This is a genomic window from Enterococcus sp. R12 (genome assembly GCF_058135755.1).
Genome location: NZ_CM176874.1, coordinates 1,613,288 through 1,843,973 on the forward strand (window position 1 = coordinate 1,613,288; position 230,686 = coordinate 1,843,973).

General features: G+C 42.3%; 221 protein-coding genes (2 of these 221 cut by a window edge). 140 read left to right on the forward strand and 81 right to left on the reverse strand.

Features of this window, described 5'->3' with window-relative positions:
- The 13 genes from ACTW1R_RS07420 to ACTW1R_RS07480 all read left to right on the forward strand — a co-directional run.
- A protein-coding gene (locus tag ACTW1R_RS07420) for a transporter substrate-binding domain-containing protein (protein ID WP_271812978.1) crosses the window boundary here: on the forward strand, window positions 1–349 show its final stretch. Its footprint begins 497 nt before the window's first position; the window shows 349 of its 846 coding nt (coding positions 498–846); the start codon falls outside the window, past its left edge; the stop codon is at window positions 347–349.
- Window positions 350–371: 22 nt separating this feature from the next.
- Window positions 372–1,061: an amino acid ABC transporter permease gene (locus tag ACTW1R_RS07425; RefSeq protein WP_005225900.1), complete on the forward strand. Its 690-nt coding sequence runs from the start codon at window positions 372–374 to the stop codon at window positions 1,059–1,061.
- A gap of 16 nt (window positions 1,062–1,077) precedes the next feature.
- A complete protein-coding gene (locus ACTW1R_RS07430) occupies window positions 1,078–1,803 on the forward strand; it encodes an amino acid ABC transporter ATP-binding protein (RefSeq protein ID WP_270290314.1) in 726 nt (241 codons plus the stop codon).
- Window positions 1,804–2,162: 359 nt separating this feature from the next.
- Window positions 2,163–2,687: a YqeG family HAD IIIA-type phosphatase gene (locus ACTW1R_RS07435; protein ID WP_005225903.1), complete on the forward strand. Its 525-nt coding sequence runs from the start codon at window positions 2,163–2,165 to the stop codon at window positions 2,685–2,687.
- Between the two features lies 1 nt (window position 2,688).
- Window positions 2,689–3,807, forward strand: a complete 1,119-nt coding sequence (gene yqeH, locus ACTW1R_RS07440; RefSeq protein WP_010748089.1) for a ribosome biogenesis GTPase YqeH — start codon at window positions 2,689–2,691, stop codon at window positions 3,805–3,807.
- A 15-nt stretch (window positions 3,808–3,822) separates the two neighbouring features.
- Entirely contained in the window at window positions 3,823–4,134 is a 312-nt protein-coding gene (gene yhbY, locus ACTW1R_RS07445; protein ID WP_005225905.1) for a ribosome assembly RNA-binding protein YhbY, read from the forward strand.
- A 12-nt stretch (window positions 4,135–4,146) separates the two neighbouring features.
- Window positions 4,147–4,788, forward strand: coding sequence for a nicotinate-nucleotide adenylyltransferase (locus ACTW1R_RS07450; protein WP_005225906.1), 642 nt, complete (start codon window positions 4,147–4,149; stop codon window positions 4,786–4,788).
- Window positions 4,778–5,377 (forward strand): bis(5'-nucleosyl)-tetraphosphatase (symmetrical) YqeK, encoded by a 600-nt coding sequence (gene yqeK, locus ACTW1R_RS07455; RefSeq protein ID WP_005225907.1) that lies wholly within the window; start codon window positions 4,778–4,780, stop codon window positions 5,375–5,377. The genes ACTW1R_RS07450 and yqeK overlap by 11 nt, the downstream gene beginning before the upstream one ends.
- Window positions 5,378–5,388: 11 nt before the next feature.
- Window positions 5,389–5,730, forward strand: a complete 342-nt coding sequence (rsfS, locus tag ACTW1R_RS07460; protein WP_489927557.1) for a ribosome silencing factor — start codon at window positions 5,389–5,391, stop codon at window positions 5,728–5,730.
- Window positions 5,730–6,458 carry a class I SAM-dependent DNA methyltransferase gene (locus tag ACTW1R_RS07465; RefSeq protein WP_016610179.1) on the forward strand — a complete coding sequence of 243 codons (729 nt, stop codon included), beginning with the start codon at window positions 5,730–5,732 and terminating at the stop codon, window positions 6,456–6,458. The genes rsfS and ACTW1R_RS07465 overlap by 1 nt, the downstream gene beginning before the upstream one ends.
- A 27-nt stretch (window positions 6,459–6,485) precedes the next feature.
- The gene (locus tag ACTW1R_RS07470; RefSeq protein WP_270290316.1) at window positions 6,486–7,652 is read left to right on the forward strand and encodes a nucleotidyltransferase; all 1,167 of its coding nucleotides are present in this window, start codon (window positions 6,486–6,488) and stop codon (window positions 7,650–7,652) included.
- Window positions 7,653–7,731: 79 nt separating this feature from the next.
- Window positions 7,732–8,454: a YebC/PmpR family DNA-binding transcriptional regulator gene (locus ACTW1R_RS07475; RefSeq protein WP_167821795.1), complete on the forward strand. Its 723-nt coding sequence runs from the start codon at window positions 7,732–7,734 to the stop codon at window positions 8,452–8,454.
- Window positions 8,455–8,669: 215 nt separating this feature from the next.
- A complete protein-coding gene (locus ACTW1R_RS07480; RefSeq protein ID WP_005225912.1) occupies window positions 8,670–9,329 on the forward strand; it encodes a hypothetical protein in 660 nt (219 codons plus the stop codon).
- Between the two features lie 57 nt (window positions 9,330–9,386).
- On the opposite strand, the gene helD is transcribed toward ACTW1R_RS07480, so the two are convergent.
- Window positions 9,387–11,666, reverse strand: a complete 2,280-nt coding sequence (gene helD / locus ACTW1R_RS07485; RefSeq protein WP_325836164.1) for an RNA polymerase recycling motor HelD — start codon at window positions 11,664–11,666, stop codon at window positions 9,387–9,389.
- 140 nt (window positions 11,667–11,806) lie between these two features.
- Between helD and ACTW1R_RS07490 the strand changes: the two genes are divergently transcribed.
- From ACTW1R_RS07490 to rbfA, 12 genes are all read left to right on the forward strand, one after another.
- Window positions 11,807–12,679 carry an aminoglycoside 6-adenylyltransferase gene (locus ACTW1R_RS07490; protein ID WP_081116853.1) on the forward strand — a complete coding sequence of 291 codons (873 nt, stop codon included), beginning with the start codon at window positions 11,807–11,809 and terminating at the stop codon, window positions 12,677–12,679.
- Window positions 12,649–13,146, forward strand: a complete 498-nt coding sequence (locus ACTW1R_RS07495) for an ASCH domain-containing protein (RefSeq protein ID WP_167821797.1) — start codon at window positions 12,649–12,651, stop codon at window positions 13,144–13,146. The genes ACTW1R_RS07490 and ACTW1R_RS07495 overlap by 31 nt, the downstream gene beginning before the upstream one ends.
- Before the next feature lie 88 nt (window positions 13,147–13,234).
- Window positions 13,235–13,411, forward strand: coding sequence for a 2-hydroxymuconate tautomerase (gene thmT / locus ACTW1R_RS07500; RefSeq protein WP_005225916.1), 177 nt, complete (start codon window positions 13,235–13,237; stop codon window positions 13,409–13,411).
- 311 nt (window positions 13,412–13,722) lie between these two features.
- A complete protein-coding gene (gene thrS, locus ACTW1R_RS07505; protein ID WP_015509581.1) occupies window positions 13,723–15,663 on the forward strand; it encodes a threonine--tRNA ligase in 1,941 nt (646 codons plus the stop codon).
- 152 nt (window positions 15,664–15,815) lie between these two features.
- Complete coding sequence (locus tag ACTW1R_RS07510; RefSeq protein ID WP_034857985.1) at window positions 15,816–16,250, forward strand: DUF4234 domain-containing protein; 435 nt, start codon at window positions 15,816–15,818, stop codon at window positions 16,248–16,250.
- Window positions 16,247–16,588, forward strand: a complete 342-nt coding sequence (locus ACTW1R_RS07515) for a DUF2752 domain-containing protein (RefSeq protein WP_271813071.1) — start codon at window positions 16,247–16,249, stop codon at window positions 16,586–16,588. Before ACTW1R_RS07510 ends, ACTW1R_RS07515 begins: the two co-directional genes overlap by 4 nt.
- 207 nt (window positions 16,589–16,795) lie before the next feature.
- Window positions 16,796–17,269 carry a ribosome maturation factor RimP gene (gene rimP / locus ACTW1R_RS07520; RefSeq protein ID WP_005225920.1) on the forward strand — a complete coding sequence of 158 codons (474 nt, stop codon included), beginning with the start codon at window positions 16,796–16,798 and terminating at the stop codon, window positions 17,267–17,269.
- A gap of 21 nt (window positions 17,270–17,290) precedes the next feature.
- On the forward strand, window positions 17,291–18,505 hold the full coding sequence (gene nusA / locus ACTW1R_RS07525) for a transcription termination factor NusA (RefSeq protein WP_271812986.1): 1,215 nt from the start codon (window positions 17,291–17,293) through the stop codon (window positions 18,503–18,505).
- Between the two features lie 16 nt (window positions 18,506–18,521).
- The gene (gene rnpM, locus ACTW1R_RS07530) at window positions 18,522–18,818 is read left to right on the forward strand and encodes an RNase P modulator RnpM (protein WP_005225922.1); all 297 of its coding nucleotides are present in this window, start codon (window positions 18,522–18,524) and stop codon (window positions 18,816–18,818) included.
- Window positions 18,811–19,113, forward strand: coding sequence for a YlxQ-related RNA-binding protein (locus ACTW1R_RS07535; protein WP_015509584.1), 303 nt, complete (start codon window positions 18,811–18,813; stop codon window positions 19,111–19,113). The genes rnpM and ACTW1R_RS07535 overlap by 8 nt, the downstream gene beginning before the upstream one ends.
- Window positions 19,114–19,125: 12 nt before the next feature.
- Window positions 19,126–21,858 carry a translation initiation factor IF-2 gene (gene infB / locus ACTW1R_RS07540; protein ID WP_311904041.1) on the forward strand — a complete coding sequence of 911 codons (2,733 nt, stop codon included), beginning with the start codon at window positions 19,126–19,128 and terminating at the stop codon, window positions 21,856–21,858.
- A 33-nt stretch (window positions 21,859–21,891) separates the two neighbouring features.
- The gene (gene rbfA, locus ACTW1R_RS07545) at window positions 21,892–22,242 is read left to right on the forward strand and encodes a 30S ribosome-binding factor RbfA (protein ID WP_005225925.1); all 351 of its coding nucleotides are present in this window, start codon (window positions 21,892–21,894) and stop codon (window positions 22,240–22,242) included.
- 51 nt (window positions 22,243–22,293) lie between these two features.
- Here the strand turns inward: rbfA and ACTW1R_RS07550 are convergent, their stop codons facing one another.
- The gene (locus ACTW1R_RS07550; RefSeq protein WP_015509588.1) at window positions 22,294–22,872 is read right to left on the reverse strand and encodes a phosphatase PAP2 family protein; all 579 of its coding nucleotides are present in this window, start codon (window positions 22,870–22,872) and stop codon (window positions 22,294–22,296) included.
- A 122-nt stretch (window positions 22,873–22,994) separates the two neighbouring features.
- Here ACTW1R_RS07550 and truB point away from each other — a divergent pair, with 122 nt between their 5' ends.
- The 4 genes from truB to iadA all read left to right on the forward strand — a co-directional run bounded on the left by truB (window position 22,995) and on the right by iadA (window position 28,023).
- Window positions 22,995–23,921, forward strand: coding sequence for a tRNA pseudouridine(55) synthase TruB (gene truB, locus ACTW1R_RS07555; RefSeq protein ID WP_074536424.1), 927 nt, complete (start codon window positions 22,995–22,997; stop codon window positions 23,919–23,921).
- Between the two features lie 2 nt (window positions 23,922–23,923).
- Window positions 23,924–24,877, forward strand: a complete 954-nt coding sequence (gene ribF, locus ACTW1R_RS07560; protein WP_015509590.1) for a riboflavin biosynthesis protein RibF — start codon at window positions 23,924–23,926, stop codon at window positions 24,875–24,877.
- A 239-nt stretch (window positions 24,878–25,116) separates the two neighbouring features.
- A complete protein-coding gene (gene yfcC / locus ACTW1R_RS07565) occupies window positions 25,117–26,808 on the forward strand; it encodes a putative basic amino acid antiporter YfcC (RefSeq protein ID WP_170927566.1) in 1,692 nt (563 codons plus the stop codon).
- Window positions 26,809–26,838: 30 nt separating this feature from the next.
- A complete protein-coding gene (gene iadA, locus ACTW1R_RS07570; RefSeq protein WP_086338286.1) occupies window positions 26,839–28,023 on the forward strand; it encodes a beta-aspartyl-peptidase in 1,185 nt (394 codons plus the stop codon).
- Window positions 28,024–28,159: 136 nt separating this feature from the next.
- On the opposite strand, the gene ACTW1R_RS07575 is transcribed toward iadA, so the two are convergent.
- Complete coding sequence (locus ACTW1R_RS07575) at window positions 28,160–29,026, reverse strand: aldo/keto reductase (protein WP_086338285.1); 867 nt, start codon at window positions 29,024–29,026, stop codon at window positions 28,160–28,162.
- Between the two features lie 117 nt (window positions 29,027–29,143).
- Here ACTW1R_RS07575 and ACTW1R_RS07580 point away from each other — a divergent pair, with 117 nt between their 5' ends.
- The 11 genes from ACTW1R_RS07580 (at window position 29,144) to ACTW1R_RS07630 (ending at window position 41,366) form a co-directional block, all read left to right on the forward strand.
- Window positions 29,144–29,791, forward strand: a complete 648-nt coding sequence (locus tag ACTW1R_RS07580; RefSeq protein WP_015509594.1) for a hypothetical protein — start codon at window positions 29,144–29,146, stop codon at window positions 29,789–29,791.
- Between the two features lie 441 nt (window positions 29,792–30,232).
- A complete protein-coding gene (gene hemW / locus ACTW1R_RS07585) occupies window positions 30,233–31,423 on the forward strand; it encodes a radical SAM family heme chaperone HemW (protein ID WP_086295222.1) in 1,191 nt (396 codons plus the stop codon).
- A 182-nt stretch (window positions 31,424–31,605) separates the two neighbouring features.
- Entirely contained in the window at window positions 31,606–32,649 is a 1,044-nt protein-coding gene (gene hrcA, locus ACTW1R_RS07590; RefSeq protein ID WP_005225934.1) for a heat-inducible transcriptional repressor HrcA, read from the forward strand.
- Between the two features lie 38 nt (window positions 32,650–32,687).
- Entirely contained in the window at window positions 32,688–33,275 is a 588-nt protein-coding gene (gene grpE, locus ACTW1R_RS07595) for a nucleotide exchange factor GrpE (RefSeq protein WP_005225935.1), read from the forward strand.
- 52 nt (window positions 33,276–33,327) lie between these two features.
- On the forward strand, window positions 33,328–35,157 hold the full coding sequence (gene dnaK / locus ACTW1R_RS07600; RefSeq protein WP_005225936.1) for a molecular chaperone DnaK: 1,830 nt from the start codon (window positions 33,328–33,330) through the stop codon (window positions 35,155–35,157).
- 126 nt (window positions 35,158–35,283) lie between these two features.
- Window positions 35,284–36,453: a molecular chaperone DnaJ gene (gene dnaJ / locus ACTW1R_RS07605; protein WP_005225937.1), complete on the forward strand. Its 1,170-nt coding sequence runs from the start codon at window positions 35,284–35,286 to the stop codon at window positions 36,451–36,453.
- Between the two features lie 187 nt (window positions 36,454–36,640).
- Window positions 36,641–37,741 (forward strand): glycerol dehydrogenase, encoded by a 1,101-nt coding sequence (locus tag ACTW1R_RS07610; protein WP_034857973.1) that lies wholly within the window; start codon window positions 36,641–36,643, stop codon window positions 37,739–37,741.
- 409 nt (window positions 37,742–38,150) lie between these two features.
- Window positions 38,151–39,116 carry a PLP-dependent cysteine synthase family protein gene (locus ACTW1R_RS07615; RefSeq protein WP_060792077.1) on the forward strand — a complete coding sequence of 322 codons (966 nt, stop codon included), beginning with the start codon at window positions 38,151–38,153 and terminating at the stop codon, window positions 39,114–39,116.
- Window positions 39,106–40,251, forward strand: a complete 1,146-nt coding sequence (locus ACTW1R_RS07620) for a cystathionine gamma-synthase (RefSeq protein WP_270290367.1) — start codon at window positions 39,106–39,108, stop codon at window positions 40,249–40,251. Before ACTW1R_RS07615 ends, ACTW1R_RS07620 begins: the two co-directional genes overlap by 11 nt.
- A 2-nt stretch (window positions 40,252–40,253) precedes the next feature.
- Window positions 40,254–40,898 carry a class I SAM-dependent methyltransferase gene (locus ACTW1R_RS07625; protein ID WP_060792075.1) on the forward strand — a complete coding sequence of 215 codons (645 nt, stop codon included), beginning with the start codon at window positions 40,254–40,256 and terminating at the stop codon, window positions 40,896–40,898.
- 12 nt (window positions 40,899–40,910) lie between these two features.
- Window positions 40,911–41,366: an S-ribosylhomocysteine lyase gene (locus tag ACTW1R_RS07630; RefSeq protein WP_008382180.1), complete on the forward strand. Its 456-nt coding sequence runs from the start codon at window positions 40,911–40,913 to the stop codon at window positions 41,364–41,366.
- A gap of 94 nt (window positions 41,367–41,460) precedes the next feature.
- On the opposite strand, the gene ACTW1R_RS07635 is transcribed toward ACTW1R_RS07630, so the two are convergent.
- Together ACTW1R_RS07635 and ACTW1R_RS07640 are read right to left on the reverse strand one after the other, a co-directional pair.
- Entirely contained in the window at window positions 41,461–42,183 is a 723-nt protein-coding gene (locus ACTW1R_RS07635) for a Tat pathway signal sequence domain protein (RefSeq protein ID WP_489927550.1), read from the reverse strand.
- Between the two features lie 123 nt (window positions 42,184–42,306).
- On the reverse strand, window positions 42,307–42,846 hold the full coding sequence (locus ACTW1R_RS07640; protein ID WP_060792074.1) for a hypothetical protein: 540 nt from the start codon (window positions 42,844–42,846) through the stop codon (window positions 42,307–42,309).
- 388 nt (window positions 42,847–43,234) lie between these two features.
- On the opposite strand from ACTW1R_RS07640, the gene ACTW1R_RS07645 reads away from it, so the two are divergent.
- Window positions 43,235–43,474: a hypothetical protein gene (locus tag ACTW1R_RS07645; protein ID WP_060792073.1), complete on the forward strand. Its 240-nt coding sequence runs from the start codon at window positions 43,235–43,237 to the stop codon at window positions 43,472–43,474.
- Window positions 43,475–43,522: 48 nt separating this feature from the next.
- Here ACTW1R_RS07645 and ACTW1R_RS07650 read toward each other — a convergent pair whose 3' ends face one another.
- Both ACTW1R_RS07650 and ACTW1R_RS07655 read right to left on the reverse strand, forming a co-directional pair.
- Window positions 43,523–44,260, reverse strand: coding sequence for an amino acid ABC transporter ATP-binding protein (locus tag ACTW1R_RS07650; protein WP_005225946.1), 738 nt, complete (start codon window positions 44,258–44,260; stop codon window positions 43,523–43,525).
- A gap of 1 nt (window position 44,261) precedes the next feature.
- A complete protein-coding gene (locus tag ACTW1R_RS07655) occupies window positions 44,262–46,415 on the reverse strand; it encodes an amino acid ABC transporter substrate-binding protein/permease (RefSeq protein ID WP_010748161.1) in 2,154 nt (717 codons plus the stop codon).
- Window positions 46,416–46,685: 270 nt separating this feature from the next.
- Between ACTW1R_RS07655 and uvrB the strand changes: the two genes are divergently transcribed.
- From uvrB to whiA, 7 genes are all read left to right on the forward strand, one after another.
- Entirely contained in the window at window positions 46,686–48,677 is a 1,992-nt protein-coding gene (gene uvrB, locus ACTW1R_RS07660; RefSeq protein WP_010748162.1) for an excinuclease ABC subunit UvrB, read from the forward strand.
- Between the two features lie 13 nt (window positions 48,678–48,690).
- Window positions 48,691–51,507: an excinuclease ABC subunit UvrA gene (uvrA, locus tag ACTW1R_RS07665; protein WP_005225949.1), complete on the forward strand. Its 2,817-nt coding sequence runs from the start codon at window positions 48,691–48,693 to the stop codon at window positions 51,505–51,507.
- 308 nt (window positions 51,508–51,815) lie between these two features.
- Window positions 51,816–53,069, forward strand: coding sequence for a carboxylate--amine ligase (locus ACTW1R_RS07670; protein ID WP_016610145.1), 1,254 nt, complete (start codon window positions 51,816–51,818; stop codon window positions 53,067–53,069).
- A 3-nt stretch (window positions 53,070–53,072) separates the two neighbouring features.
- Complete coding sequence (locus tag ACTW1R_RS07675) at window positions 53,073–53,783, forward strand: amino acid racemase (RefSeq protein ID WP_489927551.1); 711 nt, start codon at window positions 53,073–53,075, stop codon at window positions 53,781–53,783.
- A 113-nt stretch (window positions 53,784–53,896) separates the two neighbouring features.
- Window positions 53,897–54,787, forward strand: a complete 891-nt coding sequence (rapZ, locus tag ACTW1R_RS07680; protein WP_005225952.1) for an RNase adapter RapZ — start codon at window positions 53,897–53,899, stop codon at window positions 54,785–54,787.
- Window positions 54,784–55,785, forward strand: a complete 1,002-nt coding sequence (locus tag ACTW1R_RS07685) for a gluconeogenesis factor YvcK family protein (RefSeq protein ID WP_010748165.1) — start codon at window positions 54,784–54,786, stop codon at window positions 55,783–55,785. Before rapZ ends, ACTW1R_RS07685 begins: the two co-directional genes overlap by 4 nt.
- An 18-nt stretch (window positions 55,786–55,803) precedes the next feature.
- Window positions 55,804–56,739 (forward strand): DNA-binding protein WhiA, encoded by a 936-nt coding sequence (whiA, locus tag ACTW1R_RS07690; protein ID WP_015509605.1) that lies wholly within the window; start codon window positions 55,804–55,806, stop codon window positions 56,737–56,739.
- A gap of 86 nt (window positions 56,740–56,825) precedes the next feature.
- Here whiA and ACTW1R_RS07695 read toward each other — a convergent pair whose 3' ends face one another.
- Complete coding sequence (locus tag ACTW1R_RS07695; protein WP_016610143.1) at window positions 56,826–57,341, reverse strand: DsbA family protein; 516 nt, start codon at window positions 57,339–57,341, stop codon at window positions 56,826–56,828.
- Window positions 57,342–57,568: 227 nt separating this feature from the next.
- Between ACTW1R_RS07695 and nifJ the strand changes: the two genes are divergently transcribed.
- From nifJ to glmM, 4 genes are all read left to right on the forward strand, one after another.
- Window positions 57,569–61,252 carry a pyruvate:ferredoxin (flavodoxin) oxidoreductase gene (nifJ, locus tag ACTW1R_RS07700; protein WP_271812996.1) on the forward strand — a complete coding sequence of 1,228 codons (3,684 nt, stop codon included), beginning with the start codon at window positions 57,569–57,571 and terminating at the stop codon, window positions 61,250–61,252.
- 268 nt (window positions 61,253–61,520) lie between these two features.
- The gene (cdaA, locus tag ACTW1R_RS07705; RefSeq protein WP_005235688.1) at window positions 61,521–62,402 is read left to right on the forward strand and encodes a diadenylate cyclase CdaA; all 882 of its coding nucleotides are present in this window, start codon (window positions 61,521–61,523) and stop codon (window positions 62,400–62,402) included.
- Window positions 62,399–63,490 (forward strand): CdaR family protein, encoded by a 1,092-nt coding sequence (locus ACTW1R_RS07710; RefSeq protein WP_005225958.1) that lies wholly within the window; start codon window positions 62,399–62,401, stop codon window positions 63,488–63,490. The genes cdaA and ACTW1R_RS07710 overlap by 4 nt, the downstream gene beginning before the upstream one ends.
- Before the next feature lie 39 nt (window positions 63,491–63,529).
- Window positions 63,530–64,885: a phosphoglucosamine mutase gene (gene glmM / locus ACTW1R_RS07715; protein ID WP_005225959.1), complete on the forward strand. Its 1,356-nt coding sequence runs from the start codon at window positions 63,530–63,532 to the stop codon at window positions 64,883–64,885.
- Between the two features lie 291 nt (window positions 64,886–65,176).
- Here glmM and glmS read toward each other — a convergent pair whose 3' ends face one another.
- The gene (gene glmS / locus ACTW1R_RS07720; protein ID WP_074934005.1) at window positions 65,177–66,988 is read right to left on the reverse strand and encodes a glutamine--fructose-6-phosphate transaminase (isomerizing); all 1,812 of its coding nucleotides are present in this window, start codon (window positions 66,986–66,988) and stop codon (window positions 65,177–65,179) included.
- Between the two features lie 445 nt (window positions 66,989–67,433).
- On the opposite strand from glmS, the gene ACTW1R_RS07725 reads away from it, so the two are divergent.
- The 8 genes from ACTW1R_RS07725 (at window position 67,434) to ACTW1R_RS07760 (ending at window position 75,186) form a co-directional block, all read left to right on the forward strand.
- A complete protein-coding gene (locus ACTW1R_RS07725; protein WP_005225961.1) occupies window positions 67,434–67,724 on the forward strand; it encodes a hypothetical protein in 291 nt (96 codons plus the stop codon).
- A gap of 31 nt (window positions 67,725–67,755) precedes the next feature.
- Window positions 67,756–68,787 (forward strand): signal peptide peptidase SppA, encoded by a 1,032-nt coding sequence (gene sppA / locus ACTW1R_RS07730; RefSeq protein WP_005225962.1) that lies wholly within the window; start codon window positions 67,756–67,758, stop codon window positions 68,785–68,787.
- A 2-nt stretch (window positions 68,788–68,789) separates the two neighbouring features.
- Window positions 68,790–69,620: an RDD family protein gene (locus ACTW1R_RS07735; RefSeq protein ID WP_167821808.1), complete on the forward strand. Its 831-nt coding sequence runs from the start codon at window positions 68,790–68,792 to the stop codon at window positions 69,618–69,620.
- A 37-nt stretch (window positions 69,621–69,657) separates the two neighbouring features.
- Entirely contained in the window at window positions 69,658–70,605 is a 948-nt protein-coding gene (locus ACTW1R_RS07740) for a hypothetical protein (protein ID WP_167821809.1), read from the forward strand.
- Window positions 70,606–70,724: 119 nt separating this feature from the next.
- A complete protein-coding gene (gene tig, locus ACTW1R_RS07745; protein ID WP_005225965.1) occupies window positions 70,725–72,008 on the forward strand; it encodes a trigger factor in 1,284 nt (427 codons plus the stop codon).
- A gap of 226 nt (window positions 72,009–72,234) precedes the next feature.
- The gene (gene clpX / locus ACTW1R_RS07750; RefSeq protein ID WP_010748174.1) at window positions 72,235–73,479 is read left to right on the forward strand and encodes an ATP-dependent Clp protease ATP-binding subunit ClpX; all 1,245 of its coding nucleotides are present in this window, start codon (window positions 72,235–72,237) and stop codon (window positions 73,477–73,479) included.
- A gap of 69 nt (window positions 73,480–73,548) precedes the next feature.
- Window positions 73,549–74,133: a ribosome biogenesis GTP-binding protein YihA/YsxC gene (gene yihA / locus ACTW1R_RS07755; protein WP_005225967.1), complete on the forward strand. Its 585-nt coding sequence runs from the start codon at window positions 73,549–73,551 to the stop codon at window positions 74,131–74,133.
- Window positions 74,134–74,304: 171 nt separating this feature from the next.
- Window positions 74,305–75,186 (forward strand): helix-turn-helix transcriptional regulator, encoded by an 882-nt coding sequence (locus ACTW1R_RS07760; protein WP_016610131.1) that lies wholly within the window; start codon window positions 74,305–74,307, stop codon window positions 75,184–75,186.
- Window positions 75,187–75,299: 113 nt separating this feature from the next.
- Here ACTW1R_RS07760 and ACTW1R_RS07765 read toward each other — a convergent pair whose 3' ends face one another.
- Complete coding sequence (locus ACTW1R_RS07765) at window positions 75,300–75,476, reverse strand: SPJ_0845 family protein (RefSeq protein WP_010748176.1); 177 nt, start codon at window positions 75,474–75,476, stop codon at window positions 75,300–75,302.
- Window positions 75,477–75,605: 129 nt separating this feature from the next.
- On the opposite strand from ACTW1R_RS07765, the gene ACTW1R_RS07770 reads away from it, so the two are divergent.
- The gene (locus ACTW1R_RS07770; protein ID WP_167821810.1) at window positions 75,606–76,937 is read left to right on the forward strand and encodes a hypothetical protein; all 1,332 of its coding nucleotides are present in this window, start codon (window positions 75,606–75,608) and stop codon (window positions 76,935–76,937) included.
- A 42-nt stretch (window positions 76,938–76,979) separates the two neighbouring features.
- Here the strand turns inward: ACTW1R_RS07770 and ACTW1R_RS07775 are convergent, their stop codons facing one another.
- Genes ACTW1R_RS07775 through ACTW1R_RS07785 form a run of 3 tightly spaced genes read right to left on the reverse strand, consistent with a single transcriptional unit; the run spans window position 76,980 to window position 80,588 of the window.
- A complete protein-coding gene (locus ACTW1R_RS07775; RefSeq protein WP_015509618.1) occupies window positions 76,980–78,905 on the reverse strand; it encodes a PTS fructose transporter subunit IIABC in 1,926 nt (641 codons plus the stop codon).
- A 13-nt stretch (window positions 78,906–78,918) separates the two neighbouring features.
- A complete protein-coding gene (gene pfkB / locus ACTW1R_RS07780) occupies window positions 78,919–79,836 on the reverse strand; it encodes a 1-phosphofructokinase (RefSeq protein WP_015509619.1) in 918 nt (305 codons plus the stop codon).
- Complete coding sequence (locus tag ACTW1R_RS07785) at window positions 79,833–80,588, reverse strand: DeoR/GlpR family DNA-binding transcription regulator (RefSeq protein ID WP_005225973.1); 756 nt, start codon at window positions 80,586–80,588, stop codon at window positions 79,833–79,835. The genes pfkB and ACTW1R_RS07785 overlap by 4 nt, the downstream gene beginning before the upstream one ends.
- A gap of 205 nt (window positions 80,589–80,793) precedes the next feature.
- Here ACTW1R_RS07785 and ACTW1R_RS07790 point away from each other — a divergent pair, with 205 nt between their 5' ends.
- From ACTW1R_RS07790 to coaE, 27 genes are all read left to right on the forward strand, one after another.
- Window positions 80,794–82,260 (forward strand): alpha-amylase, encoded by a 1,467-nt coding sequence (locus ACTW1R_RS07790; RefSeq protein ID WP_015509620.1) that lies wholly within the window; start codon window positions 80,794–80,796, stop codon window positions 82,258–82,260.
- Window positions 82,261–82,471: 211 nt separating this feature from the next.
- On the forward strand, window positions 82,472–84,715 hold the full coding sequence (gene pcrA / locus ACTW1R_RS07795; RefSeq protein ID WP_167821811.1) for a DNA helicase PcrA: 2,244 nt from the start codon (window positions 82,472–82,474) through the stop codon (window positions 84,713–84,715).
- Between the two features lie 13 nt (window positions 84,716–84,728).
- Window positions 84,729–86,759, forward strand: a complete 2,031-nt coding sequence (gene ligA / locus ACTW1R_RS07800) for an NAD-dependent DNA ligase LigA (RefSeq protein ID WP_271812998.1) — start codon at window positions 84,729–84,731, stop codon at window positions 86,757–86,759.
- Between the two features lie 215 nt (window positions 86,760–86,974).
- Entirely contained in the window at window positions 86,975–87,280 is a 306-nt protein-coding gene (gene gatC / locus ACTW1R_RS07805) for an Asp-tRNA(Asn)/Glu-tRNA(Gln) amidotransferase subunit GatC (protein ID WP_005225977.1), read from the forward strand.
- Window positions 87,280–88,752, forward strand: coding sequence for an Asp-tRNA(Asn)/Glu-tRNA(Gln) amidotransferase subunit GatA (gene gatA, locus ACTW1R_RS07810; RefSeq protein WP_010748184.1), 1,473 nt, complete (start codon window positions 87,280–87,282; stop codon window positions 88,750–88,752). The genes gatC and gatA overlap by 1 nt, the downstream gene beginning before the upstream one ends.
- Window positions 88,749–90,179, forward strand: coding sequence for an Asp-tRNA(Asn)/Glu-tRNA(Gln) amidotransferase subunit GatB (gene gatB / locus ACTW1R_RS07815; RefSeq protein ID WP_005225979.1), 1,431 nt, complete (start codon window positions 88,749–88,751; stop codon window positions 90,177–90,179). The genes gatA and gatB overlap by 4 nt, the downstream gene beginning before the upstream one ends.
- A gap of 10 nt (window positions 90,180–90,189) precedes the next feature.
- Entirely contained in the window at window positions 90,190–91,224 is a 1,035-nt protein-coding gene (locus ACTW1R_RS07820) for a diacylglycerol kinase (protein WP_010748185.1), read from the forward strand.
- Between the two features lie 370 nt (window positions 91,225–91,594).
- Window positions 91,595–91,894, forward strand: a complete 300-nt coding sequence (locus tag ACTW1R_RS07825) for an Fpa/YlaN family protein (protein ID WP_010748186.1) — start codon at window positions 91,595–91,597, stop codon at window positions 91,892–91,894.
- 2 nt (window positions 91,895–91,896) lie between these two features.
- A complete protein-coding gene (locus ACTW1R_RS07830) occupies window positions 91,897–93,060 on the forward strand; it encodes an FtsW/RodA/SpoVE family cell cycle protein (protein WP_005225982.1) in 1,164 nt (387 codons plus the stop codon).
- A 22-nt stretch (window positions 93,061–93,082) separates the two neighbouring features.
- Window positions 93,083–96,511 carry a pyruvate carboxylase gene (locus ACTW1R_RS07835; protein WP_074933985.1) on the forward strand — a complete coding sequence of 1,143 codons (3,429 nt, stop codon included), beginning with the start codon at window positions 93,083–93,085 and terminating at the stop codon, window positions 96,509–96,511.
- Window positions 96,512–96,526: 15 nt separating this feature from the next.
- Entirely contained in the window at window positions 96,527–97,657 is a 1,131-nt protein-coding gene (locus tag ACTW1R_RS07840; protein WP_010748189.1) for a CAP-associated domain-containing protein, read from the forward strand.
- Window positions 97,644–98,072 carry a YlbF/YmcA family competence regulator gene (locus ACTW1R_RS07845; protein WP_005225985.1) on the forward strand — a complete coding sequence of 143 codons (429 nt, stop codon included), beginning with the start codon at window positions 97,644–97,646 and terminating at the stop codon, window positions 98,070–98,072. Before ACTW1R_RS07840 ends, ACTW1R_RS07845 begins: the two co-directional genes overlap by 14 nt.
- On the forward strand, window positions 98,059–98,403 hold the full coding sequence (locus ACTW1R_RS07850; protein WP_005225986.1) for a YlbG family protein: 345 nt from the start codon (window positions 98,059–98,061) through the stop codon (window positions 98,401–98,403). The genes ACTW1R_RS07845 and ACTW1R_RS07850 overlap by 14 nt, the downstream gene beginning before the upstream one ends.
- A 100-nt stretch (window positions 98,404–98,503) precedes the next feature.
- Window positions 98,504–99,058: a 16S rRNA (guanine(966)-N(2))-methyltransferase RsmD gene (gene rsmD, locus ACTW1R_RS07855; RefSeq protein WP_167821813.1), complete on the forward strand. Its 555-nt coding sequence runs from the start codon at window positions 98,504–98,506 to the stop codon at window positions 99,056–99,058.
- A gap of 1 nt (window position 99,059) precedes the next feature.
- Window positions 99,060–99,554, forward strand: a complete 495-nt coding sequence (gene coaD, locus ACTW1R_RS07860) for a pantetheine-phosphate adenylyltransferase (RefSeq protein WP_005231326.1) — start codon at window positions 99,060–99,062, stop codon at window positions 99,552–99,554.
- Entirely contained in the window at window positions 99,544–100,596 is a 1,053-nt protein-coding gene (locus ACTW1R_RS07865) for a SepM family pheromone-processing serine protease (protein WP_271813000.1), read from the forward strand. Before coaD ends, ACTW1R_RS07865 begins: the two co-directional genes overlap by 11 nt.
- Before the next feature lie 92 nt (window positions 100,597–100,688).
- Window positions 100,689–101,102, forward strand: coding sequence for a DUF1149 family protein (locus tag ACTW1R_RS07870; protein ID WP_005225990.1), 414 nt, complete (start codon window positions 100,689–100,691; stop codon window positions 101,100–101,102).
- Between the two features lie 22 nt (window positions 101,103–101,124).
- Window positions 101,125–101,496, forward strand: a complete 372-nt coding sequence (locus tag ACTW1R_RS07875; protein WP_005225991.1) for a VOC family protein — start codon at window positions 101,125–101,127, stop codon at window positions 101,494–101,496.
- A gap of 165 nt (window positions 101,497–101,661) precedes the next feature.
- On the forward strand, window positions 101,662–102,396 hold the full coding sequence (locus ACTW1R_RS07880; protein WP_167821814.1) for a metallophosphoesterase family protein: 735 nt from the start codon (window positions 101,662–101,664) through the stop codon (window positions 102,394–102,396).
- Between the two features lie 137 nt (window positions 102,397–102,533).
- Window positions 102,534–104,720 (forward strand): Tex family protein, encoded by a 2,187-nt coding sequence (locus ACTW1R_RS07885; RefSeq protein ID WP_167821815.1) that lies wholly within the window; start codon window positions 102,534–102,536, stop codon window positions 104,718–104,720.
- A complete protein-coding gene (locus ACTW1R_RS07890) occupies window positions 104,717–105,181 on the forward strand; it encodes a SprT family protein (protein ID WP_005225994.1) in 465 nt (154 codons plus the stop codon). Before ACTW1R_RS07885 ends, ACTW1R_RS07890 begins: the two co-directional genes overlap by 4 nt.
- A 114-nt stretch (window positions 105,182–105,295) precedes the next feature.
- Window positions 105,296–106,630 carry a UDP-N-acetylmuramate--L-alanine ligase gene (murC, locus tag ACTW1R_RS07895; protein WP_167821816.1) on the forward strand — a complete coding sequence of 445 codons (1,335 nt, stop codon included), beginning with the start codon at window positions 105,296–105,298 and terminating at the stop codon, window positions 106,628–106,630.
- Between the two features lie 142 nt (window positions 106,631–106,772).
- On the forward strand, window positions 106,773–107,246 hold the full coding sequence (locus ACTW1R_RS07900; protein ID WP_005225996.1) for a MaoC family dehydratase: 474 nt from the start codon (window positions 106,773–106,775) through the stop codon (window positions 107,244–107,246).
- Window positions 107,239–107,931 carry a Bax inhibitor-1/YccA family protein gene (locus ACTW1R_RS07905; RefSeq protein WP_005235771.1) on the forward strand — a complete coding sequence of 231 codons (693 nt, stop codon included), beginning with the start codon at window positions 107,239–107,241 and terminating at the stop codon, window positions 107,929–107,931. The genes ACTW1R_RS07900 and ACTW1R_RS07905 overlap by 8 nt, the downstream gene beginning before the upstream one ends.
- 126 nt (window positions 107,932–108,057) lie before the next feature.
- Window positions 108,058–110,703 carry a DNA polymerase I gene (gene polA / locus ACTW1R_RS07910; protein ID WP_167821846.1) on the forward strand — a complete coding sequence of 882 codons (2,646 nt, stop codon included), beginning with the start codon at window positions 108,058–108,060 and terminating at the stop codon, window positions 110,701–110,703.
- A 15-nt stretch (window positions 110,704–110,718) separates the two neighbouring features.
- Entirely contained in the window at window positions 110,719–111,561 is an 843-nt protein-coding gene (mutM, locus tag ACTW1R_RS07915) for a DNA-formamidopyrimidine glycosylase (protein WP_489927552.1), read from the forward strand.
- Window positions 111,558–112,151 carry a dephospho-CoA kinase gene (coaE, locus tag ACTW1R_RS07920; protein WP_271813003.1) on the forward strand — a complete coding sequence of 198 codons (594 nt, stop codon included), beginning with the start codon at window positions 111,558–111,560 and terminating at the stop codon, window positions 112,149–112,151. Before mutM ends, coaE begins: the two co-directional genes overlap by 4 nt.
- Before the next feature lie 173 nt (window positions 112,152–112,324).
- Here the strand turns inward: coaE and ACTW1R_RS07925 are convergent, their stop codons facing one another.
- Window positions 112,325–113,104 (reverse strand): ABC transporter ATP-binding protein, encoded by a 780-nt coding sequence (locus ACTW1R_RS07925; protein WP_271813004.1) that lies wholly within the window; start codon window positions 113,102–113,104, stop codon window positions 112,325–112,327.
- Window positions 113,105–113,272: 168 nt separating this feature from the next.
- On the opposite strand from ACTW1R_RS07925, the gene ACTW1R_RS07930 reads away from it, so the two are divergent.
- The 12 genes from ACTW1R_RS07930 (at window position 113,273) to ACTW1R_RS07985 (ending at window position 123,502) form a co-directional block, all read left to right on the forward strand.
- A complete protein-coding gene (locus tag ACTW1R_RS07930) occupies window positions 113,273–113,611 on the forward strand; it encodes a hypothetical protein (RefSeq protein ID WP_016609515.1) in 339 nt (112 codons plus the stop codon).
- Window positions 113,612–113,859: 248 nt separating this feature from the next.
- On the forward strand, window positions 113,860–114,501 hold the full coding sequence (locus ACTW1R_RS07935) for a FusB/FusC family EF-G-binding protein (protein WP_167821849.1): 642 nt from the start codon (window positions 113,860–113,862) through the stop codon (window positions 114,499–114,501).
- A gap of 203 nt (window positions 114,502–114,704) precedes the next feature.
- On the forward strand, window positions 114,705–115,175 hold the full coding sequence (nrdR, locus tag ACTW1R_RS07940; RefSeq protein ID WP_005226004.1) for a transcriptional regulator NrdR: 471 nt from the start codon (window positions 114,705–114,707) through the stop codon (window positions 115,173–115,175).
- 13 nt (window positions 115,176–115,188) lie between these two features.
- Window positions 115,189–116,565 (forward strand): replication initiation and membrane attachment family protein, encoded by a 1,377-nt coding sequence (locus ACTW1R_RS07945; RefSeq protein WP_074535950.1) that lies wholly within the window; start codon window positions 115,189–115,191, stop codon window positions 116,563–116,565.
- Window positions 116,565–117,494 (forward strand): primosomal protein DnaI, encoded by a 930-nt coding sequence (gene dnaI, locus ACTW1R_RS07950; protein ID WP_005226006.1) that lies wholly within the window; start codon window positions 116,565–116,567, stop codon window positions 117,492–117,494. The genes ACTW1R_RS07945 and dnaI overlap by 1 nt, the downstream gene beginning before the upstream one ends.
- Before the next feature lie 23 nt (window positions 117,495–117,517).
- The gene (locus ACTW1R_RS07955) at window positions 117,518–117,979 is read left to right on the forward strand and encodes a hypothetical protein (protein ID WP_167821850.1); all 462 of its coding nucleotides are present in this window, start codon (window positions 117,518–117,520) and stop codon (window positions 117,977–117,979) included.
- Window positions 117,980–118,074: 95 nt separating this feature from the next.
- Window positions 118,075–118,770, forward strand: a complete 696-nt coding sequence (locus tag ACTW1R_RS07960; RefSeq protein ID WP_010748203.1) for a tRNA (adenine(22)-N(1))-methyltransferase — start codon at window positions 118,075–118,077, stop codon at window positions 118,768–118,770.
- Window positions 118,767–119,885: a Nif3-like dinuclear metal center hexameric protein gene (locus ACTW1R_RS07965; protein ID WP_325837577.1), complete on the forward strand. Its 1,119-nt coding sequence runs from the start codon at window positions 118,767–118,769 to the stop codon at window positions 119,883–119,885. Before ACTW1R_RS07960 ends, ACTW1R_RS07965 begins: the two co-directional genes overlap by 4 nt.
- A gap of 11 nt (window positions 119,886–119,896) precedes the next feature.
- Window positions 119,897–121,129 carry a peptidase T gene (pepT, locus tag ACTW1R_RS07970; RefSeq protein WP_005226010.1) on the forward strand — a complete coding sequence of 411 codons (1,233 nt, stop codon included), beginning with the start codon at window positions 119,897–119,899 and terminating at the stop codon, window positions 121,127–121,129.
- A 99-nt stretch (window positions 121,130–121,228) separates the two neighbouring features.
- The gene (locus ACTW1R_RS07975; RefSeq protein WP_010748206.1) at window positions 121,229–122,137 is read left to right on the forward strand and encodes a diacylglycerol/lipid kinase family protein; all 909 of its coding nucleotides are present in this window, start codon (window positions 121,229–121,231) and stop codon (window positions 122,135–122,137) included.
- Window positions 122,138–122,170: 33 nt separating this feature from the next.
- Window positions 122,171–122,443: a DUF1294 domain-containing protein gene (locus tag ACTW1R_RS07980; RefSeq protein ID WP_010748207.1), complete on the forward strand. Its 273-nt coding sequence runs from the start codon at window positions 122,171–122,173 to the stop codon at window positions 122,441–122,443.
- Window positions 122,444–122,470: 27 nt separating this feature from the next.
- Window positions 122,471–123,502 carry a lysylphosphatidylglycerol synthase transmembrane domain-containing protein gene (locus ACTW1R_RS07985; protein WP_005231344.1) on the forward strand — a complete coding sequence of 344 codons (1,032 nt, stop codon included), beginning with the start codon at window positions 122,471–122,473 and terminating at the stop codon, window positions 123,500–123,502.
- Window positions 123,503–123,540: 38 nt separating this feature from the next.
- On the opposite strand, the gene ACTW1R_RS07990 is transcribed toward ACTW1R_RS07985, so the two are convergent.
- Window positions 123,541–125,067, reverse strand: coding sequence for an ABC-F family ATP-binding cassette domain-containing protein (locus ACTW1R_RS07990; protein ID WP_034857779.1), 1,527 nt, complete (start codon window positions 125,065–125,067; stop codon window positions 123,541–123,543).
- A gap of 309 nt (window positions 125,068–125,376) precedes the next feature.
- Here ACTW1R_RS07990 and clpB point away from each other — a divergent pair, with 309 nt between their 5' ends.
- From clpB to lepB, 4 genes are all read left to right on the forward strand, one after another.
- Window positions 125,377–127,980 carry an ATP-dependent chaperone ClpB gene (gene clpB, locus ACTW1R_RS07995; RefSeq protein ID WP_005226015.1) on the forward strand — a complete coding sequence of 868 codons (2,604 nt, stop codon included), beginning with the start codon at window positions 125,377–125,379 and terminating at the stop codon, window positions 127,978–127,980.
- A gap of 167 nt (window positions 127,981–128,147) precedes the next feature.
- Complete coding sequence (locus ACTW1R_RS08000) at window positions 128,148–129,689, forward strand: ABC transporter permease/substrate-binding protein (RefSeq protein WP_010748212.1); 1,542 nt, start codon at window positions 128,148–128,150, stop codon at window positions 129,687–129,689.
- On the forward strand, window positions 129,686–130,639 hold the full coding sequence (locus tag ACTW1R_RS08005; protein ID WP_077454512.1) for an ABC transporter ATP-binding protein: 954 nt from the start codon (window positions 129,686–129,688) through the stop codon (window positions 130,637–130,639). Before ACTW1R_RS08000 ends, ACTW1R_RS08005 begins: the two co-directional genes overlap by 4 nt.
- Before the next feature lie 166 nt (window positions 130,640–130,805).
- Window positions 130,806–131,375 carry a signal peptidase I gene (gene lepB / locus ACTW1R_RS08010; protein WP_167821852.1) on the forward strand — a complete coding sequence of 190 codons (570 nt, stop codon included), beginning with the start codon at window positions 130,806–130,808 and terminating at the stop codon, window positions 131,373–131,375.
- Between the two features lie 61 nt (window positions 131,376–131,436).
- Here the strand turns inward: lepB and ACTW1R_RS08015 are convergent, their stop codons facing one another.
- From ACTW1R_RS08015 to ACTW1R_RS08030, 4 genes are all read right to left on the reverse strand, one after another.
- A complete protein-coding gene (locus tag ACTW1R_RS08015; RefSeq protein ID WP_005226019.1) occupies window positions 131,437–131,622 on the reverse strand; it encodes a hypothetical protein in 186 nt (61 codons plus the stop codon).
- A gap of 277 nt (window positions 131,623–131,899) precedes the next feature.
- Window positions 131,900–132,565 (reverse strand): DUF2238 domain-containing protein, encoded by a 666-nt coding sequence (locus ACTW1R_RS08020; RefSeq protein ID WP_167821853.1) that lies wholly within the window; start codon window positions 132,563–132,565, stop codon window positions 131,900–131,902.
- Entirely contained in the window at window positions 132,566–133,051 is a 486-nt protein-coding gene (locus tag ACTW1R_RS08025) for a nucleoside 2-deoxyribosyltransferase (protein WP_010748216.1), read from the reverse strand.
- A gap of 51 nt (window positions 133,052–133,102) precedes the next feature.
- Window positions 133,103–134,317 carry a GNAT family N-acetyltransferase gene (locus ACTW1R_RS08030; protein WP_005226022.1) on the reverse strand — a complete coding sequence of 405 codons (1,215 nt, stop codon included), beginning with the start codon at window positions 134,315–134,317 and terminating at the stop codon, window positions 133,103–133,105.
- Between the two features lie 145 nt (window positions 134,318–134,462).
- Here ACTW1R_RS08030 and lepA point away from each other — a divergent pair, with 145 nt between their 5' ends.
- The 3 genes from lepA (at window position 134,463) to ACTW1R_RS08045 (ending at window position 137,954) form a co-directional block, all read left to right on the forward strand.
- Window positions 134,463–136,298 (forward strand): translation elongation factor 4, encoded by a 1,836-nt coding sequence (gene lepA / locus ACTW1R_RS08035; protein ID WP_005226023.1) that lies wholly within the window; start codon window positions 134,463–134,465, stop codon window positions 136,296–136,298.
- A gap of 180 nt (window positions 136,299–136,478) precedes the next feature.
- Window positions 136,479–137,429: a zinc-binding dehydrogenase gene (locus ACTW1R_RS08040; protein WP_159161312.1), complete on the forward strand. Its 951-nt coding sequence runs from the start codon at window positions 136,479–136,481 to the stop codon at window positions 137,427–137,429.
- Window positions 137,430–137,702: 273 nt separating this feature from the next.
- A complete protein-coding gene (locus tag ACTW1R_RS08045; protein ID WP_159161313.1) occupies window positions 137,703–137,954 on the forward strand; it encodes a hypothetical protein in 252 nt (83 codons plus the stop codon).
- 213 nt (window positions 137,955–138,167) lie between these two features.
- Here the strand turns inward: ACTW1R_RS08045 and ACTW1R_RS08050 are convergent, their stop codons facing one another.
- Window positions 138,168–138,677, reverse strand: a complete 510-nt coding sequence (locus ACTW1R_RS08050) for an AAA family ATPase (RefSeq protein ID WP_118215236.1) — start codon at window positions 138,675–138,677, stop codon at window positions 138,168–138,170.
- A gap of 39 nt (window positions 138,678–138,716) precedes the next feature.
- Window positions 138,717–139,121, reverse strand: a complete 405-nt coding sequence (locus tag ACTW1R_RS08055; protein WP_086295313.1) for a hypothetical protein — start codon at window positions 139,119–139,121, stop codon at window positions 138,717–138,719.
- 406 nt (window positions 139,122–139,527) lie between these two features.
- On the opposite strand from ACTW1R_RS08055, the gene ACTW1R_RS08060 reads away from it, so the two are divergent.
- Entirely contained in the window at window positions 139,528–141,600 is a 2,073-nt protein-coding gene (locus tag ACTW1R_RS08060; RefSeq protein WP_236550378.1) for a glycosyl hydrolase 115 family protein, read from the forward strand.
- 84 nt (window positions 141,601–141,684) lie between these two features.
- On the opposite strand, the gene ACTW1R_RS08065 is transcribed toward ACTW1R_RS08060, so the two are convergent.
- Window positions 141,685–142,197 carry a GNAT family N-acetyltransferase gene (locus tag ACTW1R_RS08065; RefSeq protein ID WP_074933957.1) on the reverse strand — a complete coding sequence of 171 codons (513 nt, stop codon included), beginning with the start codon at window positions 142,195–142,197 and terminating at the stop codon, window positions 141,685–141,687.
- 492 nt (window positions 142,198–142,689) lie between these two features.
- On the opposite strand from ACTW1R_RS08065, the gene ACTW1R_RS08070 reads away from it, so the two are divergent.
- From ACTW1R_RS08070 to ACTW1R_RS08090, 5 genes are all read left to right on the forward strand, one after another.
- Window positions 142,690–144,267 (forward strand): ABC transporter substrate-binding protein, encoded by a 1,578-nt coding sequence (locus ACTW1R_RS08070; RefSeq protein ID WP_015509666.1) that lies wholly within the window; start codon window positions 142,690–142,692, stop codon window positions 144,265–144,267.
- Between the two features lie 61 nt (window positions 144,268–144,328).
- A complete protein-coding gene (locus ACTW1R_RS08075) occupies window positions 144,329–145,258 on the forward strand; it encodes an ABC transporter permease (protein WP_015509667.1) in 930 nt (309 codons plus the stop codon).
- 11 nt (window positions 145,259–145,269) lie between these two features.
- On the forward strand, window positions 145,270–146,166 hold the full coding sequence (locus ACTW1R_RS08080; RefSeq protein WP_159161314.1) for an ABC transporter permease: 897 nt from the start codon (window positions 145,270–145,272) through the stop codon (window positions 146,164–146,166).
- Window positions 146,167–146,172: 6 nt separating this feature from the next.
- Window positions 146,173–147,603: an ATP-binding cassette domain-containing protein gene (locus tag ACTW1R_RS08085; protein WP_271814888.1), complete on the forward strand. Its 1,431-nt coding sequence runs from the start codon at window positions 146,173–146,175 to the stop codon at window positions 147,601–147,603.
- Between the two features lie 103 nt (window positions 147,604–147,706).
- On the forward strand, window positions 147,707–148,648 hold the full coding sequence (locus tag ACTW1R_RS08090; protein ID WP_015509670.1) for an ABC transporter ATP-binding protein: 942 nt from the start codon (window positions 147,707–147,709) through the stop codon (window positions 148,646–148,648).
- Window positions 148,649–149,395: 747 nt separating this feature from the next.
- On the opposite strand, the gene ACTW1R_RS08095 is transcribed toward ACTW1R_RS08090, so the two are convergent.
- On the reverse strand, window positions 149,396–150,385 hold the full coding sequence (locus ACTW1R_RS08095) for an AraC family transcriptional regulator (RefSeq protein ID WP_159161316.1): 990 nt from the start codon (window positions 150,383–150,385) through the stop codon (window positions 149,396–149,398).
- A 176-nt stretch (window positions 150,386–150,561) separates the two neighbouring features.
- On the opposite strand from ACTW1R_RS08095, the gene ACTW1R_RS08100 reads away from it, so the two are divergent.
- From ACTW1R_RS08100 to ACTW1R_RS08115, 4 genes are all read left to right on the forward strand, one after another.
- The gene (locus ACTW1R_RS08100; RefSeq protein ID WP_159161317.1) at window positions 150,562–151,839 is read left to right on the forward strand and encodes a PTS sugar transporter subunit IIC; all 1,278 of its coding nucleotides are present in this window, start codon (window positions 150,562–150,564) and stop codon (window positions 151,837–151,839) included.
- Window positions 151,840–151,912: 73 nt separating this feature from the next.
- A complete protein-coding gene (locus tag ACTW1R_RS08105) occupies window positions 151,913–153,379 on the forward strand; it encodes a glycoside hydrolase family 43 protein (protein ID WP_167821856.1) in 1,467 nt (488 codons plus the stop codon).
- Window positions 153,372–155,615, forward strand: coding sequence for a beta-glucosidase BglX (gene bglX / locus ACTW1R_RS08110; RefSeq protein WP_271814904.1), 2,244 nt, complete (start codon window positions 153,372–153,374; stop codon window positions 155,613–155,615). The genes ACTW1R_RS08105 and bglX overlap by 8 nt, the downstream gene beginning before the upstream one ends.
- 302 nt (window positions 155,616–155,917) lie before the next feature.
- On the forward strand, window positions 155,918–156,622 hold the full coding sequence (locus ACTW1R_RS08115; protein WP_271814893.1) for a flavodoxin: 705 nt from the start codon (window positions 155,918–155,920) through the stop codon (window positions 156,620–156,622).
- A 211-nt stretch (window positions 156,623–156,833) separates the two neighbouring features.
- On the opposite strand, the gene ACTW1R_RS08120 is transcribed toward ACTW1R_RS08115, so the two are convergent.
- Complete coding sequence (locus tag ACTW1R_RS08120; protein WP_185939944.1) at window positions 156,834–157,022, reverse strand: hypothetical protein; 189 nt, start codon at window positions 157,020–157,022, stop codon at window positions 156,834–156,836.
- A 288-nt stretch (window positions 157,023–157,310) separates the two neighbouring features.
- On the opposite strand from ACTW1R_RS08120, the gene ACTW1R_RS08125 reads away from it, so the two are divergent.
- From ACTW1R_RS08125 to ACTW1R_RS08140, 4 genes are all read left to right on the forward strand, one after another.
- Window positions 157,311–158,192, forward strand: a complete 882-nt coding sequence (locus tag ACTW1R_RS08125) for a LysR family transcriptional regulator (protein ID WP_167821859.1) — start codon at window positions 157,311–157,313, stop codon at window positions 158,190–158,192.
- A 282-nt stretch (window positions 158,193–158,474) separates the two neighbouring features.
- Window positions 158,475–158,852, forward strand: a complete 378-nt coding sequence (locus tag ACTW1R_RS08130; protein WP_240935682.1) for a flavodoxin — start codon at window positions 158,475–158,477, stop codon at window positions 158,850–158,852.
- A gap of 39 nt (window positions 158,853–158,891) precedes the next feature.
- A complete protein-coding gene (locus ACTW1R_RS08135) occupies window positions 158,892–159,236 on the forward strand; it encodes a carboxymuconolactone decarboxylase family protein (RefSeq protein ID WP_060791909.1) in 345 nt (114 codons plus the stop codon).
- Window positions 159,237–159,656, forward strand: coding sequence for a cupin domain-containing protein (locus ACTW1R_RS08140; protein WP_016609368.1), 420 nt, complete (start codon window positions 159,237–159,239; stop codon window positions 159,654–159,656). It abuts the gene before it with no gap.
- Between the two features lie 213 nt (window positions 159,657–159,869).
- Here the strand turns inward: ACTW1R_RS08140 and ACTW1R_RS08145 are convergent, their stop codons facing one another.
- Window positions 159,870–160,724 (reverse strand): LysR family transcriptional regulator, encoded by an 855-nt coding sequence (locus ACTW1R_RS08145; protein ID WP_489927553.1) that lies wholly within the window; start codon window positions 160,722–160,724, stop codon window positions 159,870–159,872.
- Window positions 160,725–160,841: 117 nt separating this feature from the next.
- Between ACTW1R_RS08145 and ACTW1R_RS08150 the strand changes: the two genes are divergently transcribed.
- The 8 genes from ACTW1R_RS08150 to ACTW1R_RS08185 all read left to right on the forward strand — a co-directional run bounded on the left by ACTW1R_RS08150 (window position 160,842) and on the right by ACTW1R_RS08185 (window position 169,198).
- Window positions 160,842–161,756, forward strand: a complete 915-nt coding sequence (locus ACTW1R_RS08150) for an ACP S-malonyltransferase (RefSeq protein WP_271814900.1) — start codon at window positions 160,842–160,844, stop codon at window positions 161,754–161,756.
- Window positions 161,757–161,761: 5 nt separating this feature from the next.
- Window positions 161,762–163,408 carry a malonate decarboxylase subunit alpha gene (mdcA, locus tag ACTW1R_RS08155; RefSeq protein WP_489927554.1) on the forward strand — a complete coding sequence of 549 codons (1,647 nt, stop codon included), beginning with the start codon at window positions 161,762–161,764 and terminating at the stop codon, window positions 163,406–163,408.
- 25 nt (window positions 163,409–163,433) lie between these two features.
- Window positions 163,434–163,733, forward strand: coding sequence for a malonate decarboxylase subunit delta (locus ACTW1R_RS08160; protein ID WP_005226050.1), 300 nt, complete (start codon window positions 163,434–163,436; stop codon window positions 163,731–163,733).
- A complete protein-coding gene (mdcD, locus tag ACTW1R_RS08165) occupies window positions 163,723–165,405 on the forward strand; it encodes a biotin-independent malonate decarboxylase subunit beta (RefSeq protein WP_167821862.1) in 1,683 nt (560 codons plus the stop codon). The genes ACTW1R_RS08160 and mdcD overlap by 11 nt, the downstream gene beginning before the upstream one ends.
- Before the next feature lie 3 nt (window positions 165,406–165,408).
- A complete protein-coding gene (locus ACTW1R_RS08170; RefSeq protein ID WP_016620112.1) occupies window positions 165,409–166,002 on the forward strand; it encodes a malonate decarboxylase holo-ACP synthase in 594 nt (197 codons plus the stop codon).
- A gap of 24 nt (window positions 166,003–166,026) precedes the next feature.
- Window positions 166,027–167,112 carry an acyltransferase family protein gene (locus tag ACTW1R_RS08175; protein WP_167821863.1) on the forward strand — a complete coding sequence of 362 codons (1,086 nt, stop codon included), beginning with the start codon at window positions 166,027–166,029 and terminating at the stop codon, window positions 167,110–167,112.
- A 12-nt stretch (window positions 167,113–167,124) separates the two neighbouring features.
- Window positions 167,125–167,982 carry a triphosphoribosyl-dephospho-CoA synthase gene (locus tag ACTW1R_RS08180; protein ID WP_005231353.1) on the forward strand — a complete coding sequence of 286 codons (858 nt, stop codon included), beginning with the start codon at window positions 167,125–167,127 and terminating at the stop codon, window positions 167,980–167,982.
- A 172-nt stretch (window positions 167,983–168,154) separates the two neighbouring features.
- Window positions 168,155–169,198 carry an AI-2E family transporter gene (locus ACTW1R_RS08185; protein WP_005226055.1) on the forward strand — a complete coding sequence of 348 codons (1,044 nt, stop codon included), beginning with the start codon at window positions 168,155–168,157 and terminating at the stop codon, window positions 169,196–169,198.
- A gap of 71 nt (window positions 169,199–169,269) precedes the next feature.
- On the opposite strand, the gene ACTW1R_RS08190 is transcribed toward ACTW1R_RS08185, so the two are convergent.
- The 4 genes from ACTW1R_RS08190 to ACTW1R_RS08205 all read right to left on the reverse strand — a co-directional run bounded on the left by ACTW1R_RS08190 (window position 169,270) and on the right by ACTW1R_RS08205 (window position 172,162).
- Complete coding sequence (locus ACTW1R_RS08190; RefSeq protein WP_167821864.1) at window positions 169,270–169,746, reverse strand: GNAT family N-acetyltransferase; 477 nt, start codon at window positions 169,744–169,746, stop codon at window positions 169,270–169,272.
- A 177-nt stretch (window positions 169,747–169,923) separates the two neighbouring features.
- A complete protein-coding gene (locus ACTW1R_RS08195; protein WP_167821865.1) occupies window positions 169,924–170,148 on the reverse strand; it encodes a hypothetical protein in 225 nt (74 codons plus the stop codon).
- Window positions 170,149–170,306: 158 nt separating this feature from the next.
- A complete protein-coding gene (locus ACTW1R_RS08200) occupies window positions 170,307–171,272 on the reverse strand; it encodes a Gfo/Idh/MocA family protein (protein WP_167821866.1) in 966 nt (321 codons plus the stop codon).
- Window positions 171,269–172,162 carry a MurR/RpiR family transcriptional regulator gene (locus tag ACTW1R_RS08205; RefSeq protein WP_167821867.1) on the reverse strand — a complete coding sequence of 298 codons (894 nt, stop codon included), beginning with the start codon at window positions 172,160–172,162 and terminating at the stop codon, window positions 171,269–171,271. The genes ACTW1R_RS08200 and ACTW1R_RS08205 overlap by 4 nt, the downstream gene beginning before the upstream one ends.
- Before the next feature lie 204 nt (window positions 172,163–172,366).
- Between ACTW1R_RS08205 and ACTW1R_RS08210 the strand changes: the two genes are divergently transcribed.
- From ACTW1R_RS08210 to ACTW1R_RS08220, 3 genes are all read left to right on the forward strand, one after another.
- A complete protein-coding gene (locus tag ACTW1R_RS08210; RefSeq protein ID WP_005226060.1) occupies window positions 172,367–173,392 on the forward strand; it encodes a Gfo/Idh/MocA family oxidoreductase in 1,026 nt (341 codons plus the stop codon).
- Between the two features lie 114 nt (window positions 173,393–173,506).
- A complete protein-coding gene (locus ACTW1R_RS08215; RefSeq protein WP_167821913.1) occupies window positions 173,507–173,932 on the forward strand; it encodes a heme-binding protein in 426 nt (141 codons plus the stop codon).
- Complete coding sequence (locus ACTW1R_RS08220; protein WP_270290389.1) at window positions 173,929–174,906, forward strand: Gfo/Idh/MocA family protein; 978 nt, start codon at window positions 173,929–173,931, stop codon at window positions 174,904–174,906. Before ACTW1R_RS08215 ends, ACTW1R_RS08220 begins: the two co-directional genes overlap by 4 nt.
- Before the next feature lie 62 nt (window positions 174,907–174,968).
- Here the strand turns inward: ACTW1R_RS08220 and ACTW1R_RS08225 are convergent, their stop codons facing one another.
- The gene (locus ACTW1R_RS08225) at window positions 174,969–175,157 is read right to left on the reverse strand and encodes a hypothetical protein (protein ID WP_167821869.1); all 189 of its coding nucleotides are present in this window, start codon (window positions 175,155–175,157) and stop codon (window positions 174,969–174,971) included.
- A gap of 183 nt (window positions 175,158–175,340) precedes the next feature.
- On the opposite strand from ACTW1R_RS08225, the gene ACTW1R_RS08230 reads away from it, so the two are divergent.
- Window positions 175,341–176,666: a dihydrolipoyl dehydrogenase family protein gene (locus tag ACTW1R_RS08230; protein WP_167821870.1), complete on the forward strand. Its 1,326-nt coding sequence runs from the start codon at window positions 175,341–175,343 to the stop codon at window positions 176,664–176,666.
- 243 nt (window positions 176,667–176,909) lie between these two features.
- Here the strand turns inward: ACTW1R_RS08230 and ACTW1R_RS08235 are convergent, their stop codons facing one another.
- The 4 genes from ACTW1R_RS08235 to ACTW1R_RS08250 form a co-directional block, all read right to left on the reverse strand.
- Complete coding sequence (locus ACTW1R_RS08235; RefSeq protein ID WP_005235914.1) at window positions 176,910–177,077, reverse strand: hypothetical protein; 168 nt, start codon at window positions 177,075–177,077, stop codon at window positions 176,910–176,912.
- 308 nt (window positions 177,078–177,385) lie between these two features.
- Window positions 177,386–178,180 carry a hypothetical protein gene (locus ACTW1R_RS08240; protein ID WP_115232300.1) on the reverse strand — a complete coding sequence of 265 codons (795 nt, stop codon included), beginning with the start codon at window positions 178,178–178,180 and terminating at the stop codon, window positions 177,386–177,388.
- A complete protein-coding gene (locus ACTW1R_RS08245) occupies window positions 178,170–178,709 on the reverse strand; it encodes a sigma-70 family RNA polymerase sigma factor (RefSeq protein ID WP_051095336.1) in 540 nt (179 codons plus the stop codon). Before ACTW1R_RS08245 ends, ACTW1R_RS08240 begins: the two co-directional genes overlap by 11 nt.
- 61 nt (window positions 178,710–178,770) lie before the next feature.
- Complete coding sequence (locus ACTW1R_RS08250) at window positions 178,771–179,163, reverse strand: hypothetical protein (RefSeq protein WP_010748336.1); 393 nt, start codon at window positions 179,161–179,163, stop codon at window positions 178,771–178,773.
- Between the two features lie 162 nt (window positions 179,164–179,325).
- Here ACTW1R_RS08250 and ACTW1R_RS08255 point away from each other — a divergent pair, with 162 nt between their 5' ends.
- Complete coding sequence (locus tag ACTW1R_RS08255) at window positions 179,326–180,576, forward strand: glycosyltransferase (RefSeq protein ID WP_271813785.1); 1,251 nt, start codon at window positions 179,326–179,328, stop codon at window positions 180,574–180,576.
- 37 nt (window positions 180,577–180,613) lie between these two features.
- On the opposite strand, the gene ACTW1R_RS08260 is transcribed toward ACTW1R_RS08255, so the two are convergent.
- Window positions 180,614–181,099 (reverse strand): AmiS/UreI family transporter, encoded by a 486-nt coding sequence (locus tag ACTW1R_RS08260; RefSeq protein ID WP_271813787.1) that lies wholly within the window; start codon window positions 181,097–181,099, stop codon window positions 180,614–180,616.
- 340 nt (window positions 181,100–181,439) lie between these two features.
- On the opposite strand from ACTW1R_RS08260, the gene ACTW1R_RS08265 reads away from it, so the two are divergent.
- Window positions 181,440–181,718: a LexA family protein gene (locus ACTW1R_RS08265; protein ID WP_005226072.1), complete on the forward strand. Its 279-nt coding sequence runs from the start codon at window positions 181,440–181,442 to the stop codon at window positions 181,716–181,718.
- 34 nt (window positions 181,719–181,752) lie between these two features.
- On the opposite strand, the gene ACTW1R_RS08270 is transcribed toward ACTW1R_RS08265, so the two are convergent.
- Entirely contained in the window at window positions 181,753–182,739 is a 987-nt protein-coding gene (locus tag ACTW1R_RS08270) for a DNA/RNA non-specific endonuclease (protein ID WP_086338215.1), read from the reverse strand.
- 409 nt (window positions 182,740–183,148) lie between these two features.
- On the opposite strand from ACTW1R_RS08270, the gene mgtE reads away from it, so the two are divergent.
- Both mgtE and rsgA read left to right on the forward strand, forming a co-directional pair.
- On the forward strand, window positions 183,149–184,513 hold the full coding sequence (gene mgtE / locus ACTW1R_RS08275) for a magnesium transporter (RefSeq protein WP_010748340.1): 1,365 nt from the start codon (window positions 183,149–183,151) through the stop codon (window positions 184,511–184,513).
- Window positions 184,514–184,665: 152 nt separating this feature from the next.
- Window positions 184,666–185,607 carry a ribosome small subunit-dependent GTPase A gene (rsgA, locus tag ACTW1R_RS08280; RefSeq protein WP_142972996.1) on the forward strand — a complete coding sequence of 314 codons (942 nt, stop codon included), beginning with the start codon at window positions 184,666–184,668 and terminating at the stop codon, window positions 185,605–185,607.
- Between the two features lie 316 nt (window positions 185,608–185,923).
- Here rsgA and ACTW1R_RS08285 read toward each other — a convergent pair whose 3' ends face one another.
- The 4 genes from ACTW1R_RS08285 to ACTW1R_RS08300 form a co-directional block, all read right to left on the reverse strand.
- Window positions 185,924–186,277 carry a DUF2200 domain-containing protein gene (locus tag ACTW1R_RS08285; RefSeq protein WP_015509694.1) on the reverse strand — a complete coding sequence of 118 codons (354 nt, stop codon included), beginning with the start codon at window positions 186,275–186,277 and terminating at the stop codon, window positions 185,924–185,926.
- Between the two features lie 95 nt (window positions 186,278–186,372).
- On the reverse strand, window positions 186,373–186,660 hold the full coding sequence (locus ACTW1R_RS08290; protein ID WP_005226077.1) for a hypothetical protein: 288 nt from the start codon (window positions 186,658–186,660) through the stop codon (window positions 186,373–186,375).
- Window positions 186,657–186,935, reverse strand: coding sequence for a hypothetical protein (locus tag ACTW1R_RS08295; protein ID WP_489927256.1), 279 nt, complete (start codon window positions 186,933–186,935; stop codon window positions 186,657–186,659). The genes ACTW1R_RS08290 and ACTW1R_RS08295 overlap by 4 nt, the downstream gene beginning before the upstream one ends.
- A 36-nt stretch (window positions 186,936–186,971) precedes the next feature.
- Window positions 186,972–187,340: a hypothetical protein gene (locus tag ACTW1R_RS08300; RefSeq protein ID WP_271813792.1), complete on the reverse strand. Its 369-nt coding sequence runs from the start codon at window positions 187,338–187,340 to the stop codon at window positions 186,972–186,974.
- A 213-nt stretch (window positions 187,341–187,553) separates the two neighbouring features.
- On the opposite strand from ACTW1R_RS08300, the gene ACTW1R_RS08305 reads away from it, so the two are divergent.
- Window positions 187,554–187,940: a hypothetical protein gene (locus tag ACTW1R_RS08305; protein ID WP_144808685.1), complete on the forward strand. Its 387-nt coding sequence runs from the start codon at window positions 187,554–187,556 to the stop codon at window positions 187,938–187,940.
- A gap of 158 nt (window positions 187,941–188,098) precedes the next feature.
- Here the strand turns inward: ACTW1R_RS08305 and ACTW1R_RS08310 are convergent, their stop codons facing one another.
- From ACTW1R_RS08310 to ACTW1R_RS08425, 24 genes are all read right to left on the reverse strand, one after another.
- Complete coding sequence (locus ACTW1R_RS08310) at window positions 188,099–188,509, reverse strand: hypothetical protein (RefSeq protein WP_156236167.1); 411 nt, start codon at window positions 188,507–188,509, stop codon at window positions 188,099–188,101.
- Window positions 188,510–188,649: 140 nt separating this feature from the next.
- Window positions 188,650–189,207, reverse strand: a complete 558-nt coding sequence (locus ACTW1R_RS08315; protein WP_156236169.1) for a restriction endonuclease — start codon at window positions 189,205–189,207, stop codon at window positions 188,650–188,652.
- A gap of 935 nt (window positions 189,208–190,142) precedes the next feature.
- The gene (locus ACTW1R_RS08320) at window positions 190,143–190,991 is read right to left on the reverse strand and encodes a sce7725 family protein (protein ID WP_010748348.1); all 849 of its coding nucleotides are present in this window, start codon (window positions 190,989–190,991) and stop codon (window positions 190,143–190,145) included.
- A gap of 15 nt (window positions 190,992–191,006) precedes the next feature.
- Window positions 191,007–191,675 carry a hypothetical protein gene (locus tag ACTW1R_RS08325; protein WP_159161339.1) on the reverse strand — a complete coding sequence of 223 codons (669 nt, stop codon included), beginning with the start codon at window positions 191,673–191,675 and terminating at the stop codon, window positions 191,007–191,009.
- 87 nt (window positions 191,676–191,762) lie between these two features.
- The gene (locus tag ACTW1R_RS08330) at window positions 191,763–192,401 is read right to left on the reverse strand and encodes a hypothetical protein (protein WP_159161340.1); all 639 of its coding nucleotides are present in this window, start codon (window positions 192,399–192,401) and stop codon (window positions 191,763–191,765) included.
- A gap of 137 nt (window positions 192,402–192,538) precedes the next feature.
- Window positions 192,539–194,806, reverse strand: coding sequence for an AAA family ATPase (locus ACTW1R_RS08335; RefSeq protein ID WP_271813801.1), 2,268 nt, complete (start codon window positions 194,804–194,806; stop codon window positions 192,539–192,541).
- A gap of 18 nt (window positions 194,807–194,824) precedes the next feature.
- Window positions 194,825–195,304 carry a DUF6530 family protein gene (locus ACTW1R_RS08340; protein ID WP_005235941.1) on the reverse strand — a complete coding sequence of 160 codons (480 nt, stop codon included), beginning with the start codon at window positions 195,302–195,304 and terminating at the stop codon, window positions 194,825–194,827.
- Window positions 195,305–195,593: 289 nt separating this feature from the next.
- Window positions 195,594–195,851: a TfoX/Sxy family DNA transformation protein gene (locus tag ACTW1R_RS08345; protein WP_074933839.1), complete on the reverse strand. Its 258-nt coding sequence runs from the start codon at window positions 195,849–195,851 to the stop codon at window positions 195,594–195,596.
- Entirely contained in the window at window positions 195,844–196,386 is a 543-nt protein-coding gene (locus tag ACTW1R_RS08350; RefSeq protein WP_034868594.1) for a GNAT family N-acetyltransferase, read from the reverse strand. Before ACTW1R_RS08350 ends, ACTW1R_RS08345 begins: the two co-directional genes overlap by 8 nt.
- A 176-nt stretch (window positions 196,387–196,562) precedes the next feature.
- A complete protein-coding gene (locus tag ACTW1R_RS08355; RefSeq protein WP_005235946.1) occupies window positions 196,563–197,411 on the reverse strand; it encodes a DegV family protein in 849 nt (282 codons plus the stop codon).
- 93 nt (window positions 197,412–197,504) lie between these two features.
- Complete coding sequence (locus ACTW1R_RS08360; protein ID WP_086338205.1) at window positions 197,505–198,779, reverse strand: LCP family protein; 1,275 nt, start codon at window positions 198,777–198,779, stop codon at window positions 197,505–197,507.
- Window positions 198,780–198,896: 117 nt separating this feature from the next.
- A complete protein-coding gene (locus ACTW1R_RS08365) occupies window positions 198,897–199,367 on the reverse strand; it encodes a GNAT family N-acetyltransferase (RefSeq protein ID WP_115232320.1) in 471 nt (156 codons plus the stop codon).
- A complete protein-coding gene (gene pheA / locus ACTW1R_RS08370) occupies window positions 199,342–200,223 on the reverse strand; it encodes a prephenate dehydratase (RefSeq protein WP_159161342.1) in 882 nt (293 codons plus the stop codon). Before pheA ends, ACTW1R_RS08365 begins: the two co-directional genes overlap by 26 nt.
- A gap of 1 nt (window position 200,224) precedes the next feature.
- Window positions 200,225–200,731 carry a shikimate kinase gene (locus ACTW1R_RS08375; protein WP_159161343.1) on the reverse strand — a complete coding sequence of 169 codons (507 nt, stop codon included), beginning with the start codon at window positions 200,729–200,731 and terminating at the stop codon, window positions 200,225–200,227.
- Window positions 200,728–202,017 carry a 3-phosphoshikimate 1-carboxyvinyltransferase gene (gene aroA / locus ACTW1R_RS08380; RefSeq protein WP_489927257.1) on the reverse strand — a complete coding sequence of 430 codons (1,290 nt, stop codon included), beginning with the start codon at window positions 202,015–202,017 and terminating at the stop codon, window positions 200,728–200,730. Before aroA ends, ACTW1R_RS08375 begins: the two co-directional genes overlap by 4 nt.
- A 9-nt stretch (window positions 202,018–202,026) precedes the next feature.
- Window positions 202,027–203,109, reverse strand: coding sequence for a prephenate dehydrogenase (locus ACTW1R_RS08385; protein ID WP_231588414.1), 1,083 nt, complete (start codon window positions 203,107–203,109; stop codon window positions 202,027–202,029).
- A 44-nt stretch (window positions 203,110–203,153) separates the two neighbouring features.
- A complete protein-coding gene (gene aroC, locus ACTW1R_RS08390) occupies window positions 203,154–204,320 on the reverse strand; it encodes a chorismate synthase (RefSeq protein WP_005226098.1) in 1,167 nt (388 codons plus the stop codon).
- A 19-nt stretch (window positions 204,321–204,339) separates the two neighbouring features.
- The gene (gene aroB / locus ACTW1R_RS08395) at window positions 204,340–205,395 is read right to left on the reverse strand and encodes a 3-dehydroquinate synthase (RefSeq protein ID WP_015509713.1); all 1,056 of its coding nucleotides are present in this window, start codon (window positions 205,393–205,395) and stop codon (window positions 204,340–204,342) included.
- A 36-nt stretch (window positions 205,396–205,431) separates the two neighbouring features.
- Window positions 205,432–206,457, reverse strand: a complete 1,026-nt coding sequence (gene aroF / locus ACTW1R_RS08400; RefSeq protein WP_156236183.1) for a 3-deoxy-7-phosphoheptulonate synthase — start codon at window positions 206,455–206,457, stop codon at window positions 205,432–205,434.
- A gap of 39 nt (window positions 206,458–206,496) precedes the next feature.
- A complete protein-coding gene (locus tag ACTW1R_RS08405) occupies window positions 206,497–207,366 on the reverse strand; it encodes a shikimate dehydrogenase (RefSeq protein ID WP_015509715.1) in 870 nt (289 codons plus the stop codon).
- 412 nt (window positions 207,367–207,778) lie between these two features.
- The gene (locus tag ACTW1R_RS08410; protein WP_271813810.1) at window positions 207,779–208,537 is read right to left on the reverse strand and encodes an ABC transporter ATP-binding protein; all 759 of its coding nucleotides are present in this window, start codon (window positions 208,535–208,537) and stop codon (window positions 207,779–207,781) included.
- Window positions 208,537–209,421 carry an ABC transporter permease gene (locus ACTW1R_RS08415; RefSeq protein WP_010748362.1) on the reverse strand — a complete coding sequence of 295 codons (885 nt, stop codon included), beginning with the start codon at window positions 209,419–209,421 and terminating at the stop codon, window positions 208,537–208,539. Before ACTW1R_RS08415 ends, ACTW1R_RS08410 begins: the two co-directional genes overlap by 1 nt.
- A gap of 78 nt (window positions 209,422–209,499) precedes the next feature.
- On the reverse strand, window positions 209,500–210,552 hold the full coding sequence (gene trpX / locus ACTW1R_RS08420; RefSeq protein ID WP_156236185.1) for a tryptophan ABC transporter substrate-binding protein: 1,053 nt from the start codon (window positions 210,550–210,552) through the stop codon (window positions 209,500–209,502).
- 364 nt (window positions 210,553–210,916) lie between these two features.
- Window positions 210,917–211,504, reverse strand: a complete 588-nt coding sequence (locus ACTW1R_RS08425) for a hypothetical protein (protein ID WP_167821882.1) — start codon at window positions 211,502–211,504, stop codon at window positions 210,917–210,919.
- A gap of 126 nt (window positions 211,505–211,630) precedes the next feature.
- On the opposite strand from ACTW1R_RS08425, the gene ACTW1R_RS08430 reads away from it, so the two are divergent.
- Both ACTW1R_RS08430 and efbA read left to right on the forward strand, forming a co-directional pair.
- Window positions 211,631–212,029 carry a DUF1622 domain-containing protein gene (locus tag ACTW1R_RS08430; protein ID WP_010748365.1) on the forward strand — a complete coding sequence of 133 codons (399 nt, stop codon included), beginning with the start codon at window positions 211,631–211,633 and terminating at the stop codon, window positions 212,027–212,029.
- Between the two features lie 108 nt (window positions 212,030–212,137).
- Window positions 212,138–213,838: a fibronectin-binding protein EfbA gene (efbA, locus tag ACTW1R_RS08435; RefSeq protein WP_156236187.1), complete on the forward strand. Its 1,701-nt coding sequence runs from the start codon at window positions 212,138–212,140 to the stop codon at window positions 213,836–213,838.
- Window positions 213,839–214,088: 250 nt separating this feature from the next.
- Here efbA and ACTW1R_RS08440 read toward each other — a convergent pair whose 3' ends face one another.
- From ACTW1R_RS08440 to ACTW1R_RS08520, 17 genes are all read right to left on the reverse strand, one after another.
- Complete coding sequence (locus ACTW1R_RS08440; RefSeq protein ID WP_060791939.1) at window positions 214,089–214,577, reverse strand: pyridoxamine 5'-phosphate oxidase family protein; 489 nt, start codon at window positions 214,575–214,577, stop codon at window positions 214,089–214,091.
- 14 nt (window positions 214,578–214,591) lie between these two features.
- Complete coding sequence (locus tag ACTW1R_RS08445) at window positions 214,592–215,494, reverse strand: helix-turn-helix domain-containing protein (protein WP_489927258.1); 903 nt, start codon at window positions 215,492–215,494, stop codon at window positions 214,592–214,594.
- A gap of 309 nt (window positions 215,495–215,803) precedes the next feature.
- Complete coding sequence (locus ACTW1R_RS08450) at window positions 215,804–216,481, reverse strand: carbonic anhydrase family protein (RefSeq protein WP_034695625.1); 678 nt, start codon at window positions 216,479–216,481, stop codon at window positions 215,804–215,806.
- 157 nt (window positions 216,482–216,638) lie between these two features.
- Entirely contained in the window at window positions 216,639–217,274 is a 636-nt protein-coding gene (gene pyrE, locus ACTW1R_RS08455) for an orotate phosphoribosyltransferase (RefSeq protein ID WP_005226111.1), read from the reverse strand.
- On the reverse strand, window positions 217,271–217,990 hold the full coding sequence (gene pyrF / locus ACTW1R_RS08460; protein WP_156236191.1) for an orotidine-5'-phosphate decarboxylase: 720 nt from the start codon (window positions 217,988–217,990) through the stop codon (window positions 217,271–217,273). Before pyrF ends, pyrE begins: the two co-directional genes overlap by 4 nt.
- Window positions 217,990–218,913, reverse strand: coding sequence for a dihydroorotate dehydrogenase (locus ACTW1R_RS08465; protein ID WP_010748370.1), 924 nt, complete (start codon window positions 218,911–218,913; stop codon window positions 217,990–217,992). The genes pyrF and ACTW1R_RS08465 overlap by 1 nt, the downstream gene beginning before the upstream one ends.
- Window positions 218,913–219,689 carry a dihydroorotate dehydrogenase electron transfer subunit gene (locus ACTW1R_RS08470; protein ID WP_005226114.1) on the reverse strand — a complete coding sequence of 259 codons (777 nt, stop codon included), beginning with the start codon at window positions 219,687–219,689 and terminating at the stop codon, window positions 218,913–218,915. The genes ACTW1R_RS08465 and ACTW1R_RS08470 overlap by 1 nt, the downstream gene beginning before the upstream one ends.
- A gap of 21 nt (window positions 219,690–219,710) precedes the next feature.
- Window positions 219,711–222,896 carry a carbamoyl-phosphate synthase large subunit gene (gene carB, locus ACTW1R_RS08475; protein ID WP_118215192.1) on the reverse strand — a complete coding sequence of 1,062 codons (3,186 nt, stop codon included), beginning with the start codon at window positions 222,894–222,896 and terminating at the stop codon, window positions 219,711–219,713.
- 1 nt (window position 222,897) lies between these two features.
- A complete protein-coding gene (locus ACTW1R_RS08480) occupies window positions 222,898–223,977 on the reverse strand; it encodes a carbamoyl phosphate synthase small subunit (RefSeq protein WP_010748372.1) in 1,080 nt (359 codons plus the stop codon).
- A 1-nt stretch (window position 223,978) separates the two neighbouring features.
- Entirely contained in the window at window positions 223,979–225,262 is a 1,284-nt protein-coding gene (gene pyrC / locus ACTW1R_RS08485) for a dihydroorotase (protein WP_005226117.1), read from the reverse strand.
- A 36-nt stretch (window positions 225,263–225,298) separates the two neighbouring features.
- The gene (locus ACTW1R_RS08490; protein WP_005226118.1) at window positions 225,299–226,225 is read right to left on the reverse strand and encodes an aspartate carbamoyltransferase catalytic subunit; all 927 of its coding nucleotides are present in this window, start codon (window positions 226,223–226,225) and stop codon (window positions 225,299–225,301) included.
- A gap of 47 nt (window positions 226,226–226,272) precedes the next feature.
- Window positions 226,273–227,553: a solute carrier family 23 protein gene (locus tag ACTW1R_RS08495; RefSeq protein WP_005226119.1), complete on the reverse strand. Its 1,281-nt coding sequence runs from the start codon at window positions 227,551–227,553 to the stop codon at window positions 226,273–226,275.
- Window positions 227,554–227,572: 19 nt separating this feature from the next.
- Entirely contained in the window at window positions 227,573–228,109 is a 537-nt protein-coding gene (pyrR, locus tag ACTW1R_RS08500) for a bifunctional pyr operon transcriptional regulator/uracil phosphoribosyltransferase PyrR (protein WP_005231374.1), read from the reverse strand.
- A 243-nt stretch (window positions 228,110–228,352) separates the two neighbouring features.
- A complete protein-coding gene (locus ACTW1R_RS08505; protein ID WP_218213390.1) occupies window positions 228,353–229,261 on the reverse strand; it encodes an RluA family pseudouridine synthase in 909 nt (302 codons plus the stop codon).
- Window positions 229,245–229,730 (reverse strand): signal peptidase II, encoded by a 486-nt coding sequence (gene lspA / locus ACTW1R_RS08510; protein WP_005226122.1) that lies wholly within the window; start codon window positions 229,728–229,730, stop codon window positions 229,245–229,247. The genes ACTW1R_RS08505 and lspA overlap by 17 nt, the downstream gene beginning before the upstream one ends.
- Complete coding sequence (locus tag ACTW1R_RS08515; protein ID WP_156236199.1) at window positions 229,727–230,434, reverse strand: CBS domain-containing protein; 708 nt, start codon at window positions 230,432–230,434, stop codon at window positions 229,727–229,729. The genes lspA and ACTW1R_RS08515 overlap by 4 nt, the downstream gene beginning before the upstream one ends.
- Window positions 230,427–230,686 carry the 3' portion of a hypothetical protein gene (locus tag ACTW1R_RS08520; protein ID WP_010748376.1) on the reverse strand. The gene runs 148 nt beyond the window's last position, so only the last 260 of its 408 coding nucleotides appear in the window; its start codon lies off the right edge, out of view; it ends in the stop codon at window positions 230,427–230,429. Before ACTW1R_RS08520 ends, ACTW1R_RS08515 begins: the two co-directional genes overlap by 8 nt.

Here is a 230,686-nt window from a genome sequence, read left to right on the forward strand (position 1 = left end):
AGGCTCGATCCAAGAAATGATCGTTCAAGATCAATTAGCTGATTCGCAATTGGTTTCCATCGCCAAAGTTCCGAATCTAGTCAATGAATTGAAACAAGGCTCGATCGAAGGTTTGGTCCTTGAAAGTGCGGTTGCTGAATCGTATGTTGCACAAAATGATGACCTCGTGATCACTGATGTAGCATTAGAAGCATCTGAAGGCGATTCTTATGCAATTGCTTTACCTAAAGGGAGTACCGAATTACAAGAAGAACTAAACAGTATTTTGAAAGAATTGATTGAAGATGGTACAATCGATGAGTATGTACAAAAGAACACAGATCTAGCCAACGAAAATGCGGCGCAATAGATAGAACGGAGTAGACACAATTATGGATTTATCCTTTTTAGCGATATATTACCCTTATTTTCTTTCTGGTGTGGTGATCACCATCGTGATCTCTATCATCACCGTGATCTTTGGAACGATTCTAGGGGTGATTTTCGCCCTGATGAAATTATCAAAAGTGACGCCTTTGCGCTGGTTTGCTAATGCGTATATTGAAGTCATCCGCGGCACACCGATGCTGGTGCAGATATTGATCGCTTTTGGTCTTTTGCAAGGAATGTTTGCCTTGCCCACGGTCTCGATCGGCGTGTTGAGTCTTGATTTTGGGCGGCTATTTCCTGGGATCATTGCGCTCTCGCTTAATTCTGGGGCATATGTTGCTGAGATCGTCCGAGGGGGAATCAATGCCGTTGATTACGGTCAAACAGAAGCGGCGGGTTCTTTAGGGTTGCGGCCTTTTCAAACGATGCGTTATGTCGTATTGCCACAAGCACTACGCAACATTTTGCCGCCACTAGGCAATGAATTTATCGTTTTGATTAAGGATTCCTCTTTGCTTTCAACGATCGGCATCTACGAGCTGATGAACAGTGCGCAGATCGTTGTCACCAGTTCTTTCCAACCATTAACGCCTTTCTATGTGGCGGCGGTCATTTACTTCATCTTGACGTTTACGACTTCGCGACTATTGAGTTTATGGGAAAAGAAACTAGGCAAAGGCTATCGTCGTTAAAAGGAGAAGACAAGCTATGATGTTAGATATTCAAGATTTACACAAAACCTTTGGCAGCAATCAAGTGCTAAAAGGGATCACAACGACGATCGATCAAGGAGAAGTCGTAGTGGTGATTGGCCCATCTGGGTCAGGAAAAAGCACGTTTTTACGCTGTTTGAACCTATTAGAAGTACCGACAAGCGGAAAAATCTTTTTTGAAGGAACCGATATTACCGATCCAAAGAATGATTTGTATAAGATGCGTGAAAAAATGGGTATGGTCTTTCAAAATTTTAATCTTTTTCCGAATATGACGGTTTTAGAAAACATTACTTTGTCCCCGACGAAAGTCAGGAAGGTAGCAAAATCGGCGGCTGATCAGTTGGCAAAACAACTACTAAATGATGTTGGCTTACCAGACAAAGCAAAAGCCTATCCTCAAAGTCTTTCTGGTGGACAAATGCAACGAATCGCTATCGCACGTGCCTTGGCGATGGAACCAGACGTGATGCTCTTTGATGAACCGACTTCAGCGTTAGACCCAGAAATGGTTGGCGAAGTATTGTCCGTCATGCAGCGTTTGGCTCAGCAAGGAATGACGATGGTCATCGTCACTCATGAAATGGGCTTTGCGAAAGAAGTCGCGGATCGGATTTTATTTATGGATCAGGGAATCATTATGGAGGAAGGAACGCCAGAACAGATCTTTGATCATCCGAAAAATCCACGAACCATTGATTTTTTGAGTAAAGTATTGTAAACTGCGAGAAGTTCGCAGTTGTTAGTGATAAATTTGGACCTTTCCTAAGCATCCTTTCAGTAAAAGGATGCTTTTTTGACGGAAAAAAGACTACTTTAAAGAAGTGATAGGACAAACGGTTGTCTTGGCAGGTTCCTTTTTCAGTTCTTTTACAAGAAACCTGCAGAAACTGGCGCACTTGCTAGTATTCAAAAAGATTCTATTGTATAATTACAGGTTGAAGAGGTCTGATCTTGATAGAAACCATCTGCGTGATTGTAGGCAGATCGGACTGTTTCTTTTTAAGGATCGACAATTTGGATCGATGACTAGTCGCCGATTTTTAATACGTGAAGAAATCATGCAGCAAAGGAGATTTTATGTTTTCAAATTATAAACCGACTTGGATGGTCGATGCGATTTATAAAATCACCCCTAGCCAACTAAAGGCACAGGGGATCAAAGGGATTTTGACCGATCTTGATAATACCTTGATTGCTTGGAACAATCCTGACGGAACCGAAGAACTAAAAAACTGGCTACTGGAAATGAAAAATGCTGGGATACCGGTAGTTGTCGTTTCCAACAACAATAGTGAACGAGTGGCACGGGCAGTTGCGCCCTTTGGTTTAAAGTACGTACACCGCGCATTAAAACCCTTTTCAAGAGGGATCAAACAAGGCTATCAACAATTAGGCTTGAAAAAAGAAGAGGTCGTGATGATCGGCGATCAAATCATGACGGATGTACGAGGTGCCAATCGTGCCGGTGTTCGCAGTATTTTAGTGAAACCAGTGATCCCAACGGATTCTTGGAAAACCCAATTTAATCGAGCCGCAGAAAGAAAAATCATGAACTATTTATTGAAGCACAACCCAGAGTTAAAATGGCGTGGAGGAATTTAATATGACAGAAGGAATCGAAGAAATTCACTGTATCGGCTGCGGGGCAGTGATTCAGACAACGAACCCCAATGAATTGGGCTACACCCCGCAATCCGCATTAGAAAAAGGACTTGAATCAGGAGAAGTCTATTGTCAACGCTGCTTCCGTTTGCGCCATTACAATGAAATCCAAGATGTTTCCCTTACCGACGATGATTTTCTGCGTCTACTGAATGAAATCGGGGAAAAAGAAGCCTTGATCGTTAATGTCGTTGATATTTTCGATTTTAATGGTTCATTGATCCCAGGACTGCACCGCTTTGTCGGCAATAATCCTGTTTTATTAGTGGGCAACAAGGTGGATATTTTACCAAAATCTTTGAAAAAATCGAAGATGACCCAATGGATGAAGGAACGTGCTCATGAAGCTGGTTTAAGACCAGTGGATGTATTATTGACGAGTGCCAAGAAGCCAGGTGAAACGGAAGCTTTACTGCAAGCGATCGAAACGTATCGTGAAGGACGCGATGTCTATGTGGTGGGTGTGACGAATGTTGGAAAATCAACATTGATCAATCAAATCATCAAACAAACAGCGGGGATCAACGAATTGATCACGACTTCGCGTTTCCCAGGAACCACATTGGATAAAATCGAGATTCCCTTGGATGACGGACACTTCTTGATCGACACACCAGGAATCATTCATCGTCATCAAATGGCGCATTATTTAGGTAAAAAAGATCTAAAAATCGTGGCACCAGCCAAAGAGATCAAACCAAAGGTGTATCAGTTGAATCCAGAACAGACCTTGTTCTTAGGAGGACTTGCCCGATTTGATTTCATTCAAGGAGAACGCAGTTCATTTATTGCTTATGTAGCAAATGATGTGGCGATCCATCGGACCAAATTAACGAAAGCCGATGAGTTTTATGAGAAACATGTTGGTGGGCTGCTGCAGCCGCCGCGAGCAGATGAAGTGGCGGATTTTCCTGAACTCGTCCGTTTCGAATTTTCAATCAAAGAAAAAACCGATATCGTTTTTGCTGGACTTGGCTGGATCACGATCACCAAACCGTGTGTCATCGCTGGGTGGGCGCCAAAGGGTGTCGATGTGCTTAGACGTAAAGCATTAGTATAAGGAAGAAGGAAGAATATGGACTTACGAGGAAAACAAAAAAGATTTTTACGAAGTGAAGCGCACCATTTAAACCCGATTTTTCAAATCGGCAAAGGCGGCTTGAATGACGCGATGATGGCGCAAATTGAAGAAGCGCTAGAAAAACGAGAATTGATCAAAGTCTCATTGCTCCAAAATACTGATGAGGTTGCTGACGAAGCAGCTGAAACGATCCGTGAGAAAGTCGGCTGTGAAGTGGTACAGATCATCGGACGAGTGATCGTTTTATTCAAACCGTCAAGCAAAGAAAAATACCAAACGATTTCAAGCAAAGTTCGTTCAATTTAGGAGGGAGAAGGCATGCAAGGACAAACATTTGGAAAGGTACAAACGGTTTTAGAGACACAAACACAAGAACTTGTACCGAAAAAGCAAGTGGGCATTCTTGGTGGGAATTTTAATCCAGTACACTACGCACATCTGGTTATGGGTGAGCAAGTAGGGCAAGCATTAGGGCTGGATAAAGTTTATTTCATGCCTGAGTATTTACCGCCTCATGTTGATGAGAAAAAGACGATCCCAGCTGAGCACCGCTTGGCGATGTTGGAGTTGGCGATCGCCGATAATCCGCGATTTGCTGTAGAGACCATTGAGTTGGAACGAAAAGGTAAGAGTTATACGGTTGATACGATGCGGGAATTGACAGCTAAGAATCCAGATACCAATTATTATTTTATCATTGGCGGGGATATGGTGAACTATTTACCAAAATGGCATCAAATCGATGAGCTGATGGAATTGGTGACTTTTGTGGGGGTTCGTCGTCCAGAAGTGCCGATCGATAGCCCATACCCGATTATTTGGATCGATATCCCGCTAATGGATGTCAGCTCAACAACAATTCGTAAAAAAGTGCAACAAGGTTGTTCGGTTCGCTACTTATTGCCAGATAATGTGTTACACTATATTCAAGAAAAGGGGTTGTACTTGGATGAAGAGTGAACACTACACACAAGCAGAACGGGAACTTTTGATGCAAAAGGTCCAAATGCAGATGAGTCAAAAGCGCTTTGAGCATGTGTTAGGTGTCGAAAAAACGGCCGTTGCCCTTGCGGAAAAATATGGTGCTTCACCGGTCAAAGCCAGCATCGCCGCCTTGACGCATGATTATGCGAAAGAACGCAGCGATGAAGAATTTCAATTAGTCATTCGTAGAGACGGATTCGACTTGGATCTCTTGAACTGGAACAATGCCATCTGGCATGGACTTGTCGGTGCTGATTTCGTTCAACGAGAATTAGAAATCGATGACGAAGAAATCTTACAAGCGATCCGTTTGCACACCACCGGAGCTGCTAAGATGAGCCTGTTAGATAAAATCATCTATGTGGCAGATTATATCGAACCCGGACGTACGTTTCCTGGAGTCGTTGAAGCCAGAGAGATCGCAATGATTGACTTAGATGCCGCTGTTGCTTACGAAACGAAACATACCTTGCTTCATTTGATCGAAACAGAAGCAGTTATTTACCCAAAAACGATCGAAACCTACAATTTTTGGGTAGCCAAATATAGGAGGGAATTACCATAGATAGTCAGAAAATATTAGAAATTGCTGTAAAAGCCGCCGATTCAAAACATGCCGAAGATATTATGGCATTAGATGTGCGGGAAATCTCTTTGCTAGCAGATTACTTTGTGATCTGTTCAGGAAATAGCGAACGTCAAATCAATGCGATCATTGATGAAGTCATCGATAAAGAAGAAGAAAATCAAGTATCTGTTCGCCGTGTCGAAGGAAAAGATGGTGGAAAATGGGTCTTGATCGACTTAGGTGACGTGATCGTTCACGTATTCAGTGCCTCAGAACGTGTTTTTTACAACCTAGAAAAATTATGGTCTGATGCGCCGCTTGTGGATCTTAATGAATGGGTCGTGGCGTAATGGCTTACGAAACCTTCGCATTTGTCTATGACGAAGTAATGGATTCCAGTCTCTATAAAAAGTGGCTGGATTTTTCTTGTCGTCATTTAGGAAAAAGAAAACAGCTGTTAGAATTGGCTTGTGGAACTGGTGCGTTAGCCGTTGAGTTTGCCAAGGCTGGTTTTGACGTGACTGGGTTAGATCTTTCAGAAGAGATGCTGATGATCGCTAGTCAACGGGCTGAAAAAGAAGAGGCGGCTGTGCAATTTGTTGCGGGTGACATGCTGGATCTCGTAGATGTTGGCACCTATCAAGCAATTACCTGCTATTCTGACTCCCTTTGCTACATGGAAGACGAGCAAAGTGTGCAGCAAGTGTTTGATGGTGTTTACAGTTGTTTAGAAGAAGATGGCGTCTTTTTATTTGATGTACATTCCTTATATCAAATCGATGAAGTCTTTCCTGATTATAGCTATCATTACCAAACCGATGAATTTGCCTTTCTTTGGGAAAGCTATCAGGGCGAAAAAGACCATAGCATTGAACACTTCTTGACCTTTTTTGTTGCACAAGAGAATGGGTTGTTTGAACGCTTAGATGAGCTTCATCAAGAAAGAACCTATCCTCTTGAAAGCTATTTAAGAATGTTAGAAAATGCTGGTTTTGCCAATGTTGAATGCTATGCCGATTTTATCGATACGAAGCCAAATGAAAAAAGCCGTCGCTGGTTTTTTGTCTGCCATAAGTAACCGTTATGTAAAACAGGAGGGATGTCGATGAAGGCTTGCGGACTAGTCGTAGAATACAATCCTTTTCACCATGGACACCAATACCATGTGGAAAAAGCACGGCAAGTAACGAATGCTGATGTCGTCGTTGCGGTGATGAGTGGAAATTTTTTACAGCGTGGCGAACCAGCAATCATCGATAAATGGCAGCGAGCTCAAGCAGCACTACAACATGGTGTAGACTTGATCGTCGAATTGCCCCCCGCTTGGGCCGTCCACTCTGCTGATTTTTTTGCATCGGGAGCGATTAGGATTCTGCAGGATCTGCAATGTGAGTTGTTATGCTTTGGCACAGATACGAAACACCCCTTCGACTATGCCAAGTTTGCTCACTTTGAAAAAGAAAATCAACTAATGATCGATGACGCATTTCAACGCTTAGCTAGGCAAAATGCTACCTATAGTCAAAAAATGAGTGCGGTCCTCAGTGAGCTATATCCTGAGTACCATGCAGAAAAAGACCAGCCCAATCATCTGTTGGGTATGGCGTATGCACGGGAAGTGCTGCATTATGAAAAACCAATGCGCTTGGTCCCCATCCAACGCGTTGCGGCGTCTTATCATTCAGAACAATTCGATCATCCCACGATCGCCAGTGCAACAGCCATTCGCCAAGCAATCAAACAAGGTGCAGCTGTTGCGGATTTTGTTCCTGAAGCAACACAAAACTTTCTTTCACAAGCAACAGTCGATTGGGAAGCCTTTTGGCCGTATCTTCAATACCAGATCATCTCTGCCCCAATCGAAAAATTAGCTGCTATTTACCAGATGGAAGAAGGATTAGAATATCGACTAAAACAATATGTGACGGCGGCGGATTCATTTGCAGGTTTTATCAAGTTGTTAAAGACGAAACGTTATACCCAAACGCGGCTGCAGCGTCTTGCTTGTTATGTATTGTTCCAAGTGACAAAAGCTGAAATGAAGGAAGCCCAAGAACATCCCTTTATTCGAGTCTTAGGGTATACGAAGCAAGGGCAGCACTATTTAAAAGAGATCAAAAAAGAGCTGACCCTACCGCTGATCGCTAAATTCGGTAAGCAAGAAGCACAGCGCTATGGCTTGTCATTGCGGATCGATCAGATCTATCAGCAAGGGAATCCTCAAATCACAGAACAAAATTTTCGAAGAATTCCGCTTTTTATTGATAAATAAGTGAAAATTACTTCACAGAACGCCATTTGACAAGTATAATGAATAAGGATTTTTAAAAACAAGAAAGCGAAGTGAAATTATGGGTCGTAAATGGGCAAATATCGTAGCGAAAAAAACTGCTAAAGATGCAAACAATAGCCGAGTTTATGCAAAATTTGGAATCGAAATCTACGCAGCAGCAAAATCGGGTGATCCTGATCCTCACGCGAACCAAAAATTACGCTTTGTTATCGAACGTGCGAAAACCTACAATGTGCCAAAACACATTATTGACCGTGCGATTGAAAAAGCCAAAGGTTCTGGCGATGAACAATACTCAGAACTTCGATATGAAGGATTTGGACCAAATGGATCAATGGTGATCGTCGATACGTTGACAAATAACGTCAACCGTACCGCAGCCGATGTTCGGGCCGCTTTTGGTAAAAACGGCGGGAATATGGGTGTTTCAGGGGCCGTTGCTTATATGTTTGATAACACGGCACTCTTTGGCTTTGCCGGTGACGATGCAGATAAAATCTTAGAATACTTGATGGACAAAGAGATCGATGTTCGTGATGTCGTTGAAGAAGATGGACAAATCATCGTTCACGGTGAACCAAGTGACTTCCATGCCATTCAAGAAGCCTTGAAAGAAAAAGGAATCACTGAATTCTCAATTGCAGAAATGCAAATGATTCCTCAAAATGAAGTAACCTTGACGGGTGACGATCTAGAAAAATTCGAAAAAATGATCGATGTGTTAGAAGATCTTGAAGACGTACAAAACGTCTATCACAATGTGGCAGACGCGGAAGAATAAGTGTCACTTGGCAGCCTAGAGACAATCTGGCTGCCATTTTTTTAGTATGTTTTTTTATGTAGAAGCTTTATCGCTTATGCAAGAGAAATAATGAAGCGGTAGCGTTGCTCATTTACTGAAAATTCTTCTGTGTTGATCATCTTTTCAGTTGGTTTCTATACATTTTATGTGTTATGATTTACTACATAAGCAAACAAATCGTTAGGGGGGCAGACATGGAAGAAAAAATCGTTTTAGAGCCATTTAATCGAATCTTAAGTGGTTTTGAAAAGCTAGCAGAAGTGTCTGTATCGATTTCTGACTGCTCGGCTCTTTGTCGGAAATATCAAAAGTATGGGGTAGAAGGGTATCGTCTAGGTGATTATCGTGGCTCTTCTTATTTGAATCGTTATTTAAATGTCGTCGTTGATCGCGCACCCTTATTAATTTATAAAGAGCGATTCTTGATTCCATTAGTCTTTCGCATGTCGGAATACTCTGAACGGCTCTTTATCGATGAGTATCGAATGGAAGGGTTCTTCTTGCTGTTGGATTGGCTTTTAGAGCACCGACCAGAAAAAGCAATTATTGATTATAAACGAACGCGTGCTTTGCCTCATAGAAAAGAATTTGTCATCGACAGTTCCTATGTACTTTTTCGATTGACAGAAATTCTGGATGGCGCTGGCTTTCCTCTTAGTCGCTTTACGACGATTGAAGAATTTAGTGAGTGGAATCGTACCCATCGCTTGATCGATAACGGCAGCATTGGACGACATACAAAATTATTTGTTCCAGAAGATCCCGAACACGTTTCTGAGCTGCAAATGATTTTAACCATCGTAGGGATGCGCTATCCAGAAACCCGTTTATTTATTGGCGAGTTAAAAGGCTAAAAAAACATCACGATCGGCTTGTTTCCTTTGGGAACTCGCCGAAAGTGATGTTTTTTGTTATCCGATCGTTGATGCTTCTTGGAACTGATAAGTGGTAGGATCAGCTTTTGCCAGAAGCGGCAATTCCTCTTGGGTGAGGACGGTCAACTGATGCATCGCCCGTGTCGCCATTGTATAAAAAATCAATTGGTCTTGTTCAGTCACGAAAGTGGCACCTGGTGTCCAGACAAATACTTGGTCAAACTCTAGCCCTTTTGCTAAAAAGGCCGGGAAGATCATCACATTGCGTTTCATGAAGTCTTCTTCAGAGGTGATCAGCTGCACTTGTTCCTGCATTGTTTCTGCCAGCTGGGCATATAACTGCTGGCAATCCTTTGCGGTTTTACAAATGATCGCGGTGCGCCAACGCTGATTCTCAGCTGCGTCACGAATACTGGTTTCTAGGAAAGCCAGATTTTCAGTTGCAGTTCCTTTAACAATTGTTGGTACCGCCCCTTTACGAGCCGTCAATTCCACTTGATCACTGCCAACTAAAAATTGATTGGCGAAATCTGTGATTTCCTTAGTCGAACGATAGCTGGTTTTCAATTGATAACGTTTCACACTTTCGCGGGGGAATAATTCTGCTAATGCCCCGACGATCGTTTCATTGCCATACACTTTTTGATTCAAATCGCCGCATAGGGTGATGCCAGCCTTTGGATAAAGCTGACGCAGTAGAGCCACTTGTGCTGGTGGAAAATCCTGCATTTCATCGATAAAGATAAACCGAGCTTTTTCTTCGACGTGAACAGGATAAAGCTGTTTGATCAGTAAGAAAAACAAAACGGCGTCTTCTTGTTTGATCTGTCTTTGGCGCATGCCTTGTCGAATATCGGCAATACTTTGCTGCCAAGCCGCAGGCTCGATGCCAGTTTCTTTGACTGCAGCAGACTCAACCGATTGTAAAAAGTGTAAGTATTGCTTGGCTTGGTTGATAAACTGAAAGTTTTTCACTCCCCGCGTCAAGGAACGGAACTTCTTGCGGACGATCTGCTGTCTAAGTTTCTTCCGCAAACGGCGTTCGTTTTCTTCGCTGTATTCTTGATGAGGATCATTGGCAAATACTTGTTGCAATTGTTCTTCGGTCGCTTCTTTGACCCAGTCTTTTTTGGCTTCATCTTTTTCCAAGCCGCCGATTTTTTTTAATAATTTCGTTTGAAGCAGTTGGGTTCTTTGGTAAATCGGCAGTTCGTTATTGGTTTCTTGATACCAGCGGCGAATCTGTTCTTTTGTCAAATAGGTTTGCCCTTGGATTTTTAGATCACGGAACAAGGGACCGATCGGTGCAATCGAACGGACATAACGGTTGATTTTTTCCACCAAGAAAAGACTACTTTTGATTTTTTCAATGGCATCATCATCGCCGCTTAAAAAGGTTTCTTCTTGTTGGGTTTCTTTCGTCACTTCATAGCCAGTCAGAATCAATTGGATAAAGTGGTGGAAGGTTCTTGTGGGCACTTCACTTTCACCTAAAGAAGGCAGGACCATGGAAATATAGTCAGAAAACAAATGATTGGGTGAAAACAGCAAGACTTGTTTTTCGTCCAACCATTTGCGATTCCGATAAAGTAAAAAGGCGACCCGCTGCAACAAAGCAGAGGTTTTCCCACTTCCAGCAATTCCTTCGATCAGTAAGAATTTATTGGTGGTATCACGAATGATTTGATTCTGTGCTTTTTGGATCGTCGAAACGATGTTACGCATTTGAGAAGAAGAGGCTTCATCCAATATTTCCAACAAAAATTCGTCATTGATGATCTCCGAAGTATCGACCATCGACAAGATTTCACCATTTTGAATTTTAAATTGGCGTTTCAAAAGCAATTCTACCGTAAACCGATCAGTGTCTGTTTCGTAGAAGGTCTCACCAAGCTCTCCTTCATAATAAAGATTGGCGATCGGTGCGCGCCAGTCGATGACGATCGTTTCTTCATCTTTGTCTCGCAATGAAGCGATCCCCAAATAGAGGGTCTCGGTTTCTTGTTCTTCTTTGAAATCGATTCGAGCAAAATACGGATTGCCCGCCATCGTTGTTAAGGTTTTGACGCGTTTTTCTTGTGATTCTGCGGTTTGGTATTTTATCAGCAATTCTTGTTCATGCTGCTGGTACTCGATAACTGATTCATAAAAGGCTTCACTGTCGCCCCCGCGAATTTTCTTATCGGCGATTTCTTTTAATTGATCATCCATTTTAGCGGCTAACTCTTGTTTTTGCTGCGAAAGGATCGCTTGTTCTCTGTGGATCAGAGCAATGGTTTCATTGACATGTTGTTGTTCTTTTTGACGTTCGTTCACGAAGGATCCTCCTTAAAAAAATTGCGACATAAAATTATAGCATATTTTCCCTGCGAATGTCGTGGAAAAAAAGAAACTATGCTAATATTTATAAAAAGAGCTTAGGTGTTCAAAAACGAAACGAAAAAGAGGTGGAGACGGTGAGGGAAGAAGCAGAATTGCACCAATTGATCCTGTCTGTGGGGCAACGTGTTGGGGCACGTGCCATCGGTTTATCTGGTTCACGGACCGATCCACAGGCGCCAAAAGATTTTTTACAAGACTTTGATGTGGTTTACGTAATGGATGATATTCAGCCCTTGGTCGATGATCCTTCATGGTTAGAAGCCTTTGGACCGATCATGATCAGGCAAACACCGGAAGCTAGCACCATCTATCCGTCAAGTTTGGGCGGGTGTTTTACGTACTTGATGCATTTTTTAGACGGAGTAAGAATCGATCTCATGCTATGTCCTCTTGCACTGGTCGATCGTCTGGCTAACGAACCAGGCTTGCATCCGCTGCTTGATCCAGACCAAATACTAAGTTTTGCTAATCAAGCAAATCATTCGCATTACTGGATCAAGCGCCCGACCCAAGCCGCTTTTCAGGAACACTGCAACGAATTTTGGTGGGTAAGCACGTATGTCGTGAAAGGGCTGCTTCGAAAGCAGCTGATTTATGCTGCGGATCATTTATACACTATTTGTTGGCAAGAATTGTTATGGATTGAAGATTTGTTCGTTGCCCAAGCTCAGCAATTTCAGGTGAGTACAGGGAAAAATCATAAATACCTACAGTCGTTTCTAACGGAAAAGGAGTGGCGGGAATTGACCTCATTGCTTGATTTTTCCACGATCACTGCCTGCGGTCAGTCCCTCTTGAAGATGCAAAAACGTTTTGATGGCCAAGCAAAGAACATCAGCGAGAAATTAGGGCTGGCCTATGATTGGCAAGAAGCTGAGAATGTCCAAACATATACGAAGTATTGGAGTGAAAAAAATTGGCAGATGAAACCAGAGAATCAAAAATAAAAGACTGTCAGATTCAGGCGTTTTGGCAGCGGTTTTTAAAAGCAAATCCAAGAAATCAATCTCCTTTGACCTATGAAGATGCTTGGTCCTTTGGTGATACACCACAAATGGCCGATGAACTGGCAGCACTGGTTTTAGCTGGCGAAAAGACGGCAACGACATCTGCCGCTGCGCTCTATGAAATCGAGCAAGAAGCATTGCCGCAATCAGGAACCTATAGTGTCCTTTTAAATGGGTCGGATGTACCAAAAGCTGTTCTTTACTTAGAGTCAGTGTCGATCGTGCCTTTTGATGAGGTGACAGCAGACTTTGCCTTTTTAGAAGGGGAAGGAGATCGCACTTTGGCTTATTGGCGCCGTGTTCATGAAGCTTTTTTTCGACGAGCTTATGCCTCAGCGGGGTTGTCTTTTCACGATCAAATGCTGTGTGTTTGCGAAAAGTTTTGTGTCGTTTATCAGGAAGAATAAAGTCATGGTTTTCTTTGGAAACCAAGGTAATAGTTTTTGTCTTTTTGAAAAAGGTGTATAATCAAAAGCAAACAAAGGAGGAAGTCGTATGCCATTTATCCATGTCGAACTAGTTGAAGGACGTTCGCAAGAGCAACTGACGAATATGATGAAAGAAATCACTGAGGCGGTCCATAAAAATACAGGCGCCCCTAAAGAGCATATCCATGTTATCATCAATGAAATGAAGCAAGGAACCTATGCTGTGAATGGCGATTGGAAATAATTCTCTTGCTTTTTTATCAAGAGAGTGGTTTAATTGAGCCATAATCGATCAATAAAAAAGACACCTGAATTTGAGAGTCTTCGATAAGAGAGGGAAATCTTGGCTGAAAATTTCCTAGAAGAAAACCAAAGGATGACCACTTTTTTAAGACCTCTGTTGAAACGGAGGCGGTTGAACCGTTATCTCATGAAGAGGAAAACAGACTTTTTCTGTTTTTGAAGAATAGGTGGAACCACGAGTGATCGTCCTAGTATCGTAACCGATACTAGGACTTTTTTTATTGATTGAAATCATCAAAGGAGGACATTCATATGTCATTATTTATTACATTTCCTGATGGCGCAAAAAAAGAATTTGCTGTTGGGGTAACAACCAAAGAGATTGCTGAAAGTATCTCGAAAAGTCTTGCAAAGAAAGCCTTAGCTGGAAAAGTCAATGGACAACTGATCGATCTTTCACGTCCGATCGAAGAAGATGCAACGATTGAGATCGTGACACCCGATCATGAAGACGCCTTAGGCTTACTTCGTCATTCGACAGCTCATTTAATGGCTCAAGCTATGCGCAGACTCTATCCATCGATCCATTTTGGGGTAGGACCTGCAATTGATTCTGGTTTTTACTATGACACAGACAATGGGGAAAACCCAGTAACTGCAGAAGATCTGCCAGCAATCGAAGCAGAGATGATGAAGATCATCAAAGAAAATCTGCCAATCGAACGCCGCGTGTTAACAAAAGAAGAAGCGTTGACCCTTTTTGCCGAAGATCCATACAAAGTAGAGTTGATCACTGAATTACCAGATGATGAAACGATTACTGCCTATCAGCAAGGTGAATTTGTCGATCTTTGCCGCGGTCCTCACGTCCCATCAACTGGTCGTATCCAAGTGTACAAATTGTTATCAGTGGCAGGTGCTTACTGGCGTGGAAGCTCTGACAACCAGATGATGCAACGGGTATACGGAACAGCCTTTTTCGATAAAAAAGACTTGAAGGAATTTATCCGTTTACGGGAAGAAGCAAAAGAACGCGATCATCGCAAATTAGGAAAAGAATTAGAATTGTTCATGTTATCACCTGAAGTCGGCGCTGGTTTGCCTTTCTGGCTGCCAAAAGGAGCTACGATCCGTCGTACGATCGAACGGTATATCGTGGACAAAGAAATCAGCTTAGGGTACCAACATGTGTATACACCAATCATGGCAAACGTGGATCTATACAAAACCTCAGGGCACTGGGATCATTACCATGAAGACATGTTCCCGCCAATGGATATGGGGGATGGGGAAATGTTAGTATTGCGACCAATGAACTGTCCGCATCATATGATGGTTTATAAAAATGACATTCATTCGTATCGTGAGCTACCGATTCGGATCGCTGAATTAGGCATGATGCACCGCTATGAAAAATCAGGGGCATTATCTGGATTGCAACGGGTTCGGGAAATGACTTTAAACGATGGGCATACATTCGTCCGTCCGGATCAAATCAAAGAAGAATTCAAACGGACACTTGATTTAATGATCGGTGTTTATGAAGACTTTAATATCACCGATTATCGTTTCCGTCTAAGTTATCGTGATCCACAAAACAAAGACAAATATTTTGATGACGATGCAATGTGGGAAAATGCGCAAACGATGCTAAAAGCCGCTATGGATGAATTAGAATTGGATTATTTTGAAGCAGAAGGCGAAGCAGCTTTCTATGGACCAAAACTAGATGTCCAAGTGAAAACAGCTTTAGGCATGGAGGAAACCTTGTCAACGATCCAATTAGATTTCTTGTTGCCTGAACGGTTTGACCTAACGTATGTTGGTGAAGATGGTGAAAACAACCACCGTCCAGTGGTGATCCACCGCGGCATCGTTTCAACGATGGAACGCTTTGTGGCTTATCTAACGGAAGTCTATAAAGGCGCATTCCCAACTTGGTTGGCGCCGATCCAAGCATCGATCATTCCAGTTTCAGTCGAAGCTCACAGTGACTATGCTTACGAAATCAAAGAACGCTTGCAGGCACAAGGATTGCGGGTAGAAGTGGATGACCGCAACGAAAAAATGGGGTATAAGATCCGCGCATCACAAACCCAAAAAATTCCTTACCAAATCGTTGTTGGGGATCAAGAAGTCAATGACGCGACAGTCAATATCCGTCGCTACGGCAGCAAAGAGACCCAAGTCGAAGAATTGAATCTGTTTGTTGATGCAATGGCTGCAGAAGTGAAAAACTATAGTCGAAAATAGTTTTATGATGGATGAAGTGAAAAAGCACCTTCTTAAAGATGGTGCTTTTTTGTCTAAATTCATAAAAATAAATAAATAGGTTTTGTTATGGTGATTATATTGTAGTATAATTGCTTAGTGGCAAAAATGAAAAAAAAGAAAAGGAGTTTGTGATGAATTATAATTACGGAGTTAGAAAGAAATCGGTTGTATCGGTCATTTTATTAACATTTATTACTTGTGGCATTTATACATTCTTTTGGATGTACCAAACAACCAAAGAGCTGGCAGAATACAGCGGGGATAATCGTCTTTCGCCAGAAACATCGATTTTACTCACGATCCTTACTTGCGGATTGTACCAAATTTATTGGTGGTATCGAATTGCGGATATCTTTATGAGTGCACAACAACGAGCGAATATGCCTCGTCTGAGTGACAACAAAATCCTTTTTGTCGTCTTGAGCCTTTTTGCTTTTGATTTCATCAACATGGCGATTTTACAAGGTGATATGAATCAAATGTGGGAAGCTGCTGATCAAAATGCCATGATGTCATCTGCTACATCAAACGATTCGTCTGATTCAGATGATTGGGTCGATTATTGATTTGTCCGTTTAAATGGTTAACGGGGTTTCCTTGTCCAGGTTGTGGCATGACGCGCGCCTACTTGCACTTATTTCAGGGTGATCTTGAATGTGCGCTGCATTTTCATCCCTTGTTTTGGTTGGTGCCGATCGTATTCGGAATCGTTTTGTTCAAAAAAAATCCGAAAATCAGCAAACTTTACCACAGTCACAACCTGTGGCTGACCTTGACACTTTTGGTATTAGTGGTTTATGGTGGTCGGCTCTGGCTTCATTTCCCACATGACGCGCCAATGGACTTTGATCCAGAGAGCATTTTCCCACAACTACTACGCCGGATTGGACAAGTGATTCACTAACAGCCCTTCACCCAAGCATTAAAAATCTTTAAGAAAATGCTTTGTTTTTTTCTGAAAGCGAAGGGAACATGCGACAGTAGTTGAATCTTTATGAAAATTGTGTTATATTTACAATGTAATGATACTTAGAGTGAGTGAGCGGTTTTTTCGCTCACTCTTTTTAATGGAATGAAGTTCGTTTCGTTGAGAAATAAAGGAGGCGATGTTGTGAGTACGGTAGTGGAAACTGTTACAGATATAGTGACCCCTATTCTGGATGCGCAAAAATTTGAATTAGTTGAAGTAGAATTCGTGAAGGAAGGGAAAAATTGGTTTCTTCGTGTGTTCATCGATAAAGAAGGCGGAATCGATATCGAGGAATGTGCCTTTGTCAGTGAACAACTTAGTGAACAATTAGACCAATGCGAACCTGATCCTATTCCACAGGCCTATTTCTTGGAAGTTTCTTCCCCTGGCGCCGAGCGTCCATTGAAGAAAGAAGCAGATTATCAACGGGCAGTCGGCGAGTACATTCATGTTTCTTTATATCAACCGATTGATGGAGAAAAACAGTTCGAAGGCTTTTTACAGTCATTCGACGAAAATCAGCTAGTTATTAAGACCCGAATCAAAACCAGAGAAAAAGAACGAACGATCGACCGGAAAAATATTGCCAAAGCTCGTTTAGCCATTCAATTTTAAACACGGAGGAATGAAAGAATCATGAGTAAAGAAATGTTGAATGCATTGGATGCATTAGAAGCAGAGAAAGGCATTTCAAAAGAGATTGTCATCGATGCCTTGGAAGCGGCATTGGTTTCAGCGTACAAACGTCATTACGGGCAAGCGCAAAATGTGGAAGTTGAGTTTGATCAGAAAAAAGGCAACATCCACGTCTATGCAGTCAAAGAAGTGACAGAAGAAGTCATGGACTCGCAACTAGAGGTTTCATTAAAAGAAGCGATGACAATCAATCCCGCTTATGAAATCGGCGACAAAATCCGTTTTGAAGTAACGCCTAAAGACTTTGGTCGTATTGCGGCGCAAACGGCAAAACAAGTCATTTTGCAACGGGTCCGTGAAGCAGAAAGAAACATTATCTATAACGAATTTAGTGCGTACGAAAAAGACATTCTGCAAGGAATCGTTGAACGCCAAGACAATCGTTATATCTATGTAAACTTAGGCAAAATTGAAGCCGTGCTTTCAAAACAAGACCAAATGCCAAATGAGTTTTATCAACCCCATGATCGGATCAAAGTATTCGTTTCTCGTGTTGAAAATACTTCGAAAGGCCCTCAAGTATTCGTTAGCCGTAGCCATCCAGATTTGCTACGCCGATTATTTGAACAAGAAGTGCCAGAAGTATATGATGGTACTGTAGAGATCGTAAGTATTGCTCGTGAAGCAGGGGATCGTGCCAAAGTTGCTGTTCGTTCCTTTGATGCCAACGTCGATCCAGTCGGTACTTGTGTTGGTCCTAAAGGTCAACGGGTTCAAGCGATCGTCAATGAATTAAAAGGCGAGAACATGGACATCGTGGAATGGAATGAAGATCCAGCGATCTTTATCGCCAATGCGTTGAATCCAGCAGAAGTCAGCGACGTTATATTCGATGTTGATAATCCGAAGGCATGTACTGTTGTCGTGCCTGATTACCAGTTATCATTGGCGATCGGTAAACGCGGACAAAATGCTCGCCTAGCAGCCAAATTGACTGGTTTCAAAATCGATATCAAGTCAGAAACAGACATGGAAGAATTTTATGCGAAGCTAGATGAAGGCGACTATATCGATGAGTATGATGCAAATGCTTCAGAAGCTGCTGAAGAAAGCAGCACAGAAGCAACAGAATCTGCAGAAACAGTTGATGAAGCGATCCTTTCATCAGACATGACTGCGGATGATTATGAAAATGTTGAGTTTGACGAAAAATAGTTGAGGTGAGATCGTGATAAAAAAACGAAAAATTCCTTTACGAAAATCAGTGATTTCAGGCGAAATGTTGCCTAAGAAAGAAATGCTTCGTATCACTCGTTCAAAAGAAGGCGTTGTTTCCATCGATCCAACAGGAAAAATGCCCGGTCGAGGAGCTTATATAGCGATCGAACCGGCTGAAGCCCAAAAAGCATGGGATAAGCGGATCTTAGATCGGGTGCTGGAAACGAAATTAACAGATGAATTTTACCAAGAACTATTGGACTATGTAACGCACCAAAAAGCGCGAAAAGAGTTATTTGCAAATGAATAAAACCAAAGCATTAAATATGTTAGGACTAGCCATGCGTGCTGGGAAATTAGTGACTGGTGAAGAAATGACCTTAAAAGAGATTCGCAATGAGAAAGCTGCTTTGGTCATTGTCGCCAGTGATGCTGGTAAAAATACACAAAAGAAAATTAAGGACAAAAGTTCTTATTACGAAATTCCGCTCCTAGATGCATTTTCTGCTGATGAAATCAGCGCGGCCATTGGGAAACCAAGAATGGTCATTGGCATCTTAGATCAAGGATTTGCAAGGAAGGTGCAGGAATTAATATTAGGTTAGGAAGGTGATTGCATGGGGAAAAAAAGAATTTATGAACTTGCAAAAGAATGGAACAAATCGAGCAAAGAGGTTGTTGAAAAAGCACAATCTTTAGGCTTTGATGTCAAAAATCATATGGGCGCGATCTCAGATGGAGAGGCGCAGAAATTGCAGCAGTCATTAGGCGGCAATCCAAATGGTAAAACATCTGCAAACTCAAATCCCGCAAATCAGAAACCAGCCAACCAGCCGGAAAAACAAGAACAAAAGAAATTTAAAACGCAAAGAAATAATCCTAACTTCCAAAACCGTCATAACAATCAAAGTCAACAGCGAACTACGCAAAGCAATAACCGTCCTGCTGGTCAAGGACAAGTAGAGCGCACGAACAGTCAAGGAAGTAACAGACCAAATAACCAAGGAAGTCATAATCGAGTGAATAACCAAGAGAATCGTAACAATCATGGGCAACAAAACCGCCCAACAAACCAAGGACAACAAAACCGTCCGAATAATCAAGGACAGCAAAACCGTCCGAACAATCAAGGGCAACAAAACCGTCCGAATAATCAAGGGCAACAAAATCGCCCAAACAATCAAGGACAACAAAACCGTCCAAACAATCAAGGACAACAAAACCGTCCAAACAACCAAGGGCAACAAAACCGTCCAAACAACCAAGGGCAACAAAATCGTCCGAATAACCAAGGACAGCAAAACCGTCCAAACAACCAAGGACAACAAAATCGTCCGAACAATCAAGGGCAACAAAACCGTCCAGCCGCTCAATCTGCAGGAAATACGCAAGGGGCAGACCGCAACAACAACCGTACGCAAGGCTCGAATGATTCCCGTGGAGGAAATCAAAACCGCGGCAAGTCAAATTACGGTGGACGCAATAACAATTTCAACAACAACAATCGCAATAAATTTAACAAAAAAGGGAAAAAAGGCCGTCAGCAGACGGAAAAGAAACCGCCAGTTCCAGCACGTAAATTCCGTGAACTGCCAGAAGTATTGGAATATACAGAAGGCATGAACGTAGCGGATATCGCGAAAAAAATCTACCGTGAACCAGCAGAGATCATCAAGAAGCTCTTTATGATGGGGGTTATGGTCAATCAAAACCAACCTTTAGATAAAGATACGATTGAACTGCTTGCTACCGATTACGGAATCGAACCACAAGAAAAAGTTCAAGTGGATATCGCAGATATCGATAAATTCTTCGAAGCAGAAGAACAAATTGAAGAGAATTTAGTATCACGACCACCTGTTGTTACCATCATGGGTCACGTTGACCACGGGAAAACAACATTGCTTGATACATTACGTCATTCACGCGTAACAAGTGGTGAAGCTGGAGGAATCACGCAGCATATTGGGGCTTACCAAATCGACATCAATGGCAAACCAATCACTTTCTTAGATACTCCTGGACACGCGGCGTTCACCAGTATGCGTGCACGGGGAGCAAGTATCACTGATATTACGATTTTAGTTGTCGCAGCTGATGATGGTGTCATGCCGCAAACGGTGGAAGCGATCAACCATGCGAAAGCAGCAAAAGTGCCAATCATCGTTGCAGTTAACAAAATCGATAAACCAGGTGCTAACCCTCAACATGTGATGCAAGAATTAAGTGAACATGAGTTGATCCCAGAAGCTTGGGGTGGGGATACGATCTTCGTTGAAATCTCAGCGAAATTTGGGCAAAACATTGAAGAATTGCTTGAAATGATCCTCTTAGTAGCAGAAGTCGAAGATTTGAAAGCTGATCCTACCCAACGAGCGATCGGTACCGTTATTGAAGCGCGCCTTGATAAAGGCAAAGGTCCTGTAGCAACACTATTGGTACAACAAGGAACTCTTCATGTTGGTGATCCAATCGTTGTAGGGAACACTTTCGGTCGTGTCCGCGTGATGACGAATGATTTAGGTCGTCGTGATAAAGCAGCTGGACCTGCAACGCCAGTCGAAATCACAGGATTGAACGATGTCCCTCAAGCAGGTGACCGTTTCGTTACCTTTGAAGATGAAAAAACGGCTCGGGCAGCAGGTGAAGAACGTGCAAAACGTGCCTTGATGGAACAACGTGCATCAAGCAGTCGTGTGACATTGGATAACTTGTTTGAAAGTCTAAAAGAAGGCGAACTGAAAGAAGTGAACGTCATCATCAAAGCAGACGTACAAGGTTCAGCCGAAGCGTTAGCTGCGTCATTGAAGAAAATCGATGTTGAAGGTGTGCGAGTAAACATCGTCCATTCAGCCGTTGGTGCCATTAATGAAAGTGACGTAACGCTAGCAGCAGCAAGTAATGCCATCATCATCGGATTCAACGTCCGCCCTACACCGCAAGCCAAACAGCAAGCAGAAGCAGAAGAAGTCGATATTCGTTTGCATCGCATTATCTACAAAGCGATCGAAGAAATCGAAACAGCGATGAAAGGGATGCTTGATCCTGAATTTGAAGAAAAAATCACCGGTCAAATGATCGTTCGTGAAACCTACAAAGTTTCTAAAGTTGGTACGATCGCTGGTTGCTATGTGACGGAAGGCAGCATTCGCCGTGACAGTGGTGTACGGGTGATTCGTGACGGTATCGTCATCTATGAAGGCAAACTTGCCAGCTTGAAACGCTTCAAAGACGATGTCAAAGAAGTGAAGCTAGGATTTGAATGTGGCGCGATGATCGAGAAATTTAACGACGTAAAAGTCGATGATGTGATCGAAGGCTATGTCATGGAAGAAGTACCAACAAAATAAACGAAATGACAACTATACAAGGAGGCTTTTTGAATGGCTAACTATCGAGATCGCCGAGTGGCGCAAGAAATCTTAAAAGAAGTCAATCAAATTCTTCGTAAAAAAGTTCGTGATCCTCGCGTGCAAGATGTGACGATCACAGATGTACGAGTAACTGGAGATTTGCAGCAAGCAACGATCTTTTACAGCACCTTGACGGACTTGGCTTCAGATAAGCAAAAAGCCCAAGCAGGACTGGAAAAAGCAACTGGGTTGGTTCGTCGTGAACTAGGCCAAGCGCTAACGCTCTACAAAGTTCCAGAAATCCAATTCGAGTTGGATGAATCTGTACAATACGGGAATAAAATTGATGAAATGATTCGCGCATTGCACTCAGAAGAATAAAAAAAAGAACAGCTTCCAGTCGAAGCTGTTCTTTTTTATTTGGAAAAAGCATCAGGAATTCATCAGTAAAGTAACCAGTCCAGCAACACCTGCCCCTAAGAGCCAACCACCGATCACATCTGTTAAAAAATGGATCCCTAAGTAGACTCTGCTAAAGCCAATCATAAAGCTAAGCAAAATTGCCAGTAAGGTCATCGGGATGACAGCTGAGGGAACCAATTGTCCAAGATTCAAGGCGATCGTTCCATACATGGCAGCGGATGTGGCAGCATGAGCACTAGGAAAGCTGTGATCTTTTTCTTCAACTAAACGATGATCAATAGGACGATCTCGTCGGACGATTCGTTTGATCAAGTAAGCAGCTGCTGATACTATGAAGATACTGACTGCTGTTTTTGGTGCAAGATCCGCCCGCGATGATGGAAAGGCAAACAACAGTAAAGCGATCGCAACTGTCGGAAAGGCTTTTCCTAAATTGGTAAAAAAGTGCATCATGCGCGTCAAAGAGGGCGTACGGCTTTGGATGATCTGCAAAGCAAACGCTTCTTCCCAACGCTGCATCGTGCCGAGCTGAATCATGATCAAAAAAATGGCAAATCCAATAAATGACCCTATCGTTAAAACAACCATTTTAGGACCTCCTTATATGCTTAGTTTATCATGTAATGAGAAAGAGCGAAAAGGATTTTGTCGTGCAATGAATTTTTTTTATATGTTATAATAAGCAAGTTGAAGTGAAATGGAGGAATACGATGGACGGGATTTTACCATTATGGAAAGAGCGTGGACAAACAAGTCACGACTGCGTGTTTAAATTACGAAAAATATTAAAGACAAAAAAAATCGGACACAGCGGCACACTAGATCCTGACGTGGATGGTGTCTTGCCCATTTGTATCGGAAAAGGAACGAAGATCGTCGAATACTTGGTTGATTCTGGAAAAGTCTATACCGGGGAAATCACTTTGGGCTTCAGTACCACTACAGAAGATCGGTCGGGGGATATCGTTGAACAACAAGCACTAACTCGTCCGTTTACGAAGGAAGAGATCGATCAGGCAATGAAACAGTTGACGGGGACGATTACCCAGATCCCGCCGATGTATTCGGCGGTCAAAGTCAATGGCAAACGACTTTACGAATATGCTCGTAACAATGAAACTGTCGAGCGGCCACAGCGCAAAGCAGAAATTTATTCCTTTGAACGAATTTCAGAGCCGATTATTCATGAGGACAATACGCAAAGCTGGCGTTTTGAAGTTGCTTGTGGAAAAGGGACCTATGTTCGCACATTAGCGGTCGACACAGGGAAATTGCTGGGTGTACCCGCGCATATGTCTGATTTGACTCGCCTAAAAAGCGGTGGTTTTTCAAAAGAACAATCCTACACGATTGCAGAGGTGCAAAAGGCAGTCGATGAACAACGTGTTTCGGAACTACTACTACCTTTAGAATACGGGGTATCAGAATTTCTTCAAGTGACGATCGATGCAGACCTCTGGCAGAAAGTAAAAAATGGCATGCGTTTGCCCTTCAGCGCGTTTGGATTACCAAAGCGCCCAGAGGAATTAGTGGCGATTTTTTATCGAGAACAATTGATCAGTATCTATAAAGCTCATGACAAATACCAGGATATGATGAAACCGGTAAAAGTCATCCGTACAGAAATAGGAGAATGAATATGGAAATCATTGAAATAAGACACCCTTATGATCACGCAGCGATTCCTGAGGAGGAGATCGTCTTAGTTTTAGGCTTTTTCGATGGCGTGCATTTAGGTCATCAAAAAGTCATTGAAACAGGACGAAAGATTGCAGAGGAGAAAGGGTTAAAATTGGCGTTGATGACCTTTAATCAGCATCCCTCGATCGTTTTTCAAAAGGTTGATCCTGAAAAAATGCAATACCTGACCAGTTTGCCGCAAAAAGAAGCGCACATGGAACAACTTGGGGTAGATATTCTTTATATCATTGAATTTACTTCTGCTTTTGCAAATTTGGCACCGCAAGTATTTGTAGATGAATACATGATCGGACTGCATGCAAAAGTTGTTGTTGCAGGTTTTGACTATACCTATGGCAAGAAAGAGATAGCCAACATGGCGCTTTTGCCAACCTATGCAGAAGGACGTTTTGAAGTCGTGACTGTCGCGCAAGAATCGTTTCATGAGGAAAAGGTCAGCTCCACACGCATTCGCTCTGCACTACAAAATGGTGATATGGCGCAAGTCAATCGCTTGTTAGGGTATATTTATGAATTTGAAGGAACCGTCGTTCACGGTGATGCTAGAGGACGAGAACTTGGGTTTCCAACCGCAAATATCAAAGTGAAGAGCACCGTTCGGTTGCCAAAAGAAGGCGTCTATGTGACGGAAATCAAAGTTGGTGACAAGTGGTATCCATCGATGGGATCGATTGGTCACAATGATACGTTTGGTCAAGGGCGCCAGTTAACAGTAGAGATTTATATTCTCGATTTTCACCAAGATATCTATGGTGAAACCGTGGCGATCCGTTGGCATCATTTCTTACGTGATCAAGTCGCTTTCAATGGCGCACAAGCGTTGATCGAGCAATTAAAGCAAGATGAACGAGACACTGAAGCTTATTTTGATGGGCTTTCTGAAGAAAACTAGTCATTCGTAGTGAAAAGAAGCGTTTCTGGCTTCTTTTCACTTTTTCTTTTTCTCTCTTTTTATAACGTAGTTTATTTGAATTCTAATGCTTTCCCCATGAGGAAAAAACGTTTTTTCGATATACTAAAAAATAGGCTAAAATGATAATTTATGCAGTACGCTGCAAAGGGAAAGGGAGAGAAAAAGTGACAATTGGAAAAAAAGCGAAAAAGGGGAAAGAAAAGAAAGATTTAACCAAAATGAAAACGCCGCATACGTATGTCATCATCTTTGGGGTCGTGCTGTTGGCATGGTTGCTGACTTTCTTAGTTCCTGCTGGGAAATTTAGTACACAAGAAATCGAGTATACCGATGCAAATGGGGACATAAGTACCAGAACGGTCTTGATGCAAGATTCGTTTCGTTATGCCTACCCGTTAGATAACGAATACGTCTATCAACAGTTGAATCAATTGGAAGACGATCCACAAGAGCTGGAAGAATTAGATGTCGATCCTGAGGCTTTAGCAGCTGTTCTAGCTGAAGGGCCTAAAGAGTTGTCTCAGAGTCAATTAGATGAGGTCGGGCTAACGGATGACACCCTTTACAGCCTTTATGGCGAAAAGATTTATGATACTTCAGAAAAACTGCATAAAACAGCCAAGGTTTGGGGAACCGATGACTTTGGCGGTTTCGGCTTTTTAAATTTTGTTTTTGAAGGGTTGGTTTCTGGCGACAAATACGGCTCAGCAGTAGGGATTGCAGCACTGATTTTAGTGGTCGGTGGTGCATTTGGTATTATCATGCAAACGGGAGCGATCGATGCGGGGATCTTTGCATTTATCAGCAAAACCCGTGGATTAGAACGTTTGGCATTGCCGCTGTTGTTCTTTGCTTTTTCATTTGGTGGTGCTACTTTTGGGATGGCAGAAGAAGTCATTCCGTTTTCGATGGTCATGGTGCCTTTCGTGATCGCATTAGGGTATGACTCGATCGTGGCGGTCACTGTCACCTATGTCGCCTCCCAGATTGGGAATGCCACCTCGTGGATGAGTCCATTTAGTGTGGCAGTGGCTCAAGGGATCGCAGGTATTCCCGTTCTTTCAGGCGCAACGTTCCGAATCATCATGTGGGTCGTGGTTACCGCATTATCCGCAGGATACCTCATGATCTATGCCGAAAGAATTCGCAAGAATCCTGAGAAATCGCTCACGTATCAATCAGATGCGTATTTTCGAAATCATCTTGAAAAAACCTCCAGTGAGCAAAAACCATTTTTATTAGGTCATAAATTGATCTTGGTTGAAATGCTGGCGGTCTTGATCTGGATCGTATGGGGTGTGACACAAAAAGGCTATTATATTCCAGAGATCGCTTCTCAATTCTTTGTTATGGGCTTAGGGGCAGGAATCATAGCGGTTCTTTTCAAATTAGAAAATATGGGCTTGAATGATGTGGCGAGTGCCTTTCAATCAGGGGCCTCAGAATTAGCGGGAACTGCAATCGTTGTAGGGATGGCCAAAGGGATTCTTCTGGTTCTCGGCGGTTCTGATGCCAACGTGCCGTCAGCCTTGAATACGATTTTGCACAGCATCGGTGGTTTGTTAAGCAATGTTCCAGCATTTATTGGGGCATGGTTCATGTACATTTTCCAAAGCTTCTTCAATTTGATCGTGACCTCCAATTCAGGTCAGGCTGCATTGACCATGCCGATCATGGCGCCATTAGCTGATCTTTTAGGTGTTTCAAGACAGATCGCTGTATTGGCTTATCAATTAGGCTCAGGCTTCATGGATGCCTTCACTCCAGTATCGGCAAGTCTGATCGGTGTGCTAGGTGTCGCAAGAATCGAATGGGTGAAATGGGCGAAATTCCAGATCAAAATGCAAGGGTTCTTATTTGTATTAGGAACGATCTTCATCTTTATTGCAGTCGCGATCGGCTTGCAATAAGAAGCAATCAGACACGAGGAGGAAGCACTCATGAAGGTGATACGACAAGCGGAGGTTTATGCGCCTGACTATTTAGGAAAAAAAGATATTCTTTTAAGCGAAGACAAGATCATTGCTATTGAAGATTCGATCGAAGGAGGATTCTCAGGGGTTCCTCTTGAAGAAATCGATGGCACAGGGTTACTTGCTGTTCCCGGCTTTATTGACTGCCACTTTCATATCTTAGGAGGTGGCGGGGAAGGCGGCTTTCAGAACCGGACACCAGAAGTGAAATTGTCTCAGCTGACCTCAGCGGGGGTAACGACAGTGGTTGGGTGTTTGGGTACTGACGGAGTAGGCAGAGATATGACTGCCTTGATCAGTAAGGCCCGTGGACTAGAGGCAGAAGGCATCACGACGTACTTGTATGACGGTTCTTATCGATTGCCATTGACTCCGGTCACCGATTCTATCATTCAAGATTTTTTGACTATTGACAAAATCATTGGTATCGGTGAAATTGCCGTTTCTGACCATCGTTCTTCACAACCGAGTTTCGAAGAATTTACCCGCGCGGTGGCGGATGCCCGTGTTGGTGGGATGCTTTCTGGAAAAGCAGGCATCGTAAACGTCCACTTAGGTGGAGGAAAGAGAAAATATGAGCTACTTTTACGAACCATCGAAGAAACAGAGATTCCAATCAGCCAATTTTTACCGACACATGCCAATCGGACCAGCGAGCTTTTCGAAGCAAGTATTGCTTTTGCAAAAATGGGTGGAACGATTGATTTTACGGCGAGTGAGGATCCTGATTTCTGGGAAAAAGAAGACGATGAGGTTCGCTTCAGTAAAGGATTGAAGCGTTTGTTAGCAGAAGGGATCGGGCTGGATCAATTTACCATGACCTCTGATGGGCAAGGTAGCCTCCCGTACTTTGATGAAAACAATCAATTCATAGGTCTGGGTGTCGGTAGTTCGCGAGCCTTGATGGTAGGCATTAAAGAAGCAGTCCAAAAAGAGCAGATTCCATTGGAGATCGCCATTCGAGCAATCACTTCTAATCCAGCGAAAGTATTGAAGCTTGATCAAAAGGGACGTCTTGCAGCAGGGATGGATGCTGATATTTGTTTGCTGAACAAAGAAACATTAACAGTAGAAACGGTTCTAGCGAAAGGCAGAACGATGGTAGAAAAACAAGAAGTAAAAGTGTGGGGTACCTTTGAGCAACTAACATAAGAAGATTCCAGCTTTGACAAACTAAGAAATGGTTGTTTTTCTAAACAGAGTTGTAGAAGAAAATAAGCAGCCCGATCCATGACCAGTATTTACTGGACTTGATCGGACTGCTTTTTTCAATTAAACGCAAGCATTCTTAAGCTTGCAGCTCATCCAATTTCTTCATGTCTTCTTCAGAAATTTCAAAGTCAACTTTAGCATTGTCAGCAATGTATTCTTCATGAACGGATTTTGGCAATGGCAGAATGTCTTTTTGTAGCAAGTAACGAATTGAAAGTTGTGGAATAGATTTTCCATAAGCTTCCGCAATCGTCTTCACTGCATCGTTATCGAGTAAACGACCAGTGGCGATTGGAGAATAGCCTTCCACTAAAATTTCGTGGTCTTTACAAAATGCCAATAACTCTTCATTTGTACGTCCAATATGGTAAACAAACTGGTTGACCATCGGTTTCACATCGCAATGATCAAAAATATTCTGTAAATCTTTTTGATCGAAGTTGGAAACACCAATTGATTTTACTTTCCCACTTAAGTAGGCTTCTTCTAGTGCTTTCCAAACATCGATGTTTTCAAGATGAAAATCTTTGTTTTCTGGATTGTTTCCCATGATTTTCCAAGGACGAGGAGCGTGGATCAAAATCAAATCGATATACCCTAAGTCAAGTTTTTTTAGAGAAGCATCAATGCTATCAACCGCTTCTTGATAGGTCTTCAACTCAGCAGGTACTTTCGTGGTAACAAAAATTTCTTCGCGGGCAACGCCTGAATCGCGCACAGCTTTCCCAACCGCTTCTTCGTTTTTGTAAGCTGCCGCTGTATCGACATGTCGATAACCGTTTTGAATGGCAAATTTTGTGGCGTTGTAAGCATCTTCTGGAGAAGATTGCCAGGTTCCAAGGCCAATCTTAGGAATCGTCAGTTTGTTCTGCAAGGTAAATGTTTCTTGTAATATCACGTATCTCAACCTACTTTCATCGCTTTTTTTTGTTACATCTTCCATTATAAAACGTTTTCTTGTTTGAAACAAATCAGACGCTGAAACTTTTTCGGTAAATTGACTTTCAAAAGGATCTTTGATACATTATCAGCAACCTAAACGCAGAAAGATGTGGAAAAAATGGATTTTGTAAAAGAAGATTTTGCCTATTATCGGCGCTCTTTTGAATTGATGTATCGCAGTTATTTCCGTAGAAGAATGATTGCCCTAGGTGTGGCGATTTTGATTATCTTAGGTTATTTATTTTTGTTACAAGAAAGTTTGCTTTTAAATATCATCTTGCTAGGTATTTTGCTAGGGATGATGGCGTGGCTGGTTTCACTTTCTCAGAAAGCGAGTGAGGTCGTACGTGCTTTTGAAGAAGAAAATCAGGTGCCGCAAATTCATCAACTGACAGAATTCGAGGATCATTATGCGTTCCCAATGAACGATGGAACAACGATGCGCGTGAAGAAAAACGGCAATCGCAACTTCCCTTCCAATAATAAGCAGTACACGTTGATGGCAGGCTATAAAAAAGTTTTCTTTGTGCAACAACCCTTGATGATTTTTTACTATGACCTCTTGGAAATGAAGTATGATGAAGCGTATCGTTTGAAACGAAATCGCCAAAACGGGTTCAATCGTTGGTCGCGTTATTTCAGCTTTCGCTCCTTTAAGGGATCGATCGGCAATGTTTTTCAATTCTTGCTGGGAAATATTTTCTTCTTATTTATTGCGTATCGGTTGATCCGCTATCTGATCGATATTTTGCTGCACATTCTATAACGGTCGCCAAGGGGATAATTCTCATCGTTTTCATAGACTGGTGAAAAAGATGATAGGACTTAATTTTTTAAAAAAGGTATACTTAAGTCAGATAAGACAAGCAATTGTCTTTCAAGAATAAGAGTCCTGCTCTTGTTAAGTAAGCCGTCAGCAACAGCTTATCTATTGTGGCGCTAACAGTTTGGGGGAAGTGTTAGTTCTTGTAACAAACAGATTTTTTTCTGGGTGGGATAAGAACAAAAGCGGTATTTTACCGTACTTAATAAGAGTAGTGCTCTTAATTTTTGCTATGACTATTTGAAGACATCACTTCTTGGAAGTGGTGTTTTTTCTTGCCCAAAATAGTCCAAGTGATAGGAGAATTCTAAGAACTATGCTACAATGAGTGCCGATGCTCTCAGCGATGGGAGTAAAAAGAAGGTAGAGGAGAATCACTTAGGAATGCCTGAAGGTCAAACAATAAACGATCCATCTACAAAAAGCGCGCAAAATATTTCTGCGTATATACATATACCATTCTGTGAACATATCTGCTATTACTGTGACTTCAACAAAGTGTTTTTAGAAGGGCAGCCAGTGGATGAGTACATCGAAGCGTTACTAAAAGAAATTGAGCTGACCCTCTTGCGTCAGCCTATCAATGAGGCGGAAACAATTTATATCGGCGGTGGGACGCCAACGTCGCTTTCGGCGAACCAGCTGGATCGATTGCTTTCAGGTGTGCATGAATTGCTGCCGACCCACACAACCAAAGAGTTTACCGTGGAAGCAAATCCTGGTGATTTGAGTGAAGAAAAAATGCTGGTTTTGAAAAACCATCAAGTCACTCGCTTGTCGATGGGGGTCCAAACCTTTGATAATCGCTTGCTTAAAAAAATTGGCCGCAAGCATACCGCTGAAGATGTTTATTCAACCATTCAGCTGCTGGAAAAACATGATTTTCAGAATGTGACGATCGATTTGATTTATGCACTTCCGGGACAAAGCATAGAAAGCTTCCGTGATACACTGACGCGAGCGATTGATCTCGGGTTGCCTCACTATGCGATGTATTCCTTGATTTTAGAAAACAAAACCATGTTTATGAACTGGGTTCGCCAAGGGAGAATGGCGCTGCCTTCTCAAGAAGCTGAAACGCAGATGTTTGATGAGGCGATCGCCGCGATGACAAAAGCTGGCTTGAATCAATATGAAATCAGTAATTTTGCACGACCAGGGTATGAGTCCTTGCATAATCTAGTGTATTGGAACAATGAACATTATTTTGGCTTTGGGGCAGGCGCCAGCGGGTATCTTGGACAGACCCGCTACAAGAATAAAGGTCCAATCCAGCATTATTTGAAACCATTACAGGAAAATCAATTGCCAATCCATGAAACCGAAGAATTGACAACCAGTAATCAAATGGAAGAGGAACTGTTTTTAGGCCTTCGTAAAAAGGCTGGCATTTCAAAAATACGCTTTGCAGAAAAATTCGGGAAGTCTTTTCAGGAAATCTATGGTTCAACTAGCGAACAGTTGATTCAAAAAGGCTGGTTGGCTAGTCAAGGTGATCGTGTCTTTTTAACGAAAGCTGGGATGTTCATTGGCAACGAAGTGTTTGAAGCATTTCTCTTGGATGGAGAAAAATAAGAAAGAACAAGGAAGAGAAGTAGCCATTTCGCGCTGCTTCTTTTTTGATTTCTTTTTTTAGCACTCTCTTAGAAAGAGTGCTAAAAAAGTGATGCAAATACTTGACATTCCTAGCAAATATGGTATATTTATAATCGTGTTAGCACTTAATAGGAATGAGTGCTAACGGAGGAGTGGATAAAATGTTGACACCTAGACAACAAATGATTTTACACCTCATCATCCAAAACTATACGAATACTGGTCAGCCCACGGGCTCGAAGCGATTGATGGAAGATGGGGTTGAAGCTAGCTCTGCCACCATTCGTAATGAGATGAAGGCGCTGGAAGAAGCTGGACTTCTGCTAAAAACACATTCATCTTCAGGGCGTGTGCCATCAATAAAAGGGTATCGCTATTACGTTGATCACTTATTGAAGCCATCTGAAGTTGACCAAAACGAAATTCAAACCATTCGTCATTCTTTTGGAAAAGATTTTCATGAAATCAATGAAATCATCCAGCAGTCTGCCACGATCTTGTCCAACTTGACTAGCTATACAGCGTTGTCTCTCGGACCAGATATGAAGGAAAGGAAATTGACGGGCTTTCGAATCGTCCCTTTGAATGCACGACAGATCATCGCGATCATCGTGACGGATAAAGGAAATGTCGAAAATCAAGTCTTTACTCTTCCTGAATCGATGAGCAGCGAAGATTTGGAAAAAATGGTAAGGATCATCAACGACAAATTGATCGGTGAACCTCTAATGACGGTCTACCATCGATTAAGAACCGAGATTCCTATGATTCTGCATAAGTATTTTCAAACGACTGACGGAATCGTTGATCTCTTTGATACGATGCTGAGCCATATTTTTGAAGAAAAAATCTTCGTCGGCGGGCGAATGAATCTTCTGGATTTTGAACCGACGCAAGATGTTAGTCAGTTCAAATCGATGTATTCATTTATGAAAAACGCAGATCAGCTGACACAGCTGCTGGCGCCAAGAGATTCTGCGATTCAAATCAGAATCGGCTCTGAGCTTGGCAACGACTTGTTACAAAATATGAGTTTGATCCAAGCCAGCTATGAAATCGAAGGTCATGGACAAGGAACGATCGCTTTATTAGGTCCATCAAGTATGCCGTATTCACGGATGTTTGGATTGATGGAAGTTTTTCGAGGCGAGTTAGCAAAAAAATTGGCCGATTATTATCGCGCATTAGACGCTGCCAATGAATAAGCGGCAATGAAACAAATCGTAGAAGGGATGGTTGAAACGTGACGGAAAAAGAAGAGCGTTTAGATGAAGAATTAGATAAAACTGCTGAAGAAACCGCAGAAACAACTGAATCTTCAAATGAATCAACTGAAACTGAAGCACAGACTCCTCAACCAGAGGAAGAAGCAGTGGAAAAAAGCGAATTGGAACTTTTGCAAGAAAAGAATAACGAATTGGAAGATCAATTCCTGCGTGCTCGTGCAGAGATCGCAAATATCACTTCACGTAACCGCAACGAGCGGGAACTTTTACAAAAATACCGCTCGCAAGATCTTGGCAAAAAACTGTTGCCAGCAATCGACAATTTGGAACGAGCGATGGCAGCAGATGTCGATCAAGACCAAGCTGCGAATTTGAAAAAAGGCGTTGAAATGGTTCTTGAAAGTCTGCGTCAAGCCTTAAAAGAAGAGGGAATCGAAGAGATTCCTGCTGAAGGTGCAATGTTCGATCCGAACTTGCATCAAGCGGTGCAGACTGTACCTGCCTCTGATGAAACACCGGCAGACACAATCGTTACTGTCTTGCAAAAAGGGTATAAATTGCATGATCGTGTCTTGCGTGCAAGCATGGTCATCGTTGCACAATAGTTCTTTCTATCTATAAGTAGATGTTTAAATTAAAAAAGGGAGTGTATTACTTATGAGTAAAATTATCGGTATCGACTTAGGAACAACAAACTCAGCTGTTGCTGTCCTTGAAGGCGGCGAAGCAAAAATCATTACGAATCCAGAAGGAAACCGTACCACACCTTCTGTTGTCTCATTCAAAAACGGTGAGATCCAAGTAGGGGAAGTTGCAAAACGCCAAGCAGTAACAAACCCGAATACGATTTCTTCTATTAAACGCCATATGGGTGAAGCTGGATACAAAGTAGAAGTTGAAGGCAAATCCTATACACCACAAGAAGTTTCCGCAATGGTTCTTCAATACATCAAAGGATTTGCTGAAGACTATTTAGGTGAAAAAGTTGAAAAAGCAGTCATTACTGTTCCTGCATACTTCAACGATGCACAACGTCAAGCAACCAAAGATGCTGGTAAAATTGCCGGTCTTGAAGTAGAACGGATCGTCAACGAACCAACTGCTGCAGCTTTAGCTTATGGGTTAGACAAAACAGATAAAGATGAAAAAATCCTAGTCTTTGACTTAGGTGGCGGTACTTTCGACGTATCGATCCTTGAATTAGGGGATGGCGTCTTTGACGTATTATCAACTGCTGGGGACAACAACCTAGGTGGGGATGACTTTGATAACAAAATCATCGATCACATGGTAGCAGAATTCAAAAAAGAAAACGGCATTGATCTTGGAAAAGACAAAATGGCCTTGCAACGTTTGAAAGATGCTGCTGAAAAAGCGAAAAAAGACTTGTCAGGTGTAACAAGTACTCAAATCAGCTTGCCATTTATCACAGCTGGTGATGCTGGACCATTGCACTTGGAAATGACCTTGACTCGTGCGAAATTCGATGAATTGACCGCAGACCTAGTCGAACGGACAAAAATTCCAGTACGCCAAGCTTTGAAAGATGCTGGCTTATCACAATCAGAAATCGATGAAGTTATCTTAGTTGGTGGTTCAACACGTATTCCAGCAGTAGTTGATGCTGTTCGTAAAGAAACCAATAAAGAACCAAACAAATCAGTAAACCCAGATGAAGTGGTAGCGATGGGTGCTGCGATCCAAGGTGGCGTGATCACAGGTGATGTGAAAGATGTCGTCTTACTAGACGTTACACCATTATCATTAGGTATCGAAACAATGGGTGCCGTCTTCACAAAACTGATCGATCGTAACACAACGATCCCTACAAGTAAATCACAAGTCTTCTCAACTGCAGCAGACAATCAACCAGCCGTTGATATCCATGTCTTGCAAGGAGAACGCCCAATGGCAGCTGACAACAAAACATTAGGTAGATTCCAATTGACGGATATTCCACCAGCACCTCGTGGCATCCCTCAAATCGAAGTAACATTTGATATCGATAAAAATGGGATCGTCAATGTTTCTGCAAAAGATTTAGGTACACAAAAAGAACAAAAAATCACGATCAAATCATCTTCAGGTTTATCAGATGAAGAAATCGAACGCATGGTAAAAGATGCTGAAGCAAACGCTGAAGCCGACAAACAACGCAAAGAAGAAGTTGATCTACGCAATGACGTCGATGCTTTGTTGTTCACTGTTGATAAAACATTGAAAGAGCTTGAAGGCAAAGTTGATGCAGACGAAGTCAAAAAAGCGGAAGAAGCTCGTGATGAGTTGAAAGCTGCACTTGAAGCAAACAACTTAGAAGAAATGAAAACGAAACGTGATGCTTTGAATGAAATCGTACAAAACTTAACTGTTAAATTATACGAACAAGCAGCACAACAACAAGCACAAGAAAATCCAGAAGCTGCACAAGGCGGCGCAGATGATGTGGTTGACGCCGACTTTGAAGAAGTAGACGGTGACGATAAATAATCGCTGTTTGTGAAAAAGCCAAAGTCACCGCTTTGGCTTTTTCTTATGAATTTGCGAAACGTATTTTTCTAGAGCGAATTATATGCTAAAATACGAGAGACGCAAGAATATAGTGGAGGGAAGCCAATGGCAGACAAAAGAGATTATTATGAGGTCTTAGGTCTACAAAAAGGGGCTTCGGATGACGAAATCAAAAAAGCTTATCGTAAGCTTTCAAAACAATATCATCCAGACATCAATAAAGAACCTGATGCAGAAGCAAAGTTTAAAGAGATTTCTGAGGCCTATGAAATATTAAGTGATTCCCAAAAAAGAGCTGCTTATGACCAGTATGGTCATGCTGGTACTGATCCGAACTACGGAGGCGGTTATGGCGGTGGATTCGGCGGCTTTAACAGTGGCGGATTCTCCGGTGGCGGTTTTGGTGGATTTGAAGACATTTTCGAATCGTTTTTCGGTGGTGGAGGCGGCAGAGCAGCCAATCCTAATGCACCTCGACAAGGAGCGGACTTGCAATATGCGGTTGATCTTTCCTTTGAAGAAGCGATTTTCGGAGTGGAAAAAACTGTTCAATACAATCGTGAAGAAACCTGTCATACCTGCGGTGGGAACGGGGCAAAACCAGGTACTTCACCAGAAACCTGTCATAAATGTCATGGTGCAGGTACCATCAATGTTGAACGTCAAACACCGCTTGGTCGTGTGATGAGCCGTCAAACCTGTGATGTTTGTCATGGAACGGGGAAAGAAATCAAAGAACCATGTACAACATGTCATGGTACTGGCCATGAAAAGAAAAAACACAGTGTGAAAGTCAACGTACCTGCAGGTGTCGAAGATGGACAACAAATGCGCTTGTCTGGTCAAGGAGAAGCTGGCACCAATGGTGGTCCTTATGGTGATCTGTACGTTGTTTTCCGAGTGGAAGAAAGTGATATTTTTGACCGTGATGGGTCGGAAATTTATTACGAACTGCCGTTAAACTTTGTCCAAGCTGCTTTAGGCGACGAAGTCAATGTACCAACGGTTCATGGGAATGTGAAATTAAAAATTCCAGCTGGTACGCAAACAGGCACAAACTTCCGCTTACGCGGTAAGGGAGCCCCTCGCTTACGGGGAGGCGGCAATGGCGATCAACAGGTCAAAGTGAAGCTGATCACACCTAAGAACTTAAATGAGGAACAAAAAGAGGCATTGCGGGCTTATGCAAAAGCCAGTGGCCATGAAACGAACGAACAACAACCAGAAGGATTTTTTGATAAAATGAAAGATGCTTTTGGTGGGAAAAAGAAATAACCATGAAAAAATCCAACTCATGCCCTTATAAAACCATCCGTTTTATAAGGGCATGAGTGTTTGTATGGCTATAAATGTGCAGTATGGGCAAGAATCGAATCTTCTTGGCCATCTTTTTTTCTTTTCCTTTGAAATCGCTTGCTTAGTGTGTCACAATAAAAGTAGACCAATTAAAGGAGGAGATACAATGGAAAGAATATTTGCGAGTCCGTCACGATACGTTCAAGGAAAAGGGGTCTTGAAGCATGGGTTATCCCATATCAAAGATTTAGGAAAGAAAGTGCTTCTTTTGACCGATGAAACTGTTTGGAAAATTGCCGGTGAAGAACTATTTGAGAACCTGAAAGCAGCCGAGTTAGAACCGGTAAAAGAAATTTTTGGTGGAGAAGCTTCTGCAAATGAAATCGATCGTATCGTCTCTAAAGCCAAAAGTGAATCAATCGAAGTGATTGCCGCATTAGGTGGTGGGAAAGCCATCGATACTGGGAAAGCTGTTGCGGATGAATTGAAAATACCGATTGCTGTTTTGCCAACGATTGCCTCCACTGATGCACCAACTTCGGCACTTTCTGTTATTTATACTGATGAAGGTCGTTTTGAAAAGTATCGTTTTTATAACAAAAATCCTGAACTTGTCTTAGTGGATACCGCTGTGATTGCCAAAGCGCCTGCCAAATTGCTAGCCGCTGGTATTGCGGATGCACTCGCAACCTATGTCGAGGCACGTGCTGTTGCTCGAAGCCATAGTAAAAATATGGTCGGCGGGGTGCAACCAATTGCCAGCATGGCGATCGCTGAAAAATGCGAAGAGATCCTTTTTGAGAATGCCTTAAAAGCCTATCAAGCGAATAAAAAACAAGTCGTTACCGAAGCTTTTGAACAAATCGTGGAAGCCAACACTTTGCTTAGTGGATTAGGCTTTGAAAGTGCAGGTCTGGCAGCAGCTCATGCGATTCATAATGGCTTGACAGCCCTTGAAGGAGACGTTCATGATCTGACCCATGGTGAGAAGGTTGCTTACGGAACACTCACTCAATTGATGCTGGAAAATGCAGATCCTGAAGAGCTCGACCAATATATAGAATTGTATCAGGCATTAGAATTACCGACGACATTATCCGACATGCATCTTGCGGAAGCCAGCGATGCAGACCTATTAAAAATTGGCGAGCAAGCAACCATCGAAGGGGAAACGATCCACAATATGCCATTTCCGGTTTCTGCAGAAGATGTTGCAGCAGCGATCAAAGCCGTGGATGCCTATGTGAGTGCTTACTATCCTCTATGATGTTATTTTATTAAAGATCATCAATGTGTGCTCGGTGATTTCAAAAAACGTTTGACAATAAAAAAGAGTCGTGCTATTTTGATAACAAGCAAATTAAAGGAGGGAACAAGACATGACAAACGTCAACACACAAACTACCTGTTGTTGTTGTATGGTGCAAAAAGCAGCATACCGATTTGTCATGCCTATTATTAGTTCCTTTGTCGCAGAAGATCGCTGAAGTTTCTTTAGTGATTCACTTCTATCCGGATAAGACGACATTTTTTTGGGGTACTGATGTAATAGTCAGTACCCCTTTTTGTTTGCTGTTTTTTACCGCTTTCATTGGCGACGGCTGATGATTGCAAATGAAAATGAGTACATGAAGCATACGAGTTGTGCCAAACAAAGTTGAGCGAGGAGTCGAGCGATGATCGTTAATAATATAAAAGCATTGATTGGGCACACCCCATTCTTTGAATTTGATGCCGCAGCATTTGGCGGCAAAAAGGGAAGTACCATCTATGCGAAACTTGAGTATTTAAATCCTGGTGGAAGTATCAAGGACCGCTTAGGAAAGTATTTGATCGATGAAGCGTTTCGCGAGCATGTGATCGATCATGAGACAACCGTTATCGAACCGACAGCGGGAAATACTGGAATTGGTTTAGCTTTAGCTGGAATCGAGTATGGCTTAAAAATGATTTTTGTCATTCCTGAAAAATTTAGCCTTGAAAAGCAGCAACTGATTGAAGCGTTGGGCGGGACCATCGTTCATACGCCCACTGAAGCAGGCATTCAAGGGGCGATTGAAAAAGCAAAGGAAATAGCAAAACAGCTACCAAATAGTTATATGCCAATGCAATTTCACAATCAAAACAATCCTGCAGCCTACCAAGCAACCTTAGGCCCAGAGATCTTTCAGGAGTTATCTGGAAAAATTGACAGCTTTGTTGCTGGAGCTGGCAGCGGGGGGACCTTCGCGGGTGTCGCAACATACTTAAAGAAGCAAAAATCAAGCACTCGACTTGCTGTCGTTGAACCAGAAGGATCCATTTTAAATGGCGGGCCTGCCCATGGACATGAGATTGAAGGGATCGGTGTTGAGTTCATTCCCCAATTTTTTGACGATTTGCTTTTCGATCAAATTTATACGATCAGTGATGCGGAAGGCTTTGCTTTTACTCGTTACTTGGCAAGATACTATGGTCTACTTGTTGGAAGTTCAAGTGGAGCGGCGATGGCAGCAGCAGTAAAAGAAAGCCTCGAATTACCAACTGGAAGCTCGATCGTTACCGTCTTTCCAGATGGAGGCGATCGCTATCTATCAAAACAGATTTATGCGGGTGAATCAGCAATCACCCCATTCATAGGAGGAGCAAACCATGCATTTTAATACAAAAGTAATCCACGGCGGTATCAGCGAAGACGAAATGACTGGTGCTGTCAGTGTGCCAATTTACCAAACATCAACCTATCGGCAAAATGCTCTTGGTCAGCCAAAGCAATATGAATACAGTCGTTCAGGCAATCCAACTCGATTTGCCTTAGAAGAATTGATTGCGGATCTGGAAGAAGGCGCCCAAGGGTTTGCTTTTGCCTCTGGATTAGCAGCCACCCATGCGGTCTTCTCGCTGTTTCAGACTGGAGATCATGTCATTTTAGGGGATGATGTATATGGCGGGACGTTTCGTTTGCTCCATCAAGTATTAGAAAAAAGCGGATTGTCTTATACACTTGTCAAAACAAATGAGCTAGCTGCCGTTGAAGCAGCCATCCTTCCAGAAACCAAAGCGATCTTTCTGGAAACGCCGACTAATCCATTATTGAAGATCACGGACATCGCAATCGTTGCCCAACTAGCGAAAAAACAGGACATTTTGACGATCGTGGATAATACCTTTGCGACCCCTTACTTTCAAAAGCCGCTACAATTAGGCGCAGATATTGTGATTCACAGTGCTACCAAGTATCTCGGTGGACACAGTGATGTAGTAGCTGGGTTAGCGGTTGCCAAAGAGCCAAAAATCGCCGAAAGAATTGCTTTTTTACAAAACGCCATTGGTGGTGTATTAGGGCCTCATGATAGCTGGTTGATTCAACGAAGCATCAAAACACTTGCTTTGCGGATGGAAGCACATCAAAACAACGCGATGAAAATTGCTCACTACTTACAAGCACATCCAGCTGTCGCAAACGTGTATTATCCAGGATTGATTGCCCATGAAGGACATGAGATCGCCAAATCACAGATGTCTGGGTATAGCGGTATGATATCTTTTGAACTAAACGATGAATCGAAAACAGCAGAATTTGTTGAATCATTAAAGATTTTTACTTTAGCAGAAAGCTTAGGTGGCGTGGAAAGCTTGGTAGAAGTGCCAGCCGTGATGACCCATGCCTCGATCCCTAATGAAATTCGTGAGCAATCTGGGATCAAAGATGGCTTGATTCGGTTGTCGGTCGGCATCGAAGACGGTGAGGATCTGCAGGCAGATTTAGAGCAAGCGTTTGAAAAGGCAGGTAGCTAGTGATGGGGAGAGAGTTTATTCCAATTTTTTCTGACTGGGCAGCTGAGTACGATGAAACAGTTGCAGGTAAGGATGAAGAATATCGAGCGGTTTTTTTCAAATATGAACAGTTACTCGCTGAAATAGCTGAAAAAGCAGGGCAGTCTGTGGTAGAATTTGGTAGTGGAACTGGAAATCTAACACAAGCTCTGCTTGATCAAGGAAAAAACGTGCTGGCAATCGAGCCATCGCCAGAGATGCGGCGAATCGCCAAGTCAAAACCCAGTCTTTCTAAAGTGACTTTTGTAGATGGTGATATGGAGGTTTTTCCTGAGATCACGGATGTGATTGATACGATCGTTTCTACCTATGTTTTTCATCATCTTACGGAGGACGAAAAACAACGGGCAATCGGCAAATATGCTGCGATGCTGCCCAAAGGCGGGAAAGTGCTTTTCGGGGATACGATGTTTCTTTCTCTAGCCCACAAAATGGAACGAATCGATGAAGCACGGCAAGCTGGTCACCAGCGACTAGCCGCTGATCTGCAAAGAGAGTACTATCCAGTTATAGCGGATATCGAACGATACTTTCGTCAGCATGGGTTTACCAGTCGTTTTAAGCAGATCAATGAGTATGTTTGGCTTGTGGAAGCACAAAAAGAGTAGGAGAGAAGTACAATGAAAATGAATGTTGAAAGCTTTAATTTGGATCATACGAAAGTCAAAGCACCTTATGTACGGGTTGCCGATAAAAAGCAAGGAACGAATGATACGATTATCAAATATGATGTCCGTTTGAAGCAGCCGAACCAAGCGCATATGGATATGGCAAGTCTGCACTCGCTAGAACATTTGACGGCAGAATTGATTCGTAATCATGCGGATTATATCGTGGACTGGTCACCAATGGGCTGCCAAACCGGCTTTTATTTGACTGTCTTGAATCACGACGATTATGAAGAGATTTTGACCGTCCTAGAAAAAACCATGAAGGACGTTTTGCAAGCAACTGAAGTACCTGCCAGCAATGAAGTGCAATGCGGTTGGGCGGCGAACCATACCTTAGAGGGTGCGCAAAAATTAGCGCAAGAATTTCTTGATGAACGTGACAATTGGTCGACCGTTTTTGCCTAAATAAAAATAGAAGTAGAAAAAGGTGCCTGCGTTTGGATTCGCAGACGCCTTTTTTGTTAAACCCGCAAAGAGACGGGGGTTCGATAGTTTTTGTTTATGGTTCTACTGCTTGGACAGTAATGCCGACTCCGTTTGGATTATAGGTTTGACTAATGTAAAACTCAAATCCTTCATGAATAAAGAAAAGTCTCCGAATGGCGCTAACGTCTCTGATGTGAGCATCTAAACCATACTGTTCGATCAATGTCTCTTTGATCTCCTCAATATCATCCTCTTTCCCGAACTGTGAGAAATCAATACCGAAAAATTCTGGGACATCAACCAATGTGATTCTAGATAAATGTTCATTTCCCGCGTTATCGGAGTCAAAATCAAAGCTGATTTTGGCTAACTTCTCACGCGAGCCCCTTGGTACTCGTCTCGTTTCTAATGCACTACTATCACCCATCATTGACAACAATTCAATGTTAGAATCAGGTAAACGAGTGGTCACCTGTCTCACTTCATCGACCATGACTCCTTGCTCAGGCGAGAAGACCTTACAGGTTTCTTCGGTAACGATCACATTTTGACGCCGCCGCTTTTGATTGATGGCGGTTCGGCGTTGATTGACCCGGTCACTTCGTTTGATCAGATCAAGCCCTAGATCTTGAATAGCTTCTGGAGTCGTATCGTCTGCTAGTAAGGAAATTAAGTAATCGATAGTTAGAAATTGTTCATAAATAGGTGATGGCTGGTTTTCGATAAAAAAAGTTATTGCACCAATCATCAAAAAAGCAATACCTAAAAGAAAGAAGCAATGCTTTTTGATTTTCATATGTACCTGGTTGAAGGACCTTATCGGTTTCATCTGACGAATCAACCCCTAATAGAATGATTTGAAAAAAATTTACGGTGATATAATTCGGAAGGATCAATAAAACGAATTTCCTCTGACTACTTACTTAACTTCTGTTTCTGAGAATTGATCATGCCAGGTAACGCCAGTAACGGTTCGGTTGGAAAGGGTAACGATGATCGCTTCGCCCTCTTGATTGATCCAGGCATTGGATTCCACGCCTAGAATCGCTAGTCGCCAAGAAGGCAGTCCACCCATGATCTCTAATACTTGATCGCAGGACATTCCTTCTTGCAATTGGTGGAGCAAATCTTTGGTGACGGTTCTATTCCAACGTCGTGGCAATCCAATCTGTAATTGCTCGCAATAGGAGAAGTGAGAGGTGGATTCTTCGGTACTTACTGACTGTTGATCAAGGCTGTCAGAAGAGCTGCTTATGTCAATTGTAGTAGACGTTGATTGCTTTTCAGTAGAGGAAGAGCTGCTAGCTTCCGAATCCATTGACAATGATTCAGAAGTCACCGCTGTTTCTAATGACGAACTGCTTTGTCGCGTTTCATCCAGGAGTTCGTCAATCAGGGTACAGCCTGTGAGTGATAAGGAAAGGAAAATCAGTAAGGGAAAGAAATAGATGGTTTTCATACGATGCATGCCTCCAAAGTAATTTTCTGCATTTTTCTTTTGTTGTTATTTTAAGGTTGGTTTTTTATAAGAAGGGTTCTGACCGATGTTTAAACAAAAGAATCAATGTATTTATACAGCTTATGCAGTTATGGAGGGAGTGTTGTTTAATAAGTGTAACATGCCACTCCTGATCTGACTACTCGATTTCAAATTGCATTTCATAGTTTTAATAAAATTTAGTCTCTATTCCTGATGATTATAAAATTCACGTGATATACTATAGTCAACTACAAGATAAAAAAATACGGCTTCAGTGGCAAAGGGCATTTGACGCAAACAGATCGTTGGGAATGTTTTCGAGCATTTGAATGTGGCATTGTTTTAATAGAAAAGGGAGGAAGAGGGAATGAAGATCTTAAGGGATTGGCAAGCAAAACATCAAGCGAAAAAAGAAGAAAAAAAACAGGCATTACGGTTAAAAAATGCCAAGCTTCGTGCAGCGGGGAAAGAGCCGTTGAAGGGCTGGGGGAAAATGGTTGATACTGGCATCGGCGGGGCGAACAAAGCAAACCCCATCGATACAAAAGTGTTTTTGGGGGAAAATCAAAAGCGGATCGCAGATGAAACGAAACGGAACAAGCAATAAAGAAAACCTCTGCAACAGTTCCTTCGTCGGACTGTTGCAGAGGCTTTTTTAAATATTCAATACTTTGTCTAAGAAGTCTTTGGTACGCTCATGCTTAGGATTGGTAAAGATTTGCTCAGGTGTACCGTCTTCCAAGAAGTTCCCGCCGTCAATAAACATCACACGGTTTGCTACTTCTTTGGCAAAACCCATCTCGTGAGTTACGATCACCATGGTCATTCCTTGTTTTGCCAAATCCTTCATAACATTGAGGACATCGCCAACCATTTCTGGATCGAGTGCGGAGGTTGGTTCATCGAACAACATCACATCGGGATTCATTGCTAAAGCTCTAGCGATCGCCACCCGTTGTTTTTGTCCTCCAGACAGATTGTCAGGGTACATGTCTTTTTTATCTGCCAAACCGACCGTTTCTAATAAACGAATTGCGTTCTTTTCCGCTTCTTGCCGAGAAGCATTTTTTAGATCCATCGGTGCTAAAATGATATTTTCTAAAACCGACAAGTGAGGGAAGAGATTGAAATGCTGAAACACCATGCCGATATGTTGACGAACAGCATTGATATTGGTGTTTTTATCCATCAGATGTGCGCCGTCAACGATAATATCACCGCTGGTTGGTTCTTCTAAGCGGTTCAAACAGCGTAAGAACGTCGATTTCCCGGATCCGGAAGGACCGATCACACAAACGACTTCTCCTTCAGCGATTGAAACATTGATATTGTTCAATACGGTATTGTCGCCGTATTTTTTTACAAGATTTTCAACTAAGATTTTTTCTTTCATGCTATTTCACCTTCTTTTCTAAAACTTTTGCAAGTTTCGTTAAAGCTGTGATCACGACTAAGTAAATAATCGCGATGATCAAGTAAACATAGGTACTTTGCGTAGTCCGAGCAACGATGATTTTCCCAGTTTGCAATAATTCTACGACTCCGATAACCGAGATGATCGTTGTATCTTTCAACGAGATAACGAATTGGTTAACGAAAGATGGAATCATGATTTTGATCGCTTGCGGTAAAATGATTTTCTGCATTGTCCGAGTGTAGGTCATCCCCAAACTTCGAGAGGCTTCCATCTGACCTTTTGGCACCGCATTGATCCCGCCACGGACGATCTCAGCGATATAGGCACTGGCATTTAAAGTCAATGTAATGACCCCGGCTGCAAAGTCGGGAATCGTGATACCAATGGCATCGGAAAGTCCGAAGAAGATGAAGAAAGCCAATACCATCATAGGAATACCACGAATGATATCAACATAGATCCCTGCAAAAACCCGCAATGCTTTGATTGGAGCAACACTAAATAGTCCAAAAATGATGCCGATCACTAATGCTAAGGCAAAAGAAATCAATGCTAGTAAAAGGGTATTCCATAAACCTTTTAATAAGACGTTATAGTTGTTGCTGATCAAACCAGTGATCGTTGATTCATCCACTCGTTTTTCTGTGGCAGAGCCATCTTCAATGTATTTATTGATGATTTGATCGTACTCGCCAGTCCGTTTCATTTCTTTCAATGCTTCATTGAACATTTGGATCAGTTCAGGATTTTGGCCTTTTTTCACCGCAAAACCGTACTGACCGCCAGATTCTTTTTCAATCGGTGTCACTAGTTTTTGACCTTGGCTGATGGCATAACCGATCACTGGATAATCATCCATCATGGCATCGATTTGTCCGCCGTTAACAGCTGCATATAATTGATCGGCTGCATCATAATATTTGATCGAATAGCCATATTTTTCTTCGTTGGCGATCAAGAAGTCTGCACTTTCTGTTCCCACTTTCGCACCAACGGTTTTTCCATCTAAATCTTCATAGGAATTGATGGAATCATTGCCTTCTTTTACAGCGATCTGAATGCCGCTTTCAAAGTAAGAGTCAGAGAAGTCATAGGATTGACGACGCTCATCAGTGATCGTCATCCCAGCGATCATCCCATCTGCTTGGTTACCATCCAAGGCTTGCAAAGCTCCTGAAAATCCGATGAAATTGAATTCAATGTTGAACCCTTGCAATTCTGCCGCCCGATTCATTAAATCGACATCGATCCCTACATACTCATTGTCTTCATTTTGGAATTCAAATGGAGCGAAGGCGGAGTCACTGGCAATTCGGTAAACATCTTTCTTTGGTTCGACTTTCACCATTTCACTGGTGTCTGCATCTGAATCAGACGTTGTGATGTAAGTATTGACGATTTCGTCGTATTTGCCAGAAGCTTTCATGTTGGCTAAACCAGCATTGAATTTTTCAAGTAGTTCTTGATTTTGGCCTTTTCTGACAGCGAATCCGTAAGAAGCACCTTTTTCAGGTTCGCCGACAAGTTTCATCGGTTCGCCGTTGTTGATGGCATAGCCAAGCACTGGATAATCATCAAAAGCGGCTGCCACAGTACCATTGCGTACAGCGCCATATAACCCAGTAGCGTCATCATAAAGTTTGATGTCGTAGCCATATTGGTCTTTATTTTCTTCTAAAAAGCGGGCACTTTCGGTACCGACCTTTGCACCGACCGTTTCGCCCTCAAGATCTTCGTAGCTAGTAATGCTGTCATTGTCAGCAGCTACCGCCATTTGAATCCCACTATCAAAATAAGGATCTGAGAAATCAAACGTTTCTTTACGTTCATCAGTGATGCTCATCCCAGCAATCATGCCATCTAACTGATTTGATTGCACGCCTTGAATGGAGGCGTCAAAACCTAAAGGACGTAAATCAACTGCAAAACCTTGATCTTCAGCGATCGCGTTTAATAAATCTATATCGATCCCAACGTATTCATTATTTTCATTTTGGAATTCGAAAGGAGCAAATGTTAAATCTGTTCCTATCTTATACGTAGTTTCCTCCGCACTTGCTGACTTTACTGATAGCGTAAAAATGCTGATAATCAGCGCGATTAAAGCGAAGGACATGTGTTTTCTTTTCAAGAAAATTCCCCCTTTAGATATAACGTATTTATAGATTATATGGATTTTTTCTTCAACACACAAGTCTTTCTCTTTAAAAATATGACAAAATTGCTTAAACCTCACATCAGATGTTAGAAAATCAAACATGTTAAGTTATGCTTAATCGCATGAAACTTTCATAGCAAATGATGGCGAAAGTATGTTCGCTATGATATACTTATTTATGGAAAAGCGGCAGCGAGTTTTTCTTTTTTTGTTGTCGTTTAGAATAATCGAGGGGGAATGAAGATGATCGAAAGAACAACTTCCCATGAATTTGACTTAGTATCAAAATATCAACCAGCTGGGGATCAGCCAGAAGCGATCCATCAATTGGTTGACGGGGTGGTCGGTGGAAAAAAAGCACAGATTTTGTTGGGAGCCACTGGGACCGGTAAGACTTATACGATTTCTAATCTAATTAAGGAAGTCAATAAACCGACATTGATCATTGCCCATAATAAAACACTGGCTGGACAATTATATGGCGAGTTCAAGGACTTTTTCCCAAATAATGCGGTCGAGTACTTTGTCAGTTACTATGATTACTATCAACCAGAAGCGTATGTTCCTTCCAGTGATACATACATCGAAAAAGACTCCAGTGTCAACGATGAAATCGATAAGCTGCGTCACTCGGCCACAAGTTCTTTATTAGAGAGAAACGATGTGATCGTTGTAGCTTCTGTCTCTTGTATTTTCGGTTTAGGTTCGCCGATCGAGTATGCCAGACAGGTTGTTTCTTTACGAGTAGGGATGGAAAAGTCTCGCGATCAACTATTAAAAGAATTGATCGAGATCCAATTTGAACGAAACGACATCGATTTTCAACGGGGGCGTTTTCGCGTACGTGGCGATGTTGTGGAGATTTTCCCAGCTTCTCGTGATGAGCGAGCGTTACGCATTGAGTTTTTTGGCGATGAAATCGATCGGATTCGTGAAGTCGATGCCTTGACGGGCGAGATCATGAGTGACACCGAACATGTGTCGATCTTTCCGGCAACTCACTTTGTGACCAATGAAGACCATATGGAGCATGCGATCGCTTCGATCCAAAGTGAACTCGATGAACGACTGAAAGTTTTGCGAGCAGAAAATAAGCTGCTGGAAGCACAGCGTTTAGAGCAGCGAACCAACTATGATATTGAAATGATGCGAGAAATGGGGTATACCTCAGGGATCGAAAACTACTCTCGCCACATGGATGGAAGAAAAGAAGGCGAACCGCCTTATACGTTATTAGATTTCTTTCCTGATGACTTTCTGATCGTTATTGATGAATCCCACGTGACCATGCCGCAAGTTCGTGGGATGTATAATGGTGACCGTGCTAGAAAACAAATGTTAGTGGATTATGGTTTCCGTTTGCCTTCTGCACTGGATAACCGTCCGCTACGCTTGGAAGAATTTGAGAAGCATGTCAACCAAATCGTCTATGTTTCAGCAACACCTGGACCATATGAATACGATCAAACCGATACCGTCATTCAGCAAATCATTCGTCCGACTGGTCTGTTAGATCCGGTGATCGAAGTACGACCGATTATGGGTCAAATTGACGACCTCGTAGGAGAAATCAATGAGCGAGTCGAGCGAAATGAACGGGTCTTTGTCACGACCTTGACGAAAAAAATGTCTGAAGATTTGACGGATTACTTTAAAGAATTAGGGATCAAAGTCAAATACCTGCACAGTGACATCAAAACATTGGAACGAACAGAGATCATTCGCGACCTGCGTCTCGGTGAATTTGATGTACTGGTCGGAATCAACTTATTGCGAGAAGGGTTAGACGTCCCAGAAGTTTCCCTGGTTGCGATCCTTGATGCCGATAAGGAAGGCTTCTTGCGCAGCGAGCGTTCATTAGTCCAAACCATCGGACGAGCAGCTCGTAACTCAGAAGGCAAAGTAATCATGTACGCCGATAAAATGACCGATTCGATGCAGCGAGCGATCGACGAAACAGCGCGACGCCGAAGTATTCAAGAAGCCTATAACGAAGAACATGGAATCGTACCGAAAACCATCATCAAAGAGATTCGCGATCTGATCGCAATCACGAAAGTGGCGGAAGAAACTGGCGAATACACCACGACTTCTTATGAAGAGCTGAGTCGTGAAGAAAAAGCAACCTTGTTGTTGAAATTAGAAAAAGAAATGAAAGATGCTGCGAAAGCACTGGATTTTGAAACGGCTGCTACCTTGAGAGATACTATTCTTGAGCTAAAAGCTGCTGATTAGAAGGAGAAACAATATGGCAAATGATAAAATCGTGATCCATGGGGCACGGGCCCATAATTTAAAAAATATCGATGTGACGATTCCCAGAGACCAGCTCGTTGTTGTAACTGGTCTTTCGGGTTCAGGGAAAAGCTCCTTAGCATTTGATACGTTGTATGCCGAAGGACAGCGCCGATATGTCGAAAGTCTATCGGCGTATGCCCGTCAGTTTTTAGGGCAAATGGATAAACCCGACGTAGATAGCATTGATGGACTTAGTCCAGCGATTTCTATCGATCAAAAAACCACCAGCAAGAACCCGCGATCAACAGTGGGGACGGTTACTGAAATCAATGATTATCTGCGGCTTCTTTACGCCAGAATCGGTCACCCAATCTGTCCCAATGATCATATTGAGATTACTAGTCAGTCGGTTGAGCAGATGGTGGATGAAGTTTTGGCATTACCAGAACGCACCAAGATCCAATTGTTGGCACCTATCGTTTATCAAAAGAAAGGGCAGCACAAAAAAGTCTTCGAACGTATCCAAAGAGAAGGTTATGTTCGGATGCGGGTGGATGGCGAAGTCTATGATGTCTCCGAAGCGCCTGAATTAGAAAAAAATAAAAAGCATGATATTGCCATCATCATTGACCGAATCGTTGTAAAGGAAGGCATCCGTTCTCGTCTGTTTGATTCCTTTGAAGCGGCATTACGTTTAGCTGATGGCTATGCGGTAGTCGATGTGATTGGTCAAGAAGAGATGCTTTTCAGTGAACACTATTCTTGCCCGTATTGTGGCTTTACAGTTGGTGAATTAGAGCCACGGCTCTTTTCATTCAATGCGCCTTTTGGTGCTTGTCCAGACTGTGATGGTCTTGGTGTGAAGCTAGAAGTCGATGTCGACCTAGTGATTCCCGATCAAAGCAAAACGTTGCGTGAAGGCGCACTATTACCTTGGAACCCAATCAGTTCACAGTACTATCCGCAAATGCTGGAACAAGCCTGTCAAGAGTTCAATATCGATATGGACACACCCTTTGAAGAGCTGCCAGAAGAACACAAAGACATTATTTTGAATGGTTCGAATGGCGAAATTTTCCATTTCCATTATGAGAATGATTTCGGTGGCGTGCGTGATGTTGAGGTAGCTTTTGAAGGAATCTTACCAAATATTAAGCGCCGTTATCATGAAACCAACTCTGATTTCACCCGTGATCAAATGCGTTTGTATATGACGGAATTGACTTGTAAAACTTGTCATGGCTATCGTTTGAACCCTCAAGCGCTGTGCGTGCAAGTCAACGGAAAACATATTGGTGAAATGAGCGAGATGGCAATCAACAATGCGTTGAACTTTGTCGAAGAATTGAAACTATCGGAACAAGAGCAAATGATCGCACGTCCGATCGTGAAAGAAGTCGATGATCGTTTAAGCTTCTTGAAAAATGTCGGATTGGACTATTTGACCTTGAGTCGTGCATCAGGCACACTCTCTGGTGGGGAAGCGCAACGGATTCGTTTGGCAACACAAATCGGCTCCAATTTGTCTGGGGTGCTCTACATTCTTGACGAGCCATCGATCGGTCTTCACCAACGGGATAACGATCGCTTACTAGATTCATTGCGGAAAATGCGTGATCTTGGGAATACCCTGATCGTCGTTGAGCATGACGAAGACACGATGCGGGCAGCGGACTACTTGATCGATGTCGGTCCAGGTGCAGGACACGCAGGTGGCGAGATCGTCGCTGCAGGCACTCCTGATGAAGTCGCAGCCAATGCGTCTTCCTTAACAGGTCAGTACTTATCAGGAAAACGACAAATCCCGACACCAACGGAACGCCGCAAAGGCAATGGTGAAAAGATTCGTGTGACCGGTGCTTCTGAGAATAACTTGAAAAACATTTCGGTCGATTTTCCATTAGGAAAGTTCGTCGCCGTTACTGGGGTCTCTGGCTCTGGTAAATCGACATTAGTCAACGAAATTTTGAAAAAAGCCTTGGCGCAAAAAATCAATCGGAATTCGAACAAGCCTGGTCGCTTTAAAACCATTACTGGTTATGAAGCTATTGAGAAATTGATCGATATCGATCAAAGCCCTATCGGTCGGACGCCTCGAAGCAATCCAGCAACGTATACCAGTGTCTTTGATGACATTCGCGATTTATTTGCTAAAACCAATGAGGCGAAAGTCCGTGGTTACAAAAAAGGCCGCTTTAGTTTTAATGTAAAAGGTGGACGCTGTGAAGCATGTAAAGGGGACGGAATCATCAAGATCGAGATGCACTTCTTACCTGATGTCTACGTACCTTGTGAGGTTTGTCATGGCAAACGTTATAACTCAGAAACGTTAGAAGTTCATTACAAAGGAAAAAATATTTCGGAAATCTTAGATATGACCGTGGAAGATGCAGTGGAATTTTTCCAACATATTCCTAAAATCCATCGAAAATTGCAAACGATCGTCGATGTCGGTCTAGGTTATGTCACGATGGGACAACCAGCGACTACTTTGTCTGGTGGGGAAGCGCAACGGATGAAGCTTGCCAGTGAACTGCACAAAAATTCCAATGGCAAGAGTTTTTATATCTTAGATGAACCAACGACTGGTCTGCATACGGATGATATTGCCCGTTTGTTGAAAGTTTTGGAACGATTTGTCGACGCTGGCAATACCGTTTTAGTGATCGAACACAACTTGGATGTCATCAAATCAGCGGACCATGTGATTGATCTAGGTCCAGAAGGTGGCGAAGGCGGTGGAACGATCATTGCAACTGGTACACCAGAAGAAATTGCTGCGGTTTCTGAAAGCTACACCGGTCATTATTTGAAAAAAGTCCTTTAAGCAAGGAAAAGAGCACTCACTTTTTTACTTGTCTGTCAATAGGTTTCGCTAAAGTTTAAGGAAGCGTGAAATATCTGCAAATTTCATGATAAGGGCTTGAAATCAAAATTTTATTTGATAGAATAGCAATAGGTATACGTATATTCGCATTGAATAAACTGCCTATAAGTTCTATCCGTTCAAAGTGGGAGAAAGCAATCAAAGATAGATACTTTGATTGCTTTTTTCTTTGTGGTATTATAATTCTATTGTAATTAAACGAAACGAGAGAGGTCGTTTTTCGTATTCAAAAGAGAGAGTGATTTTTGATGAGTCAGGAAAATTTTCTTCCCATATTATTAGGAAGCGATATGAATGTTTATGGTATGGCCAGAGCATTCCACGAAGCATATGGCATTCAATCAGTTGCTTATGCTGGTGCGGAACTTGCGCCAACCCGCTTTAGTAAAATTGTTACAATCAATCAAGTGGAAGGTTTTGACCATGATCCAGGATTCACTGAGACGTTGATCAAGTTAGGAAAAAATACTTACAACGATCCTGCCATGAAATATTTATTGATTCCCTGCGGCGATGGCTATGCAGAACTGTTAGCGAAGCATAAAGAAGAATTGAAGCCTTATTATACCTTTATTGCCAATGACTATTCCTTATTAAAACGGTTGATCAATAAAGTCAGTTTTTACGAAGTTTGCGAGGAATATGGCTTGCCTTATCCTAAGACCTTCATTTTAACACCTGAACTGTTGACGGAAGGAACGTTCAAAGGAGAGCTGCCTTTTGATTTCCCTGTGGCTTTGAAACCAGCAAATAGTGTCGCGTGGCTGTCAGTTGATTTTGAAGGGCGCAAAAAAGCCTTCATTATTGACAATCGAACAGAATTTGAAGAAATCGTTTCTCGCATTTATCAAGCGGGTTATCAATATGAAATGATCGTCCAAGATTTTATTCCTGGCGATGACAGCAACATGCGGGTCTTAAATGCCTATGTTGATGAGAATCACGAAGTTCGCGTGATGGGCTTAGGTCATCCTTTATTAGAGGATCCAACGCCTGGAGCTGTTGGGAATTATGTCGTGATCATTCCAGATGAAAATGATCAAATCTATCAAATGATCCGTAAGTTTTTAAAAGAGATCGAATATGTTGGATTTGCCAATTTTGACTTGAAATATGATGCGCGAGACGGTCAATATAAATTATTTGAAATCAACTTGCGTCAAGGAAGAAGCAGTTTCTTTATTACCTTAAGCGGATTGAATCTGGCGAAGTTCATCACAGAGGATTTAGTCTTCGAAAAACCATACACAGAAACGGTTTATGGCAAAGCTGACGCACCTGAAGCGAAATTATGGCTAGGGGTACCAAAAAATATTTTCTTGACTTATGCAAAAGAAAATCCTGCGAAAGAACGAGCAAAAAAATTATTAGCAGAAAATCGCTGGGGAACGACTGTCTTTTACAAAGAAGATTTATCTCTAAAGCGTTGGATTCTATTAAAGAGAATGTTCCATCTGTACAACAAACGATTCAAAACGTATTTCCATACGAAAGAAGGCTAGAAGATGGAGAATTTTTTTAGTATTTTAGGCGGCATGGGAACGTTAGCGACGGAAAGTTTTGTCCGCATTTTAAACCGACGGACACAGACCCATAAAGACCAAGATTACTTGAACTATGTTTTATTCAATCATGCGACAGTCCCAGATCGGACGGCATATATTTTAGACAACACGTTAGAAAACCCTGTTCCATATTTAATGGACGACATCGAAAAACAAAATTTGTTAAAGCCAAATTTTATTGTGTTGACTTGTAACACCGCCCATTATTTTTTTGATGAGCTGCAAGCTGCCACTGAGATCGAGATTTTGCATATGCCTCGTGAGGCTGCGAAAGTCGTTTTTGAAAAAGGCGTCACTGGAAAAGTGGCCTTTCTTGGGACAGAAGGCAGTGTCAAAGCCGGCATCTATGAGAAAGAATTGCGGAAGTTCGGACTTGACGTCTATCTTCCAGAGCCGACGATCCAAAAAAAGGTCAATACATTGATCTATGATCGAATCAAAGAAAATGATCATTTGGATCAAGAACTTTACTTTGAGATACTGGAAGAAGTCACCGAACGTATCGGCTGTGAAAGCGTAGTGCTTGGATGTACCGAGTTGTCCTTGATGGATGAATTTGTGGCTGATAATCCGTATCCAGTCGTCGATGCCCAATCGATTTTAGTTGATCGGACGATCGAAAAAGCATTGGCAAATCGCCAAGCAATCTAAAGCTGATAGCGACGTTAGCGGCATTTTTTGAGCTAACGTCTTTTTTTATGCCAGTGTTCCAATGATACGCCCGGCATGATATAATAGAGTTGTTTCAGAAAGGAGTTTTACCTATGACTGAAGTGGATCATTTAGAATTGGTCATTATTACTGGGATGAGCGGAGCCGGCAAAACGGTCGCGATCCAGAGTTTTGAAGATATGGGGTACTTTTGTATCGATAATATGCCCCCAAGCTTGATCCCTAAATTTTGGGAACTGATCAAAGAATCAGGAAAAGTGACAAAAATTGCCTTAGTTGTCGATCTGCGTTCAAGATCGTTTTTTGAAGAAATCCAAAGTATGCTGATCGATATTGAAAACACGAATTTTATCGACACACGGATGCTCTTTCTAGATGCATCGGACAATGAATTGGTGTCAAGATACAAAGAAACGAGAAGAGCACATCCATTAGCGATGGATGGCTTAGTTACGGAAGGCATTCGCAAAGAGCGAGCGATCTTAAACGATTTGAAGACGCGTGCCAGTATTGTTATCGACACAACGACCCTGACCCCACGGCAATTGAGAGAAAAAATCAATCAAGAATTTCGTGCTTCTCATGAGACAGGGTTTCGTATTGAAATACTTTCGTTCGGCTTCAAGTATGGCTTGCCGATCGATGCTGATATTGTGATGGATGTTCGTTTCTTACCGAATCCCCATTACATTCCAGAGTTGCGTCCCTTAACAGGCAAAGATGAACCCGTGTATGAGTACGTCATGTCTTTTCCAGAAACGGAAGAATTCTATCAGCAATTTAGTACACTGTTGCAAACGATCATGCCAGGCTATGTCAAGGAAGGCAAAAGCAGCTTGACGGTGGCTATCGGCTGTACTGGGGGCCAACACCGTTCAGTTGCATTATCTGAGCGCATCGGTGCGGTTTTGGCAGAAGACTATCGCGTCAATATTACTCATCGCGACAAAGATAAGCGTAAAGAGACGGTGAATCGTTCATGAAAATGAAAACGTACCGGATCAGAAAGCCGAAGATCGTTGTGGTAGGTGGCGGAACTGGGTTACCAGTCATCCTGAAGAGCTTGCGGAATCAGGGTGTCGACATCACAGCGATCGTCACGGTCGCTGATGATGGCGGTAGCAGCGGCGAGATTCGCAATTTGGTTTCCTCTATCTCGCCACCGGGGGATCTGCGCAATGTTTTGGCGGCTCTATCTGATATGCCGCAACTGTATAATGATATTTTTCAATACCGTTTTAAAGCCGAAGACAAATTTTTAGCCAATCATGCCCTGGGGAACTTGATTATTGCGGCGATTGCTGAAATGCGCAGCAGTACCTATGAAGCCATTCAAATTTTGTCAAAAATCATGCATATCGATGGACGAGTTTATCCTTCGTCAGATCTGCCATTGGTGTTGCACGCTGTTTTTAAAGACGGCACCGAAGCGGTAGGAGAGTCCAAGATCGCGGTTGATCGCAAAACGATCGATCGGGTCTTTGTTCGTAATCAAGAAAATAATGATGAGCCGAAAGCAGCTCGTAAAGTTGTTTCTTCAATTATGGAGGCAGATATGATCGTCTTGGGTCCTGGTAGTCTCTTTACTAGTATTTTGCCCAATCTCATGATTAGCGAGATCGGCCAAGCAATGTTGGAAACACAAGCTGAAACGGTTTATATTTGTAATATCATGACCCAAAAAGGTGAAACTGAACACTTTAGTGATGCCGACCATGTGCGGGTCCTGCATAAGCATTTAGGCAAACCCTTTATTGATACGGTGTTAGTCAACACCGAGAAAGTTCCAGAAGGGTATATGGACCCAGAGATTTATGATGAATATCTTGTACAAGTGAAACACGATTTCCAAGGACTGCGAGAAGAAGCCAGCCGTGTCATTTCAGCTGACTTTCTGGAGCTTAGAGATGGCGGAGTTTTTCATGACGGAGATAAAGTGATTGAAGAACTTCTACGTATCGTTTACGGGGCCAAAATCTAAGAAAGGAGGGATTTTTTTATGTCCTTTGCAGCAGAAGTAAAAAAAGAATTGACCGCATTAGAAGTTCATCGCGAACATGCCAAGGCAGAATTGGCCGCTTTGATTCGGATGAATGGGTCATTAAGTATCAACAACCAACAATTTGTTTTAAACGTTCAAACAGAAAACGCGGCGATCGCCAGACGCATCTATTCGTTACTAAAAGATCATTACGACGTGCGCAGCGAATTGCTGGTCCGTCGTAAAATGAAATTAAAAAAGAACAACGTTTACATCGTTCGTTTGAAGCAAGATACACAGCGCGTGCTTTTGGACTTAGATATCATGGACGGGCTGATGTTTCAAAGCCATGTTTCTGATGAGATCATGGGCAATACTCAAAAAATGCGTTCCTATTTACGAGGCGCTTTCATGGCATCTGGGTCCATCAACAATCCAGAAACCAGCCGCTATCATTTAGAGATCTATTCCATCTACGAGGAGCATAACCAAGATATTTGCGATATGCTAAACGCATATGGATTGAATGCCCGTCCATTAGAACGCAGAAATGGGTATATCTCTTACTTGAAAGGCGCTGAGAAAATCGCTGATTTTTTGACACTGATCGGTGCCACCAATTCCATGCTGAAATTCGAGGACGTGCGGATCGTGCGTGATATGCGTAACTCAGTCAACCGTTTGGTGAATTGCGAAACCGCCAATATGAACAAAACGATCGACGCTGCTTCGAAGCAGATCGACAATATCGAATTTATTCAAGATCGAGTTGGCTTGCAAGCTTTACCTGAAAAGCTGCAAGAAATCGCCGAATTACGTTTGGAACATCCCGAGGTCAGCTTGAAAGAGCTAGGAGAAATGATTCCATCAGGAGCGATCTCGAAATCAGGAATCAATCATCGCATTCGCAAAATCAATGAATTTGCGGATCATCTTCGGGAACAAGTCAGCTAGTCGAATGGAATAAAAATGAATCAAAAATCAGGAGCCGATTTGACGTGGAAGTTCGCGTCAAATCAGCTCCTGTTTTTTGTTAGTGGTTATTCATTGATCAATGCAGTTAATTCCTCAGCAGAGATTGATTCATCAAAAATGTGCCCATCTAATATAATCGTTGGCACAAATTGAATGTTGGCGTTTTTCGCTTCTTCCACAATTTCTCCTGCGATCGCAGGATGGTCTTGTTCAGATAGCCCTAAGGTATTTTTCGCATATTCTGCCACTTCAGGTAAAGATAAATGACCCCATTCGTCTTGTGTTTGATAAATTTTTGTGATCTCAGCGATCGTTGCCTGAGGATCTGTACTGGAAACAAATCGGTGCATCACATTGCCTCGTTGCAATGATTCTTTTTCTTTGTCGAATAGTTTGATGACACGGCGTAGTTTCCCAGCTGCGACAGCTTCACCTAAGATCGGTAACGATTCCTCAAACCATTGCCGACAATAAGGACAGCGCAAATTCATAAATTCGACGATCGGTTTAGCGGAAGGGTCTCCGATATGTATCCCTGTTACCGCATTTGTTTCCTGTGCTTTGATGATTGAAATATCCATTAAGATTCCTCCTTTTTCTTTTAGTTTACCGAAGTTTCTACTGAAAGAAAAGCCTCAGGTCTTTTGATTTAAGTCTGTGAAAAGAGGAGGAGAATGAGCTAAATACTATGTATTTCGTTTCACGAAATTAAGAAAAATCCCCTGACTGTGCTTTTATATTCCATGATTTTCAGCTATAATGAATTGTGTTTTATTGTGCAAAATGATGATTAAAGGAAGTTATATAGATGAGAAAAAGAAAAACAATGGATGGCAATACGGCAGCAGCCTATATTTCCTATGCCTTTACGGAACTTGCGGCGATCTATCCGATAACCCCTAGTTCAACCATGGCTGAATTAGTGGATCAGTGGTCTGCTCAAGGAAAGCATAATCTTTTTGGGCAGCCGGTGAAAGTGGTTGAAATGCAATCTGAAGCAGGGGCGGCCGGTGTGGTTCACGGCTCATTAAAAACGGGCGCCTTAACGACGACCTATACGGCATCCCAGGGACTTTTATTAATGGTACCAAATATGTACAAGATTGCTGGGGAAATGCTGCCAGGCGTCTTTCATGTCGCCAGCCGAGCAGTGACCACCAATGCTTTGAATATTTTTGGAGATCATACCGATGTAATGGCCACCCGACAAACAGGCTTTGCTATGTTAGCGGAAAGCAGTGTCCAAGAAGTAATGGATTTAGCGCCAGTCGCTCATTTAGCAGCTATCGAAGCCAATATCCCATTTTTAAATTTTTTTGATGGGTTTCGGACCAGTCATGAGATTCAAAAAATAGAGGTCTTAGATTATGAGGAATTGGCACAGTTGGTCAATCATGAAAAATTGACTGCCTTTCGACAAAAAGCCATGAACCCGAATCACCCGACGACGAGTGGAACGAATCAAAATCCTGATATCCATTTTCAACAGCGGGAAACGATCAATCAGCATTATCAAACATTGCCTGAGATCGTTCGTTTTTACATGAAAAAAATCAATGCTTTAAGAGGAACCAACTATGATTTAGTGGATTATTATGGTGCTTCGGACGCCGAAGAAGTCATCGTTTCGATGGGGTCCTCGACGCAAACGATCCAGCAAACGGTGGATCATTTATGCGCTTCAGGCCGCAAGGTGGGGGTCTTGTCGATCCATTTGTATCGACCATTCCCACTAGAAGTCTTCTTAGAAAAACTGCCTGCTACCGTTAAAAGTATCGCTGTATTGGATCGCAGCAAAGAACCTGGTGCCAATGGCGAGTCTTTGCTTTTGGATGTGCAAAGTGCCATGTATGATGCAGCGATTCGGCCGACGATCATTGGTGGACGCTATGGTCTTGGGTCAAAAGATGTGACGCCTGATCAAATCGTTGCCGTTTATGACGAATTGCTCAAGCCAAAAGCGAGCCAAAAGAAACGCTTCACCATTGGGATCACGGATGATGTGACGCAATTGTCGTTGCCATCAAAGGGCACGCTAGATCTAACTGATCCATCCACCTTCCAAGCGAAATTCTGGGGATTCGGCTCTGACGGGACCGTCGGGGCAAATAAGTCAGCAATCAAAATCATCGGTGACCATACCGAAAAATATGTACAAGGCTATTTCCATTATGATTCGAAAAAATCTGGTGGTCTAACGGTTTCTCATCTGCGATTTGGGGACACCCCCATTCGTTCTACCTATTTGATCGAACACGCGGATTTCGTTGCGTGTCATACGCCTGCGTATTTGCATACGTATGATTTGCTGAAAGGACTCAAAAAAGGCGGAACCTTTTTATTAAATACGACCTGGTCACAAGAGCAAATCTTAAAAAATTTACCGAAGAAAATGAAACGTTATCTTGCTGAAAACGAGATCCGTTTTTATACCATTAACGCCATGCAGTTGGCAATGGAAGTCGGCTTAGGTGGGCGGATCAATACCGCGATGGAAACAGCCTTCTTTTACTTGGCAAACATCATTCCGACCGAGGAAATCTTGCCGATTTTAAAAGAAGAGGCGCTGAAAAGTTATCGGCACAAATCGATGGCGATCGTTGAAAAGAACCAAGCAGCCATCGATCGCACCATCGAATTATTACAAGAAATCCCTGTTCCAAGCAAGTGGGCAACGATCGAAGTACCGAAGAGGACATCCACTGCTACAACACAATTTGTGCGGGAAATCGTGGAACCCATCAACCGTCAAGAAGGCAACCAACTAAGCGTGGGTACCCTCGTACGAAATCAAATGACTGAAGGGGTGATCCCTGTCGGGACAACAGCGGTTGAGAAGCGGGGCATCGCTGTTGAAGTGCCCGAGTGGCTATCAGATCGCTGTACCATGTGCAATGAGTGTGCTTTTGTCTGTCCTCATGCGGCGATCCGTCCGTTTTTGGCAGATGAAGATGAATTAACCGAAGCACCTGAAGGCTTTATCGTCAGAGAGATGCGAGGCGCGAATGGGCAAAAATATCGAATTCAAGTTTCCGTTGAAGATTGTACAGGTTGCGGCCTTTGTGTGGAAGCATGTCCCGCCAAAGGGAAAGCTTTAACGATGCGTCCTTACGAAGAACAAAAAGAACAAGCTTTAAATTGGGCTTTTGCGATGACTTTACGTCAAAAAGAAAATCCAGCAAAACCAGGAACTGTTTTGGGCTCTCAATTCAATAAACCTTTGTTGGAGTTCTCTGGTGCTTGTGCGGGCTGTGGGGAAACCCCCTATGTGAAACTATTGACCCAAATGTTTGGTGATCGCATGATGATCGCCAATGCGACCGGCTGCTCTTCGATTTGGGGTGGAACCTCACCAGTATCCCCTTATACAACCAATCACTTAGGACAAGGGCCAGCTTGGTCAAACTCGTTGTTTGAAGACAATGCCGAATATGGCTATGGCATGTTCTTAGCCAACCAAACCCGACGGGAGAAATTAGCGGCCCAGCTGCAGTCGTTGAAAGCCAATGTATCAGAAGAATTGCAGGCTTTGATTGATGATTGGGACCTTCATCGAGAAGAAAGTGCTGGGACGCAACAGCGAGCAGCAAAATTGATCGCCGCCTTAGAAGCTGAAGCTGCCACAACACCTCAGCTGAACAAAATCTTGCAGGAGAAAGATTTGTTTGTTAAGCCAAGCCAATGGATGATAGGCGGTGACGGCTGGGCATATGATATTGGGTTTGGCGGTATCGATCATGTTCTCGCTTCTGGTGCAGACGTCAATATTCTCGTGTTAGATAATGAAGTCTATTCTAATACAGGGGGGCAAGTCTCTAAAGCGACACCGACTTCGGCCATTGCTAAATTCGCTGCGAGTGGCAAGTTTGTTTCCAAAAAAGATTTAGGAATGATGGCGATGACCTACGGACATGTCTATGTCGCACAAATCGCATCTGGTGCCAATCAAATGCAAACGATCAAAGCCTTTGAAGAAGCCGAGCGGTTCCCAGGACCGTCAATCATCATTGCCTATACGCCATGCATCACCCACGGTCTTGCAGGCGGAATGCGTCAATCCTTGAAAGAAGCACAAGAAGCAGTTGCATCGGGGTATTGGAGTCTCTACCACTATAACCCGCTGTTGACAGAAAAAGGGAAACAGCCAATGACACTCGACTTCAAAAAGCCAGCATTTGATCAAATGCCTGCCTTTATGCAGACACAAGTTCGATTTGCATCCTTGCAGTCTGCCAATCCGAATGCGGCGCAAGCATTGTTTGAAAAAACCGTTTCAGATGCGAAAACTCGTTTCTACAACTATGCCCGCTTAGCAGGTCAAGAAGAAAAAATACGAGCAAAGCTTGAAAAAAAGGTAAGTACTGATGCAGAACAACCAACGGCAGTAAAAACGGAGCGTGTACGAAGAGAAAAACAGCCGTTAAGCGAAGAACAGCTCGCTGAAAGAGCAGCACGGCGTGTAGCGCGCGCAAAGCGCCGTCAGCAAGAGTAATCGCTCGCTGAGGGATGGCCCTGAAAAACGGTTTGACCCGTTTTTTAGGGTCATTTGTTGTTTTTCCTAAGAAATGAGTGCAAGAAGCTCGTTTAGATGAAATCTTCTAAGACCTTTGACAAACAATGATTTCAGGATAATGGTAAACTAAGTAAAAGAGCTGTTTATTTTTTCAAAACTTTTTCATAAATTTGTTTTTTTTCAAATCTTTGAAGAGGTCCTATGTTATACTATTATCTGAAGTCTTAAGAATAAAGGAAGGCTGTTTATGTTGATAAATTTCAGGGATTTTTTTAATTTAGATTATTGGAGAGAATTGCTCTCATTTGATATATTTTCTTGGTCATTTTTAGTAAATGTTTTAGATGTGATCGTTGTTTGGTACTTGGTTTATAAGCTAATCCAGCTTGTGCGAGGAACAAAAGCGATCCAGTTGTTTAAAGGCGTCGGCCTATTCATTGTTCTAAGGTTTTTGGCAGGTATCGTAGGATTAAAGACGCTATCTTGGTTGATGGATCAAGTCATCACATATGGGGTGATCGCCGCGATTGTTATTTTCCAACCAGAAATTCGACGAGGGCTGGAGCATCTTGGCCGTAGCTCTTTCTTCAAGACTTCTAAGAATGAAAAACGACGGGATGAAGTGTTGGTCCAAGCGTTGGACAAAGCTGTTCAATATATGGCAAAACGAAAAATTGGTGCATTGATCACGATCGAACGGACGACGGGGTTAGAAGAATATATTGAAACGGGGATTCCTTTAGATGCGGACGTGACGGGCGAATTACTGATCAATATTTTTATTCCCAATACACCGCTACACGATGGTGCAGTCATCTTAAGAGATGATAAGATCGCTGTTGCTAGTGCCTACTTACCACTGTCAGAAAGTCCGTTGATTCCCAAAGAATTTGGGACGCGCCATCGAGCGGCTGTCGGGATTTCAGAAGTTAGTGATGCGTTGACCATTATCGTCTCAGAGGAGACGGGAGACGTCAGTATTACCCTGAATAATCGGATGCTTACTGAGCTTTCGCGACAAGAGTATCTCGACGTGTTGAATCGCGAATTAGTGCCAGAAGAAAAGCCTGGTAAACGCAACTTGCTGCAATCTTTCTTTGAAGGGGTCAACAAAGGAGGAAGAAAATGATCAAGAAAGAACGTCGTCAAAACGTATTTTATGGTATACTAGCGCTGTTCTTTAGTCTGGTTCTGTTTTTCATCGCCAGCGGATCAAGCCTGCAAGTCAACCTTGCAGGAACTTCAAATCCTTATGAGGAAGAGATCGATAATGTACCGATTCAGACCACCTATGACACAGATGAATACTTTATCCAAGGATTTGAAACAACAGTAGACGTGACTTTGTCTAGTCGAAATCGGGTGCAATTGAATGCTGAACGTAGCGAGGAAACGCGGAGCTTTCGAGTAGTTGCTGATTTGACTGGACTTGATGAAGGAACCCATGAGGTCCCTTTAGAAGTGAAAAATCTTAGCTCAAGTGTGACAGCCGAAATCGAACCCAAAACCGTCACTGTGACGATCGAGAAAAAAGTCACCCAAACGTTTACCGTTGAGCCAGTCATCTCGACTGATGGAGCAACGAGTGGTTACGGCGTTGATTCAATGAGTGTTGAACCGCAAGAAGTAGAGATCACTACTGGCGACAAGACACTGGCAGAAATTGACCGAGTGGTAGCGATCGTGAATCCAGATGATATTACTGGCGATTCGATCACGGTGGATGGAACGATCGAGGCTTGGGATAGTGAAAACAATCCTTTAGCGATCATTCCTGAGCCAGATTCGGTCGATGTGGCATTGATGATGGAAGCACCAAGCAAAGAAATTGAATTGTTTGTCACTCAACAGGGGACAACACCAGATGGGATCTCTCATTACATCTACCGGATGAGTAGTATCAGTGCGGTGCTAACAGGACCACAAAGTATTTTGGATGAGACCCAGCAGATCGGTGTCCCAGTGGATGTTAGTGAGATCACAACCACGACCGAACGGACAGTAACGATTCCAGTACCAGAGGGAACAACGATCAATCCAACAGTAGTGACGATCCAAATCACTCCGGTTGCAGAAACAACTACTGAGAATCAATCAAACAATGATGGCGATGAAGCAACGAACAGTGCGAATTCTCAAGCCAATTCTTCGACAGTCGACACGACGCAAGAACAAACAGAGAATTCCGCAAGCAGCACGACGACAAGCAGTTCTTAGTCGTTTGACTTTAGAGAATGAATAAGAGAGGTTATTAAAATGGGAAAATATTTTGGTACTGATGGTGTTAGAGGAGAAGCGAACAAGGAGCTGACACCTGAATTAGCATTTAAATTAGGTCGTTACGGCGGCTATGTATTAAGTCAGCATGAAACTGGGGACCGCCGTCCCCGTGTTTTGGTGGGACGGGACACACGGATTTCTGGACAGATGCTAGAAAATGCATTGATCGCTGGACTATTATCTGTCGGGATCGAGGTATTCCAATTGGGTGTTATTTCTACACCGGGTGTTGCGTACTTGACGAAAGTGCAAAAAGCGAGTGCAGGTGTAATGATCTCTGCCTCTCACAATCCTGCACAAGACAATGGCATCAAGTTTTTCGGGAATGATGGCTTTAAATTAGTCGATGAACAAGAAGCTGAAATTGAAGCATTACTTGATGCGCCGGAAGACACACTTCCACGTCCTTCTGCCGATGGCTTAGGAACGGTGGATGAGTTTCCAGAAGGGTTGTTGAAATACTCTCAATTTCTACGTCAAACGATTCCTGATGATTTGGAAGGAATCACGGTGTGTGTTGATGCAGCAAATGGCGCAACAGCAACAAGTGTCAATCGTTTGTTTGCCGATCTAGAAACAGAATTCTTCACAATGGGGACGTCTCCAGACGGGTTGAACATTAATGATGGTGTGGGATCGACTCACCCTGAAGCGTTAGCTGAATTTGTCGTTGAAAAAGGGGCGGATGCTGGTCTTGCGTTTGATGGAGATGGTGATCGGGTCATCGCAGTAGATGAACTAGGAAACATCGTTGATGGCGATAAAATCATGTATATCTGTGCGAAATATTTAGCGGAGCAAAAGCGCTTGAACCAAGGAACGATCGTGACAACAGTCATGAGCAATTTAGGGTTCCATAAAGCAGTGGAAGCAATTGGACTGAAAGATGTCATCACACAAGTCGGTGACCGTTATGTCGTCGAAGAAATGCGTAAAAACGATTATAATTTTGGTGGCGAGCAATCAGGTCACATGATTTTCTTAGATTTCAATACGACAGGTGACGGTTTGCTATCAGGAATTCAACTATTGAATATCATGAAACAAACGGGCAAGAAACTGTCGGAATTAGCAGGAGAGGTAACAATCTATCCACAAAAACTTGTCAACATTCGAGTGACAGATAAAAATGGCGCGATGGATGTTCCAGCTATCCGTAAAATCGTGGAAGAGACAGAAGCAGAAATGAACGGCGAAGGCCGTATCTTGGTTCGTCCTTCAGGAACAGAACCATTGCTTCGGGTGATGGCAGAAGCGCCAACCATTGAAAAAGTCGATTACTATGTAGAAAAAATCGCAGCGGTCGTTCGAGAGGAAATCGGTGCGGAATAAATAAAGAAGTAAGACGACCAAAGGATGTCTTTGGTCGTCTTTTTTGTCTACTTACCAGCAAGAAGCCAACTTGCGAATTAGAGAAACTTGTCAACGATTTTGTCGGCAACGCTTAACAGAGGAGACGCAGTGGGCAAGCCTTGCGAAGGATAGTTGCTTTTAAAAGTCTTTTCGGATTTGTTGTGCAGTAGACAAGAAAAAAAGAACCCCTATGAACGATCGAGTCATCGAACGAGGAGTTCTTTTTATTATACAGAAGATAACCAATTCGGTTTCAATCTTTTAAAAAACTTATTCAACGGTAACGGATTTTGCTAAGTTTCTTGGTTTATCAACGTCGAATCCGCGCTGTAAAGTGGCAAAGTAAGCCAGCAGCTGTGTTGGAACGACTGCCACTAAGCTTGTTACCAATGGGTGAACGTTTGGTAAAATGATTTGATCAGTCGCTTTTGCTAATTCTTGGCTAACGATCACAAGGGTATGAGCCCCACGAGATTCGACTTCTTTCAAATTGCCTCGCGTATGAGAGCCGGTCACTTCTTCCGTGATCACACCGATCACTGGTGTACCTTCTTCGATCAACGCGATGGTGCCGTGTTTTAATTCACCAGCCGCAAAGCCTTCCGCTTGGATATAAGAAATTTCTTTTAATTTCAATGCCGCTTCCATCGATACATAGTAATCATTTCCACGTCCAATGTAAAACGCATTACGGGTTTCGGAAAGGAAATCCTCAGCAAATTGACTGATAACAGCTTTTTCATCCACTAAAGCCTCCATTGCAGAAGCAACGATGCTTAGTTCATGGAAAACATCAAAGTCCAATGCTTCAGGAACAGCTTTTTCATCACCAATGGCTTTTGCTAATAACGTCATCACTGCGATCTGTGCAGTATACGCCTTTGTAGAGGCAACAGCGATTTCTGGACCAGCATGAAGCAATAAGGTATGGTTCGCTTCTCGAGAAAGAGTAGAACCAGCAACGTTGGTAATCGTCAGACTAGGAAGACCTAACTGGTTGATCGTCACTAATACTTGACGGCTATCTGCCGTTTCACCACTTTGTGATAAGAACAAGAAGAAGGGGTTTGCTGACAACAATGGCATGTTGTAGCCAAACTCACTAGATAAATGAACCTCAACAGGGATCTGTGTTAGTTTTTCTAAAATGGCTTTTGCTGCCCAGCCCGCATGATTGCTAGTACCACAAGCAATGATGTAGATCCGATCGCTAGCTAAAAGTTCGTTTTTTAACGCTGGATCGATCACTACTTCACCAGATTCTCCTTGATATTCTTGAATCAAGCGGCGCATCACAGTTGGTTGATCATCGATTTCTTTTAACATGTAGTAAGGGTATGTTCCTTTTTCGATGTCAGTCAGATCTAGTTGTGCTTCATAAGACTCACGGTACACAAGGTTTCCTTTTGGATCTTCAATTTCGATCGCATCGGCTGTTACGGTCACCATTTCGCCATCTTCGATCTCAACAAAGTGAGTCGTTTGATCGAGCATTGCTAAGGCATCGCTGCAGATGACATTGAACCCATCTCCCAAACCGATCAATAAAGGACTTTTGTTTTTGGCAACATAAATGGTTTCTGGATCATTTTTTTCTACTAAGGCAAAGGCATAAGAGCCGCGAATCAAGGACAAAGCTTTTTTAAAGGCTGCTTTGGTCGTGCTGTTGTCTTGCTCCTTCAATGCTTCAATCAAATGAACAACGATTTCCGTATCTGTTTGACCTTCAAATTGGTGGTTGCTTAAATATTCTTGATGAAGCTCTTCAAAGTTTTCTATCACACCGTTATGAACCAACACGAGTGCTTGGTTTGCTGAAGTGTGAGGATGAGCGTTCATTTCTGATGGCTTGCCGTGGGTCGCCCAACGGGTATGTCCGATACCGATCGTTCCTGTTACTTCAGAAGTCACTTTTTCTTCCAAGTTTTTGATTCTTCCTTGGGCTTTAATTAAGTGATCCGAAGTCCGATCAGCGACATAAAGACCTGCTGAGTCATAGCCGCGATACTCTAAGCGTTCCAATCCGTTCAAAATAATTCGTTCTGCATTTGATTTTCCTACGATTCCTACAATTCCACACATAATGATAATCCTACTTTCAAAAAATTTAGTTTGGCATTATGTATTTCTATCTGCGTAGCAAGTCTTTGTCATCACCTTACGATGAGATTTGTTCTTGCCTGTAGAGTGCAGTCCCTAGAGTCATCCGCCGAATATTTCGATAAACTCTTTCCTCGTCATCTGTTTCCAGATCAGGCGCTATCCTTATTGGTCTATCTATCCTCCTTGTGAGATATTTTATAGAAATACAAGCAATATCATAATATTTATTCCTGTTTCTGTCAACTCAAAGTTATATAAAAATAATTGGTATAGTTATTGGTAAGGTTGGTTTGAACCTGTTTAAAGGAAATCAAAACAGCTGACATAGCTTTGTCGAATAAGATTCCCAAGAAATTTCCTCATAAAGCTATGCTTTTTTTTTTAAGTTCGCTACAATAAAAAAGTAAGAAAGTGAGGGAATGAAATGCCAGAATTTGTAAATTGTATGACTTTTTCAGAGCTAAAGAAAATGGTAGCTGCGATAGAAAAAGATCCTAATGTCACAGATGAAACAAAGGTCATGTTGGATACGGGCTGGGACAGCTTGCAAGAAATTTTGCCTGGATCAGTCACCGTGGAAACCGCGCAAACATTCGAAGTCCAGGATGAACTGACAAAGGAATTTTTTGGTGGCTACGTCTTAGCTGAAAAAAGCGAGAAATTTGATGCGGTTGGAGACGAAGAAGCAGTGATCGTCATCAAAAATCTATACTAAAAATGGGAAAGGTGAAAAGTTAGGTGGGAAAATGAATAAAAGAAGATGGATCGCAGCGGCGATCGCAGCAGGGTTATTTATCTGCTCGGGGGTTTTTTCAGTAATCACAAATCGTCCAGAGCAAGAGGAAACTCAGACGCTACAAGGGTTAAATGCTTTGTTCTATGGAAGTAATGCGATCGAAGAGACAACGTTAGTTGCCGGAGATCAAGACAATCGTATTGTTCGCTTATCTTTAGAAGGAACCATCGCCAGCAGCTCCAGTGGTGGCTTATTCACAACAGAATCTTATGATCATCAGCGATTTTTAGAAGAACTACGGATGATCCAAGAAGATCCAACTATTGGGGGCATCTTGATGGAAGTCAATACCCCAGGAGGCGGCGTCTATGAAAGTGCGGAGATCGCTCGTGAGTTAGCAAAAATCAAAGAGTTAGGGATTCCAATGTATGTCAGTATGAAAAACATGGCAGCCAGTGGCGGTTATTATATCTCGGCAGGTGCTGATAAAATTTTTGCAACGGATGAAACCATTACTGGTTCAATCGGGGTGATCATGTCAGGGCTAAACTATGCTGGCTTATTCGAAAAGCTAGGGATCGAAGACAATACGTATAAAAGTGGCGCACTAAAAGATGTAGGTTCATCAACGAGAGAACCCACAGAAGCCGACAAGGAAGTCTTGCAGACCTATGTCGACAATGCCTATGGTCGGTTCGTAAAAATCGTAGCAGAAGGACGTGGCATGACAGAAGAAGCCGTTAGAAAGATCGCTGATGGCCGCATCTATGATGGGCAGCAAGCAGTGTCCGTTGGTTTAGTGGATGAAATCGGTTTTCCTGAAGATACATTAGCAGCAATGCAAGCAGATCTAGGCTTGGAAGATGCCGAGATTTTCAGCTATGATGTTTCCTCTACTGGATTTGCTTCTACTTGGTTAGGTTCAAGTTTAGCCGAACTGCAAGGATTAAAAGAATCAAACACAGAGCGAGTGATCCAATTGATGGAAAGCCTTGGAACCAGCGATGCTCCGAAACCTCTTTATTACTATGGAGGTGAATGACTATGACAGAGAAAAACAAGTATTCCGCTGGCACATCGTCAACGGATGACAATCACACAAGTACGTCAATCGATCAAAGGGAACAGCGGGAAACCTCGACACCGTCAACCGGTCATACGGATGTGCCAACTGAAGCGCAGGTTTCAGAAACAACCGAACCAGTAACTGCCAACAAAGCGATGAGGAACGCACAAGTAAATCATCCCGATGATTTTTACCAACAAGTCTTGACGTCTTTTAAGGAAGAAGAGTATACCCAAAGCGAGATCGAGGAAAAACAACAAGCCTGGCAACGGTATGAAGAACCTGAAAAACAGGCAGAAGACAAACGGTTCTTCAATGATTTTCCTAGCTACTTTTTTGCTGGGTTTTGGATTCGTTTCTTTGCTTATCTCGTTGATGTGTTGGTGATCCGAGCGATTACCCAAATAACGATCGGTAGTATCTACAATCTAGCGAATTTAACGGCAACCAATCAGCGGTTTGGCCTTTACAACATCTGTGCCTTAGCAATCTATCTAGGCTATTTTGTTCTAATGACAAAGCTAAATCATGGTCAAACGATTGGAAAAATGCTTTTTGGCATTCGAGTGGTTTCTTTTGTAGAGGAAGAACTCAGCTGGCAAACTGTGTTGATTCGCGAGCTTTGCGGACGCTACGTATTACAATTCAATCTTTTCTTTTATCTTGGTTATTTACCGATCGCCTTTAATAAAAATAAGCAGCAGGCTGCGGATTATTTTGCAGAAACCAGTGTGGTGACCATTAATCTGATCAAAGCTTTCAATAAACAAGTGGATGCCAATCACGTAATGATTGGCGCACAAAACTAACTAGCAGATCAAGCAAGTAGTAAAGGAGGGATCGAGAATGGGTGAGACGATTGCTTTCCCAGGACCAAATGAACGGCTTCGGCTGGCGGCAGAAAAAGCCTACCAGTCAAAGGAGTTTTTGCAAGCTTTCCGCCTGTACAATGAACTCTATCAAAAAAATGCCAGTTTTGAGATCAATCAATGGCTGGTTGAATGTCTGCAGCAGTTGAATGATTTTGCCAAAGCGTTAGATCTGGCGGAAGACTATTTGGATGATTATCTAAAAGAAACCGACGGGTATTTACAAATTGGTCATCTGCTGATCTTGGATGGTCAGTATTTAAAAGCTCGGCGCTGGCTTACATTAGGTAAAAAAACAAAAATTGCAAGCCGCTATCAGGAACAGTTAGCAAGTGAATTAGCAAAGGTAGAAGAAGTTCAGCAAATTTTAGGACTGGAAGATTTTCATGGGAAACGCAAGCATTTACGTGCATTAGATGAAGCCAATCAACCGGTGAGTGCAACAGAATGGCACGTTTTTACCCAAGCCATTACCAAACCACAATTTGTCACGCTGATGCATGAAACGTTAGCTTCCATCAAAAATCCATATTTACTGCCCAAATTAGTGGATGAGCTCGTGCGTCTTGAAGTGGACGAACCTTTTGAACTGATCGATTACCTTGGGAATATGCAGCAAATCGTTCCGAAAGAGTTAAAACTTTTGCAAGAAGATGCCGCTGTTAAAGCAATCCAGAAAGAGATTGACGAAACGATCGCCCAAGAAGATCCGATTTTAGCAGAAAGCGTCTCAGCAGAAATCAATGATCATTTAGCCATCAGCTACCCATTTTTGCCTGCAAAAGAGGAGGCAAAAGCATGGGTGGCAAGCTACATTGAAGATTATCGTGGGTTATTTGAAGAAAAAGAACAGCTAAAAGCAGCGAATGAAATAGAAGAACGCAAACGACACCTACGCAATATCCTACGATTGAGCATTCGCTGAAAGAAAAATTCGCAACTTTCATGGTAAAATGTTTACAATTAAACAACGTTAGTGTACTATTTAAAGGTATGCATGAAGCTATTTCATATGTAAATCAATTAATATTCGGAGGGAAATAAATGACTGCAAAATGGGAAAAAACAGGCACCAATGATGGTGTTTTGACATTTACGATCGCTCAAGCAGAAATCCAAAAAGGCTTGACGACTGCATTCAATAAAGTGAAAGGCAATCTTAACGTACCTGGCTTCCGTAAAGGGAAAGTTTCACGCCAAGTATTTAACCGTATGTACGGCGAAGAAGCGTTGTATGAAGATGCATTGAACGCTGTTCTTCCAGAAGCTTATGAAGCTGCTGTAAAAGAAGCAGGGATCGATCCTGTTGCGCAACCAAAAATCGACGTTGACAGCATGGAAAAAGGCCAAGATTGGGTTATCAAAGCAGAAGTTACTGTAAAACCTGAAGTAAAACTTGGTGATTACAAAGAATTAACAGTTGAAAAACAAGACCGCGAAGTAACAGAAGAAGACGTGGATGCACGCATCAAACGTGAACAAGAAGCACAAGCTGAATTAGTTATCAAAGAAGACGAAGCAGCTGAAAATGGCGACACAGTCGTTATCGACTTTGAAGGCTTCTTAGGAGAAGAAACATTTGAAGGCGGCAAAGGTGAAAACTACTCACTCGAACTTGGCTCAAACTCATTCATCCCTGGTTTTGAAGAACAATTAGTAGGAACAAAAGCTGGTGATAGCAAAGACGTTACCGTTACTTTCCCAGAAGATTATCAAGCAGAAGATTTAGCTGGTAAAGAAGCAGTCTTCAAAGTAACTGTTCACGAAGTAAAAGCAAAAGAACTTCCTGAATTAGATGATGAATTCGCAAAAGACGTTGATGACAGCGTTGAATCATTAGCTGAATTAAAAGAAAAATACCGTGCTGAATTGACTGAAACAAAAGAAAAAGCAGCTGAAGATGCAAAAGATGAAGCTGCGATTCGTCAAGCAGTTGAAAACGCAGAAATCGTTGAATTACCACATTCAATGGTTCATGATGAAGTACACCGTTCAATGGATGAATTCTTGAACAACATGCAACGTCAAGGAATCTCACCAGAAATGTATTATCAATTAACTGGTTCAACTGAAGCAGATCTGCACACACAATTTGAAGGTGAAGCAGAAACCCGCGTGAAAACAAACCTTGTTATTGAAGCAATCGCTAAAGCAGAAGGTTTGGAAGCAACAGAAGAAGATATCGAAAACGAAATCAAAGAACTTTCTGAAGCTTACAACATGCCAGTGGATCAAATCAAACGCGTCTTAACAGAAGACATGTTGAAACATGATATCACGATGAAGAAAGCAGTTGAACTTGTCACAGGTACTGCAAAAGAAGCGTAAGCAAAATGCTTAAAAACGGCGAACATCTAGCGGTGTTTGCCGTTTTTTCTTGGGAGTAAGAGGGGCTAGTTTAACAATTACTAACAAATGATAAGAAAACGTTAGGCAACGTAAAAAGAACTTTTTCTTTCAAAAAAGTTATGATATGATTGTTTAAGACTGCAAAGTTAGTAAACAAAATTCCACTCCTTTAAATAGGTTGGAAAATTTTCAAGGGGTGAACAGTATGTACGATAATACAAACGGTAATGAAGCTGTTCGTTGTTCTTTTTGTGGCAAAACGCAAGAAGAGGTGAAAAAGATCGTTGCAGGTCCTGGGGTCTATATCTGTAATGAATGCATCGATTTGTGTAAAGAAATCATTGATGAAGAGTTTTACGAAGAAGCAATTCGTGAATTTACCGAAGTGCCGAAACCGCAAGAACTACTGAATGTTCTCAATGAATATGTGATTGGACAAGATCGTGCGAAACGGACATTGGCTGTAGCGGTTTACAATCACTATAAACGGGTCAATGTAGAAACGACAGCAGAAGATGTAGAATTACAAAAAAGCAATATTTGCTTGATCGGACCAACAGGTTCTGGGAAAACATTTTTAGCACAAACGTTAGCACGTTCACTAAACGTGCCTTTTGCAATCGCTGATGCAACCAGTTTGACAGAAGCCGGCTATGTCGGTGAAGATGTGGAAAACATTCTTTTGAAACTGTTACAAGCTGCTGATTATAACGTAGAAATGGCAGAAAAAGGAATCATCTATATTGATGAGATCGATAAAATCGCCCGTAAGAGTGAAAATGTATCGATTACTCGTGACGTATCCGGTGAAGGCGTGCAGCAAGCATTGCTGAAGATCCTAGAAGGAACGACTGCTAGTGTACCGCCACAAGGTGGACGGAAACATCCACATCAAGAGATGATCCAAATTGATACCACCAATATTCTCTTTATCGTTGGCGGGGCGTTTGACGGAATCGAAACCATCGTTAAAAACCGTTTAGGTGAAAAAACAATTGGTTTTGGCACGAACAATAAGCGCCTTGAAGAAGGCGAAAGCGTGATGCAGCAAATCATTCCTGAAGACTTGCTTAAATTCGGTTTGATTCCTGAATTTATTGGCCGCTTGCCAGTGATGGCTGCGCTAGAGAAATTAACAGTAGATGATTTAGTGCATATTTTGACTGAACCAAAAAATGCGCTGGTCAAACAATACCAAAAGTTAATGGCATTAGATGACACCGAGCTGGAATTTGAGCCAGAGGCTTTGCGTGCCATTGCTGCGCAAGCCATTGAGCGAAATACCGGTGCTCGTGGGTTGCGTTCGATCATCGAGAATATCATGATGGATGTCATGTTCAATGTCCCTTCTGATGAGTCGATCCAAAAAGTCACCATCACGGAAGAAGCGGCAAAAGGACTTGGTGAACCAAAAATCATTTACAATGAAGAGACCAAAAAAGCAGTCTAATCGAGACCAAGTCGGATAGTTTCATTGCTATCCGGCTTTCTTTTTGAAAAAATAGAAAGGAGCGATTCGATGAAAGTACATGATGCTGAAATCGTCATCAGTGCCGTTTCTCCAGCACAATATCCAGCTACACCTTTACCGGAGATTGCCTTAGCAGGCCGCTCAAATGTCGGAAAGTCATCCTTCATCAATACATTGATCAATCGTAAAAATTTAGCCCGTACCTCATCAAAACCTGGGAAGACGCAAACGCTGAACTTTTATTTGATTGAAAATACGTTGCATTTTGTCGATGTCCCCGGCTACGGCTATGCAAAAGTATCGAAAACAGAGCGAGCGAAATGGGGGAAAATGATTGAGACATATCTTGAACAAAGAGAGCAGCTGCGTGCAGTCGTATCTCTTGTTGATTTGCGTCATGCCCCCTCACAAGAAGATATTCAAATGTATGAGTTTTTGAAATACTACGAGATTCCAGTGATCGTGGTCGCCACCAAAGCAGACAAAATCCCTCGTGGGAAATGGAACAAGCATGAAAGCATGATCAAAAAAGCATTATCCTTTGATCCAGCAGATACGTTTATCCTCTTTTCTTCCATTACCAAACAAGGAAAAGAAGAAGCGTGGAAAGCGATTGAAGCAGCAATAAAATAATTATCATTTAGGAAACCGAAGCAAGAAAGTCCTTTGCTTCGGTTTTTCTCATTTTACAGTGGAAATCAGCTGATTTAAGCTACTCTACGCAGCGTAGAGTGCTGAATTTGCTCCATTTTAGCGAAAATCTCCTTGTTATTTGTTAAACTTGTAACAAGGAGGTGTGGTCGAATGCATGAATCATTAAGTAAAAAATTAAAAGAGTATCGATCAAGACATAATTTAACACAGAAGGAATTAGCTGCGAGGTTATTTGTTTCTGATAAGGCCATTTCAAAATGGGAACGAGGAAATGGGTTGCCAGACATCGAGACATTGGTCCGTCTAGCCGATTTATTAGGCACACCAGTGGAAGACCTATTAAAAGAAAAGAAAGAAACCTACTATTATGAATACAAAAGTGAACGGACGGTTCTGCGGCTTCCGTTGATGCACATTTTGATTCCCAATTTATTCTTATTACTGAATCAAGTGACGAGTGTTCGAGCGTTTTTTGTGCTGATGAAAGAGCTACCAACTGCCAGCGGCTGGTTTAGCCTTGGTGTCAAAGCCAAAGGGATTATTGCTTTGGGGGTTGTCAGTTTAGGCTTTTTATCGATTGGCTTATTGTCCTTCGGAATGTTGGGAATTGGGACAGTCAGTATCGGTGTCATTGCAATAGGGAATCTCTGCTTTGGCTTATTAGTTGGGATTGGCAATCTTGCGATCGGTTCGATCGTTGTCGGTAATCTTGGCGTTGGCTGGCTCGCTCTAGCAAATGTCGCAATTGCTTGGATTGGGGTCGCAAATTATGGTGTAGGGAGTTTTATGGCTGTTTTGCCCGCAAATTCATCAACGGAAGATTTTAACCAAGCGATTCAACAACTCTTAGTCTCTGAGATCCCTGACTTGATTAAAACCACTATCTTTGAACCAATGATTCGTTTTACGAGCTCACCGATTTTTGTGGTGATCTTCGTGATGACGATCTTAACAACCATCTTTTTTATTCTTTGCTTGTTGACCATTGGCTTGGTGCGATTACGTCAAAGCATGTTGTATGAAGAGCTATAAGAAAACCTCTAGATGATGATTCTGATCGTTGAACTTATGTAGCTTCAGTGGCTCATTTTCTATTTCGACAAGTAAAAAAAGGCAAGGGACTGACGTGTCCTTTGCCTTTTTTATTAGTCTGCTTTCTTACTATCTTTAGGTTGTGTTTTTTTCTTTTCATCAGATTCGTTTTTCAAGAAACGCTCAATATCGTTTTCCTGCTTTTTCTTGTCTTTGTCGTTATCGGGAAGAAAGGCAAAATCATCAAACATTTTATCTAGCGAGTCTTCTCGTTGGAATTTTAAGCCCATAGGTTCACCTCCAAGCGCCTTAAGTTTACCACGAACGGTGGTAGATTTCATCAAAAAAAAGCGAAATAGTGTTCAATCGTTTCCCCCTTTACTATAATTAAAGAAAGGGGATAGAAAAGAGGGATAGCGATGATCAAAACTGAAAAAATCTATGGCTTTCTACAATCAACCCAAATGGAAGCAGCACAGTTGCGTTTGTTGATTGAAAATTGGTTCGCTTTGGTTCGTCTTAACTATCAGCCGACGGAATACTACTACAATCAGCAAGCGAAGAAACCTTATGATTTGGATGAGGTCAGTCAACTACTGCATAGCGCCCCTGAAGAAATCAATACGGAATTGATTGTGACGGACGGCCAAAATGAGTCCAGTATCCATATCATTCAAGAGGCTGTTTTACAACGGCACCTGTTTACGAAAGACGTATTTTCCACGCAAAAACCCGTGATTTTAAGTTACTTCGATGAAACGATGCAAAGAGATGGCTTGTTCGGCTATTTGCGTTCATATGATGAGTACTTGATGCATAACGTCGAGGGAATCAAGAAAAGGCAAAATTTTCAATCGATTGCTGAAATCAACGCGTTACCGAAGCGGAAAAATTTTGAACAAGAAATCGTCATCGACTGCAATCAGTTTTCTGGTTACGACGTCTTTTACAATGGCTATACACTGACTTCTTGCTGGCGCATGTACTTTTCGGCATTCTACGCGCATATCATTCCTCAGGTGATCATTACTGATGCGCAGCAGGTGGAGCAAGTGCAGGTAAGAGACCAAGGGGTTGTGATGGTGGAATTGTATCGAGATCCTTTCCAGTGGGATCACGAATTGAATCTATCCTACCAGCGATTGTTTCGCGATCAAACTGGAATCGATCAATTGACTTGGGATAACGGGGTCGGTATTTTGAGAGAACCATATATTGAATATGCCTTTGGTGATCACTTGATCCAAACCATTCAATACCAAAATGATCGACTGCAGCCAACAACAAAACGCCGTGCGACACATTTTGTCACCAGAAGCTTCGACCTCGTGAACGAAGAGTATCAAGAGCGGCGAGTGAAAGGGTATTTGAATGCACAAGCGTATTTTCCTTGGGTGGATCAAGAGCGGTTGCGCATGATGGATTATATCGTATTAAAGCCAGAACTAACGATAGACGATGGAGTAGAGGCTTATTCATTCTATATTCGTAGCCATCTCGAGATTGAATATTCAGAGGATCGTTTTAAAGACTATACTGCTTGCCTGCAATTTTATTTGCCTGAGACTGCTTTGAAGCACTTACCGCTAGATGCTTTGAAAGCGGCCATGCCTGATGTTCATTTTGGTTATCTGCACCGCACGCGCAAATATACATGGGTCAATCTAAAGAAGGATGGGAAAAAACTTCGAGTGTATTTTATGAACACCCAAAAGCTAGTCGAGCAGCAGCTTTTTACCAATCAAGAATGAAAAAGACCCGCAAGATCACGAGGATCTTGTGGGTCTTTTCAATTAGGCTGTTTGCTCAGGCGCTTTTTTCAACAAACCGAATACGACGCCAGAAACGATCGCACCGATCAAGATGAATAGCAAGAATAAAATTGGTTTAGATAATAATAGGACAACGAAGATCCCACCATGTGGCGCCATCAATTGGATATCAAAGGCACCGACAAGTGCACCAGTCAGGGCAGAACCGACGATAAAGCTTGGGATCGCTCGCAGTGGATCTGCTGCTGCAAATGGAATCGCACCTTCTGTGACGAAGGACAGCCCCATGACGATATTTGTCAAACCTGCTTCTTTTTGGTCTTTTGTGAATTTGTTTTTGAACAATAACGTTGCAACAAAGATTGCTAATGGAGGGACCATTCCGCCCGCCATTACAGATGCCATCACGACGCTACCACCTTCAGCAACGGTCGTTGCCAATGTTGCAGTACCAAAAACATAAGCGGCTTTGTTGATTGGGCCGCCTAGATCGGCTGCCATCATCGCTGCTAACAAAGCGCCAAGTAAAGCTGCGTTGGTACCACTTAAGCCAGTCAAGAAGCTGTTCAAACCGTCGTTGATAGCTTTCATTGGCACGTTGATCAGTAACATCAAGAAGCCAGTGATCAATAGGCCGAAAACAGGGTAGAAGAGGATCGTTTTGATTCCTTCTAATGATTTTGGTAAGCCTTTGAATAATGAACGTAAGAACTTGATGACGTAACCAGCTAAGAAACCGCCGATCAAAGCACCTAAGAAACCAGCACCACCTGTATTTGCTAACGCACCTGCTGCGAAACCGACGATCAATCCAGGTCGGTCACTGATACTTGAAGCGATAAATCCAGCTAAGACAGGTAGCATAAAACCAAATGCCGCGCTACCGATTTGATTGAACCAAGAAGCTGCTTGGTTGTAGTTTCCTAATTGACTTAAGGAATCTTGAGGGACACCCATGAACTGGTCCACCATGAAGGAAATAGCGATCATGATTCCACCGGCAATAACAAATGGCAGCATATGAGAAACACCATTCATCAAATCTTTATAGATTCGTTGACCGACTGAACCATCAGCAGAAGCGTCCTCTTTATCAGAAGCTTGACCGCTACCATGAAAAACAGGAGCAGTTCCGCTCATTGCTTCATTGATTAATTGCTCGGTTTTACGGATACCATCACTGACAGGACGGTTTACTAAATGTTTGCCGTCAAAGCGATCCATTTCTACTTTTTTATCAGCAGCTACGATTACACCAGTAGCTCGGGCGATATCAGCTTCTGTTAGACGATTTTTGATTCCTTCTGAACCATTTGTTTCGACTTTGATGTCAACACCAAGCTCTTTGGCTTTCTTTTTCAAAGCATCTTCTGCCATGTAGGTATGGGCGATTCCTGTCGGGCAAGCTGTAACTGCGACGATATAGGGACGTTCGCTAGCAGGTGCTGCTTCTTGGTTTGCCGCTTCTTCTGCTAAAGCATCGGCTTCTTGCTGTGCCTCAGCTTCTGAGAAAAGTTGCTGTACTTGATCAGCAGTCGTCGCTGTTTTTAATTTAGCAACGAAATCTGGATCGATCAACAAGCGAGATAGCGCTGCTAATGCTTGTAAATGAGTATCATTTGCTCCTTCTGGTGCTGCGATCATAAAGAAGAGGTACGTTGGTTGTCCATCTAACGCCTCATAGTCAACACCCGCATTACTTTTTGCGAATAAGACCGTCGCTTCTTTGACCGCACTGTTTTTGGCATGAGGCATTGCGATGCCGTCACCTAGCCCTGTTGATGTTTGAGCTTCTCGCGCAAGAATTCCTTCTTTGTAGACCTCGATATCTGAAATTCGTCCGACAGCATATAATTTTGCTACCATTTCATCAATGGCACCTTTTTTGTCTGTTGCTTGTAAGTCCATGATCATGGCATCTTTTAGCATCAACTCATTGATTTTCATTTTTTCCATCCTCCTATAGATTCACTTGTTCAATTATGACTTCCGGTAGTAATTCTTCGATAAATGACGCCTCAGCTAAATCATCTGAAAACGCAGTGGCACTGCCACAAGCGACTCCCCATTTGAATGCTTCAACCACATCTTTGGTCTTTGCATAACGCCCAATGAATCCAGCAATCATGGAATCTCCAGCGCCGACTGAATTTTTCAAAGGTCGTTTCAACACATTGGATCGATAGATCTCATTGCCAGTAAAGAGCAGGGCGCCATCGCCGCCTAGAGAGACAATGACATTTTTAGCGCCATCCTTTAGCATTCTTTGACCATAAGGCAAAATATCTTCGATTGTTGAAAAAGAAGTTTCATAAAGTTCGGCTAATTCATGATTATTTGGTTTGATCAGCAAAGGCTGATCGGATAAAGCATCAAAAAGTTCCGCGCCGGTCGTATCAATGACAAATTCCGCACCCGCTTCTTTAACGATTTTGATCAATTCTTTATAAAAGTCAGTTGGAAGACCAGCTGGTTTACTTCCTGATAGGATGACGATGTCTTCGGCAGAAAGAGTGGCTAATTGGTGTTTCAATTCAGCAATTTCTTGCTGGCGAATGACTGGACCTAGACCGTTGATTTCTGTTTCTTCGCCGGATTTTAGTTTGATATTGATTCGTGTGTCCGCAGCGACTTGGGTAAAGTTGCTGTTGATTTCCTCTTTGGTCAGCCACTCTTCAATAAAACGACCAGTAAATCCGCCAACGAAACCAAGGGCAGTCGAGGCGATGCCGATGCGTTTCAAAATCCGTGAGACATTGATTCCTTTGCCGCCAGGTAGTTTAAAGTCTTGTTTCATTCGATTAAGGGCGCCGATTTCCAAATGATCGACATGGACGATAAAGTCGATCGATGGATTGAGTGTTACTGTGTAAATCATTGTATTACCTCCATAATGGTTGTTTTTGCTCTGAATTTCGCTAAATAGTTTTTTGGGCAATAATCGGTGATGATCGTCGCACCTTCGATAAAGGCAACTTGAGCAAAAGTCGTTTGCTGAAATTTGGAATGGTCTAGCAAGACATAGGCTTGTTGACTGTGCTCTAAAGCGATCTGCTTGATCAGGGCTTCTTCAGGATCAGGTGTTGTGAATCCAGCCTCAGAATGAGCCCCGTTCATGCCCATAAAGCAACGATTAAAGCGTAGTTTTCGCAGTTGCTCACCAGCATTGATTCCTAACACAGCGTTCGTCGATATCTTAATGGTTCCCCCTAAAATCATGGTGTCGATCCCGTGATCGATCAATAGGGAAGCGTGTTTGACGGAGTTTGTGACCACCTTAAGGCCTGTGATAGCCGATAGGAAAGGAATCATTTCGAGGGTCGTTGTGCCAGCATCTAAGTAAATGACTTCACCATTTTTGATCGTCTGGGCAGCTGCTCTTGCTATCTTTTGTTTTTCCGTTTGAAACTTCGCCGTTTTTTCTGACATGTTTGGTTCGAAGCCTAATTGCTGACTTTTCTTGGCTCCACCGTGAATTCTGACTAAAAATCCTTTGTCTTCCAACTCTTGCAGGTCTCGACGGATCGTTGATTCTGAAGCATCCAACAGTTGAATCAGTTCACTGACCTTGACGATCTCTTCTTGTTCCAATCGTGCCAAAATCGCTTGATGACGCTCCTCTGTAAGCATTTTCATCACCTCTTCACCTGCCATGATACCATATGATTCGTTCAAAATCAATCATAAACAGTAAAAAACATTCAAAATGAAAGCGTGAATAAATGGAATCGGTCATAAACGATCATGATAACCGTCATTTTGATTTAATAGCTATCCTTATATTTGACAATTTTTACTATTATTTGGCTTAATTAAAGTAAGGGGGGATAAATAAATGAATAACAAAGTCATTTTACAAGGGTTCGAATGGGACCTGCCGGCAGATAGCCAGCACTGGAACAAATTGAAAGAAATGAGTAAAGAAATCAAAGAGTATGGATTTACCGCAATTTGGCTGCCGCCTGCCTATAAAGGGACAGCTGGGTCCGAAGACGTTGGGTATGGTGTCTATGATTATTATGATCTAGGCGAATTCGATCAAAAGGGGTCGGTGCCAACAAAATATGGGACAAAGGATGAATACCTAGAAGCAATCAAAGCACTGCAAGAACAAGGAATAGAGGTTTATGCCGACATCGTTTTCAATCACTTGATTGGTGCCGATGAAAAAGAAGTCGTTCCAGCGGTTAAATACAATACCGAAAACCGTAATGAACCGATCAGTGATGAGGAAGAAATCGAAGCTTGGACCAAGTTCACATTCCCAGGACGTCAGGGGACGTACAATGATTACGTTTGGACGTGGCATAATTTTTCTGGTGTCGATTATGATGACCGCAACAAAGACCACGGGATTTTTAACTTCGCTGATAAGGGCTGGGAAAACCAAGTGGATGATGAGATGGGCAATTACGACTACTTAATGGGTTGTGATTTGGACATGGAAAATCCCGAAACAGTGGAACAACTCAATAAATGGGGCCAATGGTACCAAGAACTGACCGGCGTTGACGGGTATCGACTAGATGCGGTCAAACACATTGAGTTCAACTATTACGCGGATTGGATCTTAAACCGACGCGAGGAAAAAGGCAAACCACTATTTGTTGTCGGAGAATATTGGTCAGGGGATCTGCCAAAATTAGAAGAGTATTTAGATTCTTCAGGAAATTTGATTTATTTATTTGATGTGCCATTGCACTACAATTTATATGAAGCATCTCACTCAAATGGCGAATACGATATGAGCCAAATTTTTGCAGGGACGTTGACCGCCGCTCGCGAAGATTATGCAGTGACTTTTGTGGATAATCATGACACGCAGGTTGGGCAAAGTTTACAATCTTGGATAGACGGATGGTTCAAAGTCCATGCCTATTCATTGATCCTTTTACGTAAAGCTGGCGTACCAGTAGTTTTCTGGGGGGATTTATTTGGGATTCCCGCGCAAGAAATCGCCCCTGTCGGGGATGCGCTGGTCCATATGCTGAAACTTCGGGAGAAGCTTGCATTCGGGAATCAAGTCGATTATTTCGATGATCCTAATTGCATTGGCTGGGTATTAACTGGCGATTATGAACATGAGCTTTCTGGATTAGCGGTCGTGATGACCAATGCCCAAGGAGCGGAAAAAGAAATGACTATCAGTGCGATCCATGGTGGAGAGACATTCGTGGATATATTGAGAAACAATGAAGCGAAAGTTGTTTTAGATGATACCGGAAAAGGTGTTTTCCCGGTCAATGATGGGCAAGTCTCGATTTATGTAAATGAAAAACTAGTGGAGAAGTACTTTAGTTAACCAAAATCTTCAACGAATAAAAAGGCTGGTAGGTTTACAGCCTTTTTATTATGTAAACAAATCAAGCCTGCTTTCTCTTGAAAAAATCGCATGAATCGTAAGGGAAAAAATCAAAGCGCTTTTAATTAAAAGTTTTCAAAGCGTTCGGTTTTCCCCTTTCCCGGATAATGCTATAATTGAGAAGATTGAGAAAGAAAGGATGTTTAAAATCATGTCATCCAAAAGTGAATTACTTGAACGCATGAACCCACGGCAAAAAGAAGCCGTTATGCATACGGAAGGACCGTTGCTGCTGATGGCAGGTGCAGGAAGCGGGAAGACCCGTGTTCTAACCCACCGAATCGCCTATTTAATAGAAGAAAAAAATGTGAATCCATGGAATATTTTAGCCATCACATTTACCAATAAAGCGGCACGTGAAATGAAGGAACGGGTCAGTCAACTATTAGGATCGGGTGGAGAAGACGTTTGGGTTTCAACCTTCCACTCGATGTGTGTCAGAATCTTGCGCAGGGACGTTGATCGTATTGGCTATTCGAAGAATTTTACCATCATTGACTCTTCTGAGCAAAATACACTGATGAAACGGGTATTAAAAGAATTGAATATCGATCCCAAAAAATATGATCCTCGTTCTATTTTGGGAACGATCTCTCATGCAAAGAACGAGCTGTTGACACCTGAAGCTTACCAAGCCATGGAAGGTAGTCTATTTGAGCAGATCGTAGGTCGTTGCTATGAAAAATATCAAAAAGAGCTGCGCAATAATCAATGCATGGACTTCGATGATTTAATCATGAATACGATCCGTCTCTTCCAAGACAATGAAGATGCGCTGCAATTTTATCAACGGAAATTCCACTATATCCATGTCGATGAATACCAAGATACCAACCACGCCCAATACACGCTGGTCAATTTATTGGCCGCTCGTTTTCGAAATCTTTGTGTTGTTGGGGATGCGGACCAAAGTATTTACGGTTGGCGTGGTGCCAACATGCAAAATATTTTAGACTTTGAAAAGGACTATCCAGATGCCGCAACGATTTTGTTAGAGCAAAACTATCGTTCAACGCAAACGATTTTAAATGCGGCAAACCAAGTAATCAAAAATAACCGCAACCGTCCAGATAAAAATCTATGGACAGAAAATCATGATGGGGAAAAGATCACTTATTATCGCGGGGATAGTGAACGAGATGAAGCGCGATTTATCGTCAGTGAAATGCAAAAACAAATTGCAGAAAAGAACCGTAAATTCGGTGATTTTGCGATATTGTATCGGACCAATGCCCAGTCACGGATCATTGAAGAAATGCTTTTAAAAGCCAACGTTCCTTATACGATGGTCGGCGGCAGAAAATTCTATGACCGCAAAGAAATCCGTGATATTTTGGCCTATTTATCGGCGATCGCCAATCCGCGAGATTCCATCAGCTTAGAGCGTATCATCAATGTACCAAAACGTGGGATCGGTGCGACATCCGTCGAGAAACTACGAGCGTTTGCGAATCTTCATGAATGGTCATTGTTAGAAGCAGCCATGAACGTCGAGTTAGCGAATATTTCTGGAAAGGCTGGCAAAGAATTAGGGAGCTTTGGGATGATGATGGATGGCTTCGCCCAGATGGTTCCTTACCTATCAGTAACCGAACTGACGAAAGAAATATTAGAAAAAACGGGTTATCGTCAAGAGTTAGTCAACCAGAATAATTTAGAAGCACAAGCTAGACTTGAAAACTTGGAAGAATTTTTATCGGTTACCCAAGAATTCGACAAACGATTTGAGGCGCAAAACGAAGACGATGCAGATGCACCAGATGAGAAGTTGAGTGTTTTCTTAAATGACTTAGCTTTATTGTCAGACGTCGATAGTTATGAAGAAGAAAGTAGTCAAGTGACTTTGATGACCTTGCATGCTGCAAAAGGACTAGAGTTTCCCGTGGTATTTTTGATTGGGTTGGAAGAAAATATCTTCCCGCTTTCTCGTGCCTTAATGGAAGAAAGCGAGCTCGAAGAAGAACGGCGCCTTGCTTACGTGGGAATCACTCGTGCCGAGGAAGAGCTCTTTATGACCAACGCTTTTTCCAGAACATTATACGGTCGGACCCAATACAATCGTCCGTCTCGGTTTATCGAAGAGATCGAACAAGATCTGCTGCAATCATTAGGCGAGCGTTCACAGCCGAAAGCTGCTGCACCGTTTCAACCAAAAGTGTTCAAACCGAGCTATACACAGCCGCGTCAAACGACTGTCGCTTCTAAAAAACAGACTTCTGCAGCTGGTAATACATGGCAAGTTGGCGAGAAAGTTCAACATAAAAAATGGGGAATCGGTACCGTCGTTCGGACGACTGGCAGCGCGCAAGATGTTGAATTAGATGTGGCGTTCCCACAACAAGGAGTCAAACGATTGTTGGCGGCCTTTGCGCCGATTGAAAAAGTTGAAAAATAAGGAGGATATTAGGATGGATGTCCCTTCAAAAGAAATCCAATCACGAGCAGAAGAGCTGCGCACACAATTAAATCAGTATGCTTACGAATACTATGTAAAAGATCAGCCTTCCGTGGAAGATTATCTCTATGATCAGCTATATGCAGAACTGGTTGAAATTGAAACCAATTATCCGCAGCTAGTAACCGAAGACTCACCCACCCAACGAGTAGGCGGTATCATTTTACCTGGCTTTGAAAAGGTCACGCATGATATTCCGCTATATAGCCTGAACGATGTCTTTGACAAAGAAGGAATCGTGGCTTTTGATGCCCGTGTTCAAAAAGCACTGGGGAAAGCGGTAGATTATGTCTGCGAGTTAAAGATCGATGGATTGTCAATTTCCTTGAAATATGAAGAAGGGCGCTTTGTTCGTGGAGCAACTCGAGGAGATGGTACGGTAGGTGAAAACATTACAGAAAACCTAAAGACCGTCAAATCGATTCCACTGAAATTAAAAGAACCGATCTCGTTGGAAGTTCGCGGCGAATGCTATATGCCAAAGGCTTCGTTTTTGAAATTGAATCAACAGCGAGAAGAAGAAGGGGCGGAAGTTTTTGCCAATCCTAGAAACGCAGCGGCTGGAAGCTTGCGACAATTAGACACACGGATCGCAGCCCAAAGAAACTTAAGCACCTTCTTGTACACACTAGCTGACTTTGGACCAATTGAAGCCAATGATCAATTTTCAGCATTGAATGAACTGGATCAATTAGGCTTTCGTACAAATCACGAACGCAGAGTGTGCCACACCATCGATGAGGTTTGGGCATATATCGAAGAGTTTCATGACAAGCGCAGTGAGCTTCCCTATGAGATTGACGGCGTAGTCATCAAAGTCAATAATTTCAAAGATCAAGATGCGCTAGGCTTTACCGTAAAAGCACCCCGATGGGCGGCGGCATATAAGTTTCCACCGGAAGAAGCGGAAACAGTGATCGAAACGATCGAATGGACCGTGGGACGGACGGGTGTTGTGACACCGACCGCTGTTATGACCCCTGTTCGTGTTGCTGGAACGACGGTCAGCCGTGCCAGTCTCCATAATGTAGATTTCATTAAAATGAAAGACATCCGCATTGGCGATTCGGTCATCATCTATAAGGCGGGGGACATTATTCCAGAGGTTGCGAAAGTCTTGGAAGAAAAACGAACAGAAGCAAGTCAACCCTTTGAATCGCCTACACATTGTCCCGAATGTGGGAGTGAGCTGATCCATTTAGATGAAGAAGTTGCCTTGCGTTGTATCAATCCAAAGTGTCCAGCACAGATCAAAGAAGGACTAAGCCATTTCGTTTCACGGAATGCTATGAACATTGACGGTTTAGGGCCCCGTGTTTTAGAGAAAATGTTCGATAAATCCTTAGTTAAAGATGTGGCCGACTTGTACTTTTTAACAGAAGAACAATTGTTGACCCTTGATAAAATCAAAGAGAAATCAGCCAATAACCTGTTGCGGGCGATTCATCAAAGTAAAGGAAATTCGGTTGAACGTTTGATTTTTGGGCTAGGCATCCGTCATGTCGGTGCGAAAGCGGCTCGGATTTTAGCAGAACATTTCGGTGATCTGCGGACGCTCAGCAAAGCCAAGGAAGAAGAAATCATTTCGCTAGAAGCTATCGGCGCAACGATTGCCGAAAGTGTCGTCACGTATTTTGACAATCAAGAAGTTCACGACCTGTTAGATGAACTTGAAAGAGCGGGTGTCAACTTTGCTTATTTGGGGCTTAGAAATGAACAGTTGGAAGACGTCGAATCACCATTTAAAGAGAAAACCGTCGTTTTAACTGGAAAATTAAGTCACTTCACTCGTGAAGAAGCCAAGGAACGAATTGAAAATCTCGGTGGGAAGGTAACAGGGAGTGTATCGAAAAAGACCGATATCGTTGTTGCTGGGGAAGAGGCAGGCAGCAAACTGACCAAAGCACAATCCCTAGGTGTCACCGTTTGGGATGAAGCTCAAATGGTGGCTGCGATCGAAGGCAGTCATTCGGCAGATCAATAACCTTTAAGCATTGTCACAGACGAGAAGCAGTTGTTTTTTCTTGTCTAATTGAAATCATTTCTTCCCTGCACTATGAGGAAAGAAATGATTTCTGCTTTTATTTGCAATTATATTTGATAATTTTCAAATTCTATTTCATGATTTGTTAAAAAAATGATACAATACATTGGAAAAACGTAAACGTAAATTACGGATACGAGAAAGAGGAGGATTTTATGGCGATCAGCGAAGAACAAGTCAAACACGTTGCCAAACTAGCAAAACTTTCATTCTCAGACGATGAATTACATGAGTTTACCTCTCAGCTAGGGAAAATTATTGATATGGTTGAAACACTTGAAGAAGTGGACACCACAGGAGTACCATTCACATCGAATGTCGCAGAAACGATCAACGTGATGCGTGAAGATGTAACGACCGGCGGCTGGGACCGTGATGAATTAATGAAAAATGTTCCAGAATCCGAAGAAGGCTTTATCAAAGTGCCTGCAATCATTGATAATGGGGAGGCGGGTGCCTAATGACTGAATTATATAAAAAAAGCTTAGAAGAATTACACAGCTTATTAGTGTCAAAGGAAATTACTGCAACAGACTTAACGAGCGAAACCTTTGCTCGCATTAAAGAAACAGAGCCGAAAGTCGATGCGTTTCTAGCGTTGAATGAAGAAAAAGCGCAGGAATTGGCACAAGCCATCGATCAAAAAGGCATCACTGAAAGCAATGTGTTGGCGGGAATTCCAATCGGAATCAAAGACAACATCGTTACCAAAGATTTGCGGACAACAGCTGCTTCAAAAATCTTAGGTAATTTTGATCCAATTTACGATGCGACCGTTATGGACAAAGTTTACCAAGCAGACATGATTCCAGTTGGTAAGTTAAATATGGATGAATTTGCCATGGGCGCAAGTACCGAAACGTCGTTCTTTAAGAAAACGAAAAACGCTTGGGACGAAACAAAAGTACCTGGTGGTTCATCAGGTGGCTCGGCAGCTGCCGTTGCAGCTGGACAAGTTCCCCTATCATTAGGTAGCGATACGGGTGGTTCGATTCGTCAACCAGCAGCTTTCAATGGGATCGTCGGGATGAAGCCAACCTACGGACGGGTTTCTCGTTTTGGTCTGATCGCGTTTGCATCATCTTTAGATCAAATTGGTCCGATGACGCGTGGTGTGAAAGACAATGCCTTTGCATTAAATGCCATCAGTGGGTTTGATGCGAAAGATAGTACGTCAGCAGGCGCTGCTGTTCCTGATTTTACAGCAGGTTTGACGGGTGATATCAAAGGTATGAAAGTCGCTTTGCCAAAAGAATACTTAGGTGAAGGGATCCAAGCAGGCGTTCGAGAAGCAATCTTAAAAGCAGCGGACACTTTCCGTGCGTTAGGAGCGACTGTGGAAGAAGTCAGCTTGCCACACTCAAAATACGGGGTAGCCGTTTACTATATCATCGCTTCTTCTGAAGCAAGTTCTAATTTGCAACGTTTTGACGGTATTCGTTATGGTTTCCGTTCAGAAAATGTCAGCAATCTAGAAGATGTCTATGTCAATTCTCGCAGTGAAGGATTCGGGGAAGAAGTAAAACGCCGGATCATGTTAGGTACGTTTTCACTAAGTGCTGGCTACTACGATGCCTACTTCAAAAAAGCCGGTCAAGTACGGACGTTGATCAAACAAGATTTCGATAAGGTCTTCAGCCAATACGACTTGATCATTGGCCCAGCTTCCCCAACGGTAGCATTTGGTATTGGAGAAAACATCAATGATCCGATCACCATGTACTTGAATGATATTTTAACCATTCCTGTGAACTTAGCAGGACTGCCAGGGATGTCGATCCCAGCAGGTTTTTCTGAAGGACTGCCAGTCGGCTTGCAGATCATTGGGAAACATTTTGATGAAGCAACCATGTATAAAGCGGCTTATGCCTTTGAACAAGCAACTGATTTCCACACGAAAAAACCAGTGATTTTAGGAGGGGATAAGGCATGAACTTCGAAACAGTCATTGGGCTTGAAGTCCACGTAGAATTAAAAACAGAATCAAAGATTTTTTCTCCAGCACCTGCTCACTTTGGCGCTGAACCAAATAGCAACACGAATGTGATCGACTGGGGCTATCCAGGTGTTTTACCAGTAATGAACAAAGCGGCTATCGAATTTGGGATGAAAGCTGCGCTTGCGCTGAATTGTGAAATCTCAAAAGAAACGCATTTCGACCGCAAAAACTATTTTTATCCCGACAATCCAAAAGCGTATCAAATTTCGCAATTCGATCAACCGATCGGTCATGATGGGTGGATCGAGATCGAAGTGGAAGGCAAAAAGAAAAAGATTCGCATCGAGCGAGTTCATTTGGAAGAAGATGCTGGGAAAAACATGCACGGCAAAGGCGGTTATTCTTATGTTGATCTAAATCGTCAAGGAACCCCTTTGATCGAGATCGTTTCCGAAGCGGATATGCGTTCACCAGAAGAAGCATATGCGTATCTAGAAGCGTTGCGTTCAATCATCTTGTTTACAGAAGTATCCGATGTGAAGATGGAAGAAGGTTCCATGCGTTGTGATGCGAATATTTCGTTGCGACCTTACGGCCAAGAACAATTCGGAACAAAAACAGAACTGAAAAACTTAAACTCTATGTCCTTCGTGAAAAAAGGGTTGGCATTTGAAGAAAAACGCCAAGCCAAAGTATTGCTTTCTGGAGGCGAGATCCAACAAGAAACTCGACGTTTTGATGAAGCAACCAGCAAAACCTTATTGATGCGTGTCAAAGAAGGTTCTTCTGATTATCGTTACTTCCCAGAACCAGATATCCCACGGTTTGTAATCGATGATGAATGGATCGAACGTGTACGTCAAAGCTTGCCAGAAATGCCGCAAAAACGTCGTGCCCGTTACATCTCTGAATTGGGCTTACCAGAATATGATGCAATGGTCTTGACTTTATCAAAAGAAATGTCCGATTTCTTTGAAAAAACCATCGATGCTGGTGCTGATCCTAAACAAGCTTCTAACTGGTTGATGGGTGAAGTTTCAGCGTATCTGAACAGCGAGAAATTGGAACTGCCAGAAACGAAATTAACCCCAGACAATTTAGCGGGAATGATTCGTTTGATCGCCGATGGCACGATCAGTTCGAAGATTGCGAAAAAAGTCTTCAAAGAGTTGATCACAAACGGCGGCGACGCTGAAGAAGTCGTAAAAGCCAAAGGATTGATCCAATTATCAGATCCTGCGCAATTACTACCAATGATCAATGAAGTATTAGATAATAACCAACAATCCGTCGATGACTTCAAAAACGGAAAAGACCGCGCAGTCGGTTTCTTAGTTGGTCAAATCATGAAAGCAACCAAAGGACAAGCGAATCCAGGCGTTGTGAACAAGCTGTTGCAAGAAGAACTAGCAAAGCGATAAGAGGCAAGCGATGAAAAGAGCAAGAGTAATCTACAACCCGACATCTGGGAAAGAATTGATTCGAAAAAACTTAGCAGATATTTTAGATGTTTTGGAAACTGGCGGTTATGAGGCGAGTGCATTTGCCACGACCGCTGCGCCATTTTCCGCTCGTGATGAAGCAAGAAGAGCCGGCGAAGCTGGTTTTGATTTGGTGGTAGCTGCCGGTGGGGATGGCACGATCAATGAAGTCGTCAATGGGATCGCTCCTTTAGAAAAGCGACCAAAAATGGCGATCATTCCTGGAGGCACGACCAATGACTACGCACGAGCGCTAAAGATTCCCCGTACGGATATCAAAGCAGCTGCGGAAGTGATTTTGAAGCAGCAGACAGTGAAAATGGATGTCGGAAAAACACCCAACACGTATTTTATCAACATTGCTGCTGGTGGGCACTTAACGGAATTGACCTACGATGTTCCTTCTGAACTGAAAAGTGTTTTTGGCTACTTAGCTTATCTAGCAAAAGGAGCGGAATTACTCCCTCGTGTCAAACCAATCAAAATGCATCTAAAGTATGAAGACGGAGAATACATTGGCGGAGCGTCGATGTTCTTTTTAGGGCTGACGAATTCAGTTGGGGGCTTTGAACAGATTGCGCCTGATGCAAAGCTTGACGATGGGAAATTTTCGTTGATCATTGTCAAAACGGCCAATATTTTTGAGATCGTCCACTTAGTTGCTTTAATGATGAATGGTGGAAAACACATCAACGATCGTCGTCTGATTTATACGAAAACATCTTTTCTTGAAGTAGACGCACCAGAACAGGTCAATCGTTTAATGATCAACCTTGATGGCGAATACGGCGGAGATGCTCCTATGCGCTTTGAAAACCTACACAATCATATTGAGTTTTTTGCAAATGTCGATCAAATCCCTGACGATGCGGTCGTTGGTGAGCAAAATTATCAAGAGATGAGCGAAGGTTTTATTAAAGAAGTCGAACGTCTTTCCGATGAGGACATCAATGGGGATGGCAAGATCGGCGACGAAACAAAGTAAACGATTTTTCTTTTCATGCGAGTTGAAAGAACAGGGACTTTTGGACCTGTTCTTTTTTTAAAACGTAATTGTGGAAAAGCAGGCACCGATTTTTTTTCGAATACTTGATAGAATAGCTTTTCTTAAATTTTAGTAAAGGACGTTTTTTATAAAGTGTTTCACGATTTGCCTTTGTTTCACGAAAATGGGCGCGGATCATATAAATAAAACGAATAAAATTTCCAAAACACGAATGATAATCATCAAAAAGCGAACTTTTCGAATATATGCTCATTAAAGTTCGTTATTTCCGTATTTCTATCCAATCTATGGATGCAAAAGCGAATAAGAATATGCTATAATGGTGAAACGAAGAAATGGGGGGACCGGAATGGAGCAAATCGATTCTACAAAAGCGCTTGATCTGCTGAGAGATGACGCAGAACGAATCAAAAAGCTGATCCGAAACCAAGAAAATAGTTTATGTATCGCACAATGCAAAGCATTTGAAGAAGTGGTTGATACCCAAATGTATGGTCTATCACGACAAGTGGCATTTGCGATCCGCTTGGGGATCGTTGATAATCAAACAGGACAGCAATTGATGGCGGATCTTGAAAAAGATTTGAACCAATTGTATAGCGAGGTCTACGAGGACCAGCGGACACCTGACATCGGCAAGGAGGCATAAACTTGCCAGAGAAAGTAAAGAAAAGACATTTATTAGATTATAGTATTTTATTACCATATATTGTTATGTGTGTCACGGGCTTGATGATGGTTTATAGTTCCACATCTTACGTTGCGATGACCGCCACACAACCGACCACAGCTGCTTCTTACGTCATCAATCAAACATTATTTTGGTTGGTGAGCCTAATAGCGATCACTGTCATGTATAAAATGAAAACGGATGTTTTTCGGAACAAAAAATTTGTCCAGATCGCCATGATCGTCATCTTGTTCTTATTGATCGCTGCCTTCTTTTTCCCAAGAAGAAATGGGGCACTCGGTTGGTTATCGATTGCTGGCTTTTCCATTCAACCAGCAGAGTATTTAAAGTTTATTGTGATTTGGTTTTTATCGGTGACGCTATCTTATCGTCAAAAAGGTATCCAACAAGAATTTTGGAAAACGGTTTGGCGTCCAATCGGAATCGTTTTTGTCTACACCGGGATCATGGCACTTTATCCCGACTTAGGGAATGCTGTGATCGTTATGTTGCTGGCATTTGTCGTGTTATTGTCTAGCGGATTGAATTACCTGTATACCTTAATATTAGGTGTGGCAGGTATTATCGGTAGTATGTTGATCGTCTTGTTTGTGAATCTAACCGGTGGTAAGCTTTTACCCGACTATGTCTATAGTCGTTTTTCATCTTTTTTGAACCCGTTTGCTGATGAATACAATACAGGTCATCAAATGGTTAATGGGTATTACGCAATGTTCAACGGTGGGCTGTTCGGGCGCGGGCTTGGAAATAGTATCCAAAAACGTGGCTTCTTAAACGAAGCGCACACCGATTATATATTTTCGATCGTTATGGAAGAATTAGGGCTGATTCCATCGATCATCATTTTAGGTGTTTTGTTCTATATGGTGGGACGGATCTTTCTTGTCGGTATCCGTTCAAGAGATCCCTTTAATTCCATGATGTGTATAGGTATAGGGACATTATTTATGTCTCAGATTTTTATCAATTTAGGTGGAATCACTGGTTTGATCCCATTGACGGGAATCACTTTCCCATTTCTAAGTCAAGGTGGATCAAGCTTGCTGATGCTATCGATTTGTATCGGTTTTGTGTTAAATATCAGTGCCGAAGAAAAGAGGAAACAGGTTTATTTGAATTATTGATCAATTGAATGGAGTGGATTAGATGAAGAAAATTCTTGTTGCCAATCGTGGAGAAATCGCGATCCGTGTCTTCCGCGCATGTGCGGAACTTGGGATCAAAACTGTCGGAATTTATGCTGCGGAGGATGAATACTCCGTCCATCGCTTTAAAGCAGACGAAGCGTATTTAGTGGGGAAAGGCAAACGTCCGATCGATGCGTATTTAGACATTGAAGATATCATTCGCACGGCGAAAAAGGCCGGTGCCGAAGGAATCCATCCTGGATACGGCTTTTTATCAGAAAATCTGGGATTTGCTCAACGCTGTGAAGAAGAAGGTTTGATTTTCATCGGACCATCCACCCATCATTTAGATATTTTTGGCGACAAGATCAAAGCAAAAGCAGCAGCGATCGAGGCCGGGATTCAATCAATTCCTGGCTCTGACGGTCCAGTTGCATCGATCGATGACGTTTTAGCTTTTGCAAACGAACATGATTATCCAATCATGATCAAAGCAGCCCTTGGGGGCGGTGGGCGAGGCATGCGTGTCGCTCATGATGAAAAAGAAGCAAGAGACGGCTACGAACGTGCCAAAAGTGAAGCCAAAGCGGCATTTGGTAGCGATGAAGTTTACGTTGAAAAATACATTAGTAATCCAAAACATATTGAAGTCCAAATTTTAGGAGATACGCACGGAAACGTCGTTCACTTATTTGAACGTGATTGCTCGGTTCAGCGCCGCCACCAAAAAGTAGTCGAGGTGGCACCTTGTGTGTCAATGACTGATGAACAACGGGAAAAAATATGCCAAGCAGCCGTTCAACTAATGAAGCATGTCGGCTATATCAATGCTGGAACCGTGGAATTTTTAGTAGAGGGCGACAAATTCTACTTTATCGAAGTAAACCCACGGGTCCAAGTGGAACATACGATCACTGAAATGATCACCAATTTAGACATCGTGACGACACAAATTTTGATTGCACAAGGCAAAGACTTGCATAAAGAAATCGGAATTCCTGAACAAAAAGACATTCGCTTTGAGGGTGTTGCGATCCAATGTCGCGTGACGACAGAAGATCCAGCGAATAATTTTATGCCAGATACTGGTAAGATCGATACCTACCGCTCTCCGGGTGGGTTTGGGGTTCGTTTAGATGTCGGAAATGCTTATGCCGGTGCAGTGGTAACCCCTTATTTCGACTCGCTACTTGTAAAAGTCTGTACGCATGCTGCTTCGTTCGACCAAGCAATTCAAAAAATGATGCGCTGTCTGAAAGAATTCCGAGTACGTGGTGTAAAAACAAACATTCTCTTTATGCGTAATGTTGTTTCTCATCCAGCCTTTCGTTCAGGTGAAGCCAAAACTACCTTTATCGACAATACGCCAGAACTATTCAATTTCCCTCGGATTCGTGACCGTGGAAACAAAACCATGAAGTATATCGGTGAAATCACGATTAATGGATTCCCGGGAATCGAAAAACAAAAGAAACCTTTCTACAATGAACCACGGATGCCACAACACATCCAAGCAACGCCTGATTTTGTCAGCGCCAAAAATATTTTAGATACGAAAGGTGCCGAGGGTGTCGTTGAATGGATCGGTCAACAAAAGAATGTCTTACTGACGGATACAACCTTCCGAGATGCCCATCAAAGTTTGTTGGCAACTCGTGTAAGAACCCATGACTTTAAGAAAATTGCCGCGATGACGGAAGCCGGCCTACCACAATTGTTCTCAAGTGAAATGTGGGGTGGGGCAACCTTTGACGTTGCGTACCGTTTCTTAACAGAAGATCCATGGGAAAGATTGCGGATGTTCAGGAAAAAAATGCCGAATACACTCTTACAAATGTTGTTTAGAGGCTCCAACGCTGTCGGGTATTCCAATTATCCAGACAATGTTTTGGAAGAATTCATCAAAGAATCTGCGGCACAAGGAATCGATGTATTCCGAATCTTTGATAGTTTGAACTGGGTCCCACAAATGGAGAAAAGTATCCAAGCTGTTCGTGATACGGGGAAAATTGCAGAAGCGACGATTTGTTATACAGGGGATATCAATGATCCATCCCGCCAAAAATATTCGGTACAATATTACAAAGATATGGCAAAAGAATTGCAAAATCTTGGTGCCCATATTATTGCAATCAAGGATATGGCTGGATTATTAAAACCGCAAGCGGCTTATCGTTTGATCAGTGAGTTAAAAGATACGATCGATGTACCGATCCATCTGCACACGCATGATACCAGCGGGAATGGGATTATCACTTACTCAGCAGCTACCAAAGCTGGTGTTGATATCGTGGATGTCGCTATGTCAGCTATCAGTGGCGCAACGAGTCAGCCAAGTATGAGTAGTTTGTATTATGCTCTTTTAAACGGCGAGCGTTGCCCAGAGATCAATGTGGATAATATCCAACAATTGAATCACTATTGGGAAGATGTCCGCATGTACTACCATTCCTTTGAAAATGGCTTGAACGCCCCTCAAACGGAAGTGTACAAGCATGAGATGCCAGGAGGACAATATACCAATCTCCAGCAACAAGCCAAAGCCGTTGGTTTAGGCGAAAAATGGGATGAAATCAAAGAAATGTATCATGAAGTCAATATGATGTTTGGAGACATCGTGAAAGTGACACCTTCTTCGAAAGTCGTGGGCGATATGGCGCTCTTCATGGTACAAAATGGCTTGTCAGAAAAAGATATTTTTGAAAAAGGCGATACATTGAGTTTCCCAGAATCAGTGATCACCTTCTTCCAAGGCGAGTTAGGTCAGCCAGTCGGTGGTTTCCCGAAAGAATTGCAACGCATTATCTTAAAAGGACGCCCAGCCTTTACGGAACGTCCAGGAGCCTTTGCCAAACCAGTTGATTTTGCCGAAGTGAAACAAGAACTAGCTGAAAAAATCGGCTATGAACCAAAACACGAAGAAGTCTTGAGCTACTTGATGTATCCGCAAGTCTTCCTTGATTATCGAAAAGCGTATGAGCAGTTTGCCGATGTAAAAGTCCTTGATACACCAACCTTCTTTAATGGTATGCGCTTAGGCGAAACGATCAATGTCGAATTAGAAAAAGGCAAAATCTTGATCATTCGTCTCGATGAAATCGGTGAACCAGATATCGAAGGCAATCGGACCCTCTTCTTTAACTTAAACGGTCAACGACGAGAAATCGTTGTGAAAGATAGTTCGATCATCAGTTCTGTTCAAACAAAACGCAAAGCAGAGCCAACGAACAAAGAACAAATCGGTGCCTCCATGAGTGGTTCAGTTTTAGAAGTATTAGTCAAAAAAGGTGACCGAGTGGCACGTGGACAGACGTTGATGGTCACTGAAGCGATGAAGATGGAAACTTCCGTCGAAGCTCGCTTTTCTGGTGTAGTTGAGCATGTTTACGTAACCGATGGGGAACCAATCCAGTCAGGAGACCTTCTGATTGAAGTCAAAGAAAAATAAGGAGTCGATCAGCAGATGAAGCGAAGGGGATTATTATTTTGCGGCTTATTTGTCCTAGCCCTGATAATCGTGTATTTGCAGCCAGTATTCATGCAAAACGCTTCAGATTCAAGAATGACGATCGAAAACCCAATCAAAGCACCAACGACCATGAATTACGAACCAATCGCAGCCCAAGGATTAGCTGAATTGATTGGGGAGCCTGTTTCTGATTTTGAAGAAATCTACGGGCTTCCAGTTCAAACGTATCGCTCGGGCTACGAGTTTGAAATTCGGGTCTACAATCAATTAGACGATCAGCAATATGTTGAGATCAATACTGATGGTGAGAGTGTGCAGGCAATCAAAGTGATCGGCGCCGGGGGATCTTCCCTAGCGCCCTTTGCAATGGGCATGACCTTGACTGACTTGACTGAGCTGACCATGATTTATCCAAATTTTACCTTGACACAAAATGATCGCACCATCAGTTTTGAATTGATGGAAGAAGATATGAACTACCGACCCTTAGTAGCGTTTGATAATGGGACATTTGCTGTTTTATTCTTTGATCAAGAGACGGCTCAACTGCAGGCGATCACTTATTTGGATCAGACGACCCTGCTTAAGTTAGCGCCCTATCCCTTGACAGAAGGAGAACGACCGCTGTTTCAAGTTTCGCAAACGATTGACCAAACACAAGCTGATCTTGAAAAAGAGACGTTAGCCTTTGTCATTATTGATAAGCTTCGTAATCAAATCGGTTTGGAAAGCTTTGTACAAGATACCCAGACGCATCAAGATGCGGTCGGACTTTTAGCGGATTTGACGAATAATCTATCGGATCATTTGACCTCTCAACGCATCCATTCCTATCAACGTGCTCTTTCTTCGGAAAAAACGAGTAATTTTGTTTTGACGAACGATGAGTGGCAGGAGTTATTAGCAGCGAAGGAGTTAGAGGCTTCTGCTTCGATTTTTGAAGCGCCTGTCTATGATCCAACCTTTACTATTTTATCTTGGTTCAGTAACCCAAGATTTACTGAACGTTTGACCCATGAACAATCAGAAAAGATAGGAATTGCTTTTTCTGAAGCAAATATGGTAGTCTTAGTGCAAGAAGATGTAGAAGGGACCGAGGATAGTACATCAGATGATTTACGATGAAGCCTTTTTCGAGATTGAAGATCAAATCGATTCACTTGTAACGGCAATCAAAGCGAGTGAAACGTGTAGAAACTATCAAATAGCGAAACAAACCATGCATCAAGATCCTGTTGCTCAGGAATTGATGCGAACGTTTTTAGAAAAAAAGCTGGATTTTGAAAGAATTGAAGCGTACGGCGCATATGCCCCTGATTTCAAAGAGAAAAAGCGTGCGATGCGCACAGCTAAGCGACAGCTGGATCTCAATGAGCAAGTGAGCGAGTACCGCTGGAGTGAAACGCAGCTGCAGCGTTTGCTGGATGAACTGACCGTAGCGATTTCTACGTGTTTTTCACCAACTGTCAAAGTGGATGCTGGAAGTCCTTTTTTTCAATCAAAATCAAGTTGTGGAGGAAATTGTCATGCACGAGGATAAAACGCCTTTTACGATGCAGAAGCGTCGAGGATTGATCGTATGGGTCTACAGCCTACGTCAACTAAAAAATTTGCGTCGTTTTGGCTTCGTTCATTATGTGTCACGCAAAATGAAATACGTGGTCATGTATTTGAACGAAGAAGAATACGAAAGCAAAAAAACAAAAATTGAGCAGTTTCACTTTGTTCGACAAGTTGAAGCTTCCTATCGACCAGATGTCGAAATGGATTTTGCTGAAAAAATTGGTACATCAGCAGCCTATCCAGTGAAAGATGAAGGGTTTGATATCGAAGAAAAAAATACGATGATTCGATTGGCAGAAAACGTGTAATAGAAAAGTGGGGGTGCCTTGAGTCACCGCCATTTTTTTATTGCTATTTATAGAAACAGTGCTATATTTGTATTTACGAAGATCTTGGAGGGAAAAACGCATGCGTGTAGTAGCCGGAGAATATGGTGGCCGCAGATTAAAAAGTCTTGCTGGAGATAACACTCGCCCCACGACAGACAAAGTAAAAGGGGCGATCTTTAACATGTTAGGGCAATATTTAGATGGAGGAGTTGTACTGGATCTGTTTAGTGGGAGCGGGGGCTTAGCGATCGAAGCGGTCTCTCGTGGTGCGGAGCATGCCGTTTGTGTCGACCGTAGTTTTCCAGCTATCAAAGTGATCCGTGAAAATATTGCAATAACCAAAGAACCAGAAAAGTTCACGGTACTAAAAATGGATGCCAATCAAGCCTTACGCCAGTTTGCAGCTGAGGGACAAAGCTTTGACTATCTATTTTTAGATCCACCTTACGCAAAGCAAGAGATCCTGCAACAGCTAGAAGCTATGCTGAAGGATGATTTGATTCGTCCGTTTGCTTATGTGGTTTGCGAAACAGATAAGTCCATCGTCTTGCCAGAAAAGATTGGTTCTTTGCATTTGATGCGCGCCCAAACCTATGGCATATCTGCGGTGACGATCTATAGAAATGAGGGATAACATGAAAAAGATTGCTTTATTTCCAGGAAGTTTTGATCCGCTGACGTCAGGTCATGTGGATCTGATTGAGCGAGGCGCAACGCTTTTTGATGAACTGATCGTGGGTGTTTTTACAAATACCAATAAAAAAAGTTTTTTTACAAGTGAAGAAAAAGTTCATCTAATTGAAGAAGCCCTCGCTCATATTCCAAACGTCAAGATTCTGGCGCAAGAAACGGAGCTGACGGTCACGATCGCGAAAAAACTAGGCGCCCAGTTTCTGCTTAGAGGCATTCGCAGTGTGAAAGATTATGAGTATGAGCGGGACATCATGGAAATGAATCATCACTTAGAACCTTCCCTGGAGACCGTCTTTCTTTTAGCAGATGCAAAGCATAGTTTCATCAGCTCCAGTTTGTTGAAAGAAATCTTAACCTTTAACGGCGATGTTGCGGAATATTTACCACAAAATATCTACGATGCTATAGTAAAGAAGCGTGATACCAATGAATCTTAAATCAACGATCAAATATGTTCTCTTGTTTGTTTTAGCACTGATCATCGCAGCCTGTGCCTTTTTGCCGATTCCTTATTATATCGAGCAACCTGGTGCAACGATCGATTTAAAAGAATTGATTACCGTCAATCAAAAAGAAGACACCTCAGCTGGCTCCTTTTCTTTAACCAGTGTCGGGATTCGACAGGCTACCGTGTTTACGGCGATTGGAACAAAATTAAATGAATTTCAAGACTTGATCAGTGAGGAAGAACTTTTAGGCGGTGCGACAGATGAGGAATACAATCGCATCCAGCGCTATTATATGGAATCCTCGCAAAATAGTGCGATTGAGCAAGCATTAAAGCTGGCAGACTTGCCTTATGAAATGACCTATAAAGGGGTCTATGTCATGGGGATCGATCCAAATTCCAGTTTTGCGGGGAAAATATCCGTTGGAGATACCGTCACCGCTGTCAATGGCAAAGAATTTAAAAGTAGCCAAGACTTTATCGACTATGTACAAAGTCAAACCATTGGTGATGAGATCACCGTAACTTACTTGCAAGATGGTGAAGAAAAAGAAGCAACAGGCAAATTAATTGAACTGGAAAGCAATCAAAAAGCAGGTATCGGTATCTCACTCGTCGATCATACAGAGATCACTTCTGATGAAGAGATCGTGATCGATTCTGGCAATATCGGTGGGCCTTCAGCTGGGTTGATGTTCACCCTTGAAATCTATGAACAGCTAACTGGAGATAACTTGCGTAAAGGCCATAATATTGCTGGAACCGGAACGATCTCAGCTGATGGGACGGTTGGTCGAATCGGTGGGATTGACAAAAAAGTAGCGAGTGCCAGCGAAAGTGGAGCAGAAATCTTTTTTGCTCCGGACGATGAAATCACTGATGAAGAGCGTGAAATAGATCCTTCCATTAAAACGAATTACGAAGAGGCAGTGGCAGCAGCGAAGAAGTTAGACACAGACATGAAAATCGTTCCGATCGCCAATGTCCAAGATGCATTGGACTACCTAGCAACACTAAAAGAAGCAAATTAAAACGGCACTTGCCGTTTTTTTTATTGTCTAAAGAATACAGTAGGCTCAAAGAAAAGGTTATGCTATACTTTTAGATAAGGAGTGTGAATCTAGTGGAATTAAAAAGACAACAACCGATCGTTGAAGCATATCATTTCGATATGAAACCGAAAGACAAAGAAATGGAAACAAAATTGAATGTCGGCTTTGCGCCGTTAAAAGTCAAAGATGAAGAATATATGGAAAAAAACAGTATTATTGGTGCCCGCTTAGAATTCCAATTGGTGTTCCCTGATTACGTTTTGTCAGGACGTGTCGGACAAGTCAATCATATTTTGAATCGCAAAGTCAATTCTGGAGAGGATTTGACGAAAGCCGAAACTGATCGCTTGGTTGAGCCCTTGTTTGATATCGTCAAACGCTTGACTTATGAAGTGACAGAGATCGTGACCGACAAACCAGGTTTACAATTGAACTTTAATACCAATTCGAACGCTGCGCAAGAAGCGAAGGAAGCAGACGAATAACGAGAAATAGGAGGGATGCCCATTGTTTTCCAATCAAATGCAAGTGATGCTATACGTCGACGATGTGACGAAAGCAGTTGAGTTTTGGCAAGAACTAGGGTTTGTGATCATTGAACAACAAACCGTTGATGGAACATCCGTCGTTGAAATCGCGCCATCAAAAGAGGCGGAGGCACATTTTGTCTTATATGACCGTGAGTTTATCGAAACACATTCACCTGAAGTCGCTTTGAATTCCCCATCGATCATGTTTTTTGCAGAAGATATTACGACACTTTATAAGAAGCTTTTAGAGATGGAAGCAGAAGTGGGTGAATTGATTCAGATGGAAGAACAACTGGTTTTCAATTTTGCCGATCCGGATGGCAATTATTTTGCTGTTTCAGGAAAATAGCTTTTGTCGATCGTAACCAATCATTCGTCCTTTTGAACCCGACTTTATGTTGTCGTACTGTTCAGGACAAATGGTTGGTTTTTTCGTTTTATTGCAAGACATTTTACAGGCAAAGGTCTAAAATTGATAACAAGAGAATCAATTGCCTTTAAGGAGGAAATGACTATGCAAAACTATCTATATGCAATCAGTGATATTCATGGAATGGCCGATCTGTTTAAAAAACTTCTTACCGATTATGACCCTAAGCTCCATCAGCTGCTTTTGATTGGAGACTTAAATGATCGGGGGCCGAAGTCAAAAGAGTGTTTTTTTCTGGGAAAAAAGTTAGTCGAAGAATACCAAGCGATTTATTTACGCGGCAATCACGAAGAGTATTTTCTGCAATTTCTAAATGCCCCTGAGGATTGGTTTGCCGCTTACGTACGCAATGGCGGCAAAGAAACGATTGAAAGTCTTTTGCATACAGGCGCCACTGAGGAGTATTCGCCGACGGAAATCGCCTTAATGATCCGCAGTAGCTATCGAGACTTAATAGAGTTTTTGATGGAGCGACCGCTTTATTACGAATGGGGAAAGTATCTCTTTGTTCATGCGGGCGTGGATTTAAGTAAAAAAGATTGGCATAAGACCGCAGACCATGATTTTATCTGGATTCGCGAGCCGTTTCATAAAGGAAAAAACCGTACAGGAAAAACGATCGTTTTTGGCCATACCATCACGCCCATGCTGCATGGAGATATGCAGACGACGGATCTTTGGCAACAAGACGACAAAATCGGCATCGATGGCGGGGCAGTATTTGGTGGATCGGTGCATGGCGTGATTTTTGATGACAAAGGGATCGTTCAGGACATCGAATACCAAAATTTAGTAGGTCCTTGGCAACCAGACTTTTAAAAGTCTTTTTGAGAAAAGACAAAAGCAGCCATAACAAGAGTCGCGAAAGCAACATTGTTTTCGTGTGATCTTGTTCGCTCAATGGCTGTCTTTTTTATGTTAAAATAGCAAAAGCAACAAAGGAAAGGTGAGAACAAATGGCAGAAATGAATCAAGAGGTACTTGATTTAGTAAAACAAGAATTAACCGCTTTTACCCAAAAACAAATCAGTACGGTGTTGCAGTTATTGCAAGAAGGAAATACCGTCCCCTTTATTGCCCGCTACCGTAAAGAAATGACGAATGGACTTGACGAAGTTCAGATTCGAGAAATTGAAGAGCGATACCAGTACTTAGAAAACTTAGAGAAACGCAAGCAAGAGGTTTTGCGTTTGATAGAAGAACAAGAAAAGCTAACGCCTGAACTATCACAGGCGATTTTAGCTGCGACAAAAATGCAGGCCGTCGAAGACCTGTATCGTCCTTATAAACAAAAACGACGCACCAAAGCGACGATCGCCAAAGAGAATGGCTTGGAACCATTTGCTCAGTGGCTGTTAAGCTTCCCAAAAGCAGGGGACGTTCAAGAAAAAGCGGCCGAATTTATCAGTGATGCTGTTCCTACTGTAGAAGATGTCTTAGCAGGCGCGCACGAGATCATTGCAGAAGGCGTTGGTGATACTGCAGAGTTTCGTAGTTGGATCCGCAGCTATTACACAAACAAAGGACTGTATCAAAGCACGGTCAAAAATGCTGAAAAAGATGAAAAAGGCGTTTATGAAATGTATTACGATTTCCAGCATCCTATCAATAAGATGGTATCCCACCGAATTTTAGCCACTAATCGTGGGGAACAAGAAGACATCTTGAAGGTCGCCCTTGTGGCAGATGAAGAAAAAATCATGGATTACCTACGTCGCAAATTGATCACGAATAGGGATTCACCCGCAGCCGGTTTTGTTGAAGCTGCAGCTGCTGATGCGCTGAAACGGTTTATTTCACCAGCCATCGAACGAGAGATCCGCAATGAATTGACAGAAAAAGCTGACGAACAAGCAATTGCGATTTTTGGAGAAAATCTTCGCAATCTGTTGCTGCAGCCGCCATTGAAGGGCAAAGTCGTTTTAGGTTTTGATCCAGCGTATCGTACAGGCTGTAAACTAGCTGTCATTGATGAGACTGGAAAAGTACTAGCGATCGAAGTGATCTATCCTCATAAACCAGCGCCTATGAATAAGCGAGAAGCTGCCGGACCAGCGTTTCGTCGCTTATTACAAACCTATAAAGTCGAGATGGTCGCAATCGGTAATGGGACTGCGAGTCGGGAATCAGAGCAATTCGTCGCTGAACAATTAAAATTGATCGATCAAGAAGTATATTATGTGATCGTGAATGAGGCAGGCGCTTCTGTTTATTCTGCCAGTCCGATCGCTCGTCAAGAATTCCCTGATCTGCAAGTGGAAGAACGCAGCGCCATCAGTATTGGTCGCCGTCTGCAAGATCCCTTGGCAGAATTAGTCAAAATTGATCCACAATCCGTGGGCGTCGGACAATACCAGCATGACGTTTCGCAAAAACGCCTCGCTGAACAATTGGATTTTGTTGTTGAGACTGTTGTCAACCAAGTTGGCGTTGACGTCAATACCGCAAGTGCGGCACTCTTGCAGCATGTAGCTGGTTTAAATAAAACCACTGCTCAAAATATCGTGACTTATCGAGAAGAAAATGGTGTATTTACGCAGCGGAATCAACTGAAAAAAGTCCCTCGCTTAGGACCAAAAGCTTATGAACAGGCGATCGGCTTTATGCGGATACCTGGCGGAAAAGTCATTTTGGACAATACCGGGATCCATCCAGAAAGTTATGACACTGCCAAAGAAATTTTGGCGATCGCGGGTATTTCTTTAGCGGAGCTAGGGAAAGAGCAAATGGAAGAAAATAAAGCGAAACTTGCCCAACTACGCCCAGCGGAGCTTTCCGCAAAATTGTCAGTCGGCAAAGAAACCATCACGGATATCCTAAAGGCGTTAATGCAGCCTGGACGCGATATGCGTGATGAAATGCCAGCCCCATTATTGCGCAAAGATGTGCTGAGTATGGAGGACCTAAAACCGGGAATGGAACTGAAGGGAACGGTTCGAAATGTGATCGACTTTGGTGCTTTCGTCGATATCGGTGTCAAACAAGATGGACTGGTGCATTTGTCGAAGCTGAGCCGTTCGTTTGTAAAGCATCCGAAAGACGTTGTTTCCGTCGGTGATGTCGTAACCGTTTGGATCGAGCAAGTAGATGTCAAAAAAGGCCGTATCAGTTTAACGATGGTCGATCCGGGAAATGCAAAATGACCCAACAAGAACTGCAGCATTTGGTGGAAGAGCTGTCGCTGTCTGTTTTCAACAAACCATTCACGCATCGAGCGGTGTTTAATTCTCGCTTAAAAACAACCGGTGGCCGCTACCATCTAAGTGATCACCACTTGGATTTCAATCCAACCATGCTCACAGAACACGGGATGGAGGTTTTTATCGGCATTATCAAGCATGAATTGTGTCATTATCATTTGCACTTAGCAGGTCTTGGTCACCGTCACCAAGATCCTGCCTTTAAAGCATTGCTGGCAAGAACGGGAGGCTTGCGTTATGCACCTCCTGCCAAAAGGACAGCCAAACATCGCTATCGATGCCAAAATTGCGGCTGCGAGATTCGGCGGCAGCGACGTGTGGATATCAAAAAATATGTTTGTGGAAAATGTCGTGGACGTTTGCTAGAAATAGGAAATGATGAGAAAAGTCAAGTCGAAAAATAAAACTCGTTGCTATTTTTTTCATTTTGTATGATAATGTAGGTCGTGTGACAACCTGATATTTGTCAATACACGCGTTTTTTTACGACGCGGATTTGAGAAAAGAGGATTATAATAATGGAAAATCAAAACAAAATACATCATTTTGTTGGAATCAAAGGTTCCGGTATGAGTTCATTGGCTTTGATTCTGCACGAAAAAGGCTACCAAGTACAAGGCTCTGATGTGGAAGAATATTTCTTCACTCAACGTGATCTAGAAAAAGCAGCGATCAAATTGTTGCCTTTCGATAAAGCAAACATTCAACCAGAAATGGTCATTATCCAAGGGAATGCTTTCCCTGACACCCACGAAGAAATCGTACGGGCAAAAGAACTTGGTTTAGAAGTTACTCGTTATCATGACTTTATTGGCCAATTCATTCAGCCCTATACGAGTATTGCGGTGACCGGTTCTCACGGGAAAACCAGTACGACAGGATTGCTTTCTCATGTCTTAAGCGGCATCCGTCCAACAAGTTTCTTGATTGGCGATGGGACTGGTCATGGGGAACCTGATGCGGAATTCTTTTCATTTGAAGCCTGTGAATACCGTCGTCATTTCTTAGCGTATTCACCGGATTATGCAATCATGACCAACATCGATTTTGATCACCCAGACTACTTCCACTCGATCGAGGATGTCTTCTCAGCCTTTCAATCGATGGCAAGTCAAGTGAAAAAAGGCATCTTTGCTTTTGGTGATGATGAATACTTGCGTAAACTTGAAGCCGATGTCCCAATCTACTATTACGGCGTCAACGATAACGACGATGTCCAAGCAAAAAATATTGAACGCACCACCCAAGGTTCAGAGTTCGACGTCTTTATCCATGGTGAAAATATTGGCCATTTTGTCTTGCCAGCGTTTGGTCAGCACAACATCAACAACGCATTAAGTGTGATCGCTGTGGCTTACAAAGAAGGATTGGATATGAAAGAAGTTGCTGCTGAGATGATTTCATTTCCTGGAGTGAAACGCCGCTTTAGCGAAAAAATCGTGGCGGATATGACGATCGTGGACGACTACGCCCACCATCCTGCAGAAATCAAAGCAACGATCGATGGCGCTCGCCAAAAATATCCAGAGAAAGAAATTATTGCTGTCTTCCAACCGCATACATTTACTCGTACGATCGCTTTAATGGATGAATTTGCGGAAGCCTTGGATCTTGCAGACCATGTCTATCTATGTGACATTTTTGGATCTGCTCGTGAATCACGAGGAGATGTTAAAATTGAAGATCTAGGCAATAAAATTCAAAAAGGCGGAACTGTGATCAAAGAAGAGAACGTATCTCCGCTATTGGATCATCAAAATGCTGTCGTGATTTTCATGGGAGCAGGCGATGTGCAAAAATTTGAAACAGCCTATGAAAAACTATTAAGCAATACAACTCGTAACGTATTGTAATCAAAGACTCTTGTGGCGTGTTTGCTGCAAGAGTTTTTTTACCTTTGAAGTTTTTGCAAAAGCAGCACCGCGAACTTGCACTTTTGTCGGCATCTGATAGAATATACTCAGATGAAACTATTCTTTTTGGAGGAATTAAATTTTGAATATAGGGAAACCGCGAAAAATAGGAAAAAGTATTGAAGATATCGAGGAAGGCGATTCGTTATCCTTAACAGAATCGATCGAAGACAATCAACTGTTGTTATATTTAGGGCTGACTAATGATGCAAATCCTTTGTATATACAACATGACTACACGCAAAAAACTGAGTATCAGCGTCCCATCGTGCCATCCATCATGTTGATGGGGATCATCACTAGTGCCGTATCGAAACATTTGCCTGGTCCTGGCTCTCATGTAGTCAATTTTTCGGTAAACTTTATTGAACCTGTATATCATTATGAAACGTTGACCTTTGAATTCGAAGTGATCAAAGTGGATAAAATGAAAGACGTGGTAACTATTTCGGTTGAAGCGATCAACACAGAAGATCATCGTATTTTAGATGCTGTGGTCATGGTCCAGCCGCCAAAAGCAGTAGCAGAAAATGAGGAGGAACAACAAGATGAATAATTTAAACAATGAAACTGTCCAAGCCCAAGGCTTAAATCGCTTTTATTCAAAAGTGTATTTATTCTTCGGCGTTGGGCTTGCGATCAGTGCGATCTCGGCCTATATTTTTGGGGAAGTCTTCAAAGCGCAAACCCTGCAATTTATCGACAATTTTCCGCTAGGATTTACCGGTCTTTGGATCTTACAGATCATTCTAGTTATTGTATTAGGTGTGAAGGCGCAGAAAAATCCGTCCTTGACCGTTGCTGGCTTTTTAGTCTATTCGCTCTTGAATGGATTGACCTTGTCTGTGACACTGATGATCTATGACTTTGGATCGATCGTGGGGGCATTTGTTTCCGCAGCTGTCACTTTTGGTGTCATGTCAGCATTTGGGATCATGACCAAACGTGATCTAAGTGTGGTTGGACGTATCGGCTATGGTCTGTTGATCGGGATCATCATCTCGACGCTCTTGAATGTATTTATTTTACGCAGTCAACCGGTTGATTTCTTTTTATCGATCGTGACCGTCTTTGTCTTTATGGGGATCACCGCTTATGACAATCAACAAATCCGCAATGTATACTTCGCAACGAATGGTGGCGCAAATACTGGAGTGGCCGTTTTCATGGCACTACAACTGTATTTAGATTTTATCAACTTATTCCTTGCGTTATTGCGAATCTTTGGAAAAAACAACTAAAAAAAAGTGCGAGGAAACTCGCCTTTTTTTTTGTATAAAATGAGAGAGAAAACAAAGCAATTCATCGCTTTTGTGCCCGTTCTTTGATAGAATAAAGAGGAACTTTTTGAGAAAAGGAGTAATCAAATGCCAAAAAATAAATTACTACTCGTTGATGGGAATAGTGTGGCTTTCCGTGCGTTTTTTGCGTTGCATAATTCATTAGAACGGTTTAAAAATGCCAATGGGCTGCACACAAATGCCATCTATGCGTTTCATACTATGTTTGAAAATGTGATGGCAAAAGAACAGCCAACACATGTTTTAGTGGCTTTTGATGCTGGAAAAACCACCTTCAGGACAGCGATGTATGAAGATTATAAAGGCGGACGTTCAAAAACCCCTGGGGAATTTAAAGAACAAATGCCTTACATTCGCGAATTGATCAACGCGTTAGGTGTTCAATACTACGAATTAGATAACTATGAAGCCGATGATATCATTGGCACATTGGCAAATAAAGTCGATAAGGAGCTATTTGATGTCGTCGTTTTATCTGGTGATCGCGATTTGACTCAGCTGGCAACGGAGCACGTGAAAGTTGACATTACGGTCAAAGGAGTTAGCGAAATTGAAAGTTATACGCCCGCTCATGTGGCTGAAAAATATGACGGCCTAACGCCCTTACAAATCATCGACATGAAAGGACTAGCTGGCGATGCTTCCGATAATATTCCCGGCGTCACCAAAATTGGTGAGAAGACAGCCATTAAGCTATTGAAAGAATATGGCTCTGTTGAGGGGATCTATGAACACATCGATGAAATGAAAAAAAGCAAGATGAAAGAAAACTTGATCAATGATCGTGAGATCGCCTTTCTTTCAAAACAATTAGCAACCATCGATGTGGATGCGCCCATTGAGGTCGATGTCGACAAACTCAAATATGAAGGCAAAGATTTAGAGAAATTGGTGCCATTCTACCAAGAAATGAACTTTAATAGCTTCTTAGATAAGTTGCAGATTACAGCTGAACCAGTTGAGATGGAAGACATTTTGTTTTCGGTCGTTGAAGAAGTAACGGAGGATATGTTCCAGGGAGACACAGCATTGTATGTCGAGATGATGGGGGATAACTATCATTTGGAAGACATCGTCGGTGTTGCTTGGGGCAATCAAGAAAAAATTTATGTCAGCAATCGTGAAGAATTGTTTGAAAGTCCAGTCTTTACCGATTGGTTAAAAGACGAGAAACGTAAAAAATTCGTCTATGATGCCAAACGCACGTACGTGGCGTTAAACCGGTACACGACAGCACCAAAAGGAATCGCTTTTGATGTTTTATTGGCAGCTTATCTTTTAGATACGAATGATACGAATAATGACATCGCAGGTGTTGCCGCTCACTATGGCTATGATGCGATCCAATCGGATGAAGCGATTTATGGAAAAGGCGCGAAAAAAGGGCTGCCGGCGGATGAGGAAGACTTCTTTGCTCATTTAGCCCGTAAAGTAGCGGCGATTACGAACCTAACACCAAAGCTTACGGAAGAATTGGCAGCGAAGAATCAAACAGCGCTATTTGAAGAAATGGAATTGCCTTTATCAATGATTTTAGCTGATATGGAGATTACTGGAATCAAAGTTGATGCGTCTCGCTTGCATCAGATGAAGGGCGAATTTGCGCAACGGTTGCATGAAATTGAAGAAAAAATCTACGCCGAAGCTGGTGAAACCTTCAACTTAAACTCACCGAAACAACTGGGTGTGATCTTATTTGAAAAAATGGGCTTACCAGTTATCAAAAAAACCAAGACTGGCTATTCGACAGCAGTCGATGTGTTAGAACAACTAAAAGAGCAAGCACCGATCGTTGAAGACATTTTGACTTATCGTCAAATCGCTAAGATCCAATCAACCTATGTAGAAGGCTTATTAAAAGTGATCCAAGGGGATGGCAAAGTCCATACACGATATGTACAAACCTTGACCCAAACTGGTCGATTAAGTTCTGTCGATCCGAACCTGCAAAACATTCCAATTCGTTTAGAAGAAGGTCGAAAGATCCGTGAAGCCTTCGTGCCGCGAGAAGCTGATTGGGTGATCTATTCTTCTGACTACTCTCAAATCGAATTGCGGGTGTTGGCACATATCTCAGATGATACCCATTTGAAAGAAGCCTTTATCGAAGGTCAAGATATCCATTCAAGCACAGCGATGCGAGTCTTTGGTATCGAAAAAGCAGAAGATGTGACCCCAAATATGCGTCGTCAAGCTAAAGCGGTCAACTTCGGTATCGTTTATGGTATTTCCGATTATGGCTTATCCCAGAATCTAGGAATCACCAGAAAAGCCGCCCAACAATACATTGATACGTATTTTGAAAAATATCCTGGTGTGAAAACGTATATGGAGGATGTGGTTCGTGAGGCGAAGGACAAAGGGTACGTTGAAACCTTGTATCATCGCCGTCGTTACCTACCTGATATCAATTCGCGCAATTTCAATATTCGGACTTTTGCGGAAAGAACCGCCATCAATACACCGATCCAAGGCAGTGCGGCGGATATCTTAAAGATTGCCATGATCGATTTGGCGAAACGTTTGAAAGAAGAAAAATTAGCAGCAACGATGCTGCTGCAAGTACACGATGAACTAGTATTTGAAGTACCTGAATCTGAATTGCCTCGTCTTGACGCTTTAGTGAAAGAAGTGATGGAGCAAGCCGTTGCATTACATGTCCCTTTACTGACAGATAGCAATTGGGGCAAAACATGGTACGATGCAAAATAAATGAGGTGAACAGAGGTGCCTGAATTACCAGAAGTTGAAACGGTCCGCAAAGGACTTGAAAAACTTGTTTTAAATAAAACGATCGAATCGGTCGAGATCCTTTGGCCGCGAATCATCGAAAGTCCTGAAGTGCCGATCTTTTCGGCACTGTTGAAAGGGCAACGGTTTGAAAAATTTGAACGACGTGGAAAATTTTTGATTTTTAAATTGACAGATTATGATCTGATCTCTCATCTACGAATGGAAGGCAAGTACGAGTATTTTGAGTCAGACCCGATTGTCGATAAACATACACATGTCATTTTCCATTTTACGGATGGCAGTCAGTTAAATTACCACGATGTAAGAAAATTTGGTCGTATGACTTTAGTGGACAAAGACCAAAGCGCAGCCTATAAAGGCATCATGCAATTAGGTCCTGAGCCTAAGCCTGAATTGTTTTTATTGGAAGCATTTGAGCAAGGATTGAAGCGGTCTAAAAAAGCCATCAAACCCCTTTTGTTAGATCAAAAACTTGTGACTGGTTTGGGCAATATTTATGTGGATGAGGCGCTATGGCAAGCGAAGATCCATCCTGAACAACCAGCAGATTCGCTCACCCCAGCAGAAGCCAACGTATTGCATCAAGCGATCATCGAAGTCTTGGAACGCGCCGTTGAAGCAGGGGGGACAACCATTCGGACCTATCTCAATGCATTGGGCGAAGCAGGAAAATTCCAAGTGTCATTAAATGTCTATGGCCAAACGGGCAATCCTTGCGGGCGATGCGGGACACCAATCGTCAAGACCAAGGTTGCCCAACGGGGGACGCACTTTTGTCCTCAGTGCCAAAAATTGCATGTGAGGTCCAGCAAATGAGCTTTGTCTTAGGGGTCACTGGCGGGATCGCCACTGGGAAAAGTACCGCAGTCGCACATTTTCGCTCACTGGGCTTACCGATTATTGATGCCGATATCATCGCCAGAGAAGTCGTTGAACCGAATACGGAGGGCTTGCAGGCGGTGACACAAGCCTTTGGTCCGCAGATTTTGACCGATGACGGACACCTGAATCGGCAAACCCTCGGTGCCCTGATATTTAATGATCCAGAAAAACGTCGCTTGCTGAATCAGACGTTGTCGCCATTTATTCGACAAGAGATTTTGTCTCAGATCGAAGAAAAAAGGCAGCAAGTGCCCTTGTTGATCGTTGACATTCCTTTGCTTTATGAAGCCGACTACGACCAATACATGGATCAAACCGCAGTCGTTTATGTGCCAGAAGCGCTTCAAAAAGAGCGGTTGATGGCACGTAATCAACTGAGTGAGCAAGAAGCGCAACAACGAATCGACAGTCAGCTTTCCATTGAGAAAAAGAAACAACGGGCCGATATTGTCTTTGATAATCAAGGAACGATCGCCCAACTCAATCAGCAGATCGATGATTGGTTAGCATCCTTAAACAAATAGATAAGATAGCAGGTTCCCTTCAGCAAAAGGGAACCTGCTATTTGTCTTTCAATAGCAAACCTAGCCCTATCATTTCCAAAAACAACTGGCGCTGAAACACGTCGGAAACTGTTTGGTTTGGAAAGTAAGACGATCGTGTATGAATGGTTAAACATCAAAGTACCAGCCCTGATTTATTTTGGGGTCACGATCACGCGATTGCTGGAAAAGGGGTGAAGAACGATCGGTTGATCATAAAAAGAGGTGAGAACCTCCTCAGTAAAAATCGTCTCTCGTTGACCAGCGGCGTGGACTTCGCCGTTTTTTAACATCAGCAAATGAGTGAAAATCGGTAGTAGCTCTTCCGTATGATGGGTAACGTAAAGAAGAGTCGGCGTATTCGGCAGCTGTGAAAAAGTCTCCAGACGGGTTAGCAGTTCTTCTCGCGCAAATAGATCAAGGCCCGTACAAGGTTCGTCCAAAATGAGGATCTCTGGTTGTGCCATCATGGCCCGTGCGATCATGACAAATTGTTTTTCCCCTTGCGAAAGGACGTGATAGGAACGATGGATCAGATGCGACAAACCTAAGTCAGCCAAAAGCTCTTTTGCTTGGATCAGCTGCTCTTCTTCGTAGGACTCATAAAGACCAATACTGGAATAAAGCCCGGAAAGAACGATCTCTTCGGCAAGATCGCGACCATAAAACTTGCTTTGCAGCGCTGAACTGACCCAACCAATGCGCCGTTGAAGATCGGGCACAGACGTTTTCCCGTAACGCTCACCTAAGACCGTTCGTTGACCAGAAGAAGGCCATAAACTTCCCGTGATCATTTGGAGTAATAAACTTTTGCCAGCACCATTCAGACCTAAAATCGCCCAATGCTCATTTTTTTTCACTTGCCAATTGATCGCTTTTAATAAATAGTTCTTGTTGCGAACGAATGAAACCTGTTGGAAATCGAGGATTGTCATCTATTGTCGAACCTTAAACAGGTTCTTCACCTCCAGTTGTAAGAAAATTCAGAAAATAATCGCTCATATTATAGCATAAAGAAAAACATTTTGCTGACTGTTTGGTATCGTATTCATATCTTTTGTCAGAAATCAGAATGCTTGTTATGATGAAAGTATACAGGAGGGATGATAACTATGGGTACTTTTAAAGATGAAAAAGATGTGATCGTTGGCAAAGCCAAAGAAAAAATCGGTGAGTGGACCAACAATGAAGAACTTGCCCACTCTGGGAAAGAACAAGCACAAGAAGGTCAAATCAAGAAAGAGCACGATCAAAAACGAGTCAATGAACTAGATGATCAAAATGATGAGCGTGATGCCCGCAATGATCGAACCACCCCTGAAAATGTCAGCAGCGAAGAACTATTGCGAGCTGAAAATCCCGATGCAAATAAAATTTCTTCGAATGATCGACGGGATGCAGACCAGCTGAAGCATTACACAGGAATTGAAGATAAATTATAAACGACCATGGATGCCTTCGTCTTCTAGACGAGGCATTTTTTGTTAATGAGACCAAAGAGAGGTTGAAAGACAACCACCTGCACAGTTGACAATTTCTCAACCTCTCATTATAATCCATTAAGATCGCATGGAAAGCAGCAAAGAAATTGGGAGGTGGTCATCAAATGCTTATTTATGCATTGTGTACGACTGTCAAGAAAGTAGAACAGCCGCAATAGGAAACGGAAAATTAGAAAGAAGGCTTTTTTATGATCGAACCTTACCAATTTCATTCAATTAAACATCAAGTATACCAATTAGTACGAACGTATCAATCGGTCAATGATCCTCGAACGATCAAAACGGTTGAAACGATGACAAAAGACGCCATAGAACAATTTTTTCCTGAAGAAGAAACAGCACCACGAGAAATTTTAGCTGCTTTCTTTCATCCGGGGATGACAATCAGTCGCAGCAATGAGCTGTTAACAGAGCTCAAAGAGTACGTCCGACCCTTTCAGGTACCGACAACAAAACAAATTGAAAAAATGTTTCGGAAAGTAAAAAAACTAAAAATACCTGATTTTGCTTCCGTTGATTTAAAAGAGACCACCTATCTTTCTTGGGATGATATCGGTAGTCAAAGTAAGTTTATGATCATTGCCACTGAGCAGGGCTTTACAGGACTTCACGGTCATGTCTCAACCGAGGTCAAGAAAGGAATCTGTCCCTTGTGTCAGCATGAGGGGAATGTCTCGATGTTTCTTTCTTTGACAAAAAGCAATGGAGATGGAACGTATACCAAACGGGGGAACTATATTTGCCGGGATAGCCAACGGTGCAATCAGCAGATGGAACAGCCAGCAAATTTGCATGACTTTGTTTCTTTGCTGCAAATGAAAGATAAATAACGAAATGAAACGGCAGAAAAATTTCTGCCGTTTTTTCAAATTCAAAAAAACAGTAGTTATAACATTATTTAAATTTTGTAATAAATGAACAGAATAAACCACTTTGGCTATTGTACCAACGGATTTCATGTTATAATTAATCATAGAAACCGATGACTTTACGTGAATACGTAAGCGCATAAGAGAGAAAATGAGGTGGAACTATGCAATGTCCAAAATGTCATCATAACAATTCTAGGGTAGTTGATAGTCGACAAGCCGATGATGGACGTGTGATTCGCCGCCGTCGTGAATGCGAAAATTGCGGCTATCGCTTTACAACATTTGAACGTATCGAAGAGGCACCCCTACTTGTCATTAAGAAGAATGGAGCCCGTGAAGAATTCAATCGCGAAAAAATCCTACGGGGCTTGATTCGATCTGCTGAAAAACGTCCAGTGACAATGGATCAGATGGAAACGATCGTCGATCATGTGGAAAGTCGTGTTCGTGCTCTTGGTGAAAATGAAATTTCTACAACACAGATTGGTGAGTATGTGATGGAAGATTTAGTTGATTTAGACGAGATCGCTTATATCCGTTTTGCCAGTGTCTATCGCCAGTTTAAAGACATGTCAGTTTTCTTAAAAGAACTACAAGACATCGTCGAAAAAGCGAAAGAACCACAAGAATAGAGGGGGACAACAAGTGGGCAATAGTTTACCGAATCAATCGTACAAAGTGTTCAAAAGCCGTCCACTTACAACGGAAGGGAAAGACGCCCTCATTTATTTGTATCAACCAATTATTGAAAGTGATGCTTTAGCGTTGTATTTGACACTCGCAAGCGATGTCCAAGCCCAAAGCTTTTCTGGCGAGGAGTCGATGACGACCGTGCATCTAGATATCTTGAATGCCATGAATGCGGGAATGCCTCGCTTCATAAAAGCCAAGCAAAACTTAGAGGGCATCGGCTTGCTAAAGTCTTATGAGAAAGCAGATGCTCAAAACGGGAGCTCGTATCTGTATTGGTTGCAAGAACCGGTCCATCCAGCAGCGTTTTTTCAAGATGAATTGTATGCCTATCTGTTGTTGGAAAGAGTCGGGGAGCGTAAATTTAATCAGCTGGTCAAGCTGTATCAACCAAAGCAGTGTTCCTTGACCGATTATCAGGAAGTGACTCAATCCTTCTCAGCCGCCTATGGGTTAAATACCGCACGTTTTGCTTCACATGAAGAAACGTTACAGGCAGTCAGTGATTCTTTTCAAGAAACCAAAGCGAACTTGGTGCTTGACGAAAAGCAGTTGGATTGGGACTTTCTTTTATATGAAGCGCAGCGTCGGTATATCCGTGCCGCTAATTTCACGCCAAGTTTTCGACAAAAGTTAGTTCTATACCATTCTTTATATGGCTATGATGTGTTGGAATTGTTGGATTTGATGGCGGATAATGTTTCTTTGACAACAGGCGAGGTCGACCAGAAGAAGCTGGAACAAGCGATCATGAAGAAATCACGACAAACATTCACGAAAACATCAAAAAGAGAAGATCCCCAAGCGGAAAGTCAGTTGCGCCGCTTCAATACCTTAAAACAGAATGGTTTTTCAGAAAATGATGTCTTATTGATTCAAGAAAGTGAGAACAATGCACCGATCGCTTTTCTCAAGGCGATCAAAGCGGAGAAAAACAGTTTTATGACGGATTCAGAACAATGGCTGATCAAGAGCCTTGTCGAACGGTCACCATTGCCAAATAGTGTGATCAATGTGCTGGTTCATTATGTCTTGGTGGTCCAAAACAATGCCGCTTTGTCAGGAAATTATGTGAACAATATCGCCGCCCAGTGGTCAGAATTAAAAATTGGTACGGCAGAAGATGCCATCAAACATGTTCGGAGCCTTGTTCGAAGTGCCAAGGAAAAACGCAGCCGACCACAAACCAGCGGCAAAAAAATCATTCGCGAAGAAAAGCTGCCTTCTTGGGCTGAAAAACCAGTGGAAGAGACAGCCTTAACGCCAGAGCGACAAGCAGAATTAGATAAAAAACTGCAAAACTACTTGCATAAGAAAGCTGGTGACAAGTAATGGAAGATGTAGGGAAAAACTTAGGAAAACTATTGGATAAACGCAATTACCGTGATCAGTTTTCAGCAATGATGGCAGAAGTTTTACAAGATCCTGATGTCAAAGCGTTTATTGCCGAAAATGAAGAGGTATTGACCGAAGCAGATATTCAAAAAAGCTATGCGAAACTGTATGAGTTCGTCCAAGAAAAGCGGAAATTCCGCATCAATGATCCATCCATGATCGCACCGGGCTATGAGCCGCGCTTAGCGTTAAATTTTCATTTTATTGACGTCACCTATGTACCAACGAAAGAACTACTGGCATATCAGAAACAAGAAGAGATCCGCAGTCGCATCAAAGCGATGGATATGCCTAAAGATATACAAGAAGCAAGTTTTGCAGATTATCAGCAAACGCCTGGCCGAATGGAGGCCATCGCAGCTGCCGTTGATTTTATTAGTGAGTTGACAGCCAATCCACAGGAATTTCATAAAGGACTGTACTTTGTGGGGAGTTTTGGGATCGGAAAAACCTATCTGCTTGGCGCGATCGCCAGAGATTTAGCGGAGGCAGGCTACACGACGACATTGGTTCACTTCCCGACATTTGCAGTAGAGATGAAGCAAGCAATCGGCAAAGATCAGGTGGGGGATAAGTTGAATGCAGTGAAAAAAGCCCCAATCTTAATGATGGACGATATCGGTGCGGATGCGATGAGCAGTTGGATTCGTGACGAAGTCTTCGGTGTGATTCTACAATACCGAATGCAAGAGCAACTCCCGACGTTCTTCACTTCGAATTTTACTATGCATGAGTTGGAGCAGCATCTTTCAGTAACGCAACGCGGCGAATCCGAACCATTGAAAGCCAAACGTATTATGGAGCGTATTCGTTACTTGACACAAGAGATCCAAATGACGGGCAAAAATCGACGAAATGATGCCTAAAAAACCATTACTGGAGGAAGAAGATGATGAAAAAACAAGTGATTCTAGGCTTGTCCTTAGCAGCAGTGCTACTGTTAACGGCTTGTGGCAGTCCCGAAAACAACAATACATCAAGTGGCGATAACACGCCTTCTGAATCAAGTGAGAATGCTAGTTCCGTTGCCAATAGTTCTTCACAGAGCGAAACAGCGACGGTTTTTACTGGTATTATCCAAGAAGATGCCCGAACAGGTTCGGATGATACCTTTCAATTATTTTTGAAAGACGTAGCGGCAGTTGAAGATGAGGATCAAGTCGTCCAAAGTTTTCAAAATGATGGGGTCATTCTCCATGTCCCTATCGAGGCCTATTCAGGAGAGATCGAGGAGTTAGTTGAAGGAGACAAAGTCCAAGTGTCGCTGCAAGGCGTCCCGATCATGACGATGTCGATCCCACCGCAAATTCCCGGCAACTCGATTCAAAAGGTTGAATTAGTGAACGATTAATGCAATGTGCGCCTTGGCAATGGCACCACAGTCAAGACGCACATTTTTTTCTATTTATGGAAAGCGTGTTATACTACGAAAGAAGGAGTGACAATATGAACGAACATGCATTATCGGATCGTTTGGCTTGCGTGGGCGAACAAATTCCCGACCAAGCACGTATCGCCGACATCGGCTCCGACCATGCTTATTTACCTGTGGCATTGATGCTGCAGAACAAAATCACTTATGCTGTAGCTGGAGAAGTCGTTCAAGGACCTTATGATTCTGCCAGTAAACAAGTACGTAAAAACGGGCTAACAGAGAAGATCGTGGTGCGCTTAGCAGACGGATTGGACGCTATTCAGCCAGCAGATAAGATCGACACGGTTGTTGTTGCTGGAATGGGGGGGACTTTGATTCGCTCGATTTTAGAAGAAGGCAGCAGAAAAAATCGCTTAGCGGGGGTCAAACGTTTGGTCTTACAACCGAATGTTGGCGAAAGGACCTTGCGGGAATGGCTCGTTGATCACAATTTTACGATCATTCATGAAGTGCTGTTAGAAGAAAATGACAAAAATTATGAAATCATCGTTGCGGAAACTGGAAAAGCGACGTACACGCCCCAGCAATTATTTTTTGGTCCCTTTTTATTAAAAGAAAAAAATCCAGTTTTTTATAAAAAATGGCAGCATGAATTGAAGCAGCGTCAACGAGTGGTCAAAGAGTTAGAGAAAGCCAAAGAACCACCTGCTGAGAAAATGAATGAATTGAAAGAACAAATCGAATGGATCAAGGAGGTACTGGCATGATTTCTGGTCAAGAATTTATCAAACGCTTTGAAGCATATTGCCCATTATGGTTGGCAGAAGAAGGCGATCCTGTTGGTCTGCATGTTGGTACATTAAACAAACCCCTCGAGCGAGTCATGATGACCCTTGATGTCCGTCCAGAAGTGGTAACCGAAGCCATCGAGAAAAAGATCGACTTGATCATCGCGAAACATCCACCGATCTTTCGCCCTTTGAACCGCTTGCTGACCGATGATCCGCAACAAAAGATGTTGATGGATCTCGTCAAGCATGATATCGCCGTTTACGCCGCCCACACCAATATGGATATTATTGAAGACGGTTTGAACGATTGGTTTTGTGAACTGCTAGAAGTTGAACCAGATACGTACTTGAAGCAAACCCATCAAGTAAAAATGAAGAAACTAGCTGTATTTACACCTGTTGAATCGGCACCAGCATTGCGAAAGTCATTAGGAAAAGCTGGTGCTGGTCAGCAAGGCAATTACCAAAACACCAGCTATTCATTGATTGGCACCGGTCGCTTTACACCACAGCAAGCGGCGCATCCAGCCATCGGTGAGATCGGAAAAGAAGAACAGGTGCAAGAAGCGAAAATCGAAGTCATTTTTCCAGAAACGATCGAGAAAAAGGTCCTTTCGGCAATGATCGCTGCTCATCCTTACGAAGAGCCAGCTTATGATCTGTATGCCTTAGACAATTTGCCGAAGACCTATGGAATCGGACGGGTTGGCAACCTCGCTGAGCCTCTTTCCATTGATCAGTTTGTCGCACGTGTCAAAGAGCGGTTTGGTTTGACTGCTTTACGGGTTGTCAGTTTTCCTAATGCACCTGAAAAAATTCAGCGAATCGCCATTTGTGGCGGCAGTGGTCAATCGTTTTATTCCGATGCCTTACGCCATCAAGCGGATGTGTACATCACTGGCGATATCAGTTACCATTTCGCCCATGACATGCAAGCCAATGGGTTGATCGGGATCGATCCAGGGCACAACATCGAAAAGGAATGTATTCCTCGGTTTATTGAGAAATTCAATCAGTGGAAAGCAGAAGAGAACTGGGCTGTGACCTTTGTTCCTTCCACCACTTCAACAAATCCATTTGACTATAGATAGGAGAATCTTTTATGTACGAAAATTTATTGCCTCGCTTTTTAAAATATGTCAAAACAGAAACTCGCTCAGATGCGACAAGCACCACAACACCTTCCACCCAAACACAAGTCGCGTTTGCTAAAGAACTGCAAAAAGAACTTGAAGAACTAGGGTTAAGCGATGTTCATTACAATGAATCAAATGGTTTCGTGATCGCAACATTACCAAGTAACGTCGATCATGACGTGCGCTCCATCGGTTTTATCGCCCATATGGATACCGCCGATTTTAATGCAGAAAATGTTGATCCGCAGATCATCGAAAATTACGATGGCGAATCGACCATTAAATTAGATAAAGAAGGAAAATACACATTAAACACAAAAGATTTTCCGAATTTAAAAAATTATGCTGGCGAAACCTTGATCACTACTGATGGTACCACTTTATTAGGTTCTGATGATAAGTCAGGTATTGCAGAAATCATGACAGCCATGGAAATTTTACTGAAAAACCCAACGATCAAGCATGGGGAAATCAAAGTCGCATTTGGACCTGATGAAGAAATTGGTGTTGGTGCCGATAAATTCGATGTGGAAGATTTCAATGTTGATTTTGCCTATACAATGGATGGCGGTCCAGTAGGAGAATTGCAATACGAAACCTTCAATGCGGCGCAAGCTGAAATTACGATCCAAGGAAAGAATGTCCACCCTGGAACTGCTAAAGACACCATGATCAACGCCTTGCAACTAGCAGTCGATTTTCAAAATGCGCTACCTGCTGATGAAGTTCCTGAGAAAACCGAAGGGACAGAAGGGTTCTTCCATTTGATGAGCCTTAGTGGTTCAGTAGAAGAAGCGAAAATGGCATACATTATTCGAGATCATGACCGGAGTCGTTTCGAAGAAAGAAAAGCACAATTATTAGCGGTTCAAGAAAGCTTGAATGCCCGCTTTGATGAACCACGAGTGCACGTTCATCTATATGATCAATACTACAACATGAAAGAAATCATCGAAAAAGATATGAGCATCATTGATTTAGCGAAAGATGCGATGAAAGCAGTTGGAATCACACCGATGACAGAACCTGTCCGTGGTGGGACCGATGGCTCGAAAATCTCCTATCTAGGGATTCCAACCCCGAATATCTTTGCTGGTGGAGAAAATATGCATGGACGTTATGAGTTCGTCTCACTACAATCAATGATGAAAGCGACCGATGTGATCGTGAAAATCGCCGAACTGAATGCGCAAGCATAGCAGCAGCTTCTTCATTGAAAGAAAAGAATAACTTTAGGGCTGGGAACTCTTCACGCAGGTCTTGCGTAAGGCCCGGCCTTTTATTAGGATGTGAATAGGATGAAAATTCTCGTATTATACAACGATACAGCGGGGAAAAGTGAAGCAAAAGAAACAGCAGAAAAATTCCAAGCCTATGTGAACGAACAAGGCGATGAGCATCAAGTGTTTTTACAAGCATCAAATCCCGATGTTGACCCTGAGGATGTTAAAGAGGCAGCCAAGAAACATGCGGTCGATACGATTGTTATTATTGGTGGGGATGGAACGATCCATCATGGGCTGCAAACATTCAAAGAAAAGCTGGATGAGCTGAAGATCGGGATCATTCCTGGAGGAACGGTAAATAACTTCGCTCGAATGTTGGGTATTCCAGTCAAGCCAGAAGAAGCGTTTGAGAATATTTTAACAGGGGTTGAACGTCCGATCGATTATGGGATGGTCAATGATCAAGTAATGATCTCGACGATGACCATTGGTCTTTTAGCAGATACTGCAGCAGCAACTTCCCAAGAAGAAAAACAACAGTACGGTCCGTTGGCGTTTATGAAACGGTTCATTCATCTGTTGATCAAAAAGAAACAATACAAATTGGAAGTCATCGCTGACGAACGGAAATGGCAGGGGAAAAGTCAATTACTGACGATCGTCATGTCGAATTCAGCAGGTGGGTTTAAGAACTTTGATGAAGAAGCAAAACCTGACGATGGCTTGTTCCATGTTATTCTTTTGCCAAAATTGAACATTTTACGGTTTATTTTGTATTTGCCAAGAATCATTCGTGGTAGAATTGCCAAAGTACCAAGTGTTGAATATTTCACTGCCGCAAAGGTCTCGATCAAGGCGAAAGAAAAAACGGTTCATACTCGGACCGACGGCGATCCAACGGATGATCTGCCAATCGAGATGAAAGTTATTAAGCACGGGTTGACGATGTTGGTACCTGAGGAAGCACAAGAATCAAAATAATGGTCCCTACGATCAATCATATGGAGGAAATGGATGGATGCACTGATTTACAATCCATTGTGGTTTTATTTAATTGCAGTCAATCTTTATCTTTTCTGTCTGATGGGTTATGATAAATATCAGGCAGTAAAACAAGGTTGGCGGGTTCCCGAAGCAAATCTCCTTTTTATGGGGGCGATTGGCGGCGGATTAGGCGGTTTGATCGCGCAACGCGTGTTTCGCCATAAAACAAGAAAGAAGAAGTTTTATTTCTTTTTTGCTTTCGGCACCGTTTTTGCTATCCTGCTGATGGTCTTTTTCGCATAAATTCGGTTTAACAAGCAAGGAGTTAATATGAAAACTAAAGTGAAGTTCGCCCTTAATTTACTTTTACTAGTAGGCATTCTGGGTGTGATGTATTTTTTTGTCCGTAACTCGATGATGGAAATTTTAGCGGGGCTAAGAGAGACCAGCTTTCTCGTCGTCTTACTGGTTATGGGGCTTGGCACATTGTACCTAGTGATTGAAGGACGAACAGTTAAAGAGATCGCAGTGACTTTTCAACCGGAATTCACCACCAAGGCGGGGTTTCTAACCGTCTGTTACAGTGGGTTTTATCGGATCGTGACGTTTGGCGCGGGCACCTTGATCTCAGAGGTGAATTTTTATCGTAAAAATGGTTTGCAGTTGTCACAAGGGGTTGGGGTCACCACCTTACACATGGTGATGTATAAGTTTGCCATATTGACTTATGCGATCGCTGGGTTGATCATTCAATTCTCGTTATTTTATGACAATGCGCCGAATATGATTTGGGTGATATTGGCGGGGATCGTACTCGTCTTTTTGATCATTGCCGCTTTATTGGCACTTTCTGTCAGTATCAACATTCAAGTCTTTTTTGTGATCGTCAGTAATAAGCTGTTCAAAAGTGCGACATTAAGAGGAATCGTTGACAAATGCAACACCCAGATCTATTCTTTGCGAGAAACGGTCAATGCGATCATTACCGACCGCACCGCTTTCTTACGCATCTACCTTTGGAATCTTTTGAAGATGCTGCCTTGGTACGTGATCCCTTATGTGATTCTTGTCGTGCAGCACCCAGAGATCGATTTCTTGTTGACGTTATCCTTCATCAGCTTTGCCGTCGTCTTGTCCGGGGTGATTCCAACACCGGCAGGGATCGGTTCCTTTGAATTTATTTATATGCTGCTTTTTGGTCCATTAGTCGGCACAGTCGATGCAGCATCTTCTATGCTGTTGTATCGCTTAGCGACATTCATTTGGCCCTTCATTATTGGTTTTGCATATGTAATGAAAGAAAAGCGCAAAGACATTAGCCAAGAGCTGACAGAGCTTAGAAAAGAAAAAGTGGAAAGTTAAAAAAACGCTTATCTTCGAGTAGAGGATAAGCGTTTTTTTTAGTCTTTCAAATCAATGATCCGATCAACAAAGGATTCATAGAATTCAGCTTCATGGGAAACGATCAGAACGGTTCCGGGAAAAGCTGCCAGGGTTTCTTCCAAATTGTTTTTCGTGTCTTGATCGATATGGTTGGTCGGTTCATCAAGAATCAAAAAGTTGCTTTTGATCAGCATCATTTCAGCTAACTTCACTTTTGTCTGCTCGCCACCACTTAATAATTTCAATTCCTCTTGAGCAAGCTGGCTAGGTAATCCCGCACGAGAAAGTTGTCGTCGCAATTCTTTGTTGGTTGCCTTTGGGAAAAGATCCTCGAGGTATTGCAGAGGCGTCTGTAATGGATACTCCCAGTCAAGATCTTGAGAAAAGTAATTAAACTTTGTATGCTGTGGGTAAGAAACGGTTCCTTCAATTGCAGGGATCACACCAAGTATTGTTTTGATCAACGTCGATTTACCGATCCCATTAAATCCCCGAATCGCAATTTTTTCGCCATAGCGGATCGTTAGGTTGATTGGCGATAGTAAAGGCTTTTGGTCATAACCGATCACTAGATTGGTCGTCTCTAATGCCAAGGTCGTAACGATCGGTGCCAAATCAAATCCTAGATGCGGTTTAGGGACATCTTGGGGTGGGGTCAAACGTTCGATTTTTGCCAATTGTTTTTCACGACTCTTTGCCATTGTTGAACGAGAACCAGCTTTGTATTTACGGATATAGCTTTCGGTTTTCTTGATATGCTCTTGTTGTGCTTCGTATTGCTTCATATAACTTTCATTTTGCAGCGTTTTTAGCTTTAATGCTTTGTCTAAATTCCCCGTATACTTAGAAAGCTTGCCAAATTCGATATCAATGATATGGGTCGTGATTTCATTCAAAAATTGACGATCATGAGAAACGACTAAGTAGGTACCAGTAAAGTCCTGTAAAAACTCAACCAGCCATTTGATATGCTCATCATCTAAGTGGTTGGTCGGTTCATCTAAAATCAGCATGTCGGGTTTTTCTAGCAGCATTTTTGCTAAGATCAATTTTGAGCGTTGACCACCACTTAAGGAAGCAAGGGGGGTATCCATGCCGAGAACCGAAATACCTAATCCTTCTGCTAAATCATCGATCAATGTATCCATTTGGTAGAAATTTCCTTGATCCAATTGATTTTGCAATTCACCGGCTTTTTCTAAAAGCTTATCGTCAAGACTTTCGCCATAAGCAGTATAAAGATTTGCGATCTGTTGTTCTTTTTCGAAGTCTTCTGCAAAGGCAGAGCGCAAAAAATCACGGATCGATTGCGTTTCATCAACATTGACATATTGATCCAAATAGCCCATTTTCAAATTTTTCGGAAATTGAACAAAGCCATCGTCTGGGAGAATTTCTCCTGTAATGATTTTGATTAAAGTACTTTTGCCGGCGCCGTTCCGTCCAATCAACCCGACTTTTTCCCCACGGTTGATTTGAACGGAAACATCTTCGTAAAGCAATTTGTCGCCAAATTGTTGGCTAATATTTGTTAATGTTAACATCGTTTCCTCCATATAAAAAAGCTGTAAACAGTAGACGTTACAGCTAAGTAGATAATCTTACTGAATAACTATCGCCAAAGAGCGATCAAAAGGATCAGGAAAATCGATTGTTCCTGACCAATCAGGACCTAGCATACCATTGCGGCTTCCTATCTGTCAATTTTCATGAAAGAATACTGAAAAAAATCTTGATCTTCGAGGGAAATCTTTTGACCATTACTGACCAATATTGTATAATAGAAGAGTAGAAAAAAGGATGCTGCTTGCAGTGTACTAATTTTTCTGACTACCATTTTGGGAGGGAAAAGTATGAACCCAGAAAAAATGACGACTACATTACAGAGTGCCATCGCGGAAGCACAGCAGATTGCCATGACGCGTCACCACCAAGAAATCGATATTCCGCATTTATGGAAGATTTTATTGCAAGCCAATCAATTCGGCCGCAATTTTTATACGGATACAGGTCTTGATGTCGATGCATTTGAAAAAGAAGTCGACCAGCTACTAGATGAACTGCCTTCGGTTGAAGGAGGAAATGTTCGTTATGGTCAATCCATGAGTCAAAATCTGTTTCATCTTTTGTCTGAGGCAGATCAATTAAAAAATGAATTTCAAGACGAGTATCTTTCCACAGAAATCGTCCTTTATGCGTTGATGAAATTGAAAAATCATCCATTGACGGTGTATTTAAAGAAACAAGGAATCACCGCGAAAGAAATCAAGCAAACGATCGAAACATTAAGAGGAGGGGATCGTGTGACCTCACAAAATCAAGAAGAACAATACAAAGCATTAGAAAAATACGGCGTTGACTTGGTCCAACAAGTCCGCAGCGGAAAAATGGACCCCATTATCGGACGAGACGAAGAAATTCGCGACGTGATTCGCATCCTTTCTCGGAAAACAAAAAACAATCCCGTTTTGATTGGTGAACCGGGGGTTGGTAAAACAGCCATTGTTGAAGGATTGGCTCAACGGATCGTGCGAAAAGACGTCCCAGAAAACCTAAAAGACAAAACGATCTTTTCTCTGGATATGGGTGCCTTGATCGCAGGTGCCAAGTTCCGAGGTGAATTTGAAGAGCGTTTGAAAGCCGTCTTACAAGAAGTGAAAAAAGCCGATGGACGGATCATTCTCTTTATTGATGAGATCCACAATATTGTAGGTGCTGGTAAGACGGAAGGCAGCATGGATGCTGGAAACTTACTAAAACCAATGCTGGCAAGGGGAGAATTGCATACGATTGGCGCAACCACCCTTGATGAATACCGTCAATACATGGAAAAGGACAAAGCCTTGGAACGTCGTTTCCAAAAAGTGTTGGTACAGGAACCAACCGTTCAAGATACGATTTCGATTTTACGTGGGTTGAAAGAACGGTTCGAGATCCATCATGGCGTCAACATCCATGACAATGCGCTTGTTGCTGCTGCGACCTTATCCGATCGGTATATCACGGACCGCTTTTTACCAGACAAAGCCATCGATTTGATCGACGAAGCAAGTGCCACGATTCGGGTGGAAATGAATTCGATGCCTACCGAGCTCGATCAGGTCACTCGACGTTTGATGCAACTGGAGATCGAGGAAGCCGCACTGAAAAAAGAATCCGATGATGCATCGAAAAAACGTTTAGGCATTTTACAAGAAGAATTGGCGGAATTGCGTGAAGAAGTCAATACCATGAAAATGCAGTGGGAAACGGAAAAAGAAGAAGTCAATGCAGTTTCCAATAAACGGGCAGAGATCGATAAAGCCAAGCATGAGTTGGAAGATGCTGAAAATAACTATGATTTGGAACGGGCAGCTGTTCTTCGTCATGGGACGATTCCACAACTGGAAAAAGAACTCGCTGAATTGGAAGAAAAAAACCAGGACGAAGGCATTCGGATGGTTCAAGAGTCAGTGACAGAAAATGAGATCGCCTTAGTCGTGGGCCGCTTGACAGGAATCCCTGTTGCGAAATTAGTGGAGGGCGAACGAGAAAAACTGTTGAAATTAAATGAGACCTTGCATCAACGAGTGATTGGACAAGACGAGGCAGTCGATGCCGTCAGTGACGCAGTCATTCGTTCCCGAGCTGGTCTGCAAGATCCAAATCGACCATTAGGTTCCTTCTTGTTCTTAGGACCGACCGGCGTCGGTAAGACCGAATTAGCGAAAGCGTTAGCGGTCAACCTCTTTGACTCTGAAGAGCATATGGTTCGGATCGATATGAGCGAATACATGGAAAAACATTCGGTGTCTCGTTTGGTCGGTGCCCCTCCAGGCTATGTTGGATTTGAAGAAGGCGGACAATTGACCGAAGCCGTTCGACGCAATCCATACACGATCGTCTTATTGGATGAGATCGAAAAAGCCCATCCAGATGTCTTCAATATCTTATTGCAAGTGCTTGATGATGGCCGTTTGACAGACTCAAAAGGACGCGTCGTTGATTTCAAAAATACCGTCTTGATCATGACTAGCAACATTGGCTCTCAAGTCTTGCTAGATGGCGTGACTGCAGAAGGGACGATCCCAGAAACTGTTGCAGAAACTGTCCGTAATCTCTTGAGAGGCCATTTCAAACCAGAATTCTTAAATCGGATCGACGATACGATTTTATTCACACCGCTTAGTCTAAGCGATGTGACAGGCATCGTCGACAAGATCATCGCACAGCTTTCACAACGACTGGAAGTCCAAGATATACTGTTGACGATCACTGAAGAAGCCAAACGCTGGATCGCTGAAAATGCTTATGAGCCAGCGTATGGTGCGCGACCTCTCCGTCGGTTTATCACAAGAGAAGTCGAAACCCCATTGGCAAAAGAAATCGTTGCTGGCAGAGTCTTACCAAAGACCCAAGTCACGATCGAATTATTGAACGATCAGCTGGTTTTTGAAAATACGCCAATGACCGAGTAATAAAAAGAGAACAAATGAATAAATACAAAACGATGGTTGCCATTTCATTGGCAGCCATCGTTTTTTTGTCTATCAACATATGACAAAAAAGTTCTCCTTGCTTGTTGTTTGGAGGAAATTCGCACTTCGATTATACTGTTCTTATGGAGTAGGAGAGGAATGAAAAGATGAATACTTTTTTTGAAACGTTGAATGAGCGAAAAGGGGAATTGCTGACAGCTGTCTTTGAACATTTGTCATTGTCGATCATTGCGCTGCTCGTGGCGATCGTTATTGCTGTTCCTTTAGCTATTTGGCTGGTTAATCATAAACGGGCAGCGGAAGTCGGCCTACAAATAACGAGTGTGTTACAGACGATTCCATCACTGGCACTGTTAGGTTTATTGATCCCATTCGTGGGGATCGGAACGCCGCCTGCATTGATCGCACTAGTTATTTATGCGTTATTGCCGATCTTTCAAAATACCTATATTGGCCTTTCGGAGATCGATCCATCAATCGAAGAAGCTGCTGCGGCATTTGGTATGTCTCGGATGCGCCGATTGATCAAAGTCGAGTTGCCGATTGCTTTGCCTGTCATAATTTCTGGGATTCGCACGGCGCTGGTCTTGATCATCGGAACAGCGACCTTAGCCGCTTTGATTGGCGCTGGCGGGTTAGGTTCCTTTATTTTGTTAGGGATCGATCGAAATGCGCCTGAGTTAACGTTGATTGGTGCGATCGGGTCTGCCTTGTTGGCGATTGTTTTCAGTACCCTGATCCGTTACCTGCAACATTTAAAACCGCGCTATACCTTGATCACGTTGGCAGCAATCATCTTGCTGATTGGTGGGGTTTCCTTTTCACAAAGCGGATTTTTCGCTCCCAAAACCATTACCATCGCAGGAAAACTAGGATCTGAACCAGATATCTTGATCAACATGTACAAAGAATTGATTGAACAAGAAGACCCTGATGCCCAAGTTGAACTAGAGCCAAATTTTGGAAAAACCTCTTTCTTATTCAGCGCATTGGACAATGGTCAAGTTGATATATATCCAGAGTTTACTGGTACCGTGTTGGAGAGCTTAGTTGAGGTACCAGAAGAGCTTGCGAGTCAAAACCTTGACTCCGACGAAACCTATACCGAAGCAGTCAATCTATTGAAGGATCAGTTTGAGATGACCTTGCTTCAGCCGATGGCGTATCAAAATACCTATGCATTGGCTGTCAAAAAAGAATTTGCTGAGGAAAATGGACTAACCACGATCTCTGATTTGAAGAAAATCGAAAATCAAATCAAAGCTGGCTTCACCCTCGAATTCATTGATCGGACGGACGGATATGCGGGGATCCAAGAACTTTATGGGCTAGATTTTCCAAGTGTCCAAAGTATGGAACCAGCATTGCGTTACCAAGCCATCAATAATGGTGATATCAATCTACTGGATGCCTATTCCACGGACAGTGAATTGCGTCAATATGGCTTAGTTATTCTAGAAGACGATCAGGAACTATTTCCACCTTATCAAGGAGCGCCTTTGATGAAAGAAGCCTTTGCCAAGGAACATCCAGAAGTCGTCCGTGCATTGGAAAAGTTGGCAGGGAAAATCACCGAAGAACAAATGAGTGAAATGAATTATCAGGTCAATGTCGAAGGAAAAAATCCAGCAGAAGTCGCACGTACCTTCCTGATAGACGAAGGATTAATTAAGGAGGGACAAGAATGACACCAATTATTGAATTTAAAAACGTCAGTAAAAAGTTTGATCAAAAACTAGTGATCGATCAATTAGATCTGAGTATCAATAAAGGAGAAATCTTTGTTTTGGTCGGTCCTTCTGGGAGTGGGAAAACGACGACTTTGAAGATGATCAACGCGTTGTCAGAACCGACAGATGGTGATATTTACTTCAAAGAAAAACGCATCAAAGAATACAATATTCAAAAGATGCGTTGGCAAATGGGTTATGTTCTCCAACAAATCGCTCTGTTTCCGACGATGGATGTCAAACAAAATATCGAAGTGATCCCAGAGATGTTAGGGTGGTCAAAAAAAGATCGCTCAGAAGCCGTGGATCGTTTGCTGACACAGGTCAAACTTGACCCAGAGCAATACCGTCATCGAATGCCGAAAGAATTGTCTGGTGGAGAACAGCAACGGATCGGGATCTTGCGCGCGTTAGCTGCCAATCCCGAAATCATTCTGATGGACGAACCCTTTAGTGCCCTTGATCCAATTTCTCGTAATTCCTTACAGGAGCTAGTCCTCGATCTGCACCAAGAGCTTGGGACAACGATTATTTTTGTCACGCATAACATGAAAGAAGCGGTAAAATTAGGGACGCGCATCGCTGTGATGAATCAAGGGAAGATCGTTCAATGCGATACACCAGAAGTCATTGTTTCACAACCGAAGACCGCTTTTGTGAAAAGCTTCTTTGAAGAAACCGGGGAAGATGAAGCGAAACTGGTCACAGCAGGAGATTTGATACGGATGAACTTTTTCAGCAATGACATCAATCAATCTGACCCGAAAATTGCAGCATCTACGCCATTAAATGAGTTGTATACTTTATTTGCGAGTCATGAGACGGTGGTGATCGAAGAAAATCACCAACTGATAGGGAGTCTACGTCGAAAAGATGTGTTTGCTTTCTTGAGTCGTGATCGTACGTAAACGATTCTTTTCGCAACGAGAAATATCATAAATTTTTTAAAATCGATGATTTCTCTTGCTCAAAGCAAAAATTCCACGTAAGATTGAGGAAGATATCTTTTGTCAAAATGGCAGAACAAGCTTTCGCCGATGACAAAAGATGCAGTAAAGGAGCGAAAGAGCAGCTATGGTAAAAATCCTCAAAGAAAATTGGTTACTGCTTTTCTTTATCGTCGCCGTGGTTCTCATCCGTCTGTTTGTCCTGACCCCAGTTCAAGTCAGTGGCCATTCTATGGACCCAACGTTGGCAGATAAACAGCGTTTGATTGCATCAAAAATCTCATCCTATGACCGACAAGACATCGTGATATGTGTTGAACCAGATGATCCAAGTAAAATCGCTGTCAAGCGGTTGATTGGTTTACCCGGTGATACCATCGAGATGAAAGATGATGTCCTAACGATCAATGGAGAAGTATACGAAGAACCTTATTTAGATGAGTTTAAAGAGAAATTTGCAGACGATCAATTACAAGACGAATATTCTTATCGCGAAATGTTTCAGCAAATCGCCGCTGGTGCCGAACACTTTACCGATGATTTTACGGTAACGGTGCCTGAAGGCAGCTATTTTGTGATGGGAGACAATCGTTTGATCTCTAGAGACAGTCGCAGTTTCGGGGTTGTAACGGAAGATCAAATGGAAGGGAAAGTGCTGCTGCGCTTTTGGCCATTGAATCAACTCAAACTATTTTAATCAAAAGAAAAAACATTCTTGCCAGTGCAGCGAAAACGATCGCTACTGACAAGAATGTTTTTTAGATGACCCAAGCGACAAATGCAACCATTGAAAAGAACATTGTCCAAACCGCAATAATAGCTGATGCAATAAAAATAATTTTGATTGATAAAGGTTGGACAAATTTTCGAGCATCTTTAGAGAACGCATAGGTGATCGATGAAAAAATCAAGCAGCATAAAATAAAAAACACTGTTAGAACCATAAGCCTCTCCTTTACTGACGCAACGTCAAATGAATAATGTAATTATAACAGACCATGGTTTTTTGGGGAAATAAAAATGATTAAACGAGGGAATTTTTTTGTGGTTGTAATCGTTTTATAGGGAAGTGTAAGAAAGGTTAAACCTTGATAGACAGCGAATCTATAAAAATAAGATGTGTTATTTAAGTATTTTTATAAATTTTTCTTTATGAATAAAAGAACAAAAGAAAAAAGCTTGTTGAAAAAACGCTGGTTTCAACAAGCTCTTAAAGGTCGTTTATGATAATTTTTTAATCCGATAACTTTCAAAGTAATCAGGTTTGCCTCGACCTTGCACATACGCGATCACGCCCATCAAGGCAGCACCAATCGTGTTGGTCAGTAAATCACCCATCGTATCCATCAATGCTTCGCGACCGATAAACGGGGTGCCATCTAAGGTTGCATAACGTTGGAGGTTCATTCCACCAACAGAATCGCAGATAAACTCCCAAAACTCCCAGAAGATACCACACAAGCCAGCAAAAGCAAAGCCCATCAGTAAGAATAACCAGGGAGAGACGTTTGAAACTTTGACTTCTTTCAGTAGCAGACAGATCAATCCATAGCCGACAGCCGTCAAGACCATTGGACTTACCGCATGCAGAATTTTATCCCAGAAAGAAATGGTTTCGATCAAATGTAAGATCGTCCCCATAAATACAGAGATCAGCAAGAAAAACCAATAAAAGTAGACGGTGGCGTTTGGTAGCTGGATTTTCAAGAACTTTTTACTCATTTCTGGGACGAAGATCAATAAAATCCCAAGCAAGGCTTGGGCGAGGAAAATCAATCCTTGTGTTTGCGGATAGACCCCACGGAAAAATTCCCACAAAGAAAAACAAAACACGAGAATACCAAAAATAGTGAATACCTTTTGCAGTCGCTGATAATTTTGCCCCATTTAGTTGTCCTCCGAAAGATAGTCGGCTAAGCCAGCTAAAAGGGCTGCTTCAGAGGAGTAAATTTCCCCGTTTAGCTTGATCAAACCCACCGTATAAAGATTGACATAGTGGAACTGATTTTCCGCAACGGTTTGTAATGCTGCCAGCTTTTGCTGATTGTCGGCACCTTGTTGGCGACTATCCGTATAAAGCCCTAAAACAGGAATTCCTTTAGCATAAGCGACACCGATCTCAGAGGCAACCCCAGCATCGATGGTCAAACCATCCAGCAATGCGATCATCAGATCACTTTCCAGCACTTTTTCGGTATCTGCCAAAGCGATCATTTTGCTATCCGCATAGGCGGATTTATCATTGATCGCGGCATTTTCTTGAGGTAAATAAATCTCCAGCTGCGGATACTGCTGACGAATCGACGCAACAAGTTCGGCGTTGTAGCGCAGGTCACTAGCAGCAAACAGGGGAGCAGCAAAATATAGTTTCATTCAAAAACACTCCTTAATCATTCATAGTTGTACGTTTTGTTGATTCGTTGTTTAGAAATAATCACTAAAATAGGCTTCCATATCAGGGATGATCGATTCCAGTAATGCCAGTGTTTCTGAATCGGTATTTAGCCGTTCCACACGCTCTAAGTAAGCCGGACGGCGGTAATTCATCAACAGACAAGACAATGTCTGAATATCCAGCTGGACCGCTTTTCCGATAGCTTCTCTTGAAACCACGATCTCTCCGTGATTGTATTGGACACCGAAGATCCCGTTGTTCCAATCGGCAACTGGGTCGGAAACAACAAAGTGAAAAGGTGTTTGGAAGGCTTCAAATGGGAAGTTTTTCAAAAACTGTTCAACATCGACGATCCGCGCCATGTAATAAGGCTCGATGGTTTCTTTGATTTGGCTATCGTCCAAGTAGAAGGACAGGGGTTCATTTGAATATATGTCTCCTTTGACCCAATAAACCATTGAGAAATGGGCAGAGATAAAATTCCAAAGACCATTGCGGGCTTCTTGATTCAAGTAGAACATTTCCTTTACATGGAAGACTTCTTCGGCTACCCAATAAAAAAGTACACCAGTCGGATGACCACTGGCATTGTAATAAACAGCCGCGGTGCGCTCTTCTTCATTTTCATAGCGCCAATACTCTTCCCAGTGAAAAGAGGTTCGCTGCAAGGCACCATGATTGTCGCGGGAGAATTGGTTGTAGACAGTAAAGACATCAGGGTCATCCACTTCTTTGCGCTCTACGATCCCAGGGACTTCTTTGGTTTTCGGAAGCTGGGTATCACGAATTTTGAAGGTCAGCTTGTCGGACATGATCTCCCAGCCCTTGCGACGATAGTAGGGCACATTGTATGGATAAAGGTAGGAGATCCATTGCTGATCTTCCCGCATCGTTTCTAAGGCAAGCTTGATCAAGTCTTTCATCAGGCCATGTCCGGCATATTCTGGGTAGGTCCCAACACCGGTCACTCCGCCCATTTTGATCAATTTGCCGTGTATATTGACTTCACAAGGATAAACGGCGATTTGCGAGATCAACTTGTCTTCATTGAACCAGCCAAAGACTTTGGAAAGCTCTAAGATCGGGCGCTTAGATTTGATCATTTCCCGTTTGCTCTCATAGCCGCTTTCTTCAATATCCGATTCAGTGATCTGAAAAACATAGCTTAACAGTTCGTTGAACTGATCAACGTCTTTTTCTTCCACCGCTCGAATATGTAGATTTTGATGAAAATTATTGTCCATTCTTTCAACTCCAATTTATTTGCTAGCTCTAGTATAGCAAAACCTGAATGAATATGTCTAAATAACGGTTAAGAAAAATACTTTATCTATTGGCGTTTCGTTGGTATAATAGAAAAGCTGACTAAAAGAAATGAGGAACGTATCCATGAACATAGAAGAAATGAAAAAACGACAGGAGAAGATTCGTAATTTCTCCATTATCGCCCATATCGACCATGGGAAATCAACATTGGCGGACCGTATTTTGGAACAAACCCATACGGTGACGTCACGCGAAATGCAAAACCAACTATTAGACTCCATGGATCTTGAACGTGAACGAGGAATCACAATCAAATTAAATGCCGTGGAACTTAACTATACCGCCAAAGACGGCGAAACCTACATCTTCCATTTGATCGACACCCCAGGGCACGTCGATTTCACCTATGAAGTTTCCCGCAGTTTGGCCGCTTGTGAAGGCGCCGTGCTCGTCGTTGATGCGGCTCAAGGGATCGAAGCACAGACATTGGCAAACGTCTACTTGGCGTTAGACAATGATTTAGAGATTCTACCAGTCATTAATAAAATAGACTTGCCAGCTGCCGATCCTGAGCGAGTACGAACAGAGATCGAAGATGTGATCGGTATCGATGCCAGTGAAGCTGTTTTAGCGAGTGCCAAAGCAGGTATTGGGATCGAAGACATTTTGGAACAAATTGTTGAGTATGTCCCAGCTCCAGCAGGTGATATTGAAGCACCGCTAAAAGCGTTGATCTTTGACTCCGTGTACGATTCCTATCGTGGGGTGGTCTTAAACGTCCGCATCATGGACGGGATGGTCAAACCTGGAGATAAAATCAAAATGATGAGCAATGGCAAGACCTTTGATGTTACGGAAGTTGGTGTCTTTTCACCAAAAGCCATTCAACGAGATGCGTTGATGGTGGGCGATGTTGGGTATATCACTGCTGCCATCAAGACCGTTAAAGATACCCAAGTCGGGGATACGGTGACATTAGCCAACAATCCAGCAGAAGAAGCCTTAGCTGGTTATCGTCAAATGAATCCGATGGTTTATTGCGGATTGTACCCAATCGATACTTCACGCTACAACGACCTTCGAGAAGCATTGGAAAAATTACAATTGAATGATGCAGCATTGCAATTTGAACCAGAAACCTCTCAAGCATTAGGATTTGGGTTCCGTTGCGGCTTCTTAGGCCTATTACACATGGATGTCGTGCAAGAACGGCTAGAACGTGAATTTAACCTTGAGTTGATTACGACTGCACCATCCGTAATCTATCATGTCAACAAGACAGATGGCTCAATGGTGGTCGTTGATAACCCAGCAGAATTTCCTGAACCAGTCACAATTGAAAACGTACAAGAACCTTACGTCAAAGCACAAATCATGGTGCCTAATGATTACGTCGGTGCTGTAATGGAATTGTCCCAACGCAAACGGGGAGACTTTGTCACGATGGATTACTTGGATGATTATCGTGTAAACGTCGTTTATGAGATCCCACTATCGGAAATCGTCTTTGATTTCTTTGATAAATTGAAATCCAGCACCAAAGGGTACGCATCACTGGATTATGAAATGTCTGGTTATCGAACTAGCAAGCTAGTGAAGATGGACATCTTGCTGAATACTGAAAAAGTTGATGCGTTAAGCTTTATCGTTCACCGTGACTTTGCTTATGAACGCGGTAAAGCCATCGTTGAAAAACTGAAAAAACTGATCCCACGACAACAATTTGAAGTACCGATCCAAGCAGCCATCGGACAAAAAATCGTTGCGCGTTCCGACATCAAAGCCTTGCGTAAAAACGTATTGGCGAAATGTTACGGCGGTGACGTTTCTCGAAAACGCAAACTCCTAGAGAAACAAAAAGAAGGGAAGAAGCGGATGAAACAAATCGGCTCCGTCGAAGTACCGCAAGAAGCCTTCATGGCCGTTCTGAAGATGGATGAGGACGAACCGAAGAAATAATCTGTTTTGACGAATGTCAGTAAGAGGAATAAAATGAAAGTACCTTCGAGAGAAGGTGCTTTTTTTAATAAAAGGAAAAATATAAAATGACCGAAGGGACATTCGTCGGTTGTTTAGTAGATAGTTTCAATCGATTGATGTGTGGCTTTTGATAGATTGAAGATCGGAGATGATTTGCGCATGAAGGCGTTGTATTTTAATGAATTCGGTGATTCAACTGTTTTAACATATGGGGATTTGCCGGATCCCATCATTCATGAAAATGAGCTATTGGTAGAGATGATGTATATTGGGTTGAATTATGCTGATATTTATCGGAGAAAGGGTAACTATCATATTGAATCCCGAGACCCTCTTATTAATGGCTATGAAGGGGTAGGGAGGATTGTTCAAAAAGGAAGATCTGTCTCCAAGTTTCAGCTAGGAGAAACGATTCTTTTTGTGGATGTTCCTTTTGCTAATGCAGAATTGGTGGCTGTCCCTGAGGAAAATGCTATCCGTATTCCATCAGGTATACCACCTAAATTAGCAGCCAGTATCGGTCTGCAAGGGTTGACAGCTGATTTTTTAGCTCATGATCTTGGCAATAATGTGAATCATAGTAAGGTCTTCGTCCATGGAATAAGTGGTGGCGTCGGACAAATTTTATCGCAACTATTAACCGCAGATGGCCTAGAAGTGTATGGCGTCACTTCTACGGAAGAAAAGCGACAACTGGCTTTAGACCAAGGAGCAAAACAAGTCTTTTTAAGAAATACAGAATGGCAAGATACCTACACTTCTTTCTTTGATACCGTTTATGATGGCATTGGGAATACATTAGCCGAAAGTGTCGACTTGCTCAAAAATAGAGGGAAGGTTGTCTTTTTTGGCATGGCCGGCGGAAATCCTCCAGCGATCGACTTTATTCCCTTGCTATCTAAATCAAAAAGTATTTTGACAGGGGATCTCTGGGATTACTTGACAAGTTTTCAAGAGCGGGAGAGAAGAAGCTCTCGATTGTTTGACTACTTTAGCAAGGATCAAATGAAAGTCAGTCAACCAACCATTTTTTCATTAGCTGACGGAAAAGCTGCCCATGATTATTTAGAATCTGGAAAAAGTATCGGTAAAATTCTGCTGCAACCATAAGAAGGTAAAAAACTAGATGTTTTTATTGCAAACGATACACCGAATGTTTGATGTTTCACTAAGGCATTTTTTTATATAATCGATAGTTCTCTTATGATACATCTTTAAGGATAAAAATAAATGTAAAATGAATAGAATATTGCAAAAAAAATTATAGTTTCTATCTATTCAGTGAGAATAAGATAAAACTTTGTGATACACAGTACATTTAATTTGAAAATATTTAATTACAGCAGTAAGATAAATATATCAAATACTTAAGGAGTGATATCTATGACAAACTATGAAGAAAAGGAAGCAAAAGCATTGGTAAAGATTGCAGAGGTTCTTGATAAGTTAGATGAAAATTTAGCTGAATTAGACACACTAGATGCAGATGCAAAAAAACATAGTATGAAGAAATGGATCGTTGAGAAAAAAGCGATTCATGAAATCAAAAAGATCGCACACGAAGCCGGTAAGTATGAAAAGTACGATGAAAAAGCACTAAAAAAAGAAATTGATGAAGTTGAGAAGTATATGTAATTGAAGAATAATAAGAAATTGTCACCATTATTCAGCAATTGAAATCTCAATTGATAAAAGCCAGATTTCAATCGAAGATTTAGAATTGACAATGATCTCAATAAGCCCATGCTCTTATGAGTGTGGGCTTATTTGTGTCAGTCACAAGAAGTAACTCTCTGAGAATAGTTGCGTTAAAAAACATAGGCCAAAATTTACTAATTGAAGGAATATTTAAGAAGATGCCAAAATTATTTTTCTTATTTTTGAAACGGTCTCCGCAACAGAGTAATGGGAAATATCAATTTTTCTTGAACGCAATTCAGTATATTTTGGTAACCTATCCAGTGAACGCTGTAAATCAGATAGTGTTCGTTTCCCGGTGGTTATATCTCCTTCAAAGTTTTTCTGCAATTTTTCTGGCGAGGCAATTAATGAGAAGTGTTGCACGTCAATATCTTCCAATGCGATGCCGTTCAAGACTCGATCCACAATTTTTTGCTCATCCATAACCCAGCAAAAATAAATGACGTTGATCATAGAGTTATTGATAAAAGAGTTTAACAGAAAATGGATATTGTTGATCACCATATCCTTATTCTCTTCATTGACGATAAACGGATTCATCATCCAGCACCAATCCCCGTCAAGGTAAACAGACTGCTTTGTTTGTTTGGATAGTTCTTCAGTTATAGTTGATTTACCAATTCCCATCGTACCACTGATCAATATAAGCTTTTTCATCAGACTACCGCCAGCTTTCATATAAAAAGTATTTTTTTCTCAATCCAAAAACGTGTTTAGATTTTTAACTGTGATCCAACCATTCTCTTTCCACAGCCCAATCTCTTCAGAGCAAGCTACTTTTTCACTCGGTTCCTCATGCAAAAACAATTGGATTTTCTGTCCGTACAGTAGTTTTCGAGTCAAAGCAAAGGTTGCTTCCGCAAAGCCAGCTGCACCGATATAACCACAGATGCCATTTTTTTCTTTGTTATACAAATAAAAAATCTCGGCTTTTTCTATGTCTTTATAAAAGTCTACGAATAAGGTTGGAAACTGAGTAGAAAGATCGTCCGTGGCTTTTGGATAATTGATCACCTGATGACCATTTTCAGTAAGTGTATTCGTCAGTTCTTCAAAATCCTTTTGAAAAGCGATACTTCCAGAAATAATTATTTTTGACATGCTATGGCTCCTTGTCGTTGATTTACTTCATTATATCAGGATGAAAGTGCTAAGCGAGGGAAATTTTAGCTAACTTGTATCGCCAATCTAGTAATGGGAAGGACGAAATTATTGATTGAATTAAAGTAATCTGTCTATGAGAGACGTGTTTACTTAAAAGAAGACGATTAAAACCACAATACGAAAATAGTCTGTTTTTTTAATTTTTTCATCGATTTTCTCTATTTTTTTGGGGAAAGGTTTCGTTTATTCTATACTTGTAAACGATCTCAAAGTGTTTAAATGGGGATTATTAGAATGATTTTTAGAATGTGGTCCTATTTTTTCTAAGAGCGAATTGACTATCAAGTTATAGATAGAATATTAGTTACAGTACAGTAGTTGGATTTTCATTAGAGTTAAAATAATGAAAGAAAAAGATGAAACGGGTGATTACATGGAACCAACATTTTTCATTTCGAAAAATACTTCTGTCACGTCAAAACAGCTGGAAAATGAAGTGATTGGACATGCTTGCGAGATCTTGCAACGTGACATTTTAACCGTTGTGACAGACACGAGGAAGGCAAATAAAATTGAATTGGTTTTACTTGATGAAAAAAATGAAACGGATGCTTTTCATATACTTTTCGTATCGCCAGATAAAGTAAAAGTGTGTGCTGAAACACCGTTAGGATTAATGTATGGGGTTCTTGAAATCTCACATAAAATTTTAGATGTTCAACCTTTTTGGTATTTCATGGAGATTCCCCCAATAAAAAAACCGTTTATTGAATGGACAGATTTTGACTTAACATTGCCTGATTTTGCAACGGACTATCGGGGCTGGTTCGTCAATGATGAGTTGCTGCTGGATCAATGGGAAGATAATGGTTCGAATGAATATGTATGGGAACGTATTTATGAAACATTGTTACGATTAGGCGGAAATGTCATCATCCCTGGAACAGATAAGAACAGTGATAGACATCGTGAAAGTGCGCAAGCGATGGGGTTGATCTATACACATCATCATGCCGAGCCACTAGGCGCTGAGATGTTTGCTAGAAGGTATCCTGGTTTGAAGGCTTCATACGAGGAACATTTTGCGTTGTTTCAGAAATTATGGGAAAAAGCCTTACACGAGCAAAAAGGTACCAAGGTTATCTACACACTTGGTTTTCGCGGACAAGGGGATTGTCCTTTTTGGGCAGAAGATCTTGATCGACAGTGGTCAGCAGCGGAAAAAGCAGCAGTGATCAACGAAATCGTCCATCTGCAATATCATATGGTTAAAGAAGTCGATCCTCATGCAGTATGTTCAATGAACATTTATGGGGAGATGACGGAATTATTTAATCTTGGCTTACTTGAGCTTCCAGATGATGTGATTGAGATTTGGGCGGATAATGGTTATGGCAAAATGGTTTCTCGTAGACAAGGAAATCATGATCCACGCGATGAGGTGTTAACAAACACATCAAAACCAAATCAATCAAGAGGAATTTATTATCACGTTGCCTTTCATGATTTACAAGCATCTAATTTCTTGACGATCTTGCCTAATAGCCCAGAATTTGTTTCTAGAGAGTTAATGGCGGTTAGAGAAGTCAAGATGGATAAGTTTGTCTTAGTCAATACAGGCAACATAAAACCGCATATTTTGTTCTTACAAGAAATAGCGAATTTCTGGCGAGCAGATTATCAGTTACGAACCAATCAAGAGATAATTTCAGAGCATGTAACACAATACTATCAAAATCAGCAAGAAGAGATCCAAGCTGTCTATGAAGCTTACTTTGAAGCGGTTATTCGCTATGGAACACATGAGGATCAAACCGCTGGGGACGAGTTTGCCTGTTATTTGATTCGAAAAATTATTCAATCCTGGCTCAAGCAAGAAACAAAAATTCCGAGGATAGAATGGTTGACGGGTGATAATAAAATCAAGGAGCAAGTCACAGAAATTTTCTCTATGGTAAGAGAAAAGATAGCAGCCTGGGAGAATCTATTGCTGAGATGCCAGCAGATTATATTATCCCTTCAGGATAAACATGCGCAAAATGCCCGCTTTTTTAATGATATTTACCTCTCAGTAGCCGTTCAATGCAAAACATTAAAAGCACTGCTCCATTTGTTAGACGCTTATCAGATGCTTGATCGGGAAGAAATGGTCTTTGTATTTGTAAAAGTTTTCGATGCGTTAGAAGAAATCCATCAACTAATTCAAATACTGAAGGAAAATCCAAGTGATACATGGTATGATTTTTATGAAAATGATGGCTATACTAATCTAACATTGACAAAAGAGATGATCAAAAGTTTGTTGTCTTACATTCGTATCATTGGCGATGGTCCAGATCAAGATCAGTGGGAGAGAAAATATATTATGGATCCCACTGAATCAAGAGTTATGTTGCTTTCAAATACTAAAAAAGCGTTGACGGATGAAAAGCTAGCAAGAAAAATCAGAGTAAGTTTTAGAAAAGATCCTAATTAATATTAAAATGAGATGAAACGCCATTCAAAAGTAAGACTAAATATCTTACTTTTGAATGGCGTTTCATCTAGTATGCAGTTTTTATTAGAATTCACTAGGCGTGTCGTCCAATTCCAGCACCATATTATACCAAGCAACATTTGCATGTTGGGAATCTGACAGTCCTTCTAGTTGATAGCCATGCTTTTTGTAATATGGAATCAATGATTCTAAACAAGTTAAGGTGATTCCTTTTCTGTTTTGAAGACGACATTGTTCTTCGAGGACTGACAGTAGTTTACTGCCAATCTGACAGTTTCTATAATCAGGAGCGACAGCTAAGCTCAGAATACTTTGGTAGCCACCAAAAGGCTGATTAGGACAAGTACTTTCAAAGAGATCGTCAGAGAGATAACGTTTAGAAATAATGGGCCCTACAACGTAGCCGATCGGACAATTCTTTTCATTTATAGCAACAATAAAACTGTCACTTATTGTATGTATTCGATTCATCATCGCAGTTTTGGATGCTGCTTCATCAGCTGTAAATCCTGCATTTTCAATCTGCATGATTCGATCAATATCCTCTTCTTTTGGTGGTCTGAAGAAAACGTTCATTCAATCACTCCCATCTTTATTCAAAAATAGTTTATCACATAATGATATATGACGTTTATATTTGATAGCGATAAAAATTTAGAGACTTAAAATTCCTAGTACAGAATCGTTGTCACACTTTCAATCAAATGAAACAAAAATAAGAATTAGTAGTTGTTAACTGAATGGGTTCTTATAAGAAAAAGTCAAATTAATGATAATAAATCGCAATTCTTAATTTTATTCTAACAAAATGACAATTTTCTTAGGTATTCATCACAAATCTATCACATTTCCAAGCTAAAGTTTGTTATTATCTGAAAATTTTCATCATTCAGATAAAAGCTTCTTCATTATGAGCAAATTTTTTATAGTTAGTTGATAGAAAACAGGACGACCGTATGTGTTTTCGATCCAAGTTACACGCCAATGCGTCTAATTTCTATATTTGCTGGTATGAAGAAGAGCGCAAAAAAAAATCCTTAAGTTACAGGGGACGAAATGGAGGATAACATGAAAAAAAGGAAAACAAGCTGGGCTCTCGTATTGCTAACAAGTCTGATGGTATTAGGTGCTTGTGGTAGTGGAGGCCAAGACCCAACAGATAGTTCGGGAGGGAATGTGTCAGGGGGAGCTAGTTCTGATCCTAATGTATTAGTGGTCGCATCAGGTGCGGATCCAGTGACATTAGATATCCATCAAACGAACGACCAAGCAACTACCAGGGTAGCAAGACAGATTTATGAAACACTGATCAAACAGACGAACGATCTTGAGTTAGTGCCAGGGTTAGCAACAGAGTGGGAAGAAATTGAAGAGAACCTTTATGAGTTCAAGTTGCGAGAAGATGTTGTCTTTCATAATGGGGAAGCGATGACAGCTTCTGATGTTGCCTACACCCTTCGACGGGCGGTTGACTCACCTTCGATCAGTCATATCATTGGTTCGATCGATCCTGATACGATCGAAGTGATCGATGATCATACGATCCATATCGGGACAAATGGTGCCTTCGGGCCTTTCTTGACTCATTTAGCACATCCTGCGGTTGGAATTTTGAGTGAGAAAGCTGTGGAAGAAGCTGGTGAAGATTATGGTATCAGCAGCGTTGTGGGAACGGGTCCCTTTGAATTTGTTGAATGGGCAACCGGTAGTCACGTGACGTTAGATCGATTTGACGATCACTGGGATGAGCCAGCGGGAATGGAAAGAATTGAGTTTCGGACAATTACAGATTCAAGTGTTCGTTTGATTGAACTAGAGTCAGGAACCGTCGATATTGTTTATGATATCGCTCCTTCTGATAATGAAAAGGTTGAAGAAAACGATGAATTGACTTTATTAGCGACAGAAAATTTAGGAACGGAATACTTAGGTTTCAACGTTCGAAATGATACACCATTGCAAGAAGTAGGGGTACGTCGCGCGATTGCCCATGCTATCGATGTCGAATCGATTATCCAAACGGTTCATATGGGGATCGGGACTCAAATGAGTGGACCGATCAACGAATTGGTTTTTGGATATAATGAAAACTTGGAAGCTACTCCTTATGACGTTGAATTAGCAAAAGAACTATTAGCAGAAGCTGGTTATCCAGATGGCGGGTTCTCCCTTTCGTTGTATGTCGGTGATAACAATCAAGAACGAATCCGTGTCTCGCAGGTTGTTTCCGCTGCTTTAGAAGAATTAGGTATCACTGTTGAGGTCAACCAAATGGAGTGGGGAGCATTTTTAGATGCTGCAGCAGCTGGTGAACCAGATATGTTCTTACTAGGTTGGACAACGATCACAACAGATGCTGACTATGGATTGTATCCACTGTTCCATTCAAGTAGCTTTGGCGAAGCTGGAAATCGTACGTTCTATCATAATGAACGGGTAGATGAATTACTTGATGCAGCTCGTAGCACTTCTGACCAAGAGGAACGCTTGGCCTATTATCACGAGGCGCAAGAGATTATCAATGATGAGATGCCATGGGTTTACTTACAAACCAGAGAAAATGTTTCAGGTATCCGCAACTGGGTGCAAGGGTTCGAACATCATCCAACTGGAAGTTACTTCTTAGATACGGTGTCAAAAAACTAAATTGGATTGAGAGTATAAAATAAAGAGCCGCAATGGCTCTTTATTTTGAGGAGATGAATAGATGTTCCAATATATTGTAAAACGAATTCTGTGGTTGTTTCCTATCCTGCTAGGCGTCTCTTTTATTGTATTTACGATTATGTATCTATCACCTGGAGACCCTGTAACGATGGTGTTGGGGGAAGGAGCGACTCCTGAACAATATGAGGCCATGCGTGTGCAAATGGGGCTTGACCGTAGTTTTATCGAACAATTTTTTCATTATATAAAAAATGTTGTTGTCGAATTTGATCTTGGGAGATCGTATGTTTCTGGCCGGGTGGTCATGGATGAAATCCTAGTCCGTTTGCCCAACACAATCAAATTATCAGTATGGAGTGTGTTATTTGCCTCGCTGATTGGTATTCCACTGGGAGTGATCTCTGCTTCGAGACCTTATTCCAAGGTTGATAATTTCGTGATGTTTCTTTCACTAGTTGGGGTTTCTATGCCAACCTTTTGGCAGGCACTCCTTTTAATTATTCTTTTTACTTCTACCCTGGGCTGGTTGCCAGCATCTGGTTTTGATACTTGGCAGCAAATGATCATGCCAGTATTTGCATTGGCTTCCTCATCAATTGGCACGATCGCCCGGATCACAAGGTCGAGTATGATGGACGTTTTAGACCAAGATTATATTCGTACGGCAAAAGCCAAAGGAGTAAATGGTTCAAAGGTGACGTTCCATCATGCCTTAAGAAATGCCTTGATTCCCGTAGTGACAGTCATTGGTTTGCAGTTTGGGGCTTTATTAGGTGGGGCTGTATTGACCGAGACTGTTTTTAGTATCAATGGGATCGGGACATTGATGGTGAATGCGATCCGTACAAGAGACACAATGATCGTCCAAGGCGGCGTTTTATTTATTGCATTTATTTTTACGATGGTTAATCTATGTGTCGATATTCTCTATGCATATATCGATCCGCGAATTAAAACCTCATATGATTAAGGGAGGAACTCATGTTTTTTAGAAAAAAGGCCATAGCGAAAACGCAAGCACTTGCAGGCGTACCAGAAGGATCGAAACAAGAGATTTGGCTTTCCTTAAAAGCAAATCGCCGAGCAATGTTTGGGTTACTATTTATCACGTTACTGACGATTACTGCGATTTTTGCAGACTTTATAGCTCCCTATGGCATGAGGGAGCAAAATCTAGCCAATGCATTGCAATTTCCAAGTCGTTCTCATTGGTTTGGGACAGATGACTTGGGACGTGACGTATTGTCTCGTTTGATTTACGGCACGAGAATATCGCTTACTGTAGGCGTTTGTGCGGTGTTACTGGCACTCTTTTTTGGTGGCATCTTAGGTGTCTTATCCGGTTATTTCAGAGGGTGGATCGATACGCTGATTATGCGTTTTTGTGACATCTTACTATCCATCCCTTCCATTTTGTTGGCAATCGCCATCGTGGCTTCTTTGGGATCCAGTCTGCCGAACATGATCTTGGCGATCGGGTTAGCGAATATCCCCATTTTTGCTCGTATTATTCGGGCAAGTGTGATGGCGGTCAAAGAGAAGCAATTTATTGAAGCTGGAAAAGCGCTGGGCGCAAATAATGGATTGCTGATTTTTAAACACATCTTGCCAAATATCCTTTCACCAGTCATCGTACATTCATCAATGGGCGTTGCCACAGCAATTTTATCTGCTGTTGGCTTAGGATTTATTGGCTTAGGTATGGAGGCTTCCGTTGCGGAATGGGGAACGATGTTAAATTTTGGACGAGGCTATATCCGAACACATCCCTACCTGACGATTTATCCAGGGATCGCGATCATGTTGACCATTTTATCCTTTAATTTGATCGGTGACGGAATCCGAGATGCTATCGATCCAAAGATGAGAGAGAGGTAAGCAGTTATGGACACGATCATGCGCGTCAAGAATCTACAAAAGTATTTTCCTGTGAAGAAGAAAAACTTTTTTGGGGTGGGAAAAGACTATGTGAAAGCAAATAAAGATCTTACGATCGATATATATGAAGGAGAAACATTAGGCATCGTCGGAGAAAGTGGCTGTGGAAAATCGACCTTTGGACGCACGATTATTCAGCTCCAACGACAAACCGGAGGCTCGACCCTTTACTATGGAGAGACGATCGAAGATTTCATGCCTCGTTACGTAAAAAAAGTCTATCAACAACTGCCACAAAAGATGAAACAGTTTACTGATTCTGTCAATGAGCTCCAGTCGATCGAATCAAAACTCGCTACCGATTCAGCTGCTGATGTAGAAGCAACAACGGAACGGTTGCGTCTAAAGAAAATCGCTTTTGAAAATGAATATGGCAATACCCTACGATTAGTCGGAGGCTTGATTTTGCATGATGATCTACAAAAGGTCAGTAAGCTTCTTTCGTCTCGTTACGAAGCTGCAGCAAAAGTCGCCGCTAGCAAGCGAGCGTTAACATTTAATCAGCAAAAACAAGCAATGAACGGGGCAGTGGATCAATCAGAGCTCATAAATTTGGAAAAAACGATCGCTGAACAACAAAATGACTTAGCAGCTATTGATAAGCAAGTCGCACAACTAAAAAAAGATGTCATGAACAAAAAAGATTTTTCATACTATGAAGAGCAGCTTGATTCTGGCATCGATCTAGCTGCTTTGACTCAAAAGGAATCAAGAGTTTTACGAAAAGACCTGCAAATTATCTTTCAGGACCCTTACTCCTCACTAGATCCACGGTTAACAGTGGGTGATATTATTGGAGAAGGTTTGTTGATACACAAATTTTTTGCTAGTAAAAAGGACCCAAACTATGAAACCTATATTCTTGATATCATGGAAAAATGCGGGTTAAAGAAAGAATTTATTCATCGCTATCCGCATCAATTTTCTGGTGGACAACGACAACGAATCGGGATTGCTCGTGCCTTAGCTTTAAAGCCCAAATTCATTGTTTGCGATGAAGCTGTTTCAGCGTTAGATGTTTCGATTCAGTCACAGATCATCAATTTGCTTCATGATTTGCGGGAAGAACTCAATTTGACTTACTTGTTTATCACCCATGATCTTGGAGTCGTAAAATTTATTTCTGATCGGATCGGTGTGATGTATTTTGGGCATCTTGTAGAATTAGCTTCAGCTGAGACGATTTTTTCTAACCCGATCCATCCGTACACACGGCAATTATTAAATGCCATTCCAACGCTAGACGAAGAGTATCGCCCATGGGCTCTTGATGAAACCCATCCTGATTTGGCATTCAACTATTCAAAAGAAACGGATGCTGATCCAGATTGGGTAGAAGTCGAGCCGAATCATTTTGTGAAGTGTACGCGAAAATAGTTTTTTTAGAACATAGAAATTGAAACATGGTTGATGAGTCAATCAATCGAACCATAAGCATGATACGATTGGTTTAATGGGAAAAAATCAAAAGGAGGTCCAGATGGATTTACTAGAAGTTGATAATCTGCATACGTATTTTGATACGAAACGGGGCACTGTCAAAGCTGTCAAAGGCGTTACTTTTTCATTAAAAAGAGGGAAGACATTAGGAATCGTTGGAGAAAGTGGGAGTGGCAAAAGTCAAACAGCCATGTCGATCCTTCAACTTTTTCAGCGAAATCAGTATATAGCGGAAGGGCAGATCCGTTTTGATGGAAAAAATATCCTCGAATTAAGCAAAAAAGAGCTTTTGAAAATTCGTGGAAACGATATTTCAATGATCTTTCAAGAGCCTATGACAAGTTTGAATCCGGTATTTACAATCAAAGCACAACTGACAGAAGCCTTGAAACTTCATCAGCACGTCGACAATAAGACGGCGACTTTACGGGCATATGAGCTGTTAGAAGCTGTCAAGATCACAGATCCTAAACGAGTAGCCAAGCAATATCCTCATCAGTTATCTGGAGGAATGAGTCAGCGGGTAATGATCGCAATGGCATTAGCCTGCAATCCGAAGCTATTGATTGCCGATGAACCGACTACCGCACTCGATGTGATCATCCAAGCAGAAATCCTTAAGTTAATGAATGAGTTAAAAGACAAGCTGGATACAAGTATTTTGTTTATTACCCATGATTTGGGTGTCATTAGTAAAATGGCCGATGATGTGATCGTGATGCATGGGGGAAAAATCGTCGAGAGTGCCCCAATCAATGAGATATTCAAAAATGCTTACCATCCGTACACAAGGCGCTTACTTGCTGCGTTTTTAAGAACCGACATTCGAAACAAAAAAACAGCGCCTGATGATTTTTACAGTAAGGAAAACAATGTCTTTGATTTCACCACATTTAAAACAGAAGAAACAGCGGACCCGGATTGGGTTCAGGTAGGAACAAATCATTTTGTCGCTGCCAGTTTGAGAAAAATCGATAACTAAATGAAGAAGTCGTAAAACAAAATGAATTAACTGCTTATCTCGGCTCTTCAGTATATAAGCTTGAAAGAGAATGATATAACTGAAAATTTAGATCTCTTCGACATTTAGTGTTGGTAGAGAAAGACACAACTGAAAATTTAGTCAAAACCAGTTAGGTATAGTGCTTAACTGGTTTTAACGTCGATACTAAAAAAGCTTTGAACGAAGTAAAATCTTGCTCGAAAATAAAGCAGGAAATGATATCATGCGTATAGTAAATTTCTCTCTTAAAAGTTTGCAAAATTGAGTTCAACAAGAGAATATTTTTTTTGAATCATGTTTCAGCACTATTAAACAATTGGATGATGGTGACACATCAACCAATTATTTAAGTAGCATTCATTTTGTGATTATTAATAATTGCATTTCGGATATGTTTACCCAAGAGGCAAAATCAGAATCCGTATACTGATTAAACTCTCAAAGATTCTACTCAATTACAGTCTTTTCAACGATCTCAAATACTAGGTGCTGCTGGAGTATATTTATGTTCTATTACAAGTATCGAATGAGAAATAGTATTGACTAGAATCATACAGTGAGGCACATTTTGCTCATTGAGCTTTTATTAAGTTAGAAGGTAGTTTATTCAAAAGGCAGGCCTGTCTTTTTTATCTTCTCAATAACTTTTAGGACTTCTGCATGGGAAGAATCATTTTTGAAAAAATAGAATAGGTTGCTTTAGTGGTAACTTGACTTTATGTTTTATTAAAAATGCAGCTTTCTTCTTGTACCAGGAGTAATGCCATATGTTTCTTTAAATTTTTGGTAAAAGAAATTAATATTCTCAAAGCCGACTTGCTGCGAAATATCAACGATATCCATGTCGGTTGAAAGTAAAAAACGATCTGCTGCCAAGATACGTTGATTGATTACAAGTTTTTTGTAAGAATAGCCGGTATGTTTTTTTAAAAGATTGGACAGATAATTGGGATTAAGGTTGAATTGTTCCGATAATTCTGCCAAAGTCAAATTTACGTAATTTTTCTCGATGTATTTCAAAATTGGAACAATCGGGCTCTTTCGATATTGATCGGAAAGATCCGTATAAGAATCTTGATAGATATTCACAAGATCCGAAATGATCAAACTCAACAATCCTTCACAAATGTCGGTATATGCTGTGGAACGATCAAACCATTCGCATAACAACTCTTTAAAAAAGAACTGTAGACGTGTCCTTGTTTCTGAAGCAAAATGAATAAATCGATCATGTTTCATTCCATGAGTGATGGCTTCAATAAAGAATGAAGTCAAAACGCTGTCCGAGGAAAAACGGTTGAAGAAATTTGCAGTTAAATAGTACTTGGGAATAATCAAATTAATGAGAATATCATCTTCGCCAAGCGGTTCAATCTTGTGAACAGTATTTGCATCCATCAGCAAAATTTGCCCTTCATACAGAAAATGTGGTTCATTGTTAATGATCTGCTGACATTTTCCAGCATACATATAATTAAATTCAATCCAATCATGACAGTGAATAGGGTAATTCTGAAAACGAGAATGTCGCTTTATAAAAAACGGCTGATCTTTAGTAATCATCTGTGAATCTGTCAGTTCCATACAAAGAACTTCTTGATCGTTAACAACTACTTTTTTAAAATCTGAATAGTCGGGTTTTAAATTGCCATCACGGTAAGCTTCTTCATGAGAAGAAACTTCACGGATCAAGTTGTCTAGCGCTAAATGGTCCATCGTTTTACTCCTTTTTTTCGATTTTAACAATCCGTTATCGAGTAGTCAAATCTGTGTTTTTGTTAAAAAGAAAGCGTTTATTGATATTCGCGTCAGTAGAATAATTTGCTATATTGAAATCAAGTTGAAATTGAAGGCGCTATCAAATCAACAATAAATGATTGGAAGGAAATATTATGAAAGAAAAAATCACAGGTTATTTCGATAAATTAAGTCCTTTTTTTGACAAATTAGGCAACAATGCTTATTTAAAATCGATCTCCGGTGCGATGATGGGGACACTAGGTCCTATTTTGATCGGCTCGATCGCTGTTTTACTTCTAGTATTACCTAATAGTCTTCCAGCACTTTCATTTTTAGCTGGTTTCGCAAATGTTTTTAGCAAACTAAATCAAATAACTATTGGCTCGATGGCTGTTTATGTCGTGGTATTAATGGCTTATCATTTAGTGAAAAATCTACGTCCGTCAGAAGATGGTATTTCCGCTGCTATTATCGCATTGCTTAGTTTCTTTATCATTACCCCTCTAGGTACAACGACGGACGAAGTCAGCGCGATTCCAGCTACTTGGCTAAGTGCACAAGGAGTATTTTCCGCAATGATCGTTGGTTTGCTAAGTGGAAGAGTATATATTTGGCTGAAAGACAAAGGCTGGACGATCAAAATGCCAGCAGGTGTACCTCCTATGGTAACAAAAGTATTTGAATCAATTTTGCCTACGGTTCTTATCAGTGTGCTCTTCATTGTATTAAATTCACTCTTTGAAGCAACCAGCTTCGGCAATATGCATCAGTTTGTTTACAGTATCATACAAGAACCGCTTCAAGGGATCGGAGGATCAATCAGTGCAGTCATTCTGATCTCACTGATTCAACAGGTTTTGTGGTTTTTCGGTATTCATGGAACAAATGTCGTTATGCCGATCGTTCAAGCCCTGTGGATGGCAATGGACGTCGAGAACTTAAACGCTGTTGCGGCAGGCCAAACACCGCCAAACATTACTGGCTATGCATTCTTTATGATCATAACTTGGAGCGGTATGGGCTTAGGATTAGCATTATTAATGCTGCGAGCGAAAAGCAAGCAGTATCGAGAAACAGGGAAAGTCGCAATTGTTCCAGCTCTTTTCGGAATCACTGAACCATTGATTTTTGGTACGCCTTTGGTATTAAACTTTAAATTAGCGGTACCATTCATTACCAATAATAGCATTGCTTTAATTTTAGCTTATGTTTTAACACGTTTTGGATTTGTCGCTCGTTTTACTGGTGTTACTGCCATTTTCGGTTTACCAATTGGGTTCCATGCAGCTGTTCAAGGGAAACTATCGATTATCATTCTACAGTTGTTCATTCAACTGATTTTGTCACCGATATTATGGTATCCGTGGTTTAAAAAGCTGGATAAAGAAACCTATCAATTGGAACAAGCCGCATTGAAGGAGAAAGTGTAAACTCGATGAAGAAAGCGGCTAGTGTCGCTTTCTTCTTTTTACATGTGGCACTAAAAGAGAAAAGAGGAGCACAATGAAGTATACCAATCCGATTATCAAAGGAGTTCATCCTGATCCGAGTATCTGTTTCGATGGGAAATCCTACTATATAGTCTGTTCAAGTTTTGAATTTTTTCCTTGTCTGCCGATTTTTGAAAGCCAGGATCTGCTCAATTGGCATTTTAAGCAGTATGCGATTGATTGTCCGGATCATATCAATCTGAAAGAAATCAGCAACTCGATGGGCCTTTTTGCCCCAACGATCCGCTTCTTTGAGGAAACATATTTTCTAGTATGTACAAATGTCACCCAAGGGAATTTCATCTGCCATACGAAAAACCTTGACCATGGTTGGTCTGATCCAATCTGGATCGATTGTCCTTTTGGGATCGATCCCTCAATTTCATTTATTGATGGCCGATTTTTCTTCCAACTTGCTGCATCAATGAAAGGGAAAAACAGCATTCTACAATTTGAAATCGATCCTTACAGCGGGAAAATGCTGACAGATCCGGTAGAAATCAGCCAAGGTTGCGGTGGACGCGACGCAGAAGCACCGCATCTATTCAAGAAAGACGAATGGTACTATCTTGTATTGGCAGAAGGTGGCACAAGAGAAGGCCATATGGTAACGATTCAAAGAAGCAAATCAATCAATGGTCCGTATGAAGGAGCTAATACGAATCCTATCCTCTCTAATAGAGATATCAAATCGAGGCTTCAAGCCGTAGGGCACGCAGATTTCTTTCAAGACAAAAAAGGTTCTTGGTGGCTGACAGCTCTTGCGACTAGGCCCAACCGTCATTTCACCCTGCTTGGTCGTGAAACGATTTTATTACCTGTAGAGTGGATAGATGGTTGGCCAGTTGTCAATCAGACAGGGAATGCATCGGTTGAAGTTGAAACAGATCGTTTTTCAAAAAGCGTTAAGCAGCGGAATGAACTAGTACCTTTTCTCTGCAAGAAGTTGCAGAGTGTACGTTTGCCAATTGATTATACGTATGATACTGATTTGATCATTGATAACTTACCGACTCGTTTAGGAACTTCTAAGGACGAGCCCATTGCCTTTTTGTCCTTATGTCAAGCTGATACTACCTGCTGCTTTGAAACCACTTTGATGGTCGACGAATGTCAGGAGGGGACTTTTGGTATAGCAATCTACAAGGATGACTTGCATTTTTGCCAATTTGGATTGCGAAAAACAAAACACCAAACAGAACTTTTTGGCAGGAAAAACATCTTTGATTTACTTCTGTATCGATCCAATAATTTAAAAGATAGAGAGCGGTTGACTCTGAAATTGTCTGGAGACAGCAACAGCTACCATCTGCTGATTTTAGATGAAACGAATACAGTAGTGTTCAAAGATCAAATCGCTGTACGTCATTTTACAAATGAATGTTCTGACTCAAAATTTACCGGTGTCCAGTTAGGAGTCTTTGCAGAAGCAGCTACAGGAAAGACTCGATTCATCACACCAGAACTAAGATATCAATAGAAAAAACTATGCGAGGAGTAATAATATGAAAAATCAAACACTGGTACAATTAGTCAACCAACTGACCTTAGACGAAAAAATCGGCCAATTGGTGCAGTTATCTGGAGAATTCTTTCACGGAAGCGATTTGTCTTTGGGTCCTCAGCAAAAACTTGGCATCGAACAACAAACCATCGATGTTGTCGGTTCGGTATTGAACGTCACAGGTGCCCAAGTAACTCGAAAGATTCAAACAGACTACTTAAGAAAAAGTCGACACAAAATCCCACTATTGTTCATGGCAGATATCATCTATGGATACCGAACAGTCTTTCCGATCCCTCTGGGATTGGGAGCAACATGGAATCCAGCATTGATTCAAAGCGCCTATCAAGCCGCAGCACAAGAAGCAAGAGCGGCTGGTGCACACGTAACATATGCACCAATGGTCGACTTAGTACGCGATGCTCGATGGGGGCGATGCTTGGAGTCGACAGGAGAGGATCCGCTGCTAAATGCTGATTTTGCGAAAGCAATGGTAGAAGGCATTCAGCAAGAAAAAGGGGGAACACTGCTCGGAATCGCTGCCTGTGTTAAACATTTTGCTGCTTATGGTGCAGCAGAAGGAGGACGAGATTATAATACAGTTGATATGAGCGAACGCAAACTGCGTCAAGACTACTTAAGCGGCTATAAAGCGGCTGTCGAGGCAGGATGCAAACTAGTCATGACTTCTTTTAACACGTATGATGGTATTCCCGCTACTGCTAATCAATTTTTGATCAAACAAATTTTAAGAGAAGAATGGCAGTTTGATGGAGTCGTTATTTCGGATTATGCAGCTGTTCAAGAATTAATTCCTCATGGGATTGCTACGGATGATCGAGAAGCGGCCAAATTAGCGATCGAAGCAACAAATGACATCGATATGAAAACCCGATGTTATGCGAAAGAGCTTCGTCCGCTGCTGGAAAGTGGTGCGATCGATCAGCGGTTGATCGATGACGCTGTGTATCATGTCTTGAAACTTAAAAAGGATTTAGGGCTGTTTGAAGATCCCTTCCGTGGCAGTTCAGAAGAAGCAGAAGCTCAAATACTCTTATCCGAAGAGAACCGGAAACTTGCACGAAAAGTTGCCTCCGAAGCGATCGTTTTATTGCAGAATAAGCAAGAGGTACTTCCTCTTACTCCAAAAAAAGAGAAAATATTACTCGTTGGTCCATATGGTGACAACCAAGCAATGATTGGTTTATGGGCAGTACACGGAAAAACAGAGGATGTCACAACATTAAAAACGGCGCTCCAAAATACAGTGTCGGAAAAATATGTTCATTACGAACCAGGTTGTCCGCTTTTAGAAGATGATTCTATACTTGGAGACTTTGGCTATACTGCCAGCGGCAATTCCTCATCAGCTGCACAGCAAGATCTTTGGCTGAAAGAAGCGTTGAAAGCTGGCACTGAGGCAGACATTATTCTTTTTGCTATGGGGGAACACAGTTTGCAAAGTGGGGAAGCTGGCAGTCGAACGGACCTTCATTTACCAGCTGTTCAAAGAGCTTTTATTAAAAAAATGACTGCTCTTGGTAAAAAAAATATCTTGATCAATTTCAGTGGTCGCCCACTGGTGTTAAAAGAAGAAACAAAACAAATGGATGCAATATTACAGGCATGGTTTCCTGGTACAGAAGGAGCACAAGCAATCGTTGACATACTTTTTGGGAAGGTCAATCCTTCTGGTCGTTTAAGTATGAGCTTCCCAGAAGATGTAGGGCAGCTGCCACTTTACTACAATCACTTCAATACTGGAAGACCATTGAACAGCAAGACACATACAGGACGTTTCGTTTCGAAGTATCTGGATTGCTCAAACGAGCCGCTCTTTCCATTTGGTTATGGGTTGAGTTTTGGGGAAGCATCATACCATTCGTTAAAATTGAGTGATTCAACCATGAATGAAACGTTGGAAGCTGAAATTACGATCCGCAACAATTCTGCTTACTCCAGATTGGAGACAGTCCAGCTTTATATCAGAGATCACGTTGGATCGGTAGTTAGGCCAGTGAAAGAATTAAAAAAATATAAAAAAATTTCGTTGTCTCCATACGAAGAAATAACCGTTTTGTTCACGATAACTAAAGAAGATCTTTTTTACTATCAAAAAGATCTGACTTTTGGCGTCGAACCTGGATTGTTTACTTTGTTTATTGGGAAAAATTCTGCAGAAGGTGAAGCAGCGACTTTCGAACTTCTATGAATATATGGTCATTTTCTGACACGAAACGCTTTCTGATCCTTTAACTACTTCTAACATTTCAAACAAGGTACTGTTTTCATTAGGTATTACCTTGTAAAAATATAGATCACGAGGAAAAATGAAAGATAAGACAGGGGAGAGTCGTAAAGCTACGCTTAATGTTTTAAGGCTTCTTATAATATGCTGATTCTGTGAGAAAGGGAAAGGAAACCCTAAAAATCTTTTTTTGACTTGCCTTAAAGTCCACTTCAAGAATTATACTGGAACTACCATTTTTGATGGGAAAAGAAAGGAGCAATTCAATGAACAAATGGACAAAAGGACTTTTTCTGACAATGCTTTTTCTAACAGGATGTAGCAGTGATTCAATGAATGACGAGCCAGACATTGGTACAACAGAAACAAGTACTAGTGACACCATTACGCAACAAATGAGAGAAACAGGGATTGATGGGGAGGCCGATATTTTGATCGCCTACTTCACAAGACCAGAAAATTTAGAGCATGAACCAGCAGTCGAAGCAGTTTCTGGAAGTAGCTTTAATGTAATCGATGACACCTTAGTAGGAGATGTCCAGGTGATAGCAGAAATGATTGCTGAACAGACCGGCGGTGCGTTGTTCTCGATTCAAACAGAAGTAGGTTACCCTAACGTTTACGATGAACATACAGCTTTTGCGACTAGAGAGGTGGAAGAAGATGCCCGACCAACGTTGATGACTGACGTTGCCGAAATGACTGAAGTGGATGTTCTCTTTATCGGCTTTCCCGTTTGGTGGACCCGTGCCCCAAGAGCCGTTTTAACATTTCTTGAAACCTATGATCTTACGGATAAACAAATCATTCCTTTTGCAACCCATGGGGGAAGTGGACTGACCAATAGTCAAAATGAACTTCAAACGTTGTATCCAGCGTATGACTTTCTTGAAGGCTTTGCAGCAAGAGCGGGAAGTGTTGAAGAGGCTGAACCGAATCTGTTGAATTGGCTCGATGAACTAGGATATTAGCAAAATTCAAGTTTAGTAGCCGTTTCTCAATTGGCTACATGTTCATGATGTACCACAAATCGAAATAATCATAATATAATTATGGTAAACTAGTGCGGTTGATTTATGAATCATTTGGGATGAGTTGATGGATTAGAAGCAAGAGCTTCCACTTATTCCCGAGAAGAGTCAATTTTTCCAATTTATTCGTTCTAGGTTGACTACAATCGTGTTATTTAGGATAAGAAAGGTAGATCATGACCAAAGAGACGATTAATAGAATCACACCAATAACCGACAATGGCAATACAGGACCATTCCACGGACGTTTGTTCAGCAACGCACGCACTCTAAAGATGAATACTCCAAGTCCGAGTAAAGCGATCGCTACACAAAATAAAAAAATTGATAAATTTAACATCATATTCCTCCAAATCATTGTATGAGGACTCATACCAAGATACTCATACATCCTACGCCAAAAGCCGTAAAAAGCAAGCAGCTGACAAAACTGTTCGTTTAAGCGAACAGTTTTTACATGTTGTTGACGAATCTTTTTACAATTCTGCAATTTCCTCCGCTTTTTTAGCTAGATTCGCTGGAACAGTGATTCTTTGTTATCATAAGAATTGATAAGGAGACTGGAGAGGGAGGTTCTCTTTTGTTTCGAACACCTTGAATGCACAAGAAAAAATGAGGAGGAGATTTTGTGGAAATTCGGTTATTAAAATATTTCTACACGATTGCGGAGGAAGGGACGATTTCTCAAGCTGCAGAAGTGCTCCACATTACACAACCGACATTGAGTCGACAATTAAAAGAATTAGAAGACGAGTTAGGGACGGCACTATTCACTCGTGATAATCGTAAAATGGTTTTAACGGAAGCGGGGCGTTTTTTAAAAAGCCGTGCGGAAGAGATTTTGAGTTTGACAGACCAGACAATGCAAGCGTTTGAAGATCGTAAAAAACATTTATTTAGCGGTCACTTCACGATTGGTTGTGTGGAAGCAGATAATTCCGATACGCTTTCCTTGATGTTGGAAGAATTTATCAATGATTATTCGGATGTTCGCTTTCATATTCATAGTGGTACCGGAGATGATATCAGCGATCGTCTAGAGAAAGGCTTGTTGGATCTAGCGATCTTGATCGAACCGATTGAAATCGAGAAGTACGAAAAAATCGTTCTTCCACGAAAAGAAACATGGGGCTTTTTGACATCGGCTGATTCTTTTCTTGCGCATAAAGAAGAAATTACACCCGAAGACATCAAAGGTGTGCCTTTATTGATCTCCAAGCGTCCAGAAGTACAGCAAATGTTCAGCCAATGGTCGAAGACACCAGTGGAAGAGTTGCCGATCGTGGGTACCTACAATTTAATATTCAATGTCTTTTCCTTAGTAGAAAACCATGTTGGTTCGGCACTGACTGTTAGTGGCGCTGTTGGTCAGCGAAGGAATGAGGCAATCAAGTTTCTGCCTTTAGTACCACAAATCGAGACCAGCTGTGTATTGGTTTGGAAAAAGAATCGTGTACTGTCGCCAGTCGTTATCGAGTTTATTCGACGATTTCGCGATTCCTTTCAATAATCTCAGCGTAAACATCAAAAGAAGCGGTGATATCCGCTTCTTTTTTGTATTTTGAAACCAGATATGCTTTGTAAGCATAAGGTCTTGTGTGAAAAAGCATTAGCCAATCCAACTCGATTGGCTTACCATTAAATCTATCAGGAAACAAAGAGTAGGAGCTGACACAATGGCGGCAATACTTGTTTGTTCACGAGCTGGTGAAAATCTGATTGAGGGACAGCTCAAAAAAATGGGCATAGGAAATACGCAGATTCTAGCAGAGCAGCTGTCAGAGCAGCTGCAATGCCCCTTTATACTCTTGCCCCTGTGGAACCTTATCCTGAAAGCTATCAGGCGATGGTCGAACAAGCACAAAAAGAAAAAGCTATTAATGATTTTCCCCGCTATCAAACAGTACCGTCTGTGTTTTTTAAAGAACGGATACTATTTGTTGGATTTCCCAACTGGTGGGGGAGCTATCCGAGGATCGTGGCGAGTTTTTTAAAAGACCATCATTTCGATGGGAAGATTATTTTTCCCTTTTGTACTCATGAAGGCTCAGGATTCAGCAATAGCCTAGAAGACTTTAAAAAAACTTGTCCTGAAGCCCTCATTTATCCTGGATTAGCCATCCGTGGGTCACGAGTGAATAAGGCGGATACTGCCATTCAAAATGGGTGAATCAGCATTTCATCACAATAGAAGAAGGAGTCGATCGATATGGTAAAGAAACAAACTGCAGGAAGAGATAATCTAGGGTCATTTGCGCCGAAATTTGCGCAATTAAATGATGATGTGTTATTTGGTGAAGTTTGGTCACGTGAGGCAGAATTGGCTCCTCATACGAGAAGCTTATTAACGATATCTGCCTTGATTTCGGGTGGGAATTTTGAACAATTGACTGCCCATCTGACGATTGGCAAGGAAAACGGGATCACAGCAGAAGAAATCGCTGAGGTGATCACTCATCTGGCTTTCTATGTTGGCTGGCCCAAAGCTTGGTCTGCTTTTAACATCGCCAAAACGGTTTATCAAGAAGAGCTAGCTGAATTGGAGGAAAAATAAATGTCAGAACTCGATGCAGCAAAAGAAGCTGGAATCTTTTCATTAGGCAACACAAATGACGCCTATGCACAATATTTTAACGGTCAGAGTTACTTGAATCCTTTAGTAGCTGATCCAGCGATTCCAGTCAACGTTGGCAATGTGACCTTTGAACCAGGTTGCCGCAACAATTGGCATCGGCATATCGATGGTGGGTATCAATTGTTGTTGGTGACTTCAGGAGAAGGCTGGTACCAAGAAGCAGGCAAGAAACCGCAAAAACTTACTGTTGGTGATGTCGTAGTCATTAAGGAAGGGGTCAAACATTGGCATGGTGCAGCAAAAAATAGTTGGTTTGCCCATGTAGCGATTACTGCTGGTGCTTCAGAATGGTTAGAAGCAGTCAGTGATGAAGAATACGATCAATTGCCTGATGCATAAGCGATGATAAGGCAGCCGTACTGGAAGGCGTGTAACAAATCTTATGGGGTCTCACCTGACTGGGGCAGCCAATAGTGTGGCGAGTCAAAAGAGATCGGAGTGATCAATGTGAATGAATGTACGGTCGAGCCGATGATTCAACCTTTGTAAATAGGAGAGAAAAAAGAAGCGTCCACTTGCACAGCTAACGTGCGAATGGACGCTTCTTTTTGTTTAGCCAAGATAAAATTCAATCAACGTTTTTGCAATTAGTTTTGTCATGGGATGACCTTTAGTAAAGCTTGATGCTAAATAGATCGTCCTTGATAAGGGGAAATCTGCTAGTTCACGTAAAACGAAAGGTGCCTCATCTTCATAGCCCCAAGTAATTTTAGGAAAGAACGTGATTCCTAGTCCTTGATTGATAAGGGAGCGCAACGTCGCCGGATCGTCCGTCGTTGAACCGATAGCCAAACTGATTTTTTTTGCTTCAAAAGCTTCGTCGATGGTTCTACGCAGCGGGCTGTTTTCAACCAGCATCAGCAAAGGCACGTGTTGGATATCGGCAACTTGCAAGTCTTTTTTTTCTGCCAAGGGATGCTTTTTGGGGATCGCCAGTAAGATGGGTTCCGTGAATATTGGCAGATTGGTCAAGCCGTTCTTTGGCTCAGAGGTAATGTAGAAGGCTTGTTCTTTGTTGGTCTCCTTACTGCCGTGCTGCTTGATCGAAAGTTGGATCTCACGGTGCTTTTCAACGAATGTCGCCACCAAGTTGGGCAAGGAAACAGAAGCGACTTCAGAGTAAATCGTCACTGCAGGGACCATTTCTCCATTTAAGGCTTGGATCGCACTCATTCCTTCGTCGAAACGTGCTAACGTCTCAACGACATAGGGATAAAATTCTTCAGCATACATCGTCAACTCGATATGCCGACCGGCATGATAGAACAAAGGAACGCCTAGTTCACTTTCTAGGTGTTTCATGGCACGGCTCAAGGCAGGTTGTGAGATGTATAATTCTTGTGCAGATTGGGTAATATTTTTCGATTCGGCTACTTTTTTAAAGTAGCGTAAATGATCAAGGTTCATCAGATACTCCTCTTTCCATACCTTTTGGTTATGGATATTCACGAAACTGGTATTTTTTATTATAACAAACTTCCGTTATTATGACACAGGAAAGAGAAATTGTTTAGGAGGTGTTTCATGAGTACAGGTTTCTTATACCCAGGACAAGGCAGTCAGACCAGCAAGATGCTTGAGGACGTGCCTGCCAGTTATTTCCATCGGCTAGAACAGGCGACAGGCTTTGATTTACACCCTGTATCGGGGGATCTCAAACAAGATACCGTCTCTATTCAGTTGGCGCTTTTAGTAAAAGCGGCTTTTTACACTGACCAGATGAAAGCATCTGGTGTGCAACCTCAGCTTGTGGCGGGGCATTCGATTGGCGCTTTTTCCGCTGCGTTAGCTTGTGAAACCTTGAGTTTCGAAAATGCCGCTAGCTTGGTCTATCATCGGGCGACATTGATGAAAGAAGCCTATCCGACTGATTATGCCATGGGGGTACTAGTTGGTGTAACGAGAAGTGAAGCAGAAGCGCTCGTAGCAAAAACATTTGATCCTGCTGCTCCCGTCTATTTATCAAATGAAAATTGCCCCATGCAGCATACGATCTCTGGCCATATCAAAGGCTTGCGCAAGACGCTAGCTCAAGCGAAAGATTATCATGCGCAAACCGCCAAACTTTTAGCAGTGCCTGTCCCGTCCCATTGTGTGTTGATGGCAGAACCCGTGAAACGGTTTGCGCCATTTATGAACACGGTATTCCTTGATGTGCCTATCTGTCCGTACCTCAAAAATACGGATGGTCGGATGACCATGAACCCTGAAGAGATCCGTCGAGATTTGCTGCAAAATATTGCTTATCCGGTGCAGTGGAACAAGATTATGGATGTTGCCTACGAAGCAGGACTTGATTTGGCTCTTGAATTTCCTCCTGGCAATACCCTAACAAAACTGATCCAAGCAAAATTTGGTGAAAACAATGCGATCCGTGTGATCAATTTGGATCAACATGGCTTGGATGATGCTTTATTCCTATATCAAAAATGGAGATGAATAGAATGGAAAAACCTGCAAGAAACTGGGCAAGTAAACGTGAAAAGAAGGCCCAAACCATGAAAAAAATCGAGCATCTTCTCGATGGAAAATATGTCCCAACGGAAGCGATCATTGAAGTCTTAGAACAGTTGATCCGTCCGGGAGACAAAGTGGTCCTTGAAGGCGACAATCAAAAACAAGCAAGCTTCCTATCAAAAAGCTTAGAACAAGTCGATGCTCAAAAAGTCAATAATTTGCATATGATCATGTCGAGTATCTCCCGTCCAGAACATTTGACGATATTTGAAAAAGGCATTGCAGCGAAAATCGATTTTTCTTATGCAGGCGCACAAAGTACGCGCGTTGCCCAAATGATTGAAGACAAAACCATGAAATTAGGGGACATTCATACGTATTTGGAATTATATGGTCGCTTATTTATTGACTTGATTCCGAATGTGGTCCTTGTGGCGGCGGACAAAGCCGATCGCCAAGGAAATCTTTATACAGGTTACAATACGGAAGAAACGCCAACGATCGTCGAAGCAGCAGCCTTTAAAGATGGGATTGTGATCGTTCAAGTTAATGAAGTGGTCGATCGTTTGCCGCGGGTCGACATTCCCAGCGATTGGATCGATGTCGTCGTGGTAGCAGACCAACCGTATCAATTAGAAGCCCTCTTTACGAGAGATCCGCAAAACATTACGGAATTACAAATTTTGATGGCGATGATGGCATTAAAAGGAATCTATGCAGAACATGAAGTACAATCGTTGAATCATGGGATCGGTTTTAACACCGCTGCGATCGAGTTACTTTTACCAACCTATGGAGAAACGCTTGGAATCAAAGGGAAAGTAGCGAAAAACTGGGTCTTGAATCCTCATCCAACGATGATTCCAGCTATCGAATCTGGTTGGGTCGAAAGCATCCACAGTTTTGGTGGGGAAGTTGGTATGGAAAAATATATTGCCGCTCGACCCGATGTATTCTTTGTCGGAAAAGACGGTACGATGCGCAGCAATCGAGCATTATCACAAACTGCAGGTCAATATGCCATCGATATGTTTATCGGTTCGACCTTACAACTAGATTATCAAGGAAATTCTTCTACAGTGACGAAAGGCCGCTTATCTGGGTTTGGTGGTGCACCAAATATGGGGCATAATCTGGGGGGGCGTCGGCATTCGACTCCAGCTTGGCAATCCTTGCGGGATGAAACAGATCCTTTAGCAAAAGGACAAAAATTAGTCGTTCAAATGGTTGAAACGTATGGGTCCAATAAAAAACCTGTTTTTGTAGAAACGTTAGATGCGTTGGCTGTCCAAAAGCAAGCTGGTTTAGCCAATGCCCCAATTATGATCTATAGCGAAGATACGACGCATATCGTGACAGAAGAAGGCATCGCTTATCTTTATAAAGCAAATTCAAAAGAGGAAAAACAAGCAGCCATCGCAGCCATCGGTGGTGTAACCCCACTAGGAATGACCAGCACAAAAGCTTCTCTGGATGCCCTTCGCAAAGCGGGGATCGTGAAATTACCAGAAGACTTAGGGATCAAACGCAGTGATGCCAAACGATCATTGCTAGCAGCTCAAACCGTTGATGATTTGATCGAATGGTCCGATGGGTTGTACGAACCGCCAATGAAATTCAGAACGTGGTCTTAATAAGAGCAAGAGGAGAGAAGAAGAGATGGAAAAATTAGCTTATACGTATCAAACAACGAAACCAGTCACCAAAAAAGTCCATGTTGGCGTGGTGGGTTCTGGTGACTTGGAAATTCTGCTTTTTCCAACAGACAAACAAGAAACCACCGTTTCAGTTTGTACAGGAAGTGACGGCTTTGGCGATGTGTGGCAAAATGTCTTGACGCGTTTTTTTGAGCGCTATCCAATCAGTGCGCAAATAGTGATCAACGACTTTGGCGCCACTCCCGGTGTGGTTTACCTACGATTAACCCAAGCAATGGAGGAACTAGCAGATGAAGAATAGTTTTGTAGAATTAAATGCTCGAGAACGGGTGCACGCCTTATTGGATGCCAAGAGCGGTCGTGAATTGATCGATCCATTCGACCAAATGATCGCACCCAATCTGGTGGCTCAAGACATCGTGCCACAAAGCGATGATGGGATCGTTGTGTGTCGTGGAACGATTTCTGGAGAAAACGTGGTCGTGATTGCTATGGAAGGGAAATTCCAAGGTGGCGGTATCGGTGAAGTTTCGGGTGCTAAAATCATCGCTGCATTGACGCATGTGTTGGAAGAAAACCAAAAGGGCAATCCGATCACACCGATCATCATCCTCGATACTGGTGGGGTACGCCTCCAAGAAGCGAATTACGGCTTATTGTCGATCGCAGAAATCGGCAATTTGATCGTTGCAATAAAATCGTATGTGCCAGTGATTGGCTTAGTGCCAGGTCGGGTGGGTTCTTTTGGCGGTATGTCGATTACCTCAGCACTTATGAGCTACTTGATAGCGACGAAGAAAGCCCGTATCGGTTTGAACGGTCCTGAAGTCATCGAACAAGAAGCTGGCGTGAGAGAATTTGATTCCAGTGATAAAGATTTGATTTGGAATACCATTGGCGCCAAACAACGTTTGGAAGCACAAATGATCGATGAACTAGTGACTGACAGTGTCGAATCGATCCAAGAAGCTGTGATTGCGGCGATGGTTGAAAAGAAAGACAGTCATCGCAGCGAAAAAAGTGGTTTTTATCTTTCTCTTTTAAACGAACTTGATCTATCAAAGCCGCTGACTATCGAGGCATACAATAAGGCTCTTGCAGCGCATAAAGCAACTGAAGTGGCACCTATTACTGTAACAGAAGGCCAAGAAGCTGCTGCTGACAGTATCGGTTATCATTGGTTTTCAGCATTGACGAATCTGCAGTTCCCAACCTCAACTAGTGCAACAGTCTATGCAGCTGCATCTGACCTTTTTACTGAAGAAGTCGTTGTTACAGCGATCGTGCCAAACGCAAATAATCCGATGTATCGGGTACGCAATGGAGAAGTTGGTTTAGTCGAAGGGTACGAGATGGGCCATCTGTTAGAAACTGTTTATCACGAAGACAAAGAGAAAGCAATCAAACGGCCAATCGTTGCGGTCATCGATGTCCCTAGCCAAGCGTATGGCTACAATGAAGAATTGATTGGTATTCATGCAGCTTTAGCAAATAGTGCGGCAGCTTATGCCAAACTACGCCAAGCGGGTCATCCAGTGATCGGTTTTATCGCTGGTAATGCGATCTCTGGGGCTTTCTTAGCGCATGGCTTGCAATCAAGTCGTCTGATCGCATTAAATAGTGAAAAGATCACTGTTCAAGCAATGTCAAAAGAAAGTGCAAGTCGAGTCACCAAACGGTCGATTGCAGCGATTGAAGCCGCGGCGGAAAAAGTACCAAGTATTGCTTATGATATCAAAAATTATACGAAACTTGGGGCAATCTTCACTTTCTTATCCTCCATTACGGATCAGTCTGTCACCTCTGAAAGCAAAGCGACTGTAATTGAAGCGATCAATGAGGCGATTGATGATGTGCGTAAAACGAATGACACGATGTTGACCAGTCGCTACACCAATCCGATCGCTAAAAAGAGCGGCCGGCTGGAAACGAATAACGTATTTGAAAAAATGAATGCAGAATGGAATGAGTAACGAATGAACCGTGCCCACGATATCGTTCAATTAGATAAAGAAGTTCTTGATATGATTGATATTCCCAAATGGTTTTCTGAAAAAGAACAGCTTTTTGCGACCGTCCGTCGTGGGAAACCCCGTAACCCCAGCTATTTACCAGTGGGGTTGCGCGGGGAAAAGCGGCAAGAACGGTTTGCCTTTGAGGCACCCTGCAACATGATCAAACGAACGATCCATCCTTGGGAATTGATCACTCGTGAGAGCTTTCGATTCAATGAAGTAGCCAATTATCCAGTTTACCGCAGCTATCAACAAGCACGGCTTTTATTGAAGCACTATTCTTGGGGAATCGGTGGCAGCTTGGGTTTTGAATTGGCTGCAAAACAGGCAGCAATCAAGCCGACAAGTGATTTAGATCTGTTGCTTTATGCCGACACGAAAGAAAAGCTGCCACTGGAACTATTGGAAAAGCAGGCAGCCTTTTTTCAACAGATCGATGTTCAAGTTATCACAAAACAAGGCGGGTTTGCCTTAAAGGAGTATTTGGAACATCCATCAAAAAAAATCTTAGTAAAAACAGACGAAGGGCCAAAACTCACCACTGAGATTTGGTAATTATTAGAAAAGTGAGCGAAAAACATGTTTGAGAACAACGATTTAAAAATCAACATCAGTGATTTCCAAAAAGTATTTGCCGTGACAGCAGTAATGATGCAAACGATTTTGACTTTTGCCTTATCCAATACCCAAGATGAAAAGACTGCAGCATTCATCGGTACCTTCTATGTCTTGGTGAAATTTACCGCACCCCTGTTTATTTTTGCTATTGTTTATAACATGGTTAAGACAAGTCAACATCTGTCTTATCTAGAATTTTTGAAAGAAAAGTTTTTTGAACTTGTCGTGCCATATATGCTTTGGACGACGGCTTATTTATGGCTGTTTCCCGCTGTCCAACAAGGAAAACCTTATACTGACACAGCAACGTTTTTACTGAAATATGTGACGGGGGATGCGGCGCCACACTTGTGGTATACGATCATGATGCTGCAGATCCAATTGTTGATGCCGTTTTTTGTCTGGTTAGGCTACAAAGTGTTGACGAAGAAAAAAGCTGTTTGGCCAGTATTGATCGTCGCAACTGCTTTGTATGTCGCTTGGTATGTGTTTTACGATCGCCAAGTTTTTGAAGGACCGCATCATGAAAGCTGGTATTTATTGGATCGGTTTGTCTTTAGCTTTGTGATCTATGGGATCTATGGCGAAGCCGCTTTGATTTATCACGAAACCGTCTATCGCTTCCTATACAAAATTCGCTACGCTTTCTTACCAGTGGGCTTAGCATTAGGGCTATTATCTGCCAATCATCTGCTACATTATGCAGGTGATCTAAGTTTCGCTCATGCACCGTATTTAAATACATTGCAAAGCTTATATAGCTTAGTATTGATTTTTGCAGTCTTTATGTTTGGATCAACCATGATCAAAAACAATGCCCCTCAGTTAGGGACATTTAAGTGGCTGTCTACTTATGCGTATCGGACCTATCTTGCCAATGTTTTTGTCTTTCAAGTCTTGTTGCTATGCTTCAAAGATTTGTTGCTGCAACTGCCAATGGGTATCATGATCATCGTCGCTTATTTGGCAACTGCCAGCTGTGGTTTTTTAACAAGCTATGTTTTGCATGTTTTATGGGTAACGATCAAAGGTCAAATTAAAAACTAGAGGAGGAGTTGGATGTTTGCATTAGCTGTAGAAGAAAATTGTCGACGACTCGCCCAATTGGTAGAAGAAGCCTTGATTGCAGAAGTGACATTGTCCCCAAAACCTGGGTTAGTGGATGCCATTGATTCAGGTGCCCATCACGATATGGATCAAGCACTCTTTCTACGATCAGCTCGAGCATTGACGCCATACTTTGAAGAAATGGCCTTGGTGTCTTGGGGAAGCAGCATGTCTCAAGAGTTGCGGGAAGCAATCGCTGCAATCGGTCGGAAGGCAGAACAGGCGATGTTGGCAGCCACTGGTGGCATCAACACTCATAAAGGAGCCATCTGGGCATTAGGCTTGCTCATCAGCGCCGTCAGTAGCCAACTTAGTCGCAAACAGCGGATTTTTTTACCAGAAGTCTTTTCTGACATCCAGCTTCTCACTGCATTTCCTGATCGTGCGCTGATTCAACAAACAGAAAGTCATGGCAAAACTGTTCAAGCCAAATATGGACATCTCGGTGCGTATGGGGAAGCTGCTGCTGGGTTCCCTCATGTTCAAATCGCTCTAGCAGATTATTTTTCTCGGGATTGTTCCAATGAGACCAAAAAAAGGCTCCACATGCTGTTGGCGATCATCGCTACGCTGGACGATACGTGTATTTTATACCGCAGCAATCAAGAGGTACTGGCACTGGTTCAGCAACTCGCACAAAAAGCCAATCAGCAAGCGTTGCCGAACCCAGCATTTCATGCACTAGCAGCCTTCTGCCAGTCAGAAAATGTGTCTCCAGGCGGCAGTGCTGATCTGTTGGCTGCCAGCTTCTTTTTATTGTCCATCAACTCGGTTTTACCCGTAAACGAAGGAAAGACCGTTTACCAATAACTCTTTTCCTTAGAAGAAAGGCAACGATTCTTCTAAGGATTTTTTGTTTCATTTTTTCGCTCGATTAAGAAAAATAAAATCTCTTGCTATTTGCATAGTTTAATGATTAGATAATTCTTAGGCACTACTGAAATGCTTCGTTGCTCCATTGCAACGAATAAAGGAGTTACAGATGAAATACTATAATGCTTTTCTTCAAAATCTTGTGTTGCGGCGCTGGACTGTCCTGTTTATGCTTGCGGGCATTCTTTTTTTGTTTCGCAGTCTGATGACCATTCTTTTGCTGACCTTTATCTTTACGTATCTGATTTATCGGCTGGTTCTTTTGCTCCATCGAAAAAGCCATCTGCCCATCAAGCTTACGAGCATCCTGACTTACAGCTTGATTGTTTTTATTCTTTATTTAGTAGCAACAAATTATGTACCCATCATCATCAAACAATCCGTCCAATTAGTCAATTCCGTTGCTGATTTCTACCAACGGACAGACTCCAATAATGAATTGATCGAATATGTCTTGAATCTATTGCAGACCAGCGAATACATCCAGAAATTACAAAGCGGCGTTCTAGTCGTGATCAATTATCTGTATAATTTCGGTGAGTTGGCGTTGACTGTGCTGATCTCCTTTCTGCTTAGCTTCTTCTTTATGATCGATAACAAAAAGACCGTTGCGTTTTCTCGGCTGTTTTTGCAAGGGCGAGGGGCGTGGTTCTTTGAAGATGTTTACTATTTAGGAGCTAAGTTTACGCGGGCTTTCGGAAATGTGATCGAGACGCAGTTGGTGATCGCCTTAGTCAATACAGCGATCACTGTTTTCGCCTTAGCGGTGATGGGCTTTCCGCAGCTGTTGAGTTTGGCGTTGATGATTTTCTTTCTCAGCTTGATTCCTGTTGCTGGTGTGATCATCTCGTGTATTCCATTGACGTTTATTGCCTATTCTATCGGCGGATTTAATGACGTGATCTACATTCTATTGATCATAGTGTTTGTTCATGCGTTGGAATCCTATATCTTAAATCCGCGCTTGATGGCTAATAAAACAGAGATCCCGATGTTTTACACGTTTATTCTCCTGTATCTTAGCGAACATCTCTTTGGCTTGTGGGGCTTGATCATCGGGATCCCATTGTTCACTTTCTTTTTAGATTTAATGAATGTGAAAGAGATTCCGCGATTGCGTAAAAAATCCGATGACACCTTGCAGGACCAATAAAAATGATTGCTATAAAGGATGGCAATTGATAGAAAAAACCATCTCTGCCGATGAAAGGCGAGATGGCTTTTTTATTTCGCAGCAATTTTTTTCGTAAAGGAGACAAAGCAGATTGCTGAAGAGGGGCTTTGAAACATCCCTGTTGCTGAATACCCTAACGAGTGATAAAAGTGAACCAGCTTAGGTTCTTGCAGGATCGTATTCAAACGTAACGTATCTGTTTGAACGAGCCTTTCAATCAGGGTCATTGCTTGTCTACCAATCCCGCGGTTCTCGTAGGAGGGAAGAAGGGCGATGGAAGATAGCTTCGTCGTATGTTCCTGCTCAACCGTCAGTTTTATAAAGCCCACGGTTTTCTGAGCGGTCATGATTAAATAATAAGTGGTATTCGACGCAGAAAACTTTGCGTTTAGCTTCTCGAAACTTTGTAAATAGGGAGAAGTTTCTTTGTCTTGATAACGGAGAAAGAGGGATTTGAAGGCCGCTTTTTGTATCAAGTAGATTGAAAGCAGATCGGAAAGCTTCGCTTCTTTAAGCTGAATGAGCATGCACACCTCCATAAAAAATCAGACATCATTTATTGAAAGACATTGATTCGGCTTAGCAGATCCTGATGGAAAAGCCATCGATTAGCAGTCTTTCATTGGCTCGTTTCTGTTTTGATCCTTCCCTCAACCACAGGTTCACAAACGAAGAGATCCGCAGGGGTTCGTGCCGTCGTTGTTTTATTGAAAAAGATCATTTATCGATGTCACTAAGTCGTCATAGGTTTGACCGGTAGCGATTGCATAAACGGAAAGAAAAAAGACGAGTGCTGCTGCCAACACGTAAAAAATACGGAGGCGATAGCCGTCACCTGTCCGACGATTTTTTACAAAAGTAAAAACCGTCACAGCTAGATAAGCGAAGGTCAATAAACAAATAAGATACGTTATAATTTCTGGAGTCATAAGCGTTTTCCTTTCTTTTTTTATTTGTATAAAAATATACTCAATAAATATAATATAACCATTTCGCTACCGTCAAAGAAAGCGCTCAATTTTTGACAAAAAAACTGACCGAGTGGCAACCACTGGTCAGTTCTATTCAAAAACGATGGGGCATGATCTTAATTGTCTTTTTTTTCCGCATCTAGTAAGCTTCTTAGTTCATCAGCTAAAGCGATACAGGCAATACTATCCGTTAAGGACATCAGGGGATTTTCGAGTTGTCCTTGTGCAAGAGCGGTATGAACTGCTTGAATCTCCGAATGGAAATCATCGATCTCGTACCCAATATCATAGACCGTGTCTTCTTTGTCAATCGTCACGGTAAAAGAAGCGGGGCGATGGAAGTTGGGGATCGTGATTTTCCCTTTTGTTCCTTGTAACTCCGCCACCGTCTCTTTTGTTTGGTCAAATCCAGTCTCAATCACTGCAACAAAGTCTTCACTGACAAAGCGTGCTTCAACATAGGTATCAACCCCAGTTTCATACAGGCTGTAATCGATCATTTCGGCAGTTAAATTTTCTGGTGAAAAATCTTGGATAAAGGCTAAGTTATAGATCCCCATATCCAGTAAAGCACCCCCTTGTTTTGGTAGATAATGGTAAGAACTGCCTTCGACTGGTAAATGGCGGCGAAAAGTAGTCGTGACACTTGTTAGCTCACCGATATGACCACCATCCACAAGTTCTTTTAGTTTGCGATACGCTGGGGTGAAGCGTGGCTTCATGGCTTCCATAAAGAAGACTTCGTGTGCTTGGGCTTGTTTTTGTACATCGCGCATTTCTTGTGCAGTCAAGGTTGCTGGTTTTTCACATAAAACAGCTTTTTTCGCTTTAAAGGCTTTGATGATCCATTCATAGTGATACAAATGTGGCAAAGCAATATAAACGACATCGATAGTTGGATCATCTAATAGGTTTTGGTAGTCATCAAAGACGACGTCACACGGAAATTTTGCTTGAAACGCTTGCGCTTTTTCCATCGTACGACAAGCAACCCCATAAAGCTGGGCGTCTTGAAAATTTTCTAAACTTGCAGCAAAGCGATTGGCGATATTTCCGGCACCAATAATTCCCCAATTGATCATTTCATTTCCCTCTTTTCTTCAGTTGACGGGTATTCTGAGAGAATCCCTGATTCCAAAACAGTTTGTTTTTTTCTTAACTCGACAATATTTTTTTGGTATTCTTTGGCATACAGCAATGCAAACAGTGAATCTAAAATATACTCAAAGGCGACCTGTGAAGAAAAGGTGCCGACTTTGAGAAAATCACGTTCATCATGAGAAGCGATGATCGCATGGGTCGCTAATGGGATGATTTTCGCATGGGCGTTGCCAGAAATCACGATCACTGGTACCCCGACATCACGAAAGTGCTGCATGATTTTTTCGTATTGCGTATTTTTCCCCCGATAGGTAATAAACACGGCACAATCATTTTGCGTGACGTTCGATGCATTCCACGCATCATCCCCATATTCATCAGCAACGATCAGATACTTATTGATTTTGACCAACTTGTTTTGAAAACTTCTTGCCCGAATCTGAGAATCGCCGCGAGCAAATAAGAAAATCCGTTGCGCAGCTTCCAACGATTGCACCACTGCTTCCATCGTTTCTGCAGCGACCTGAGCGTGGGTTTTGTGGATCGAGTTGATCGTTAGATCGGCCATTTTTTTCATAATATCAGGTGTTTGATCCTTGGGCGAAAAGGGAAAATTCGCGTCAACAAAGGTTGGGTTGAACATCTGATTATGGGCAATTTCAGCCAGACCTAAGCGAAAACTTTTAAATCCTTCATAACCCATCTTTTTGGCTAGACGAATGACGGAAGAGTGGGATGTGTATGTATGCTTGGCGATGACTTCAATCGTCAACGAAGGCACATCATTGATATTTTGCAAAATATAATCGGCAATCCGCTTCTCCGTATTGGTCAATCCTTCTTGAAGCCGTAATTTATCTCCTAATAACATCAAACCACCTCTTTCTAATCATAGCCTAGGACAAAGAAAACCAAAAGCAAAAACTGTACCTTTTTGGCAATTTGGTAAAAATGTTCAGAACCACCGAGCAGTTTGCGAAAAAGTCTGGTCAAAAGAACCTGTTTTTGGCAAAAGACTTCTCATTTCGAAGGATATCAGCAATAATCAAGCTATCAATTCATAGGAGGCGTCACAATGTTAACTATCGCATATCTCGGAAACGGAAAAAGCACCAATCGTTACCATCTGCCTTTTTCAACCAAGCTGCAGGATAAGATCAAAGTAAAGACGATCTATTCACCAAGCGGCAAGCTGACCTGGCCAACACTAGAAGGTGTTCATTACACCTCTGACTTAGAGGATATCTACCGTGATCCTGAAATTCAATTAGTTGTGGTCACGACCCCCAGTCATTTGCATTATGAATTAGGCAAGGATGTCTTGCTCCATGGGAAAAATGTCTTGATCGAAAAACCTTTTACGGAAACTTCGGCACAAGCAAAGGAATTGTTCGCACTGGCGCAGGAGAAAGGCTTGTTTGTGCAATGCTATCAAAATCGCCGCTTTGATTCCGATTTTTTGACCACGCAAAAAGTGATCGAAAGCGGCGTGCTCGGAGATCTCTTAGAAGTAGAGATGCATTATGATTATTTTCGTCCAGAGATTCCACGGTCAGTGACCGAATTTTCATTGAATACTAGCTACTTGTACGGACACGCTTGTCATACCCTGGACCAAGTGATCTCCTATTTTGGACAACCAGACGATGTCCATTATGAGGTTCGGCAATTGCTTGGAAAAAATCGCATGAATGATTACTTCGATTTGGATCTGTTTTATGGTCGAATGAAAGTCTCAGTCAAATCTAGTTACTTCCGATTAAAAGAGCGGCCTAGTTTTGTCGTTTATGGCGAAAACGGCGTTTTTGTAAAACAAACGAAGGATCGACAAGAAGAGCATCTAAAACAGTTTTATCTCCCAGATCATGCCGATTTTGGGATCGATTTGCCAGAGCACTATGGCACACTAACTTATATGGATGCTAACGGGAACTACCATGAAGAAAAAGTCATCTCTGAAATTGGTGATTATAGCCGTGTGTATGAGGGCGTCTATGAAACGATCATCCATGGCAAAGAGAAAATCGTGAAAGACGAAGAAACGATTTTACAAATCGAAATGCTAGAAACAGGAATCAATCAAGTGATCACTGAGTCATAAGGTAGAGTGATTACGGGGATTTTGACAAACAAAGCGCCTGAAGGCATCAACTGACTCAACGTAAAGGAGTAGATACGAATCGAACCTTCAGAAATCCTGCAAGAAGAACAGCAGCTGCAGTTTGCTCATTTTGACAATGACCTCGCATTGCGGTTGGTTATTGCCATCGATCAGTACGTTAAAAGGAACTACCCGAAGCCGGTAGGGATCAAAGTTGTTCATCATGGCTTGCCGATCATTCGATTTTTAATGGCAGAGCGAAAAGAAAGCCCTTGGCTTGAAAGAAAAGAACGAACGGTACTGGAAAGCGGGCATAGTTCACTATACGTCTATGCGCAAAAAGATCGAGATATACAATTTGCTAAGTGGGCACAAGACGAACATTATGCAATTTGTGGTGGTGGTTTTCCAATTATCGAAAACAGAAATGTCACGGGTGCTATCTGTGTGTCAGGTTTGGCCCATTTAGAGGATCATAAAGTGCTCACTGAAGTATTGAAACAAATGATCCAAGAAGATAGAAAAGGGGAAGCAAGATGAACTTAGCGATTTTAGGCGCAGGCATGATCGTCCATGATTTTTTGACGGTGGCAGGGGATGTCCCGCAGCTTGAACTGGCCGCTATTTTTGGGACAGAAAATGATTTAGAGAAAATGAATCACTTAAAACAGCAATACGGGATTCAAACCGTCTACACAGAGTTAGGGGCATGTTTGGCGGATCCATCCGTTGACACCGTGTATGTCGCACTGCCCAATCATTTGCATTATTCCTTTGCCAAAGAAGCAATCCTCGCTGGCAAACACGTCATTTGTGAAAAGCCATTTACGTTGCAGACACGAGAATTAGTAGAATTAGCAGAATTGGCTGCTGCCCACAAGGTGCTTTTGATCGAAGCCATCACAAATCAGTACTTAGCCAACTATCAAGGAATCAAAGCGCAGCTTGAAACATTGGGAGAGCTGAAAGTGATTGAATGCAACTATTCGCAATATTCTTCTCGTTATGATTTATTCAAAGAGGGAACCGTTTTACCTGCATTTAACCCGAAAATGGGTGGTGGGGCATTGATGGATATCAATATCTATAATATTCATTTTGTCGTCGGGCTTTTAGGAAAACCAAAAAGTGTCCGCTATTTTGCTAATGTCGAACAGGGGATCGATACTTCTGGCATGCTGTTTTTAGAATATGAACAAACAAAAGTCGTTTGTATCGGCGCCAAAGATTCGACAGCGACGATTCGTTCAACGATCCAAGGGACGAAAGGATCGATCATCGTCAATGGGCCGACGAATATGCTTGCCAGCTATGACGTTGAACCGGTTCATGGGGCAAAAAGCCATCAGGATCGCAGCGTTCACGGACATCGTATGTTTGAAGAATTTGTCCGTTTTGCACAAGCCATTCACGAAAATGATCAGGCCTTTGTCAAGGAACGTCTTGCCCATAGCAAGCTGGTGATGGAAGTCGTGGAAAAAGCATTGGCAGATGCCCAGATCGTATTAGGATAATCGCATCAATGAGGAAAGACACCAGGTTCTTAGAAAAGTTGCTGGTGTCTTTGTCTGTTGTCTTATTTTTTCTTCTTTAAACTCAATAAGGTTAGTGGGATACCCAAGGTGAGGTAGCCGACAATCGTCATCAAACAGACCACCAGCCAAAAGTTATCTACTGCTAGAAATGCAATCAGGCTATATGCCACCAGAATCGAGAGAAAATAAAAAAGAAAGAGCTGAAAAAAACGTTTAAAACTCACAGTCATTCATTCTCCTTTGTCGTTAAACTGACAAGAAAAGTATACCACATCAAACGCAACTTCAAGGTCTGATTGTGATCATTCGCAGGAGCCGCAAAAGGCGAATTATTTTGTTGGCTGACCGTGATTCGCTATACTTGAAGGGAAGAGAAAGCGCATGAATATTTTTTTAGGAGAAGGAGGAGACAGATGAAAAAGGTGGATGTACTGATTATCGGAGCGGGTCCAGCTGGAACGGCTGCTGCCTACGGGTTAAAAGCCAAAGGTAAGACAGTGGCGATCGTTGAAGCCGATCTATGGGGCGGCACTTGTCCCAATCGCGGGTGCGATCCGAAAAAACTACTGATGCGAGGCGTAGAAGTCAAAACAGAGGCGAAACGTATGCAAGGCAATGGTGTTCAAGGACAGGTAGCCATTGATTGGCCGGCACTGATGGCGTTTAAGCGCTCGTATACCGATCGGGTGCCAGAGTCAACCAAACAAGGGTTACTAGCAGAAGGGATCACTACTTACTACGGACAAGCCGCTTTTCGTGATGCCCATACGGTCGTCGTGGACGCAGAAGAGATTCAAGCAGAAAAAATAATTATTGCGACAGGACAGCGTCCAGCCGTACAGCCCATCGTCGGCAAGGAGCATTTACAAAGCAGTACTGATTTTCTTTCCTTTGAAAAGATGCCAGCAACGATTGCTTTCATAGGTGCTGGGTATATTACCTTCGAATTGGCGATGATCGCTCAAGCAGCAGGTGCTGAAGTGCATGTGATCCATCATAATGACCAGCCGCTAAAAGGATTTGATGCTGAATTGACCGCAGAAATGGTTCGTTCAATGCAGGACCAAGGCGTTTCGTTCCACTTTAATCAGAACACGCAGCGAATCACGAAAGAACAAAACCACTATACGATCCAGACACAAGCATTGTCTCTCACCGTAGAAGCAGTGATTGGTGCCACGGGACGCAGACCCAATAGCGATCAGCTGCAATTGGAAAAGGCAGGAGTAGAAACGTCAAAACAAGGGATCGTAGTTAATGAATTTTTGCAGACTAGTCAAAGACACATCTATGCAATTGGGGATGTGCTAGCGAAAAAGCAGCCCAAACTGACGCCTGTTGCCAGCTTTGAAGCCGCCTATCTTGTCGATCATATAGATGACCAGAAAACACCCATCCGCTATCCTCTGATCCCTACGCTGGTTTTTGGTGCGGAAAAACTAGCAAGAGTCGGGATCAGTGAGCAAGAGATTGCCGATCATGCCTCAGAGTATCATAGCGAGGTGATGGATCTTTCTTCTTGGTATACCTATCGACGAATCAATGATCAAAATGCAAAAATCAAATTGGTTTATAACACATCTGATACCATCGTTGCTGTCACGATTGTTTCTGCATTGGCCGATGAGTTGATCAACCACTTCGTTTTTGTGTTGGAGAACCAGCTATCGAAAGAAGCGCTGGCACAAATGATTTTTGCCTACCCAACACCTGCTAGCGATTTGTCCTATTTTCTATAAATAATCAAACAAGCCTGCACTAGTTTCCGCTAGCACAGGCTCTAAATTATTATGTCCGTATTGACTATAGTCCGTGAACCTTAAATGAACCTTAAAGTTAGGCTGGGTTTCATTTTAGGCAATGTCTTTGTTTTCTAGTAACCCTAGGCTTAGGCTTTTTTTGACAGTCGGCGGACAGCAACAATCAGTAAGATCGATGACAAGAAGAGTCCGACCAAATAGATGATGAAAATAGAATCTGGCTCATAGTGCCGATAATTGAATATTTTTACCATAAAAAAGAGAAACGGGATCGCTGCAATAAGGGTTGAAACGAAACGTTTCCGCCATTGTATGAAAAACGATCCAATCACTAGAAAAAGACAAAACGGGATCCAAAAGACCAAATGTCCGATAAGTTCGATTTTTCACACCTCCTAGCAAGTAAAATCATCATAACGTTTCTTCCTAAAAAGCAAGCGTGAAGGAAAAAATAATCCCATTAGGCATGTATGAAATTATGAGTGGAGTCTTCTGAAAAGTTCACAAGAAATCTGAGAATTTCAAAAGGAAATGAAAAAAACGAACGGTTAGGAATATCCCAATAGTCCGAGACGAAAAATACCTCTTGCAGCATTCATTTTGACTTGAATCCTGCAAGGGGTACTCTTTTGTAGAAAATCTGGTGCTTTATTCAATTGATACCAAAGAAATGCTTAGGAAGGAGCAGCAGTCCTTTTTTATGGCAAAATGTTCTTACTATAAAAAAGGGAAATGACCATACCTATGTCCAACAGATCCTTATAATAAAATCCTTTCAGTGGGCCAATGTGTAAGAAAAATCCGAGAATCATTAATACAAACAGCAGCAGAAAAAGCAGGTTGAAAGCGGTCATCAAGCGAAAACTGAAATGCCAATTACTCAGGAAATACTGATATTTCGCTGCTCGGTAAACTTTGTTTTGAATCGGAATTTTCTTGAGTGCAGGGATCGATTCATGATAGGACGTAAATAATTCGTAGTCTTTTTTCGTCAGTACTTCTGAGAAAATGTGCGTCCCTGCCTGAAAGTCGAAATAGCCCCAATGGAATTGTTCTTTATCCTCTGGTGATTCGTGCTTCATCAGCTTTCTTGGCTTGATCGTGAACGCCTTGATGGTCTCATAGGGGTAACTGAAATAGGTGTTACTTTCTAAATAGTCGATGATGACCAGAAAAAGCATGCGGGTTTCTGTGAAAACTAACAAACGATTGCCGCGGGTATCATGAAAGATGTCACGGTATGCTTTTGCTTTCTCGGTTGTTGCATAGGCATAGGCGCCAAGTCCTTGATTGGCGAAGGCGAGGTTTCCATCTGGCGTCAAAGGCAGATAGCCAAGAATCGTTTCGTCTTTTGCTAAAAGCGTCCGAAGCTCCTCTAATAGATCTTGCAAGAAAACATATTGTTTGGACAGCTCGAAGGTTGCTGCTTTTTCTTGTTCAGATATTTTTGTCAGTAAATTGTTTTCATGTAAGACTAACTGTTTAAAATCCATCGATAGTCATCCTTTCTTTTAAGCGTTTGCGGCCACGGGAAAGACGATTGTAGATTGCTGAGACATTTAAGTCCGTCTGCTCTGCGATGGTTTCGGGTGACTCTTGGTAAAAATAGTAGAGCAGAAAGATCCTTTGATCGAGGGCTTCAAGGTCTTCAATAAAACCCAAAAAGGTTTCCTTTGTCAAAGGTGATTCTTCAATAGCTAGTTCCTGCTCATCAACAGGTTTTTCTTCCAGTGAGCGCTTGTTCAACTTCCGCTTGTGGTCAATCGCACGACTACGGCTGATCAAAAGCAGCCAAGTAATCAAGCGGCTTCTTTCTGGTTGGTACGCAGCAATCTTTTGCCAAACCTCGTAAAAAACTTCGTTCGCTACATCTTGGCGCTCGCTCACTTCATGCGGTTGGGAGAGGACACTATGAATTGTCCTCAGCATGCTATCACCATAAACAGCTAACAGTTCTTCTAAGCCGGCATAGTCTTTCTTTTTGATTCGTTCAATGATTTCTTCATCCTGCACCTTCTTCACCCCTTCACACTATATACGAAGAATGTTTGCCTTTTCTATCAGAAAAAGAAAAAAACCTCTGTTAACGAGGTTCATGTTCTTTGGCCAGAAGATCTGTTGCCAAGCGCTGGGCCAAATATTCCCAAAGAATGCCGCCAAAAAAAGCGCCTATCATATAAAGAATGACTGCTTGCAGCTCCAATGGATTATTTGCTAGCCAGAAAGAAAATAGCGAGCCGATGATGAATAGGTAGCTGCCAAAAAGCACTTGCCGCCACGAGCGTTTTTTAACAAACTTGCTAATGAGAAAGGTTGAAAGGATCATCAAGAGAATCTGGATGAATGCCAGCGAAGGCAAAAGTGCAAAGTCAGAAACAACCATTTCCCAAAATTGTTGAATCAAGAAAAAGAAAGCAAAGAGAATGAGCCCGCTTGATAATGTACTAAGCCGCAAGGAAGATATTTTTTTTCGCATTGGTTTACTCCTTGAAAGGTTTTCTTTATTATAGCAAATTTTTAATTAAATAATGTAAAAAGATGAACGAGAAGATCTGCAAAAAAACTTCTCCTACATGTGCCTACTTTTAGTATACTTGAAAGAAACGAGTGGATGGACTCGATACATAAGGAGGATTTCATGCCAACGATTCTTTTGGCGCCTGCGGTATTCAACTTGGCTGAAACGACAAGGATGATCGAAGTCGCTAAACAAATGCAAGGAAATCACCACTGCGAGTTCTTTGGTTTTTCAAAAACCTTTGCTTCACTTATCACTGAAAGTGGCTTTACGTACCATTTGCTGACGCCGACTCTGACAGAAAAACAAGAGGAACAGATCATAAAATTAGATCAACTGCGCTCAATCAACAATCCCTTCACCAAAGAGATGGTTGCCGCGCGTATTCTGAGCGAACAAAAGCTGATCGACAAACTTGCTCCTGAGGTCATTGTAACTGGATCAAATGTCACGATCTTTCTATCTGCTCGTAGCAAACAGATTCCCTTAGTCTACGTAAAACCCTATGCGATGAGTGATCCCTTTTTTCGATCAGATAGCGCGTTTATCCCTTCTAGTTTGCGTTTTTTCGGACCGTTAAGGAAACCACTTTGGTATTGGATAAGAAAACAATTGGTAAAATCCCGCTGGATGCCCCGAGCATTCAAACACGCTGCTCAAACAGAAAAACTTTTTATGCCTGAAACGAGCTTACGAATGATGGACGCTGATTTAAATCTCATCACCACTCCTGATTTATTTTTAACGAAAGAGCAGCTGCCAGAAAATTATCAAATCGTTGGGCCGATTTTTGCGAAGCTCGGGTCTTCTTTACCAGACGAAGTGTTGACTTTTATTCAACAAAAGCGGCGGGAAAGAAAACGAATCGTTTATTTTGCGATGGGCAGTTCGGGGAATCCGCGCATGGTGCGAAAAATCTTAGCTTTCTTGCGAAACCGTTCGGAGCTAGCGATCATTGCTCCGGTTACACATCTACTCAAGGGGAAACACAACGACTCAGAGAATCTGTTCTTGACCGAATATCTGCCAAGTCATCTATTGCATGAGCATATCGATTTTTCTTTTATCCATGGTGGGGAAGGGACTGTTCAAACAGCTTGTGCATCTGGGAAGCCGTTTATCGGAATTGGGATGCACTATGAGCAATGCTGCAATATTCAGTACTGCGTGACGTATGGCAATGCAATCGCGCTGACAAAACCATTAACTGAGAAAAAGCTGGAAGCTGCCCTGACTGAGGTTGGAGCTCCGAAGATTTGCCAACAAGCCTATCAGTTAAAGAAGGATTTCCCGACAAATGGTCCTCAGAAAGCGATGCAGGAGATTGAGCACTTTTTAGAAAAAAACAATTTTCCTAAATTTTCCTATTAAAAAAGAGCGATTATCATTGAGATAATCACTCTTTTTTTTAATAGAGATCTACTAGCATCAGCAAGCCTGGGACCCACGTAGTGAAAATACCACAAGCGATCGCAAAATAATGAATCTTACGACCGAAGTTTACCTTCACGATCGTATCCAAAAAGCCGCAAAACCATAACACTCCCCATGTTAACCAAATCAATGCAAAGAGGGGATCTTGCTCCCATTGCCAAGAGACCCAAGCAAAAGGCAAGGTATTGATGGCTACGAATAGCGCAAAAATCCCATAAATACGTAAATCTAAATCAAAAAGGTAAATGATCCCTACCAACAAATACGTGAAGGCAAAGAGAAAGCCAGTGCCTGCTTCATAATAAGCGCCTTGAAGCATATAGATTAGATTGATAATAAAAGATAACGAACCTGTAAAAAGATTGATCAAAGCAAGTGAGCGGTAGTCAATGTGAAGTAAGCTGCCCCAGCCGTTGATTATCAAAGTAATTCCTACAAAAAATAAACCGATCCCTAACATAAAATCCTCCTTTACTTAAATTTAGAATAACAAATTCTAAGAAAAAATAATAGCTCTATTTATTTTTAGGTCAATAAAAAGGAAAATAATTTTGAAATTTACTATTTTTTGCTGCTAAATTTGATAAAATCAATACCAAAGAGCGCTGCTAGCCGATGCTTTTCTCGTTAAGGGGAAAATTTCAGCGTATAAAAAGAACTTTTATTTGTTGGAAGAAGGGGAAAAGAGACAGATCAATAGATTTTCAGTGTATTGATCGGACAAAAAACAGACCAGGCAGCAGTTTATCAGTTTTTACGAATTTGCAGCAGTGAAGACTGTTTTGCGGAAAGGAGGACTTATGCCTAGAAAAGATCGAATCTTACTTTTCATTGACGAATATATGCAAGCTCAAGGTTGCGCACCTACCATACGAGAAATCTGTGCCAATGAAGAAATAAAAACGACCTCTTTGGTTTATCGTCATTTGCTGCGTCTCGAAAAAAGAGGCCTAATTTACCGAGCTTATCGCTTTAAGTCACGTTCGGTTCGTTTTACAGACGAAGGGAAGGCCTATGTCAAAGCGTTGCGACAAGCACTTTTAGCAGACGAAAAACAAACGCATGGCAATGAAGAATAACTTAACACCAAAATAAAAAAGCCTCTAGGCTTTTTTATTTTGGTGCACGGTAGCCAGCAGCTTCCGCTTCAGCGATCGTTTTGAACCATTCTTTCGGATTCGTCGTATCATCATAGTATTTAGATCCTGGCAAATGATAGATGCCGCTTCTTGATCCTTTGATCAAACCATTTCCTTGTTGATCGACATATTCTTTCTGTTTCTCCTCTGTTTCACTGTTTTGAGAAGTGGCTGTTGTCGTGTTGTTCTCACTACTTGTCGCATTCTCCTGTTGCGTCATATCTTCGTTTGAAATCTCGCTGCTGCCATCCGCATAGTTGATCGTGACACCATCTTGGATGTTGAAGATATAATAGTTGAATTGGATCGTATCGTCGCCAATAGATTGGGCTTGCATCTGTACCCCACGGGCAACCAGCTCGTCATCACGATAGATTGGAGTGACAGAATATCGAACATAATGGTTTTTGTCTTGCTTGAGATAGTAGTTGATATCCATTTCTAAGCGCAACATCTCTGGATTGTTCAATTGACTAGTTCCCGTGATCAAATTCTTCCAGTTTGCATTTTCGCCAGCTAAAGCAAACCCAATCAAATGCGTCCGATTATATAAATATTTCCCATTGGGGAGCTGTTTATTACGCCAGCCTGTCGGTTTCACGCTGGAGATATCGCCACGTTTTTCCGTAGGCATTAAGGATTGATTCAACATTGCTTCAGCCGAAGTCGCTCGATTGAGGTGGTCAAGGTCGCCGTATGCTTCCCAGGCACCATTTTCAAGTGAAAGGTCGTCTTCTGAAAACTCAGGGATGTTTTGATTGACTTCAATTGTTTGGGTGCCTTGGTAGGTTAGCTGTGCCAATTCGTCTGCGCGAATATCTTTAGCAGAAGGGGTGCTTACCTCTGATTGTTGCGTTTCCTGCTTTGGAAATAGGTCATTGTTTTGTAGGAAACCAAAGCCAACTGCTGCGAGTGCGAGAAGCGCAGTGACCGATCCAATCAATGTTTTTTTCTTTGCCATCTCTTTATTGCCTCTCTTTTCATTGATATAGGTTTAGAATAAACGGTGAGTAAAAAAATCACAACTAGTTTATCATACCATTTGCGGGGGATGTTTTACAGCGTCTGCTAGCTTCTTTTGCCTTTTGTTCTTGACAAACTTCAGTCAATTTTCTTTACAAGCGACGTCCTTTAAAAGAATTTTTTCGTCTGCGAGTGATATTTTTCATATTTTAAAAAAACTATGTGATATAATGAATAAAGTTGCTGCTCTATCCCTTTGATGCTTGTTTTAATAACAGTCATCTCCAGCTGCGGAACAAACTTTCAGCTGTCTAGCAGACAACGTTCAAACGAAAGAAAACTGGACAATTTTCTGAACGATTGCCTTTCTTTCTTTGACCAAAATTATAGGAGAAGGAGTGTATCCCATGAACCAGCAAGAAACCATCTTACATTATTTAAATAAGAAAGACTCTGAAAAGTTAAAAGAACTCGTATCAGGAATGGAAGAGCTGCCGCTATTACAATTATTCAGCAACTTATCCGCGGATGAAAAAGTGATCGTTTTCCGACTGTTACCGAAAGACAAAGCCCTTATCTTGTTTGAAGATTTGACACCAGCTACCCAACAACACTTATTACGCTCTTTCACCGATGAACGAGCAACCGAATTTGTGAATGAGATGGCGCCAGATGTTCGTGTACGGCTTTTGGATGAGTTGCCAGCGACCGTAACACAAAAACTTTTACAATCGTTGGCGCCTGATGAACGAGCTGCAACAAACCTCTTACTAGGGTATGAAGCCGAAACTGCGGGTCGCTTGATGACACCGGAATTCATTACATTGAAAAAAGATATGACAGTCAATCAAGCATTGGAAAAAGTGCGAATGCAAGCCAAAGAAAAAGAAACGATCTATACGCTTTATGTTACTGATCAAACGAAAACGTTAGAAGGTGTTTTGTCGCTGAAAGATCTCTTAATAGCACAAGGGGATCAACGCATCAGTGAGATCATGTCCCAAAAAGTTATTTATGTGACCACTGACACCGACCAAGAAGAAGCAGCCCGTTTGCTAAATGAACTAGATATCATTGCGCTGCCAGTCGTAGACAAGGAATCAAGAATCGTTGGGATCATTACCGTCGATGACGCGATCGATGTCATCGAGTTGGAAACAACGGAAGACATGTTTAATGCCGCTGGTTTGGTCGATGTCGCCTCCAACGAAGCAGACCGTAGTAATGTTTTGATCAATGGCAGCCTGTGGCAAATCTGGAAAGTCCGCTTGCCATTCTTAGTGATCACTTTAGTGGCTGGACTTTTAGCTGGGGTCGTCATTGATGAATTTGAACAAACGTTAGAGTCGGTGGCAGCCGTTGCGATTTTTATTCCTTTGATCATGGATATGGGTGGAAACGTTGGTACACAATCCTCTACTGTATTTGTTCGGGGGATGTCGTTAGGGCATATTGATCTTTCAACCTTCACCAGACATTTCTTTAAAGAAGTTTGGATCGGTTTGAGTCTAGGCTTGATCGTCGGGATCATCTCAGGAACCGCTGCTTCACTTTGGCAAGGAATCCCGATGTTAGGGGTCGCTGTTGGGATTTCATTAGTTTTTGCTATGACCTTAGCGGCAGCACTTGGCTTTTTAGTCCCGTTTGTACTTATTAAACTAAACATCGACCAAGCAGCCGGTTCGGCACCGATCATCACCTCGATCAAAGATATTGCTGGCTTGTTTATCTACTTCGTTTCAGTAAATGTTCTTTTGGGTCATTTGCTTTAGCATACTGTCCGTTCCAGTGGTATAATAAAGCGACATCACATGATGAGCACAACATAGAAAGGGGAAATGTCCTATGACAAATCAAATGAAGCAACATCAACTCGGAGGTTTCTCTTTTTAAGTGCGGCCTCCTAATTAACTGGAGGGAAATCATGGAAAAACAAGGAATCGTGGTCTTTCAGGCTAAGGATATCGCAAAAGTCCGCCTGACCACAGGTGAAGAATGTTTAGCAACCGTTTCAGGAAAATTTCGTCAACAGGCACGAGCGCCAAAGGATTATCCTATTGTTGGTGATTTTGTCCAAGGGCAGGTGTATGATCAAGATCATTTCTTGATTGATGCTTTGCTCCCACGAAAGAGTTTTTTACAACGAAAAGTAGCCGGAAATCGGACGGATGAACAAGGGATCGCTGCGAACATCGACACGGTTTTTATTGCAACTAGCGCTAATGAAGAATTTAATTTCGCTCGGTTAGAGCGCTTTGTCACGATCGCTTGGGACAGTGGCGCTAACCAAGTGATTCTCTTGACCAAAGCCGATCAAGTCACAGCTGATAAAAAAGCAGAGCTGCTGCAAGCATTAAACGATGCTTTTGGTGTGAAAGCATTCGCTACTTCTATTTATGAACCGAACGAATTGTTGACAGAAGCCTACTTTTCAGACGGAAAAATCAGTGCATTTATCGGTTCGTCAGGCGTTGGGAAGTCCAGCTTATTAAATCAGCTCATGGAACAAGCCGTTCAAAAAACCAATGACATACGAGAGGATAGTCGAGGACGACACACGACGACGAGTCGCCAGTTGTTCACACTGCCCTCTGGCGCAATGATCATCGATACTCCTGGCATGCGGGAAGTTGGCATCAGTACCGTTCGGTCAGCTTCGATCGAGCAATCCTTTGAAGCGATCAGTCAATATGCTGAAGGTTGTTTCTTCAGAGACTGTCAGCATGAAACAGAACCGAAATGTGCGGTAAAAGCAGCTATTGCTGCCGGTGAGCTTTCAGAAGCAGCCTTCGCTCGCTATCGCAAAATGGAAAAAGAGCTGGCGTATTTGAAACGAAAAGAACAGATCAAAGAAATGAAAAAGTAATAGTTAGCACTCCTTTCTATAAGAGGAGTGCTTTTTTGTACGTGTCAAGAGCGCCTTGTTGAGTAAAGAAGAGGAGAGCCGCAGCCAACATCCTTGTGTTTTCACGAAAAGGCGGCCAATTCCAAAGGGCACTACATGCTAAGTGGTTGAACTAAACTAAGATCGCCTGCCTGGTTACAAGCTGTCGTCCAGAAAGGCAGGATAAAAAAACACAGTGGGGTGTTGTCCCACTGTGTTTTGAGCAATGATTTGCCCCTGCCAAGGTATTTCTAGTATAAAGCGTTGATTCTTAAATAGCAACTCGAAAAAAAACGCCTCATTCAGCAGAGCGCAGAATTTTCGTCATGGCTTTTCCTTTCGCTAATTCATCGATCAGTTTATCTAGGTAACGAATTTCTTGAACTATTGGCTCTTCGATCTCTTCTACCCGAATCCCGCAAATCACACCAGTAATCTGTTTTCGTGCAGGATTGAGCTGAGGGGCTTGCTTAAAAAAGCGTTCAAAAGAAACATCATCAGCCATCTGTTGGAGTGTTTCTTGGTCATACCCAGTCAGCCAGGTAATAATCTGATCTACTTCTTCTTTTGTCCGATTTTTCCGTTCTGCTTTGGCAATATACAGAGGATAGACTTTCGCAAAACTCATTTGGGTAATCTTTTGATTTTTCATGATAAACTCCTTTAGTCTTTACACAAAGTATACTTCATTTTTTTCTTTTTGCCGAGATTTTCAACGTTTGTTGTGTGCCAAAATAGGCGAGGGGACTAAAGGATGATTTTTTCTTCTTGTTCACGAAACCCCAATACCTTTTGTCGTGACTCGCCATCCCAATAGAGCAAATCCAAATTCTTATGCAGCATTAGCTGTGTATATAATTCTTTCAGAGTCAGAGCAGGCTTTTTGGGTTCGAAAAATAAAATCAATTGGTTATGACTATCTTGTGCGATCGTCGTAAAAGGAATCAGGTTTTCTTTGTAAGTTAAATAAATTCCTTGGTAATCTGCTGCACTCGACGACGTTGTCAGTGCTGTCAAGAGGTCTCTTGCTCTCATAGTGAACCCGCCTTTACTGTTTTTTGTCGATAGGCATCGATATCCAACATGATTTTTGTTTTGCCGTACACCGTATACTTTTGCACCACGAATTGGTGGCGCTTATTCCAATAGCCACCCACAGTTAGAAACATGGCCTCATCAACATCCCCTAAAAAATTCAAACTGTGCTTCGCAATCAAACAGTTGGTGGTGCCTAGTGTAAAGCGGACCAAAGGGGAGGGGGCAAAGGAGACGATCCTTATTTTTGAGACAGCGCCTTTTTGTGTTTGCATCAGGTATTCCTCCTTTAGTAAGTAGTAAAAAGCGGATCATTCGTTGAGATCAAACCATTTTTTCTCTTCATAAAAAGCAACATGACGAATCTCATCATAATGGATTTTTTCTGTGGTTTCTCCCGTCAAATAAATGCCCAATGTGTCGTATCCGCTGATTTTTCCGACAATATCTGGGGGATAGCCGCCTTCTTCATTGACTTCTTCTCGTTGGATCGCCACAGTTACGTTCTTTTTCATCGCTTCGAATAAGCATTGATTGATTTCTTCCGTTGTGAGTGACGGCTTAGGTGGACAATCAAACGTGCGTGTCGGCTCTTCTTCAATTTCAGTTGTATGCTCAGATAAAAAGAATCCTTGCCACTTTAGCTTTTTCCGATCATCATATGGTTGCAGCATACCCATAGCAATCACCTCTTATCTCTATAATACAAACATACGTTCTCTTTTGTAAAGCGAACAGATTTTTAAATTTCTGATTCTTCTATGAAACATCTAAAAAGTGCATCAAACAAGGGGATAGTGGTGGGTATCGTTTTTTTATACTATATATGTTATAATTTATCCTGAAGGAATCATGAACATTTTAGAAAATAGCTGGCGAAAAAGGAGAATAGTATGTCTGGATTAATCGTGGTCCTGCTTACGATCTACTTTGCAAGTAGGAAAGATAAAGAACAGTGGCTTTTTGATCGCAAACGATTGACTATTCTGGCGATTATGTTTGTGATCGTCGGCATAAGTTGGGGCTTAAATGACAAAATAATGAAGGATCCTCTGAACCAAAATATTAGAAGTGATTTACTGTTTAATTATTCGTTCCCCTTATTGATATGTATGCTAGGTCTATTTATCAAAGAAATACCACGGTGGGGACGGATCGTGACTTTGTCATTTGGCTTTATGATTTTCGGGTATTTAGCTATGCACTATTTGATAGGGTTTCACAACCCGTATTGGGAAAATCTACAGCTAAGTCCATTGTATTGGCTACCAAGTGACTAGCCATACGAAAGTATCGCCAATGGAAACGAAAAAAAGCACTCCCTTTATTGAGTGCTTTTTTCGGCTAAATATCTGCAGCAAGATGTTTCTTTTCCCCAAAAATGGGTTGGACCTAAGTAGCAAAAGGATCATATAAGGAGAAATCACGACTGTTTGAATCAAACCGATTGATTCTTGACTAAACCGTGTCTTTTGATCATTGCCAAAGTAAAATATGCGACGAGCGTTCCTGCAATCCCAAAAAGTAAATCGATTCGATCAGGGGTGTTCATAAAGCCAAAGACAGTCTCGCTCAATAGATTGGCAATGAGTAAGAGCAGGGTCAATAGCGTGACGACTTTAAATGGCGCACCTACGAGAAGCCAAAAGTACCCCAGTAAGCCAATAATCAAACTAATCGAAAAATTGGAGATATGAAGATAAAAGTCAGGATACATCGAAGTAAAGAAAGAAATATCCAAGTACTTTGATAAGTAGAGGAAGAGGGCTGTGAACACGAAAAGCAAGTAGAGGAGTGACGCCCAGATTTTTGGTAAAAAGACTAGCTTTAATTGCTTCTTCTTTTTCATTTTTATTCTCCTTAATAATTGTTATCTTATAGTAAAGCAGATCTATGTATCCCTAAACTTATTTTATGTTCTTATCGCCTTTGATTTTGACTGTTCGGACTAAAGGGGTGTATGTAGGTTTTAAATATTCCTATAGAAAATTAGTTCTTATCGTTCGTATGCACAGTTTCAATCATTTTGATCAATTTAGAACGGTCCCAAAGCTCAACATCCAATTTTGCTGCTAATTGTTTTGCCGATTCAGTAAAATAACTATTTGTCAGTACAATCGCTTTATCTAACGAATAATAACCAATCCCTGCGTAAACTTCTTGAACTGCTTTGTTGCCAACTTTATTTTTCCAACGTTTGCACTGAATACCATGCTTGCACCCATTTTTAGAGGCGATTACGTCAATTCCTTGATCACCAAACGCTTTGGTCATGCTAATCCCGTTAAATTCAAGTTTTCTTAACAAAAATGCAGTGTATTGCTCAAATTCCTTTCCAGACATTTTATCGATAGTATCTAACTGCGCTGAAGCAAAACGTTTGCGTTCGCTAACTATTGGATAAATTGCAGAAAATAAACCTAAAACGCTGATTACGAGTCCAACATACAATATGGGAGCAAAGTGCCAATCAAAAACAAAATAGCCAATGGTCATTAAAATTCCCACAACAAATAATTTTAAACTTTCATTTTCATGGTTACTCATTTAAAAATCCTCCTGTTTCTTCATTATATCATAGGAAGGGAGGGCAAAATGAGCAAAAATACATCCTTTAGTAAACAAAAATGAGCTGCATTTTATTCTAAACAACTTTGTATAATATATATTATGTAAACTAAAATATAAAATTTTTCGAACACCGTATTTAGCGGATAATTTTACGGCTCTCCTCCCTCTTATTTAGGATTATTTCCTTCAAATTCACCTAATTGGCAGCATAATCAAAAAAATGGTCATTTGAGCGATAGTTTTAGATTTTTGTTGGTTCTACGAGTGAAACAACATGCAACTGACAAATTATCTCTGAACCTTTGTCTGTATTTGATCGTGTTGATTCTTGAATCTTTGAATTCAAGCTTTGGTTTAAAGCTGCTGGCCAAACTCAATGAATCAGTCAAGTATCGTTGTTCACGATCTTATCAGTAATGATTCGCACTTAACCCAGCAAATTTATGCTAACTAATAGCCTAATGGGAATCTTGATCACAGGCAAACCAGCAACGATAAACAAGAAACATTTCGTTGCGTTCAGTTTTCACCTAAACGGATCAGATTCCCATAGCGAGTCCTAATCAAGGGTGCACAGTCATCTAAGTACAATTTTCGTTTTGTTGCTGCCAATAAAGCAATGACAGCTACGGAAAGTTTCAAACTATGTAATACAGGATCGCCGAAAAGACAATGATCAAAATGACCAAGACAACGATTAGTTGATTTAAACGTCGAATAAGCAGGTTTTTCTTATTTTTTTCAAATTCTTTTCCTTCATTTCGATAATATTCTCTATCTTTTGTTCCCACGAGCGCCAACTCCTTTTCCCTGATTTTATCACTATCCTGAAAACAATGGGTGCAATCAAGGTGTTTTGTACAATAAATGGCAGTATTTTGTTAGAGCCTACAATCGTATGCGCATAGCGACTAAATAAGACGACTGACGAGTTCCAAGTGATTCATAACGGCAGCTTTCCGAATAACGCCCATACCAGGAAACGACCTTTGCTGATAGGCAGCAACTAATAGCTGCAGCCCAGCTGTTTGCGTAGGATACTCTTCCTCATGCTGTAACAAAGCTTCCATGACTTCGAAAAACTTTTCTTTCTGACTTGGTAATTCTTCCTCAGAAAATAAGTGAACGATTCGCAAGTCTTGCTCTGCTGTCGGATAGATCCAATGCAAAACCAACCGTTTTGAGGGATAACTGTGCTCATAATAAATTTTGCTATCGACAGAAAAATCACTAAATCCCGCATAGCCCAATTTATGATAAAGATGATGGGTTTTTGAAAATCCTTCCTCCGGACATTCTGTATAAAAACTATTTTTAGGTAAACGGGTAAACGGATCTTCCATCAGTAGTTTCGGGCCGTTGATTTTATTTAACAAACGAAACTCTTTGCTTACCAGTACCGGCAGCGTATTTTCCCGCCAATCACTAGCGAGTGCTTGGTCCGCTTGATGAATGATCCAAAGATCAGGCTTTTCTTCCACTGTCTCAATGGGGCGATCTACGATCATTGCTTTAGGGGCAGTAACATTTTGCAACTCTGCTAACCCCTCTGCCGTCAGAAAAGCCCCCGCCTGTGGATTGCGAACCAGATAAAAAGGATGCTGCTTCCTTTGAAACAGGTCAATGGTCGTCCAAAACGTTTTTGATTGCTTGACTGGTTCAATGATCGGCTGGATCGCGTCTGACAAACAATCTTGTTCCAACAGTGCTTTCAACGCTAATAAATCAAATTGTTTTCCACGAATATACGGGAAATACATCTTCTTCTCTCCTTCTTACTCGCCTGATAAAAAACGTTTTTCCAGCGCTTCATAGGCTGCTCTCGTAGCGGCCAATTCTTCTTTCAAGGCTTCGATCGCTTGCAGCTGAGTATCTTCAATAAATCGATCATAGTAATTGACTCCACCACCGAACAAGTCATACTCAGGCTGACGTTTCTTCAGTTCTTGGTACAAACGTTCTGTTGAAAATACCCGCAATCCTCGAGCAGTCTGTTTTGCTTTGCCGACTTCTCGCGCTTGTGCCGAAATCAACCGAAACAATAAGGCATTTTCTGGAACCTGCAGCTCTTGCCGTTGGGGCTTCTTTTCGACACTGAAATACCCTTTGCTGCCCGTTTCTTTTTCAAGAAATGCATGATAGACCAAAACACCAATTGTAGGTGCAATCTGATCTTTGACTTTTTCATACAATGCCTTGGGTAAGACAAAATAATTATAATTCCCAATAAAGGATAGTTTTGCTTTTGAGCGAAAATCTGCCAAACTAACTTTGAGTTCGTAGCAACGCCATTCAAACGTATTTTCAGTCGTCAAGCGACAACTCAAAGTATCCACGATGCCGTGATCATCTGGCATGACTACCTCTTCTACCACAATATCACTGTTTTCCCGACAATAATAATAAAGTGCCTCTTCCATTTCTAAAGTTAAGGATGTCTTCACAAATTCACGACCTTTGTCTTGTTTCACCTATTATAAAACATACGTTCGCATTTTGGAAGAGGGAAATAAAAGCAGCCTATCATCCCTTCACCCATTCGGGCATCCGTTAACGAGAATCTCTTCAACCGTCCTCTTTGTACCGCGGAATCGTAACAAAAAAAGCAGCAAGAGCACACCAAGTTGAGCGATTAATAGACCTTTAAAGGGAAATTCAAAAGTAAAGCCTGCGGGAAGATGAAAGAAATGGAAAAAATCCTGCAGTGCTTTATGACTAAGCCACAAACCGCTGACAAGCCCTATCAAACTAATAACAATGCTTTGAATGCCTACAAAAAAAAGTTCTTCTAAGGTGATTAACAACGGAGACTGTCCTAACAACAACCGAATACTCAGAGATTGCTGCTCCTCCCCCATCAAATGAAAACGATACATGTGATTGCAGTGCCATAAAAAGGCGGCGATCAAGCCTACAGTTAGAACGCCTAGTACGAAGCGTAGTAACTGCAAAAAGAAAAGCCAACTGGCATACGTGAGATCCATCTGATTCTCACTGCTATTTGTTTCATATTGAAGCCATTGATGAAAAAACACTAGCCAATGCTCTGCAAAGATGGCGATGATCAGTAGAAGAATCGCCAATACACCACTCATCAGCAAACTGCGCCTACGAAGTGCTGCGTGCCAGCCGAATTGGCAAGGATAGTAGAAGTACCGCCATTTGTTCATGATATCTCTCCTTTTGGCGTCTATTTTACAGAACTATCCAAATTTAGACAAATATCATCTTGTTTACATAATATAATTATGATCAAAAAAAGAGTGCGGCATGCAGTCCACACTCTTTTCCCTTTCGCTATCGACGTTTACAGATACCTTGTCAGTAGCTGCAACAAACGCTGCGGAAATTCTGTTAGATTGGAAAGATCAATAAAGCGTTCTTCCCCATAAATCGCTTTGATCACCTCTTTGTCTTGCCCAATAGCAGCTGCAAGAAACAGCACCCCTTGTCGTTCATAGTCAGCGATCACCTGCTGAATATCTTCTTTGGCTTTTCCCCCTGTATAATCAGGAAGAGCTTTTGGCTGGCCATCACTGATATTCAAGAGTAATTTTGTGGTTGCCGGCTGATGAGCGAGCTTTTCAGCTAGCACGCGCAAGACAGCTCCATCACGGTTATTTTGCCGAGGCTTCATTGTCATGAGTTTCTCTGGCACAAATTCAAAGCCTTCATTAAATTCTTTGTATGCAAAAAGCGAGGTTTTTTCACGAGCGGTCACGTCCGCTGTATCGCCATAGATCATCAATGGCAAAGATAAACGTTCGGCAAAAGCATTCACCGCTAAGACCGCCTGTTGGGCATACAATATCCGATCTTCTCGAATCATCGAACCTGATTCATCGATGCGCAAAGCAAGAGCTAAGGAAGGCTGTTCGTGAGGTGGATTCTTCTTGTCAAAGGTCCGGAAATCCTGATATGCAACCTTGCTGGCATCAAAGCGTGTACCACTGTACTTACCTTTACTGTATGCCGAAGCTTGTTCGTTTTCCAATACTTCTTGGGTTTGCTTGATCAATGACTCTACGATCGGCAGCAACGGCTGCAAACGCTGTTGGGCTTCAGTCGCTTTTTCTAAATCGACGGGTGGGCGATGAACGATCAGCCCTTCTTTGGCATGGATCGATTCTTTCAATGCTTGTCGTGCTGCCTTTGATGCCGTGGTTTTCTTTTCTTTCTCCTGGGCTTCATACGCTTCGATCGACAAAGAATGAGAAGCAGGAGCTGCCTCTTGTGTCTCACTCCCAGCTTTTGCTTGGCCATCATGACTATTGCGTTCTAGTTCTTCTGAAAACGTCGCCTCAGTTGCTGCGCTTTTCGCTTCTTGTTTGTCAGAATCACTGGTTTCCATCGTTTCCGCCTCAGTTTCTTGATTGGCGGTCTCAAGGACTTGCTCATTTTTTAGGATGGGCGTGCCTTCTCCCACTACATTGCGTTGGTCAGCCTCTTCGCTGCTGATTCGGCGTCCTTTGATTTGTTCTTTAAAGGCATTTAGCGGTTGTCCAGAAAACAAAAGCCGCAATTGCGCCAATAACCCTGAAGCTTCTAGCGCCTGTTGTAAAAGAGAAAGCTCATTTGGATCGGTAGTGATTTTGTAGAGCACTTTGCTATCAATTGCTGTAAAGGGATCTTGTCCTTGTTTGACTGCATTTAACCAATAAAAATAAGAACGCATGCCCGCCACCCCTTTGATGGCGTTGGCTTTGGCGGTCACGTCTAGTAAGCGGATAATTTCAGCCATTTTCTCTGCAGTCGTTTTGTCCGGATAACTGGTTTTGGCAATGCCTCGCTGCGCCATGACTGCTAGCTCAGGCAAATCCATTTTTTCAGCATGCTGCATCCGATCTCGCAAGGATTCGTTCAAGGGGCGGTTGCCTTGGTAATTCCGATTCGTTGTGATGATCACCACACAGTCAGGGTGTCGTCGAACAAAGCCAGTCGGGATATTTAGCATCCCGTTTTGTTCAAGGGCCGAGTTTAGTGCCACTAGTACCGAAGCATCACGAATGACCGTTGGCTCTTGAATCTCAAGCAAATAGCCTTTTTCCAGCGCCCGTACGATTTCGGAGGGATAAAATTTGTATTGAATCGTCGGTTGCTGATCACTGGTTTCAATCCGTTCGATCAGTTCCGCAAATTTCGCCCGTGCCCGCTCACGAGTCAAGGAAAAATGCCGCTGGATCAATGCCAAGACATCTTCAAAACAATCACTTTGATAAATCGCATCCAGCAAGTCCTTGTCCTCTTCTTGGTCGGTATTGATCACTGGTAATAAAGCACCAAATACATCTGACTTATCCATATCCGCAAAGCAGGTGATTTTGGTGTAGGGCAGTTGCAGGTCGGCAGAAAGTGCCTTTGCCAACTGAGTCTTACCCGACCCAGCATCGCCTTCCAGCAACACATTGAAGATCTTCATCTCTGGATCCGCCCAATTCAACGCGATCTCTGAAGCAATTCGTAGTTCTTCAGCACTGGTCTGATGACTTTGTGGTTTTTTCCAAATCATGGTTTGTTCTAATTTGCTAAAAGCGCGTCCTTTCGTTACGACAAAAGACGGTTGATTTTGTGTCATGGCAATCTGCTCCTTTTCTTAATAACCTAGCTCATCTAAAAGCCGCTTTAGGATTTTGAAGCGTTCGCCGTATAGCTCGCCATCTTTTTGCAAGGAATCATAAAAAAGCAGAATGTCTTCATCGATTTTAGGATTTTCGGTGTCTACTTCAACGGTCATACGATTTCCTTGCAGGCCAATGATCTCGATCAACGGATTTTCAGGATCGTAAAACTTTTCATGGCGATAGGCCTCTTGAAAATACAAACTAGATTGCGCCACTAAGATTGCTAGATCTAAGATTCTAGTGAGGGGTAGTTCTTCTGACTGACGAGACCATTTTTCACCTGTATGGCGCCAAACCTTGCCTGAGATATCGACTTTTCCGCGATCATTCCATTGTGCTAATCCGAGGGAAAGGCCTTTTGCATCTGTATGTAACGCATTTTTTCCGTCAACAGTGTCATAGTCTTCCACTTTAATGACGGGCTTATGTTTCAAGTTTTCTGGTATTTTCATTATTCTCACTCCTTGTTTAGTAAATTAGTAATTTACTAGATAGAGTAAGTATAATGAGGAAGCTGGTTTGGAACAAGCAAAAGGTCTTTTCCAGTAGCTAGGGACAGATGTCTAGTTGATTTTCAGTGGCAAACGATTCTATCCATGACTGCGGCGATTTCAGGAACCAATACCAATGTGACCAATGTGTCTTCGCTGAATAAGGAAACAAGTCGTAAAAAAGCACTTGATAAGAAGCATCTAAAAACAAACGCTCTTAAAAAGTGCTTTTTTATGACGCATTACTTCACTAACTCAATTGATTGAAAAAAAGGCGTAACGCTTGTTTTCTCTGATATGTAAGCTGCGCTTTAGGAATGCCTTGGATCGCCCCTTCAATGCCGTAGAGCATATGCAAGCAAGCGCCCGCATCACATTGGTGGCGGATAGCTAGAAAAACCTCTTCGGCCGTTTTTGTGCGTAGTTGTTCAGGAGTATTGATGCCGATACGAACCAGGTGATCCGCTAAAACCTGACCTACATTTGGTAATTTTTGCAGTTCATTCATAGGTTTCTCCTTTTTGATTGTGGTCATCTTGCCCCTCTTTCTCTTGACGAATCAACGCATAGAGCTTCATGTCGAACAGCTGTTGGTTTTTCTCCGCATGCTTTCGCAAAACGCCTTCTAACGTAAAACCTGCCTTTTCCAACACACGACAAGAGGAATGATTCTTCGCAAAAGATTCAGCAGAAATACGAACGATAGTTGATGTAGTAAATACATAGTCACATAGTTGCTGAACGGCTTGCGTCATCAAGCCTTTTCCCCAATACTCTTGTGCAATAGAGTAGCCAATCTCAGCCGTTCTATAATGGATATTTTCTTTGCGAACAGCACGGATACTGCCGACTGCTCGGTCATCCACAGTGATCGCAAAGGCAAATTCTGCTTCCTCCACAGATCGAATATAGGCTTGTGCATCTGCGACCGTATAGGGGAATGGCAACCCATCTCGTAAATAATCGTGGATGGTTTGATTATTTAACGCATGGGCTAAATCTTGCGCATCGCTCATTTGCCACCTTCTTAAGGAACACTTCATAGCAATTCCTCCTTTGTCAGTCCTTCATTTTGATCCTATTGTACGAGTTTGTGTGATTTTTTACAAGCGAATCTCAAAAAAGCAGAAAAAAGAACCAGCTAGACAAACGTCTAACTGGTTCTTACGAACATCGTCTTGAAAAGATAATGGCGTGATAAACATAGAAAAAATAAAAATTATTGCGCTGAAATAGCGATCCCAATGGCTTTTTCTCCTAAATGCGTGCCGATAACTGGTCCGAAGTGACCAATCTCAATTTCTGCATTTGGGTATTTCGCTTGTAGCTTCGCTTTTTCTTCTTTCGCTACTTCTAAATTGTTGGCGTGGATTACATAAAATTTAACGGGCAATGCGATTTCTTGCTCCCGTTGACCAATGATATCTTCTGCGCGATTGAATGCTTTTTTACTGGAACGAATGCGCTCGTAAAGCACAATTTTACCTTGATCAAAGGTCAAGATCGGTTTGATTTTTAATAATCCGCCAATCAAGGCTGCCCCATTGGTTAAGCGACCGCCGCGAACCAAGTTATTCAAGTCGTCCACGATTAGATAGGCATAGGTATTGTCTCTGATAGTGTCCAGATGGGAAATGATCTCTTCGACGGTTTTGCCTTGACTTGATAGATCAAGAGCGGTTTCTACCATGTGACCCATCGGCATACTTGTGATTTTCGAATCGTAAGGAATGATTTGAACACCTTCGATTTCATCGGTGATTCCATACAGCGTTCCGATAAATCCAGAGATCCCGCTTGATAAGTGGATACTAATGATCGTGTCGTAACCGCGATCTTTCAATGACTCATATAAGGCTAACACTTCTCCTAATACCGGTTGAGAAGTGGTTGGGAATTCTTTGCTGTTTTTCAGCAAAGCGTAATACTCATCAGCTTCAATGTCGATACCCTCATTGTAGACTTTTCCATCTAAAATAACAGGAATCGGTATGATAAACAAATCTTCATGGTTTTTGATCCGTTCCGGCAGATAAGCTGTACTGTCAGTAACAACGGCTAATTTCATTCTTTTTCCTCGTTTCAACAAATTTCAAACGTCATTAATAATATAGCATAAATTTACTTACTTTCAAATGGTTTTCAGAACTTTTCATTCTGCTTACTCATTAAGAAAATTCCTGATCGCTTGTTGATTGGTTTCAAGATTGACGACTAACACACTTCCAGCACTCGCACTTGAACCGTATTGCCAAGAGTCAGCGACTGGGACAGTCAAGCTGTCGACTCCTCCCGCCCCTCGAGCAATCGAGAAGGTATTTTTTAATAGGAAAGACATTGGCAGGTTGGTGGAAGCATAGCCTAAGACTTTTCCTGCTGCATAAGGCAATTTTAAAATAGCTAAAGGATTTTTCATTTCGCTAAAGATCGCATCCATTACTTGCTGCTGTCGTCTTACACGACCGAAGTCACCTTCTTCGTCCATCCGAAAGCGTGCGTATTGCAACAGCTCAAGCCCATTCATTTGTTGTTGCCCTTGTTTGATGGCAACTTCAAGATTTTTACTCATATCTTTTTCCGCGTTGATAGCAACACCTGAGGGAAACAGTGTGTCGATCACTTTTTCAAAGGAACGAAAGTCAACTTTTGCATAATAGTTGGTTTCTAGCCCGAAATTCTCCGCTAATGTTTGTCTGACTAAATCAGCACCACCAAAGGCATACGCCGCATTGATCTTGTTTTCGCCATAACCGGGAATCGTAACTAAAGTATCCCGCATAAAGGAAAGCAGCTTCGGTTGCTTACTGGGACCATCTAATTGCAAAACCATAATAGTGTCTGCGCGTCCAGCTTCTCCTTCACGACTATCACTACCAATGAGCAATATATTACGAGCACCATTAGCAGCGGCCGTACCATTAAAGGTCTCTTCATCAGTCGTAGCAAAAGCAGCGTCACTTCTTGCGACTTGCTGACCGACAAGAAACGCAATTAATGAATAGGCAAAAAGCACCAATAGTACCCGAACCACAATACGCAGAACTGGGTGCTTCCGCTTTTTCTTTTGTTTGGGTTGCTTGCTCTTCTTAAGCTTTTGCGGTTTTTGTTTGCTTTGTTCCTGGCCTTGATGCATCGCTGGTCCCTGAGCAGATAGCGGGGGGATTGCGCTTTTTCGTCCCTCAGATTTTTTTATTCCTACTTGTGACTGTTCTCGGGAACTTTGAGCCGCACGAGGGTCGCTTGCCCTAGGATGCTCGGTGTTTTGATACAAAATGTCTCTTACTGGCTCATCAGCAGACGAAGTAGAATCACTCGGTCTGACGCGCTGGTTTCTTCTTTTGGCTTCTCGGCGGGCAAAGATACTTTCTTTGGCTGCCTGACTGGATTCCTTTTCTAGCCGTTCATGCAGTTTTTTATTTTTTTCCATCCTGCTCATTGCTTCTGATCCTCCAACTAAAAAATAGCTCTCTGTCTATAAGGATACCCTAGACCTTATAGAAAGAAAGCTATTTTTTGAAATTTTAACCTTTTTCTAGGAAATTTCTTCATTTTTCTACCTTAGATGCTTTGATGCTCCTTGTCGTGTGCTCACAAATCCTGCTTGCTCATAAAATGATTTCACTTGATTTGCCGACCAAAAGTTTAGCGAGAGATCATCGAAGCCTTTTTCCAGCGCAACGTTTTCAGCAAATGCCAACAATTGTTTTCCAATATGCATCCCTTGGTACCGAGGGTCAACAGCGATCGCTGCAATTTCCAGCCACTTTCGTTCATGCATCATCGCATTTTGTGGCAAACGGACCTCTTGAAGATGCACAAAGCCACAAGGCTGTTCCGCCAACCAAGCGATAAAAAAGTGGTGGCTTGGTTCTTGCAGCTGCTGTGTGATTGCTTGTTCAAATCTTGGCTGATCAAAGGGCTTAAAAATCGTTGGGTACCATTGATGGTGCTGTGTTTGGATCTCTTTATGAAACGTTGCTAAAAGTGTTTCATCTTGGCTAATTTTTATTTTGACTTGAGTCATTTTTTGTCACTTCCTCAACAACATTTACCGAGTACACGCCGAGAAGATGGACGTGTCCACCCAACAACTGAATCTCTTCAAAGGCATTTACAATCAGTTGCCACGGTTTGTCCATCACTAGATCGATCACGAAAAAGTATTCCCCTAAAGTGGTTTTTGACGGTCGCGATTCAATTTTGCTTAAATCAATTTCTCGCCAGCCAAAGGTTGCTAAGATTTTGTGCAAGATTCCTGGGCGATTTGCTGGCAGCGTCACAAAAATCGTTGCTTTCTCGACGGTCTGCTCTGGTAATTGGGTGTTTGCTGCTTTCTTCGTCAAAGCCCAAAAACGGGTTTGATTAAAGGCAACATCTTGAATATTGGTTTCTTTGATCGTTAACTGATAAGCCAAAGCGGCTTCTTTGGAAGCAATCGCCGCAACTGCTTCTTCTGGATGTTTTGCTACGTAGGCTGCTGCAGTCGTTGTGGAAGCAACCGCCTCAACAGTAGCTCCAGCAAATCGGGCTTCGATGAAGTCGGCACATTGCGCCAAGGCTTGCGGATGAGAAATTATCTTAGTGATAGGACGGTTGTCTTTTGCTGTTTGCTGAGAAACTAACAATTGATGATTGATCGGTAAAATAATTTCCTGTTCGATGCTCAATTGATTTTGACGAAACAGTGTATCAATAGTGGCATGAACGGACCCTTCTAATGAGTTCTCGTTCGGAACGACCGCGCGATCAATCACACCGTTAGCTAGCGCTTGAATACAAAGTGGAATCGATCCATAAGGGATACAGGCATTTTCTGGATACGCTTCTTGCGCAGCTAAATGCGTAAAGGAACTTTTCGGTCCTAAATAACCAATCTTCATTTTATGCACCTGCTTTGATCAAAATTTCCTGTACGATTTCTTCTGGTGTTTTGTTCGTCGTTTCAACGATCAATGAAGCAGTTTCTTCATAAAGAGGGATCCGAGGACGGTAAACAGCCAATATTTCTCCTGGTGATTTTGAGACGACTAAGGGACGAATGCTGCCAGTATCCGCCTTTAAGCGATGGATCAGTTCCTCGGGATCTGTTTTTAAATACACGACGAGCGGCATCTCTTTTAAAAGTTGACGATTTTCTTCTTTTAACACGATGCCCCCACCAGTGGAAATAATTTGTTCCTTTGCCAAAGTTTTAGCTAAAATATCCGTTTCGATTTTGCGAAAGGCTTCCTCACCGTGTTGATCGAAAAAGTCTTGAATGGTCATGCCGATCTCAGCAACGATCAAGTCATCAAAATCCACATGAGACTGTTTCGTTTCTTCAGCCAAAAGACGACCAATCGTGGTTTTCCCAGCACCCATAAAGCCAATTAATACCACTTTTTTCACTCGCTGTTTCCTCCTTTAGCCAAACGTGCGACATCCTCAAAAAAATCAGGATAAGAAACTGCTACGGCTTCGGCTTTTTCTAATTCTACCTCTTCATCTGTCAATAAGGCGGCAATTTGCAGCATCATGCCGATGCGATGGTCCCCCCGACTTGACACACGTCCGCCATGCAAAGGGGTTGGACCGTTGATGATCAACCCGTCCTCGGTGGGAGTGATGTCCGCTCCTAGCTTTGTCAACTCTTCGGCAGTTGCATCGATTCGGTTGGTTTCTTTTACTTTTAGTTCTTCCGCATCTTTGATCACCGTTTTGCCATGCGCCTGCGTGGCTAACAACGCAATGATCGGCAATTCATCGATCAAGCGTGGGATAATATCACCAGCGATGGTTACTGCCTGCAAGGTAGAACTTTGAACGGTAAGGTCAGCTGATTGATTCTGTTCATCTTGATTAGAAAAAGCAATCGAAGCACCCATCTCCTCTAACACGTCAAGAATTCCTGTACGAGTGGGGTTGATCCCGACATTTTTTAAAACGATCTCACTTTCTGGCATAATCGCGCCAGCTGTTAAGAAAAAGGCAGCAGAGGAAATATCACCGGGAACAACTACTTCTTGTCCTTGGAGTGTTTGAGGTCCCGTCACAGTGATCGTTTTGTCTTGTGTTGTGATGACACCACCGAATTGACGGATCATTTCTTCGGTGTGGTTGCGGCTTGTTTCTTTTTCAATGATCGTAGATGTACCTTGTGCTTGTAGTGCCGCAAAAATCAGCGCTGATTTTACTTGAGCACTTGCTACGGGCATCTGATAATTGATGGGATGTAATGAAGCCGTGCCATTGATGGTGATCGGTGGGAACTCCGTCTGTTCATGCCCTCTCACATCGGCACCCATTTCTCTTAATGGCAGCATCACGCGATTCATTGGTCGTCTATTCAATGAGCCATCACCGAATAAGGTAGTTGTAAATGGCTGTCCAGCCAAAATCCCCATCATTAGACGAATCGTTGTGCCAGAATTACCGATATCGATTGGTTCGTCAGCAGGCTTAAGACCATTAAAGCCCTGTCCTTCAATCGTGATCGTCTGACCGTCATCATGGATCGGAACCCCTAATGATTGAAATGCATGAAGGGTGCTATAGCAGTCTTCTCCACGTAAGAAATTTCGGACAGTCGTTGTTCCTTCAGCTAACGCCCCGAACATGATACTGCGATGCGAGATCGATTTGTCAGCAGGGACCGCTATCGTCCCTTTTAAATGTGTTGCTTTTTTTAGTTTCATCCCAGCCTCCTATTTTTTTCGACACGAATAGGTCGTCTTGTTTTGGATCAGCTGCTCTGCTTGCAGCAAATCATTTTGCGTTTTGAATGAAATCTGTAAAACACCAATGATGTCTTCTCGAGTTTCAAGAATTTTTAAGTTGATCAAAGAGAGCTGATGTTTGCTCAATAGCCCCGTCACTTCAGCGACAACACCGGGATGATCCGGTACATCGATGAATAGATCATAGAATGCCGGGATCGCGCCATTTTGATGAACCGGCAATTGATCCCGTGTTTCCTTCGCGGATTCAAAGAACCGAAAGATCGCCCGTTCGTCTTTTTCCTGCAACCAGTGAGCCATGGTCGTCATTTGTTTTTGCCACTCATCGATCAGCTGCAGTAGTTCCTGTCGATTACTCAATAAGATATCGGTCCACATGCGAGGATCTGAAGAAGCGATGCGAGTGATATCGCGAAAACCGCCTGCTGCAAGTTGTTGCGCTCTGGGGTGGGCTTGGTTGAAAGCGTCTGCCTGATTGACTAATCCAGAAGCAATAATATGGGGCAAATGGCTCAACATCCCTGTGATTTGATCATGCTCTTTTGGCGCAAGCGCCACATATTTGGCTCTGGTGCCGCGAAAAAGCTCTTGCAGCTCTTCCATCCGCTGACTTTTCGTCGGTGTGAAGATATAGTAAGCATTCTCGAAAAGGTTCTCATCGGCTGCTGTGATCCCTGATTTATGAGAGCCAGCCATCGGATGGCCCCCAATAAAATCAAAGGAAAAGGACTCGGCGAATTGGGTGATTTCCGCTTTGGTACTGCCGGTGTCTGTTACTAGCACCGAAGGCTTTAATGAAAGTGCCCCCAGTTCGGCAAGATATTTTTTGGTGATCTCTACCGGCAATGCCAACAAAATCACGTCGGCACGGACAGCACCTTCTGAAAATGAAGGGGGCACTTCGTCTACTAAACTTGTTGCTAATGCGATCTCATTGGTTTCCTGACAATCCCAGCCCATCAAATGCACTTGCGGATGTGCCTTTTTGATACATTTTGCTAAGGAAGCGCCGATCAATCCTAGACCGGCGACAAAGATATTTTGGTTCATGAAAAGAATCCTCATTTCTACTGGAATTTTTGCTGGTTCTTTAATCAGTAGGTTAACAAGTATTCTCGATACGCCTGAACAGATGCGGTCAATTCTGCGAATGAATCACTTGGGAACTTTTCTAATAGTTCATTGGCCACCACTGTCGCCACCACACTCTCACAAACAACACTGGCTGCTGGTACAGCGGTGCTATCTGAGCGTTCGACGCTTGCTTTATACGGTTCTTTGCTGTCGATATCCACACTTTGCAATGGCTTGTACAAGGTCGGGATCGGCTTCATAACACCACGAACCACGATTGGTTCACCGTTCGTCATGCCGCCTTCAAACCCGCCAAGGTTGTTGCTGCGACGGGTATAGCCTCGTTGTTCGTCCCATAAAATCTCATCCATGACTTTGGAACCTGGCAAAACACCAGCTTCAAAGCCAACGCCGAACTCAGCACCTTTAAAGGCATTGATGCTGACCACGGCTTGGGCGATCTTCGCATCAAGTTTTTTGTCCCATTGCACGTAACTGCCTAAACCAGCAGGAACGCCGCCAACAAGTACTTCCACTACACCGCCGATCGTATCGCCATTTTTCTTCGTTTGATCGATCAGCTGCTTGATTTCTTCTTCGACTGACGGATCTAACACCCTTACTTCTGAAGCTTCAGAGCGTTCTGCGATTTCTTTGACGGTCAACCCTTCAGGAATTTCCGCTTTGATGCCGCCTAACATTGTTACATGACCCGCCACATCGATGCCAAGCTCCTTTAAAATTTTCTTCGCGATTGCTCCGATGGCTACCCGCATGGTCGTTTCACGAGCAGATGAGCGTTCCAAAACGTTTCGTAAATCTTGATGATGGTATTTCATGCCACCGACTAAGTCAGCATGACCAGGTCTTGGTCGTGCCACTCGTCGTAGTTTGCGGTCTTTTTCTGGTACCTCTTCGATCGCCATGACCTTGGTCCAGTTTTTCCAATCTTTGTTCTCAACCACTAAAGTCACAGGAGAGCCTAGTGTTTTTCCATGACGGATACCCGAAGTGATACGGACTTGGTCTTTTTCAATCAGCATCCGTCCCCCACGGCCATAGCCGGTTTGTCGTCTCGCTAATTCAAAATTAATGTCTTCTGCTGTTAATGGCAATCCTGCCGGTAAACCTTCGATAATGGCGGTCAACTCTGGTCCATGTGATTCGCCTGCTGTAATATAACGCATGATCCGTTACCTTCCTTTCTTATAATAGGTAGTCTTTGATTTTTTCAGTCGGGATCGTCACGATTTTCGCCTGTCCGATCGCTTCTAATAGAATAATCTTCAATTGTTGCCCGCGGGCTTTTTTATCATGAGTGATTGCTTGGTATAATTGCTCTTTATCTATTTCACTTGGTGTGATCGGCAAATGAAACTTCTCAACCATTTCTGTAAGCTGCTGGGTCGTACCTTTTGGTGTTAATCCGATGGCTTCTGCATGACGGGTGATCATGATCATCCCCATTGCAACCCCTTCGCCATGACTGGTGTCAAACGCGGCTGTTCTTTCTAAGCCATGCCCGATCGTATGACCGAAGTTCAGTGTCAGACGACTGCCATGATCAAAAGGATCTTCTTCTACTACTTTTTGTTTTACCTTTAAAGAAGCAGTGATTACTTTCTCAGCATGTGCCAAAAGATCGACTTCATCTTTCAAACCTGCTAACGTTTGCCAAAGCTCAGGATCTGCAATAGCGGCTGACTTGATGATTTCAGCAATGCCTTCTTGGACGCGTTTGAGGGGCAAACTTGTAAGTAAATCTGGATCGATCATCACACCGGCTGGTTGTGCAAATGTCCCGACGAGATTCTTGGCACTGCCAGTATTTACAGCTGTTTTTCCGCCGATACTTGAATCGACCTGTGCCAATAACGTCGTTGGAATCTGCAAGAAATCAATGCCGCGCATATAAGTAGAAGCAACAAATCCTCCGAGATCACCAATCACACCGCCACCAAGGGCAATGATCCCATCGCTTCTGGTCATTCCGAGTTGGGCAAGACCATCATATAAATTAGCTGCTTGCTCTAGTGATTTGCTTTTTTCGCCAGCTGGTACGACTAACAGTGTTGCCTCAAACCCTGCAGCGGTCAAGGAATCGACGATTTGTCCGCCATACAGGGGTGCGACGTTGCTGTCTGTAATGACGGCAATACGCTGTTTGTCCCACAACTGTTGCACCCAGGTTCCGACTTTTTGAAACGCCCCTCGTTTGATGAGGATATCATAGGAATGTTCTTCTAAATGAATGTGTAACATTGATTTTTGCACCTCTTTTATTGGTTGTCTTGACGCTTAGTCTTGCAATGCTTTGATTTCTTTCATCGCTTTTTCCATGATATGGACTTCTTTCATCATGTTCATGTACGTTTTTTCATTAAGTGATTGAGGACCATCAGACCAAGCATTGGCTGGATCTGGATGGATCTCAACGATCATCCCATCGGCGCCAGCAGCAACACCCGCTCTAGCCATAGGCGGTACAAGATCCCAGATACCTGTTCCATGACTAGGATCAACGATGATTGGGAAGTGGCTCAGTTTTTTGATGATTGGTACCGCGCTTAAATCAAAGGTATTACGGGTTGCTGTTTCGTAAGTTCGGATCCCACGTTCAATGAAAATCACTTCACTTTTATCTTGAACGGCGATGTATTCCGCTGCATTCAACCATTCGTCGATTGTGCCAGAGATGCCTCGTTTAAGGCCAATTGGTTTCCCAATTTTCCCAACGGCAGCTAGCAATTTGAAGTTTTGCATGTTCCGAGCACCAATCTGCAAAATATCACTGTATTCCGCAACCATATCGATATGTCCTTCGTCCATGACTTCTGTGATGACTTTCATTCCCGTTTCATCCGCTGCTTGACGAATGTATTTTAGCCCTTCTTCTTCCAGCCCTTGGAATGCGTATGGCGACGTGCGTGGTTTGAAGGCACCACCACGTAAGATTTGTGCACCACCAGCTTTAGCGATTCGGGCACATTCACGAATTTGGTCTAAGCCTTCAATCGAACATGGACCAGCCATCGTAACAAAGTTGCCGTCACCGATTTTCACGCCATCTACATCCACAACCGTATCTTGCGGATGGAACTCACGAGAGGTCAATTTGTAGGTGTTTGAGATCCGAATGGCATCTTCGACACCCTCGTAGCTGCGAAAAGCAACATCTTGGATGCGGCGGGTATCCCCTTTTAAGCCGATAACGACCTGTTCTTTTCCTTGGTTGACTTGAACATCTAAGCCTTCTTTTTTGATTCTTGTTACAACAACTTCAACTTGTTCTGGCGTAGCGCCTGGTTTCATAATTACGATCATTTTTTCTTCCTACTTTCGTTTTTTTCTGTTTTTTATTTTTTACATGGATTCGATGAGTGCTTTGACTTTTTCAACAGGCATCGCTTTGCCAGTCCAAAGTTCAAATGCGGCTGCACCTTGATAGAGTAGCATGCTTAAGCCGTTTGCAGTTTTGGCGCCGACTGCTTTCGCATCTTTCAAAAGCTGCGTTTCTCTTGGATTATAGATGACATCATAGACAGCTAATGATTCCCGTAGGAGTGTTTTATCTTTCAGAGGACTTACGGTATCATTTGGTTTCATTCCCACGCCCGTGGCATTTACCAATAAGCTGCTTTGATCGATGGCTGTTTTTAAAGCCATCTGATCTTCTAAGTCGGTTAAGGTAATTTCACAAGCTGTTTTTTGTGCAATCTGTGTTAATTTTTCTTGGATGATTGGATAAAACTCATCCTTGCGGTTAAAGACATGGATCGTTTTGACGCCGTCTAGTGCGGCTTGGCTAATGATCGCTGTCGCCGCTCCGCCAGCTCCAATCACCGTCATGGTGTCGCCAATGATGGATACTTGAATGTCCTCAAGAGCTCGCATAAAGCCGATGCCGTCTGTATTGTGCCCAATCAAGCGACCTTCTTGATTGACGATCGTATTGATTGCGCCGATCAACTCGGCTGCTGGTGAACATTCATCCATCAGCGCTACAGCCGCCATTTTGTGAGGCATCGATAAATTGACACCTAAGAGGTCCAACTGACGGATGCTTTGGATACTAGCGGCTAAATCATCCGGCTCAACATCAAAGGCCAGATACACGGCGTCGATCCCTTGTTCTTCAAAAGAAAGATTGTGCATCGCTGGAGAGATGCTGTGTTTGGCTGGTTTGGCAAATAGTGCCGCCAACCGTGTGTGTCCGGTTATCATTTGTTTCATCTGGTTCATTCCTTTCAACAAAAAAGATGTCCACCGTAAATTTAAGAATCTACAGTGAACACCTTCAAACATTACATAACGACAGAGCCGATATGTGAATATAAAAAATAGCCACTATAGATTTTACGATCTACGTGGCTGCGAATTCATTACGAAATGCTCTAGCCATCATAGATACAAACTTAGCGTTTGTACCCATGCCTTCATGAATACAAACCTATCTAAAATAGCTAAAGTAATATTTATTCAGTTGTGTGGGGTTCGTTAGCAATAATTTTTGCATAGTCGTTCGCTCCAAACTGATGTAAGATTGACCTAAGTATAGGTTTAACTTTGAAAGATGTCAATGATTTTTTCTTATTTTTTTCATTTATTTGATTGTTTTTTTTGAAAACACTGTTCTATCAAGGATTTATAAGTCATCCTCAAAGAACAATAATAGTTCAGGTAAGCTTAATTGCGCTTTTTCCTCTGCTGAAAGATCTTTGACGATCTCCCCTTTTCTGAGCAGGATCAAGCGGTCTCCGTATTTTAATGCATCTTCCATCCGATGGGTGATCATTAAACAGGTCAGGTTTTGTTCTTCCACGCGTTTTGCAGTGATTTGCATCAGCTGTTTGGAGGTCTTTGGATCTAACGCAGCCGTATGTTCATCTAGCAACAACAGTTTTGGAGTTTGGATCGTTGCCATCAATAAACTTAGTGCCTGTCGTTGACCACCAGATAAACTGCCCGTTGGCGTATCCAAATGATTTTCCAACCCGTTGCCGATTTCTTTACAAAGTGCAAAGAACATTTCCCTTTGTCCTTGGAGTTGTCGAAGACCAAGTGACCGTTTTTGCCCTCTTTTTTGGGCTAACAGCAGATTTTCTGCCACTGTCATACGGGGAGCAGTGCCCATTTTCGGATCTTGGAAAACCCGCGCCAAAAAGCGTGCGCGTTTTTCTTCCGAAAGTGTAGTCACATTTTGATCATCGATCATCACTTGCCCACTCGTCAAGGGCATGGTGCCTGAGATGCAGTTGAATAACGTGCTTTTGCCGGCGCCGTTTCCTCCAACGATCGTAACAAACTCTCCTGGCTTTAAAGAAAGATCGATTTTATTCAAGAGTACTTTTTTCTCATTCGGTCCGTTGCCGACAACTTTAAAGGCTTTTTTTAAGGCTAACATTATTCGTCCTCCGTTTCAAAACCAGTGCGTAGATGCAAGGCTTGTTTAAATTGAGGGATCAACAAGCAGATCGTCAAGACGATTGCAGAGAAGATCTTCAAGTAGGTCGTATCAAATCCAGCTTTGATCACAAATAGGATCAATAATTGGTAAATAATGCTGCCAATCACAATAGCGATCAAACGTTCCAGCAAGGTCAGTTCCCCATATAACACTTCACCAATGATGATTGACGCCAGTCCGATAACGATCACACCGATACCTTTGCTTATGTCGGCATAGCCGTCATTTTGCGCAATCAATGCGCCTGAGAGTGCGATCACGCCATTGGAGACGATCAATCCAATGATTTTCATTCGATCGGTATTGATCCCCATCGATTTTGCCATATGCTCATTATCACCTGTAGCGATGTAAGCTTGACCCAAATTCGTATGGAAAAAGTAAACCAAGACGCCCCCGATCAACAAGACCATGATCAATCCAATGATCACCGTATCATAATAATTCGGTAAATTCATTCTAGTAAAAAAATCTTGAATTTTCGGTTGGTTTAATAAAGAGAGGTTGGGTGAGCGCATCACAAACAGCATGACCGAGTTCAATGAAGACATCACCAAGATTCCAGCTAAAATCACGGGAATTTTGCCTTTTGTATAAAGAAGTCCTGTCACACAGCCCGCACACATCCCAGCCAATACTCCTAAACAAGTCGCTAAGACGGGCGACACCCCATGGGTGATCGCTGTCACACAGACAGCACCGCCTAACGGAAAGGACCCTTCCGTCGTCATATCCGGGAAATTCAAAATTCGATAGGTCATAAAAATCCCTAATCCCAGGATTCCCCAAAGTAGTCCTTGCCCTATTGCTGAAACAATCATCATTCTTCCTCCATATTCTTACAAGTTTTCTCTTTCAAGACCCTCTCGATGATCGCAGGTGGTCGCTGTTCTTGGTAGTTACTCATCACTTGCTTCGCTTTCTGGCGTCGTTGTAATCAGTTTCGCCTCGTCTTTAAGGTTTTCTGGGATAGTGATGCCCAATAACTGCGCCTGGGTTTCATTGATGATCGTTTCGCCATCGCTGAATGTATAGATTGGTGTTGTCGCAGGTTCTGCTGTCCCATCAAGAATTGCTGCCACCATCTTCCCAGTTTCCACGCCTATCGTAAATTGATCTTGTCCGACCGTTGCCAAACCGCCTTGTTCCACCATCGTGTCTACGGAAGTAATGATTGGTGTTTTTGATTTATTGGCTTCTTGAACCACGGTCTGCATAGCATTTGCGATCGTATTGTCTAACGGAATATAGATAAAATCGACTTCCCGTGCCATCACTTGCACCATTTGCGCAATTTCATTACTTGAAGGAACGGCATAGGATTTGCTGGTCAAGCCATTTTCTTCGGCAGCAGCTTCTGCTTCTGCCACTTGGTATTTCGAATTGTCTTCGGTCGAAGAATACAAAATACCGACTGTTTTTGCCTCTGGCAGCAAATCTTTTGCTAGTTTGATTTGTGCAGCAACTGGTGCTTTATCGGAAACACCAGTGATATTGCCGCCGGGTTGATCCATATCTGCCACCAGATTTGCCCCAACTGGATCAGTGACCGCTCCTAAAACGATCGGTACATCCTGAGTGACATTCGCCAACGCTTGTGCTGCGGGTGTTGCTACCCCAACCAAAACGTCGGCATCTTTATTTAGCAGCTGCTGACTCATCGTTGCCAATTTGCTTTGATCCGCTTGACCGTTCTGGAATTCGATCGTCAAGTTGTCCCCTTCGGTATAGCCTGATTCTTTAAGGCCTTCTTTGATCCCCTCGGTGATCGCATCCAGTGCTTCATGACTGACAAATTGTAAGATCCCGACTGTTTTTTCAGCTTTTTCTACTGGTTCCGAAGTCTCACTAGCTTGATTGGTCCCACTTCTCATTCCTAACTGATAGACAAATGTCGCTCCTAAAAATAATAAAATAACGGTAACCGATGCAATTAATCCCTTGTTTTTCATTTTTCATTCTCCTTTTTCTGCTTACGTTTTTCGTGTTTTTCATTTTATGGTTTTTGAGAACAAAAAAAGCAACTGCCTATGTGACGGCAATTGCAAGTAAGCAAAAGCCGCATAGAAGCTTGTCCTATGCGGCGATAAATTCAACTACCAGCATAGATACAGCACTTTAGAAGGTTCTCTAAAAAGTTGTATCTATGGAATGAGGTCCCATCAATACAACTATCTACGCCAGTTTTGCCATGATTTCACTTGCAATGGAATAAATAGTTTCATGATTGTTCCTCCTTCTCAACTTGTTTTCTTTCTTGATTGAATTCAGTTTAGCTTATTGATAAAAAAACGTCAACAATTTTCTGTCAAATTGTCAGATTTTTTTATCATCATTGGCAGAAGAACGAATCGTCCACATCGGTAAACGATTCAATTCTGGGATGAATTCCGTCGTTGGCTGCTCAAATGAATCAAAGGTAAAGCGATTTTTCTCAACCCCTTCTTCATAAAAAACAAACGTCACTTTATCAGGATCAACGCTGTATTCATTGGAGAAAAAAGCCGCATCATAGACGATTGGATAATAAAAAAATGTCCGATTCAGCTCATCTTCTTGCGCTTGGATCAGATCAAATACTTGATCGAGTTGAGGTCCGTTGGGCTTACTAAACATCACCGAGATCGCTCGTGTTTCACGAATCGTCTTGTCTGCAGTCAGATAAGGCAATGGCTGTACTTTTTCTGACGGCAGCTTGTCAAAAGCGATCCGATCCACTAAAGAAGCATTGATACGATTTTGAGAAAAGACGATCAAACCTGCGAAGACCAGTGCGAAAAGAATTCCCCCGATCAGCGTGAAAATCGTTTTTTTCTGATCTCGATAAAGATCATCTAAAAAAGCTTGCCAGCTTTCAACTATTTTTTCTTTCGTGTAATGAACAAAGTTCCTAACTTGTTCCATAATTTGCCCACCTTTTTTAAAAATCCTACTATTAATTCATACTATCAATTCCCTCCTAGAACGTCAAGAAACTTCACATTTCTTCGATAATTCGGTAAGATAAAAGAAAACGGTAAAGGAGTCATTATGCATAATCTAGCTGATTCATTGATGTCTGGAGCCAATCCAATCTTCGATTTCATCGTTGTCTGTTTGAACTTTCTCTCCATTTTTGTCATCGTTTGGGGTGTATTGATCGCAGGCATTGACTTTGTGCGCTACGAATTAACAGAAAAGGATCGATTGGTGGCAGCCAGAGAGAATAATTTTATCCGCAATTATTTAGGGAGCTATGTCTTATTAGGTCTGGAGATCTTGATTGCAGCAGATATTATTGAGACGATCATCCACCCTACTTTCGAAGACATCGTACGTCTAGCTGCCGTCGTTATTATTCGGACAGTTATCTCTTATTTCTTGAATAAGGAAATCGAGCGTGCACTGCAAACCACCGATCACCAACCTACCAAGAAAAAGGAAAGCTAGCTGCCATGGCTTTTCTTTGGATTCTTCGGTATAATAGATAGGAATATTTGACATTGGAAGGATCAATCCCTCAGTCAAACTATCCTTAAAAGAAAAGAGGGAAACAATATGTCTTTTGATGGTGTCTTTACCCATTTAATGGTCCAAGAATTACAAAATCAATTAACCAGTGGACGTGTAAACAAAATTCATCAACCTTATGAAAATGAGGTCGTATTTGTGATTCGTTCCCAAGGGAAAAATCACAAACTTTTGCTATCCGCACACCCCACCTATGCTCGTGTACAATGCACAACGATCGCCTATAGCAATCCAGAAACCCCACCGAATTTCTTGATGATGCTACGGAAATATTTAGAAGGGGCGATCTTAGAATCAATCGAACAAATCGACAATGACCGTGTGATCCATTTTCATTTCACGCGACGAGATGAATTAGGTGATTTGCAAGCCCTCGTCTTGATCGTCGAACTAATGGGCCGTCACAGTACGATTTTATTAATGAATAAGACGAGCGGAAAAATCGTCGATACGATCAAACACATTGGTCATTCACAAAATACGTATCGTACCTTATTGCCAGGTGCTGTCTATGTTGCACCACCAAAGCAATCGACGCTTAATCCTTTCACAGCCTCTCGCACCAAGATTTTTGAAGAATTATCTACTCTTGATCCATTGACGGCAAAAGAACTTCAACAACGATTCCAAGGCTTAGGCCGCGATACAGCAGAAGAATTAATCGCTCGAATCAATGCCAATCCCAATGAAAAACTGCGTCAGTGGGAAGCTTTCTTTACAGAGCTTACCCAGGAGCTAGCACCAAGTTATCTCCAGTCAGAAAAAAAGGAATATTTTACACCAATTCCCTATCCATCATTGATCGATGCGACCACCACTGTCACCCATTATCAGAGTCTGAGTGAGCTTTTAGATGCGTTTTATCACGACAAGGCGGAAAGAGATCGGGTCAAACAACAAGGTGGCGAATTACTGAAAAAAATTGAGAATGAACTGAAACGGAACCAGTTGAAGTTAAAGAAACGCCAACAAACGTTGATCGATTCAGAAAACGCCGAAGAATTCCGTCAAAAAGGTGAGCTTTTGACGACCTTTATGAATCAAGTCCCCCGTGGTGCTGCTTCAGTTGATTTAGAAAATTATTATGATGAGAATCGGCTTTTAACGATCAAACTCGATCCTGCTCTTTCTCCCAATCAAAATGCTCAGAAATATTTTCAACGTTACCAGAAATTAAAAAATGCAGTCAAACTGATCCATCAGCAGATTGCCGAAACGAAAGAAGAAATCGCGTATCTCGAATCCGTGTTAGCCCAATTAGAAATCGCCTCTCCCATGGATCTGGCGGTTATTCGGGAAGAACTGATCGCACAAGGCTATGTCAAAAATCGGGCGAAACAGCGTAAAAAAGCTGCTCCTTCGCAACCAGAACGATTTCTTTCTTCAGACGGAACTGAAATTTTCGTCGGAAAAAACAATTTACAAAATGACCAACTGACCTTAAAAACAGCTCGTAAGAGTGATATCTGGCTGCATACCAAAAATATTCCTGGCTCTCATGTCATCATTCGTTCGGATGATCCTAGTGAGACAACCTTAATGGAAGCTGCAGAGCTTGCCGCATATTTCTCAAAATATCGTCAATCTGCCCAAGTACCGGTGGACTACGTGCAAGTCAAACATATTCGGAAACCGAATGGTGCCAAGCCTGGATTCGTCATTTATGAGAATCAAAAAACACTTTTTGTGACACCTGATGAGGGAATTTTGAGATTAAAACAGTCCTAGCTGTTTCTAAGTTTATTCGGATCAAAAATCATAAAGTAATCAATCAAAAACCGATCATAAGCGCTGCGAAGAGGCACGCGCTTGTGATCGGTTTTTATGCTTTTTCGTTCTATCTACTGCTCTTTCAGCAACAATTTTGCTTAGCTTGTATCACAAAAGGCAAGCCTTCTCAGAATTCAGACATCAACATATCTGCTAGATCCGCTAGAATGGCAATTGAACAGCACCTGCGGCTAATAGGCTCTGCTGGCTAATAAATCCCGCCATCCTCCATAGTGACTTTCTTCTCAAAATCAAAATGATACAGCTTTTCCCAGTGATTGATATTCAACGTTCCTTTGGTCAAACGGATCGCTAGAAAACAACAGCCTTTATCATCCTCATTGTTAACTTCGTCGTACCAGACAAAGGCTTTGCGAATTTTGCTTCTTAATTCTGCATTTTTAGGGTCTAGCACCCACCCTAAATTCTCTCCTTGACCGATCGCAGTAAACCATTCACCACTGACAGCAATCGCAACTGCTGAATTCTTACTGATTTGCTTCATTTTGTTTGATTGCTCATGAGTTGACACGTAAAAAACGCCGTCTTCATAAAAAGCATCTACTTCTCGGACGACTGGCTGTGTTTCTCCCTTGTCATTCTCGTTACAAGCAGTCGTGGCAAGGGCGATCACATTGTCTTTAAAATGTCCGAATTTTTCTTCAAGTAGTTTTACTCCTTCTTCAAACTGAGTCATTGTACTGTTCCTCCTTACATCTCACTTCTTTTTTTAAAAGGAATCCATAATTCAACATGAACGACCTGATTTTCTCTTTCTTGATAAAGCTCAGGGAAAAAATCCTCAGCAATCCACCCATTTTTCTTTAACCAGAAACGGGTATAGCGCATCGCCTTCCCCATATTGATGATCAGTTGCTCTGAAATCGTATCAAAACTGCAAACAACGTAATCCCTAGCCGGTAGCGTCCATTCACTGAAGGTCGATCCCTGTGAGTCATCACCTACTTGGCCAACAAAGTAACTCGAATAGCCTTCTGGCGCATCTCCTGGAAACGAAACACCGATCTGGTAGTTGGCATTTCCCGGTTGATTGGCAATCTTTTGAAGAAATTCATGCCAAATTTCTTCAATCGGGTCGATCCATGTCCGTTGCCCTAGCATTTTCCCATAGTTGAATGGGTAGTAACCGACGATCCCATAGAAGACCAGCGGATGCGGATTGCTTTTTTTCTGGATTTCTAAAACAACCCCTTCACTGATCAATGGGATACCCTCTTCCGTCACAATATAGCCTAATGAAAGATCTGGCTTATCAAAGTTTTGTAAGCCAATGGGCTTTTTCTGATAAAGCGAGGGTGAAATTCTATAGACCGTTTTAAACGTTCTTGAAAAAACGGCATGACTGCTAAAGCCGACTTCAAAAGCGACATCAATGACTCGCTTCTTTTGGTTTTTCAATAAAAGCGCACCTATTGCCAAACGACGCAGTTTTATATATTCCCTAACAGAAATTTTAACCAAACGAGTGAATAAGCGCTGATAATAAAAAACGGACAATGATGCAACTTGCGCCAACGTTTCGATCTCTAACGGCTCGGTAAGATTGTCTTCAATATAATCGATTGATTTTTGGATTGCCTCCCATGCATGCATATGAATTTCCTTTCTTTTACTATAAAATAATTCGCTAAAAAAGCTTTACCGTGTCTGCTCTTTTTCAATTGATTCAATTGTGTTTTATTTCACAATAAAACGAATACTTAAAACCTGCTTATTGATTAGTTTAGCATAGTCTTTGTGCTCGATGCCTATGAAAATAAAAAAAAGACGAGGATTTTCGTCTTTTTTTTCCGTTCGTTTTTAAACTATTGTATTGCTAGAAGGTTCCCACTACGTCGGGTTTTATAGGATAATCAGAAGAGAAGTCCGAAGAAAATACGTAAAAGGAACCATTTTTATAAATCAATAGAAATAAATAGGCCGATCTTTGCGGTCTTGTAATGGGCGATTATTATTTTCTAATACTTCTTCGCGGAATTCTAAAATGAAGCGACGGCTCATCTCCCCAATCCAGTCAAAGACAAACCAGTTGATTGGCCCTTTCGTTGGTGGGGTCGTCAAGGAACCAACATAATGAAAATGGTGGGTGCGCTCTGGCAAGAACATGCTCGGATCAAACCATTGGGTGTGGTTCTCAAAGTCCCAGATGCTGTCGTCTTGCTGATTGCAGATCCAGTTGAGTTTATCCGTCAGTTTGAATAAGATACCCACCACCAAGTTTTCTCCGTCATCATTCATATGAACGAGATGAAACTCTAACTCTTGCTGCTCGTCATCGATAATGTGTTCAGACGGCATGTGAAAATGAATATCCGTCAAATAGTAGTTGATCCCTTTAAATGTGACATAGCTTTCTTTGTTATAAGGAACGAAGTGAATCGTATTTTTGAATTCTTTTTCCGTGAACCGCTCTCGTTTATAGTGAAAAGCCAAGTCCTGATCGATGGGTTCTTCGGTCTCATCGTGGATTAAAGCGATTGGGGATTGGTAAGGAAATTCGGCGCCTTGTGCATACCAGTCGCACAAAGTGTGCCAATGTTCAGGTCCATTGTCTCCGGAATAACTCCAGGGAACGTCCATATTTCTTTTCAAAAAAAACAGCCTCCTAATTCAAGTTGACAGCAAGGTAAAGCCCTTCCTATCAAAAAACTTTCTTCCAATGCTATCAGAAAATAGGTAAAAATAAAACGAATATGCTTGGTCATTCCCTCACATATCCGTTTCTTATTTCAATTCCTTATTCACTCAACCAAGCAGCAGGATCTTTACGCCACTCTTGTAACAGGGCAACATCAGATTCTTGAATAGCACCCGTTTCTAAAGCCGACTCGATCAACGCTGTATAGTTTGTCAAAGTCACATAGGATAAACCTGCTTGATCAAAATTTTCTTGGACTTGAGGCAGCTCGTAAGTAAAGATCGCAGCGACGCCTAATACATCGGCTCCTTCTCTTTTGGCTGCTTCACAAGCTTCTAAGACACTGCCACCTGTTGACAATAAATCTTCAATGACGACCATTTTTTGATTTGGTTGAATACGCCCTTCAATTTGATTGCCTTTACCGTGTTCTTTTGCTTTGCTGCGAATATAAACCATTGGCAAATCTAACAATTCAGCGACCCATGCAGCATGGGGAATCCCAGCTGTTGCGGTCCCTGCAATCACTTCTGCTTCTGGGTAAGTCGTTTTGATGACTGCAGCTAAGCCTTTCGCAATGGCGCGACGTACATGTGGATAACTCATAGTGATTCGATTGTCGCAGTAAATAGGGCTTTTGATGCCGCTTGCCCAAGTAAATGGTTCATTCGGTCGTAAGAAAATCGCCTCGATGTCTAAAAGATCTTTGGCGATTTGATTGGATTGTTCTTTCATTGGCTAGCTTCCTTCCATTCTTGTTTTATTTGCAGATAACTTTCATACGGTGCCTTAGATTGGGTGATTGGACGTCCCACAACGATCATGGTAGCCCCTGCTTTACGAGCTTGTGCAGGTGTCATGATCCGTTTTTGATCACCAACTTCACTGCCGGCTGGTCGGATACCAGGCGTCAAGCGTATGAAGGCATCCGTTGTCCTTTGTTTGATCTGCTTTGCTTCGTGAGCGGAGCAAACAACACCCTCTAACCCAGCTTTTTGGGCACAAGTGGCGTAATGCATGACACTTTCTTGCAGTGACGTCATGATCTGCTGATCATGATGCATTTGTGCCTCACTAGTGGAGGTCAATTGGGTAACTGCAATCAAATCAGGAACTTTGTGCCCTGCGGGGGTTCCTTGCTGCAGGCCTTTTTTAGCAGCAGTCATCATTTCGATCCCACCGGCTGCATGAACATTCGTCAAAGCCACACCTAAAGAAGCTAAGCGTTCCATTGCTCGTCCTACTGTATTGGGAATATCATGTAGTTTTAAATCTAAAAAAATATCATGACCACAGTCTTTTAACCAAGCAACGATCGCTGGTCCTTCTTGGTAGAAAATCTCCATTCCCACTTTCACAAACAACTTTTCCTCTTTAGGAAAATGCGCTAAAAAAGTTTCAATAGCCTGTTTGTTAGGAAAATCTAAGGCAATAATTGGCCGTTCACTCATCACATGTGCTCCTCTCTCACTTCTTTTATCAGCTGTTCCAAAGAAGGGATTCCTAATTCTGCCATTCGTATAGGCAATTCTTCAATCAACTTTGGGCAAATGTAAGGATCGGTAAAGTTTGCGGTTCCGACTGCAACAGCACTAGCACCTGCCAGATACATTTCAAGGACATCATCCACTGACATCACGCCCCCCATGCCAATAATTGGTAATTGAGAAACTTGCGCCACTTGTTTGATCAGGCGAATCGCCACTGGTTTGATTGACGGACCAGACAAGCCCCCCGTTTGGTTAGCTAAAATTGGTTTCCGTGTTTTTAGATCGATCCGCATGCCTAAAAGTGTATTGATCATCGTAAACCCGTCGGCGCCGCCTGCTTCGATCGCTTGCGCAATTGGGACGATATCCGTCACATTCGGCGAAAGTTTGACATAGATCGGCACTTGCGAGACTTTTTTGACCGCTTCAGTCAATGCACCAGCAACCGTAGGATCGGTTCCGAACGTGATACCGCCATGCTTGACGTTCGGGCAAGAGATATTCAATTCGATCGCTTTGACATTTTCTGCCTGACTGATTTCCTGACACACAAGAACATAATCTTCGACGGTCGAACCGGCAACATTCGCGATGATTGGCAAATCGGGGTGTTTTTGAGCCAAGTCGGGCAAAATTTGATTCATGACCGCTTCTAACCCAGGATTTTGCAACCCGATGGCATTTAACATACCGCTAGGCGTTTCTGCTACCCTTGGGGTCGGATTGCCGAAACGTGGTTCAGGTGTGGTCGCTTTGATCATCACCGCACCTAATTGACTGATGTCATAATATTTATCATATTCTGCACCAAACCCAAAACAGCCGCTGGCAGGCATGATCGGATTTTTTAGACTCAATCCGGGTAGCTCGACATTGATCGACATTAAATGACCACCTTTCTCGCCTGAAATACAGGCCCTTCGTCACAAACTTTGACACTTTTTGTGCCTTGTTCATCATCTTTCGTATGGCAAACACAGGCATAACAGGCACCCATCCCGCAAGCCATTCGCGCCTCCATTGATAATTGAACATCTGGAAGGTCTTCGAAAAGCTGGGCGGTGGTTTTTAAAAGACCGTTATTTCCGCAAGCAAAGACCGCCGCAGGTGTTTGCTCTGCAGCTAATAACAGGTTGCCAACATTTCCTTGTAAACCCGCGCTGCCATCATCGGTAGCGATCCTCGTATCTCCCAGTGCGCGAAATTCCTCTTCATAATACATGACGTCTTTGCTGGCAAAGCCCAAAAAGTGAATGACGTGGACGCCTTGTTGTGTCAGGCGTTTCGATAATTCATAGAGCGGCGGTACACCGATACCGCCACCTACGATAAATGCAGTGTCCCCCTGGTTTAAATGATGATAGCGAAACCCATTTCCTAACGGCCCCATCACATCGATTGGATCACCAACAGTCATTTCTGAAAAAATTCTTGTGCCATCTCCTTCGACCCGATAAATGATTCGGCATTCTTTTTTCTCAGCATCAATATGATTGATACTGATCGGTCGGCGAAGAAGAAAGGCATTTTGAGGAACCCGCAGGTGTAGAAATTGCCCTGGGGTCCTCATCTCATTGACTAATTCACCCGTCAATGTCATTTCAAAAATCCGCGGTGCCAGTTGACGCTGTTTGCTGATGGTCATGATTTCTTGCTTCATCAAAAAACTCCTTTATCTGCGTTAAATTGCTTTTGTTGAAAAACTGCGGGATTCCATCACTTTTAGAATCGCATCCGCTGTATCAAGAGAAGTAAAGGTCGGTACACCATGTTCCACCGCTTCTCGGCGGATGATAAATCCGTCTTCCGTTGCATTTTGGCGATCTTTGTCCATGGTATTGACTACTACTTGGGTCGTTCCTTTACGGATCAAATCAACAACCGTTTCTTCTGCTTGCTGTTCGGAAATCTTGGCAACCCGAGTCACTTGTAGTCCTTTTTCTTCAAAGTAATCGGCGGTTCCATTGGTAGCCAATAAGGTGAAGCCGACCTCTACGAAACGCGCTGCCAGTGCTGCTGCCTCTTCTTTGCTTTCGTCTGCAACGGTGAAAAGTGCTTTTCCAAATTCAGGAATATGCAGGCCTGATGCCTCAAAAGCTTTATAAAGTGCTTTTGCCAAATCTTTGTCTGATCCCATTACTTCACCCGTTGATTTCATTTCAGGGCCTAAGTAAGTATCGACTTTTAAAAGTTTTGTAAAGGAGAAGACAGGTGCTTTGATGTGTACTTCATTTGGCGTTGGCGCAAGTCCGTCATGATAACCTAACGCTGTGATCTCTTCTCCGAGAATCGCCTTCGTGGCAATTTGGGCCATTGGGATCTCTGTTACCTTGCTTAAAAATGGTACGGTTCGGCTAGCACGAGGGTTTACTTCAATGACATACACTTTGTTCTCATGGATGACAAATTGGATATTCATCATACCGATACAATTTAAACCTAATGCCAAGCGTTTGGTATATTCTTCGATCGTAGCAATTAATTCATCCGAAAGATTTTGCGGTGGATAGACCGCCATTGAATCTCCTGAATGGACCCCTGCACGCTCGATATGTTCCATGATTCCAGGAATCAAAACAGTTTTGCCGTCACAGATAGCATCGACTTCACATTCTTTACCGACCAAGTAACGATCGACCAAGACAGGATGTTCTGGTGATGCTTTCACTGCATGACGCATATAATCTTCTAAATCGGCTTGGTTTTCCACGATTTCCATCGCACGTCCCCCTAAGACATAACTTGGGCGGACTAAAACAGGATAGCCGATTTCTTGAGCGATGGCGATCGCTTCTTGTTCGTTTGTCGCTGTATCCCCTGGTGGTTGCGGAATATCTAGCGCTTGTAATGCTTGCTCAAAGAGATCACGATTTTCGGCACGATCAAGATCTTCAATGCTGGTGCCTAAGATTTTGACCCCAGCTTTTACTAAAGGCTCTGCTAAATTGATCGCCGTTTGCCCGCCAAATTGGACGATGACCCCAATTGGTTGTTCCAAGTCGATGACGTGTAAGACATCCTCTAAGGTCAATGGTTCAAAGTACAGCTTGTCGGAGATAGAAAAGTCAGTCGAAACCGTTTCAGGATTACTGTTCATGATGATCGCTTCATAGCCAGCAGCTTGGATCGCTTTCACCGAGTGCACTGTTGCATAGTCGAACTCCACCCCTTGTCCGATTCGGATCGGTCCAGAACCTAGGACAAGAACAGATTCTTTTTCACTGCGCTTGCTTTCATTCTCAAACTCATAGGTGCTGTAGAAATAAGGTGTTGCTGATTCAAATTCTGCGGCACAGGTATCTACCATTTTGTAGACGGGCAAAATCTTTTGCTCATGACGCAGCGTGCGGATCTCAGCTTCCGTGGTTTCCCACAGCTCAGCAATCTTTTTATCCGTAAAGCCGTTTTGCTTGGCTTTTTTCAACACATCAAGGGATTGTGGTTCGTTTGCTAATGCTTGTTCGATCTCAAAGATGTGAAGCATCTTATCCAAGAAGAGCAAGTCGATTTTCGTCATTTCGTTCAAATCTTCGATGGTGTACCCTCTTCGGATGGCTTCCATGACGTAGAATAGGCGATCATCTTGCGCCTTGATGACTTTTTCCATCAGATCATTGTCAGAAAGACCTTCTAATTCTTTCATTTCGATATGGTGTGTGCCGATCTCCAATGAACGAACGGCTTTTAATAATGACTCTTCAATATTACGACCGATCGCCATCACTTCACCAGTCGCTTTCATTTGTGTTCCTAATCGACGTTCCCCAGTTTCAAACTTGTCAAACGGCCAGCGAGGAATTTTTGCGACGACATAGTCAAGGGCGGGTTCAAATTCTGCATAGGTGGTTTCTGTGACTGGGTTTTTCATTTCGTCCAATGTTAAACCGACGGCAATTTTCGCTGCCAGTTTGGCAATCGGGTACCCTGTAGCTTTACTTGCTAACGCAGAGGAACGTGAGACCCGTGGATTTACTTCAATGACATAGTAGTTGAAGCTATGAGGATCAAGCGCCAACTGAACGTTACAGCCACCTTCGATTTTTAACGCGCGGATGATTTTTAATGAGGCATCCCGTAACATTTGGTATTCATGGTCTGACAAAGTTTGGCTCGGCGCAAAGACGATGGAATCGCCGGTGTGGATACCGACTGGATCGAAGTTTTCCATATTACAAACGACGATCGCGTTGTCAGCAGAATCTCGCATCACTTCATATTCAATCTCTTTATATCCAGCAATACTCCGTTCAATCAAGCATTGGGTCACTGGCGAGAGCTTCAAGCCGTTTTCAGCGATTTGGCGAAGTTCTTCTTCATTGTTACACATGCCGCCGCCCGTTCCCCCTAGCGTAAATGCAGGACGAACAATGATTGGAAAGCCGATTTTTTTCGCAAATTCAACTGCTGCTTCCACCGTTGACACGATTTCTGATTCTGGGATCGGTTGATCCAATTCTTCCATTAATTGTTTGAATAAATCTCTGTCTTCTGCCTGGTCGATTGCTGCTAATTTGGTTCCTAGCAACTCAATTCCTAATTCATCCAAAATACCTGAGTTGGCTAATTCCATCGCCATATTTAAGCCCGTTTGTCCGCCTAATGTCGGTAAAATTGCATCAGGCTGTTCTTTACGTAAAATCCGTGAGACAAACTCAAATGTGATTGGTTCAATGTAGACTTTGTCAGCAATTTCTTTGTCCGTCATGATCGTTGCGGGATTCGAATTGACTAACACCACTTCGTAGCCTTCTTCTCGTAAAGCTAAGCAAGCTTGTGTACCGGCATAATCAAACTCTGCCGCTTGTCCTATAATAATCGGTCCAGAACCGATAACCATGATTTTCTTGATATCTGTACGTTTTGGCATATTAGTTCTGCTCCTTCCATGCATCGATCATCTCTAAAAATTCGTCAAATAAGTGGACTGCATCATGCGGGCCCGGTGCCGCATCTGGGTGGTACTGGACACTGAATGCTGGGTAACGGCGATGACGAACCCCTTCGATCGTGCCATCGTTTACTTCGACGTGGGTTACCATTAGTTTTTCTGGATCGATGGATGCTTCATCCACAGCAAAGCCATGGTTTTGTGAGGTAAAATCGATCCGACCAGTGGCGATCTCTCTTACCGGATGGTTTAATCCGCGGTGACCGAATTTCATTTTATAGGTATCTGCCCCATTCGCTAATGAGAAGAGCTGATGGCCTAAACAAATCCCGAAGATTGGTACCTTGCCTTGAATCCCTTGTATCATTTTAATTGCTTCTGGCAAGCTTTTTGGATCTCCTGGTCCATTCGTCAGCATTACACCATCTGGTGCGAGGTCTAAAATTTCTTGGGCTGTCGTATTGTATGGCAAAATCGTTAAATTGCAGTTGCGGCGTGACAACTCCCGTAAAATACTGTGCTTCAAGCCGAAGTCGATAACCACAATATTGCGACCCGTTCCAGGACTTGGATAAGGTTTTGAGGTAGAAACTTGTGCCACTTGATTGGTTGGTAAAACCGCCGCTTTTAATTGATCAAAGGCATGATCAAAGACATCGCCTGCATCAACGATACTCGCTTTCATGGTTCCGTGTTGACGAATCTTTCTCGTCAGCGCTCGTGTATCGATTCCTGCAATCCCTGGAATATTTTTGCGTTTTAAAAATTCGTCTAACGTCAGCTGTTTCCGCCAATTGCTTGCTAGACGCGCGTGTTCTTTCACAACAACCCCTTTACAAGTCGGTGAAATTGATTCGTAATCGTCTCGGTTGACGCCGTAATTGCCAACCATCGGATACGTAAACGTAATGATTTGTCCGTTAAAGCTTTGATCCGTAATGGCTTCTTGATACCCTGTCATGCTTGTGGTAAAAACGATCTCACCAAAAACATTGACACTGGCACCAAACCCTTCGCCTTCAAAGTATGTTCCATCTTCTAAAATAAGCCAACGCTTCATATTATTGCCCACCTTTTTGCCATACTGTTTTACCATTTACAAATGTATAACTCGTATCCCCATATAACGTCCATCCACCGAAAGGCGTATTGACTCCTTTTGATAGGAATTGCTTAGGATCCACGTTATAAGCTGATTCTAAGTCAAAAATTGCCAGGTCGGCTTTGTCTCCGACCATCATCGTTCCAGCACTTAGACCAAAGAGCGACGCTGGTTTCACGGTCATCCAATCCACTAGCTGCTGCAAAGTAAAGCGTCCTGTTTTCACAAAATGAGTGTACAACAATTGGAAGGCATATTCTGATCCGACGATGCCAAAGGGTGCTTTTAAAAAGCTTTGCATTTTTTCTTCATAGCCATGTGGGGCATGATCCGTCGCGATACAATCGATCGTGCCATCCAACAGACCTTCGATCAACGCTTCACGGTCTTCTTGCCCACGTAACGGTGGGTTCATTTTCCAAAAGCCTTCATCGGCAGGAATATCTTCATCGATGAGAAGCAAATGGTGGGGAGAAACTTCGGCTGTCACATGGATCCCAGCTTTTTTGGCATCTCGAATCACTCGAACACTTTCTTTCGTAGAGACATGGCAGACATGGTAATGGGCTCCTGTTGCTTCCGCCAAAAGCACATCCCGAGCGATTTGAGAAGCTTCTGTTACACTCAAGATCCCTGGCAATCCAAGTTCTTCCGCTTTTTTACCAGCATGCATCACGCCGCCAAAGAGTAAGGAATCATCTTCTGTATGGGCAACCAATGCCAAGTCATTTTCGGCGGCTTGCTTCATTGCCAAATACATTGTGCCAGCAGTCTGAACCCCGACACCGTCATTTGTTAAGGCAAATGCCCCCGCGGCTTTCATTCCAGCTGCATCCGTCAACGTTTCGCTGCGCAAGTTTTCGGTGATCGGGGCGTATTGTAAGACGTTGATTGATGCATCTGCGTTGATTTTTTCGTAAACAGCTGCTAATTTTTCTGGTGTATCAGGAACTGGGTCAAGGTTTGGCATTGCGCAAACTGTCGTAAACCCGCCACGAGCGGCTGCCATGCTGCCCGTTTCGATTGTTTCTTTGTATTCAAAGCCCGGTTCTCTGAAGTGTACATGAACATCCACTAAACCTGGTGTGATCAATTGCTCTTTGGCATCGATGACTTCGTCAAAATCTGTTTCGGGAAATGCTGTACCGATCCCGCGAATGATTCCGTCTTCGATCCAAATTGCTGCAGGCACACAGTGATTGTCTTTTTTGATGATTTTACCGTTTTTAATGAGTGTTTTCATGTAAACTTCCTCCTCTAATTCATTCCTTTTTGCCTGTTAGGCCTTACCGTTCAACACCGCTTCAAGAATTGCCATTCGAACAAAGACGCCATTGGACATCTGGGTGATGATGCGCGAGCGTAAGCTTTCAACTAAGGCATCAGCTAACTCCACATCGCGATTGACTGGTGCTGGGTGCATAATGATCGCATGCTCTTTCATTCTTGCGGCGCGTTCGACGGTCAACCCGTGATTTTTTAAGTATTCTTCTTTTGAAAAGCTTTCCGTTCCATCATGGCGCTCGTGCTGGACACGAAGCATCATCATGACATCGACTTCTGCGACCAATTCGTCGAGTGGCATCCAGTGACCGTATACTTCAAATTCTTCGTCATACCATTCCTTTGGACCTGAGAAGAAGACTTTCGCGCCGAGACGCTTCAACATTTGCATGTTTGATTTTGCGACCCGTGAGTGGGTGATGTCGCCTACGATTGCGACTTTCAAGTCGTCAAAGTGCCCGAACTCTTCATAGATTGTCATCAGATCTAGCAAACATTGCGTTGGGTGTTGGCCGCTGCCGTCCCCGCCATTGATGATACTGCACTGGATCGTTTTGCTTTGGATCAAAGAGTCGTAGTAGTTTTCATCGCCGTGGCGAATGACCGCAACGTCTACACCTAAAGCCGACATCGTCAAGACCGTGTCATACAAGGTCTCGCCTTTTTGAACAGAACTGGTGGAGGCTTCAAATTCGATGACTTCGATCCCTAGTTTTTTCTCAGCAACATCGAAGCTTTTGTGGGTTCTGGTACTGTTCTCAAAAAAGAGATTTGTTGCGAAATATTGTTCTTTTTGGGGCATCCATTTCGCCCCTCTTTTGAATTCTTGTCCTCTGCGGATGAGTCCCATCACTTCACGGTCTGTCAATGCTTCGACCGTCAAAAGATGCTTTAAGCTGATTCTTTCGGATTGAATAATCATGAATGAATTCCTCCTTTGATTCTGTTTAAACGATGAGTTGGCACAAGTTATTTTTCTTCGCTGCGAGAGCTGTCAGGTAAAATAAGATTCAAGAAGATTCCTAGGACAGTTGCTAACGCCATTGCGGATAAGGTGAAGGTACCGACCGTGAAGACAAGCCCGCCGATTCCTACCACAAGGATCACTGACGCAATGATCAAATTCTTCTTACGATCAAAATCGATTTTATTGTCGATCAAAATTTTCAACCCGCTGGCAGCGATGACGCCAAAGAGCAGGAAGCTGATCCCTGAGATGACTGGACCAGGAATACTTAAGATCAATGCGCTTAGTTTTCCAACGAAGCCTAGTACGATGGCTAGAATTGCCGCACCACCGATGACGAACACACTGTGGACCCGTGTAATTGCTAAAACCCCGATGTTTTCTCCGTAACTTGTCACTGGGGGTCCCCCAACGAGACCGGCTGCGATTTGAGCAAAACCATCGCCCAAAAGTGTTCGGTTCAAGCCTGGCTCTTCAAAAAAGTTCCGCTTCGTTAATTTGTTCAAGACCATCAGATGACCGATGTGTTCGGTCATGGTAACAAAAGCGATCGGCGCCATCGTCGTGATCGCATTCAGATACAGTTTTGGTTCATAGTTAATGAAGGGAATCTCGAAGCTCGGCATGCCAAACCAGTTGGCGTCAATGATGGGCTGTACATCGACGATTCCCGCTGCTAAGGCGATCAAGTATCCGCCCACGATCCCCAGAAGGATCGGAATCAGTCCTAAGAACCCTCGCAGAAACATATTGAAGAAAATCGTTAATCCTAAGGTAGCCAAGGCTACCAGAATGTACTTGAAATCGTAGACTGAGTCATTGTACATCGCATTCTGAGCTGCGTTAGCGGCTAACCCTAATCCAATCACCATAATCACAGGACCGACAATGATCGGTGGTAAGATCTTGTCCAACCAAGCAGCACCTGCACGTTTTATGATCATCGAAACGATCACGTAGACCAACCCAGTCGTGATGGCGCCTTGTGCAATAGCTGGGTAGCCGTCAGATTTCATCAGCATCTGCATCGCTGCGATAAACGCAAAGCTGCTGCCTAGATACGCTGGAATCTTCCCTTTCGTCGTAACCAAGTAAACCAATGTTCCAATACCTGAACTAACTAAAGCGATGCTGGGGTTGATCCCAACGAGGATCGGAACTAAAACGGTTGCCCCAAACATCGTGAAAAGATGTTGTAAGCTTAGGCCTAACCAAGGCAGTGCTTTGGGCCGATCTTTGATGTCTAAAACTGCGTCTGGATTACGAAATTCTTGCTTCTGCATGTTGCTGTCACTCTTCTTCCTAGTCGTTTTCTTTATTGATCATGATCCGGTCAGAACCATCTGATTCTTCCATCTCCACGATAATTTCTTCACTTAAAGCAGTTGGAATATTTTTTCCAACAAAATCTGCCCGAATCGGCAGTTCACGATGACCGCGGTCAACTAAAACGGCGAGTGAGATTCTTTTTGGTCGACCAATATCCATGATGGCATCCAAAGCTGCCCGAATCGTCCGTCCTGTAAACAAGACATCATCGATCAAGATGACTTCTTTGCCATCAATGGCAGTCGGGATGTCTGATGAATGGATCTCTGGATCATCTTCTGTCTTTTTGTCATCTCGGTACAAGGTGATGTCCAATTCACCGACAGGTACTTCTACGCCTTCTAGTTGTTTTAAACGTTCTGCTATTCGTTGCGCGATATAGATGCCGCGGGTTTTGATCCCTACCAGCACCAAGTTATCAATGCCGCGATTTCTTTCTATAATTTCATAGGTGATCCGCGTTAACGCTCGTTTCATTGTTACTGCATCTACTACTTCTTTCGCTGCCATATGTTATTCCCTCCTAATTTTGAACATAAAAAAACTCCTACCTGCTTGAGGTAGGAGTCATGTTTTCCGATCGTTGCCTAAAATCCCATTCTGTGGATTTTGGGTACACGTTATCATCTAGTAAGGGTTCGAATCTCCAACGCGGGAGTCGTCTGCTTACTCATTCCTTCTTAGCCTCACGGGACTACATTTAAAGGAGCTATTTAGTTGTTACAATTACTATACAGTTCTCACACAAAAAAATCAATCATTTTTTCGCAATTTTTTTAACGTGTCCGCGAACAGCTCTGGTAATGGCGCTTCAAAGACCAGCGACTCGCCTGTTGTTGGGTGGGTGAAGCCTAGAAGCTTGGCATGTAAAAACTGCCCATTGCCTTTTAGCGTGCGTTTAGGTCCATATAGCGGATCGCCAGCTAGCGGAAAACCGATGTACTGCATGTGGACTCTTATTTGATGGGTTCTTCCTGTTTCCAGCTGTAGTTCTACTAAGGTGAACTGCTCGAAGCGCTCCAACACGGTGAAGTGAGTGACAGCGGGTTTGCCATTTTCGATCACGGCTTGCATTTTGCGATTGACTTTTGAGCGACCGATTGGTGCATTGATGGTGCCTTTTTCGTGGCTGATCGTACCATGAACCAATGCTACGTACTTGCGTAACGATGTTTTGTCTTTCAATTGTTTCGCTAACGACTCATGTGCCTGATCATTTTTGGCGATCATTAACAGACCCGACGTATCTTTGTCGATTCGATGAACGATTCCTGGCCGAACAACATCATTGATCGTGGATAAATCATCCATATGGTACAATAACGCATTAACCAAGGTGCCATTTGGATGCCCAGCGGATGGATGAACCACCATCCCTTGCGGTTTGTTGATGACTGCCACATCAGCATCTTGATAGACGATCGTCAAAGGAATATTTTCTGGTTGTAAGTCTACAACTTCAGGTTCTGGTACTTGGATGATCAAGTGATCACCTGCTTTTACCTTATAATTTGCCCGAACCGTTTCGCCCTTCAATGTGACCGCAGCTTCTTTTAGCCACTGCTGGATTTGTGACCGACTATGATTTGGCAAGCGTTCAGCCAACACTTTGTCGACCCGCCCTTTTTCTTCTTTAATGATTACTTCAATTTGCTTTTCCATTTGATTCTCCTTGTTTCCCTTTTGCTTCGTCATCTACCAGTGCATAAATAAAAATCAAGATCACCCCGAACACTAATGACATATCAGCGATATTGAAAATTGGGAAATTGATAAAATCAAGCTGGAACATATCGACCACAAAGCCATGCTGCAACCGATCGATAAAATTACCGATCGCCCCACCTAGAACAAACGCCAGTCCGAAACGAAACCATAGACTGCTTTTTTGGTAGCGAAACAATAGGTAAACAACAACAGCAACCGCGATAACGGTGATGATCGCAAAAAAGGTGATTTTTCCTTCTAGAATACTCCAAGCTGCGCCCGTATTCTGAAGATAGGTCAGGGACAACACATTGTCGATCAGAGAATGTGTTTCACCCAGTTGATAATTGGCAACGATCCAAATCTTCAGCCATTGATCCAAGCCAATGACAACAGCACTTAACAAAAAAAACAACGCGATCATAAATTTTCCACTCTTTCTTCTTTAAAAATATCTCGTGGACGGATGATGCCCAAGAGATTTCCATTCGGATTTTTATCCTTGGTGATCAAAACCGCCTCAAGCAGGGCATTTTTTTGAAACAATTCTTCCACTTCTACGATGGTCGTTTCAGCCGACACGAAACAATAATTCGATCGTTTCCCATCTCCTGCTAATAATTCATCTGCCGTTCTGCCTGCCACCTTGATTTCACCATGGAGGCTTTCTTTCGCTAACCAGTATCCCAGCATCCGCAAGGTGATCAAGCCCAAAAATCGACCATTATCATAGATCGGAAATTGTGAATAGCGCTTTTGTGCAACGATTTTCAATAACTCTGGTAATGGCAGGTGCTTTTCAAAACCAGTCACTCGTTTCGCAAAACGCGGCATGACTTTTTCAGGTGCCAGTAAGGAGCGTTCAATTTCTTGGATGCGATTGACGACCCATTCATTCGGTTCTGCAATGACAAAGTTTTCTCCGATTTTTTCATGTACGATGGCATTGCGCAGCTGAGCCATTTGTAATAGATCATCTTCTGCTCTTCTGACATTGATATTTTTGCTTTTTGACAAGCGACGAACCATTTCAGAAAAACCCATATTCCGCGGATTATCCAATTCGTCACGAAGCCGCTTTTCGATTCGATTAAAACTGCTCAAAAATTGATCTGCACCACTAGCCATGAGGAACCTCCTTGATAAGATACGCTTTTTTTAAATAAATCAAAACAAAGACAAAATATGCCACTAAATACACACCGACAAAAAGCAACGAGTAAAGGGAGATGGATAATAAGCCCAATACCCCCATCATGAGAAAAAGGCTTAAATAAAAGCCGATATATATTCTTTTAAGCGCAGGATTCATCACGACCTCCAGCTTGAGCGCTGATTGGCCTTTTGGTAACTGAAAAGGCTGACTTTCTAAAAAAAACA

Excerpts from the sequence above, each read along its gene's own strand:
- yihA (WP_005225967.1), top strand. The coding sequence starts at position 73,549 with ATGAAAGTACATGATGCTGAAATCGTCATCAGTGCCGTTTCTCCAGCA.
- ACTW1R_RS08190 (WP_167821864.1), bottom strand. The coding sequence starts at position 169,746 with ATGCTCATTCAGCTTAAAGAAGCGAAGCTTTCCGATCTGCTTTCAATC.
- ribF (WP_015509590.1), top strand. The coding sequence starts at position 23,924 with ATGGAAATCATTGAAATAAGACACCCTTATGATCACGCAGCGATTCCT.
- ACTW1R_RS08365 (WP_115232320.1), bottom strand. The coding sequence starts at position 199,367 with ATGACTCAAGTCAAAATAAAAATTAGCCAAGATGAAACACTTTTAGCA.
- ACTW1R_RS08120 (WP_185939944.1), bottom strand. The coding sequence starts at position 157,022 with ATGTTAAATTTATCAATTTTTTTATTTTGTGTAGCGATCGCTTTACTC.
- ACTW1R_RS08065 (WP_074933957.1), bottom strand. The coding sequence starts at position 142,197 with ATGAACGTTTTCTTCAGACCACCAAAAGAAGAGGATATTGATCGAATC.
- ACTW1R_RS08490 (WP_005226118.1), bottom strand. The coding sequence starts at position 226,225 with ATGATTATTCAATCCGAAAGAATCAGCTTAAAGCATCTTTTGACGGTC.
- ACTW1R_RS08140 (WP_016609368.1), top strand. The coding sequence starts at position 159,237 with ATGTCAGAACTCGATGCAGCAAAAGAAGCTGGAATCTTTTCATTAGGC.
- pyrR (WP_005231374.1), bottom strand. The coding sequence starts at position 228,109 with ATGGCAGCGAAAGAAGTAGTAGATGCAGTAACAATGAAACGAGCGTTA.
- ACTW1R_RS07535 (WP_015509584.1), top strand. The coding sequence starts at position 18,811 with ATGAATAAAACCAAAGCATTAAATATGTTAGGACTAGCCATGCGTGCT.
- uvrA (WP_005225949.1), top strand. The coding sequence starts at position 48,691 with ATGGCAAATGATAAAATCGTGATCCATGGGGCACGGGCCCATAATTTA.
- ACTW1R_RS07580 (WP_015509594.1), top strand. The coding sequence starts at position 29,144 with ATGGATTTTGTAAAAGAAGATTTTGCCTATTATCGGCGCTCTTTTGAA.
- glmM (WP_005225959.1), top strand. The coding sequence starts at position 63,530 with ATGGGAAAATATTTTGGTACTGATGGTGTTAGAGGAGAAGCGAACAAG.
- tig (WP_005225965.1), top strand. The coding sequence starts at position 70,725 with ATGACTGCAAAATGGGAAAAAACAGGCACCAATGATGGTGTTTTGACA.
- ACTW1R_RS08220 (WP_270290389.1), top strand. The coding sequence starts at position 173,929 with ATGAACTTAGCGATTTTAGGCGCAGGCATGATCGTCCATGATTTTTTG.
- ACTW1R_RS07575 (WP_086338285.1), bottom strand. The coding sequence starts at position 29,026 with ATGGAAGATGTAACAAAAAAAAGCGATGAAAGTAGGTTGAGATACGTG.
- ACTW1R_RS08345 (WP_074933839.1), bottom strand. The coding sequence starts at position 195,851 with ATGAATGAACTGCAAAAATTACCAAATGTAGGTCAGGTTTTAGCGGAT.
- ACTW1R_RS08230 (WP_167821870.1), top strand. The coding sequence starts at position 175,341 with ATGAAAAAGGTGGATGTACTGATTATCGGAGCGGGTCCAGCTGGAACG.
- truB (WP_074536424.1), top strand. The coding sequence starts at position 22,995 with ATGGACGGGATTTTACCATTATGGAAAGAGCGTGGACAAACAAGTCAC.
- ACTW1R_RS07615 (WP_060792077.1), top strand. The coding sequence starts at position 38,151 with ATGATCGTTAATAATATAAAAGCATTGATTGGGCACACCCCATTCTTT.
- nifJ (WP_271812996.1), top strand. The coding sequence starts at position 57,569 with ATGAGAAAAAGAAAAACAATGGATGGCAATACGGCAGCAGCCTATATT.
- ACTW1R_RS07770 (WP_167821810.1), top strand. The coding sequence starts at position 75,606 with ATGATCAAAACTGAAAAAATCTATGGCTTTCTACAATCAACCCAAATG.
- yqeK (WP_005225907.1), top strand. The coding sequence starts at position 4,778 with ATGAAGAGTGAACACTACACACAAGCAGAACGGGAACTTTTGATGCAA.
- gatB (WP_005225979.1), top strand. The coding sequence starts at position 88,749 with ATGAACTTCGAAACAGTCATTGGGCTTGAAGTCCACGTAGAATTAAAA.
- ACTW1R_RS08095 (WP_159161316.1), bottom strand. The coding sequence starts at position 150,385 with ATGGACCATTTAGCGCTAGACAACTTGATCCGTGAAGTTTCTTCTCAT.
- ACTW1R_RS08410 (WP_271813810.1), bottom strand. The coding sequence starts at position 208,537 with ATGTTAGCCTTAAAAAAAGCCTTTAAAGTTGTCGGCAACGGACCGAAT.
- ACTW1R_RS08405 (WP_015509715.1), bottom strand. The coding sequence starts at position 207,366 with ATGAAACAAATGATAACCGGACACACACGGTTGGCGGCACTATTTGCC.
- pyrF (WP_156236191.1), bottom strand. The coding sequence starts at position 217,990 with ATGAGTGAACGGCCAATTATTGCCTTAGATTTTCCTAACAAACAGGCT.
- ACTW1R_RS07760 (WP_016610131.1), top strand. The coding sequence starts at position 74,305 with ATGCATGAATCATTAAGTAAAAAATTAAAAGAGTATCGATCAAGACAT.
- ACTW1R_RS07685 (WP_010748165.1), top strand. The coding sequence starts at position 54,784 with ATGAAAATGAAAACGTACCGGATCAGAAAGCCGAAGATCGTTGTGGTA.
- mdcA (WP_489927554.1), top strand. The coding sequence starts at position 161,762 with ATGGAAAAACCTGCAAGAAACTGGGCAAGTAAACGTGAAAAGAAGGCC.
- hrcA (WP_005225934.1), top strand. The coding sequence starts at position 31,606 with ATGTTGACACCTAGACAACAAATGATTTTACACCTCATCATCCAAAAC.
- ACTW1R_RS07650 (WP_005225946.1), bottom strand. The coding sequence starts at position 44,260 with ATGAAAGAAAAAATCTTAGTTGAAAATCTTGTAAAAAAATACGGCGAC.
- ACTW1R_RS08070 (WP_015509666.1), top strand. The coding sequence starts at position 142,690 with ATGAAAAAAAGGAAAACAAGCTGGGCTCTCGTATTGCTAACAAGTCTG.
- ACTW1R_RS07765 (WP_010748176.1), bottom strand. The coding sequence starts at position 75,476 with ATGGGCTTAAAATTCCAACGAGAAGACTCGCTAGATAAAATGTTTGAT.
- lepA (WP_005226023.1), top strand. The coding sequence starts at position 134,463 with ATGAACATAGAAGAAATGAAAAAACGACAGGAGAAGATTCGTAATTTC.
- yfcC (WP_170927566.1), top strand. The coding sequence starts at position 25,117 with ATGAAAACGCCGCATACGTATGTCATCATCTTTGGGGTCGTGCTGTTG.
- thmT (WP_005225916.1), top strand. The coding sequence starts at position 13,235 with ATGCCATTTATCCATGTCGAACTAGTTGAAGGACGTTCGCAAGAGCAA.
- ACTW1R_RS07775 (WP_015509618.1), bottom strand. The coding sequence starts at position 78,905 with ATGAAAATCAATGAGTTGATGCTAAAAGATGCCATGATCATGGACTTA.
- aroC (WP_005226098.1), bottom strand. The coding sequence starts at position 204,320 with ATGCGTTATATTACAGCAGGCGAATCACATGGACCAGAGTTGACCGCC.
- ligA (WP_271812998.1), top strand. The coding sequence starts at position 84,729 with ATGGATGTCCCTTCAAAAGAAATCCAATCACGAGCAGAAGAGCTGCGC.
- infB (WP_311904041.1), top strand. The coding sequence starts at position 19,126 with ATGGGGAAAAAAAGAATTTATGAACTTGCAAAAGAATGGAACAAATCG.
- nrdR (WP_005226004.1), top strand. The coding sequence starts at position 114,705 with ATGCAATGTCCAAAATGTCATCATAACAATTCTAGGGTAGTTGATAGT.
- ACTW1R_RS08260 (WP_271813787.1), bottom strand. The coding sequence starts at position 181,099 with ATGTTAGGGATCGGTTTATTTTTTGTAGGAATTACTTTGATAATCAAC.
- ACTW1R_RS08195 (WP_167821865.1), bottom strand. The coding sequence starts at position 170,148 with ATGACTCCAGAAATTATAACGTATCTTATTTGTTTATTGACCTTCGCT.
- ACTW1R_RS08445 (WP_489927258.1), bottom strand. The coding sequence starts at position 215,494 with ATGCATGCATGGGAGGCAATCCAAAAATCAATCGATTATATTGAAGAC.
- dnaI (WP_005226006.1), top strand. The coding sequence starts at position 116,565 with ATGGAAGATGTAGGGAAAAACTTAGGAAAACTATTGGATAAACGCAAT.
- dnaK (WP_005225936.1), top strand. The coding sequence starts at position 33,328 with ATGAGTAAAATTATCGGTATCGACTTAGGAACAACAAACTCAGCTGTT.
- ACTW1R_RS08025 (WP_010748216.1), bottom strand. The coding sequence starts at position 133,051 with ATGAAACTATATTTTGCTGCTCCCCTGTTTGCTGCTAGTGACCTGCGC.
- ACTW1R_RS08115 (WP_271814893.1), top strand. The coding sequence starts at position 155,918 with ATGAACAAATGGACAAAAGGACTTTTTCTGACAATGCTTTTTCTAACA.
- ACTW1R_RS07975 (WP_010748206.1), top strand. The coding sequence starts at position 121,229 with ATGAAAATTCTCGTATTATACAACGATACAGCGGGGAAAAGTGAAGCA.
- ACTW1R_RS08265 (WP_005226072.1), top strand. The coding sequence starts at position 181,440 with ATGCCTAGAAAAGATCGAATCTTACTTTTCATTGACGAATATATGCAA.
- ACTW1R_RS07990 (WP_034857779.1), bottom strand. The coding sequence starts at position 125,067 with ATGTTAACATTAACAAATATTAGCCAACAATTTGGCGACAAATTGCTT.
- rsgA (WP_142972996.1), top strand. The coding sequence starts at position 184,666 with ATGGAAAAACAAGGAATCGTGGTCTTTCAGGCTAAGGATATCGCAAAA.
- ACTW1R_RS08430 (WP_010748365.1), top strand. The coding sequence starts at position 211,631 with ATGCATAATCTAGCTGATTCATTGATGTCTGGAGCCAATCCAATCTTC.
- ACTW1R_RS08255 (WP_271813785.1), top strand. The coding sequence starts at position 179,326 with ATGCCAACGATTCTTTTGGCGCCTGCGGTATTCAACTTGGCTGAAACG.
- ACTW1R_RS07930 (WP_016609515.1), top strand. The coding sequence starts at position 113,273 with ATGATAACTATGGGTACTTTTAAAGATGAAAAAGATGTGATCGTTGGC.
- ACTW1R_RS08040 (WP_159161312.1), top strand. The coding sequence starts at position 136,479 with ATGAAGGCGTTGTATTTTAATGAATTCGGTGATTCAACTGTTTTAACA.
- ACTW1R_RS08180 (WP_005231353.1), top strand. The coding sequence starts at position 167,125 with ATGTTTGCATTAGCTGTAGAAGAAAATTGTCGACGACTCGCCCAATTG.
- ACTW1R_RS07785 (WP_005225973.1), bottom strand. The coding sequence starts at position 80,588 with ATGCTTACAGAGGAGCGTCATCAAGCGATTTTGGCACGATTGGAACAA.
- ACTW1R_RS07510 (WP_034857985.1), top strand. The coding sequence starts at position 15,816 with ATGAATTATAATTACGGAGTTAGAAAGAAATCGGTTGTATCGGTCATT.
- ACTW1R_RS08505 (WP_218213390.1), bottom strand. The coding sequence starts at position 229,261 with ATGGAAAAGCAAATTGAAGTAATCATTAAAGAAGAAAAAGGGCGGGTC.
- gatA (WP_010748184.1), top strand. The coding sequence starts at position 87,280 with ATGACTGAATTATATAAAAAAAGCTTAGAAGAATTACACAGCTTATTA.
- pheA (WP_159161342.1), bottom strand. The coding sequence starts at position 200,223 with ATGAAGATTGGTTATTTAGGACCGAAAAGTTCCTTTACGCATTTAGCT.
- ACTW1R_RS07465 (WP_016610179.1), top strand. The coding sequence starts at position 5,730 with ATGGCTTACGAAACCTTCGCATTTGTCTATGACGAAGTAATGGATTCC.
- ACTW1R_RS08330 (WP_159161340.1), bottom strand. The coding sequence starts at position 192,401 with ATGAACAAATGGCGGTACTTCTACTATCCTTGCCAATTCGGCTGGCAC.
- ACTW1R_RS07625 (WP_060792075.1), top strand. The coding sequence starts at position 40,254 with ATGGGGAGAGAGTTTATTCCAATTTTTTCTGACTGGGCAGCTGAGTAC.
- pcrA (WP_167821811.1), top strand. The coding sequence starts at position 82,472 with ATGTCATCCAAAAGTGAATTACTTGAACGCATGAACCCACGGCAAAAA.
- dnaJ (WP_005225937.1), top strand. The coding sequence starts at position 35,284 with ATGGCAGACAAAAGAGATTATTATGAGGTCTTAGGTCTACAAAAAGGG.
- ACTW1R_RS08210 (WP_005226060.1), top strand. The coding sequence starts at position 172,367 with ATGTTAACTATCGCATATCTCGGAAACGGAAAAAGCACCAATCGTTAC.
- rapZ (WP_005225952.1), top strand. The coding sequence starts at position 53,897 with ATGACTGAAGTGGATCATTTAGAATTGGTCATTATTACTGGGATGAGC.
- ACTW1R_RS07865 (WP_271813000.1), top strand. The coding sequence starts at position 99,544 with ATGAATCTTAAATCAACGATCAAATATGTTCTCTTGTTTGTTTTAGCA.
- ACTW1R_RS07885 (WP_167821815.1), top strand. The coding sequence starts at position 102,534 with ATGGCAGAAATGAATCAAGAGGTACTTGATTTAGTAAAACAAGAATTA.
- ACTW1R_RS08385 (WP_231588414.1), bottom strand. The coding sequence starts at position 203,109 with ATGAACCAAAATATCTTTGTCGCCGGTCTAGGATTGATCGGCGCTTCC.
- ACTW1R_RS07740 (WP_167821809.1), top strand. The coding sequence starts at position 69,658 with ATGGGTGAGACGATTGCTTTCCCAGGACCAAATGAACGGCTTCGGCTG.
- aroF (WP_156236183.1), bottom strand. The coding sequence starts at position 206,457 with ATGATCGTAATTATGAAACCAGGCGCTACGCCAGAACAAGTTGAAGTT.
- ACTW1R_RS07430 (WP_270290314.1), top strand. The coding sequence starts at position 1,078 with ATGATGTTAGATATTCAAGATTTACACAAAACCTTTGGCAGCAATCAA.
- ACTW1R_RS08135 (WP_060791909.1), top strand. The coding sequence starts at position 158,892 with ATGGTAAAGAAACAAACTGCAGGAAGAGATAATCTAGGGTCATTTGCG.
- ACTW1R_RS07670 (WP_016610145.1), top strand. The coding sequence starts at position 51,816 with ATGAGTCAGGAAAATTTTCTTCCCATATTATTAGGAAGCGATATGAAT.
- ACTW1R_RS08015 (WP_005226019.1), bottom strand. The coding sequence starts at position 131,622 with ATGGTTCTAACAGTGTTTTTTATTTTATGCTGCTTGATTTTTTCATCG.
- ACTW1R_RS08285 (WP_015509694.1), bottom strand. The coding sequence starts at position 186,277 with ATGAAAAATCAAAAGATTACCCAAATGAGTTTTGCGAAAGTCTATCCT.
- coaD (WP_005231326.1), top strand. The coding sequence starts at position 99,060 with ATGAAAAAGATTGCTTTATTTCCAGGAAGTTTTGATCCGCTGACGTCA.
- polA (WP_167821846.1), top strand. The coding sequence starts at position 108,058 with ATGCCAAAAAATAAATTACTACTCGTTGATGGGAATAGTGTGGCTTTC.
- ACTW1R_RS07450 (WP_005225906.1), top strand. The coding sequence starts at position 4,147 with ATGCAAGGACAAACATTTGGAAAGGTACAAACGGTTTTAGAGACACAA.
- ACTW1R_RS07630 (WP_008382180.1), top strand. The coding sequence starts at position 40,911 with ATGAAAATGAATGTTGAAAGCTTTAATTTGGATCATACGAAAGTCAAA.
- pyrE (WP_005226111.1), bottom strand. The coding sequence starts at position 217,274 with ATGAAAGAACAATCCAATCAAATCGCCAAAGATCTTTTAGACATCGAG.
- ACTW1R_RS08360 (WP_086338205.1), bottom strand. The coding sequence starts at position 198,779 with ATGAGCAGGATGGAAAAAAATAAAAAACTGCATGAACGGCTAGAAAAG.
- ACTW1R_RS08160 (WP_005226050.1), top strand. The coding sequence starts at position 163,434 with ATGGAAAAATTAGCTTATACGTATCAAACAACGAAACCAGTCACCAAA.
- ACTW1R_RS08055 (WP_086295313.1), bottom strand. The coding sequence starts at position 139,121 with ATGTCAAAAATAATTATTTCTGGAAGTATCGCTTTTCAAAAGGATTTT.
- yhbY (WP_005225905.1), top strand. The coding sequence starts at position 3,823 with ATGGACTTACGAGGAAAACAAAAAAGATTTTTACGAAGTGAAGCGCAC.
- gatC (WP_005225977.1), top strand. The coding sequence starts at position 86,975 with ATGGCGATCAGCGAAGAACAAGTCAAACACGTTGCCAAACTAGCAAAA.
- mdcD (WP_167821862.1), top strand. The coding sequence starts at position 163,723 with ATGAAGAATAGTTTTGTAGAATTAAATGCTCGAGAACGGGTGCACGCC.
- ACTW1R_RS07550 (WP_015509588.1), bottom strand. The coding sequence starts at position 22,872 with ATGGTTGTTTTAACGATAGGGTCATTTATTGGATTTGCCATTTTTTTG.
- ACTW1R_RS08300 (WP_271813792.1), bottom strand. The coding sequence starts at position 187,340 with ATGGGTATGCTGCAACCATATGATGATCGGAAAAAGCTAAAGTGGCAA.
- ACTW1R_RS07425 (WP_005225900.1), top strand. The coding sequence starts at position 372 with ATGGATTTATCCTTTTTAGCGATATATTACCCTTATTTTCTTTCTGGT.
- pfkB (WP_015509619.1), bottom strand. The coding sequence starts at position 79,836 with ATGATTTACACAGTAACACTCAATCCATCGATCGACTTTATCGTCCAT.
- ACTW1R_RS08495 (WP_005226119.1), bottom strand. The coding sequence starts at position 227,553 with ATGCAGAAGCAAGAATTTCGTAATCCAGACGCAGTTTTAGACATCAAA.
- ACTW1R_RS07955 (WP_167821850.1), top strand. The coding sequence starts at position 117,518 with ATGATGAAAAAACAAGTGATTCTAGGCTTGTCCTTAGCAGCAGTGCTA.
- cdaA (WP_005235688.1), top strand. The coding sequence starts at position 61,521 with ATGTTGATAAATTTCAGGGATTTTTTTAATTTAGATTATTGGAGAGAA.
- ACTW1R_RS08305 (WP_144808685.1), top strand. The coding sequence starts at position 187,554 with ATGTCTGGATTAATCGTGGTCCTGCTTACGATCTACTTTGCAAGTAGG.
- ACTW1R_RS08415 (WP_010748362.1), bottom strand. The coding sequence starts at position 209,421 with ATGATTGTTTCAGCAATAGGGCAAGGACTACTTTGGGGAATCCTGGGA.
- yqeH (WP_010748089.1), top strand. The coding sequence starts at position 2,689 with ATGACAGAAGGAATCGAAGAAATTCACTGTATCGGCTGCGGGGCAGTG.
- ACTW1R_RS07960 (WP_010748203.1), top strand. The coding sequence starts at position 118,075 with ATGAACGAACATGCATTATCGGATCGTTTGGCTTGCGTGGGCGAACAA.
- ACTW1R_RS08470 (WP_005226114.1), bottom strand. The coding sequence starts at position 219,689 with ATGAAGCAAGAAATCATGACCATCAGCAAACAGCGTCAACTGGCACCG.
- ACTW1R_RS08515 (WP_156236199.1), bottom strand. The coding sequence starts at position 230,434 with ATGGCTAGTGGTGCAGATCAATTTTTGAGCAGTTTTAATCGAATCGAA.
- ACTW1R_RS08425 (WP_167821882.1), bottom strand. The coding sequence starts at position 211,504 with ATGGAACAAGTTAGGAACTTTGTTCATTACACGAAAGAAAAAATAGTT.
- ACTW1R_RS07835 (WP_074933985.1), top strand. The coding sequence starts at position 93,083 with ATGAAGAAAATTCTTGTTGCCAATCGTGGAGAAATCGCGATCCGTGTC.
- ACTW1R_RS08205 (WP_167821867.1), bottom strand. The coding sequence starts at position 172,162 with ATGTTATTAGGAGATAAATTACGGCTTCAAGAAGGATTGACCAATACG.
- ACTW1R_RS08450 (WP_034695625.1), bottom strand. The coding sequence starts at position 216,481 with ATGGACGTTCCCTGGAGTTATTCCGGAGACAATGGACCTGAACATTGG.
- ACTW1R_RS08465 (WP_010748370.1), bottom strand. The coding sequence starts at position 218,913 with ATGTCGATCAATGTCGAGCTACCCGGATTGAGTCTAAAAAATCCGATC.
- ACTW1R_RS07710 (WP_005225958.1), top strand. The coding sequence starts at position 62,399 with ATGATCAAGAAAGAACGTCGTCAAAACGTATTTTATGGTATACTAGCG.
- clpX (WP_010748174.1), top strand. The coding sequence starts at position 72,235 with ATGTACGATAATACAAACGGTAATGAAGCTGTTCGTTGTTCTTTTTGT.
- ACTW1R_RS08130 (WP_240935682.1), top strand. The coding sequence starts at position 158,475 with ATGCCCCTTTATACTCTTGCCCCTGTGGAACCTTATCCTGAAAGCTAT.
- ACTW1R_RS08020 (WP_167821853.1), bottom strand. The coding sequence starts at position 132,565 with ATGGGGCAAAATTATCAGCGACTGCAAAAGGTATTCACTATTTTTGGT.
- ACTW1R_RS08175 (WP_167821863.1), top strand. The coding sequence starts at position 166,027 with ATGTTTGAGAACAACGATTTAAAAATCAACATCAGTGATTTCCAAAAA.
- ACTW1R_RS08350 (WP_034868594.1), bottom strand. The coding sequence starts at position 196,386 with ATGAAGTGTTCCTTAAGAAGGTGGCAAATGAGCGATGCGCAAGATTTA.
- ACTW1R_RS07840 (WP_010748189.1), top strand. The coding sequence starts at position 96,527 with ATGAAGCGAAGGGGATTATTATTTTGCGGCTTATTTGTCCTAGCCCTG.
- uvrB (WP_010748162.1), top strand. The coding sequence starts at position 46,686 with ATGATCGAAAGAACAACTTCCCATGAATTTGACTTAGTATCAAAATAT.
- ACTW1R_RS07610 (WP_034857973.1), top strand. The coding sequence starts at position 36,641 with ATGGAAAGAATATTTGCGAGTCCGTCACGATACGTTCAAGGAAAAGGG.
- ACTW1R_RS07890 (WP_005225994.1), top strand. The coding sequence starts at position 104,717 with ATGACCCAACAAGAACTGCAGCATTTGGTGGAAGAGCTGTCGCTGTCT.
- ACTW1R_RS08320 (WP_010748348.1), bottom strand. The coding sequence starts at position 190,991 with ATGTATTTCCCGTATATTCGTGGAAAACAATTTGATTTATTAGCGTTG.
- ACTW1R_RS08000 (WP_010748212.1), top strand. The coding sequence starts at position 128,148 with ATGAATACTTTTTTTGAAACGTTGAATGAGCGAAAAGGGGAATTGCTG.
- thrS (WP_015509581.1), top strand. The coding sequence starts at position 13,723 with ATGTCATTATTTATTACATTTCCTGATGGCGCAAAAAAAGAATTTGCT.
- ACTW1R_RS07935 (WP_167821849.1), top strand. The coding sequence starts at position 113,860 with ATGATCGAACCTTACCAATTTCATTCAATTAAACATCAAGTATACCAA.
- clpB (WP_005226015.1), top strand. The coding sequence starts at position 125,377 with ATGAACCCAGAAAAAATGACGACTACATTACAGAGTGCCATCGCGGAA.
- mgtE (WP_010748340.1), top strand. The coding sequence starts at position 183,149 with ATGAACCAGCAAGAAACCATCTTACATTATTTAAATAAGAAAGACTCT.
- ACTW1R_RS07820 (WP_010748185.1), top strand. The coding sequence starts at position 90,190 with ATGAAAAGAGCAAGAGTAATCTACAACCCGACATCTGGGAAAGAATTG.
- trpX (WP_156236185.1), bottom strand. The coding sequence starts at position 210,552 with ATGAAAAACAAGGGATTAATTGCATCGGTTACCGTTATTTTATTATTT.
- rbfA (WP_005225925.1), top strand. The coding sequence starts at position 21,892 with ATGGCTAACTATCGAGATCGCCGAGTGGCGCAAGAAATCTTAAAAGAA.
- lspA (WP_005226122.1), bottom strand. The coding sequence starts at position 229,730 with ATGATCGCGTTGTTTTTTTTGTTAAGTGCTGTTGTCATTGGCTTGGAT.
- ACTW1R_RS07735 (WP_167821808.1), top strand. The coding sequence starts at position 68,790 with ATGACAGAGAAAAACAAGTATTCCGCTGGCACATCGTCAACGGATGAC.
- ACTW1R_RS08270 (WP_086338215.1), bottom strand. The coding sequence starts at position 182,739 with ATGGCAAAGAAAAAAACATTGATTGGATCGGTCACTGCGCTTCTCGCA.
- pepT (WP_005226010.1), top strand. The coding sequence starts at position 119,897 with ATGTACGAAAATTTATTGCCTCGCTTTTTAAAATATGTCAAAACAGAA.
- ACTW1R_RS07905 (WP_005235771.1), top strand. The coding sequence starts at position 107,239 with ATGAATAATTTAAACAATGAAACTGTCCAAGCCCAAGGCTTAAATCGC.
- ACTW1R_RS07965 (WP_325837577.1), top strand. The coding sequence starts at position 118,767 with ATGATTTCTGGTCAAGAATTTATCAAACGCTTTGAAGCATATTGCCCA.
- ACTW1R_RS08250 (WP_010748336.1), bottom strand. The coding sequence starts at position 179,163 with ATGCGAAAAAAAATATCTTCCTTGCGGCTTAGTACATTATCAAGCGGG.
- aroB (WP_015509713.1), bottom strand. The coding sequence starts at position 205,395 with ATGTTACACATTCATTTAGAAGAACATTCCTATGATATCCTCATCAAA.
- ACTW1R_RS08340 (WP_005235941.1), bottom strand. The coding sequence starts at position 195,304 with ATGAAAATACCAGAAAACTTGAAACATAAGCCCGTCATTAAAGTGGAA.
- lepB (WP_167821852.1), top strand. The coding sequence starts at position 130,806 with ATGGTAAAAATCCTCAAAGAAAATTGGTTACTGCTTTTCTTTATCGTC.
- ACTW1R_RS07635 (WP_489927550.1), bottom strand. The coding sequence starts at position 42,183 with ATGAAAATCAAAAAGCATTGCTTCTTTCTTTTAGGTATTGCTTTTTTG.
- ACTW1R_RS07480 (WP_005225912.1), top strand. The coding sequence starts at position 8,670 with ATGGAAGAAAAAATCGTTTTAGAGCCATTTAATCGAATCTTAAGTGGT.
- pyrC (WP_005226117.1), bottom strand. The coding sequence starts at position 225,262 with ATGAAAACACTCATTAAAAACGGTAAAATCATCAAAAAAGACAATCAC.
- ACTW1R_RS08050 (WP_118215236.1), bottom strand. The coding sequence starts at position 138,677 with ATGAAAAAGCTTATATTGATCAGTGGTACGATGGGAATTGGTAAATCA.
- ACTW1R_RS07435 (WP_005225903.1), top strand. The coding sequence starts at position 2,163 with ATGTTTTCAAATTATAAACCGACTTGGATGGTCGATGCGATTTATAAA.
- carB (WP_118215192.1), bottom strand. The coding sequence starts at position 222,896 with ATGCCAAAACGTACAGATATCAAGAAAATCATGGTTATCGGTTCTGGA.
- ACTW1R_RS08480 (WP_010748372.1), bottom strand. The coding sequence starts at position 223,977 with ATGAAGCGTTGGCTTATTTTAGAAGATGGAACATACTTTGAAGGCGAA.
- ACTW1R_RS07695 (WP_016610143.1), bottom strand. The coding sequence starts at position 57,341 with ATGGATATTTCAATCATCAAAGCACAGGAAACAAATGCGGTAACAGGG.
- efbA (WP_156236187.1), top strand. The coding sequence starts at position 212,138 with ATGTCTTTTGATGGTGTCTTTACCCATTTAATGGTCCAAGAATTACAA.
- ACTW1R_RS07470 (WP_270290316.1), top strand. The coding sequence starts at position 6,486 with ATGAAGGCTTGCGGACTAGTCGTAGAATACAATCCTTTTCACCATGGA.
- ACTW1R_RS07790 (WP_015509620.1), top strand. The coding sequence starts at position 80,794 with ATGAATAACAAAGTCATTTTACAAGGGTTCGAATGGGACCTGCCGGCA.
- ACTW1R_RS07925 (WP_271813004.1), bottom strand. The coding sequence starts at position 113,104 with ATGACAATCCTCGATTTCCAACAGGTTTCATTCGTTCGCAACAAGAAC.
- ACTW1R_RS07645 (WP_060792073.1), top strand. The coding sequence starts at position 43,235 with ATGAAGATCTTAAGGGATTGGCAAGCAAAACATCAAGCGAAAAAAGAA.
- ACTW1R_RS08150 (WP_271814900.1), top strand. The coding sequence starts at position 160,842 with ATGAGTACAGGTTTCTTATACCCAGGACAAGGCAGTCAGACCAGCAAG.
- rsmD (WP_167821813.1), top strand. The coding sequence starts at position 98,504 with ATGCGTGTAGTAGCCGGAGAATATGGTGGCCGCAGATTAAAAAGTCTT.
- ACTW1R_RS08090 (WP_015509670.1), top strand. The coding sequence starts at position 147,707 with ATGGATTTACTAGAAGTTGATAATCTGCATACGTATTTTGATACGAAA.
- ACTW1R_RS08060 (WP_236550378.1), top strand. The coding sequence starts at position 139,528 with ATGAAAGAAAAAGATGAAACGGGTGATTACATGGAACCAACATTTTTC.
- ACTW1R_RS07850 (WP_005225986.1), top strand. The coding sequence starts at position 98,059 with ATGCACGAGGATAAAACGCCTTTTACGATGCAGAAGCGTCGAGGATTG.
- ACTW1R_RS08085 (WP_271814888.1), top strand. The coding sequence starts at position 146,173 with ATGGACACGATCATGCGCGTCAAGAATCTACAAAAGTATTTTCCTGTG.
- ACTW1R_RS07985 (WP_005231344.1), top strand. The coding sequence starts at position 122,471 with ATGAAAACTAAAGTGAAGTTCGCCCTTAATTTACTTTTACTAGTAGGC.
- aroA (WP_489927257.1), bottom strand. The coding sequence starts at position 202,017 with ATGAAACTAAAAAAAGCAACACATTTAAAAGGGACGATAGCGGTCCCT.
- ACTW1R_RS08315 (WP_156236169.1), bottom strand. The coding sequence starts at position 189,207 with ATGAGTAACCATGAAAATGAAAGTTTAAAATTATTTGTTGTGGGAATT.
- ACTW1R_RS07675 (WP_489927551.1), top strand. The coding sequence starts at position 53,073 with ATGGAGAATTTTTTTAGTATTTTAGGCGGCATGGGAACGTTAGCGACG.
- ACTW1R_RS07620 (WP_270290367.1), top strand. The coding sequence starts at position 39,106 with ATGCATTTTAATACAAAAGTAATCCACGGCGGTATCAGCGAAGACGAA.
- ACTW1R_RS08200 (WP_167821866.1), bottom strand. The coding sequence starts at position 171,272 with ATGATCAATTGGGGAATTATTGGTGCCGGAAATATCGCCAATCGCTTT.
- iadA (WP_086338286.1), top strand. The coding sequence starts at position 26,839 with ATGAAGGTGATACGACAAGCGGAGGTTTATGCGCCTGACTATTTAGGA.
- ACTW1R_RS08310 (WP_156236167.1), bottom strand. The coding sequence starts at position 188,509 with ATGAAAAAGAAGAAGCAATTAAAGCTAGTCTTTTTACCAAAAATCTGG.
- coaE (WP_271813003.1), top strand. The coding sequence starts at position 111,558 with ATGAGCTTTGTCTTAGGGGTCACTGGCGGGATCGCCACTGGGAAAAGT.
- ACTW1R_RS08185 (WP_005226055.1), top strand. The coding sequence starts at position 168,155 with ATGAAATACTATAATGCTTTTCTTCAAAATCTTGTGTTGCGGCGCTGG.
- ACTW1R_RS08225 (WP_167821869.1), bottom strand. The coding sequence starts at position 175,157 with ATGACTGTGAGTTTTAAACGTTTTTTTCAGCTCTTTCTTTTTTATTTT.
- sppA (WP_005225962.1), top strand. The coding sequence starts at position 67,756 with ATGAATAAAAGAAGATGGATCGCAGCGGCGATCGCAGCAGGGTTATTT.
- ACTW1R_RS08440 (WP_060791939.1), bottom strand. The coding sequence starts at position 214,577 with ATGACTCAGTTTGAAGAAGGAGTAAAACTACTTGAAGAAAAATTCGGA.
- ACTW1R_RS08170 (WP_016620112.1), top strand. The coding sequence starts at position 165,409 with ATGAACCGTGCCCACGATATCGTTCAATTAGATAAAGAAGTTCTTGAT.
- glmS (WP_074934005.1), bottom strand. The coding sequence starts at position 66,988 with ATGTGTGGAATTGTAGGAATCGTAGGAAAATCAAATGCAGAACGAATT.
- ACTW1R_RS08080 (WP_159161314.1), top strand. The coding sequence starts at position 145,270 with ATGTTTTTTAGAAAAAAGGCCATAGCGAAAACGCAAGCACTTGCAGGC.
- murC (WP_167821816.1), top strand. The coding sequence starts at position 105,296 with ATGGAAAATCAAAACAAAATACATCATTTTGTTGGAATCAAAGGTTCC.
- ACTW1R_RS08295 (WP_489927256.1), bottom strand. The coding sequence starts at position 186,935 with ATGCAAACACAAAAAGGCGCTGTCTCAAAAATAAGGATCGTCTCCTTT.
- ACTW1R_RS07475 (WP_167821795.1), top strand. The coding sequence starts at position 7,732 with ATGGGTCGTAAATGGGCAAATATCGTAGCGAAAAAAACTGCTAAAGAT.
- ACTW1R_RS08005 (WP_077454512.1), top strand. The coding sequence starts at position 129,686 with ATGACACCAATTATTGAATTTAAAAACGTCAGTAAAAAGTTTGATCAA.
- ACTW1R_RS08100 (WP_159161317.1), top strand. The coding sequence starts at position 150,562 with ATGAAAGAAAAAATCACAGGTTATTTCGATAAATTAAGTCCTTTTTTT.
- ACTW1R_RS08105 (WP_167821856.1), top strand. The coding sequence starts at position 151,913 with ATGAAGTATACCAATCCGATTATCAAAGGAGTTCATCCTGATCCGAGT.
- ACTW1R_RS07880 (WP_167821814.1), top strand. The coding sequence starts at position 101,662 with ATGCAAAACTATCTATATGCAATCAGTGATATTCATGGAATGGCCGAT.
- ACTW1R_RS08355 (WP_005235946.1), bottom strand. The coding sequence starts at position 197,411 with ATGAAATTAGCCGTTGTTACTGACAGTACAGCTTATCTGCCGGAACGG.
- ACTW1R_RS08075 (WP_015509667.1), top strand. The coding sequence starts at position 144,329 with ATGTTCCAATATATTGTAAAACGAATTCTGTGGTTGTTTCCTATCCTG.
- ACTW1R_RS07725 (WP_005225961.1), top strand. The coding sequence starts at position 67,434 with ATGCCAGAATTTGTAAATTGTATGACTTTTTCAGAGCTAAAGAAAATG.
- ACTW1R_RS08145 (WP_489927553.1), bottom strand. The coding sequence starts at position 160,724 with ATGAACCTTGATCATTTACGCTACTTTAAAAAAGTAGCCGAATCGAAA.
- ACTW1R_RS08290 (WP_005226077.1), bottom strand. The coding sequence starts at position 186,660 with ATGAGAGCAAGAGACCTCTTGACAGCACTGACAACGTCGTCGAGTGCA.
- ACTW1R_RS07640 (WP_060792074.1), bottom strand. The coding sequence starts at position 42,846 with ATGAAAACCATCTATTTCTTTCCCTTACTGATTTTCCTTTCCTTATCA.
- ACTW1R_RS08335 (WP_271813801.1), bottom strand. The coding sequence starts at position 194,806 with ATGACACAAAATCAACCGTCTTTTGTCGTAACGAAAGGACGCGCTTTT.
- ACTW1R_RS07980 (WP_010748207.1), top strand. The coding sequence starts at position 122,171 with ATGGATGCACTGATTTACAATCCATTGTGGTTTTATTTAATTGCAGTC.
- ACTW1R_RS08030 (WP_005226022.1), bottom strand. The coding sequence starts at position 134,317 with ATGGACAATAATTTTCATCAAAATCTACATATTCGAGCGGTGGAAGAA.
- ACTW1R_RS08240 (WP_115232300.1), bottom strand. The coding sequence starts at position 178,180 with ATGGATTTTAAACAGTTAGTCTTACATGAAAACAATTTACTGACAAAA.
- nusA (WP_271812986.1), top strand. The coding sequence starts at position 17,291 with ATGAGTAAAGAAATGTTGAATGCATTGGATGCATTAGAAGCAGAGAAA.
- ACTW1R_RS07845 (WP_005225985.1), top strand. The coding sequence starts at position 97,644 with ATGATTTACGATGAAGCCTTTTTCGAGATTGAAGATCAAATCGATTCA.
- ACTW1R_RS07825 (WP_010748186.1), top strand. The coding sequence starts at position 91,595 with ATGGAGCAAATCGATTCTACAAAAGCGCTTGATCTGCTGAGAGATGAC.
- whiA (WP_015509605.1), top strand. The coding sequence starts at position 55,804 with ATGTCCTTTGCAGCAGAAGTAAAAAAAGAATTGACCGCATTAGAAGTT.
- ACTW1R_RS08045 (WP_159161313.1), top strand. The coding sequence starts at position 137,703 with ATGACAAACTATGAAGAAAAGGAAGCAAAAGCATTGGTAAAGATTGCA.
- hemW (WP_086295222.1), top strand. The coding sequence starts at position 30,233 with ATGCCTGAAGGTCAAACAATAAACGATCCATCTACAAAAAGCGCGCAA.